A 228,713-nucleotide genomic window follows, 5' to 3' on the forward strand; every position below is an offset into this window, starting at 1 on the left:
CGAACAGCACGCCACCGACCTCACCGAACGCACCGCCACCGAGACCGCCCAGGTCCGCGCCGCCGCCGACGCCTACGCCACCGAACAGCGCGAGACCGCGGACACCTACGCCGCCGGCGTGCGGGCCGAGGCCGAGCAGGCCGCCGGCGAACTGCGGGCCCTCGCCCAGCGCGAGACCACCCAGCAGCGCGAGACCGCCGAGGCCTACGCCGACCGCGTCCGCACCGAGGCCGAACAGCACGCCACCGACCTCACCGAACGCACCGCCACCGAGACCGCCCAGGTCCGCGCCGCCGCCGACGCCTACGCCACCGAACAGCGCGAGAGCGCGGACGGCTACGTCGCCGAGCAGCGCGAAGCGGCCGACACCTACGCCACCGAGCAGCGCGAGGCCGCCGACGCCTACGTCGCCGAACAGCGCGAGGCCGCCGACGGACTGCTGGAGCGCGCCGCGGCCACCGCCGAGCAGCGCCGGACGGAGGCCGCCAGGGACGCCAAGGCCGTCCGCGAGAAGGCCGCCGCCGAGCTGGCGCTGGCCAACGAGCAGGCCGAGACCGTCCGGGCCGAGGCCGGCCGTGAGCTTTCCGAGGCCCGCGCCACCGCCGACAGCATCCGGGGCGAGGCCGCGGCCGAGCTGGAGCAGGCCGAGGCCGACCGCGCCGAGCTGATCGCCGCCGCGAAGGCCGAGGGCGCCGAACTGGTCGCCGTCGCCGAGGAGGAGGCCGCCGAGGTCCGCCAGTCGGTGGCCGGCATGCACGAGGCCGCCGCCGAGCAGATCGCCGCGCTCAGGGCCACCGCCGAGCAGGAGGCCGCCGAGGTCCGCGAGGCCGCCGAGCAGGCCGCCGCCGAGGTCCGCGACCTCGCCGAGCGCGAGACGACCGAGCAGCGCGAGCTCACCGACCGGGAGACCGCCGAGCAGCGCGCGACGGCCGAGGCGTACGCCGCCGAGGTCCGCGACCTCGCCGACCGCGAGACCGCCGACCTGCGTGCCCGCACCGAGGCCGAGACCACCGCCCTGCGCGAGCAGACCGAGCTGGAGCTGGCCGCCGAGCGCGAGGCCGCCGAGGCCGAGCTCGACCGGCAGCGCGCGGAGGCCCACGCCTACGACGAGCAGCTGCGCACGGACGCCGAGGCCGAGCTGCGCGCCGCCCAGGAGACCGCCGAGCAGCTGCGCATCGACGCCGACGCCCAGGCTGCCCGTACCGTCGCCGAGGCCGAGGCCCGGGCCGCCCGCACCGTCGCCGACGCCGAGGAGCTGGCCGCCGGGCTGCACGCCGAGGCGGAGGAGTACGCCCTCGCCACCCGCACGCTGGCCGACGAGTACGACAGCGCCACCCACGCCCGGGCCGACGCGTACGACGCGGAGACCCGGGAGGCCGCCGAGCAGTTCGACAAGTCCACCCGCGAGCGGGCCAAGTCCGTCCTGGAGAAGGCCTTCGCCGACGCCGAGGCGCTCGGCGAGGACGCCCAGACCACCGCGCTGGCCACCACCGCCGCCGCCGAGGAGCAGGCGGACGCGATGGTCGCCGCCGCCCGCAAGGAGGCCGACCGGCTGGTCGCCGCCGGCGAGGCGGGCGGCCTGGCCGAGGTCGAGAAGGGCCGCTCGGACGCCGACGCGCTGCTCGCCGAGGCCCGCCGGGACGCCACCGGGATCCGCGAGCGCGCCGAGGAGCTGCGCGAGCGCACCGACGCCGAGGTGGAGGCGCTGCACGAGCGCGCCCGCAAGGAGAACGCGGCGGCCATGAAGTCGGCCGGCGAGCGGGTGGACGCGCTGGTGACGGCCGCCCAGGAGCAGCTGACCGAGGCCGAGGAGCAGGCGGTGGCCACCGTCGCCGAGGCCGAGGACCGCGCCGCGGCGCTGGTCGCCGCCGCCGAGGACCGCGCGAACGAGCTCACCTCGGAGGCCTCCGCCGAGGCCAGCAAGGTCCGTCTCTCGGCGGTCCGCAAGGCCGAGGGCCTGCTCAAGGAGGCGGAGACCAAGCTCGCCACCTCCACCGACCGCGCCGAGGCGCTCATCGAGAAGGCGGAGGCGAAGCTGCAGTCGGCCGAGGCCGAGGCGGAGGAGCGGCTGGAGCGGGCGGCGACGGAGGCGGAGAAGCGCCTGCGGGACGCCGAGGAGACCGCGGACGAGCAGGTCGAGCTGGCGAAGGCGGAGGCCGAGCGGCTGCTCGCCGAGGCCAAGGCCGAGGCGAAGCGGGTCACCGACGAGGGCCGGCGCGAGCTGGACGAACTGGTGCGCCGCCGCAAGGACATCAACACGGAGATCTCCAGGGTGCAGGACGTGCTGTCCGCACTGGAGGCCTTCGAGGCGCCTGCGCCGGTCGCGCAGACCAACGGGGGAAGCAGCAAGAAGGACGGGGGCGCCAAGGCCGGTGCCGGAGTTGGCTCCCCCCGGTCGGGTGGCAATCGCTCCAAGAACGCACCACCCGATTGAGCGGACATTGTCCGCGAGAGAACGGCATTTCGCCGTCGACACTCCGGTACCGTGTCAGGATTCCCTCAACCACCTCAGCGGTTTGACGACAGGAAGCCCAGAACCCCATGAGCGACAGTCACTCCCCTCACGGCTTCGACCTGGTACGCCGTGGGTACGAGCGCGCCCAGGTCGACGAGCGGATCACCAAGCTGGTGGCCGACCGTGACAGTGCCTTGACCCGGATCAGCGCGCTGGAGAAGCGGATCGAGGAGCTCCACCTGGAGACCCAGACCGCCCAGGCGGCGGTCGTCGAGCAGGAGCCCTCGTACGCCGGTCTCGGTGCCCGGGTCGAGAAGATCCTGCGGCTCGCCGAGGAGGAGGCCAAGGACCTGCGCGACGAGGCGCACCGCGCCGCCGAGCAGCACCGCGAGCTCGCCGAGGCCGCCGCCCAGCAGGTCCGCACCGAGGCCGAGAACTACGCCAAGGACCGCAAGGCCAAGGCGGAGGACGAGGGTCTGCGGATCGTCGACAAGGCCAAGAGCGACGCCGCCCAGCTGCGCGCCGAGGCCAACAAGGACGCCCAGAACAAGCGCGAGGAGGCGGACGCCCTCTTCGAGGAGACCCGCACCAAGGCCGCCCAGGCCGCGCTGGAGTTCGAGACCAACCTGGCCAAGCGCCGCGAGCAGTCCGAGCGCGACCTGGCCGCCCGTCAGGCCAAGGCCGAGAAGCGCCTGGCCGAGATCGAGCACCGGGCCGAGCAGCTGCGCCTGGAGGCCGAGAAGCTGCGCACCGACGCCGAGCGCCGCGCCCGCCAGACCGTCGAGACGGCCCAGCGCCAGTCCGAGGACATCGTGGCGGACGCCAACGCCAAGGCCGACCGCATCCGCAGCGAGTCCGAGCGCGAGCTGGCGGCGCTCACCAACCGCCGCGACAGCATCAACGCCCAGCTGACCAACGTCCGCGAGATGCTGGCGACGCTGACCGGCGCGGCCGTGGCCGCCGCCTCGCTGCCGAACGACGACACCATGGGCGTGCCCGCCCAGCAGTCGCGCTGACGCAGCTCCGCACCTGACGGCCGGCAGGCCCTCACCCGCCCGGGTGAGGGCCTGCCGGCTGTCGTGCCGTCATCACCCCGGGCGGTTCTACCGGGGGTAGGCGCCGTCCGGTCGCTGGTGCCCGCTGCTGAGCTGGTTGCCCTCGTCGTCGGAGACGGTGCCGAACCAGGAGGTGCACCAGACCGAGACCGAGTCGGGCCAGTACTGCACCTCGAAGGGGTGGCCGGAGCCGTGGTCGCCGTACGAGGTGACGATGAAGGTCTCCCCCGGGCGCATCCAGTAGTCCTCGCCGAGCGGTTCCAGGGTCAGCTCGACCAGCCCCTCGCTCCGGTTGGTCACGGGCATCCGGCCGCTCACCTCCAGCGCCGAGAAGTCCCAGGCGGCCGCGTCCTCGTTCATCCGGCGGCCACCCGCCGCAGCAGGGCCCGGACGGCGGCGTCGAAGGCCTCGGGCGCCTCCAGGGGGCTCAGGTGGCCCACCCGGGGGATGACGGTCAGCTCGGCGTCCGGCCGGGCCCGCAGCATCAGTTCGGCCTCCTCGGGCGCCACCAGGGCGTCCTGGGCGCCCGCCACCACCGCGACCGGCACCCGCAGCCCGGCGAGCACGTCCAGGGAGTCGGGGCGGGCCGCCATGGCCCGCAGCGCCCAGGCGACGGAGGCCGGCGAGGCGGCGGCGACCATCGACTGCACCCGCTCCACGAGGTGCTGCGAGTCGGGCCCGAGCTGCCCGGCCGCGACCTGCTCGTCCAGCAGCAGCTGCACGCTGTCCCGCGCGGTGACGGCGGCGGCGATCCGTTCCCGGTTGACCCGGACCGCGTCGCTGTCGGCGGTGGCGCGGGTGTTGGCGAGCAGCAGACCGGCCAGCCGTCCGGGGTGGCGGCGGGCGAAGGCCAGCGCCACGTAGCCGCCCATCGAGATCCCGCCGACCACCGCGCGCTCGATCCCGGCCGCGTCCAGCAGCAGGGCGAGGTCGTCCGCGACCGCGTCCAGCGAGGGCGTGTCGGCACCCAGCTCGGTGCCGCCGAACCCCCTCTGGTCGGGGGCGAGCACCCGGGCCCCGTCCCCGGTCAGGCCGGGCAGCGCGTCCAGCTGGGACGACCACATCGAGGCGTTCAACGGATAGGCGTGCAGCAGCACGAGGGGTGTTCCGGTACCGCTCTCGCGGACGGACACTGCGGCGGGGAGCTCGGTCATGCGCCCACCGTATTCCGGCACGCCCGATGAACCCACTCAGCGGGCCGCGATATCCCGTTTGTCCTAGCCTGACAGCGAGTAAGGGAGCGCGAATGATCGAGTTGCACGACCTGACAAAACGTTACGGCAAGACGCTCGCGGTGGACCGGCTCAGCTTCACCGTCCCCCGGGGCGTGGTGACCGGCTTCCTCGGCCCGAACGGCGCGGGCAAGTCCACCACCATGCGCATGATCCTCGACCTCGACCGCCCGACCGGCGGCCGGGTCACCATCGACGGCAAGCGCTACGGACAGCTCAGCGAGCCGCTCAAGTACATCGGCGCGCTGCTGGAGGCCAAGGCCGTCCACCCCGGCCGCACCGCCCGCGACCACCTGCTCTGGCTCGCCCAGAGCAACCGCATCCCGGAGCGCCGGGTGGACGAGGTGCTCGCCCTGGTCGGCCTCACCCCGGTCGCCCGCAAGCGGGCCCGCGGCTTCTCGCTCGGCATGGGCCAGCGCCTGGGCATCGCCTCCGCACTGCTCGGCGACCCGGAGATCGTCATGTTCGACGAGCCGGTCAACGGCCTGGACCCGGAGGGCATCCTCTGGATCCGCAACCTGATGAAGCGCCTCGCCGGCGAGGGCCGGACGGTCTTCGTCTCCTCCCACCTGATGAGCGAGATGGCCGTCACCGCCGACCACCTGGTGGTCATCGGCAAGGGCCGGCTGCTCGCCGACCTGCCGATGCCGGAGTTCATCCGGCGCAACTCCCGCTCCGCCGTACGGCTGCGCAGCCCCGAGCCCGAGCGGCTGCTCGACCTGCTGGCCGGTGCCGGCCTGCGGCACGAAGCCGGCCCGGACGGCTCCTACGAGGTGGTCGACGGCGACCTCGCCCGGCTCGGCGACCTGGCCGCGGCGAACGGCGTGGTGCTGCACGAACTCAGCCCGCAGCAGGCCTCGTTGGAGGAGGCGTTCATGCAGATGACGGCCGACTCGGTGGAGTACCACGCGGGCGACGGGCCGGGCCTGGACGCGGCCGGCGCGCCCGGCGCCTGGGGCGCCGGCTGGAAGGCGGACGGCGCCCGGCCGGCCGCCGCGGCACAGCAGGAGGAGAACTGAGATGGCGTCCTACCCGGCGATCCTGCGCTCCGAGTGGACGAAGATCCGCAGCGTCCGCTCGACGGTCTGGACGCTCGCGCTGACCTTCGTCGTCACCGTCGGCATCGGCGCGCTGCTGTCCCTGCTCACCAACAACAACTTCACCGAGTTCCGCCGCAACGAGCAGACACCGTTCGACGCCACCGGGACGGCCTTCGCCGGCATCATGCTCGGCGAGCTGGCCATCATCGTCTTCGGCGTGCTGGCGATCGGCAACGAGTACAGCAGCGGCATGATCCGGGTCACCCTGGCCGCCGTCCCGCAGCGCGCCACCCTGCTCGGCGGCAAGGCCGCGGTCCTCGGCGCGCTGGCCCTGGCGGTCTCGCTGGTGACGGCCTTCGTCACCTTCTTCGTCGGCCAGTCGCTGCTCGGCTCGCACTCCACCACGATCGGCGAACCGCACGTGCTGCGCGCGGTGTTCGGCGCCGCGCTGTACCTGACGATGCTCTGCCTGTTCTCGGCCGGCGTCACCACGATGCTGCACAACCAGACGCTCGCGCTCGGCGTGCTGGTGCCGTTCTTCTTCCTGCTCTCGCCGATCCTCTCGGCGGTGCCGAAGGTCAAGACCCTGGCCCACTACTTCCCCGACTACGCGGGCTCGCGGATGCTGCTGGTCTACGAGCAGCACGGCCAGCCGTACGGTCCGTGGGCCGGTTTCCTCATCTGCCTCGCCTGGACCGCGGCGGCCCTGGTCGGCGGCGTGCTGGTGCTCAAGAAGCGCGACGCGTGAGGCGGTTCGGCAGTCCCGGCCCGGCCGGGGCCGTCAGTACCGCGGAGCGCCGCGGCCTCGCAGGACGTTGGAGGCCCGGCGCTCCCGCGCTCCCCAGCACGCGCGGTGCCAGTGCCGCCGGTCGTCCACCCCCGCGCCGTGCATCGGCCAGGCCACCACGTGGCCCACGCCCGACGGGATCTCCTGGTCGCAGCCCGGGCAGCGGTAGGCCCGCCCCGACGTCCCGGCGACCGTCTGGACCACCCAGTCGTCGCCCTGGTAGCTCTCGGTGCGGCGCAGCGAGCCGCCGAGCGGGGCGGCCGGCTGGCTGCTCTCGCGGGGGGCGGCGCTCTTGATCCGGTTGCGGCGCGGCGACACGGCGGACTGCCTCTCTTCCGGGGGCTCTGGGCCGTTCCAGCCTACGGCCGGCGGGCCCCCCGAACGGCCACTATCACGGGTCCGCCCGACACTCCGGTCTTTTTACCGAGATCCACCCGATCATCAGGGAAATTCGGGGTTCGGCGTGCCATTGGCACATGACATCCGATACCCACAAGGGGTAGAGGCGGGGCTCGCAGACCCTGCGCGCACCCGAGGAGGCCCAAGGATGACCAAGACCGGCGCCCGTGCCGAGACCCTTCGACCCGTCGGGGTCCGGCCGCCGGCCCCCGGCCCGACGCTGGCCACCGTCCCGCCGGTGACGGCCGTCGCGGGCGATCCGCTGCCCGCGACGCAGCGCGCGGGGGCCCTGTCGGCGGACACCGCGCCGGTGCGGGTCGGCCTGTTCCTGCTGTCCGCGCAGTTCCCCGGGCAGAGCCACGGCGAGGCGTTGGAGCGCACCGTCCGGTCCGCCGTCGAGGCCGAACGGGCCGGCCTGGACAGCGTCTGGCTGGCCGAGCACCACTTCGTCCCGTACGGGGTCTGCCCGGACGCCGCGACGCTCGCCGCGCTCCTGCTCGGCCGCACCCGCCGGATCGGCGTCGGCACGGCGGTCAGCGTGCTGTCGACCCGCCACCCGGTGGCGCTCGGCGAGCAGGCCGCGCTGCTGCACCTCACCTCCGGCGGGCGCTTCACGCTCGGGGTGGGGCGCGGCGGGCCGTGGATCGACCTGGACGTGTTCGGCGACGGCGTGGACGCCTTCGAGAGCGGCTTCCCGGAGCGGCTGGACCTGCTGCTGCGCTGGCTGCGCGGCTCCCGGGTGGGCGCGGACGGCCCGCAGTTCAGCTTCCCCGAGGTGGCGGTGGTGCCGCGGGCCGCCGAACCGCTGCGGCGGCCCGGTCTGGGCAGCTGGCTCGGCCTCGGCGAGCAGGCGGGCCCGGTGCGCTTCCCGCGCCAGCGCCAGGACGACGAGGGGCTCGGCGAGGAACTCACCGCCACCGGACGGCCGGTGGCCGGCCCGCCGGTGGTGGTCGCCTGCACCTCCCCGGGCGGGGTGAAACTGGCCGCCGAGCGCGGACTGCCGATGCTGCTCGGCATGCACTCCGGGGACGACGACAAGGTGCGGATGCTGGAGCTGTACCGCTCCGCCTGGCTGGCCGCCGGGCGCAGCGAGGAGCAGCTGCGCCGGGTGAGCCGCCGGCACGTGGCGGCCGGGGTCGCGCAGGTCGACGACCGCGCCGCGGCGGCCCGCACCACCCTGCTGAACGCGATGCCCGGCTGGTTCGAGTACGGGCTCGGCGCCCACCGCACCGTGGACGGCCGCGAGCGCAAGATGCGCGACGCGCACCAGTACACCGAACTCCTCTGCGACCTGCACGCGGTGGGCACCCCGCGGCAGTGCGCCGACCGGCTGCTGGCCACCGCCGAGCGGACCGGCATCCGCCGCTTCGCGCTGCTCGCCGAGGGCAGCGGCGACCACGAGGCGACCCTGCACAACATCGCCCGGCTCGGCTCCGAGGTGCTGCCGCAGCTGGGCTGAGGGGCGCGCCGGGGCGGGCCCCCACCGCCGGGCCCGGGCCGCCGCCCCTCCCCCCGCACCGGGGGACGGGGGCGGCCGGCGCCGCGGTGGCACCGCGTCGGTCGGTTGCCGGGGCTCAGCAGTCCCGCAGTTCGTCGGACTGGTTGAGCAGCTGCTCCCGGACGGAGGTGAAGCGCGTGAACCGTGCGTCGTTGGTCTCCGACGGCAGGAACACCGCCACCCGGTGACAGTTCTGGAAGGCCAGCCGTACGCCGAAGTGGCGCTGCAGGGCGCCCCGGATGGCATCGCTGGCCAGGGCGCGCAGCAGCTGGCCGCGGGCCTGCTCGCTGGGCGGCGGTACCTGGTTGTCGGCGAAGTCGGTGCCGTCGACCTTGGCCTGGGCGACCAGCGAGCTGATCAGCTCCCAGGCGTACGGCAGCGAGACGCGGACGCAGTCGACGAATTCCCGCTCGTCGACCTCGCCCCGCTCAGCCTTTTCCAGCAGGGCCGGTGAGACGTCGAGCGACATGGATTCTCCTCTCGCGGTCCACCCGCGCGGCGCCCGGGTGGTCGTGCGTAGTCCAAGCTCAGTGAGGGTGGGCGAATCGCGTGTGGTGTCCGGAACACCGTGGGACGGGGGCTGCCGGCACCTTCGCGACCAGCGGCGGCGGTACGGGACGTGACGTCCCGAACACCGACCGCGCTCAGAACAGCGTGGCAGTCAACGGCGGAGCAGGCCGGTCTTTCCTGGGGATTGCTCCGGAAATACGGTGTGGTGCACCAGATTGGCCGGATCCTGTCGGATCGTTCATCTGAAGTCTCCATCCCCGTTGACAGCGATCCCGCAAGCGTGCCGTCACACACCGTAGCGACCGGACGGGACGGGCGCCAGACCGCGGCGGGCAGGAGACGAACAGGAGCGGAATCGCCGGACCTCAATGTTCGCGGGGTTCGCGCTTTCTTCACCCCGTCGTCGCGGAATCGCATCAACTGGCCCCGGTGGGCTAGCGTGGTCGACCGTGCGTCTCGTAATTGCCCGCTGCTCAGTCGACTATGCCGGTCGGCTCTCCGCCCATCTGCCCTCCGCCACCAGGCTCATCCTGGTCAAGGCCGACGGCAGCGTCAGCATCCACGCCGACGACCGCGCCTACAAGCCGCTCAACTGGATGTCCCCGCCGTGCGTCCTCAAGGAGGCCGACGGGGTCTGGGCGGTGGAGAACAAGGCCGGCGAGAAGCTCATCATCACGCTGGAGGAGGTGCTTCACGACTCGTCCCACGAACTCGGGGTGGACCCGGGGCTGATCAAGGACGGCGTCGAGGCACACCTCCAGGAGCTGCTCGCGGACCGGATGGAGGTGCTCGGCAGCGGCTGGTCGCTGATCCGCCGCGAGTACCCGACCGCGATCGGCCCGGTGGACATCCTCTGCCGCGACGCCGACGGCACCACGGTGGCCGTCGAGATCAAGCGCCGCGGCGAGATCGACGGCGTCGAGCAGCTCACCCGCTACCTCGAACTCCTCAACCGGGACCCGCTGTTGGCCCCGGTCAAGGGCGTCTTCGCCGCGCAGGAGATCAAGCCCCAGGCCCGCGTGCTGGCCACCGACCGCGGCATCGGCTGCGTGGTGCTGGACTACGACGAGCTGCGCGGCATCGACGACGACAAGCTCAAGCTGTTCTGACCGTTCAGGTCCCGGGGACGGCCGGAGCGGCCGGCCCGGTCGGGCTCTGCGACGAGGACGGCGAGGTCGTCGGGCTGCTCGGGGGTGTCACCGGCGGCGTCGTCGGGCTGGTCGACGGTGTCGTCGGCACCGTCGTGGGGCGGCTGGTCACCGGCTTCGGCGGCTGCGACTGACCCGGGACGGTCGGTTGCGGCTGTGGCTGCGGCTGCTGGGCGGTCGGCGACTCGCTCGCCCCCGGCGAGGAGCTCGGCTTCCTGGTCGGCGAGGCGCTCGCCGAGTGCGAGGCGCTGCCGCTGACCGACGGCACCGGGCTGCCGCTCGACGCCGTCGGGCTGCCCGGCACGGTGCCGGGCGCGCCCGGGGAGACGCTGCCGGAGGGCTGCGGGAACGGCGCGTCCTGGGTGCCGCCGCCCTGGTCCATCCGGCCGCTGTGCGGGTCGTTCGAACGGTGCTCGTCCGGCCCGGTGAGGCTCATCGCCACCGCCGTCCCGAGCACCCCCATGGTCAGCACGACCGTGGAGACCACGGCGACCCGCCGCCGCCTGCTGGACTTCAGCCGGGCCGGCACCCTGGCCGCGATCTTGCGGATGACCGGCGCCCGGCTGGACACCGCCGGCGCGGCGGCCGACAGCTGCCGCCCGTCGGCGCGCAGCAGGTCGAGCATCCGGCGTGCGGAGGCCACCCCGCGCTGCTCCCCCGCGGACGCCCGCAGGGTGAGCGCGGTCTCCAGCTCCGCGACGGCCCTCGACGGCTGCCGGACGCAGATCGCGTGCACGCCCGCCTCGTGGTGGAACCAGGCCTGGTCGCTCGCCGAGCCGGCCCGGCGGGCCGCCTCCTGGCCGAGCTGCAGCACCCGCTCCCAGGCGCCCCAGCGCAGCGCCAGCGCCAGCGCGGGCGCCGCCGCCCGGGCCAGCCGGACCACCGCCTCGTGGCGTCCGGCGTTCCGGTCGGCGAGCAGGACGCCGATCACCACCTCGGCCTCGGCGGCGATCTGCTCCAGCGTCACCGAGCTGTGCCCGACCCACCAGGCGAAGTGCTGGGCGGCGCCGTCCACGCAGCCGCGGGCCGGCCAGTCCGGGGCGAGCAGGTCGAGCGCTCCGGCGGTCAGCCGGTGGTGCCCGCCGATGGACACCGTCAGCCCGGCGTCGGAGAGTTCGGCGAGCGCGGCCTCGCCCAGGCCGACGTCGATCAGCGCGGGCAGGTGCGGCGCGGTGGGGCACTCCCCGCCGAGGGCGACGGCGAGCCGCAGCACGGCCTGCGCGGGCTCGCTCAGGCCCTCGGCGAGCCGGACCGCGGGCGAGGCCGTCTCCGCGACGGAGGGCAGCGGGACGGTGCGGCGCAGCGCGTCCTCCCGGACCGCCGGGTCGGGGTCGCGGACGGGCCCCTCGACCGCGCCGAAGACGTCCATCCGGTCGTCCTCGGCGGCGACCAGCGCGTCCACCGAGACGTCCCGCTGGCGCAGCAGTGCGGCGGCCTGGACGAAGCGCAGCGGCAGGCCCTCGGACTCGAACCAGAGGTCCACCGCCCAGGCCTTCTCGGCGACGTCCAGGGGGCGCCCGGCCAGCCGGGCGGTGAGGGCGAGGCAGGCGGAGCGGGAGAGCCCGGCGACGAGGTGGTCCCGCAGCCGGGAGCCGGCCGGCAGCGGCGGGCTGTCCGGGGCGGCCGCGACCAGGAAGGCGCAGCCGGGGGCGACGGCCGGCAGCTGCTCCAGCTCGGCTTCGGAGAGTTCGGCGGCGTCGATCACCACGACCGCTCCGACCTCGGCGAGGTGGACGGCCAGCTGGTCCGGGTCGGGACGGTAGCCGGGGGCGTGGTGGGTGGCCGCGAAGAGGTCCTGGAGCAGGTCGGCGAGGGTGCGGCGGTGGCCGCAGAGCTGGACGACACCGCCGGGGGCGAGGTCGGCGGCGGCCTCGGCGACGGCCGACAGCAGTGCGCTGCGACCGGAGCCGGCCTGGCCGACCAGGCGTATCGAGCGTCCTTCGGAGAGCAGGCCGAGCAGTTCGGCGATGTCCGCCTCGCGGTCCAGCAGCGGCAGGTCGGCCGGGCCGGCGCCGAGTGCGAGCGGGCCGACCGCGCGGCCGACGCCGCCGGCCGGGCCGCGGGCGGGTTCGCTGCGCTCGATCCGGCGCGGGCGGGGCCGCCACTCCTCCGGGCAGGGCCTGGCCTCGGAACCGTCCGGGGCGCCGACTCCCACCAGCAGGCCGCCGGAGACCAGTTCGCCGCCGCGGGTGCGGACGGCCTCCTGCCGGAACTCCCCGGATGGCTGTGCCACGTTCTGCTCCGCATCGTGCTCGGCCGTCGGCGCCCCGGGCCGGTCGGCTGACGTCTCCCGGTCGTGGCCGCGGGCGGTCTGGGGCAGCCCCGGCGGCCGTTTCTGACGGGCAGACTCTTGCACATCCGGGCCCGCCCTTGCAGGGCGGTCCGGGTCGGGGGACCGTCGTGAAGCGCTGACCAGGCACGTTGCGGGGACGTACGGCCCGCGGCGTGCTACATGGCGATGCCGTGCGCCTCGGCGACGCCGCCGTCGACGGCCAGGATGCGGTGCAGTTTGGTGGCCACCAGCAGTCGTTGGAGCTGGGCCGGGACGGAGCGCAGCACCAGTCGGCGGCCGATCCGGCCGGCCCTCCGGTGGGTTCCCATGATCACGCCGAGGCCGGTGGCGTCCCAGAACTCCAGTCGGGCGAGGTCGAGCACGAGGTCGCCGAGGCCGCCGTCCACGGCCTGGTGCAGCTTGGCCCGCGCGTCGGCGGCGGTGCGCACGTCGAGGCGGCCTTCGATGGCCAGCGCCGTGTGGTCGCCGGTGATGCGCATGCTCTCCTCCTTCGCCTGGACGGCCTGGTGCGGGTGGGGCCGACCCGGCCGGACCGGGTGCGGGAGCGGAGTGTGCGTCCGGGCGGGCCGCGGCCCCACGCCCGGATCCGGTCGGAAGGCCGGGTTCCCCCATCTGACGGCGAACCTGCTCCGCAGGTTGCTGGTTCCGGCCGGATCTGAAGCAACTTCACTCGTCCGAGGGAATATACGCAGGAAGTCTCCACACCTACGCTCGATTACCGCCCAAATCACCCGTCTGCGGCACCCGGCGTGAGGAAACTCACCCGACCCGGCGGAGCGGGCCGCGCGACGCTCCGATCGCACGGCCCGCCGGGTCGTTCAGCCCCGTCGGCTCACTTGCCTTCGTACGGGTAGAAGCCGCGGCCGCTCTTGCGGCCCAGGTCACCGGCGGTGACCATGCGGGCCATGATCTCCGGGGCGGCGAACTTCTCGTCCTTGGTCTCGGTGTAGATGTTGTGGGCGGCGTGCAGCAGGATGTCCACGCCGGTCAGGTCGGCGGTCTGCAGCGGACCCATCGCGTGGCCGAAGCCGAGGCGGCAGGCGGTGTCGATGTCCTCGGCGGTGGCGACGCCCGACTCGTACAGCTTGGCGGCCTCGACGACCAGCGCGGTGATCAGGCGGGTGGTGACGAAGCCGGCCACGTCGCGGTTGACCACCACGACCTCCTTGCCGACGCCCTCGGCGTAGGCGCGGGCGGTGGCCAGCGTCTCGTCGCTGGTCTTGTAGCCGCGGACCAGCTCGACCAGCTTCATCATCGGGACCGGCGAGAAGAAGTGGACGCCGACGACCGACTCCGGGCGCTGGGTGGTGGCCGCGATCCGGGTGATCGGGATGGCGGAGGTGTTGGAGGCCAGCACCGCACCGTCCTTGGCGAGCTTGTCCAGCTCGCGGAAGACGGCCTCCTTGACGTCCAGCTGCTCGAACACGGCCTCGACCACGATGTCGGCCTCGGCGACGGCGCCCAGGTCGGTGGTGGTGGTGATCCGGCCCAGCGCGGCCTCGGCGTCCTCGGCGCTCAGCCGGCCCTTGGCGACGAACTTCTCGTACGAGGCGCGGATGCCCGCGAGGCCGCGCTGCAGCGCCTCCTCGGTGACGTCCCGCAGCACCACCGGGTGGCCGGCCTGCGCGGACACCTGGGCGATGCCGGCGCCCATCAGGCCGGCACCGATCACGGCGATCTGCTTGCTGGACGCATTGCTCATGGCTTGGTCTCCCGATGCCGTCGCCGCCCCGCGGGCGGGCCCTGAAGGCGGCTCAGGGCAGGGGTGACCGCCGTGGAGCCGCATCGCTCGATCTTCCTGCCTCGCCTGCGCTCGGCAGTCGCTTGCGCGGAGCTCGCTGCTTCGTTCGTTCACTCGCTCCGCTCGCTCACGCGGACTCTAGTGCCCGAATCCCCCACGCAGTAGCAATCGGGAGTGTGATCTGCAACCGACCTGGTCAGCCGCCCGGGTGACCGGTCGGAGCCCGTCGGCCGAACGCCGGGAAGCCCGGACGCCCGGACGCCCGGACGCCCGGACGCCCGGACGGTCAGATGGTCAGATGGTCAGATGGTCAGGCCTAGGTCCTGGGCCAGGATCGCCGCCTGCACCCGGTTGCGCAGGCGCAGCTTCGCCAGGATCCGGCTCACGTGCGTCTTGGTGGTCGCCTCCGCCATCGCCAGCCGGGTCGCGATCTCCCCGTTGGACAGCCCGGCCCCGATGCAGGCCAGCACCTCCCGCTCACGGACGGTCAGCCCGGACACCGCCTCCCGGGCCTCGGGCCCGACCGGCCGCTCCGGACGGGCGAAGGCGCCGATCAGCCGCCTCGTCACCGAGGGCGCCAGCATGCCGTCCCCGCGCGCCACCGTCCGGATGCCCTCGATCAGGGTGTCCGCCTCCAGGTCCTTGAGCAGGAACCCGGCCGCGCCCGCCCGCAGCGCGCCGTAGACGTACTCGTCCAGGTCGAAGGTGGTCAGCACGAGCACCTGGCCGGCCCCGGCGGCGACCACCTCGCGGGTCGCCGAGACGCCGTCCAGCCGGGGCATCTGCACGTCCATCAGCACCACGTCGGGCCGCAGCTCAAGCGCCAGCCGGACGGCCTCCTCGCCGTCGGCGGCCTGCCCGACCACCTCGAACTCCGGCTCGGCCCGCAGGATCATCACCAGCGCCGCCCGCACCGCCGCCTGGTCCTCGGCCACCAGCACCCGGATCGTCATGCCCGCCCCTCGCTCCCCTGCGTGTGCGGCAGTACCGCGCGCACGCTCCAGTACCCGTCCTTCGGGCCGGCCTCGAAACTGCCGCCGAGCAGCCCGACCCGTTCCGCCATGCCCACCAGTCCGGCCCGGGCGCCGGGCAGTTCGCGGCCCGGCTCGCCGCGGTACGGGCTGTCGACCGCGATCCGCAGGTCCTGCGGCCCGAACTCCAGCCGCAGCCGCACCAGTCCGGGCCCGGCGTGCTTCAGCGCGTTGGTCAGCGACTCCTGGACGATCCGGTACGCGGCCAGCCCGACCGGCACCGGCACCTCCCCGCGCTCGCCGTGCTCGGCCAGCTCGAACTCCAGCCCGACGTCCTGGCCGGCCGCCCGGGCCTTGGCCAGCAGGGCGTCCACCGCGGCGAGGTCGGGCGCCGCGTACGACTCGTCGACCTCTCCCCCGCCGCTGTCCCGGAGCAGTCCGATCATGCGACGCATTTCGGCCAATCCCTGGACGCTGTTCTCCCGGATCACCGCCAGCACCTCCACCAGCGGGTCGTCCGCGGGCAGGCTCCGGCGCTTGGCGACGGACTGCGCGCCGGTGGCGTGGATCGCGATCGCCGACAGGTGGTTGGCCACCACGTCGTGCAACTCCCGTGCCATCCGGGCCCGTTCCGCGCCGACGGCCTCGCGCCGGTCCATCTCCGAGAGCAGCGCGGTCTGTTCGGCCCGCAGCCGCTCGGCCTCCGCCTCCTGCCGGTGCTTGCGCACCACGTCGCCGGTCCACACCGGCGCCAGGAAGACCAGCGAGCTGAGCACCGCGACCAGCAGCCCGGACGGGGTGCCGGCGGCGTACCAGGCCAGGCTGGAGAGCACCAGCACGGTCGAGCCGCCGGTCAGGTGCAGCACCCGCGACATCCGGCGGGTGCCGTAGATCACCGCGGCGTACAGCAGATCGGTGTACATGATCAGGGTCGCCAGCAGGCTGCCGGTGAACAGGCTGGCCGCGAAGGCCAACCCGCCGAGCGACACCGCGAGCACCGGCCTGGTGCGCCGGCACAGCTCCAGCCCGGACATCACCAGCATCGGCAGCACCACCGCCCACAGCTGCACGTGGTCGGCGTTGTCGTACACCCGGAAGACGATCAGCACGGTGCCGCCGAGCAGCCCGCAGAGGGCGATCAGCTGGTCCTGCCGGCGCGGGGAGAGGGACGGGACGGGAACGGGCACGCCCCCATCCCACCATCCCCGGCGGACCGTCCGGCTCCGGTCCACGGAGGAGCCCGCTACATCGAAAGATGCAGACCGGGACGGCACCGCACGACGACGACACGGGCGCACCCGCGCACGAGGCTGGACACACCGCCGAACGTCCGGGAGCAGAACGTGATCGTCACCCTCATCGTCGCGGCCGAGATCTCCTGGTGGATCGTCCTCGGCCTGGCCCTCTCCACCCGCTACCTGCTGCGGTGGCGCCGCACCAGCACCGTCCTGCTGCTCGGCCTCCCGGCCGTCGACCTCGCGCTGTACGCGCTCACCGTGCTCGACCTGCGCGGCGGCGCCGAGGCGAGCTGGACGCACGCGCTCGCCGCGAGCTACGCCGGGTTCTCGGTCGGCTACGGCCCCTCGTTGGTCCGCTGGGCCGACCGGCGCTTCCAGCACCGCTTCGCCGGCGGACCCAAGCCGCTGCCCTCGCCGAAGTACGGCCCCGAGCGGACCAGGCACGAGTGGCAGATCGCCGGCCGCACCGTCGTCTCCGCCGCGATCACGCTCGGCCTGATCACCCTGCTCGTCCCGCTCTCCGCGGGCTCCGCCCACTACGGCACGTTCCTGCAGTGGTACCTCAAGCTGGGCATCGCGGCCGTGGTCAACGTGGTCGTGGCCGGCTGCTACTCGCTGTGGCCCAAGGAGGCGCCGGCCGGCGTCCTGGTCGAGAACGGCCGCGTGGTGGAGCCGGAGAAGGCCCCGGCCGAGTCGTCGCGCTAGCGCGCGCGGCTAGCGGTTCTCGCCCGGCACCCAGAGCACGTCGCCGCGCTCCTTGTTGGCGACCCGGGCCAGGATGAACAGCAGGTCGGACAGCCGGTTGAGGTACTTCGCGGTCAGCGGGTTGACGGTGTCCCCGTGCTCCGCGATCGCCGCCCAGGTCGAGCGCTCGGCCCGCCGCACCACCGTGCAGGCCAGGTGCAGGTGGGCCGCGCCGGGCGTGCCGCCGGGCAGGATGAAGCTGCGCAGCTTCTCGACCTGCTCCAGGTAGTGGTCACAGTCCTGCTCCAGGCGGTCGACGTAGGACTGCAGCACCCGCAGCGGCGGGTACTTCGGGTCCTCCACCACCGGGGTGGACAGGTCGGCGCCGACGTCGAAGAGGTCGTTCTGGACCCGCACCAGCACCGCCGCGACGTCCTCGGACAGCGCCCCGACCGCCAGGGCCACCCCGATCGCCGCGTTCGCCTCGTTGGCGTCCGCGTAGGCGATCAGCCGCGGGTCGGTCTTGGTGGTCCGGCTCATGTCGCCGAGCGCGGTGGTGCCGTCGTCGCCGGTACGGGTGTAGATGCGCGTCAGATTGACCATGCGGCCACCCTAGCCCGCGACGTTAGGCGGCGTTAACCCCGCGGGTCTCGTCGCTCTCATCGCTACGCGACGTTGACCTCCCCCCAGCCTCCGGCCGGGGGGACCCCCAACCCCGAGGGTCTCGTCGCTACGCGACGTTGACCCTCTGCCCGGGCGGGGCCGCCTCCAGCCAGGCCAGGAAGCCGGTCAGCGCGTCCTCGCTCATCGCCAGCTCCAGCGGCTCCCCGCTGTGCAGGCAGCGCAGCACCACCGAGCCGGAGAGCAGCGCCAGCTCCTCCTGGCCCTCCGGGTAGCGCCGGCCGAGGACCTCGATCTCCCGGCGCGGCAGCACCTTGCGCGGCCGCGGGGCGTACGAGAAGACCCGGAACCACTCGATCGAGTCGCCGCTGTACCGGCCGATACCAAAAACCCACCCCTTGCCGTCGGTCGGGGGGACCGGGGCGGAGGTGGGCTTCCCGTTCTCGTCGAGGTCGGGCTGCGTCGAGGCGTCGGCGGGCATTTTGAGCCGGTAACTGCAGTCGAACGTTCCGCCCACCCGCTGGATCAGCCGGCGGCGGACGGCGAAGGCCACCAGGCCGATCACACCCAGGGCCACGACCGCCGCACACACCACAAGCGCGAGGACCATGCTCACCTACCTCCTCGCTACCCGCGTTCCCCGTAGCGGTCGTATCAAGCGACCGCGCTGACCTACCAACTACGACGACAGTCCCGGGGTCACGCTCACGCGTCCCCGGGACCGTCGGTCGACCCCGCTAAGCCGGGGTCCGGCGCACTCAGGCGTGGGCCTTGAGGCCGCGCGCCGCGAACAGACGGACCTCGGCGCGCCGCTCGGCGTGCTCGTCCAGGCCCGACTTGGCCTTCTCCAGTGCGCGCTCGGCACGCGCGACGTCGATCTCGTCCGCCAGCTCGGCGATCTCCGCGAGCAGAGACAGCTTGTTGTCGGCGAAGGAGATGAAGCCGCCGTGCACCGCGGCGATCACGGTGCCGCCGTCCACCGTGCGGATGGTGACCGGACCGGTCTCCAGCACGCTCAGCACCGGGGTGTGGCCCGGCATGATGCCGGTGTCACCGGAGGCCGTACGGGCGACGACGATGGTGGCCGCACCGGACCACACCTTGCGGTCGGCTGCGACCAGCTCGACGTGCAGCTCAGCCAACGTGGGCTCCTAGGCTCATGCAACGCCCGATTACTCGGGAGTTTCGGTAAGAATAACGGCCCCGCACCCTCGGCATGAAACCGGCGGCACGGATTTGACCGGAATCACAGCCGATGCGACGCGAGGGGTGGTCCCCAGGCTCGGGGGCCACCCCTCACGGTCACTCAGCTGCTACCGGCCGCGATTACTTCTTCGCCAGCTCGGCGGCGTTCTTCTCCAGGTCCTCGATGCCACCGCACATGAAGAAGGCCTGCTCCGGGACGGAGTCGTACTTGCCGTCGGCGATCGAGTTGAAGGCCTCGATGGTCTCCGACAGCGGCACGGTCGAACCCTCGACGCCGGTGAACTGCTTCGCCACGTAGGTGTTCTGCGAGAGGAAGCGCTCGATGCGACGGGCACGGTGCACCGTGATCTTGTCCTCTTCGGACAGCTCGTCGATGCCGAGGATCGCGATGATGTCCTGGAGGTCCTTGTACTTCTGCAGGATCCCCTTGATACGGATGGCCGTGTCGTAGTGGGTCTGCGCGATGTACCGCGGGTCGAGGATGCGGGACGTGGAGTCCAGCGGGTCGACGGCCGGGTAGATGCCCTTCTCCGAGATCGGGCGCGACAGAACGGTGGTCGCGTCCAGGTGGGCGAAGGTGGTGGCCGGGGCCGGGTCGGTCAGGTCGTCCGCGGGGACGTAGATCGCCTGCATCGAGGTGATCGAGTGACCGCGGGTCGAGGTGATGCGCTCCTGCAGGAGGCCCATCTCGTCGGCCAGGTTCGGCTGGTAACCCACCGCGGAGGGCATGCGGCCGAGCAGGGTCGACACCTCGGAACCGGCCTGGGTGAACCGGAAGATGTTGTCGATGAAGAGGAGCACGTCCTGCTTCTCGACGTCACGGAAGTACTCCGCCATGGTCAGCGCGGACAGCGCGACGCGCAGACGGGTGCCCGGCGGCTCGTCCATCTGGCCGAAGACCAGCGCGGTCTTGTCCAGAACGCCCGAGTCGACCATCTCGTCGATGAGGTCGTTGCCCTCACGGGTGCGCTCGCCGACGCCGGCGAACACCGACACACCACCGAAGTTCTCGGCGACGCGGTAGATCATCTCCTGGATCAGAACGGTCTTGCCGACACCGGCACCACCGAACAGACCGATCTTGCCACCCTGGACGTACGGGGTGAGCAGGTCGATGACCTTGATGCCGGTCTCGAACATCTCGGTCTTGGACTCAAGGTCCTTGAACTCGGGGGCCTTGCGGTGGATCGGCCACCGGACCTCGACCTGGGAGTCGAACTCCGCCTGGTCGACGTTCAGCACGTCACCGAGGGCGTTGAACACCTTGCCCTTGGTGATCTGGCCGACCGGCACGGAGATCGCGGCACCGGTGTCGGTGACCTGCGAACCGCGGACCAGGCCGTCGGTCGGCTGCATCGAGATGCCGCGGACCATGCCGTCGCCGAGGTGCTGGGCGACCTCAAGGGTCAGGGTCTTCTTGCCCGTGCCGTCGGGGTTGTCCACCTCGACGTGCAGGGCGTTGTACATGTCCGGAATCGCGTCGACGGGGAACTCCACGTCGACGACCGGGCCGATGACCCGCGCGACGCGGCCCGTCGCCGTGGTCGGCTCAACAGTGGTGGTCATACTCATTCGCTCCCGCGGCTCGCGTCAGCGAGCGCGTTGGCGCCACCGACGATCTCGCTGATTTCCTGGGTGATCTCGGCCTGACGGGCCGAGTTGGCAAGCCGCGTGAGCGACTTGATGAGCTCGCCGGCGTTGTCCGTCGCGCTCTTCATCGCACGGCGGCGGGCGGCGTGCTCGGAAGCGGCCGACTGCAGCAGCGCGTTGTAGATCCGGCTCTCGACGTACCGCGGCAGCAGCGCGTCCAGGACGCCCTCCGCCGACGGCTCGAAGTCGTACAGCGGGAAGATCTCCGACTTGGCCGGCGACTGGTCGCTGAGCTGGACCTCGTCCAGCTTCAGCGGCAGCAGCCGGGCCTCCACCGCGTTCTGCGTCAGCATCGACACGAACTCGGTCGAGATCAGGTGGAGCTCGTCCACGCCGCCGGTCTCGGCCGTGAAGGCCTCGATCAGGTCGGCTGCCACGGTCTTCGCGTCACCGTAGGTCGGCTTGTCCGAGAATCCCGTCCACGAGTCCGCGATCGTGAGATTGCGGAACGTGTAGTACGAGACACCCTTGCGACCGATGATGTACGTCACCACGTCCTTGCCCTCGGACCGCAGGCGCTCGGTGAGCGTCTGGGCGGCCTTGATGGCGTTGGTCGAGTAACCGCCCGCCAGGCCGCGGTCCGCCGTGATCAGCAGGACGGCGGCGCGCGAGGCGTTCGGGTTCTCGGTGGTGAGCGGGTGCTTGGCGTTGGACCGGGTGGCCACCGCCGTCACCGCCCGGGTGAGCTCATCGGCGTACGGAGTGGAGGCGGCCACCGCGCGCTGCGCCTTGACGATGCGCGACGCGGAGATCATCTCCATCGCCTTGGTGATCTTCTTCGTCGCGGTGACAGAGCGGATCCGGCGCTTGTAGACCCGAAGCTGTGCTCCCATGGGTCGTTACGTCCTTTCCCTCGCTACCGGACTCAGGCCTGCTCGGAGAGCAGCTTGCCGTCAGCGGTCTGGTAACCCTGCTTGAAGGCCTCGATCGCGGTGGTCAGCGCGTCGACGGTGCCGTCGGCCAGCAGACCGGTCTCGACGATGCCGGCCAGCAGGTCCTTGTGCTGCAGGCGGACGTGGTCCAGGAACTCGCGCTCGAAGCGACGGATCTCGGCGACCGGGACGTCGTCCATCTTGCCGGTGGTGCCGGCCCAGATGGAGACGACCTGCTCCTCGACCGGGAACGGCTGGTACTGGCCCTGCTTCAGCAGCTCGACCATGCGCGCACCGCGCTCCAGCTGGGCCTTGGAGGCCGCGTCCAGGTCGGAACCGAAGGCGGCGAAGGCCTCCAGCTCGCGGTACTGGGCGAGGTCCAGACGCAGGCGGCCGGCGACCGAGCGCATGGCCTTGATCTGGGCGGAGCCACCGACGCGGGAGACCGAGATACCGACGTTCACGGCCGGGCGGATGCCGGCGTTGAACAGGTCGGACTCCAGGAAGCACTGGCCGTCGGTGATGGAGATGACGTTGGTCGGGATGTACGCCGAGACGTCGTTGGCCTTGGTCTCGATGATCGGCAGACCGGTCATCGAGCCGCCGCCCAGGGCGTCGTTCAGCTTGGCACAGCGCTCCAGCAGGCGGGAGTGCAGGTAGAAGACGTCACCCGGGTAGGCCTCGCGGCCCGGCGGGCGGCGCAGCAGCAGGGAGACGGAGCGGTAGGCCTCGGCCTGCTTCGACAGGTCGTCGAAGATGATCAGGACGTGCTTGCCGTCGTACATCCACTCCTGGCCGATGGCCGAACCGGTGTACGGGGCGAGGTACTTGAAGCCGGCCGGGTCGGAGGCGGGAGCAGCCACGATGGTGGTGTACTCCAGCGCGCCGGCCTCCTCCAGGGCGCCGCGGACGGACGCGATGGTGGAGCCCTTCTGGCCCACGGCGACGTAGATGCAGCGGACCTGCTTCTCCGGGTCGCCCGAGCGCCAGTTGTCACGCTGGTTGATGATCGTGTCGACGGCCACCGCGGTCTTGCCGGTCTGGCGGTCGCCGATGATCAGCTGACGCTGGCCGCGGCCGATCGGGGTCATCGCGTCGATGGCCTTGATGCCGGTCTGCAGCGGCTGCTTGACCGACTTGCGGGCCATGACGCCGGGGGCCTGCAGCTCCAGGGCGCGACGGCCGGTGGCCGCGATCTCGCCGAGACCGTCGATCGGGTTGCCCAGCGGGTCCACGACGCGGCCGAGGTAGCCGTCGCCGACCGGAACCGAGAGGACCTCGCCGGTGCGGCGCACGGTCTGGCCCTCTTCGATGCCGCCGAACTCACCGAGGACGACGACACCGATCTCGCGGGTGTCGAGGTTCAGCGCGAGGCCGAGGGTGCCGTCCTCGAACTTCAGCAGCTCGTTCGCCATGACCGAGGGCAGGCCCTCGACATGCGCGATGCCGTCCGCCGCGTCAGTGACCTTGCCGACCTCTTCCACAGAAGCGGCGTCCGGCTGGTACGACTGGACAAAGTCGGCCAGCGCGTCCCGGATCTCCTCCGGACGGATCGTAAGCTCCGCCATCAGGCTTCCCTGCTCTCCTAGTTTGCGATCCTCGGCCCGCCATTGAGGGCCGCAAGTATTCGACTCTCGGCCGGGTCTTTCGAACCGGCCGTACGATTTGCCGGCTCCTTGGGGAGCCGGTTTCCCGACCGAGGGTCGGATGTGCTGCTTCGGTGCTCAGCCTTCGAGCGACTGGCGAGCGCCCTCAAGGCGGCTCGACACGGTGCCGTTGATGATCTCGTCGCCGATCTGCACCCGGACACCGCCGACGACCTCGGGGTCGACGTCGATGTTCAGGTGGACCTGGCGGCCGTACATCCGGCCCAGAGCACCGGACAGGCGCTCCTTCTGGGTGTCCGACAGCGGCACCGCGGTGGTGACCAGGGCCACCACGCGGCCGCGGCGAGCGGCGGCGAGCTTCGAGTAGGACTCAAGGCCCTGCTCCAGGCTACGGCCACGCGGCGCGTTGACGAGGGCGGTGACCAGCCGGACGGTGCCGGCGTTGGCGCGGCCGCCCAGCAGCTTCTTGATCAGCTCGGCCTTGGCGACGGCGCCGGCCTTCGGCTCGGTCAGCGCGGCGCGCAGCTCGTGCGAGCCGCTCACCACCCGGCCGAAGCGGAACAGCTCGTCCTCGACGTCGTCCAGGGAGCCGGCCTTGTCCGCGGCGATGATCTCGGCGTACGCGGCGAGTTCCTCGGTCGCGTCCACCAGGTCGCGCGAGCCCGACCAGCGGGAGCGGACCAGACCGGAGACCAGGTCGACGGCCTCGCCGGAGACCTGGCCGGTCAGCAGTGAGGTGACCAGCTGGGCCTTGTCCTGGCCCGACCGGGACGGGTCGGTCAGGACACGGCGCAGCGAGACCTCACGGTCCAGCACGGCCGTGATGGCGGTGAGCTCCTCGGCGAGCTTGGCCGCGTCCACCGAGGTGGAGTCGGTCAGGCTCTCCAGGTTCTGCCGGCCCGCGGCGAGAGCCTCGCGGCTGGCGCCGATCACTTGGCCGCACCCTGAGCAACGGCGGCCTTGGCCTCCAGCTCGTCCAGGAAGCGGTCGATGACACCGCTCTGCCGGGCGTGGTCCTCAAGGGACTCGCCCACGATGCGGGACGCCAGCTGGGTGGCCAGCGAGCCCACGTCCTGGCGCAGGGCGGCAGTCGCCTGCTTCTTGTCGGCCTCGATCTGGGCGTGACCGGCCGCGACGATGGCCTCGCGCTGGCGCTGGCCCTCCTCGCGCATCTCGGCGAGCTGGGCGGCGCCCTGCTCGCGAGCCTGCTCGACGATGCGGGCGGCCTCGTGGCGCGCCTCGGCAAGCTCGGCACGGTACTGCTCAAGCACGGCCTGGGCCTCGGCCTGAGCGGCCTCGGCGCGCTCCATGCCGCCCTCGATGGCATCCCGGCGCTCCGACAGCACCTTCTCGATGCTGGGGAGGAGCTTCTTGCCGAGGAGACCGAAGACGATGAAGAAGCAGAGCAGGCCGATAACGATCTCGGGCCAGTTGGGGAGGAGCGGATTCATCTGCTCCTCGGCCGCGAGCGTGGCCGCGATGCTCATATCTGGACCTTCCTCAGAAAGGGGCTACGGCGAAATTACTTGCCGGTGCCGAAGACGAACGGCATGACGATGCCGATCAGGGCGAGCGCCTCGGTCAGCGCGAAGCCGATGAACATGTTGGAACGGATCAGACCGGCAGCCTCGGGCTGACGGGCCATGGCCTGAACGCCGTTGCCGAAGATCAGACCAACGCCGATGCCGGGGCCGATGGCCGCGAGGCCGTAACCGACGGAGGCGATGGAACCGACGACGCCCTCAGCGAGCATGCTCATTGCGATTGTCCTTTGCAGGGGTGGTGAACCGGTGGTGATTGGCCACCGGGCGTTCCGGGGGGTGGTTCACGGGAGGCCAGGGCCTCGGGCTCAGTGCGCCTCTTCCAGGGCACCGGCGATGTAGCTGCTGGCCAGCATCACGAAGATGTAGGCCTGCAGGAACTGGACCAGCAGCTCGAAGGCGGTCAGGCCGACGGCGACGACGAACGAGGCCGAGCCGTACAGCGCGCCCAGGGTCGGGCTGAGCAGGTACCAGGAGGCGACGGAGAACATCACGATCAGCAGGTGGCCGGCGAACATGTTCGCGAAGGCTCGGACCGCGAGCGTGAAGGGGCGCACGAAGATGTTCGAGAAGAACTCGATCGGCACCAGGATGAACATGACCCAGCCGGGGATGCCCGACGGCCAGCAGAGGTTCTTCAGACCGCCGACGAAGCCGTGCTTCTTGAAGGTCAGCGTCATGTAGGTGACCCACACGACCGCCGCGAGGCCGGCCGGGAACGCGATCGCCGCCGTCACGGGGAACTGCGCGAACGGGATGACCGACATGATGTTCATCAACCAGATGAAGAAGAACATCGAGACCAGCATCGGGACGTACTTCTCGCCCTTCTTGCCGATCGTCTCCAGCACGATGGAGCGCTTGACGAAGTCGTAGCCGATCTCACCGACCAGCTGCAGCTTGCCCGGCACCAGGCGCGGCTTGGCGAACGAGGCCCAGAAGAAGACGACCACCAGCACTGCGACGACCATCGACAGCAGCATCGGCTTGTTGAAGTAGAAGCTGCCGATGGTGAAGATCGGCTTGAAGTCGAATTCGTTCAGACCCGGAGCCGGGAAGCCACAACCAGCGTCCCCGAAGTGGCAACTGCCTGAGGCGAGGTACGACGTGAGTTCAGCACTCACCACGGACTCCTTCGTCGTGACGCATGGATACGGCACCCTCGGTGTGTCGGCGTGGCCTTGGGCCACGGAGCGGCACTGGAACTTGATGGGTTTCTCGCCGACCCCGCGCGACGGCGCTCTGCGCGACTGCGGGATCATCGAAGACTGCGCGGGTCCGGGGGGCGATCGGTCCGCTCTGCGGACAGACCAGGCCTCTTCCCGAACTCCGTTGTTGCGACGGACGATAGCAGGCCGTCAGTGCGGCATAAACACCGCCCCCCTCGTTGGAGGGACAGTTGGGCCTCGTCACTGTTGACGTCCCGAGTCCGAGGGCTTGTCGCCCTTCTTTTCCGAGGCGTCGGTGTCGACGTAGAAGGTCTTGGCCTTGAGAGCACCGCGCACCTGGAAGCCCGTCCAGATCAGGGCGCAGCCGAGCAGGGTGAAGGCGAAGGCCTGCCGGTTGAACAGCTCGGTGTTCTTGAAGATCGCGAGCACGATGCCGACCAGCAGGATCTGGGTGGTGTACACCAGCAGTCCGGCGGCCATCAGGATGTGCGGGTTCGACCTGGTCAGCCGGTCGAGCGCGACCTGGCCGAAGCTGAAGAAGGCCATCACGAGCAGTGCGCCGAACAGGGCGCCGAGCAGGCCCTTCCCGCCGGCGACAGCGAACGAGATCGCCATGGCGATGATCCCGGCGACCGCAGTGGGAATCGCGGCGCCTCGGAGGATCCGGGCGTCGGTGGACGGCATGTCGGCAGCTCCGGCGGCATGTCGATGTGGCGGGGGACGGGCACAGATGGTGGCGGGTGACACCGGACCGAGGCATCGCCGCCGGGCCGCCCGCGAGGACGGCGGGCCCGTCGAAGGAGACCGACAGGGACGGAAGTCATCCACCTGTCAGGTCTTTCGGCGTGTTCTCGGTACTCGTGAACGGTATCACAAACTATTTGATGAGAGCTTTACCATGATTGTGTGGCACCTGTCACACCAGCGGCGCAACGAATCCGCCGTACGGGTGAGGCCATCTGACGGAACGCCAACTCCCCCGTCAGCGGCGGCCGCTGGCCGGACCGTGGTCGGCGCGCTCGGAGGAGTCCACGCCGGCTTCACCCAGAAGTTGCTTGTCCTTCGCGGACAGTTCGGCCATCGGGCCGGAGGGCTGGCGGCGGTAGCGCGGCGGGACGAAGGACTGCACCGCCCGCGGGGCGCGCGGCCGGAACCGCGGGGTGAGCAGCACCACCAGGCCGAGCAGGCAGAGCCCGGCGAGCGTCAGGACCACGGTGCGACCGGTGTTGGTCACCGAGAAGGCCACGGAGCCGAAGGCGATCAGCGCGGCCCAGAAGTACATGATCAGCACGGCCCGGCTGTGCGAGTGCCCGACCTGCAGCAGCCGGTGGTGCAGGTGGCGCTTGTCGGCGGCGAACGGCGACTGGCCGGCCCAGGTGCGGCGCACCACCGCCAGCAGCAGGTCGGCCAGCGGCAGCGCGATGACCGTCAGCGGCAGCAGCAGCGGGATGTAGATCGGCACCAGGGCGTGCACGGTGGCGGTCTGCGAACCGGTCTCGTTGTTGATCAGGTCCGGGTCGACCCGGCCGGTGATGGAGATCGCGGCGACGGCCAGCATCAGGCCCAGCATCATCGAGCCGGAGTCGCCCATGAAGATCCGCGCGGGGTGCATGTTGTGCGCCAGGAAGCCCAGGCACATGCCGATCAGCAGCACGCTGAACAGCACGGCGGGGGCCGCGTCGGTGATCGCGTAGCCGTACCAGAGCCGGTAGCTGTACAGGAAGAACGCCATCGCGGCGATGCAGACCATGCCGCCGGCCAGGCCGTCCAGACCGTCGATGAAGTTCACCGCGTTGACCATGACGACGACCAGGGTGACCGAGATGACCATGCCCTGGGTCGGGCTCACCGCGACCGCGCCGACGCCGGGCACCGGGAGGGTGATCACCGTGACGCCCTGCCAGACCATCACACCGGCGGCGATCATCTGGCCGCCGAGCTTCACCAGCGCGTCCACGCCCCACTTGTCGTCGAGCACACCGAGCAGCCACATGATCCCGGCGCCGGACAGCAGCGCGCGGATGTCGGTGCCCTGGGTGAACACCTTGCTCAGGTTGTCGAGCTGCGAGGCGACCAGGATGCCCGCGCAGAGCCCGCCGAACATCGCGATGCCGCCGAGCCGCGGCGTGGGCTCGCGGTGCACGTCGCGGGCGCGCACCGGCGGCATGGCGCCGGCGGCGATGGCGAACTTCCGGACCGGGCCGGTCAGCAGGTAGGTCACGGCGGCGGTGCAGAACAGCACCAGCAGATACTCACGCACCACTGGCCTCCTGCATCACTGTCGAACGGGGAAGTACCGAAGGTACTCCCCTGCCTTCCCGGGGTTCGAGGTGCGTCGCCACGCACACACCTTATTGAGTCGGACGCCGGGGACGCGCATCGCGGTTCGCCCTCCCGGGTAGGAGATCGGGAATGCCCCTGGACGGGTCGCCGTCACGCCCGGCCGGCGAACGCCAGCGCGAGCTCGCGGATCCTCGCCGCGGTGGGCCCGACCGCGCCCCCGGCGAGCACCCGTGCGATCAGCCCGGCGATCTCGGACAGCTCCGCCGTACCCATCCCCTGGCTGGTCACGGTGCCCGTCCCGAGCCGGATCCCGGAGGCGTCGGCGGGCGGCGCCGGGTCGAACGGCAGTGCGCACTTGCCGAGCAGCAGTCCGGCGGCCGCGCAGCGCCGCTCGGCCTCCGCGCCGGTCACCCCGAGCGGGCTCACCTCGGCCGTCACCAGGTGGGTGTCGGTACCGCCCGTCAGAGGGCGCATTCCGGCCCCTGCGAGCCCCTCGGCCAGCACCCGCGCGCCGGACACCACCCGCTCCGCGTACGCCCGGTAGGCGGGCGTCGACGCCTCCGCGAGGGCGACCGCCTTGCCCGCCACCTCGTTCATCGCCGCGCCGCCCTGGCTGAACGGGAACACCGCCCGGTCGACCCGCTCGGCCAGCTCCGCGGTGCACAGCAGCAGGCCGCCGCGCGGGCCGCGCAGCAGCTTGTGGGTGGCCGCCACGGTGACGTCCGCGTACGGCACCGGGGAGGGCGCCACGCCGGCCGCGATCAGGCCGGTGGTCTGCGCGGCGGAGGCGATCAGGTAGGCGTCCACCTCGTCGGCGATCTCCCGGAAGGCCGCCCAGTCCGGGTGCCGGGGGTGGGAGATCGAGCCCGCCACGATCGCCTTGGGGCGGTGCAGCCGGGCCAGCTCGCGCACCTGGTCGAGGTCGATCAGCCCGTCGGTCTCGCGCACGCCGTAGCCGGTGAAGGAGAACCAGCGGCCGGAGAAGTTGGCGCGCGAGCCGCAGCTGAGGTGGCCGCCGTGCTCCAGCGACATCGCCAGCACCCCGTCACCGGGCCGCAGCAGCGCCGCGTACGCCGCCAGCATCGCCGAAGTCGCCGACCGGGGCTGGACGTTGGCGTGCGGGGCGGCGAACAGCTCGCGGGCCCGGTCGATCGCCAGCAGCTCGGCGGCGTCCGCCAGCGCGCAGCCGGTGTGGTGCCGGCGGCCCGGGTAGCCCTCGGCGTACTTGTCGATCAGCGGGCCGGTGAGGGCCGCCAGGACGGCAGGGCTGGTGAGGTTCTCCCCCGCCAGCAGCTGGATCGTCTCGGCGCGCCGCTCGGCCTCCGCGGCCAGCAGGTCGGCCAACTGCGGATCCGCCCGGTACAGGGCCTCGGACGCCCACGGGCGCCCCTTCGTCGAGGTCGAGCCGGTCGGGGCGTCGGTGACGGTCATGGCGGGGCTCCCGGGCGCTGCGGGGACGGTGGATCCAGCGTAGGACCGCCACCGCCGCCCGGCCCGTCGGAACGCGGCCGGACGGGCCAGAACACCTACCTGCGCGCCGGCACGCCCGTCAGCGCGGTGACCACCGGGTCGACCGCGTGGAATATCTCCTCGCCGCAGTTGCGGAACATGCCGATCGGTGCGCCGTACGGGTCGTCGACCTCGTCCGACTCCGGCGTGGCGGCCAGCAGCCAGCCGCGCAGCGCGGCCGCCGCGCGGACCAGCGCGCGGGCCCGCTCGGTGACGTCGGCGCCGCGCCGGGGGTCGGGCAGCGTGCCCGGGTCTATCGTCCGCACCAGGCGGGTGAACTCCTTCAGCGTGAAGGTGCGCAGTCCCGCCTCGTGGCCCATCGAGATCACCTGGGCGCGGTGGTCCAGGGTCGCGGTGAGCACCAGGTCGGCCTCGACCACGTGCTCGTCCAGCAGCTCGCGGCCGGTGAAGCCGCCGCTGTCGGCGCCGTACTCGTCGAGCACGGTCGCCGCGTGGTCCTCCATCGGCGCGCCCACGTGGCCCCAGGTGCCGGCACTCTCGACCAGGATCCGCCCGGCCACCCGGGGGCTCAGCCGGGTGTCCAGCTCACGCCGGGTGAGCCGCTCGGCGATCGGCGAGCGGCAGATGTTCCCGGTGCAGACGAAGAGGATCCGGAAGTGGTCCAGCGGCCTGGGGTCCACGCTCAGGTACGGCGCTATGCCGGGCCCGGAACGGAGCGAGGCGGTGGGCGTCAACTGCCGGCCTCCAGGTCGGGGACGACCTCCCTCAGCTGCTCGACGCTGATCGCGCCGGCCCGCAGCAGGACCGGGACCTTGCCGGTGACGTCGACGATGGACGAGGCGGCGGCGTGGTCGGCCGACCCGCCGTCCAGGTAGACCGAGACGGCGTCGCCGAGCTGCGACTGCGCCTCGTCGCAGGTCAGCGGGGACGATCCGCCGGTCAGGTTGGCGCTGGAGACGGCCATCGGGCCGGTGGCGTTCAGCAGCTCGATGGCGACCGGGTGCAGCGGCATCCGGACCGCGACGGTGCCGCGGGTCTCGCCGAGGTCCCAGCGCAGCGAGGGCTGGTGCCGGGCGACCAGGGTCAGCCCGCCGGGCCAGAAGGCGTCGACCAGTTCCCAGGCCTGCTCGGAGAAGTCGGTGACCAGGCCGTGCAGGGTGGTCGGCGAGCCGACCAGCACCGGCGACGGGGTGTTGCGGCCGCGGCCGCGGGCGGCCATCAGCTCGCCGACGGCCTCCGGGGAGAAGGCGTCCGCGCCGACCCCGTAGAGGGTGTCGGTGGGCAGCACGACGAGTTCGCCGCGGCGGACGGCCGAGGCGGCCTCGCGCAGGCCGGTGGCGCGGTCCCCGGCATCGGCACAGTCGTAGCGGCGGCTCATCGGTGCGGTCCCCTTCCGAAGTGGCTCTTGGCGGTCACTGCGGCCGTCGCCGTCGTCGCTGCCGTCACGACGGCGCCCTGCAGGCGGTCGGGCTGCGGTCGACTGTTCACAACGACGCCCGTCGGGCGGTCGTGAAGCGCGGCCGGTTGTTCAGGTCGCGGTGGTCGGCGGTGTCCGTCCAGCCGCGTTCCTCGTTGAAGATCCACGGCACCTGGCCGCCCTGCTGGTCGGCGTGCTCGATGACCACCGCGCCGCCCGGGCGCAGCAGCCGCGCGGCGACCCGCTCGATGCCGCGGATGGTGTCCAGGCCGTCCTCGCCGGAGAACAGCGACATCTGCGGGTCGTGGTCGCGGGCCTCCGGCGCGACGTACTCCCACTCGGTGAGCGGGATGTACGGCGGGTTGGAGATCACCAGGTCGAAGCGACCGTCCCAGGAGCGGTCGTCCTCGAAGGCCCTGGTGGCGTCCCCGGCGTGCAGGGTGACCCGGGCGCGGTCGGGGCTGGCCTCGATGTTGCGCCGGGTGTACTCCAGCGCGCCCTCGTCCAGCTCGAAGGCGTGCACGGTGGAGCGCGGCAGTTCCTGGGCCAGGGCGAGGGCGATCGCGCCGGAGCCGGAGCAGAGGTCCACCACCAGCGGCTCGGCCACGTCCATGTCGCGCACCGCGTCTATGGCCCACTCGACGACCGACTCGGTCTCCGGCCGGGGCACGAACACCCCGGGGCCGACCTCCAGTTCGAGGTAGCGGAAGAACGCCCGTCCGGTGATGTGCTGGAGCGGCTCGCGCGCCTCGCGGCGCGAGACCGCCTCCCAGTAGCGGGCGTCGAAGTCGGCGTCCTTCACCGTGTGCAGCTGGCTGCGCTTGACGTGGTGGACGTAGGCGGCGAGTTCCTCCGCGTCGAAGCGCGGCGACGGCACGCCGGCCGCGGCCAACCGCTGGGTGGCCTGGGCCACCTCGGCGAGCAGCAGGTTCATCCGTACGACCTCTTGTTTCTGCGCTCCGGCTACGGACTGCGCGTGGGCTGGGGCGCGCCGGTCTCAGTTCTCTTGGGCCGCGGCGAGCTTCGCCGCCGCGTCCTTGTCGACGCAGGACTGGATCACCGCGTTCAGCTCGCCGTCCAGGACCTGGTCCAGGTTGTACGACTTGAACCCCGTGCGGTGGTCCGAGATGCGGTTCTCGGGGTAGTTGTACGTCCGGATCCGCTCCGAGCGGTCCACCGTGCGGACCTGGCTGCGGCGCGCGTCCGACGCCTCCCGCTCGGCCTCCTCCTGCGCGGCGGCCAGCAGCCGCGAACGCAGGATGCGCATCGCCTGCTCCTTGTTCTGCAGCTGGCTCTTCTCGTTCTGGCAGGACGCCACGATACCGGTCGGCAGGTGGGTGATCCGGACCGCGGAGTCGGTGGTGTTGACCGACTGGCCGCCGGGGCCGGAGGAGCGGTAGACGTCGATCCGCAGGTCGTTGGCGACGATCTCGACCTCGACCTCCTCCGCCTCGGGGGTGACCAGCACGCCCGCCGCGGAGGTGTGGATGCGGCCCTGGGACTCGGTGGCGGGGACGCGCTGCACGCGGTGCACGCCGCCCTCGTACTTCAGCCGGGCCCAGACGCCCTGGCCGGGCTCGGTGTTGCCCCTGGTCTTCACGGCCACCGAGACGTCCTTGTAGCCGCCGAGGTCGGACTCGTTGGAGTCGATGATCTCGGTCTTCCAGCCGATCCGCTCCGCGTAGCGCAGGTACATCCGGAGCAGGTCACCGGCGAACAGGGCGGACTCCTCGCCGCCCTCGCCCGCCTTGATCTCCAGGATGACGTCCTTGTCGTCGCTCGGGTCGCGCGGCACCAGCAGCAGCCGCAGTTCCTCGGTGAGCTCGTCGCGACGCGCCTCGGACTCCTTCACCTCGGAGATGAACTCCGGGTCCTCCGCGGCGAGTTCGCGCGCGGCCTCGATGTCCTCGCCGGTCTGTCGCCACTGCCGGTAGACCCGGGTGATCGGGGTCAGCTCGGCGTACCGCTTGGCCAGCTTGCGCGCGTTGGCCTGGTCGGCGTGGACGGACGGATCGGCCAGCCTCTTTTCGAGGTCGGCGTGCTCGACGAGGAGCTCTTCGACTGCCTCGAACATGGGGTGGCCTTCTTCCCGGGGGCTCGGATCGGGTTGGGGAGGGGGGAACGCGCGGGGGGACGCGAACGGCGCCGGCCCCCGACGCCCCCGACAACGAGTACGGGGGCGCCGGGAACCGGCGCCGAGTGAGCGCTAGGCCTTCGCGCTGTGCTGCTTGCCGAAGCGGGCCTCGAAGCGGGCCACGCGGCCACCGGTGTCGAGGATCTTCTGCTTGCCGGTGTAGAACGGGTGGCACTGCGAGCAGACCTCGGCGCGGATCTCGCCACTGGTCTCGGTCGAGCGGGTGGTGAACTCGGCGCCGCAGGTGCAGGTCACGCGGGTGACCACGTACTCGGGGTGAACGTTGGGCTTCAAGGGGTTCTCCTAGGTTTCGGGAGGGCACCGGGTCGGCGGCTGGAGTGCCGCACGTGAACCGGGACCGACGGACCAGTCTGCCAGGACGGGCCGCATCTTCCCAAACCGGGTCGCGTTCCGGGATATTCCGGGCCCGCTCAGTGCGTGGCGCCGGCCTTCGCGCTCGCCTGCGCAGTCGCCTTTTCCGCGGCCCGTCCGGGGGTCGACGGGGCGGCCGCGGAGGCCGTGGGGGCCGCCTGGGCGGGGTTCTCCGGCTGCGCGGAGACGACCGCCTGCGGGAGCTCCCGGTCGGCCTTGAGGGCCGCCCAGAGCTGGTCGGCCTGCGGCTGCAGCTCGACCACCCGGTTCGGGTCGCCGGGGGCGGTCTGCACCGGCAGGGTCACCATGCCGAGCTGGTCCGGCCCGATCCCCTTGAGCTCCTGGAAGAGCCCCACCAGGGCGTTCACCGAGCCGAGCGCGGAGTCGGTGGTGATGCTCCTGGTCATGGTGTCGCCGATCGACCACAGCTTGACCGGGTCGGTGAACAGTCCCGCCCCGCCGGCCTGCCGGAGCAGCGACTTCACCATCTGCTTCTGCAGCTCGATCCGGCCGAGGTCGCTGCCGTCGCCGACGCCGTGCCGGGTGCGGACGAAGGCGAGCGCCTGCTGACCGTCCAGGTGGTGCTGCCCGGGCGGCAGGTCGAGCCCGCTGTCCTTGTCGTGGATGGCCACCGTGGTGGTCACGGTGGCCCCGCCTATCGCGTCCACGACCCGGGCGAAGCCGGCGAAGTCGATCTGCAGGTAGTGGTCCATCCGGAGCCCGGTGAGCTGCTCGGTGGTCTTGACCGCGCAGGCCGCGCCGCCGGTCTCGAAGGCGCTGTTGTACATCGCGCGCTTGGCGCCCGGCACGGCCGTGCCGTTCGCGCCGGTACAGTCGGGGCGGGCCACCAGGGTGTCGCGCGGTATCGAGACGATCTGCGCGCGCGAGTGGTCCTGGTTGACGTGCACCACCATCGCGGTGTCCGAGCGGGCGGTGTCGCCGGTGTCCCCGCCGGCCAGGTCGCCGTTCTCGCCGCTGCGCGAGTCGGATCCCAGCACCAGGACGTTGAAGGACCCGTCGGTGGCGGCCGGCGGCCGGGCGTCGCCGAGGCGGCCGTCGATGTCGACGCTCTTGATGTTGCCGTTGAGCTTCACGTACGCGTAGACGGCCGCGCCGGTGCCGAGGACGACGAGCGCGACGAACGCACAGGCGGCCGTCCGCAGGACCTTGCGGCGGCGACTGGGGACCCTCTTGTGCTCGGCCATACGGTCCAGAATAAATCGGACAACATGATCCAAAGAGCCTCAATTGTCCCGACTCTGGAACAACCCGGGTGCGAACGCACGGAACCCCGGACCGCTCGCGCGATCCGGGGTTCCGTGCTTCGACAGCCGTCCGGCTACGGTCAGTCGCCGGAGCCGGGGGTGGTCTTGGCGATCTGCATCAGGAACTCGGCGTTGCTCTTGGTCTGCTTCATCTTGTCCAGGAGCAGCTCGATCGCCTGCTGCGAGTCGAGCGCGTGCAGCACCCGGCGGAGCTTCCAGACGATGGCCAACTCCTCGTTGCCGAGCAGGATCTCCTCCTTGCGGGTGCTGGAGGCGTCCACGTCGACGGCCGGGAAGATGCGCTTGTCCGAGAGCTTCCGGTCGAGCTTGAGCTCCATGTTGCCGGTGCCCTTGAACTCCTCGAAGATCACCTCGTCCATGCGCGAGCCGGTCTCGACCAGCGCGGTGGCCAGGATGGTCAGCGAGCCGCCGTTCTCGATGTTGCGCGCGGCACCGAAGAACTTCTTCGGCGGGTAGAGCGCGGTCGAGTCGACACCACCGGACAGGATGCGGCCGGAGGCCGGCGCCGCCAGGTTGTAGGCACGGCCCAGGCGGGTGATCGAGTCCAGCAGGATGACCACGTCGTGGCCCAGCTCCACCAGGCGCTTGGCGCGCTCGATGGCCAGCTCGGCGACGGTGGTGTGGTCCTCCGCCGGGCGGTCGAAGGTCGAGGAGATGACCTCGCCCTTCACCGACCGCTGCATGTCGGTGACCTCTTCAGGACGCTCGTCGACCAGGACGACCATCAGGTGGCACTCGGGGTTGTTGTGGGTGATCGCGTTGGCGACCGCCTGCAGCACCATCGTCTTGCCGGTCTTCGGCGGCGCGACGATCAGACCGCGCTGGCCCTTGCCGATCGGCGACACGAGGTCGATGATGCGGGTGGTCAGCACGCCCGGGTCGGTCTCCAGGCGCAGCCGCTCCTGCGGGTAGAGCGGGGTGAGCTTGTTGAACTCGGGGCGGCCGCGGCCGCTCTCCGGGTCCATGCCGTTGACGGAGTCCAGCCGCACCATGGCGTTGAACTTCTCGCGGCGCTCGCCGTCGCGCGGCTGGCGCACCGCACCGGTGATGGCGTCACCCTTGCGCAGGCCGTTCTTGCGGACCTGGGCGAGCGAGACGTAGACGTCGTTCTGGCCCGGCAGGTAGCCGGAGGTGCGCACGAACGCGTAGTTGTCGAGGATGTCGAGGATGCCCGCGACCGGGATCAGGACGTCGTCCTCGCCGATCTGCGGCTCGGCCGGGCCGGCCTCGAAGCCGTCGCGGCCACGACGGCCCCGGCGGTCGCGGTAACGGCCCCGACGGCCGCGACGGCCCTCGCCGAACTCGTCGTCGTCGTAACCGCCCTGGCCCTGCTGGACCTGCGGCTGCTGGGCCTGCTGGCCCTGGCGGCCCTGCTGGTCGCCCTGGCCGCTGCCCGGCTGCTGGGTCTGCTGACCCTGGCGGTCGGCGCGCTCGCGGCGGTTGCGGCGGTCGCGACGCGACTCGCGCGCGTCGCCGTCCTGGGCCTCGCCGGCCTCCGGACGCTCGGTGCGCTCGCCGCCCTCGCGGCGGTCACGGCGCTCGCGGCGGTCGCGACGGCTCTCGCGGCCGTCCTCGCGGCCCTCGAAGCCGCGGGTCTCGGCCGGGCGGGCCTCGGCCTGCTTCGACTCGGCGACCGCGACGGTGGCGGCCTCGGCCGCAGCCTCGGCGGCCGGGGCGACGGGCGCGCCGGCGGCCGAGGTGGCCCGGCGACGGGTGCGCTCGGCACGGGCCGGCGCGGCGGTCTCGGCGGCGGCCTGGACCGGGATCTCGATCTGGGCCTGCGGCTCGGCGGCGGCCGGGGCCTCGGCGGCGGCCTTGGCGGCGGCCTTGGTGCGGCGGGCCGGCTTCTCGGCCGGGGCCTCGGCGTCCGCCTTGGCGGCGGTGCGCTTGGCGGCGGCCGGAGCGCCACCGGCGGCGAGCAGCGGGTCCCCGCCGCTCTTCTCCTTGATGGTCTCGATCAGCTGGCTCTTGCGCATGCGTCCGGTACCGGTGATGCCAAGGTCCGCGGCGAGCTTCTGCAGCTCGGCCAGGACCATGCCGTCCAGGCCCGCGGCGGCACTGCGGCGGCGCCGCGCCGGGGCAGCGGGGGCGGCTGCGTCCGACGCGTCGGCGTCCGGGCGCGCGCCCATCAGATCGGTGGAGTCGCTCACTAAGGGTCCTTCCCTGGAGCGGACGTCGGCCTGTCTGGCTCGGCGACCGGTTGTGCTGTCCTGACCAACGCTCGACTGCGTCGGTCCGAGGCGGTGACCCTCGAATGGCGGGAGCCCGTCGAGGGAGAGCTGCGAGGTGCGGTGCTTGAAGCGCGGTGGTGCTGAGTGGCGCGGTGGGCCGGTCGTGTGTCGACCTCCCCTGAGGGCGTAACCCCCACGCTCCCTGCGAATCCCGGGCCCCCGTCGCGTGACGGTGGCCCGCGCTCCGCCCGTCCTGGCCTCTTAGGTGGGAGGCCGCGGGTGGGAGTCAGGTGCCGTCACGGCTTCGGGATGCGGCCGCATGTCGCGCAGGCAGGCTGCGTACGCGCTGCGGTGGGCTCCCGGAGAATCGTCGCCCCGTGCATCGCCGGGACTCCACGGCAGTGGAGTGCTGGGATCGGGACGCGGCGCACCGAGCCCCGGAGGGCACCTGGTGCAGCAATGAGGTTAACACTACCGACCCCCTCAGACATTCCCCAGCCTTGCGCTTGCCAATCGTGTCCGGCCCGGCCCGCTCGACGCGGGCCGGTGCCGGGCCCGTACGGGCTGCTCAGACGTCCAGCGGGAGCACGACGGCCCCGGCGCGGTCGACGTCCAGCCGGTGCGCGGCGAACGCCGGGTCGCCGCCGTGTCCGTGGTGTCCGGCGAAGGAGAGCACCTTGTCGGCGCCCGCCTCGTCGGTGAGCGCGAGGACGGTCGGGCCGGCCCCGGAGATGACCGCGGGGATGCCCTCCGCGCGCAGCGCGCCGACCAGGCCGGCGCTGTCCGGCATGGCCGAGGCGCGGTAGTCCTGGTGCAGCCGGTCCTCGGTGGCGGCGAAGAGCAGCTCGGGGCGCCTGGTCAGCGCCTCCACCAGCAGCGCGGAGCGGCCGGCGTTGACCGCGGCGTCGGCCAGCGGGACGGTCTTCGGCAGCAGGCCGCGGGCGGTCTCGGTGAGCACCTCGCCGGCCGGGACGAACACCACCGGGACGACCTGCTCGGCGGGCTCCAGGGCGACGGCCTTGGCGCACTCGTCGTCGGTCCAGGCGATGGTGAAGTTGCCGCGCAGGCAGGCCGCGACGTTGTCCGGGTGGCCCTCCAGCTCGGAGGCGAGGGCCAGCAGCGCGTCGTCGTCCAGTGCGGACGGACCCCCGATGGTGACCGCGCGGGCGGCCACGATCCCGGCGCAGATGGCGGCGGAGGAGGAACCGAGGCCCCGGCCGTGCGGTATCCGGTTGGCGCAGACCACTTCGAGGCCGCGCGGCTGGCCGCCGAGCCGGTCGAACGCGGCGCGCATCGAGCGGACCAGCAGGTGGCGCTCGTCGCGCGGCAGCGTCTCGGCGCCCTCGCCGGCGATGTCGACGGACAGGCCGGAGTCGGCGACCCGGACGACCACGTCGTCGTACAGACCCAGCGCGAGTCCGAAGGCGTCGAAGCCCGGGCCGAGGTTGGCGCTGGTCGCCGGAACCCGGACGCGGACGGCGGCGGCACGGAACGCAGGACCGGCCATGCGGTGGACTCTCCTGGGGAAATCGGGCGGCGCGGAGCGCGTCGTCGGTGCGAAGGTGGGGGAACGGGCCGCAGGCCCTTCGGGGCGGGCGGCCGCAGTCGTCGGCGCGGCCCGGACGGTACCGGGCCCGGGGCATGTGCCACACGGCCGGACCCAGAGTATCGAAGAGAGGTTCCCGAGCGGTACACCCCGCGGGCCTTCGATCTGGTGTGTTGCCGGTTGTGGCCGGAATGCACACCCCACTCCGTCAAAGAGCGGGGCGAAAACGCCTCGGAATGCACAGCGGAATTGACACAAAAGTGTCAGCGGAGAACTTTGACGGGCCGACCCCCGAAAGGGTCGGCCCGTCGAAGCGTCGGACCCGTTACCGGTCGAGCAGGCCGAGGCTCCGGGCCGCGGTCTCCGGGTCGACCGGGACGACCTGCGGCTGCGGTGCGCCGGCCACCGCCCAGTCGGGGTCCTTGAGGCCGTTGCCGGTCACGGTGCAGACGATCCGCTGGCCCGGGTCGACCAGGCCGGCCTCCGCCTTGGCCAGCAGGCCGGCCACCGAGGCGGCCGAGGCGGGCTCCACGAAGACGCCCTCCTGCGAGGCCAACAGCCGGTAGGCGGACAGGATCTGACGGTCCGTCACCTTGTCGATGAGGCCGCCGGACTCGTCCCGCGCGGCGAGCGCGAAGTCCCAGGAGGCCGGGTTGCCGATCCGGATCGCGGTGGCGATGGTCTGCGGCTTGAGCACCGGCGCGCCGTCCACGATCGGGGCCGAGCCGGCCGCCTGGAAGCCCCACATCCTCGGGGTGCGCGACGAGAGGGCAGGGAGGGTGCGGCGCGCAGCGCCTCCGTCAAGGGTGGCGGCGGGCGACGGGTGGGCGTATTCGCGGTAACCCTTCCAGTACGCGGTGATGTTGCCCGCGTTGCCGACCGGCAGGACGTGGATGTCCGGGGCGTCGCCGAGCATGTCGACGATCTCGAAGGCCGCGGTCTTCTGGCCCTCGATCCGCACCGGGTTCACCGAGTTGACCAGGGCCACCGGGTACTTCTCGGACAGTTCACGCGCAAGGGTGAGGCAGTCGTCGAAGTTCCCGTCGACCTGCAGGATCTTCGCGCCGTGCACCAGCGCCTGGCCCATCTTGCCGAGGGCGATCTTGCCCTGCGGGACGAGCACGGCGGAGACCATCCCGGCCCGCACCGCGTACGCGGCGGCGGAGGCCGAGGTGTTGCCGGTGGACGCACAGATGACGGCCTGTGCGCCCTCCTCCTTGGCCTTGGAGATGGCCATCGTCATCCCGCGGTCCTTGAAGGACCCGGTCGGGTTGGCGCCCTCGACCTTGAGGTAGACCTCGCAGCCGGTGCGCTCGGAGAGCACCTGGGCGGGGACCAGGGGCGTGCCGCCCTCCAGCAGGGTGACCACCGGGGTGGCCGCGGTGACCGGCAGGCGGTCCCGGTACTCCTCGATCAGGCCGCGCCACTGGTGGGTGTGCGCGCCTCGGACGACGTTCTCGGCAACGGCGTTCATGGCAGTTCCTTATTCCCCTTCGACCCGCATGATGCTGGCCACGTCCCGCACGCTGTCCAGCGCACGGAGCTTGTCGACCGTCGCCGACAGCGCGGCGTCGGTGGCACGGTGGGTGACCACGACGAGCGAGGCGTCGCCGTCGCGGCCCTGCTGGCGCACGGTGTCGATGGAGACGCCGTGCTCGGCGAAGACGGACGCCACCTGGGCGAGCACACCCGCACGGTCGTCCACGTCCAGGCTGACGTGGTAGCGGGTGACGACCTCGTCCATCGGCTTGGCCGGCAGCTGCGTGTACACGGAGTCACCGGGGCCGGTGGCGCCGGCCAGCTTGTTGCGGCAGACCGCGACCAGGTCGCCCAGCACCGCGGAGGCGGTCGGCGAGCCGCCCGCGCCCGGGCCGTAGAACATCAGCCGGCCGGCCGCCTCGGCCTCGACGAACACCGCGTTGTACGCCTCGCGGACGGAGGCCAGCGGGTGCGAGAGCGGGATCATCGCCGGGTGGACGCGCGCGGTGACGGACTCGCCGTGGGCCGCCCGCTCGCAGATCGCGAGCAGCTTGACCACGCAGCCCATCTCCTTGGCCGAGGCGATGTCGGCCGCGGTCACCTCGGTGATGCCCTCGCGGTAGACGTCCGCGGCGGTGACCTTGGTGTGGAAGGCGATGCCGGCCAGGATCGCGGCCTTGGCGGCGGCGTCGAAGCCCTCGACGTCGGCCGTCGGGTCGGCCTCGGCATAGCCCAGCGCGGTGGCCTCCTCCAGCGCCTCCGAGTAGCCGGCGCCGGTGGTGTCCATCTTGTCGAGGATGAAGTTGGTGGTGCCGTTGACGATGCCCAGCACCCGGTTGACCTTGTCGCCCGCGAGGGACTCGCGCAGCGGGCGCAGCAGCGGGATCGCGCCCGCCACCGCGGCCTCGTAGTACAGGTCCACCCCGGCCGCGGCGGCCGCGGTGTGCAGCTCGGCGCCGTCCTGGGCGAGCAGGGCCTTGTTGGCGCTGACCACCGAGGCGCCGTGCTTGAACGCCGCGAGGATGTGCTGTTTGGCCGGCTCGATGCCGCCCACCACCTCGACCACGACGTCGATGTCGCCCCGGTTGATCAGGGCCTCGGCGTCGGTGGTGATGAGGTGCTCGGGCACACCGGGGCGGGCCCGGCCGGCCCGGCGGACCGCGATCCCGGCCAGCTCCACCGGGGCACCGATGCGAGCGGCGAGGTCGTCGGCCGTCGTCGTCATGATGCGCGCCACCTCGGAGCCCACCACACCACAACCCAGCAACGCCACCTTCAGCGGGCGCGTACGCATCATCCGACTCCGCTCTGCATTCATCGTGCTTCGGTATTTCCGGCGGTTTTCCGGCGCCGCCGGGAACTTCGGTCCGTACCAGTCTCCGGGACTTTCCGTACGGATCTACGGTCGTTCCATGATCTGAGACAAGGATTTCGTCATCCGATATCCAGACGCAGGAGATCTTCCTCCGTCTCGCGCCGGACGATCACCCGCGCCGCACCGCCCTTGACGGCCACCACCGGAGGCCTGAGGGCGTGGTTGTAGTTGCTCGCCATCGAGCGGCAGTAGGCGCCGGTGGCGGGCACCGCGATCAGGTCGCCCGCGGCCAGGTCGGACGGGAGGAAGGCGTCCCGCACGACGATGTCGCCGGACTCGCAGTGCTTGCCGACCACCCTGACCAGCATCGGCTCGGCGTCGCTGGTGCGCGACACCAGGGCCACCGAGTACTCGGCGTCGTACAGCGCGGTGCGGATGTTGTCGGACATCCCGCCGTCCACGCTGACGTAGGTGCGCAGGCCCGGCAGCTCCTTGACGGTGCCGACCTCGTACAGCGTGAACGCCGTCGGGCCGACGATCGCCCGGCCCGGCTCCACGCACAGCCGCGGGGCGTTCAGGTTCGCGGCGGCGCACTCGCGGCGGACGATGTCGGCCAGCGCGGCCGCGATCTCGGCCGGCTCGCGCGGGTCGTCCTCACTGGTGTACGCGATGCCGAGGCCGCCGCCGAGGTCGATCTCGGGCAGCTCGACGCCGTGCTCGTCGCGGATCTGCGCCAGCAGGCCGACCACCCGGCGGGCGGCGACCTCGAAGCCCGCCGTGTCGAAGATCTGCGAGCCGATGTGCGAGTGGATGCCGCGCAGCTCCAGGCTGTCGTGGCCGAGCACCCGGCGCACCGCCTCGGCGGCGGCTCCCCCGGTCAGCGACAGGCCGAACTTCTGGTCCTCGTGCGCCGTGGCGATGAACTCGTGGGTGTGCGCCTCGACGCCGACGGTGATCCGGATCAGCACCTGCTGGCGCACGCCCTGGCGGGCCGCGATCGCGGCGAGCCGCTCGATCTCCTCGTACGAGTCGACCACGATGTGACCGACGCCGGTCTTCACCGCGTGTTCGAGCTCGTCCACCGACTTGTTGTTGCCGTGCAGCGCGATCCGCGCCGGCGGCATCCCGGCAGCCAGCGCCACCGCCAACTCGCCCGCGCTGCACACGTCGAGGTTGAGGCCCTCCTCGTGCAGCCAGCGCACGACGGCCTTGGAGAGGAACGCCTTGCCGGCGTAGTAGACGTCCGCGTCGGTGCCGAAGGCGTCCCGCCAGGCGCGCGCCCGGGAGCGGAAGTCCTCCTCGTCCAGCAGGTACGCCGGGGTGCCGAACTCGGCCGCCAGCTGCTTGACGTCGATCCCGCCGACGGTGGCCACGCCCTCGGCGTCGCGGGTGACGGTGCGCGACCAGACCTTCGGGTCGAGCGCGTTGAGGTCGGCGGGCGGGGCCTGGTAGTGGCCCTCGGGCAGGACGTCTCCGTGACGGGGGCCTGCCGGGTGTGCGGAGCGACTCATGCTGGTTCGTCCTTCGAGAGACCTATGGCGAGGGGCGGCGACGGTCCCCGTTGACCGTCAGCCGCCCCCGCTCTGCGCTTGGGGGTGGTGCCTACATCCGCTCGGGCGCCGTCACGCCCAGGAGCGTGAGGCCGTTGGCCATGACCGTGCGCGTGGCCTCGACCAGCCAGAGCCGGGCCCGGTGCGTGTCGTTGAGCTCCTCGTCGCCCTTGGGCAGGAACATGCAGTTCTCGTACAGGCGGTGGTACTTGCCCGCGAGGTCCTCCAGGTAGCGCGCGACCCGGTGCGGCTCGCGCAGCTCGCCGGCCGTGGCGAGGATGCGCGGGAACTCGCCGAGGGCGCCGAGGATGTCGCTCTCCCACTCGGTCGCGAGCAGCTCGGGTTTGAACTGCTCGGCCGTGCCCTTGTCCACGCCCAGCTCGGCGGCCTTGCGCGCCACGCCGCACATCCGGGTGTGGGCGTACTGGACGTAGTAGACCGGGTTCTCGTTGGTCTGGCTGGTGAGGACGTTGATGTCCAGCGTGATCGTCGAGTCCGTGGAGGAGCGCGCCAGGGTGTAGCGGGCGGCGTCGACGCCGATCCACTCGACCACGTCGTCGATCGTGATGATGTTGCCCGCACGCTTGGACATGCGGACCTCTTCGCCGTCGCGAAGCATCTTCACGAACTGGCCGATCTTCACCTCGATGTTGTGGTTCATGTCGTCGCCCGCGCAGGCCGAGATGGCCTTGAGGCGGTTGACGTAGCCGTGGTGGTCGGCGCCCAGCATGTAGAGCGCGACCTCGGCGCCGCGGTCCCGCTTGGACAGGTAGTACGCGGCGTCGGCGGCGAAGTAGGTCTTGTCGCCGTCGGCCTTGATCAGGACGCGGTCCTTGTCGTCGCCGAAGTCGGTGGTGCGCAGGAAGACCGCACCGTCCTGCTCGAAGACGTGGCCCTGCTCGCGCAGCCGCTCGATGGCCTTCTCGACGGCGCCCGAGTCGTGCAGCGTCTTCTCCGAGAACCACACGTCGAAGTGGGTGCCGAACTCGTCCATCGAGCGCTTGATCTCGGCCACCATGAGCTTGAGGCCCTCGGTGCGGAAGACCTCCAGCTGCTCGGCCTCGGACAGGTCGAGCACGCCCGGGATCGCGTCGGTCAGCGCCTTGGCGATGTCGACGATGTACTCGCCGACGTACCCGCCCTCGGGCACCTCGCGGCCGTTCGCGGCGGCCTGCAGCGAGGCGGCGAACTTGGTGATCTGCACACCGGCGTCGTTGAGGTAGTACTCGGTGGTGACGTCGGCGCCGGAGGCCCGCAGCACGCGCGCCATCGAGTCGCCGACGGCGGCCCAGCGGACGCCGCCGATGTGGATCGGGCCGGTCGGGTTGGCGGAGACGAACTCCAGGTTGATCTTCAGGCCGTTCAGGGCGTCGTTGCGGCCGTAGGCCTCGCCGGCCTCGACGACGGTGCGGGCGAGCGCGCCGGCGGTGGCGGTGTCCAGGGTGATGTTCAGGAAGCCCGGACCGGCGATGTCGACCGCGGAGACGCCGGTGATCCCTCGCAGGCGCTCGGCCAGGACCTCGGCAACGGCTCGCGGCGGCTTGCCGGCCGCCTTGGCGAGCTGGAGGGCCACGTTGGTCGCGTAGTCGCCGTGGTCCCTGTTCTTGGGCCGCTCGACCGTCACGTGCTCGGGCACGGCGACGGCCAGCTCGCCCGCCTCGACGGCGGTGCTCACTGCGGCCTGGATTGCCTGGGAAAGGTCTGCGGGGGTCACGACGCCAAGCGTAGGCGAGACGGGGTACCCGCCCGCCACTCGGTTTACCGGTTGAGACGCCCGGAGGCGCCGACGCGCCGTCCGCCGCGGGGTCTCAGCCGCGATCGGTCCGCTCCGTTCGCTCAGGGCGAAACTCGCCGGACCGTGCGCCGAACCGCCCGTCGGACCGGGCGTCGAGCGCGCCGCCGTCCGCGCCGAGCAGCATCAGACGGCGGACCATGGCCACCAGGTCGGCCGGGTCGAAGGGCTTGCCGAGGTAGCCGTCCACGCCGGCCGCCTCCCCCAGGTCCAGGTCCGCCGGGGTGCAGGCGCTCACGATCGCGATCGGCAGTCGACTGGTGTCCGGTGTCGCGCGCAACCGGGCCGCCGTCCGCAGGCCGTCCAGCCGCGGCATCATCACGTCCAGCGTCACCACGTCCGGCTTCACCCGGCGGACGACCTCCAGGCATTCGGCGCCGTCGGCGGCGGTCACCACCTCGAAGCCCTCAAGCTCCAGGTTGACCCTGATCAGCTGGCGGATCACCTCGCTGTCGTCCACCACGAGGACCCGCCCGGACACTCCCGACACCTCACCGAGGGTATCCGCGGCCCCGGCGCCCCGTCCGGCCTTTGGGCACTTCCGCTCCCCCGGCCGCCCGGCCGCCGCCCCGCCCACCGCCCCGACGATCTTCCGGAAACCCGTGCACGGACCACGGCCCCGGCCTGGTAGTGTTCTCCACGTCGGAAGCGCGAGCGTCCGACAGGCCAGCAGGCCCCCGTAGCTCAGGGGATAGAGCACCGCCCTCCGGAGGCGGGTGCGTAGGTTCGAATCCTACCGGGGGCACTTCGCAGGAAGTGCAACAGAGGCCCAGATCAGTGGAGTTGATCCACGGATCTGGGCCTTCGTCATGTCCGGGCCGCGCGGCTCCGGGCTCTGCCGCTCCGGCCCGACCGGGTGGTGCGGGCGGGCCGGAGCGGTCAGGACTCGGCGGACTCGACCTGGCTGTAGAGCGTCGCGATGGTGTGGTCGAAGTAGGCGCTGTAGGAGACGTCGTCGGTGTCGCCGCCCTGCTGGTAGCCGCCGATGGCGCCGACCACGTCGCCCGTGGCGGTGTTGATCCAGGGGCCGCCGCTGGTGCCCGCCGGGTAGGACGGGCAGTCGATGACCCGCTCGTAGGTGCTCTTCCGGTCGGTCGTGTTGGTGCACAGCTCGGGCGTCTCGGAATCGGCGGGGTAGCCGTAGAGGCGGACGGTCGAGCCGAAGGGCTCGTCGGTGCCCAGGCGGTTGCCGCCGACCACGTCCTCGACCTTGCGGCCGTTGCTCGGGGCGGTCTCCAGGATCGCGAAGTCCTCGTCCACGTCGCCCTTCTGGGACCAGCCGGTGGTGGTGTGGACCGCGGTGACCCGCCAGGTGCCGTACGGGGCGGAGCCGTCGCGGTAGCCGGGGGCGAAGGTGACGCCGTCGGTGCTGTCGAGGCAGTGCGCGGCGGTCAGCAGCAGGTTCCCGGTGGCGCTGTGCAGCACGCTGGCGGTGCAGAAGTGGTTGCCGGCCTCCACCGAGCCGCTGAACAGCGCGCCGACGGTGGCGGTTTCGCGGATGTCGGCGGAGGCGGCGGCGGTCTTCCCGAGGACGGCGCCGCGGGTGTCGGGGGTGGCGGCCGAGGCGGCCGTCGGGCTGTCGCCGGGGGTGGGGGTGGCGGTGGCCGCGGGCGGGTCGGCCGGGATCGCGGTGTCCGTCGGGGTCGGGGTGTCGGTCGGCGTGGGGGCGGCGACCGGGGCGGGCAGCGCGTCCGCGGTGGTGGTCGGGGTGGGCACGACGACGGCGCGGGTGCTGCGCGCGGCCTTCCCGGCGGCCGTGGCGTCGGACAGGTCGAGGCCGTGCGTCCCGGCGACGACGGCGGCCACCACGACCGCGGACAGCGCGGTGAACAGGGAGGGAGCCAGCAGGCGGCGGCGTGACCTCGGGCGGCGGTGCTGACCCATGCCTGACTCTCCTGCCGGGTTCGGTGGCGGTGTTCGGTCAACGACTATGACGCCTCCGACTGGAATGGTCGTTATCGGTGCCTTGGAGGTCGATGAGAAATCCGTCACTCGGGCGCCGACGGCCGCCGGCCCCGGGTCATCCGCCGCTCAGCACCGCGTCGAGCCCGGCCGCGTCGACGAAGGCGGTGTGCGTCCCGGCGGAGGTGCAGGCGAAGGCGCCGGCCGCCGAGCCGGCCCGGGCGCAGTCCAGCGGCGGGCGGCCCCGGAACCAGCCGTACAGGAAGCCGGTGACGAAGGCGTCGCCGGCGCCGTTGGTGTCCACCACCGGGCGGCCCGGGTCGACGGCCGGCAGGTGGCGGAGCACGCCGTCCTCCCGGGTGAGCAGGTGGCAGCCGTCGGCGCCGGCGGTGGCGACGACCACCCGCGCGCGGCCCTCGGCGAGGATCGCGCGCATCACCTCCTCGTACCGGCCGCGGCAGCCCGCCACCGAGAGGAAGACCAGGTCGGAGCCGAGCGCGTAGTCGCGGTGGTGCGGGTCGGCGCCGTCCCAGTCGTGCAGGTCGGTGGAGGTGGTGCGGCCGAGCCGGTGCAGGTCGCCGTACATGTCCCGGTTGACGCCGGTGATGGAGAGGTGGACGTGCCGGCTGCGCTCGGCGTACGGCAGGTAGAAGTCGCGCGGAAGTCGCAGGTCGGCCGGGTGGCGGCCGTCGTAGAAGGAGAACCGGCGGCCCGCGGCGTCGACCAGGTTGACCCCGCGCGGGGTGCCGTGCGGGCTCACCAGGTGCGCGAAGTGCAGGCCGTGGCGCTCGTAGGCGGCCCGGATCAGGGCGCCCTGCGGGTCGTCGCCGAGGAAGTCCAGGAAGGCGGTGCGCAGGCCGAGGTGGTGGGCGCCGAGGGCGACGCCGTTGCCGGTGTGGCCGACGTAGTCGTGCACCGGGCCGACGAACTGCGAGTCGCCGGGCGGGATCTCCAGCCGCTCGACCCGGACGACGGTGTCCACGCCGGCGCCGCCGACGACGAGCAGGTCGAACTCGGGTCGCGCGGGTCCGGACGGCACCGGCTCGGGAGCCGTGGTCGCGGACGGCACGGGCGCGGACGGCGAGGTCTCGGACGGCGTGGTCTCGGGCAGCACGGCGGCGCCTCCTTGATCCCTGGACGGTGGCCAGGAGTCAAGCAGGCGCCGGAGGTTGACTGCAAGACCTTGCTGCAAACGTCAATCGGCCGGTGGGCGCTCCACCCCCGCTTCGGAGCGGACCTCGCCGCCCGCCCGGACGTTGGCCCGGACGTCCGCCATGGCGGCCTCCCGGGGGCTCGGCCGGCCGTCCACGGCCCGCACGGCGGAGACCGCCGTGGCACCCGCTCCCGTGCCGGCCTCGACGGCGCCGGTCCCGACGGCACCCGCCTCGACGGCAGCGCCCTCGACGGCGGTGGCCTCACCGGGCGCCGGCCGGTGGTCGATCATCAGGAAGGCGACCAGCGCGGCCAGCAACAGGATGCCCATCGCCACCCAGGTCGCGACCACGTACCCGTGCACCGCGCCCTGGGCCTGCACCGCCGGGTCGGAGGCGATCCGGGTGGCCAGGAAGGTCGCGGTGGCACTGGCCGCGATGGTGTTCAGCAGTGCCGTGCCGAAGGAACCGCCCACCTGCTGGGCCGAGTTGATGGTGGCCGAGGCCGCGCCGGCCTCGTTCGGGGCGACCCCGAGGGTGGCCAGGCTCATCGACGGCATGAACACCAGGCCCATGCCGAAGCCCAGCAGCAGCTCGGCGGGCAGCACCATGCCGGCCCACGGGCTGTCCACGTGCATCTGGGTCAGCCAGGCCATGCCGCCACCGGCGAGCAGCAGTCCCGGCGCGATCAGGTTCCGGGACGGCACCCTGGTCATCAGCCGGGCCGCGATCCCGGTCGAACTGATCACGATGGCGGCCGTCATGGGCAGGAAGGAGAGGCCGGACACGATCGGCGAGAAGTGCTTGATGGCCTGCAGGTAGTAGGTCAGGAACAGGAACAGGCCGAACATGCCGACCATGGCCAGGCCGACCGACAGGGCGCCGCCACCGCGGTTGCGGTCGGCGATGATGTGCGTCGGCAGCAGGGCGTGCGGGGTGCGCTTCTCGACCAGGACGAACACCGCGAGCAGGGCCACGCCCAGGAACAGCGATCCCAGCACCAGCGCGTCGCCCCAGCCCCGGGTGACGGCCTCGGAGGTGCCGAAGACGATCGCCAGCAGGCCGCCGCAGCCGAGCAGCGCCCCGGGCAGGTCCAGCTTGACCCGGTGCCCCTTGGCGACGTGGTCGCGCTGGAGCACGGAGAACGCGGCGAAGGCGGTGGCGATGGCGATCGGGGTGTTGACGAACAGGCACCAGCGCCAGTTCAGGTACTCGGTCAGCAGGCCACCGGCGATGAAGCCGATCGCGGCGCCGCCGCCGGCGATCGCACCGAAGATGCCGAAGGCCGTACTGCGTTCCTTCGGGTCGGAGAAGGTGGTGGAGAGCAGCCCCAGCGCGGAGGGGGCGAGCAGGGCGCCGAACGCGCCCTGGAGGGCACGGGCGCCGAAGAGCATGGACGGGTCGGCCGCCGCGCCGCCGAGCGCGGAGGCGAGGGCGAAGCCCAGCAGACCGATGGTGAAGACGCGCTTGCGCCCGAAGAGGTCGCCCAGCCGTCCGCCGAGCAGCAGCAGACCGCCGAAGGCCAGCGTGTAGGCGGTGATCACCCACTGCCGGTCGGCGTCGGATATGCCCAGGTCCCGCTGGGCGGACGGCAGTGCGATGTTCACGATGGTGATGTCGAGGACGATCATGAGCTGGGCGACGGCGATGACGGCCAGCGCCCACCAGCGCCGACTGTCCGCGTTCTCATGACCGATGGCAGGTTGCTCAGTCACGGTCGAGCCTTCCGGAGTGTGGCGGAGAGGTCACGCAGTCGCCTTCCAGCCAATACCCGGGTCCGACGGAATGGCAAGGAAAAACCTCACCAAATCAGACTTTTGGGACAAAAGAACCAGGAGTCTGGGACTTCGGGACGAGCCCCCGGGACCCCGGTCCGGTACGGCTCCCGCACCCGTGCGCGCGGGAGCCGTACCGGCGGCCGGCTAGAGCGCCGACAGCTCGTCGACCAGGTCGTCCAGCCCCAGCGAGCCCTGCGACAGCGCCGCCATGTGCCAGGCCTTGAGGTCGAACTCCTCGCCGCGCGCCTCGTGCGCCGCCTTCGCCGCCGCCCGGCCGCGCAGCCAGGCGCGCTCGCCCAGCTTGTAGCCGATCGCCTGGCCGGGCATGCCCAGGTAGCGGACCAGCTCGCTGTCCAGGAAGTCGTCGGACAGGCCGCAGTACTGCCCGAAGAACTCGCGGGCGTGCTCCGGGCTCACCGGCTCGCCCGGCTTGTACGGGGAGTCGGCCGGGAAGTCCAGGCCCGCGTGCATGCCGATGTCGACGATGACCCGCAGCGCCCGCATCATCTGCGCGTTGAGGTAGCCGAGGCGCTGGCCCGGGTCGGTGAGGTAGCCGAGCTCGTCCATCAGGCGCTCGGCGTACAGCGCCCAGCCCTCCAGGTTGGCGCTGACCCCGCCGAGGCTCACCTGGTAGGTGGAGAGCCGGTCGGCGACGTAGTTCCACTGCGCGAGCTGCAGGTGGTGGCCCGGGACGCCCTCGTGGTACCAGATCGACACCAGGTCCCAGAGCGGGAAGCGCTCCCGGCCGAGCAGCGGCAGCCAGGTCCGCCCGGGCCGGATGAAGTCCAGCGACGGCGGGGTGTAGTACGGCGCGGCGGCGCTGCCGGCCGGGGCGATCTTCGACTCGACCCGGGTGACCGGCTCGGCCAGGTCGAAGTGGGTGCCCTGGAGGTCCCGGATCGCCTGGTCCATCAGGCCCTGCAGGTGCTCCCGGATGCCCTCGGCGCCCTCGACGGCCGGGCCGTCGGTGCCCAGCCAGGTCATCGCCGCCATCGGGTCGGCGCCCGGGAGGACCTTCTCGGCCTCGACGCGCATCTGCGCCAGCAGGTCGTGGAACTCGGTCCAGGCCCAGGCGTAGGCCTCGTCCAGGTCGAGGTCGGCGCCGGCCCAGTAGCGGACCCACCGGCGGTAGCGCTCGCGGCCCACCGCGTCCGGGGTGCCGGCCGCGGCCGGGCCGTAGACGTCGCGCAGCCAGTCGCGCAGCGCGGCCAGGCCCTCGGTGGCGGCCACCGCGTGCTCGGACAGCTCGGCGCGCAGGCCCTCCGGCGCGTCCTGGACGAACTGGCCGAACCAGCCCCCGGCAACTTCCCCGTCCAGCCACTCGCCGATCTGCCCGACCACCGTCTCCACCTGCCGCGGACCGGCGAGCAGGCCTCGCTCGACGCCCTCGGCCAGGGTCTGCCGGTACTGCTCCAGCGCGACCGGGACCTTCGCCAGCCGGCGGCCGACCACCTGCCACTCGGCCTCGGTGCCGGTGGCCATCAGGGTGAAGGACTCCCGCAGTTCGTGCACCGGGGAGGCCAGGTTGCGCACCGCGCGGAAGTTCTCGCCCGCCTCGTGGACCGCGAGTTCGGCGGTCAGCCGCTCGCGCAGCAGCCGGGCGCAGCGGCGCTCGGCCTCGTCCCCGGCGGCACCGGCCCGCTCGGCGTCGCCGAGCTGCGCCAGGGTGCGGCGGGCGAGGTCGGCGATCGCCTCGCGGCCGGCCGGGGAGAGGTCGGGCAGTCGGTCGTCCTCGGGGTTGAGGCCGAGGTAGACCGCGGTCAGCGGATCGAGTTCGGCCAGGGCACGGACGTACCCGTCCGCGATGCGGCGCGGGGTGGTGCCGTCGGCGGTGATCAGTTCTTCAACCATCCGGACATCATTTCGTGGCGCGGCCCGTTTGCAACCCCTTTGCCACCGGCTTCCATCGGCCCGGATGCGAGGACGACCCGCGGAAATCCGTTCGGCGGGACAGGATCCGATCGGTCCGACGCCCATTACGCTGACCGCCATGGAAGCCCGCCCCACCTCGGCATCCGACCAGGTGCCCGCCCCGGCCGTACCCCCGACGCGCCCCCGACGCACCGGCTACCGGCGGCTGCCGGTCCAACAGCGGCGCGAGCAGTTGATCTCGGTCGCCCTGGAGCTGTTCGCCTCCCGACCACCCGAGGAGGTGAGCCTGGACGACGTCGCCGAGGCCGCCGAGGCCTCCCGCCCGCTGGTCTACCGCTACTTCGCGGGCGGCAAGCAGCAGTTGTACGAGGCCGCGCTGCGCACCGCGGCCGACGAGCTGGCCAGCCGCTTCGCCGTCCCGCTGACCGGCACGCCGTCCGAGCAGCTGGCGGCCGTGCTGGACGGCTACTTCGCCTTCGTCGCCGAGCACGACGCCGGCTACTCGGCGCTGCTGCGCGGCGGTTCGGTGGTGGAGACGGCCCGCACCTCGGCGATCGTGGACGACGTCCGGCGGGCCGCCCTGCGGCGCACGCTGCGCCACCTCGGCGTGCGGGAGGCCGGACCGCGGCTGACGCTGCTGGTGCGCTCGTGGATCGCGGTGGTCGAGGGCGCGTCGCTGACCTGGCTGGACGAGGGGCGCACGCTGCCGGTGGCGGAGCTGCGCGACTGGCTGGTGGACCAGTTCACCGCGATGGCGGCGGCGACCGCGCTGCACGACCCGCAGACGGCGGAGGTGCTGGCGGGGCTGCTCGCGCTGGAGGGCCCGCAGGCGCCGCGGGCCGCGCGGCTGCGGGAGGTCCTGGACGACCGGCGCTGACGCTCCCGACCCCCGTGCCCGGGGTCGGGGCCGTCCGACGCGACCGGGCCCGGCCGTCCTCGGCAGGGACCGGGCGGCCGCCCGCGTCAGGCCTTGCCCAGCACCTGACGCTGGCGGCCGAGGCCGTCGATCTCGATCTCGACGACGTCGCCCGGGGCGAGGAACGGCGTGCCCGGGCGGCCCAGGGTGACCCCGGCCGGGGTGCCGGTGATGACGACGTCCCCGGGCTCCAGCACCATGAACCGGCTCGCGTAGCGGACCAGTTCGAGCACCGGGAAGATCATCTCGGCGGTGCTGCCGTGCTGCCGCTGCTCGCCGTTGACCCAGAGCCGCAGCGCCAGGCCCTGCGGGTCCGCGACCTCGTCGGCGGTGACCAGCCAGGGCCCGAGCGGGGTGAAGGTCTCCGCCGACTTGCCCTTGTCCCACTGGCCGCCGCGCTCGAACTGGAAGGCCCGCTCGGTGACGTCGTTGGCGATCGTGTAGCCGGCGATCACCTCGGCGGCCTCGGCGTGCGAGTCCAGGTAGCGGGCGGTACGGCCGATCACCACGGCCAGCTCGGCCTCGTAGTCGGTCTTCTCGCCGCCGCGCGGCACCAGCACCTCGTCGCACGGGCCGACCACCGTGGAGCTCGGCTTGAGGAAGATCACCGGCTCGTCCGGGATCGCGGCCCCGGCCTCGGCCGCGTGGTCGCGGTAGTTGAGCCCGATCCCGACGACCTTGCCCGGGCGGGCCACCGGCGCGCCCACGCGCTGCCCGGCCAGGTCCACCACCGGCAGGACGCCGGCGGCCACGTCCCGGGCCAGCGCGGCCGGGTCCAGCCCGGCCAGGAAGGCCCCGTCGAGGTCGCGGGCCCGCCCGGAGAGGTCGTACGCGGTGCCGTCCTCGCCCAGGACGACCGGGCGTTCGGCGCCCGGGGGTCCGACGCGCAGGAGCTTCATCGATCCGTCACCAGCCTTTCGTCGCAGCTCACGGGGCGGTTCGGACACCGCACCCGAGTCCGGCAACGAGGTATACCAACGCGCCGGGGCGGCGGACCAGACCGTCCCGATGGGCGAAATCCTCCCGGTTCCGGTCGCGGCCCGGGGCCCGGATCGGGTGGCCGCACGGTTGACATCGGGGCCCGGGTCGGCAGCGCCTTTGCCTTCGCCCTCGCCACCACCTCCGCCACAGCCGCCACCGCCTCCGCCACCGCCCGACCGGGCCGGGGGCGCCTCAGCCGGCCCGGGCGCCGCCGAGCAGCTCCTCCAGGCTCAGCGCGCGCGGCCGGCCCGGGCCGAGCCGGGCGACCTCCCGCTGCCAGTGCGCGAGGTCCCGCCGGGCGTCGGCCCAGGCCTCCGGGGCGGCGCCCGGCGCCCGGGTCAGCTCGGTCAGCAGGGCGACCGCCGCACCCGGGCTGCCGTCCCGGGCGAGCCAGAGGGCCAGGTCGTGGCAGGTACGCAGGGTGCGCGGATCGCTCGGGCCGCAGATCCGGGCGAAGTCGGGGACGAGCTCGGTGAGGATCTCCACCGCCTCGGCCGGCTCGCCCGCCGTGCCGTACTGCCAGGCGCGGTCGGCCCGCTTGCGCAGCTGGTCCGGGCTGGGGTCGCCCGGGCCCAGCATCCCGGGGCGGACGGCGCGCAGCCGCTCCAGGACCTCGGCGGCGCTGGACGGCCGGTCCGCGGGCCGCTTGGCGAGCAGCTCGGCGACCAGGTCGGCCAGCGCCGGGTCCTTGCTGCGCACCCGCGGCGGGACCTCCTCCAGGTGCTTGTACATGTACTCGGTGGGCTGCGCGGCACGGAAGGGCCGCTCGCCGGTGCAGACCTGGTACAGCATGACGCCGAGCGCGTAGAGGTCGGCCCGGCCGTCCACCGGGCCGCCGGACCAGCACTCGGGCGCGAGGTACGGGACGGTGCCGATCACGTTGCCGGTGGAGGTGAGCCGGACGGTCTGGGTGACCAGCCGGGCGATGCCGAAGTCCAGGACCTTGGCCCGCTCCCCGTCCCGCACGATCATCACGTTCTCGGGCTTGATGTCCCGGTGCACGACGTCCGAGCGGTGCGAGGCGTCCAGCGCCTTGCAGACGTGCCGCATCCAGCGCAGCGCCTTCGCGTGGTCCGGCAGGCCGTCCTTGAGCACGTCGGACAGCGCCTCGCCGAGGACCAGCTCCATCACCAGGTAGGGGATCCGCCCGGAGCCGGCCGCCGTCCAGCCGTAGTCGTACACGGTGACGATGTGCGGGTTGTTGAGGCCGCCGGCCGTCCTGGCCTCGCTGACGAACCGGCTGACCGCCTCCTGGTCGGTGGCGTGTTCGGCGAGCAGCACCTTGACCGCGACCTGCCGGTCGATGGTCGTGTCGGTCGCGCGCCAGACCACGCCGAAGCCGCCCCGGCCCAGCCGCTCCTCCAGCCGGAAGCGACCGCCGAGCACCTCGTCCTTCTCCATGCCCTCCCCCAACTCGACCGCGCCCGCCCGGGGTTCACGTCGGAGGGTCACCATAGCGGCGGGCGGGGACGAACGGGTGAACGGCCGGCTGCTCGACCCGGCCCTGGGCGGCGCCCCGCACCCGCGCCGCACCGCGCTCGGCCCGCACACCAGCCTGCGCGCGGCCGCCGCCTTCGCCCGCCCGCGCACCGACGCCCCGGGTTTCCGGCAGAACGACGCGGCCGCCCGGGCGCTGCTGCGGGCGCCGGCCGCGCTCCCGGCCGCGGCGCTGGCGGCCTGAGCACGCGGCCTGAGCACGGTGCCTACGGCCCGAAGATCTCCTCCACCAGGTCCTCGTCCGAGACGTGGTCCGGGGCCTGGAACACCACGTCCGCGACGCCCTTCAGGCCGATCCCGCGGTCCAGCGCGGCCATGCAGGCCCGGGCCTCCTCGTCGGTGGCGAAGTCCCAGACCCGGAGCCGGCGCACCAGCACCAGCGCCTCCATCGGGCTCATCCTCGGTGCCCGGCGCCGGTGCGAGCCGCCCGCGCCGCGGCGGCCCGACTGGGCGAGCCGCTGCTGGTAGCCGGCCAGGTCCTGCCAGGCCTGGACGGTGCTCGGGTGGTGCTCGCCCAGCACCCGGGCGAGGTCCGGCAGCAGGCCGTGCAGTTCGAGCACGGCGCCCTGCAGGTCGTCCCGGTTGGCCCGGTGCACCGCGAGGTCGTGCCGGGCCTTCAGGACGCGGGTGTCCTGCGGGCCCCAGACGGCGTGCAGGTCGGGCAGCAGCTCGCACAGCAGCCGGATCGCGGTGACCGCCGCGCCGCTCTCGCCGATGCACCAGACCAGGTGGTACCGGGCGCCGAGGGTGTCCGGGTCGTGCGGGCCGAGCGCCGAGCGCATGTCGTCGACGACGCTCGTCAGCAGTCGGATCGCGCCGTCCAGGTCCCCGGTGCGGCTGAGGTACCAGGTGAAGTCCCGCCAGGTGCAGAGGGTGTCGCGGTCGCTCGCGCCGAGCGCGGCCACGCATTCCTGGGCGACCGCCTGCAACTGGATCGCCGACTCCCCGGCCGTCGCCGCCCGGTACGCGGCGGACCGCCGCTCGCGCAGCGCGGCCCGTACGGCGTCCGGCGGCGACGCGGCGAGCACCGGCGGCGTGGTCAGCGGCGACAGCACCGACGGGGGCGCGCCCGGCACGGCGGGCGGAGCGGCCGGCGGGGCCACGGGGGCCACCGGGGGCGCGGCCGGCGGCGCGACCGGGGGCGCAGGAAGCGGGGGCACGACGGGCGGGGGCACCGCAGGCGGCGCGGGAGGCGCGGGAGGCACCACCGGTCCGACCGGCGCCACCGCGTCGACCGGCGCGACGGCCTCGGCCGGGGCCCGGTCCACCACCGTCGGCACCGCCGCCACCGACCCGGCCCCGGCGACCGGCGCCGCGGCCAGCTCGGCCAACCGCCGCTCGACCGTCCGGGCGTCGGCCGGACGGTCCGCCGGGTCCTTCGCCAGCAGCTCCGCGACCAGCCCGGCCACCTGCGGCGGCAGCCCGAACTGCGCCGGATCCAGCGCCGGGGGCGCCTCGTTGAGGTGCTGGTACATCAGCACCGGCGTCGAGTCCCCGCCGAACGGCCTTGCCCCGGTGAAGAGTTCGACCAGCACGCAGCCGAGCGCGTACAGGTCGGCCCGGCCGTCCACCCGGCCGCCGGTCCACCGCTCGGGCGCCATGTACGCCGGGCTGCCGACGATCGTCCCGGTGGTAGTCAGCCCGCCCGCGCCGGTGTCCAGCTGGGCGATGCCGAAGTCCAGCACCTTCAGGTGCCCGGCATCGGTGATCATCACGTTGTCCGGCTTGATGTCCCGGTGCACCATGCCCGCGTCGTGCGCCGCCGCCAGCGCGCCGCTGATCTGCCGCCCCCAGCGCAGGCCGAGCGCGGGCTCGGGCAGCCCCTCGCGCAGCACCTCGGTCAGGGTGCGGCCGGCGAGCAGCTCCATCACCAGGAAGGTGACCTCCCGGTCACCGACCTCGCACTGGCCGAGGTCGTGGACGGTGACGATATGCGGGTGCGACAGGTTGCCGGCCGCGCAGGCCTCCCGCACGAACCGCAGCGCCGCCTTCGCCTGGTCGCCACCGTGGTGCCCGATGACCTTGACCGCCACCGGCCGCCGCATCCGGGCGTCCTGGGCCCGCCACACCACTCCGAAACCGCCCTGGCCGAGCTTCTCCACCAGCTCGTACCGGCCGTCCAGGACGTCACCGACTCGCACGCGCCCCTCCCCCATCCGCCATGACGCACAGGACTCTACCGACGCCGTCCACCGCCCCGGCCCGTGGCCTCCCGCCGCTCCCCGCCGCCGTCCGCCCGACCACCGCACCGGTGCCCCGGCCCGCACCGGAACCCGCCCCTCCGAGGCCCCTCCCCCCGCCCGCGGCCAGGTGCGAGGATGGGCACCGGGCCCCGCGACGGCGCGGACGGCCCGCACCGGCAGAACCCGAGGAGCCCAGTCATGGCCAAGCAGGCCCCGCAGAGCGACCCGGCGCAGGACGCACCCGAGGTGTCCGCGCCCCAGCACGCGGCCGCCGGGCTGCCCGCCGTCGGCCACAGCCTGCGGATGGCCGCCGAGCAGATGGGCCCCCTGCGCACCCTCGCCACCCTGCGCAAGGTCAACCAGCCGGACGGCTTCGACTGCCCGGGCTGCGCCTGGCCCGAGCCGGACAAGACGCACACCGCCGAGTTCTGCGAGAACGGCGCCAAGGCCGTCGCCGAGGAGGCCACCGAGCGCCGGATCCGGGCCGAGTTCTTCGCCGCCCACCCGGTCGCCGACCTCGCCGAGCGCTCCGGCTACTGGCTCGGCCAGCAGGGCCGGCTCACCCAGCCGATGCTGCTCGACGAGGGCGCCACCCACTACACCCCGGTCTCCTGGGACGACGCCTTCGCGCTGATCGCCGAGGAGCTGCGCGCCCTGGACACCCCGGACGGCGCCGCCTTCTACACTTCCGGCCGCACCAGCAACGAGGCCGCCTTCGCCTACCAGCTGTTCGCCCGCCGGCTCGGCACCAACAACCTGCCGGACTGCTCCAACATGTGCCACGAGTCCTCCGGCTCGGCCCTCACCGAGACGCTCGGCGTCGGCAAGGGCAGCGTCAGCCTCAAGGACCTCTACCAGGCCGATCTGATCATCGTGGCGGGCCAGAACCCGGGCACCAACCACCCCCGGATGCTCTCCGCCCTGGAGCGCGCCAAGCGGGCCGGCGCCACCATCGTCAGCGTCAACCCGCTGCCCGAGGCCGGCCTGGAGCGGTTCAAGAACCCGCAGCACGCCCGCGGGCTGGTCGGCCACGGCACCAAGCTGACCGACCTCTTCCTGCAGATCCGCCTCGGCGGCGACCTCGCGCTGTTCCGCGCGCTCAACCGGATCGTCCTGGAGGCGGACGGTGTCGACCGCGCCTTCGTCGCCGAACACTGCCACGGCTTCGAGGAGTTCGAGGCCCAGGCCCGGAAGACCGACCGGGACGAGGTGCTCGCCGCCACCGGCCTGCCCTGGGAGCAGATCGAGGAGCTCGGCCGCCTGGTGCTGGGCTCGAAGAAGATCATCGTCTGCTGGGCGATGGGCCTCACCCAGCACAAGCACGCCGTCCCCACCATCCGCGAGGTGGTCAACTTCCTGCTGCTGCGCGGCAACGTCGGCCGCCCCGGCGCCGGGGTCTGCCCGGTGCGCGGGCACAGCAACGTCCAGGGCGACCGGACGATGGGCATCTTCGAGCGCCCGAGCAAGGCCTTCCTCGACGCACTGGAGAACGAGTTCGGCTTCGAGCCGCCGCGCGAGCACGGCCTCGACTCGGTGGACACCATCCGCGCGATGCGCGACGGCAAGGTCAAGGTCTTCTTCGCGATGGGCGGCAACTTCGTCGCGGCCACCCCGGACACCGAGGTCACCGAGGCCGCGATGCGCCGCTGCCGGCTGACCGTCCACGTCTCCACCAAGCTCAACCGCTCGCACGTGGTCACCGGCGCCCGCGCCCTGATCCTGCCCACCCTCGGCCGCACCGACCGGGACGTCACCGGCTCCGGCGCCCAGTTCGTCAGCGTCGAGGACTCGATGGGCCAGGTCCACGCCTCGCGCGGCGGCCTGCGCCCGCCGGCGCCCGGCCTGCTCTCCGAGACCGCGATCGTCTGCCGCCTCGCGCGCACCGTCCTCGGCCCGCGGGACACCGTGCCGTGGGAGGACTTCGCCACCGACTACGACACCCTGCGCGACCGGATCGCCCGCGTCGTCCCGGGCTTCGCGGACTACAACGAGAAGGTCCGTCGCCCCGGCGGCTTCACCCTCCCGCACGGCCCCCGCGACTCCCGCACCTTCCCCACCGCGACCGGCCGGGCCAACTTCACCGTCAACCCGATGACCGCCCCCGAGGTGCCGCCGGGCCGGCTGCTCCTGCAGACGCTGCGCTCCCACGACCAGTACAACACCACGATCTACGGCCTCGACGACCGCTACCGCGGCATCAAGGGCGGCCGCCGCGTGGTGCTGGTCAACCCCGCCGACGCCGCCGACCTGGGCCTCACCGACGGCGGGTACGTCGACCTGGTCAGCGAGTGGAAGGACGGCGTCGAGCGCCGCGCCCCGCACTTCCGCGTCGTCCACTACCCCGTCGCCCGTGGCGGAGCGGCGGCCTACTACCCCGAGACCAACGTCCTGGTGCCGCTGGACTCGACCGCCGACATCAGCAACACCCCGACCTCCAAGGCCGTGGTGATCCGCTTCGCCGCCGACACCGGCGAGTGACCCCTGGGGGCCGCGCGCTCCCGCCCGGCCCCGCCCCGCTCCGCGAACGCGAAGGCCGCCCGACGTCCGAGGACGTGGGGCGGCCTTTCTCGTCGGGCCCGAGGGTCAGTGGGTCGGCGTGCCCGGCGGCAGCGTCGCCGTGGCCGAGCCCGTCCGGCTCGGGGTGCCGGCCGGGGTCCCCGTCGGGGTGCCCGTGCCGGTGGGGGCGGGCGTGGTCGGGGTGCCGGTCGGCGTACCGGGACCGGTCGGGGTCTGGGTCGGTGCCGGCGTGCCGGTGCCCGACGGCGTCCCCGGGTCGGTCGGGGTGCCGGTCCCGCCCGGCGTGGTCGGCGGCTCGGTCGGGGTGGTCGGCGTGGTCGGCGCGGTCGGCGTGCCGGTGGGCTGGCCCGGGGTGACCGGCGGAGTCGTCGGGCCGCCGGTGGCCGGCGGCGTCGGCTTGGTCGGGCTCGGCGCGATCGGCGTCACGGAGTCCCAGTCGGCCGGCAGGTCGGGCACCTTCCAGGCACCGCCCGCGTCGTCGGCCCCGGCGGACGGGTCCGGCCGGACGGCCCCGAGGATCGGCATCGATCCGATCGGCGACACCTTGATGAACGCCCCCGGTCGCGGGGCCTGCACGATCAGCCCGCCGCCGATGTACATCCCGACGTGCGAGGCGTCCTGGAAGTAGATGACCAGGTCACCGGGCCGCAGCTGGTTCAGCGCCACGTGCGGCAGCTGCGCCCACTGCTCCTGGCTGGTGCGTGGGATCGCCTTGCCGGCGTGCAGCCAGGCCTGCGAGGTGAGCCCGGAGCAGTCGTAGGAGTCCGGTCCGGTGCCGCCCCACAGGTACGGCTTGCCGACCTGCGCCAGCGCGAAGGCCACGGCCCCGCGCCCCTGCTGCGAGGGCGTGCGCTCGCCCTTGCCGAGCGCTCCGGAGGCGAGGAACGCGAGCTGCGCCTCGTCCGCCTTCGCCTTCTCCAGCTGCTCCAGCTCGGCCCGCTGCGCGCCCGTCAGCGAGGAGACCACCTGCTCGACCGAGGTGAGGTCGGCGGCCACCTTGGCCTTGGCGGCCTCCTGCTGGGCGACCAGCCCCTGGGAGGTCTTCAGGGCCTCCTCGTTCTGCTTCTTCAGCCCGTCGAGCGCGTCCCGGTCGCTCTTCAGCCGGTCCAGGAACTCCGACTGCGAGCGGCTGGCCGAAGCGAGCAGCTCGGCGATGACGACCGCCTCGTACGGGTCCTTGGAGAGCAGCAGTTCGGCGTACGCGGAGGCGGCGCCGTTGCGGTACTGCGCGGCGGCGAGCTGCGCGGCTATGTCGGTGCCGGTGTCGACCTGCTTCTGCTGGCGCTCCAGCCTGCCCTGCAGGTCGGTGAGGGAGGCCTGCTGCTCGGCGATCTTGGCCACCGTGCCGTTGTACTGCTCGGTGGCGGCCTCGGCGCTCTGGTAGAGCGTGTGCAGCTGGTCGAGCAGCGGCCCGAGGGTGGCCTTGGCGGCGGCGAGCGGGTCGGAGCCGGTGACGACCGTGCCGGCTCCCGGGTCGGGCGCCGCCCAGGCGGCGCCGGCGGCGACCGGCAGGGCGAGTGCGGCGGCCGCGAGGACGGCTCCGCAGCGCAGGGCCGCCCGTACCCAGGGGCGCACTCCTGACGTCTCCGCTCGCTGTGCAGCCCCGCCCATGGGTTGGTCCTCCCCGCCCGTGCCCTGTCCCGGTCTCCCGGATCCCGCAGATCCTCCCACGGGTTACTCGCCGGAAACAGGGCGCACGCGGACTGGGAGGTTAATTCTCGATTGGTCTGTGAGACAGCTCTCACCAAACCGGAATGAACCGGGGCGATCTTCGCTAATGTCCAGTTCAGCACGCCCCAGGTCACCCTAACGAAAGCTCAAAGTCACCCCGAGGCAACCATCGGAACCACGATTCGGGGCCCAGTTCACCTTCCGTTTACCCAGCCGACCTACGGTCGCGACGTCATCAACGTCCGTGCGACAACTACGACGATTGTTTGGGTATGGAACACATCTCGTTCCTGGTGGCCGTTGTGATCATCACGGCGCTCGCCTTCGACTTCACCAACGGGTTCCACGACACCGCCAACGCGGCCGCCACCGCGATCGCGACCGGAGCCCTCCGCCCGAAGGTCGCGGTCACCATCGCGGCCGTCCTCAACTTCGCGGGCGCGTTCCTGTCCGTGAAGGTCGCCACCACCATCTCCGGCGGCATCGTCAACGAGAAGGCCGGGATCCACCCCGAGATCATCTTCGCCGCACTGGCCGGAGCGATCCTCTGGAACCTGCTGACCTGGCTGCGCGGCCTGCCGTCCAGCTCCTCGCACGCACTGTACGGCGGCCTGATCGGCGCCACGATCGTCGGCGTCGGCATGAACGGCGTCAACTTCGACACCGTCGTCACCAAGATCATCATCCCGGCGGTGGCCTCCCCGCTCGTCGCCGGCCTGGCCTCCTGGGGCGCCACGAAGCTGGCCTACGCGATCACCCGCAAGGGCGACCACGCGGCCACCGAGAAGGGCTTCAAGACCGGCCAGATCTTCTCGTCCTCGCTGATCTCGCTCGCGCACGGCACCAACGACGCCCAGAAGACGATGGGCATCATCACCCTGACCCTGGTCTCGGTCGGCGCCCTGCCGCACGGCGCGCTGCCCCCCACCTGGGTGATCGTCTCCGCGGGTGCCGCGATCGCGCTCGGCACCTACATGGGCGGCTGGCGGATCATCCGCTCGATGGGCAAGGGCCTGGCCGACATCCGGCCGCCGCAGGGCTTCGCCTCCGAGTCGGCCGCCGCGACCGTCATCCTGACCTCCTCGCACATGGGCTTCGGCCTCTCCACCACCCAGGTCTGCTCCGGCGGCATCATGGGTGCCGGCCTCGGCGGCCCGAAGGGCGAGCTGCGCTGGAGCCTGGTCCGCCGCATGGTCTACACCTGGGGCCTGACCCTCCCGGCCGCCGCCGTGGTCTCCGGCGGCGCGGCCCTGCTGGCCGAGCAGGGCACCTGGGGCATCGTCCTGGTCGGCGCCGCGCTGGTGGCCGGTTCGGGCGCGATGTGGCTGATCTCCCGCCGCCAGCCGGTCGGCGCGGACAACGTCAACGACGTCACCCCGGTCGAGGTCGCACCGACCGCGGCCACCTCGAACGTCCCCACCCCCGCCTCGACCACGGTCGCGGCCTGAGCGCCGCCGGCTGAGGAGCACTCACCATGCACATCAAGTGGAACGCCCTGGCCCAGACCGCCGGCTTCAGCTTCGGCATCACCGTCGCCGTCGTCGCCGTCTTCGCGCTCGGCATCCTGGCGCTGTCCCGCCGCGAGGCCGCGCTGAGCGCCGCCCGCGAGGGCGGCAGCGCCCCGGCTTCCGGCGGCGGCAAGCTGGCCCTGGCCGGCGCGTACGCCTGCTTCGCGGTCTGCGCCGCGGCCGTCGGCTACGGCCTGTCGCTGATCGCCGGTCACTAGCGACCGGCGGGGGCCGACGCGAAGGGGCCGGGGAGTGCGCACTGCACTCCCCGGCCCCTTCGCGTATCCCGACGTCCGGCCGGTCCTCCCGGCGGTCCGGTCCTCCCGGCCGATCGGCTCTCCCGGCCGATCAGCCCTCCTGGGCGGTCAGTTCTCCTGCGTGGTCTTCAGCGCCGTCTCCCGGATGAACAGCACGGTGACGAAGGCCAGCGCCGCGGAGGGCGCGGCCCACAGGAAGACGGTGCCGACGCCGTGGCCGAAGGCGTCCGTCACCAGCGGGACGATCGGGGCGGGCAGCCTGTGCAGGTCCGGGATGCCGCCGCCGGCCGCCGCGTGCCCGGCCGGGACGTGCGCGGCGGCCAGGTCCTCCGCCAGGTAGTGGCCGACCTTGTTCGTCATCAGCGCGCCGAGCGCGGAGACGCCCATCGCGCCGCCCATGGTGCGGAAGAAGGTGACCACCGAGCTGGCCGCGCCGAGCTCGTGCCGGGGCACCGTGTTCTGCACCGCGAGCACCAGGTTCTGGCTGGTCAGGCCGAGGCCGATGCCGGTGATCGCCATGTAGAGGGAGAGCAGCCCGTAGTCCGTGTCGGCCCGGGCGGTGCCGAGCAGGGCGAAGCCGACCGCGAGCAGCGCGGTGCCGGCGACGAGGTAGGCCTTCCACTTGCCGTACTTGGTGATCAGCCGGCCGGCGACGGCCGAGGAGACGGCCAGGCCGAGGATCATCGGCAGGGTCATCAGGCCGGCCGTGGTCGGGGACTTGGCGCGGGCCAGCTGGAAGTACTGGCTGAGGAAGGTGGTCGCGCCGTACATCCCGACGCCGACCAGCACGCTGGCGAGGGCGGCCAGGGTGACGGTGCGGTACCTGAAGAGGTCCGGCGGGATGATCGGCTCGGCGGCGCGGCGCTCGACCACGACGGCCAGCGCGCCCAGCACCAGGCCGCCGCCGACCATGGCCGCGGTCTGCCAGGACAGCCACGCGTAGTTCTTGCCGGCCAGCGTGATCCAGATCATCAGCAGGCTGACCGCGGCGGTGATGACCAGCGCGCCCAGGTAGTCGATCTTCGCCTTGCGCTTGACCACCGGCAGCTTGAGGGTCCGCTGGACGACCACGATCGCGGCCAGCGCGAACGGGATGCCGACGTAGAAGCACCAGCGCCAGCCCAGCCAGGAGGTGTCCACGATGACGCCGCCGATCAGCGGGCCGCCGATGGTGGCCAGCGCGAAGACCGCGCCGAAGTAGCCGCTGTACCGGCCGCGCTCGCGCGGCGGGACCATCGCGGCCAGGCAGATCTGGCCCAGTGCGACGACACCGCCGGCGCCGATGCCCTGCAGCGCGCGGCAGGCGATCAGCTCACCGGTGTTCTGCGAGAGGCCGGCCAGGGCGGAGGTCGCGATGTAGATCAGCAGGGCGATCTGCAGCAGCAGCTTCTTGCTGGCGAGGTCGGAGAGCTTGCCCCAGATCGGGGTGGAGGCGGTGAGGGTGAGCAGGGCCGCGGTGATCACCCAGGTGTAGGCGGACTGGCCGCCGTGCAGGTCGGCCAGGATGTGCGGCAGGGCGTTGGAGACGACGGTCGAGGAGAGCACGGCCACGAAGAGGCCGAGCAGCAGGCCGGAGAGCGCCTCCATCACCTGCCGGTGGGTCATCTGTCGGTCGTCGACGGCGGCGGCACTGCCGCTCACCGCCTCGGTGGTCACGGTCATCTGGGTCCTTCGGCGCAGGCGTGCGGGATACGCGCATCATGAAAGTTCGTTGCCTTAAGCAACCATAAGAGGAGATGGTTGAATTAGGCAACTTTCTTCAAGGGCAGGTAAAGGCCGGCACCACGGGCCCCGGTCACACCTGCCCGCGGGCCCCGGTCACACCCGTGCACGGCTCCCGGTCACACCCGTGCGCTGACCCCGGTCACTCGGCCGACGGCTCCCCCAGGACGTCGTTGAAGCGGCGCAGCAGATCCGCGAAGCGGACCACGTCGTCCGGCGACCAGCCGCCCATCACCTCGCGCACCCGCCGCATCCGGACGTCCCGGGCGGCCACGTAGCGCCGCCGCCCGTCCTCGGTCAGCGACACCAGCGCGGCCCGGCGGTCCAGCGGGTCGGCCTCCCGGGCCACCAGCCCGAGCTCCTCCAGGGCCCGGATCTGTCGGCTCACCGTCGCCTTGCCCACCGCGAAGTGCACGCCGACGTCGGTCACCCGGACCCGCCCGGCCTGCTCGATGTAGCCGAGCATGCTGTACGCCATGCCCTCCAGTCCGGGGTGCACCCGGCGTGAGAGTTCCGCCACTCTGGCCCGGCCCCGCCGGAACATCAGCGCGACCTCGCGCTCCACCGCCACCAGGGCTTCCTCGTCGCTCACCGCGTCAGTATCGCCCAGTGGCGCCGGCCCGCCCCACGCGCGGGAGGTGCCACGAGCCAACTACTTCATGGTATGAAGTATCGGCTCTGAAGATCCGTTTTCCGCCGTTACGCAAGGAGATGTCGATGGCAGCCCCTGGGCAGGGTTTCGTCGCCGAACTGAAGAGCGCGGTCACACCGCGCGCGGCACTGCTCGTGATCGGAGTGCTGCTCCTCCAGCTCGGCTTCATCACCTCCTACATCGGGGCGCTGCACAAGCCCGCCCCGCACGACCTCTCCATCGCGGTGGTCGCCCCGCCGCAGGTCACGCCCAAGCTGGTCGGCGCACTGGAGGCGGTCCCGAACGACGCCGTCAAGGCCGTCACCGCGCCGGACGCCGAGACCGCGACCGCGCAGATCAAGGACCAGAAGATCTACGCCGCGTGGGTCGTGAACCCGACCGGCACCGAGGACACCCTGCTGGTCGGCGGCGCCCGCGGCCCGTCCGCCGCCAAGGCCGCCGAGAGCATCACCACCGCGATCGACCAGACCCAGGGCCGTACGGTCAAGGTCCAGGACGTCGTGCCGCTCGCCAAGGGCGACACCAACGGCCTGTCCTCCTTCTACCTGGTGATCGGCTGGTGCGTCGGCGGCTACCTGGTCGCCTCGATCCTCGGCATCAGCGCGGGCTCCAAGCCGGCCAACGCCCACCGCCTGCTGATCCGCCTGGGCGTCCTGGCGCTCTACTCGGTCGCGGCCGGCATCGGCGGCACGATCATCGCCGGACCGGTGCTGGACGCCCTGCCCGGCTCGATCCTCGCCCTGTCCGCCGTCGGCGCCCTGGTGGTCTTCTCGGTCGGCGCGTTCACCATGGCGCTGCAGTGCCTGTTCGGGATCATCGGCATCGGCATCGCGGTGCTGGTCTTCGTCGTCCTGGGCAACCCGAGCGCGGGCGGGGTCTACCCGGCGCCGATGATGCCGCCGTTCTGGCGGGCCATCGGTTCGGTGATCCCGAACGGCGCCGGCACCAGCGTCACCAAGTCGATCGCCTACTTCGACTCGACCAACCTGGGGATGCCGATCCTGGTCCTGGTGATCTGGGCCCTGGTCGGCATCGGCATCGCCTTCCTGGCCGTCCTGCGCGGCCCCCGTGCCGAGCAGCCCGAGCGCGAGCCCGTCAGCGTCGAGGCCTGATCCTCCCCGCTCCCCGGCAGCACCGAGCCCCCGGCCCCACCAGCCGGGGGCTCGGCCCGTTCCGGCGGCGGCTCGGCGCGTTCCGGCGCGGTCCGGGCGGGGCAGCCCGTTCCTGGTGGGGCACCGCGTTCCGGGCGGGCAGCCCGTTCCGGGTGGGGCACCGCGTTCCGGGCGGGCGGACCGTACGGAGGGGTCAGCCGACCGAGAGCATCCCCGGGTCGGCGACGATGGCGCGCACGACGCTCACCGCCGCACCCGACAGCGGGCCGCGGCGGCCCAGCCGGGAGACGGTCAGCCGGTCCTCGGCCCACGGCCGGACGGTGACCCGGGCGGCCAGCTCGGTGCGCATGGCGGGGAGCAGCCAGGGCGCCAGCCGGGCGTAGCCGCCGCCCAGGACGACCTCGGCCGGGTCCAGCAGGTTCACCGCGCCGGCGGCCGCGATGCCGAGCGCCGACCCGGCGCCGGCCAGGGCCGCCCGGGCCGCCCGCTCGCCGGCCGCGGCCCGCTCGGCGAGCAGCGTCACCCAGTCGCCGCGGGCGCCGGACAGGCCGGCCGCCGCCAGCACCGCCGCCTCGCCCGCGTACTGCTCCAGGCAGCCGTGCGCCCCGCAGGCGCAGCGGGGACCGTCGGGGCGGACCGGTACGTGGCCGAACTCGCCCGCGTGGCCGCGCGCGCCGCGCAGCAGCCGCCCGCCGACCACGATCGCAGCGCCGACCCCGGCCTCGGCGGAGACGTAGAGGAAGTCCTCCGGGCCGTCGCCCAGCCAGCGCTCGGCCAGCCCGCCGAGGTTGGCCTCGTTGTCGGCCTCGACCGGCAGCTCGGCCAGGCCGTCCGCGGCCGGTCGCAGGGCCGCGCGCAGTTCGGCGGCCACCGGGACGTCCTGCCAGCCCAGGTTGGCGGCGTGCTGCAGCACCGCGCCGGAGTCGCCGACCAGTCCGGGCACGGCCAGGGTGAGTCCGGCCGGGCGCAGGCCCGCCTCGGCGACGACCGCGCGCAGCAGCTGCGCGAGGTCGGCCATGACGGCGGCGGGCTCCCGGCCGCGGTTGGAGATCTCCCGGCGCCGCGAGGCGCGGACCTCGCCGCGCAGGTCGACCACGCAGGCGCCCAGGTGGCGGACGCCGATCTCGGCGCCGAGTCCGCCTGGGCCGAGCGGGTTGAGTCCGAGCGCGGTGCCGGGGCGGCCGACCTTGCCGCTGGGCGCGGCGGGGCCCGCCTCGACCACCAGGCCGGCGGCGATCAGCTGTTCGGCGAGCGAGGAGACCGCGGCCCTGGTCAGTCCGGTCTCGGCGGCCACCTCGGCGCGGGAGCGCGGGCCGCGCGCGATCACCCCGAGCACCAGCGCCAGGTTGGCCCGGCGCATGCCCTGCTGGCTGGCGGGCCCGGTCCGGACACCGTCCGGTTCGTGCATCAGGCTCACCTCGCCCCCTACGACACATCCCGTGGCATCTCGGGTGCAGCGTAACCGGGTTCCGGGGACACCGTCCCGACCAGGCCGGGTCCGGCCGCGGGACGGTCGGCGAGCCGGGTGAAGACCCACCGCTGCATCGCCCAGAAGCGGAACAGCATCGCGATGAAGGTGCCGACCACCATGCCGCTGAGGAAGTCCGCGACCTCCTGGGTGAAGGAGCTGACGAACGGCTCCCGCAGGTCCAGCACGTACCGTGAGATCGCCAGCGGCACGTCGTTGACGCCGATCGCCACCGCGCTGACCAGGAAGAACAGCAGGGCCTCGCGCTGGCGGCCGCCGGCCCGGAAGGCCCAGCGGCGGTTCAGCACGTACGAGACGACGGTGGCGATCACGGTCGCGACGGTCAGCGCGACCACCGGCTTGTGCTGCAGCACGGTGAACTTGAGCTCCAGGTTGATCACCATGGTGAGCACGAAGCAGGTGCCCCCGACCAGCAGGAACTTCACCAGCCGGCGGTGGCGCACCAGGAAGGGGCGCAGCCGGTCCGGCACCCGGGCCAGGGCGCGCTGCGTGGGGGACGGCATCTCCGCAGTCTCGCACGCGGAGATGCCGTCGGCCCCTGGAACCGTCAACCGCGGATCAGGCGGCCGCCACCAGTACCTCGGCCGGCTCCAGCGCCAGCTTCAGCACCTCGCGGACGTCCGACACCGGGTGGACGGTGAGCCGCTCCAGCACCTCGGCCGGGACGTCGTCCAGGTCGGCCTCGTTGCGCTTGGGGATGATCACCGTGGTGACCCCGGCCCGGTCGGCGGCGAGCAGCTTCTGCTTCACCCCGCCGATCGGCAGCACCCGCCCGGTCAGCGACACCTCGCCGGTCATCGCCACGTCGGTGCGCACCTTGCGGCCGGAGAGCAGCGAGGCGAGTGCCGTGGTCATGGTGATGCCGGCGCTCGGCCCGTCCTTGGGGACGGCCCCGGCCGGGACGTGCAGGTGCACGCCGCGGTCGCGCAGCGAGGTGACCGGCAGTTCCAGCTCGGCGCCGCGCGAGCGCAGGAAGGAGAGCGCGATGTGCGCGGACTCCTTCATCACGTCGCCCAGCTGCCCGGTGAGGGTCAGCCCGGTGCCGCCGGTCTCGGCGTCGGCCAGCGAGGCCTCGATGTAGAGGACGTCGCCGCCGGCACCGGTCACCGCGAGGCCGGTGGCCACGCCGGGGACGGCGGTGCGGCGTTCGGCCGGCTCCTGGGCGGACTCCGGCACGTGGTGCGGCCTGCCGATCAGGGCGCGCAGGTCCTCCGCGCCGACCGCGGCCGGCAGCTCGCGCTCGCCCAGCTCGGCCTGCGCGGCGATCTTGCGCAGCACCCGGGCGATCGAGCGCTCCAGGTTCCGGACGCCCGCCTCGCGGGTGTACTCCCCGGCGAGGCGGCGCAGCGCCGTCTCGTCGACGCTGACCTGCTCGCCGCCGAGGCCGGCCTTCTCCAGCTGGCGCGGGAGCAGGTGGTCGCGGGCGATGACGACCTTCTCGTCCTCGGTGTAGCCGTCCAGCCGGACCAGCTCCATCCGGTCGAGCAGCGGCTCGGGGATGGCCTCCAGCACGTTGGCGGTGGCGAGGAAGACGACGTCGGAGAGGTCGAGCTCGACCTCCAGGTAGTGGTCCCGGAAGGTGTGGTTCTGCGCCGGGTCCAGCACCTCCAGCAGGGCGGCGGCCGGGTCCCCCCGGTAGTCGGAGCCGACCTTGTCGATCTCGTCGAGCAGGACGACCGGGTTCATCGAGCCGGCCTCCTTGATCGCCCGCACCAGCCGGCCGGGCAGCGCGCCGACGTAGGTGCGCCGGTGGCCGCGGATCTCGGCCTCGTCCCGGACGCCGCCGAGCGCGACCCGGACGAACGTACGGCCCATGGCGCGGGCCACCGACTCGCCGAGCGAGGTCTTTCCGACCCCGGGAGGCCCGACCAGGGCCAGCACCGCGCCGCCCCGGCGGCCGCCGACCAGCCCGAGCCCCTGGTCGGCCCGGCGCTTGCGGACGGCCAGGTACTCGACGATGCGCTCCTTCACGTCGGCCAGGCCGGCGTGGTCGGCGTCGAGCACCGCGCGGGCGCCGGCGATGTCGTAGGCGTCCTCGGTGCGCTCGTTCCAGGGCAGCTCCAGGACGGTGTCCAGCCAGGTGCGGATCCAGGAGCCCTCGGGCGACTGGTCGGAGGCGCGCTCCAGCTTGTCGACCTCCTTGAGCGCGGCCTCGCGGACGTTCGCCGGGAGGTCGGCGGCCTCGACCCGGGCGCGGTAGTCGCCCTCCTCGTCGGCCGGCTCGCCGTTCAGCTCGGCCAGCTCCTTGCGGACGGCCTCCAGCTGGCGGCGGAGCAGGAACTCCTTCTGCTGCTTGGCCACGCCCTCCTCGACGTCCTTGCGGATGGTGTCGTTGACCTCCTCCTCGGCGAGGTGGTCGCGCAGCAGGGTCAGCGCGTACTCCAGGCGGGCGACCTGGTCGGCCTCCAGGAGCACCTTGAGCTTCTGCTCCGCGGTGGCGAAGGGCGCGTAGCCGATGTTGTCGGCGAGCTCGCCGACGCCCTCGATCTGGGCGACCCGGTCCACGATCTGCCAGGCGCCGCGCTTGCGCAGCCACTGGGTGGACAGCGCCTTGTACTCCTTGACCAGCTCGGCGGCCCGGCCGGCCACCGGGGTGCCCACGGAGGACTCCCGGAACGGGGTGGTCTCCACCCAGAGGGCGGCGCCGGGGCCGGTGGTGCCGACGCCGATCCGGAGCCGGCGCACGGCGCGCACCAGCGCGACCGGCTGGCCGGCGGTGTTCGGGCCGTCGGCCAGCCGGCCGACCTGCTCCACGGCGGCCAGCGTGCCGGCCGCCGCGTACGAGCCGTCCACCCGCGGGACCAGCAGGACCTGCGGCTTGCCGCCGCCGGCGGCCGCGGCGCGGGCGGCCTCGACGGCGGCGCGCACCTCGGTGTCCTTCAGGTCCAGCGGGACCACCATGCCCGGCAGGACGACCTCGTCGTCGAGCGGCAGCACGGGCAGGGTGAGCGGTGTGGACGTCGATGCCATGATCTCTCCCCAGTCAGTGAACTTGAGTCGACCTGACTAAGGCTTGGCGGGGGCCGGATGTTCCCGGGGTCCAGTTCGCCGTGAGCGAACACGATCCGGTCGGGAAGGCGGCGCGGGCGGACCGCGGGCGGGCCGTCAAAAGCGCACCTGGGAAGCGTCCGTCGAATCTGGGGAATTCCTGGACGTGCCGAGGGAGCCCAGCCCCCCGAACCCCGGCGTGTGAACGTCAGCACGCGAACGTCGGCACGTGAATGGCAGCGCGTGAATGGCTGCGCGTGAATGGCTGCGCGTGAATGCCCGCACGTGAATGCCGGTGCGCCGACCCCGGCGCGAACCTCGGCGCGCGAGCCTCAGCGCGCGGTCCGCACGCGCGCCCCGCCGCGCGCGGACGCGGTGCCGACCGTCGCGGTGCGGGACCGGGGCGGGCGCCGTTCGATGCGCCGCAGCCAGCGCCAGAGCGCCACCCCGGTGAGCACCGCCGCCGGGTGCCCCACCGCGGTGACCACGTCCTTGTCGGAGGCGATCTGCTCGGCGATCATCAGCCCGGCGCCGCCCAGCGCGAGCAGCCGCCCGGGCCAGGAGAGCAGCCCGGCCACCGCGCCCAGGCAGGCGAGCACGCCGTAGCTGACCCCGATGTCCAGGTGGTCCATCGCCTCGGGCGCCATCCGCCCGGTCTCCACCGCGAGGATCACCACGCCCTGGGAGAGCAGCGTGGCCGCGACGTGCCCGGCCGCGAAGACCGCCGCCGCCCGGGCCGGCCCGACCGTGCGCTCCAGCGGCGCGAGGGTGAAGGCGAATCCCCACAGGTACGGCATCCACACCTCGCCGGCCACCCAGAACCCGCTCAGGACGAGGGCCCGGACGGGATGCTGGAGCAGGTTGTGGCCGTCCGAGCTGGAGGCCTCCTGCAGGCGCTGCACGAGTTCCGGGTCCGCGAGCCCGGCGAAGGTCGTGGTGGCTCCCACGACGGCGAGGTACCCGAGGGTGAAGGGGTTGCGCCGGGGTGTCGGCACGCGTTCCAGCAGCCACCGCACGACGCCGGTGCGCAGCCCGTGCCGGAGCATCCCGTACGGCGCTCCCGCGGGCGCGCAGCCGTCGGCGTCCCGCCGCAGACCCGCCATGCCGCCTCCCGCTCCGCACCCGTAGCCGCCGGCTCACTCCCCGTGCCCAACGTACCGGCACGCACCGCGGGTTCCGCCCGGACGGGTGTTGTCGTGGCCACGGTACGTCGAGGTTCTGGGAGGCAGCTGGGAAAAGCCCGTGAAGACCGCCGCCTTGGCGGAGTGCCGGATTCCCGACATTGGTCCAGACCTTGTTTCGATTGACGCGTCAGTAGGGCCTCTGACCGGCGACTTGGCGTCAACTCGGCTGCATACGTACCGTTACGCAGTGAAAATTCGCCGGGTAAGGTATCGGCCCGTGCCCACTCGTGCAGTGGGTCAGCGGGCGGCCCGAACAGCCGGCCCACGGGCCGGAAACGTCCGGTCCACCTGCCGGAAAGCATCCGTTGTCCGTACGCTGCGAAGTGCGCGGGAGAAGTGGGCGGCCGACGAATCCGTCCTCGCCTCCCGATCGCGCGACGGGACGGCGGACCCGGCACAGTCCACGACGGAACAAGACTACGAGCGGAGCCCCGCCATCCCCACAGGTGGCCGGCCCGCAGCCCTGGGGGCGGTGGCGTGACCGTGACAGAAATTCAGCAGGACAACGTCAACACCGGCGGCACGGTGAGCAGCCAACGCAGAGTGCTGGTGGTGGAGGACGAGCCGACGATCGCCGAGTCGATCGCGGCCCGACTGGGCGCGGAGGGCTTCAAGGTCGCCGTGGCCCACGACGGCCCCGGCGCGGTCGACGGCTTCCACACCTGGCAGCCGGACCTCGTCGTCCTCGACATCATGCTGCCCGGCTTCGACGGCCTGGAGGTGTGCCGCCGGATCCAGGCGCAGCGCCCGGTGCCGGTGCTGATGCTGACCGCGCGCGACGACGAGACGGACCTGCTGGTCGGCCTCGGCGTCGGCGCGGACGACTACATGACGAAGCCGTTCTCGATGCGCGAACTGGCCGCCCGGGTCAACGTGCTGCTGCGCCGCGTCGAGCGCGCCCAGCAGGCCGCCCGCACGCCCGCGCTCGGCAGCCTGCGCTTCGGCGAGCTGGAGATCGACCACGTGCAGCGCCGGGTCCGGCTGGCCTCGGGCGACGTCCACCTGACGCCGACCGAGTTCGACCTGCTCGCCTGCCTGGCCGCCCAGCCGCGCGCGGTGCTCACCCGCGAGCAGCTGCTGGCCGAGGTCTGGGACTGGACGGACGCGTCCGGCACCCGCACGGTGGACAGCCACGTCAAGGCGCTGCGCCGGAAGATCGGTGCCAGCTGGATCCGCACCGTGCACGGCGTCGGGTACGCCCTGGAAGCCCCGCTCTCCTAGGCCGACCCCGGACGACGGGCCGCCGGGGGGCCCGTGTCCGGACGACGCCTGGCCACCACGCGGGGGACACACGCGGGGACCACAGGGAACCAATGACCTTTCCACAGCAACGCAACGGGGAATCCGACGGCGCGCGGCCGCAGCCGCTGGCCGTCCGTGCCGCCCACCGGGTCTGGGCCGACATCCGGCCGCTCGACCCGGTCCGCTCGATCAAGGGCAAGCTCGCCCTGCTGGTGATCGTCTCCGTGTTCCTGGCCACCGGGATGGTGGTCGTGGCGATCCGGTCCGAGACCCAGATCCGGATCATCATGGTCTTCTCCATGATCGCTTCGCTGCTCTTCATGCAGTTCCTCGCGCACGGGCTGACCGCCCCGCTGCGCGAGATGACGGACGCCGCCCGCGCGATGGCCTCCGGCGACTACAGCCGCCGGGTCGAGGTGAACTCGCGCGACGAGATCGGCGAACTCGCGGCCGCCTTCAACGGGATGGCCGCCGACCTGGAGGCCGCCGACCAGCACCGGCGCGAGCTGGTCGCCAACGTCTCGCACGAGCTGCGCACGCCGATCGCCGCGCTGCGCGCCGTCCTGGAGAACGTGGTCGACGGCGTCGTCCAGCCCAATCCGGCGACGCTGGGGGCGGCTCTGGAGCAGACCGAGCGGCTCGGCCGCCTGGTCACCCACCTGCTCGACCTCTCCAAGATCGACGACGGCGTGGTCGACCTGGACGCGCGCCGCTTCGAGGTGCGCGAGTTCCTGGACGGCGTGCTGCGCGGGGTCACCGTGGACGGCGCGACGGCCGGCGGGGCCTTCTCCCGACGCGGGGACGTCCGGCTGGCCCTGGAGGTCAGCCCGGCCGGCCTGACCGGCGTCGCGGACCCGGAGCGGCTGCACCAGGTGGTCGCCAACCTGGTCGACAACGCCTGCAAGCACTCCCCGCCCGGCGGGACCGTGACGGTGCGCGCGCGGCCCGACGGCGAGGACGGCGCCCTGCTGCTGGAGGTCCAGGACGAGGGCCCGGGCATCCCCCCGGCCGACCGCACCCGGGTCTTCGAGCGGTTCAGCCGCAGCGGCACCGCGACCGCCGCCGGACCGGGCGCGGACGGCGGCACCGGTCTGGGCCTGGCCATCGCCCGCTGGGCGGTGGACCTGCACGGCGGGCGGATCGCGGTCGCCGAGTCGCCGCGCGGCTGCCGGATCGAGGTCCGCCTGCCCGGGCGACGGCCGGGCGACGGCCGGGACATTTGTCACAGATCCGACACAGACGCATACGAAGATCGTTAGCGGACTACTGTACGGGTTTGTCCGGTTTACTCCGGGTATCAGGCGCCTTCGACGCCGATCGGTTCCCCTCAGATACGGCTTTCTAACGTACTTTTTCAGCCAAACTGCAGGTCAGGACTGTGATCTGGACGACGCCTGGCCCCCGGGGACTGCGCGATCATCGGTCAGGGGCGTAGCCTTAATCCCCGCTGTCCAAACATCCCAAAAGGAAGCGGAAGAGGGCGGTTGCCGCCGTGTCGCCACAGTCCCAAGAAACCCCCAACAGCTCGGCAAGCTCCACTGGCTTCGGCCCCAATGAGTGGCTCGTCGACGAGATCTACCAGCAGTACCTCCAGGACCCGAACTCGGTCGACCGAGCCTGGTGGGACTTTTTCGCCGACTACAAGCCCGGTACCGAGGTGACCCCAGTGACCCAGGCCGCGACCCAGGCCGGCCCCACGCCGACCCCTGCCGCTGCCCCCGCGCCCGCCGCTGCTGCTCCGGCCGCGCCCGCCACCGCCGCACCGGCCGCCCCGGCCGCTCCGGCCCCGGCTGCCGCCCCGCTCGCCGCCGCGCCCGCCGCGCCCCCGGCCCCGAAGGCCGCCGCCCCGGCCCCGGCCGCGCCCGCCGCCACCGCCGGCCCCGAGCTGATCCAGCTGCGCGGCCCGGCGAAGGCCGTCGCCAGCAACATGGACGCCTCGCTGGAGGTGCCGACCGCGACCTCGGTCCGCGCCGTGCCGGCGAAGCTGTTGATCGACAACCGCATCGTCATCAACAACCACCTGCAGCGCGCCCGCGGCGGCAAGGTCTCCTTCACCCACCTGATCGGTTACGCCCTGGTCCAGGCCATCAAGGCCGCCCCGGGCATGAACCACAGCTACAAGGTGGAGGACGGCAAGGCCTTCCTGGTCAAGCCGGAGCACGTCAACCTCGGCCTGGCCATCGACCTGGTCAAGCCCAACGGTGACCGCCAGCTGGTCGTCGCGGCCATCAAGAAGGCCGAGACCCTCGACTTCTTCGGCTTCTGGCAGGCCTACGAGGACATCGTCCGCCGGGCCCGCGCCAACAAGCTGACCATGGACGACTTCACCGGCGTCACGGTCTCGCTGACCAACCCCGGCGGCATCGGCACCGTGCACTCCGTGCCGCGCCTGATGCAGAACCAGGGCACCATCGTCGGCGTCGGCGCCATGGAGTACCCGGCCGAGTTCCAGGGCTCCGCCCCGGAGACCCTGTCCCGCCTGGGCGTCTCCAAGATCATGACGCTGACCTCGACCTACGACCACCGCGTCATCCAGGGCGCGGCGTCCGGCGAGTTCCTGCGCGAGATCCACCGCCTGCTGCTCGGCGAGAACGGCTTCTACGACGAGATCTTCGAGTCGCTGCGGATCCCGTACGAGCCGGTCCGCTGGGCCACCGACGTCGCCACCACCCACGACGACGAGGTCAACAAGACCGCGCGCGTCATGGAGCTGATCCACTCCTACCGGGTCCGCGGTCACCTGATGGCCGACACCGACCCGCTGGAGTACAAGCAGCGCAAGCACCCCGACCTGGACGTCACCACGCACGGCCTCACCCTGTGGGACCTGGAGCGCGAGTTCGCGGTCGGCGGCTTCGGCGGCCAGAAGATGATGAAGCTCCGCGACATCCTCGGCCTGCTGCGCAACACCTACTGCCGCACCGTCGGCATCGAGTACATGCACATCCAGGACCCGAAGCAGCGCAAGTGGCTGCAGGAGCGCCTGGAGAAGCCGTACTCCAAGCCCGAGCGCGAGGAGCAGCTGCGGATCCTCCGCCGCCTGAACTCGGCCGAGGCCTTCGAGACCTTCCTGCAGACCAAGTACGTCGGCCAGAAGCGCTTCTCGCTGGAGGGCGGTGAGTCGCTGATCGCGCTGCTGGACGCGACCATCGACGCCGCCGCCGAGCACCGCCTGGACGAGGCCGTCATCGGCATGGCCCACCGCGGCCGCCTGAACGTGCTGGCCAACATCGTCGGCAAGCCGTACGGCAAGATCTTCGGCGAGTTCGAGGGCAACCTCGACCCGAAGTCGATGCACGGCTCCGGCGACGTCAAGTACCACCTGGGCGCCGACGGCACCTTCACCGGCCTGGACGGCGAGACCATCAAGGTCTCGCTCGCCGCGAACCCCTCCCACCTGGAGGCCGTGGACCCGGTCGTCGAGGGCATCGCCCGCGCCAAGCAGGACATCCTGGACCAGGGCGGCACCACCTTCCCGGTGCTGCCGATCCAGATCCACGGCGACGCGGCCTTCGCCGGCCAGGGCGTCGTCGCGGAGACCCTGAACATGTCGCAGCTGCGCGGCTACCGCACCGGCGGTACCGTGCACGTCGTGGTGAACAACCAGGTCGGCTTCACCGCCGCCCCGGCGTCCTCGCGCTCCTCGATGTACTGCACCGACGTGGCCCGCATGATCGAGGCCCCGATCTTCCACGTGAACGGCGACGACCCGGAGGCCGTGGTCCGCGTCGCGCGGCTCGCCTTCGAGTTCCGTCAGGAGTTCCACAAGGACGTGGTGATCGACCTCATCTGCTACCGCCGCCGCGGTCACAACGAGGCCGACAACCCGTCGTTCACCCAGCCGCTGATGTACGACCTGATCGACAAGAAGCGCTCGGTGCGCAAGCTGTACACCGAGGGCCTGATCGGTCGCGGCGACATCACCATGGAAGAGGCGGAGCAGGCGCTCCAGGACTTCCAGGGCCAGCTGGAGAAGGTCTTCGCCGAGGTCCGCGACGCGGCCCAGGCGCCGGCCGACGCCACCGCGGGCAAGCCGGTCGCCGACTTCCCGGTCTCCATCCAGACCGGCATCTCCCAGGAGATGGTCAAGCGGATCGCCGCCTCCCAGGTGAACCACCCGGACTGGCTGACCGTCCACCCGCGTCTGCTGCCGCAGCTGCAGCGCCGCGCCGGCTCGGTCGAGGACAACACCATCGACTGGGCGATGGGCGAGACCCTCGCCATCGGCTCGCTGCTCATGGAGGGCCACCCGGTCCGCCTGGCCGGCCAGGACAGCCGCCGCGGCACCTTCGGCCAGCGGCACGCCGTCCTGATCGACCGCAAGACCGGCGAGGACTACACCCCGCTGCAGTACCTCACCGAGGACCAGGCCCGCTACACCGTCTACGACAGCCTGCTGTCGGAGTACGCGGCCATGGGCTTCGAGTACGGCTACTCGCTGACCCGCCCGAACGCGCTGGTCATGTGGGAGGCGCAGTTCGGCGACTTCGTCAACGGCGCGCAGACCATGGTGGACGAGTACATCGCCTCCGCCGAGCAGAAGTGGGGCCAGCACTCCGGCGTCACCCTGCTGCTGCCGCACGGCTACGAGGGCCAGGGCCCGGACCACTCGTCCGCCCGCCCGGAGCGCTTCCTCCAGCTGTGCGCGCAGAACAACATGACGGTCGCCATGCCGACCCTGCCGTCGAACTACTTCCACCTGCTGCGCTGGCAGGCGCACAACCCGCACCACAAGCCGCTGGTCGTCTTCACCCCGAAGTCGATGCTGCGTCTGAAGGCCGCGGCGAGTGCGACCGAGGAGTTCCTGTCCGGCTCGTTCCGCCCGGTCATCGGCGACACCACCGTCGACCCGGCGCAGGTCCGCAAGGTGGTCATCACCGCCGGCAAGTTCTACTACGACCTGGAGGCGGCCCGCACCGAGCGCGGCGTCACCGACACCGCGATCGTCCGGGTCGAGCGGCTCTACCCGCTGCCGGTGGCCGAGCTCCAGGAGGAGCTGGCCCGCTACGGCGACAACGTCCAGTTCGTCTGGGCGCAGGAGGAGCCGGACAACCAGGGTGCCTGGCCGTTCATCGCGATGAACCTGGTCGACCACCTGCAGGTCGTCATCGGCCGCAGCGCCGGCGGCTCCCGCCTGCGCCGCGTCGCCCGCACGACGGCCTCGTCCCCGGCGGTCGGCTCGGCCAAGCGGCACGCCGCCGAGCAGCAGGCGCTGATCGAAGAGGTCTTCTCGCTCTGACGCCAGACGCTGCGGCGCCCTGAGGCGCCGAGGGCTCACCGGCCCCCGTCCTCCCACCCGGGAGGACGGGGGCCGCGTCGTTGTCCGCCGCCCGCTCTCCACCGCTCGTTCCCGGGAGAACCGTTTCACCGTCGAGCCATGTCAAGGTTCCAGCTCTGCAACCAAACCGGAACCGCCGTGCACGGACTCCTGACGGATCGATAGGTTATGCCTCGCCAGAAGGACGCCGGACGACCGTCGTCGCGCCCGCCGCCCCGGCCGTACCGCCTCACCGCTCTCCCAGGGGGACCACCACATGACCGCCGACACGCCTCGGAACGCCGGAAAGCTCCCTCCGGTCTTCCAGCCGCTCCTGCCGGACGATCCCAAGGAGGTCGGCGGCTACCGGCTGTTCGCCCGGCTCGGCGCCGGCGGCATGGGCCGGGTCTACCTGTCGTACACCCCTGGCGGGCGCCCGGTCGCGCTCAAGGTGGTCCGCCCGGAGTTCGCCGAGGACGGCGAGTTCCGCCGCCGCTTCGCCCAGGAGGTCAGCAACGCCCAGCGGATCCACGGGCTCTACACCGCGCAGGTGATCGACTCCGGCGGGCTGGACAGCGACGCCCCCTGGCTGGTCACCGCGTACGTCCCGGGCCCGTCCCTGCAGCAGGTGGTGCGGGAGAACGGTGCGCTGCCGGTGCGTACCGTCCTGCTGCTGATGGGCGGCATCGCCGAGGCCCTGCAGGCGATCCACAGCGTCGAGGTGGTCCACCGCGACCTCAAGCCCGCCAACGTGCTGGTCGCCGGGGACGGCCCGCGGGTGATCGACTTCGGCATCGCCCGGGCCGCCGACGCCACCGCGCTGACCGGCACCGGCTACCGGATCGGCTCGCCCGCCTTCATGTCCCCCGAGCAGGCCCAGGGGCGCCCGGTCACCCCGGCCACCGACGTCTTCGCGCTCGGCGCCCTGGCCGCGTACGTGGCCGGCGGCACCGCGCCGTTCGGCGACGGCCCGGACACCGCGGTGCTCTACCGCGTGGTGCACGAGGAGGCCGACCTGTCCGCCGTCCCGGCCGACCTGCGCGAGCTGATCCAGCGCTGCCTGGCGAAGAGCCCGGAGGACCGCCCCACCCCCGCCGAGATCATCCAGGTCGCCCGCAACCACCCGGAGGTCGGCGGCCAGCTGCGGTTCGGCGACGACTGGCTGCCGCGCGAGGTCAACACCGAGATCACCCGCCGCTCCGACCTGCCCAAGACCCCGCCGACGCCGCTCCCGGCCGCGCCCGCCACCCCGCCGACCCCGGTGCCCGCGATGCCGGCGATGCCGGCCGCCGCCCCGGCCGCTCCCCCGCAGCCGCCCGTCGCGCCGACCCACCCCGTCGCCGCCCCGACCCACCCGGCCACCGCGGTGCACCCGCAGCAGCCGCCCGTGACGCCCCCGCAGGGCTTCGCGCCGCCGCCGCTCGGCTCGTACGGCGCCCCGCAGCCGCCCACCGAGACGCCGACCGCCCCGGTGCTGACCACCCCGCCGACCGTCCACCTGCGGTCCGAGCCGCCGTCGTACGACACCCCGCCGCCCGGCCCGGTGGTGACCGCCGACCCGCAGCCGGAGAAGGAGCCCGAGCCCAAGCGCAAGGGCGGGGTGTCCTGGAAGGTGCTGCTCACCGTCGCCCTGGTGATGGCGGTCGGCGGCACCGCGGGCGGCGTGGTGCTGATGAAGAAGCTGGACGACGGCAAGAAGAAGGACAGCGCGGCCGTCAGCAGCGGCCCGTCCACCCCCAACCCGGCGGCGGCCACGCCCAAGTCCACCCCGACCGGCACGAGCGGCACGAGCGGCGACGACGCCTCCCCCTCGCCCACCCCGACGAAGAGCAGCGGTTCCACCGACGCCTCGAAGAGCCCGACGGCCGGTGCCACCGTGCCGCGCAACAGCGTCTACACCGTGGTCTACCAGGACACCGAGCTGTACGCGACCAGCTACAGCTACAGCTTCGACCTGTCCGGCGGCAAGGTCGTGCCCGATTCCACCAGCCCCACCTGGGCTCTCGACCCGACCAGCATCGGCACCTTCGACCTGGACAGCAACTCCGACGCCTACATCAGCCGGGAGAACACGCTCACCCCGCAGAGCTGCTCGGCGGCGATCGACCGGGAGCCCACCAAGGACCTGAAGTTCGACGACCTGCCCCCGGGCCGGCTGTTCTGCCTGCGCAACCGGAAGAACGGCGGCGTCGTGATCGCCAAGGTGATCGAGCAGGGCAACAAGAACAGCGGCGCGGTCAAGCTGTCGCTGAGCTACTGGCGCAACGACGGCTGACCCGTCCGGTCTATCCTGACCGGGTCAACCCCCATCGGACCGGAGCGAACCGTGTACTTCACCGACCGAGGCATCGAGGAGCTGCAGAACCGGCGCGGCGACGAGGAGGTCAGCTTCGAGTGGCTGGCCGAGCGCCTGCGCGAGTTCGTCGACCTCAACCCGGACTTCGAGATCCCGGTCGAGCGGCTGGCCACCTGGCTGGCCCGGCTCGACGACGAGGACGACGAGTGACCCGGTGACGGCCTGCGAGAGGCCCGGGAGGCAACCGCCTCCCGGGCCTCTCGCGCGTCCGCGGACGGCCCCGGCCGGCGGCCCGTAGGGGAAGCCTCGGGGGCGGATCGGGGTCGGGATCGGGGTCGGGCACGCTTGACTCTCCCGGCACGCGATATATCGTCTTTAGAAGAGAACGCGATACATCGCGATCGGCAACGGGAGGCGGCAGAGATGAGCCAGTGGACGGTCGAGGGCCCCGAGAGGATCACCATCGACGACGCGGTCCGCGCGCTGCACGTGCGGATCATCGAGGGCACGGTGAACGTGGTGGCGGCCGAGGGCCCGGCCCGCCTGGAGGTCACTGAACTCCAGGGCGATCCCCTGCACGTGACCGTGGTGGACGGCGTCCTGACGGTCACCTACAAGGACATCAACAGCTGGGGCGAGTTCGGCGACTGGCTCAAGTCGGTCGGCTCGGTCAAGAGCTTCTTCGGCTCGCTCAAGCGCAAGCGGGTCGCCGGCATCACCCTGACCGTGCCGGCCGACACCGAGGTCAAGCTCGGCACGGTCTCCGCCGGCACCACCGTCTCCGGCGTCACCGGGCACGTCTCGGTGCAGAGCGCCAACGGCGACACCACCCTGGTCGGGCTGACCGGCCGCACCGACGCCAACACCGTCACCGGTGACGTGGACGCCCAGTCGGTCGGCGGCCAGCTCCGGGTCAACACCGTTTCCGGGCAGCTGACCGTCGTCGCCGGCACCGCCGACCGGGTCCAGGCCAACGCCGTCACCGGGGCCGTCACCCTGGACCTCGACGTCGACGGCGAGGCCGACGTCAAGGTCACCACCGTCAGCGGCCCGGTCGTGGTCCGGATCCCCTCGCGCGCCGACGCCAAGGTCGAGGCGGGCTCCACCAGCGGCGACATCTCCAGCAGCTTCGAGCAGCTCAAGCTGAGCGGCTCCTGGGGCGCCAAGAAGCTGTCCGGCCAGCTCGGCGAGGGCCGCGGCAAGCTCAACGTCACCACCGTCTCCGGCTCGGTCACCGTGCTGAGCCGCCCGGAGCCGGAGGACGACGGCCCGGCGAAGGAGCTCCCGGCCGGCTCCGGCAAGCCCGACTTCACCAAGGAGGCCTGAGATGACCCCTGTGTTCGGCCACGGCCGGCTCCGGCTCTACCTGCTGAAGCTGCTGGACGAAGCCCCGCGGCACGGCTACGAGGTGATCCGCCTGCTGGAGGAGCGCTTCCAGGGCCTGTACGCGCCCTCGGCCGGGACGGTCTACCCGCGACTGGCCAAGCTGGAGCAGGAGGGCCTGGTCACCCACAGCACCGAGGGAGGCCGCAAGGTCTACCGGCTGACCGACGCCGGACGGGCCGAACTCGAAGCCCGGCAGGGTGAGTTGGACGAGCTGGAGCTGGAGATCCGGGACTCCGTGGCGCAGCTCGCCGGGGCGATCCGCGAGGACGTCCGGGACAGCGCCAAGGACCTGCGCGAGGAGCTGTGGAAGGCCGCCAAGCAGACGCCGCGGCCGGACCGCGCCGAGCGCGCCGAGCGCGCGGGCGACCCGTGGGCCGGCCCCTGGGGCGACAACGACTCCTGGCAGCGCGCCAAGGACGAGTTCGCCGAGTTCAAGCGGCAGGCCAAGGACCAGGCCAAGCGCGCCCGGGAACAGGAGAAGGCGGCCAAGGCCAAGGCGAAGGCGGCCGAGGAGGAGGCCCGCCGGCTGCGCGAGCAGGCCAAGGCCTCGCGCACCGCCGCCCAGCAGGAGGCGCTGCGGATCAAGCGCCGGGTCGAGCAGCAGGTGCGCGAGCACGCCGCGAAGGGCGACTGGCCGACCGGGCTGGCCGAGGGCCTGGCCGAGCTGACCAAGGGCCTGTCCGGGCTGGCCGACGCGGCCCGCTGGGGCCACCCGTCGGACGAGTCCGCCCCGTCGGACGAGCGGATCACCGTCACCCGGATCGACCTGGACGAGGACGAGCCGACCGCACCGGCCGACCTGCCCGCGTGGACGCGCACCGACCCGGCCGAGGACCCGGCCCGCGAGCTGGAACGGCTGCTCGACCGCTTCCGCGACCAGGTCCGCGACGCGGCCCGGGACGGCGGGGTGAGCGGGGACAAGCTGGCCGAGGCCCGCCGGGTGCTGGGCGCCGCGGGCGAGCGGCTGAAGCGGCTGCTCGGCTGACGGCCGCAGGGCAGCCGTCCGGCCCGGCCGGACGAAACGTCGGCCGGACCGGCCGGCTGAACGAAGGATCGGGCCCGGTGCTCCCGCGCGGAGCGCCGGGCCCCCTCGCGTCAGGGGTTGAGGACGATCTTGCCGAAGACCTCGCCCTTGGCGAGCCGGGCGAAGCCGTCCCGGGCCTCGCTCAGCGGCAGCACCGAGTCGATCACCGGGCGGACGCCGGTGTTGGCGCAGAGCGCGAGCAGCCCGGCCAGCTCCTCCTTGGTGCCCATGGTCGAGCCGACCACCTTGAGCTCCAGGAAGAAGATCCGGTTCAGCTCGGCGGCGCTCGGGTTGGGGCCGGAGGTGGCACCCGAGATGACGATGGTGCCGCCCGGACGCAGCGACTTCACCGAGTGCGACCAGGTCGCGGCGCCGACGGTCTCCATCACCGCGTCGACCCGCGCGGGCAGCCGGGCGCCGCTCTCGAAGGCCGCGTCCGCGCCGAGCTCCACGGCCCGGCGGCGCTTGGCCTCGTCCCGGCCGGTGACCCAGACCCGCAGGCCGGCCGCCTTGCCGAGGACGATCAACGCGGTCGCCACGCCGCCGCCGGCCCCCTGCACCAGGACGGTGTCACCGGGCTTGACCCCGCCGTTGGTGAACAGCATCCGGTAGGCCGTCAGCCAGGCGGTGGGCAGGCAGGCGGCCTCCTCGAAGCTCAGCTCGGCGGGCTTGGGCAGCAGGTTCCAGGTGGGCACCGCCACCTGCTGGGCGAAGGTGCCCTGGTAGCGCTCGGTCAGGATGGAGCGCGGCTCGTTCGGGCCCACCCCGTGGCCGCTCTGGCCGATCACCGAGTGGATGACCACCTCGTTGCCGTTCTCGTCGACGCCCGCCGCGTCGCACCCGAGGATCATCGGCAGCTTCTCGGCCGGGAGGCCGACCCCGCGCAGCGACCACAGGTCGTGGTGGTTGAGGCTGGCGGCCTTGACCGTGACCACGCTCCACCCGGGGCGGGCCTGCGGCTCGGGGAGTTCGCCCAACTCCAGTCCGCTGAGCGGGTCGTCGGCATCGATACGTGCGGCGTAGGCAGCAAACATGATCCGGACGATAGCGGCGGACGACCGAGGCCGGGAACCACGCGTGGGTGTGACGCGCGTCCCGGCCTCGGCCGTGTACGGGATGTCCGGTCGGATCGTCGGACCGGATCGTCAGATCCGGGCGACGCCCTCCGCCCGGGCCGCCTCGGCGACGGCCTTGGTGACCGCCGGGGCGACCCGCTCGTCGAACGGCGAGGGGATGACCTTCTGCGGGGTCAGCTCGTCGGCGACCACGCCGGCCAGCGCCTTGGCTGCGGCCAGCTTCATGCCCTCGGTGATCCGGCTGGCCCGGACCTGCAGGGCACCGGCGAAGATGCCCGGGAAGGCCAGCACGTTGTTGATCTGGTTCGGGAAGTCGCTGCGGCCGGTGGCCACGACGGCCGCGTACTTGTGCGCGACCTCGGGGTGGATCTCCGGGGTCGGGTTGGCCATCGCGAAGACGAAGGCGCCCTCGGCCATGGTCGCGACGACCTCCTCCGGCACGGTGCCGCCGGAGACGCCGATGAACACGTCGGCGCCGGCCAGCGCGTCGGCCAGCGAGCCCTTGACGCCCGTGCGGTTGGTCAGCCCGGCGATCTCGGCCTTGACGTCGGTGAGGTCGCCGCGGCCCTCGTACACCACGCCCTTGCGGTCGCAGACCGCCACGTCGCCGATGCCGGCCGCCACCAGCATCTTGGCGATGGCGATGCCGGCCGCGCCCGCACCGGAGATGACGGCCCGCAGCGAGCCGATCTCGCGGCCGGTCACCTTGGCCGCGTTCCACAGGGCGGCGGTGGTGACGATCGCGGTGCCGTGCTGGTCGTCGTGGAAGACCGGGATGTCCAGGGCCTCCTGGAGCCGGCGCTCGATCTCGAAGCAGCGGGGGGCGGAGATGTCCTCCAGGTTGACGCCGCCGAAGGAGGGCGCCAGCCGGACCACGGTCTCGACGATCTCGTCGACCTCGGTGCAGGCCAGCGCGATCGGCACCGCGTCCACGCCGCCGAACTGCTTGAACAGGATGGCCTTGCCCTCCATCACGGGCAGCGAGGCCTGCGGGCCGATGTCGCCGAGGCCCAGCACCGCGGTGCCGTCGGTGACCACCGCGACGGTGTTGGACTTCCAGGTGTAGTCGTTGACCAGCTCCGGCTGCTCGGCGATGGCCGTGCAGACGCGGGCGACACCGGGGGTGTAGGCGAGGGACAGGTCGTCCGCGTCGCGCACCGGGACGGTCGCCCGGATCTCCATCTTGCCGCCGCGGTGGAGCGCGAAAACCGCGTCGACCGGATCGTCGGTGTCCTGGGTGCTGCTGATGATCTCCGCTGCCACGATGACCTCTTCGTCATTGATCTGGCGAGGACGCGCGACCGACGGGCAGGGCGACCCGTCCGGAAACCGGAAACCGGGTACGCCGAAGCGGACCCGGAACGGGGTCGGGGCGCTGCCGTCGGGCGGCGCCCTCGGATGAGGGTTTTATGGGGTCTTGTGTTGTCCGCGTTAGTGCTATCGGGCCGAGCCTAGGTCGGACGAAGGCACCGCACCTGTGCCTTTTCGTCCTCGTCACGTGCGGTTCATCGCCGCGCTGTCGCGTCACTGGGCCCGGCGTCGGAAGCGCCGGGCACCGGCGGCGGCATCGGCATGAGCGCACGCGCACCCGCAGGAGTGAACTCGGACGCAGGGGGAGTCGGCACTCCGGATACGGAGCCGCGTGAGGACTTCCGTTCCCGAGCACCCCGAGCCTGTCGGGGCCCGGCGGTCCGGTTCGAGCGTTCGGGGGTCACCCGGTACCGAATTCTGACACACCCGCCGCCGGGCCCGGCAGGGCGGGATGGCAGGATCGCGTGGCCGCCATTTCGCGCACACCACCGCGACACCGTGGCGGCCGCACGTCCCTCCCACAGGAGCAGCCCCTCATGCCTCACCTCCTCCCCTTCCGTCGTCCGGTGCTCGTCGGCGCCGTCCTGGCCACCGCCGGTGCCCTGCTGCTGACCGGCTGCGGAGGCGGCGGGCAGGCCGCCTCCGCGGACGACCCGGTCAAGGACGTCCGGGACAAGCTGCCCGCCGCCCAGCGCTCCGCCGGGGTGCTGCGCATCGGCATGGACGTCAACTACGCCCCGGTGGAGTTCCGCGGCGCGGACGGCAAGCCGGCCGGTCTCGACCCGGAGATCGCCACCGCGCTGGGCAAGATCCTCGACGTGCGGATCGAGTTCGTGGACACCACGTTCGCCAAGCTGATACCGAACCTGCAGTCCAAGCAGTACGACGTGGCGATGTCCGCGATCAGCGACATCCGCCAGCGCCGCGACGGCCTGGACGACAGCGGCAAGCAGGCGAACCCCGGCGTGGACTTCGTGGACTACTTCATCGCCGGCACCTCGATCGTCGTCCCGAAGGGCAACCCCAAGGGGATCAAGACCCTGGACGACCTGTGCGGCAAGACCATCGCGCTCCAGCAGGGCACCACCCAGGACGAGATCGCCACCCGGCAGGTCGGGGTCTGCGCCCGCACCGGCCGCCAGCTGACCACGCACAAGCTGGACAGCGACGCCAAGGCGCTGGCCGAGGTCGCCTCCGGCGCCGCCCAGGCCGGGCTGAACGACTTCCCGGTGGCCGCCTACGCGGCGAAGACCACCGACGGCGGCAACCGCTACGAGGTGACCGGCGGGCAGTCCACCTCCAACCCGTACGGGATCGCGGTGCGCAAGACCGACACCCAGCTGCGCGACGCGATGGCCAAGGCGGTCGACCAGCTGATCCGCAGCGGCGAGTACGACAAGATCCTCGCCAAGTGGAGCGTCAGCGCGGGTGCGGCGCAGAACGCCGTGGTCAACGGGGGCATCTGAGCGGACGGGCGGCGGGCCTCCGGGCAGAGCACAGAGGGATCTGCATACTTATGCGGAGGGTGACAGGGGCCAGGAATAGGTCCGAATAGCGGACGGTGTGACCCCTCGTTATCCGATTTTGATCTGGATGAGGGTCACCTGACCGTCCTCAGATGGCAGGATTCCCCCCATCTCGGATCGAGCCGGCCACTGGTCGAGGCGGTTCGGTCAACGTCCACCTCGGCGGAGGGTGGCGGATGCAGTAACTCGTTCGACCCTGGGCGGTCCCAGCGTCCAGGCACTGCAAAACCCGGCCTGCACGTACGACGACGTACGACGCACACCCGTACGGCGCCGTACGGCTCGCAACCCCGGTGCGCCGCTCCCGCGGCGCGCTCCGCCCGACCTTCTCTCCCAGGAGGAGATCCCCCTCATGACCGCCCGTACCAAGCGCAACCGGCTCTTCGCGGCCGGTGTGGTCGCCGCCTCGGTCTCCCTCGTGCTGACCGGTTGCAGCAGCAGCAAGTCGTCGTCCAGCTCGCCCTCCGGCGGCGTGAACGCGTCCGCCACGATCAAGGCGGTGGCCGCCGACCCGGCGCTCGCCGCCCAGGTGCCGGCCGACGTCAAGTCGACCGGCAAGATCGTCGTGGCCGCCGATGCCTCGTACGCGCCCAACGAGTTCCAGGACGCCCAGAACAAGATCATCGGCATGGACGTGGACCTGGCCAACGCCATCGGCCAGAAGCTGGGCCTCCAGGTCGAGGTCCAGAACTCGCCGTTCACCGCGATCATCCCGGGCATCCAGGCCAACAAGTTCCAGCTGGGCATGAGCTCCTTCACGGACAACAAGGAGCGCGAGGCCACCGTCGACATGGTGACCTACTTCTCGGCGGGCACCAGCGCGGCGGTCAAGAAGGGCAACCCCGACAAGATCGACCCGAACGACCTCTGCGGCAAGAAGGTCGCCGTCCAGACCGGCACCACCCAGGCCGACCAGATCAAGGACGTCATCAACCCGGCGTGCGTCAAGGCCGGCAAGCCCCCCATCCCCAACGACGGCGACAAGTTCGACCTGCAGACCGACGTGACCACCGCGCTGGTCTCCGGCCGCGACCAGGTCATGCTGGCCGACTCCCCGGTCGTCGACTACGCCCTCAAGCAGACCAACGGCCAGCTCGAACAGCTCGGCACCGTCGAGGGCAAGGCCCCGTACGGCGTGGTCCTGGCCAAGGGCTCCCCGCTCGCCGCGCCCGTCCAGGGCGCCGTCCAGTCACTGATCGACGACGGCACCTACAAGGCGATCCTTGAGAAGTGGGGCGTCCAGGCGGGCGCGATCGACAAGTCCGTGACCAACGGCGCCACCAGCTGACCCCCCGCCAGTTCCCCACCCCCTGAGGCCACTGTGAACCATTCCGATCAGGGGGAGGCGCACCCGGGACGGCCCGAAACCCTCAAGGCCGTCCCGGTCCGCCACCCCGGCCGGTGGGCCGGAGCCGTCGTCGTCGCGGTCCTCGCGGCGATGCTGCTCCACGCCCTGATCTTCAATCCCGCGTTCCGGTGGGATGTCGTCAACACCTACCTCTTCGATTCCAGCATCGTGCACGGCCTGGGTGTGACCCTGGAGCTCACCGCGCTGTCCATGATCATGGGCGTGGCCGGCGGCATCATCCTCGCGGTGATGCGGCTGTCGCCGAACCCGCTGCTGTCCGGCACCGCGTGGTTCTACATCTGGGTCTTCCGCGGCACCCCCGTGCTGGTCCAGCTGGTGTTCTGGAACTTCATGGGCGCGCTGTGGCCCAAGCTGTCGATCGGCATCCCGTTCGGCCCCGAGTTCTGGTCCGAGTCGACCAACACGCTGATCCCGGTGTTCACGGCGGCACTGCTCGGCCTCGGCCTGAACGAGGCCGCGTACATGGCGGAGATCGTCCGCGGCGGCATCCAGTCGGTGGACGAGGGGCAGACCGAGGCGGCCCACGCACTCGGCATGAGCCGCTTCGCGACCATGCGCCGGATCATCCTGCCGCAGGCCATGCGGGTGATCATCCCGCCGACCGGCAACGAGACCATCTCGATGCTCAAGACCACCTCGCTGGTCAGCGTCATCGCGTTGGAGGAGCTGTTCCGGGCCGGGCAGAACATCTACTCGCGCACCTTCCAGACCATCCCGCTGCTGATCACCGTCAGCCTCTGGTACCTCTTCCTCACCTCCGTGCTGACCATCGGGCAGTACTACGTCGAGCGGTACTACGCTCGGGGTACCACCAGGACCCTGCCGCCGACCCCGATGCAGCGGGTCCGCAGGATGTTCGCCGGCAAGCCGACCCCGAAGGCCGACCACGACGTGGTTCCGGGGCTTGAGGGAGGTGGTCACGTATGACCGATCTGACCAAGACGCCCACGGACTCCGTGCCGGGCGAGCCGATGGTCAGGGCCGAGGGCGTGCGCAAGTCGTACGGCCTGGTCGAGGTGCTCAAGGGCATCGACCTGGAGGTCAGGCCCCGCGAGGTGTTCTGCCTGATCGGCCCGTCCGGCTCCGGCAAGTCGACCTTCCTGCGGTGCATCAACCACCTGGAGAAGATCAACGGCGGTCTGCTGTCGGTGGACGGCGAACTGGTCGGCTACCGGCGCAAGGGCGACAGGCTCTACGAGCTGAGGGACCGCGAGGTCGCTCTCAAGCGGCGCGACATCGGCATGGTCTTCCAGCGCTTCAACCTGTTCCCGCACATGACCGCCATAGAGAACGTCATCGAGGCGCCGGTGCAGGTCAAGGGCGAGTCGAAGGCCGACGCGCGCGAGCGCGGCATGGCCCTGCTGGAGCGGGTCGGGCTCTCCGACAAGGCGAAGAGCTACCCCTCGCAGCTCTCCGGCGGCCAGCAGCAGCGCGTCGCGATCGCCCGCGCGCTGGCCATGAAGCCCAAGCTGATGCTCTTCGACGAGCCCACCTCGGCGCTCGACCCGGAGCTGGTCGGCGAGGTGCTGGACGTCATGCGCGGCCTGGCCGAGGAGGGGATGACGATGATCGTCGTCACCCACGAGATGGGCTTCGCCCGCGAGGTCGGCGACGCGCTGGTGTTCATGGACGGCGGTGTGGTGGTCGAGTCCGGCAACCCCCGCGAAGTCCTCACGAACCCGCAGCACGAACGCACCAGGGCGTTCCTCTCCAAGGTGCTCTGAGCCCATCCCGTCGGCGCCCGGCAGGCAGCTCCTGCCGGGCGCCGACGTTTTCCCCACTCGGGTAATAGGCTGGAAGCAGTCAGCCCGTTACCGACTCTCTGGAAGGACCGCCGTGGAGCTCGCCTCGTACGCCGACCTCGCCGTTCGGCTGGTGAACACCGAGGAGCCGGAGCGCGGCACCGACACGCTGACCTCCGTGGACGCGGTGCGCGCCTTGTTCTCCGACTCCTCCCGGGCCGCCGCGCTCGCCGACGAGTCCGACCTGCCCCGACTGCGGGCAGTGCGGACCCGGCTGCGCGGGGTCTTCGAGGCCGCCGCCGACGGGGACGAGACCCGCGGCGTCGACCTGCTGAACAGCCTGCTGATGGAGTACCCCGTCAGCCCGCTGATCTCCGGGCACGACTACCTGGACGACGCCGGACGGCCCCGCTGGCACCTGCACCTGGCCGACAACTCGCCGACCGCCACCGCGCACTTCAGCGCGGTCGCCTGCATGGGCCTGGCCGTCCACCTGACCGAGCTGGGCGGCGACCGGCTGGGCATCTGCCAGGCCGCGCCCTGCCGCAACGCCTACCTGGACACCTCGACCAACCGCTCCCGCCGCTACTGCTCGGACCGCTGTGCGACCCGGGCCAACGTCGCCGCCTACCGGGCCCGCAAGCGCCAGGAGGCGGAGGCCGCGCTGGGCGGCGGGCAGTAGGCGCTAGACGTCCTCCACCCAGGCGCCGAGGCGGCGGGCCAGGCCCGGCACCCGGGCCAGCCGCGGGGCGAGCAGCAGCCGCTCCAGCCGGCGGCCCGGCGCCAGCCAGGACGGGCGCGGGCTCAGCCGCAGCAGCACCCGGCCGAGCACCAGCTCGTCCGGGACCGCGCCGTAGCTGCGGCTGTCGCTGTCCACCGGACGGTTGTCGGAGAGCAGCCACCACCCGCCGGGCCGGCGCCCGGCGGCCCGCTTCACCACCAGCAGGTCCTGCTGGAAGGGGTGGCGGAAGAGCACCACCGCGCCCGGCCGGATCGGCGCGCCGTAGCGGACCAGCAGCCGGTCGCCCTCGCGCAGGGTCGGGACCATCGACGGACCCGCCACGTCGACGACCCCGAACGGCAACACGCCGCCCCCGGTCCGGCCCTCCGGTTCCGCGCTCCGTGCCACGACTCCTCCTCCCGCACGCCCGCCCCCAGTCTGCCGTACGGACCGTCACCTGTTCGGTGTCCGGATTACCCCGGTTCCGGGTCCGCCTTTTGCCCTAGGCCCACCGCCCGATCGCGAAACCACGAGGGCGGAAGGGTAATCTCGGGCGCGGGAAGACGATCTAAGGAAGGACTCCCATGTTCTCTCGTCTGTTTGCACCGCGTGCCACCGCTCACGCCCACTGTGACCTGCCCTGTGGCGTGTACGACCCGGCGCAGGCCCGGATCGAGGCCGAGTCGGTCAAGGCCACCCAGGAGAAGTACCAGGCCAACGAGGACCCGCACTTCCGTGCCCGCGCCATCATCATCAAGGAGCAGCGCGCCGAGGCCGTCAAGCACCACATCTCGGTGCTGTGGAGCGACTACTTCAAGGCCCCGCACTTCGAGAAGTACCCGCAGCTGCACCAGCTGATCAACGACACCCTGAAGGCCGCCTCGGCCACCAAGGCGTCCACCGACCCGGCCACCGGCCAGGCCCTGCTGGACCTGATCGCCGAGGTCGACAAGATCTTCTGGGAGACCAAGCAGGCCTGAGCCTGACGCGTCGCCACCCGACCGCCCCCGTCCGCACCGCCGGACGGGGGCGGTCGTGCGTTCACACTCGGCCCGACCCCGGTAAGGGTTGCCTACCCTGAGTGCCTGTTATGCTGCCAGGGCGTCCGAGGGGGAAGTCCGGTGAGAATCCGGCCCTGACCCGCAACGGTGAGCACGGCCCGCACCCGCGGTGCGGCCGCGCCAGCCCGATCGCCCTCGGCCGTTGGACTCCCGACGACTCGCCGTGGACTGCGAGGGGACGGCGCCCGGGCACGCCCCCGGCCGGCGCCCACCCCGGCGCACCCGCGGCCCGAGGCAAGGCGCATCCGTGACCCGCGCACCCATGACCCGCGCATCCGTGACCCGCGTAGCCGGCGGCCCGTCCGTCCACCGGACACCCGTGGTCCCGCTCACCGTCGGCCTCGGCGCCGCCCTGCTGCTGTCGCTGGTCTGCGGGGTCGCGCTGGGCTCCTCCGGGATCGGGCTCCCGCACGTACTGCGGCTGCTGGGCGCCGGACTGACGGGCGGTCGGCTGGAGGCCGACGAGGCGGCCGCGTACGCCATCGTCTGGGAGATCCGGCTGCCGCGCACCGTCCTGGCCGCCGTGGTCGGCTCCGGGCTGGCCGCCACCGGGGTCGCCGTCCAGGCGCTGGTGCGCAACGCCCTCGCCGACCCCTTCGTCCTCGGCATCTCCTCGGGCGCGGCCGTCGGCGCCAACGCCGTCCTGCTGTTCGGCGCCTTCGCCACGCTCGGGGTGTGGGCGATCTCCGCCTCCGCCTTCGGCTCCGCACTGCTCGCGATGACGCTGGTCTACCTCGCCGCCCGCACCGCGTACGGGCTCACGCCGCTGCGGCTGGTGCTCACCGGCACCGCCCTCTCCTACGGCTTCGCCGCCGCCACCACCCTGATGGTCTTCGTCGCCGACCGCGGCGACGCCGCCCGGAGCGCCATGATGTGGCTGCTCGGCAGCCTCGGCGGCGCCACCTGGGGCTCGGTGCCGATCGCCGCCTGCACCGTCCTGGCCGGCCTCGCCCACCTCGGCTGCGCCGCCGGACGGCTGGACGCGCTCGCCATGGGCGACGAGACCTCCGCCTCGCTCGGTGTGGACCCGGACCGGATGCGCCGCGAACTGTTCGTGGTGACCGCCGCCGTCACCGGCACGGTGGTCGCGGTCAGCGGCGCGATCGGCTTCGTCGGGCTGCTGGTGCCGCACGTGGCCCGGATGCTGGTCGGCGCCGGGCACCGCCGGGTGCTGCTGGTCGCCCCGCTCGTCGGGGCGCTGCTGCTGGTCTGGGTGGACATCGCCTCCCGCACCCTGCTGGCACCCGCCGAACTGCCCGTCGGGGTGTTCACCGCCGTGCTCGGCGTGCCCGCCTTCCTGCTGATGATGCGTCGGCGCGGCCACGCCTTCGGAGGCCGACGGTGACCGACGCCATCCGTACGACCGGCCCGGCCGCCCCGGCCGGCTCGACCGCCCGGCCCGACCGGGCGAAGGCCCAGGACCTCGACGTCGACACCGTCTCGGTGGAGTCGGCCGGCACCCGGATCGTCCACGAGGTGAGCCTGGCGGCCGCCCCCGGGCAGGTGGTCGGCCTGGTCGGACCGAACGGCAGCGGCAAGTCGACCCTGCTGCGCTGCGTCTACCGGGTGCTGAAGCCCACCGGCGGGGCCGTCCGGCTCGACGGCGACGACCTGCACGCGCTCTCCGCGCGGGAGACGGCCCGGCGGGTGGCCGCGCTGACCCAGGAGCACTCCGCCGAGTTCGACTTCACGGTGGCCGAGGTGGTCGCCATGGGCCGGCTGCCGCACCGGCGCGGCCTCGGCGCCCCGACCCACGCGGACCGGGAGCGCTGCGCCGGCGCCCTGGCGAAGGTCCGGGCCGGGCACCTCGCCGAACGGGGCTTCCTGAGCCTGTCCGGAGGCGAGAAGCAGCGAGTGCTGTTCGCCCGCGCGCTGGTCCAGGAGCCGCGCCTGCTGGTGCTCGACGAACCCACCAACCACCTCGACGTCGCCCACCAGTTGGAGGTCCTGGCGCTGGCCCGCGAGGCCGGCCCGACGGTGCTCGTCGCGCTGCACGACCTCAACCTGGCGGCGAGCCACTGCGACCTGCTGTACGTCCTGCGGGCCGGCCGGATCGTGGCCTCCGGACCGCCCGCCGAGGTGCTCCGGCCCGCCCTGCTGGCCGAGGTGTTCGGTGTCCGGGCCACGCCGGTCCGGCACCCGGAGACCGGCGCCCTCCAGCTGCTGTTCGACCGCCTCGACCGCTCCCCCGACACCCGGCCGCCCGGGACCCGGACCGCCGACGCCCGTACCCCCGACGCCTGAACCACCGACGCCTGAACCACCGAAGGAACCACCGTGCGCACCAAGGCCGTTGCCGCCGCCGCCCTGCTCGTCCTCGGACTCACCGCCTGCGGCGCGGAGATCGCCCCCCGGCAGGCCTCGACCGGCTCCGCCCACTACCCGGTGACCGTGCAGAACTGCGGCGAGGAGCTGACCTTCCCGCAGAAGCCGGCCCGGGTGGTCACCAACGACGTCAACATCACCGAGCTGATGCTCTCCCTCGGCCTGGCCGACCGGATGGCCGGCTACGTCATGCCCGACGACAAGGGCCGGGTCGACAAGGTGCCGTGGAAGGACGGCTACCAGCAGACCGCCTGGCTCTCCAAGAAGGTGCTCACCAAGGAGATCGCCCTGGACGCCAGGGCCGACCTGGTGCTGGCCGGCTGGCACTACGGCTTCGACGAGGGCAGCGGCGTCACCCCGCAGGCGTTCAAGGCCCTCGGCATCGACTCGTACGTGCTCAGCGAGTCCTGCCGCAGCGGCAGGGGCACCGAACGCGGCGTGATGGACCCGCTGGACGCGCTCTACACGGACCTGGCCAACCTCGGCGAGATCTTCGACGTCAAGGACCGCGCCGACCGGCTGATCGCCGACTCCAGGGCACGGATCGCCGCCGTCCCGCAGCCCGAGCGCCGCCCGTCCGTCTTCCTGTACGACAGCGGGCAGGACAAGCCGTACACCGCCGGGAAGTTCGCCGCCGCCGACGAGATCATCGCCAAGGCCGGCGGCACCAACATCATGGGCGACCTCGCCGACACCTGGGTCACCGCCGGCTGGGAGAGCGTGGTGCAGCGCGACCCCGAGGTGATCGTGATCAACGACTACGCGACCCCGGGCGCCGAGGAGAAGCGGAAGTTCCTGAAGTCGTTCCCGCCGCTGGCCGGCGTCTCCGCGATCAGGAACGACCGGATCTTCGTGCTGGACTACGTCGACCTCGTGGAGAGCCCGCGCAACCCGGCCGCGATCGGCACCCTGGCCGAGTACCTGCGCACCGTGCCGGCCCGCTGAGCGGCCCGGTCTCCGGCCCCTCCGGTCGGTGGTGCCGGGCGTAGGCTCTAGGTACGAGCCGACGGACCCCGACCGGAGGAGCGAATCATGACCACCATGGCGGCCCCCGCAGCCTTCGACACCCGCGCCCTGCGCGAGGGCATCGAACGCTGCGACGCCGACGCCCTCCTGGCGCTCTACGCGGAGGACGCCGAACTGCGCGTGGTCGACCGGAAGACCCAGCCCAGCCACCCCCTGGTGATGCACGGGCTGGAGGAGATCGGCGCCATGCTGAGCGACATCTACGGCCGCGAGATGACCCACAAGCTGGAGCAGGTGGTGGTCCAGGACGACCACGTCGCCTTCCTGGAGTCCTGCCGCTACCCGGACGGCGTCCGGGTGCTGATGGCCTCGATGGCCGACCTGCGGGACGGAAGGATCGTCGACCAGACCTCCGTCCAGGCCTGGGACGAGACGGGGCCCGAGCAGTAGGCTCGCTGGCATGATCCGCACCGCAGTCGCCACCGACGTTCCCGTCATCCACGCCATGATCCGTGAGCTCGCGGAGTACGAGAAGGCCCCGCACGAGGCCGTGGCCACCGAGGAGCAGCTGCGCGAGGCCCTGTTCGGCGCCGATCCGGCCGTGTTCGGCCTGATCGCCGAGGACGGGACCACCGGGGAGCCGGTGGGCTTCGCCCTCTGGTTCCGCAACTTCTCGACCTGGCGCGGCACCCACGGGATCTACCTGGAGGACCTGTACGTCCGCCCGGAGGCGCGCGGCGGCGGCCACGGCAAGGCCCTGCTGCTGGAGCTCGCCCGGATCGCCGTGGAGCGCGGCTACTCCCGGGTGGAGTGGTCGGTGCTGGACTGGAACCAGCCGTCGATCGACTTCTACAAGTCGATCGGTGCGGTGCCGATGGACGAGTGGACCGTGTACCGGCTCACCGACGAGGCACTCGCCGCCGCCGGCCGCCGCTGAGCGGACCGACGGAGTCCGGGAAAGGGTCTGCCACCCTGCGTCGCAATGCCTTACCATGAGTAACCCCGAACCGGGGTGCAACAGGGCAGGCAGAGCGATGGCGGACCCGCAACCCCGGTGCCTCCTTTGAGAGGCGGCAAGCAGGGGTAACAAGCGGGGTACCAAGCAAGCACAGCGCGTCACCCAGGAGGCAAGGGTGTCCCAGATCGACGGCGATCTCGGTGTTCAGGATTTCGTGGAGGTCCGGCTCCCCGCGGCGGGGGCCTACCTCTCCGTGCTGCGAACAGCGACGGCCGGGTTGGCGGCCCGGCTGGATTTCACCCTCGACGAGATCGAGGACCTGCGGATCGCGGTCGACGAGGCCTGCGCCATCCTGCTGCAGCAGGCGGTGCCGGGCTCCGTCCTTTCCTGCGAGTTCCGCCTGGTCGGCGACTCGCTGAAGGTGACCGTCGCCGCCCCGACCACCGACGGCAAGGCCCCCGAGCGGGACACCTTCGCCTGGACGGTGCTCTCCGCGCTGGCCGGCGAGGTCGACTCCTCGGTCGGCGAGGACAACACCGTGTCGATCAGCCTGCACAAGAAGCGCGGCGGGTCCACGGCCCACTAGCCGGGCGCCGGACCGCACCGCACAGACCGAGCAGCACCCGCGCAAGGGCCGTCCGCCGCACCCCCTCCCGGGGCCGGGCGGACGGCTCCCGGTACCGCCTCCGGGCGGTACGACCAACGAGACGATTCCGGGGCCGCGGCCCCGGTGCTCCCGGAACGGAACGGGGGAATGGCCGTGAGTGATCTGGACCGTACCGGCCTCGCGACGGCGGGACCTGCCGTACCGACCCAGGCGAGCGTTCCCGGCCTCGCCGCCAACGACGAAGCGCACCCGAAGGACGCCCACCGGATGAGCCACCCGACCGAGCCGACGTCTGAGCCGACGCCCGACTCCGTCCCCCCGCCGGAGCCGGCGGACCGGGCGGACGAGACGGCCGAGGCTGAGCTGCACGGCGCCGTGCCCGCGCAGGGCGCGCACCGCTCCGGCGCCCCGGACCGGGAGGCCGCCCGCGCCCTGTTCGTCCGCCTGTCGGCGCTGCCCGAGGGCTCGCCGGAGCGGGTCGAGCTGCGCAACCAGCTGGTGCGGATGCACATCCCGCTGGTCGAGCACCTGGCCCGGCGCTTCCGCAACCGGGGCGAGCCGCTGGACGACCTCACCCAGGTCGCCACCATCGGCCTGATCAAGTCGGTGGACCGCTTCGACCACGAGCGCGGGGTCGAGTTCTCCACCTACGCGACGCCGACCATCGTCGGGGAGATCAAGCGGCACTTCCGCGACAAGGGCTGGGCGGTGCGCGTCCCGCGCCGTCTGCAGGAGCTGCGGCTGTCGCTCACCACGGCGACCAGCGAGCTCTCCCAGCGGCACGGCCGCTCCCCCACGGTGCACGAGCTGGCCGAGCACCTGGGGATCTCCGAGGAGGACGTCCTGGAGGGCCTGGAGTCCGCCAACGCGTACTCCACGCTGTCCCTGGACGTGCCGGACAGCGACGACGAGTCGCCGGCCGTCGCGGACACCCTGGGCGCGACCGACGAGGCGCTGGAGGGCGTCGAGTACCGCGAGTCGCTCAAGCCGCTGCTGGCCCAACTGCCGCCCCGGGAGCAGAAGATCCTGGTGCTGCGGTTCTTCCGGAACATGACCCAGTCGCAGATCGCCGCCGAGGTGGGGATCTCCCAGATGCACGTGTCCCGGCTGCTCGCCCGGACGTTGGCCCAGCTGCGGGAGAAGCTGCTGGTGGAGGAGTAGGACTGACGGCCGCTCAGCTCCGGCTGCGCGGCTGTCCGGCCCTCCGGCGGCCCTGTGCGCTCAGTCCTCGGACGGGGCGTACAGGGCCGCCGTCGACTTCGGGTTCAGCAGCGAGCCGATGCCCACCAGCCCGAGCAGGCCGACCAGCGCGCCCACGGCGATCATCATGCCGCCGCTCTGGAACATGTAGTAGGCGACCGGCAGGCAGATCGAGTTGGTCAGCACCGCCGGGCTGCGGCCCCAGCGGCGCTCCTTCAGCAGCGCGCGGGCGGCCAGCACCGGCAACACGCCGAGCAGCACGATGACCACGCCGCCGAACTCGTTCAGGGCGAGCTGCTTGGACTGGCCGGACAGCGCGGCCACCATGTCCCAGACGCCGACGACGGCCAGCGCGGCGCCCTCCAGGGCGGTGATGGCGGCGCCCAGGGTCAGGGACGCCGGACGGCCGGGGTCGGCCGCGGGTACGGGTGCGGAGGTTTCTGCGGTCACTCCAGCAGGGTAGCCGCCGGTTGGTCCGTACCGCCCCGTAGGCTTTCCCCATGCGCGCTCTCCTGGTCGTGAACCACAAGGCCACCACCACCAGTGGCCGGACCAGGGACGTCCTGATCCACGCTCTGCGCAGCGACCTCAAGCTGGAGGTGGCCGAGACGCAGTACCGGGGCCACGCGCGCGACCTGGCCCGCGAGGCGGCGGAGGACGGCACGGTCGACCTGGTGGTGGCGCTGGGGGGCGACGGCACCGTCAACGAGGTGGTGAACGGGCTGCTGGCGCACGGCCCGGGCGAGAAGGTCCCGCGACTGGCCGTGGTGCCGGGCGGTTCGACCAACGTGTTCGCCCGCGCGCTGGGCCTGCCCAACGACCCGGTGGAGGCCACCGGGGCCCTGCTGCACGCGCTGGAGCACAAGCAGGAGCGCCCGATCGGGTTGGGCAAGGCGATGACCGACGGCCTGCCGGACCGCTGGTTCACCTTCACCGCCGGCCTCGGCTTCGACGCCGGCGTGGTCGGCCGGGTCGAGGAGCAGCGCAGGGCCGGGCGCAAGTCCACCCACGCCCTCTACGTCACGCAGGCGATCCGGCACTACTTCACCCAGCGTGAGCAGCGCCGATCCGGCCCGGTCTCCCTGGAGCTGCCGGGCCGCGAGGCCGTTCCGGGGCTGGTGCTGTCGATAGTCAGCAACACCTCGCCGTGGACGTTCCTCGGCAACCGCCCGGTCTACCCGTCACCGCTCGCCTCCTTCGACACGGACCTCGACGTCTTCGGCATCACCCGGATGACGGCGTTCGGTACGGCTCGAACGATCCGTCAGATCCTGCGGTCACACACGCCTTCGAGCGACGGCGCACCGCCGGTCGGCCCGTCCGGGAAGCACGTCGTCTCCTACCACGACGTCCGGCACTTCACCTTGGTTTCAGAGGAACCGGCCCCGTTCCAGGTGGACGGCGACCATCTTGGAGACAGGAGTCGCGTCAGTTTCACAGGCGTTCGGCGGGCACTGCGTGTGATTGTGTGACCGGAAGCGGGGTTCGCCCTTCTTCTCGAACGCACAAGCCCCCTTCACTCCATAGAAGTACTGGCTGTGAGCTAGGCGACACCGAAGAATCAAAAATTCCTCCCCGAAGGGGGTTGTATCCGAGCCCGAGGTTTGCGAACCTCTACATGGCGATCGGGACACATCGCAGCGACGGCGACTCCGGAACCACGGAGCACCGACCGCGGGGTGTCCCTCGAATCGCCGAATCCCCCCCAGCACAGACCACCCGGGCCCGGTAGGCCTTTGGTCTCTTTTGCTGTTGCGGGATTCGTGAAAGCGTTCACATTCACAAAGCCATCGATTATGCCGCCCGGGCAACCCCCGTCGGCAGGAGGAGTTGGACGACCATGGACTGGCGCCACCGCGCTGTCTGCCGCGAAGAGGACCCGGAGCTGTTCTTCCCGATCGGGAACACCGGTCCTGCTCTGCTGCAGATCGAGGAAGCCAAGGCCGTGTGCCGCCGCTGTCCGGTGATGGAGCAGTGCCTCCAGTGGGCCCTCGAAACCGGCCAGGACGCCGGCGTCTGGGGCGGCATGAGCGAGGACGAGCGTCGTGCGATGAAGCGCCGCGCCGCCCGCAACCGCGCCCGCACCGCCTGATCGCGCCGATCACACGGCGTAGCACCAGCAGTGACCGCAGTACCGATCAACACATGATCAAAGGCTTCCCTGCACCTCCTGGTGAAGCCTTCCGCACAAAGGACCTTGCCCGGCTTGGTCCCGCGACACCGGACCCGTCCAGCCACTTGATACTGTTCACTTAGAGCAATATCGTGGAGCTGTGGCGCTCACCGTGTGCAACGCACCGGCGAGGTGTCGCTCTACCCAGAGCCCCCGTTCCGGCCGACTCCCCCCGACGGCCGGAACGGGTTGAGAGGCCCTGTCGACCCACCCCCCCCGGTCGACAGGGCCTCGTTTCTGTTTCCGCGACCGTTCGCTCCCGCGCTCCGCCGCTCCCCCGCCACGTCCGGCCGAAGCGGCACGGGGCGGCCGGAGTGCGCAGCCGGCGCTTCCGCCGAACGCGCGCCCCCGCCGAGCGCCCTCGTGCAACGGATTCTCGGCAGAATCTCAGCCGGGCCGGACCCGGCGGACCGGGCCTGCGGCGGACCGGGGTGCTCAGCGGACCGGGATCTCCAGAACCACCTTCGTACCGCCGTTCGGACCGGCCACCATGTCGAAGGTGCCGCCCAACTCGCCGGTGGCCAGCGTCCGGACGATCTGCAGGCCGAGGTTGCCCGCCGTCTTGGGGTCGAACCCCTCCGGCATGCCGCGGCCGTCGTCCTGCACGGTGATCAGCAGGTACTCCTCGGGGCGGGCGCCGCCGTTCCAGCTGTCCGACCAGCCCATCCCGGTCGCCGGGGCCCGCCCGCGCAGCGCGCTGACCTCCAGGTTCCCGGAGGCCGTCGGGCCGAAGGCGTGCTCCAGGGCGTTCTGCAGCAGCTCGGTCAGCACCATCGACAGCGGGGTGGCCACCTCGGCGGACAGGATGCCGAAGCTGCCGGTGCGGCGGGTCGCCACCCGGCCGTCCTGGGACAGCTCCATCACCATCGCCAGCACCCGGTCGGCGATCTCGTCGAAGGCCACCTGCTCGTCCAGGGCCTGGGAGAGCGTCTCGTGCACGATCGCGATCGAGCCGACCCGGCGCACCGCCTCGTCCAGCGCGGCCCGGCCGGACTCCGACTCCATCCGGCGGGACTGCAGCCGCAGCAGGGCCGCAACGGTCTGCAGGTTGTTCTTCACCCGGTGGTGGATCTCCCGGATGGTGGCGTCCTTGGTCATCAGCTCGCGGTCACGGCGGCGCAGCTCGGTGACGTCGCGGCAGAGCACCAGCGATCCGGTCAGGGTGCCCTTGGGCTTGAGCGGGATCGCCCGCACGGTCACCACTCCCCCCTGCGCCTCCACCTCGGTCTGCCGGGGTGCCCAGCCGCTGGCCACCTTCACCAGTGCCTCGTGGACGGCGCCGCGGGACGGCGGGGCGAGGTCCGCGGTGGTGCGGCCGAGGTGGCTGCCGACCAGGTCGGTGGTGAGGCCGAGGCGGTGGTAGGCGGAGAGTGCGTTGGGGCTGGCGTAGGTGACGATGCCGTCCGCGTCCAGGCGGATCAGGCCGTCGCCGACGCGGGGGGCGGCATCCATGTCGACCTGTTCGATGCCGGGGAAGGGGAAGCTGCCGGCGGCGATCATCTGGGCCAGGTCGGAGGCGCTCTGCAGGTAGGTGAGCTCCAGCCGGCTGGGGGTGCGGACGGTCAGCAGGTTGGTGTTGCGGGCGATCACCCCGAGCACCTTGCCCTCGCGCCGGACCGGGATCGACTCGACCCGGACCGGGACCTCCTCTCGCCACTCCGGGTCGCCCTCGCGCACGATCCGGCCCTCGTCGAAGGCGGCGTCCAGCAGCGGGCGCCGACCGCGCGGGACGAGGTGGCCGACCATGTCGTCCTGGTAGGAGGTCGGCCCGGTGTTGGGCCGCATCTGCGCCACCGAGACGTAGCGGATGCCGTCCCAGGTGGGGATCCACAGCACCAGGTCGGCGAAGGAGAGGTCGGAGAGCAGCTGCCACTCCGAGACCAGCATGTGGAGCCATTCCACGTCGGCCCCGGTGAGGGTGGTGTGGCGGCGGACGAGTTCGTTCAGCGAGGGCACATGGCGAGGGTAGCGCCGCCGGTCCGGGCGGGGCGCGGCGGACCGGCGGGCGGACGGCGCGTGACGGCCTCCCGACGGCCCGGAGTTGTTTAGACCAATTCGCCGAGCGGCCTAGACAACCCAGATTGGTCTAGTCCACAATGAAAGGGCACCAAGGAGCGGACCCCGCGCAACTGCCCTGACCGCGCGCGGCCCCTCCTCGGTCGGACGCCGCCGAACGAGGACCCCGCACAGTCCTCGATCGTCCCCGGCGCCCGACGACAGCTCCGGGCTGCGGTGCCGCACGGGTTGAGGGTCCCGTGTCGGCGCCGTGGCCCGTAGTGCTTTCCGGCCGCCGCGCGGCCCCGGACCACGTTTCCGCCGCTCAGCGGACCGGCCCCCGTCCACAGGCTGTGGACGGGGGCCGGTCCGCGCGCGGGGCCGGCCTTCCTCGGTCTACCGCGGCCTACCTCGTCTCGGTGACCTTGGCCAGGGCGCGCGGGGCGTCCGGGTCCTGGCCGCGGGCGATGGTGACCTCGTACGCCAGCAGCTGCAGCGGCAGGATCTCCAGGATCGGCTGCACCTCCTCCGGCACTCCGGCCGGCAGCACGAAGCCCGCCGAGGCGGCGTCCACCTGCGCCTGCTGGCCGATCACCACCAGGTCCGCACCGCGGCCGCGCAGCCGGTCCAGGACCGGCTGCAGGGCTTCGCCGCCCTTGCCGTCCGGGACGATCGCGATGACCGGCGAGACGTTGTCCACCATGGCCAGCGGGCCGTGCAGCAGGTCCGCGCCGGAGAACGGGCTGGCCGGGATGTAGGTGGTCTCCATCAGCTTCAGCGCCGCCTCGCGGGCCGTCGGGTAGCCGTAGCCGCGCGAGGTGATGACCAGGCGCTGGGCGAAGCGGTAGCGCTCGGCCAGCGCCCGCACCTCGGCGTGCCGCTCCAGCACGCCCGCGGCCAGGACCGGCAGCCCCTGGGCGGCCGAGCCCTCCCCGGGCTCCCGCCGGGAGTACCCCCAGGCTTCCGCGAGGCCCTCGACCAGCAGGTAGAGCGCCAGCAGCTCGGCGGTGTAGGTCTTGGTGGCGGGCAGCGCCTTCTCCGGGCCGGCCAGCACGTCGATGTGGAACTCGGAGACCTCGGCCAGCGGCGAGGAGGCGTTGTTGGTGACCGCGAGGGTGATGGCGCCGGCCTCGCGGGCGGCCTTGGTGGAGGCCACCAGGTCCGGTGAGCCGCCGGACTGGCTGACGGTGATCACCAGGACGTCGGTGAGGTCCGGCTTGGCGCCGTACGCGGTCGTGGTGGACATCGAGGTCAGACCGGCCGGCTTGCCGAGCAGGATCTCGACCAGGTACTTGGCGTACAGCGCGGCGTTGTCGGACGTGCCCCGCGCGGTGAGCAGGACGAAGCGCGGGTTGCGGGTGGCGATCTCGGCCGCGATCCCGCGGATCTTCGGGGCGCCCTCGTCGAGGATGCGCTGGAGGACGGCCGGCTGCTCGGCCATCTCCGCCGCCATGATCCGGCCGGGGACGGGAGCGGTGTGCGGGTCGGACATCTGGGTCTGCCTCCGATGAGACGGTTCGACCCCGCCCGGGCGGCTGCCCGACGGGGACCTCTACGGCGGCGAGTCCGCACACTCGCGGCGGTTCTTCGTGCCCGGCAATCCTATGGGCGCGCCCGGCCCGGAGCACCTCCGAACTTCCCTGCCGCACGCCCGTAGTGCGCCCCGCGCGCCCGGCGCGCGATCCGTCTCCGGACCTCCGTCCGACCCGCCGCCCGCCGCTCCCGGAGGCGGGAGGGCGGACGGCGGCGGGGCGGCTCAGGACGTCTTGTTGATCAGCTGGTCGATCGCGGCGTCGGCCTCCTTGGTGGCCTGGTCCACCGACTTGCCCTTGAGGATCGCGCCCAGCATGTCCGGGATGACCTTCTGCTTCTCGACCGCGCCCCAGCCGGGGGCCAGCGGGGTGAACCAGGCGTCCGGGACGGCGTTGGCCGCGGCGGCGGTGGACGGCTTGTTCTTCAGCGGGTTCAGCTGGGTGAGGTTGTTCGGCAGGATGTCCTTGTCGGCCAGCGCCTGCTCGGACTTGGTGCTGGTGAACATCCGGATCCAGTCGGCCGCCAGCGCCACCGACGGGGACTTGGCCGTGACGGCGAGGTCGGAGCCGCCGATGAAGGTCGGCAGCGGCTTGCCGTCCGGGCCGGGCATGGTGGCCACCTTGACGGCGTCCTTGAGGCTCGGGTCGCCGGTGACCGGCGCGGTGACGGAGGCCGCCTCGTAGCCGTTGCCGTAGAAGGACGCGGCGTGCCCGCGGGCCATCGACTCGAACTGGTTCTGCTCGTTCACCGTCAGGTCGCCCTTGTTGTACTTGCGCACCAGGTCGACGAAGTGGCCGATGCCCTCCTGGGACTTGGGGTCGTGCAGGGTGCCGTGCCAGTTCCCGGCGCTGTCGAACTTGGCGATGCTGCCGCCGTACGCGGCCACGTAGCTCATCGCCGCGTACCAGTACGGGCCGGGCAGGTAGAGCGGGGAGAAGGTCCTGTCCGCCTTGTTCCTGTCCGCGACCTTGTCCAGCGCGGCCAGCAGTTCGGGCTCGGTCTTGGGGAACTCGGCGCTGCCGGTGGCCTGTTGGAAGGCCGCGGAGTTGTAGATGGCGACCCGCGAGCCGGCGTAGTACGGCACGCACCAGAGCTTGTCCTGGTAGGTGCAGGTGTTGGCGAGCGCCTTGATCCAGCTGTCGGAGTTGTCGAAGCTGGTCCGGTCCACCGGGGCCAGCGCGCCGGACAGCACGTACTTCATGGTCTCCGTGTTGCCCAGCTCGACGACGTCGGGGGCGGAGCCCTCCGCGATCGCCTTGTCCAGCTTGGTGACCTTGTCCGCCCAGCCCTGGTACGAGAGCTTGAGGGCGACGTTCGGGTACTTCGCCGCGAACTCGTCGTTGACCCGTTGGACGAGGTCGGGCCAGTTCTTCTGGGCGTCGTCCATCAGCCAGACGGTGACGGTGCCGGTGGCGGCCTTCGAGGCGGCGGAGCCCTTGCCGTCGCCCGACGGTGAGCCCGACGAGGAACAGGCCGTCAGGCCCGCCGCCAGTGCCATGGTCCCGAGCGCCGAGATGAGCTGACGCGTCTTCACGCCGTCCTCCGAGGGTGTTGAGAGCCGTGATGCCCGCCGGCAGCGTGATTGGCGCCCGCAGCGGAGAGTCCGGACAGGGGGCGGCGACGTGCTTGGGGGTGGGCCGATACCACATCCGGCGAGGTTGAAATTCGAACCGGATGACTGGACTCTGGCCTAGACCAATGGCGGTGTCAACGGCCAACAGCCTTTGCGGCCAAGGCCGTTGCAGAGCCGTTGTACCCCGTGGCGATCAGTCGCCACCCCGTCACCGTAAGTGGAAATTAAGGTGGATTTAAGGCTCACTTGAGGGAACACGGTCACCCGGCGGATCCGCGGGCCAACGCCGGGGAAACGGAAACGGGCCCGCCATGCGACATGCGCATGACGGGCCCGTGGGCCGACGTCCACCGGCTCCGGCCGGTGACGTTCCCCTGGTCGGTTCAGCCGATCGCTCCCGGCTGCCCGGTGAGCACCTCCACGGCCGCCAGCCCGCAGACCCGGGCGGCGCCGTGGGTGGCGATGTGGAGCGCGCCGACCGGCTCGGACTGGGGCAGCCCCATCTCGACCACGGCGGCGTCCGGGCGGGCCGCCACCAGGCGGCCCAGCACGGCGGACATCCACGGGTAGCGGTGCACGTCCCGGACCACCAGCACCAGGCGGCGGCCCTCGGCCCCGGCCAGCAGCTCGTCGACCAGCGCGTCCAGCTGCTCCGGGGCGGCCTCGGCGGCCGACACCGCGCGGGTGCGGGTGCCGGGGAAGCGGTCGGCCAGCATGCCGGCCACACCCCACGGGGTGACGTCGCCGACGGCGATGTTCGGCTCGTCCGAGAACGAGGCCACGTACGGGCGCTCGCTCACCGGGGGCGCCACCGGGCCCGGCGCCCGGACCACCTTCAGCGCCCGGCGCGCGGCCCGCAGGCCGACCGCCAGGTCCGGCTCCGGCCGCTCGCCCTGGGCCGATATCCGGCCCCAGCTGCCCAGCGCCCGGACCCGCGCGGCGGCGTCCGCCAGCCGCTCCTCGCCCAGCCGGCCGGCCCGCACGCCCGCCACGATGGCGTCGCGCAGCATCAGGACCGTCTCCTCGTCGGCCAGCCCGCCGCCGACGCAGATCGCGTCCGCGCCGGCCGCCAGGGCCAGCACGGTGCCCTCGCCCATCCCGAAGGTGTCGGCGATGGCACCCATCTCGATCGCGTCGCTGACGATCAGGCCCTGGTAGCCGAGGCCGCCGTCGGCCGGCGCGGCGCGCAGCAGGTCGCGCAGCACGGTCGGGCTGAGGGTGGCCGGCAACTTCGGGTCCAGCGCCGGGATCATGATGTGGGCGGTCATCACGGCCTTGGTGCCGGCCGCGATCGCCGCCTGGAACGGGATCAGGTCGCGGGCCCGGAGCACGTCCAGGTCGACGTCGATGACCGGCAGGCCGTGGTGCGAGTCCACCGCGGTGTCGCCGTGCCCGGGAAAGTGCTTGGAGCAGGCGGCCACGCCGGCCGACTGCAGGCCCTCGACCCAGGCGGCGGTGTGCCGGGCGCACAGCTCGGGGTCGGCGCCGAAGGAGCGGACCCCGATGACCGGGTTGCGCGGGTTGGAGTTGACGTCCGCGGTGGGCGCCCAGTTGTAGTTGACGCCGGCCGCGGCCAGCGCCCGGCCGAGCTCGCGGGCGACGTCCCTGGTCAGCGCCGGGTCGTCGATCGCGCCGAGCGCCAGGTTGCCGGGCCAGGACGAGCCGGAGCCCGCCTCCAGCCGGGTGACGTCGCCGCTCTCCTCGTCGATGGCGATCAGGAGGTCGGGGTTCTCGGCGCGCAGCGCCCGGGTGAGCGCGGACAGCTGGTCGAGGTCGGCCACGTTGCGGTCGAACAGCGCGACCGAGCCGAGCCCGGCGGCGAGGTGGCGCAGCACCCACTGCGGCGGCTCGGTGCCGACGAAGCCGGGCTGCAGGACGGTCAGGGCGTCGCGGTGCAGCTGGTCGCTGTCCGGCACGGTGGGAACGAGGATGCTCACGGTGACTCAGCCCTTCACGGCGCCGTCGGTCAGACCGCCGACCGCCTTGCGCTGCAGGAAGATGAACAGGATCAGCACGGGGATGGCGAACATCGTGGACGCCGCCATGGTGGCGCCCCAGTCGTTGCCGAAGGCCGTCTTGAAGGAGGACAGCCACAGCGGGAGGGTCTTGCCCTCCTCCTTGTTCAGGATCAGGACGAGCGGGAACTCGTTCCACGCCGTGATGAAGCCGAACAGCGAGGTCGACATCAGGCCGGGGGCCAGCAGCGGGAAGATCACCTTCACGAAGGCCTGGGTGCGGGTGCAGCCGTCCACCATGGCCGACTCCTCCAGCTCCTTCGGCACCGCGGCGATGAAGCCGCGCAGCGTCCAGATGGTGAAGGGCAGGACCATCATCATGTAGAAGAGCGTCAGCGGCAGCAGGCTGTTCAGCATGTCGTTGTCGCGGGAGATCATGTACACCGCGATGGTCATGACCTCCCACGGCGCCATCTGCGCGATCATGACGACCAGCACGAAGGCCTTGCGGCCGCGGAACCTCATCCGGGCGATGGCGAAGGACGCCAGGGTCGCGATCACCAGCGAGAGCAGCACCGCGCCGACGGTGGCGGTGACGCTGTTGGTGACGTACGTCCAGAAGTTCGGCGCGTCGACCGCGGTGGTGAAGTGGTCGAGCGTGCCGTCGAGCGGGAGGAACACCGGCGTCTTGCTGATGATGTCGCGGTCCTGCTTGAAGGAGGTCGCGACCATCCAGTAGACGGGGAAGATGAAGAAGACGAAGAGGACGACCGCGATCACGTTCGGCCAGGTACGTCCGAAGAGAGAGCGCCTCACAGCTCGTCCTCCTGCTTGATCATGATGCGGAAGTAGTACGCCATCAGCGCGCCCAGCATCAGGATGGTGAGCACCGCGATCGCGGAGCCGATGCCGTAGTGCTGGCCGGACGAGCCCTCCAGGAACGCGTGCACGGGCAGGGTCCTGGTCAGGTTCTCGGGGCCGCCGCCGTTGATCGCGTAGACCTGGGTGAAGGACTTGAACACCCAGATGACTTCGAGGAAGGTCGTGGCGAGGAAGAACGGCTTCAGGTTGGGGAAGATCACCAGACTGAAGATCTTGCCGGAGCCGGCGCCGTCCATCCGGGCGGCCTCGTAGAGCTCCTTGGGGATGGTGGTCAGAGCGGCGTACATGTTGAACGCCACGAACGGGATCGACTGCCAGACGATCAGCAGGATGACCACGAAGAAGGTCGAGTACTGCGAGCTGAGCCAGTTGTAGTCGGCCATGGAGTGCCAGCCGAGCTGGTCCAGGAACCAGTTGACGACGCCCCACTGCTGGTCGAACAGCCAGGTGTAGACGGTGGTCGCGGCGACCACCGGCATGGCCCAGGCCATCAGCAGCGAGATCGACAGCGCCAGGCGCATCCGCTTGCCGAGGTGGTTGAGCAGCAGGCCGACCAGCGTGCCGCCGACCATGATCAGCACCACGTTGACCAGGGTGAAGACGACGGTGCGCCCGGTGACCGACCAGAAGTCCGGGTCGGTCAGCTGCTCCTTGTAGTTGTCGAAGCCGGTCCACTCCGTGAGGTGCATGACCAGCTGGCGCCTGTTGAGGTTCTGGAACGACAGCAGGACCGTCTTGACCAGCGGCCAGCCCAGCAGGGCGATGGTCGCCAGGGTGGCCGGCAGCAGCAGCAGGTACGGCGCGAAGCGGGAGCCCAGTCCGGGGACGCCCGCCGGTCTGGTGCGCTTCGGTCCGGCGCCGCCGGCACCGCCGCCCGCGGCAATCGTCCCGGTGCCGTCCACCACGGCCTCCCCCGCGTCCGGGGACGGTGCCTGCACCCGCTCTGAATGCACAGCCATCGTTCTCACTTCCTCACAACCCGACCACGACGGACGGGCGCCGCCCACCGGCCCCCCGCCGGGAGCCGGTGAGCGACGCCGCTCGATGCCTACTGCTTCTGGTTGAGCCGCTTCGCGATCTCGTCGTCGTACTTCTTGGCCGTGGCGGCGTAGTCGCCGCCCTGCAGGGCGGCGGTCAGGAAGTCCTTGATCGGGTTCGGCTTGTCCTCGACGCCGGCCCAGTTCGGGGTGTTCGGGGTGATGCCGCCGACCGCCGCGGCCGTCTGGGCGGCCTTCGCGAAGTCACCGGTGATCTGGCTGTTCAGCGCGGCCTTGTTGGGGATGTTGCCCGCGGCGGCGACCAGGCCCTCGTTCTTGTCGTTGAGGGCGACCTTCAGGAAGTCCTTCGCCATGTCGGTGTTCTTGCTCTGCGACGCGACCGCGAGGTTCGAGCCGCCGAGGAAGACACCGGAGGGCTTGTCGGCGGTCTTGCCCGGGAGCGGGAAGAAGCCGATCTTGTCCTTGGCCATCTCCTCCGGCTTGGGCAGCTCCCAGCCGAGGGCGATCATGGCGCCGACGTTGCCCTTGGCGAAGACGTCCTTCTGCTGCGGGGTGGCCTCGTCCTTGTCCTTCGGACCGGTGGCCGAGTAGCCCTGCAGCTTCTTGTAGGTCTCGAAGGCCTTCTGCGCCTCGGGCGAGGACAGGCCGCCGACCCACTTGTCGCCGTCCTTCTTGGCGATCTTGCCGCCCTCACCGGTCAGCAGGCCGAAGTAGGTGTACCACTCCTGGCCCGGCAGGTAGATCGGGTCGGCGACGCCCTCGGTGCCCTTGAGCTTGTCGAGGTCGGTGTAGAACTCGTCCAGGGTCTTCGGGGTGTCGGTCAGGCCGGCCTTGGCCCACAGGTCCTTGTTGTAGGCGACGACGCGGTTGGAGACCCACCACGGGGCGGCGTACTGCTTGCCGTCCAGGATCGCGGCCTCGTTCTGGTTGGCGGCCCAACCGTCGCCCCCCAGTGCGGACTTGTCCTTGGTGATGTCCAGCAGGCCGCCCGAGGCCGCGTAACCGGCGGTCTGGGTGTTGCCGATCTCCAGGACGTCGACGGAGCCCTCGGACAGCGCGGCGGTGACCTTCGGGCCGATGCCGTCCCACTCCTGGATCTGGAAGTCGACCTTGGAGCCCGGGTAGGTGGTCTCGAAGTCCGCCTTGACCGCGTCCGTCCAGCCCTTCGGGGCCGAGCCGGTCATCAGCCACACCTTCAGCGTCTTGCCCTTGTACTTGTCGGCCGCCGAGGAGGACGACGACTTCGAGTCACCGTCGCTCTTCTTGCCGTCCGAGCCGCAAGCCGCCAGGCCGACGACCATTGCTGCGACGCCGACCGCCGCGATGAGCTGACGCTTCACGCCATCCTCCTGAGGGATGCCTGGTTTACCCCCGTCGGGCGGCAGCGGCAGACCCACACAAAGCGGGGGAATCGGTGCCGCGGAACCCTTCGAACGGGTGGGGGGATGAATAGTGACCGGCCTAGTGGTGTAGACCAGATGCCTGGAGCTTGGCCTAGACCAATGGGCCTGTCAACGGCTGTTCGACCGATCTCGACCACCCGTTATCAAGCCGACACCGCACATCGTTCATCGCGTGATGAGGTATTCGTTCCGCAGCCATACATGCAACGATGTGAGCCGTTAACGATGTGGTGGGGCCTGTGAAGGCCCTGCGAGAAGCGGGAGAACAGGTCCGATGAGCAGCGACGGGGGAACCACCGCCCAGGCCGAAGACCCCGAGGTGAAGAACCTCCCGACCCAGGCCGGCACCGACCCGACCGCGCGCGTCCCCAAGTACTACGGGCTCAAGCGCCACCTGCTGCAGCTCACCGAGACCCAGCCGGCCGGCACCCCGGTCCCGCCGGAGCGCGCCCTGGCCGCCCAGTTCGACACCTCGCGCACCACCGTCCGCCAGGCCCTGCAGGAACTGGTCGTCGAGGGCAGGCTGGAGCGCATCCAGGGCAAGGGCACCTTCGTCGCCAAGCCCAAGGTCGCCCAGGCGCTGCAGCTCACCTCCTACACCGAGGACATGCGGGCCCAGGGCCTGGAACCCGCCTCACGGCTGATCGAGATCGGCTACATCACCGCCGACGACCACCTCGCCCCGCTGCTCGACATCAAGCCCGGCGGGCGCGTGCTGCGGATCGAGCGGCTGCGCCTGGCCAACGGCGACCCGATGGCCATCGAGGTCGCGCACCTGTCCGCGAAGCGCTTCCCCGCCCTGCGGCGCAACCTGGCCAAGCACAACTCGCTGTATGCGGCGCTGCGCGAGGTGTACGGGGTCACCGTGGCCGAGGCCGAGGAGACCATCGAGACCACCCTGGCCGACCCGCGCGAGGCCGGGCTGCTCGGCTCCGACCTCGGCCTGCCGATGCTGCAGCTGTCCCGGCACTCCTTCGACGCCGAGGGCAACCCGGTCGAGTGGGTCCGCTCCATCTACCGGGGCGACCGCTACAAGTTCATCACCCGTCTGAAGCGCCCGGAGTAGGCGCCCGGAGCGGGCACCCGGGACGGGCTCCCGGAGCGGGTGCCACCCCGGCTGAAGCGTCCGGCGCGGACGCACTCCCCCACCGCGCCACGGGCACCGGCGCGCGCGACCCGCGCGCCGGTGCCTTCCGCTTCCCGTGACGGTGTTTCTTGCGTCCCACGACGGCGGGGATCGGTCGGTCACGTCCGACTGGTGGGAAGTTCCGTCGTTCCCGGTGACATGGATCACGCCATGCTCTAGATTGCGCAGCCGTACTGACTGCCGATCACCGATGGTGCTGCCCGGCGGGCTCGCGGGGGCGTGCGGTGCTCCCGGGGCTGCGGCGCCGACGGGGAGAACCCTCCGGAGCGGAGCCGAAGATGCCGTCTGATCCCGATACCTTCGAAGATGTCATGCCCGAGCCAGTCGGGGCGCCCGTCCCGGCGGTGACCCCCGAGCGGGTGCTGGCCGGTCTCGCCCTGCTCGTGCCGATCGTCGCGATGCTCTGGGTGTCCTCGTACGACAAGTCGGACCCGGCGGTGGCCGGGATTCCGTTCTTCTACTGGTACCAGCTGCTCTGGGTGCCTGCGTCGGCCGTCTTCACCGTCGCCGCGTACCTGCTGATCAACCGGGACGAGAAGGCCCGCAAGACGGCCCGCAAGGGCGGTGTCCGATGAAGGACGTCAACGTGCCGGCCCTCGTGGTCTTCGTGCTGTTCTTCGCCCTGGTCACCGTGATGGGCTTCCTCGCCTCGCGCTGGCGCCGCGCGGACGACGCGGCGCACCTGGACGAGTGGGGCCTGGGCGGGCGCAGCTTCGGGACCTGGGTGACCTGGTTCCTGCTCGGCGGCGACCTGTACACCGCGTACACCTTCGTCGCCGTCCCGGCCGCCGTGTACGCCACCGGCGCGGCCGGGTTCTTCGCCGTGCCGTACACGATCATCGCCTACCCGCTGGTCTTCCTCTTCCTGCCGCGGCTCTGGTCGGTCTCCCGGGTGCACGGCTACGTGACCCCGGCCGACTTCGTCCGCGGCCGGTACGGCTCGCGGCCGCTGTCCCTGGTGGTCGCGCTGACCGGGATCCTGGCCACCATGCCGTACATCGCCCTGCAGCTCGTCGGTATCCAGGCGGTGCTGGACGTGCTGGGCGTCGGCGGCGGGGAGAACGCCAACTGGTTCGTCAAGGACCTGCCGCTGTTCATCGCCTTCGGTGTGCTGGCCGCCTACACGTACTCCTCCGGCCTGCGCGCCCCGGCGCTGATCGCCTTCGTCAAGGACGCCCTGATCTACATCGTGATCATCGTCGCGGTGATCTACATCCCGATCCGCCTCGGCGGTTACGGGCACATCTTCGACGCGGCCGCGCACAAGTTCGGCGCACCGGGCGCCAAGGGGTCGATGACCGTCCCGCACGACAAGCAGTGGACGTACGCGACGCTGGCCCTCGGCTCGGCGATGGCCCTGTTCATGTACCCCCACTCGGTGACCGGTGTGCTGGCCTCCAAGTCCCGCAACACCGTGCGCCGCAACATGGCGATCATGCCCGCGTACTCGCTGATGCTGGGCCTGCTGGCGCTGCTCGGCTTCATGGCGATCGCGGCGGGCGTCGGCAAGGGCGACAAGACCTACAACGCCCAGCTCTCGGTGCCGCAGCTGTTCGCCGGCATGTTCCCGGACTGGTTCACCGGCGTGGCCTTCGCCGCGATCGGGATCGGCGCGCTGGTGCCGGCCGCCATCATGTCGATCGCGGCGGCCAACCTGTTCACCCGCAACGTCTACAAGGACTGGCTCAAGCCCGCCGCCACACCCGCCGACGAGACCCGCGTCGCCAAGGCGGTCTCGCTACTGGTGAAGGTCGGCGCGCTGGTCTTCGTGCTCGGCATGGACAAGCAGGCCGCGATCAACCTCCAGCTGCTGGGCGGCCTGTGGATCCTGCAAACCTTCGTCGCCATCGTCGGCGGCCTGTTCACCCGCTGGTTCCACCACTGGGCGCTGTTCGCGGGCTGGGCGGCCGGCATGGTCTACGGCACCTGGAAGGCGTACGGCCTCGCCAGCCCGGCCACCAAGCACTTCGGCGGCAACGCCGCCGAGATCCCGGGCATCGGCGAGATCGGCTACATCGGCCTGACCGCCTTCGCGCTGAACCTCGTCGTCGCGGTGGCGCTCACCCTGGTGCTGCGGGCCGCCAAGGCGCCGGAGGGCCCGGACGAGACCAAGCCGTCCGACTACAGCGCCGACGCCGGCGACGACGAGCTGAAGAACGCGCCGGAGCCCGTAGCGGCGCACTGATTCGCGACGTACGCGCCCTGTGATCGCGCCGCCTTCTCCGTGAACACTGGAGAAGGCGGCGCGATCATATGTATGAACAGGCGTGCACGCCGGGCACCACCAGACCGGACCGGCAACCGGCCGGGACCTGATCGACCACGGGGAGCTCGCGGCCATGGCAGAACTCGGTACCACCCTCAACGGCCAGCACCAGTCCACCCAGAGCCAGCACCACCACCTCACGGCCCACCGTCCGGCGGCGGCCACCCGGCTGCCGTCCGTCCTGATCGCGACCCGGCACGGCGAGTCCACCGCCAACGTGGAGTTCCAGCTGGCCGAGGCCGCCGGCGCGCTCAGCGTCCCGATCAGCTGCCGCGACGCCGACATCCCGCTGTCGCTGCACGGCCGGGAGCAGGCCCGGGCGCTCGGCCGCTGGTGGGCCGCCCTGCCCAGCGCCGACCGGCCGCGCAGCGTCTGGTGCTCACCGTACGTGCGCACCGCGGAGACCGCCGGAATCGCGCTCGCCCAGGCCGCCGGGCTCGGCGCCGTCCCGGTCTCGCTGGCCGTCCGCTACGACGAGCGGCTGCGCGACCGCGAGCTCGGCGTCCTGGAGATGCTGCCGAAGGCCGCCATCGAGGCCAAGCACCCGGAGGAGGCGGCCCGGCGCCGCAAGATGGGCGAGCTCTACTACCGCCCGCCCGGCGGCGAGTCCTGGGCCGACGTCGCGCTGCGGGTGCGCAGCCTGCTGCGGGACGTCTGCGAGGAGGAGGCCGGCCGGCCCGTCCTGCTGGTCGCGCACGACTGCACGGTGCTGATGCTCCGCTACGCGCTGGACCGGCTCACCGAGGAGCAGCTCGTCGCGCTCGGGCCGGTGCACAACTGCTCCACCAGCATGTGGCGGGCCCAGGAGGGGCGGCTGCGGCCGGACCGATGGAACGTCGTCGACCACCTGGCGGCCGCGGAGGACTGACGCGCCGTCGTCTCGGCGCCGCAACGCCCCACGCCCTCGGGCCTGCGCCGTCACACCAGCGACGGGTCGGCGAAGCCGCGCCGGTAGGACAGCGGCGTGGTGCCCAGCCGGCGGCCGAAGTGGTGCCGCAGCGCGGCCGCGTTGCCGAAGCCGCAGCGGGCGGCGATCGCGTCCACCGGCTCGGTGGTGGACTCCAGCAGCCGCTGGGCGAGCAGCACCCGCTGCCCGACCAGCCAGCGGTGCGGGGTGGTCCCGGTCTCCTGCCGGAACCGGCGGGCGAAGGTGCGCGGCGACATGTGCGCCCGGGCGGCCAACTGCTCGACGGTGGACTCCTCGTCGAGGTGGTGGCGCATCCAGTCGAGCAGCGGGGCCAGCGAGTCGCCGCCGCCCTCGGGCAGCGGGCGGTTGACGAACTGGGCCTGCCCGCCCTCCCGGTGCGGCGCGACCACCATCCGGCGGGCGATCTCCCGGGCCACCTCGGCGCCCTGCACCTTGCGCACCAGGTGCAGGCAGGCGTCGATGCCGGCCGCCGTCCCCGCGGAGGTGATCACCGGGTCGTCGTCCACGTACAGCACGTCCGGCTCGACGGTGGTCAGCGGGAAGCGCGCGGCCAGTGCCTCGCCGTGCCGCCAGTGCGTCGCGGAGCGGCGGCCGTCCAGCAGCCCGGCGGCCCCCAGGACGAAGGCGCCGCTGCAGATGGAGAGCACCCGGCCGCCGTCCGCCACCACCGCGCGCAGCGCCGCCAGCAGCGGCTCGGGGTACTGCGCGCGGACGCCCGACGCGGTGACCACCGCGAGGTCGGCGCCGGCCAGCCGCTCGGGGCCGTGCGGGACGTCCACGGTGAAGCCCGAGTGGGTGGCGTGCGGCCCCGGACGGGCGCCGGCGATCGCGAAGTCGTAGCCGGGCAGTCCGTCGGCGGTCCGGTCGAGGCCGAACACCTCGCAGGCGACGCCCAGTTCGAAGGGGTGGATCTCCTCCAGCACCACCGCGACCACGTTCTGCAGCATGCCCCCGCTGTTCCGCATGCCGTCCAGGATGCCCCGGGAGCCCGCGCGGGGGAAGGCGTCGGCTGGCAGGATTTCGAGGGCATTGGTCATTCCTGCCACTCGTGGGCGCCGCCGCGCCCGGCAAGAGTGGAGCGCATGGACAACGACACCATCGCCGGCGCACTCGCCCTGGCCGGAGCCGTCGGCGGCTTCGGCCTGCTCGGCGTCCTGATCGGCCGCGAAGTCTCCCGCGGCGCGGCGGCCGGCCGCGACAACCACCACCGCCCGGGCGGCTACCCGGCCGACCTCGCCCGGCCCGACCGGCTGTACGGCACCGCGCCCACCACCCCGCCGCACCCGCCGCACCTGTCCGCCCCTGCCTGCGCCCCGGCCGAGGCGGCCCGTTCGACCCCGGAGCGTTGCACCCCGGCCGGCTCCGGCACACTGGCCGCATGGACTACCTCATCCGCCCGGCCCTTCCGGAGGACCTCGAAGACGCCGGCCGCATCACCGTCGAGGCCTTCGTCGACGGCGGCTTCACCTCGCCCGGGAGCAGCTACGTCGAGCTCCTGCGCGACGCCGAGCGCCGGGCCCGGGAGGCCGAGCTCCTGGTCGCGGTCGACCCGGCCGAGGGACGGGTCCTCGGCTGCGTGACCTTCGCGGTCGGCGGCACCGAGTGGGCGGACATCGCCACCGAGCGCGAGGGCGAGATCCGGATGCTCGCCACCGACGCCGCCGCCCGCGGCCGGGGCGTCGGCGAGGCGCTGGTGCGCGCCTCCCTCGCCCGCACCCGCGAACTCGGCCTGGCCGGCATGGCGTTCTCCACCCGCCCGGAGATGACCGCCGCCCACCGCGTCTACGAGCGGGTCGGCTTCCGGCGCACCCCCGAGCGCGACTGGGCGCCGTACCCGGGAATGGACCTGATGGTCTACTCCCTGGCGTTCTGAGCGCCGGTCACGCCCGCGCGGCGCGGGTCACGGCTGCTTGTCGTAGCCGGGCGCCACGTAGACGGTGTACTGGCCGTGCGGGCCGCTCTTCACGACGGTGACCACCCGGTACCCGGCAGCCTTCAGCGTCGGCTGGATCGCCTTGTCGGTGGCCCCGGTCTGGGTGAAGTCCAGGACCACGACCTTCCACTCGTGCGCCTGGATGCCGGCCTGGATCGCGGGCACCCCGTTCTGCATCTCGCCGGTGGCCGGGTCGCGGCGGAACACCGCCACCAGGTCGTGCCACTGCTGCCAGTTGCTCTGCTTGCGCAGGTAGTACGCCGGGACGTTGTAATTCTCGACCAGGTACTTGTCCTCGCCCTTGACGATGTACGGCTCCAGCGCGGCGACGAACCCCTTCGAGTTCGACCACTCACCGTACATCTCCCGGCCCTGGGCGGCGCCCACCCAGGCCAGCGGGCCGACCACCAGCACGGCGGCCGCCACCCCGGCCACCAGGTGCAGGCGGCCCTTCAGCCACAGCACCGTGCGGGCCAGCACCAGGCCCGCCACGACGCAGGAGAACCAGGCCCCGAAGTCGACGTGCTTCTGCAGCGACAGCCAGGTGTGGATGCGGACCTGGTTCACCGGCGCCATCAGCCCGGCCAGCAGCAGCAGGACGGCCAGCCAGAACTCGGGCCAGGCCGCGCCGCCGCGCCGGCGCGCCCGCACCAGCTGCACCACCACGCCGATCAGCGCCACCACCAGCAGCGGGCCGACCCAGCGGGCGGCCTCCGAGGCCACGTAGGAGTACGAGTCGTGGCCGGGGGCGCGCTTGAGCGTGGTGTGGTTGAAGCCGTTGACGTAGCGCTCGCCGGCCGCCGCGGCCGCCGCCCCGACCGCCACCACGAAGGTGAACAGGACCAGCAGCCCGCGCCGCCAGGCCTCCCACGAGCGCAGCGACCCGCGCGGCCCGGCCAGCACCGCGATGCCCGCCACCACCGGGACCCACAGCAGCGCGGCGTACTTGGTGGCGCCGGCCAGCGCCAGCAGCAGACCGGAGGCGACCAGGCTCGGGTACCCGCCGCCGGTGGTCAGCCGCACCGCGAAGTACCCGGCCCAGGCGAGGATCGCGAGTGCCATCGCGTCGTAGGTGGCCAGGCCGCCCAGGAACTGGGTGGGGCCGAGCGCCACGAAGGCCGCCGCCGCGCAGAAGGCCGCGAGCGAGCCGTGCAGCCGCCGGGTCGCCAGGTGGACGGCCACGGTGGCGGAGAGCATGAACACCAGGCTCAGCAGCCGGGCGCCGTTCAGCCCGCCGACGAAGTCCGCGGCGGCCACCACGACCGGGTAGATCAGCGGGGAGCCGGAGAAGAAGGTCTCGTACGTCGACACCGGGGTGCCGTGCCGCAGGTGCGCGATCTCCTGGTAGCCCGCGTAGATGTAGGTGCCCTCGTCGATGAAGGCGGTGTTGCTGAGGATCAGGTGGTACGAGAGCGCGCCCTGGACCAGCAGCACGGCCAGCAGCGGCAGCCAGTCGGCCCGCAGCGCCGGGCGGGCCGGGTGCGGCAACCGGGGCGGGCCGGACTTGCGGCGGCGCCGGTCGGCCGGGGACGGCTGCGCCGGCGCGGCGGCCGCGCGGTCGCGCTCGCCGAGGGCCACCCCGCCCCGCCTGGCCCCGCCCAGGACGGGCTTGCGGGTGGACTCGGGCCGGATCCAGCGGCCGTCCGCGCTCATCAGTACTGCTCCTCATCTGGGCTTTCGCATCCGGACGCGCGCCGGCGGGCGCGCGCCCCGGGGCGCGCTTCGGCCGCCGCCCCCCACTGCCGGGGCGCGGCGGCCGGACGATCGGGGGGCCGGGCGGCCCCGGGCGGGCTCAGCCGCTGAGCCAGGCTCCGACCGGCGGGACGGACGGCGGCGAGCTCGGACCGGCGACGATCTTGACGATGTCGGCCTCGGGCAGCACCTGGCTCCAGAGCTGGATGTCGGCTACCGCGCCGTGCCAGGGGTCGGCCCACTGCGAGTTGGAGCTCAGCCGCCCCACCTGCAGGGAGTTGGTGCCGCTCGGCTGCACCCCGGCCGACTTGGCCGAGGACTGCGGAGCGCCGTTGACGTACAGGGTGAGCTGGCCCGTCGGGTCGTCGTACACGCCGGTCAGCAGCACCCACTGGTTGACCGTCGCGTCGCCCTTGGACCAGGCGATCGCCGAACCGCCGCCCGGCACCTGGACCTTGAAGTACCACTGGTCGTGCCCGTTGTTGTTGGCCCGGCCCAGCGAGTACGAGTAGTACTGGCCGTCACCCTGGCTGACCGCGCTGCGGTTGCCGTTGGGCAGGTCGACCAGCACCCGGGCGGAGACCGTGAAGCTCTTGTTCACGTCGACGATCGAGGTGGAGGTCGAGGCGAAGGAGTCCGGCCCGCTGGGCAGCCTGAGGACCTGTCCGGAGAACCCGGCCATCGTCCCCTGCTTGGCGTCGGCTCCGAGGTTCAGCGGCGCCTGGCCCGTCTTGGCGGGCAGGCTGCCGACGGTCGGCGGGCTGTCGATGCCCTTGACCGGCGGGGCGCTCGACGGGGTCGACGGGCCGGTCGAGACCGGGGCCGTCGGGCTCGCCGAGGTGGTGTTCTGCGCGGTCTTCTTGGTGTCCTTGGAATGCTGGTAGTACCAGAACCCGCCGCCACCGGCCGCCGCCACCACGACCACCGCGGTCAGCACGCCGACCAGCTTGAGCCGGCGGCCGCGCTTGGCGGCCTGCTCGTTCCGCTCGGCCAGCGCCTCCCAGTCCGGCGTGCCGGAGGAGCCGGCCGGCGGCGGGAAGCCGCCCTGCTGCTGCCACTGCGTCGCGGGCTGCGTGGGCTGCGCCGGCTGCGCGGCCGACGGGAAGGCCTGCGGGCCGGGCTGCGGCGCGGGCGGCTGCGGGACGGCCTGGGGCTGCTGCTGGACGGGCGGCTGCGGCAGGGGCGGCTGCGGCGCGGGCGGCTGCTGGACGGGCGGCTGCGCCTGCGGCGGCGCCACCGGGCCCGGCTGCACCGGACCGGGCACCACCGGGGCCGGCCCGCCGCCCGGCTGCGGCACCGGCGGCACCGGCTGCGGGAACGGATGGGGCGTCACCTGCTGGGGCTGCTGCGCAGGCACGCCGGGCGGCGGCCCGTAGCCGGACGCGGGGCCGAAGGCACCGCTCGGAGACTGCGGTGGCACACCGGTGGCCGGAGCGGCCCCCCCGGCCGGTGCCTGCTGCGGTGGCGTGGGCGGCTGGCCCGGCTCGCCACTCGGTACCGGTCGATCGCTCATGGCCGGAATGCTAGGGCATCCGCCCCGACACGCCCATGGGGGGTGCGCGGACGGAACGTCAGTGCCGTTCCGTCCCCGGTCGCGCGGCGCCCCGTCACGCAACCCCGTTGTACGGCAGCTTCCAGCGCTGCGAGACGGTGTCCGCGCACGACCGCAGGAGCACCGGCGTGCCGTCCGCGAGCGCACCGCCCGCGGTGCCGAGGCACAGGCCCGAGTCCGGGTGCCGCAGTCGCTGCCCCGGGGCGGCCACCCAGCGCTGCGCGGAGCCGCCGGTGCACTCGGCCAGCGTCACGGACGTGCGGTCGGCGGTCGGCGCCAGGCAGGCCGCTCCGCCGCGCAGCGAGCCGTCGTTGCCCACCGTCCAGCCGGTCGAGACGCCCGGATCGCCGCAGGTCCCGACGGTCACCGGGGTGCCCGCGAGCCCGCCGCCGCCGTGCCGCAGGCAGATCCCGGGCGCCCCCGCCGGGACCTCCCCGGCCGGCAGGCCGACCCGGTTGTGGAAGGCGAAGGACTCGCTGCGCAGGCCGGTGCCGCCGCTCCACACCTCGAAGCCCGCCTGCACCCGGCACAGGTAGGAGCCCTTGGGGACGTACCCGCGGGCCATCGCGTCGGCGGTGAACAGCCGCAGGTTGAGGCCGCGGGTGGTGTGGGTCGGCGCCGTGCGCACGTAGCTGATGACGCTGTGCGGGCCGGTGATCGGCGCCTGGTAGACGTGGTAGCTCGCGTCCCCGAACTGCTGGGAGTCCGCGACCTTGTCGCCGGCCGGGCGCACGCTGTCGGTGGCGTCCAGCCAGACCATCAGCTCGGCGCTCTCCCCCGGCAGGCAGTTGTCCGGGGTGGAGCCGTACCAGAGGTCGAAGGAGAGGTTGAAGGAGCCGCTGACCCGGCCGTTGGCGTCCCAGTCGGCGGTCGCGTCGCCCAACGCGCTGACCGGGACGGGCAGTCCGCTCGCGCCCGGGGCGGTGGAGACGTTGGGGTAGGCGCCCGGGGCGAGCGGGTTCTTCGGGACGAAGTCGCGGATCTGGCCCACCGTGAACCCGCTGTCCCCGACCGGGTCCACGCAGACCGTGCCCGCGGTGTTCCACGGGTTCGGTTCGAGGACCTTCGACCCGCCGTCCATCGCCAGCTTGGGGAAGGGCTCCTGCACGGTCGAGCAGAGGCCGGACCCGGCCGCCGCGGTCGTCGCGGTGACGGCCGGCGGCTGTTCCACCGCCCCGACCTCGCCGCTGCACCCGGCCAGCAGCGCCGCGACCGCGCCGAACGCCGCCGCCCGCAGACCCCGCGCCACGCGTCCGGCCGAGCCGCCCTCGATGATCATCACTCTTCCCCGAACCGTCCTCACCCGCTGGGCGGACACCGTACACAAGCGCTCCACCCGCACTTCCGTTCACATCACGATCGGAGCTCGATATCGGTTCCGGGTCGCCGACCGAAGAGGGGGGAGAGAACTCACAGCAACCGGTCCCGTACGATCCTGGCGTCCCCCCGCGAACCGACCGACAACGGCCGCCGCGCGGGGAAGGTTCAGACTCAACACGGCTTCGGGGGAGTAGAGCACGTGACTGTCACCGAGGGCACGCGACTCGCGGGCAGCGGTCAAACGCCCGTCTCACGACGCCGGAGCCGACGGGACCCGGCCGCCCGCAACCAGTGGGGCCTGCTCCCCCAACCCCCGGACAACACCGAGAAGTACCTGTACGCGCGCACCAACCTCTGGGTGCTGACCTGCTTCTCCGTCATCAGCTTCGGCTGCATGGTGGCCAGCGAGATCGGTCTGCTCAGCGCGACGCCCTGGTTCTTCGTGTTCGTCCCGCCGCTCGCCTTCACCATCGCCTACTACCTGATCTCCCGGTGGGTGCACGGCTTCAACCAGACCTTCGACCTCGCCGCGCACCGCGCCCTGGTCAAGTCCTGGCAGCCGGAGCGCCATCCGACCGTCGACGTCTTCCTGCCCGTCGCCGGCGAGCCGATCGAGGTGCTGCACAACACCTGGACACACGTCGCCCGGCTGCGCGACCACTACCCGGGCGAGGTCACCCCGTACGTCCTCGACGACAGCAACAGCCCGCAACTCGCGCAGATGGCCGTCGACTTCGGGTTCGTCTACGGCACCCGGAACAAGCTCGGCTGGTTCAAGAAGGCCGGCAACCTGCAGTTCGGCTTCCGCAACTCCGACAGCGACTACATCCTCATCCTGGACGCCGACTTCGCGCCCCGGCCGGACCTGCTGAACGAGATGCTCCCCTACATGGAGGCCGACCCCCGCCTCGGCATCGTCCAGTCCCCGCAGTTCTTCCGCATCCTGGACTCGCAGAACTGGATCGAGCGCGGCGCGGGCGCCGTCCAGGAGCTGTTCTACCGGACGGTGCAGGTCTCCCGGCAGCGCAACGACGGCGCCATCTGCGTCGGCAGCTGCGCGGTCTACCGGCGCGCCGCGCTGGAGGAGAACGGCGGCACCACGCTGATCGGCCACTCCGAGGACGTGCACACCGGCTTCGACCTGCGCCGCCTCGGCTGGGACCTGCAGTACATACCCGTGGCGCTCGCCACCGGTGTCTGCCCGGACAACGTCGGCGGCTTCTTCAACCAGCAGTACCGCTGGTGCACCGGCTCGATGAGCCTGCTCGGCAGCAAGAAGTTCTGGACCACCAAGCTCCGGCCGGTCACCCGCGCCTGCTACCTCTCCGGGTTCTTCTACTACATCCACACCGCGCTGTTCACCGTCGTCTCGCCGCTCATCCCGATCGTCCTGCTGCTCGCCCGGCCCGACCTGATCCGCTGGCAGAACACCGCGCTGGTGCTGCCCGGACTGCTCTACGCGACGGTCGTCTTCCCGCTCTGGCACCGCAACCCCTACCGGCTGGAGGCCTGGGCCGCCCGTATGATGTACGGCTGGGCGCACGTCTTCGCCATCTGGGACATCGTGCGCCGCAACCGGATGGCCTGGCAGCCGACCGGCTCCAGCGGCGCCAAGAAGAACAAGACCCGCCGCTTCTGGATCGCCGTCATCGCCTGGGGCGGCGGAACGGCCCTGCTCTGGGTGTTCCTGAGCATCTGGCGGATGCTCACCATGGGCCCGCTGAACTTCGCCCTCGTCCTCGCCTCCGGCCTGTTCTACGCCACCATCGTGGGCCGGGTCCTCGTCCAGCCGCGCCCCACGGAAGCAGTGTGATCGCCATGACCGCACACCCCCGAGGGGCCGGTCGGCTCCGTCGCCGGCTGGCGCTCCCGGTGCTGACGGCCGGCCTGCTGCTCCTCACCGCCTGCGGCCCGGAGGACCCGGGCTTCGCGATGCAGAAGGGCTTCGCCCCGCCCGCCCCGGCCGCCACCACCGCCCCGGGCCAGGCGGCCGGCGGCACCGCGGCCGCGCCCGGTGCCGCCTCCGCCCCCACCGGGGCCGCCAATCCCAAGGCCCTGCCGGCCGGCGTCCCGTACGACGTCACGCCGCTGCTCAAGCCCGGCCTCAAGTACCTCGGCGCCGCCCTGCCCGACGTCCCCGCCTCGATGGACGCGCTGGGCCCCTACAGCGCCACGATCGGCAAGCAGCCCAACGTCCTGGAGTACTACGCCCACTGGAAGGGCGGCTTCGACACCGCCGGCGTGCGGCGGATCTACGAGGCCGGGGCGCTGCCCTACATGGCCTGGGAGCCGTACGACCACTCGCTCGCCTCGATCGCGGCCGGGGACACCGACGACTACGTGCGCGGCGTCGCCAAGGCCGTCGCCAAGCTCAACCTGCCGATCGCCGTCAGCATCGCCCACGAGATGAACGGCGACTGGTACCCGTGGGGCCGCCAGGCCTCCAGCCCGGCGGACTTCGTCGCCGCCTGGCGCCACGTCCACGACATCTTCGACCAGGCCGGCGCGACCAACGTGATCTGGGTGTGGAGCCCCAACATCACCGACCCCGCGCCCAACACCCGCCTGGCGCCGTACTACCCCGGCGACACCTACGTCGACTGGGCCGGTATGACCGGCTACTTCACCAAGAGCGGGCCGAAGACCTTCGAGACCCTGTACGGGCCGACCATGGCCGAGATCCGCACCTTCTCCAAGAAGCCCTTCTTCATCAGCGAGACCGCCTCCGAGCAGGGCAAGCGCCAACGCGCCGACATCGACCAGCTGTTCTCCGGGCTGGAGGCGCACGACGACATCGTCGGCTTCGTCTGGTTCAACATCGTCAAGCGGGCGGACTGGCGGGTCGAGGCGGTCCCGGACACCCTCGCCGCCTTCAAGCAGCGCGTGTCCGACCCCCGCTACGGCTTCGACATCCGGAACCCCCGATGAGCACTGACTCCGACTTCAACCCGTTCGCCCCCATCCCGCGCCGCCGCGCGCCGAAGGGCGACGCACCGCCCGGCGGCGCCGTGCCCGACGGGCCCGCGCCCGACGGCAGCGCGCCCGACGGCAGCCGGCAGGGCGGCACCGCGCCCGACGGGCCCACGCCCGAGCGCGCCACGCCCGAGCGCACCGCGCCCGCCGGCACCGCGACCGGCCGCGCCGCCCGTCGCCGGGCCGCGGGGTCGGAGCCGACCGTCCCCGGGCCCCGCACGGACACCGCCGCGCCGACCGCAGCACCGGCCACCGCGGCGACCGCGACCGCCGTGGCCAACCCCGACGGCATCGAGCTGGCCCCGTACACGATCCCGCAGGTCCCCGCGATCGGCTGGGACCCGGGCACCAGCCCGCGCCGCCGCTGGATCGCCCGCGGCCTGCTCGGCGCCGTCCTGGCCGTCCAGGCCGCGCTCTCGCTGCGCCTGCTCGCCGCCGCGCACCCCGACGAGGCCGCCGCGATGGTCGCCGGCCGTCGGCAGCTCGCCCACCTGATGCACGGCACCCCGGTCGCCACCGACCTGGTCGACCGGATCAACGGCTCGCCCTGGCTCTACCCGCCGCTGGCGGGCGCGGCCGCCGACGCCAACGGCATCTGGGGCACCCGGCTGCTCAGCCTCGGCTTCGCGCTGGCCACCACCGTGCTGCTGTACTCGCTGACCCGGAGGCTGTTCAACGAGCGGGTCGCGATCTGCGCGATAGCCGTCTACGCCGTCCTGCAGTCCACCGTCGTGGTCGGCTTCTACGCCGCCCCCGAGTCCCTCGCCGTGCTGCTGGTCGCCCTCGCGGCCTGGGCCACGGTGTTCACCTCACGGCGACATCCGGCGCTGATCCTGACCGCCGCCCCGGCGGCGGCGCTCGCCTGCGCCGTCGCGTACTCCGCGGCTTTCGCCGTGCCCGCCCTGGTCGGCCTCGCGCTGGCCACCGCCCGTCCGCACCGCCGGTTCGGCCCGGCCGCCCTGCGCGCCCTGCTGCTGGCCGCCGGCACCGTCGTCCTGCTGCTGCCGTACGGCACGCTGGGCGAGCTCGCCGGGTGGTCGCCCTCACACGGCAACGCCCCCGGCTCGGCCCGCGCCGTCCTGCTCTCCACCGTCCAGTGGAGCGGCCTGTTCACCGTCCTCGCGGTGGCCGGCACGATCGCGTACGCGCGCCGCGAACAGATGAACGAGCACGACGCGCCCGAGAAGGAGGCCGTTCCCACCTCGCGCGGCCACCGCGCCCTGCTCGGCACCGTGCTGACCGCCACCGCCCTGCTCGTCCCGGCCGCGCACGTGTGGACCGGCACCTCCGGGGCGCTGTTCCGCCACCTCGCCTACGGCATGCTGCTGGCCGCCCCGCTCGCCGGGGTAGGCCTGACCCGGCTGGTCGGCGCCCACTTCCGCCACCCCCAGCTCGGCATCCTGGTGTGGGTCGCGCTGCTCGCCCTCGGCCTGGAACAGTCCGCCCTGCGGTACCAGAACGGACCCGACTCCGGCCGCCTGCTGGCCGTCCTGCGGTCCCACGCGGTGCCCCAGGGGCGCTACCTCACCGAGGTCGACGGACTCGCCGAGTACTACCTCGGCGCGGTCAGCAAGCCCGAGCAGTGGGTCTCCGCGCGCACCGGCACGGAGTACCGCGACGCGGCCGGCGTGCAGCACCACGGGGACGACGGGAGCGTCGCCGCGATCCGCGACGGCTGGTACACGATGGTCGTCCTCGACAGCACCGCGCCGCGCGCCACCGACCGCGCCCTGAGCGCCGCGCTGGCGGCCGGCGGGCAGTACCGACTGGTGGCGCAATTCACTTCGCCGACCGGCGATTCGAGCACGTACAAGGTCTATCTCAAGCACTGACCGGCCGGCGGGCCCGCCCACGCGGGCGACACGACAGGCACAACATATGGTGCCGCCGCAGAGCAGCGGCACTACATGTATGCTCGCTTCTGCTGTCGATGCAGGGGAACCCGGTGCGAATCCGGGACTGCCCCGCAGCGGTGTGCGGGCGGCTGGAGCAGCTGTCCCCGCGAGTCCGAGTACCTGCCGGCGGCGTGCGCCACGGCCCTCCCGCAGAGGCCGCGCCAGCACCAAGCACCACCCCTCCGGGCCTCGCGGGCGGGCCGGGGAGACACCGTCGCGCGACGCCGTTTGCGTTCGTGCCGTGCTCCCCTGCCCCGACCGGCCCGAGGCTCCGATCACCGCCGCCGATCGCCGCCAGGAGAGAGCGCCTTGACCACCGCTGCCTCAGCCACCCTGCCCGCCCAGGGCTCCGGTACCGCCTTCATCGACCCGAAGGTCTCCGACCCCGGCGGCGCCCTGCTGCGGCTGCTCACCGACCGCAGTGTCGACCTCCCCGAGGTCGACCCCGGCCATGTCGCCGCCGCTGCGCTGCGCGGCCGCCACGCCGGCTCGGACTTCGCCGAGCTGCGCGGGCTGGCCGTGGACGCCGCCGCGTCGATGATCGCCGAGGACCCGCAGTACTCGAAGCTCGCCGCCCGCCTGCTCGCGCTGGAGATCGTCGACGAGGCGAACAGCCAGGGCGCCACGTCCTTCTCCGCCTCGATCGCCGTCGGCCACGCCGAGGGCCTGATCGGCGACACCACCGCGGACTTCGTCGCCAAGCACGCCGCCGCGCTGGACGCCCTGATCGACGCCGCGGGCGACGACCGCTTCGAGTACTTCGGCCTGCGCACCGTGCAGTCCCGCTACCTGCTGCGCCACCCGATCACCCGCAAGGTGGTCGAGACCCCGCAGCACTTCCTGCTCCGCGTCGCCTGTGGCCTGGCGGTCGGCGACAACGAGCAGTCGGTGCGCGAGGTGGCCGAGCTGTACGGCCTGATGAGCCGCCTGGAGTACCTCACCTCCTCGCCGACGCTCTTCAACTCCGGCACCCGCCACCCGCAGATGTCGAGCTGCTACCTGCTCGACTCCCCGCTGGACAACCTGGACTCGATCTACAACCGCTACGCGCAGATCGCCCGCCTGTCCAAGCACGCCGGCGGCATCGGCCTGTCCTACTCGCGCATCCGCTCGCGCGGCAGCCTGATCCGCGGCACCAACGGCAAGTCCAACGGCATCGTGCCGTTCCTGCGCACCCTCGACTCCTCGGTCGCCGCCGTCAACCAGGGCGGCCGCCGCAAGGGCGCCGCGTGCGTCTACCTGGAGACCTGGCACGCCGACATCGAGGAGTTCCTGGAGCTCCGCGACAACACCGGCGAGGAAGCCCGCCGCACCCACAACCTCAACCTGGCGCACTGGATCCCGGACGAGTTCATGCGCCGGGTCAACGCCAACGCGGACTGGTCGCTGTTCTCCCCGGCCGACGTGCCCGAGCTCGTCGACCTGTGGGGCGAGGAGTTCGACGAGGCCTACCGCAAGGCCGAGCAGGCCGGCAAGGCCGTCCGCACCATCCCGGCGCAGACCCTCTACGCCCGCATGATGCGCACCCTGGCGCAGACCGGCAACGGCTGGATGACCTTCAAGGACGCCTCCAACCGCGCCGCCAACCAGACCGCGCTGCCGGGCCGCACGGTGCACTCCTCCAACCTGTGCACCGAGATCCTGGAGGTCACGGACGACTCCGAGACCGCCGTCTGCAACCTGGGTTCGGTCAACCTCGGTGCGCACGTGGCCGTCGGCGCCTCCGCGGACGACCTGCTCGGCGCGATGGACTGGGAGCGCCTCGACGCCACCGTCCGCACCGCCGTCACCTTCCTCGACCGCGTGGTGGACATCAACTTCTACCCGACCACCGAGGCCGGGACGTCCAACTCCCGCTGGCGCCCGGTCGGCCTCGGCGTGATGGGCCTCCAGGACGTCTTCTTCAAGCTGCGGATCGACTTCGACTCCGCGCAGGCCGCGCGGCTGTCCACGCTCATCGCCGAGCGCATCATGCTCACCGCGTACGAGCGCTCCGCCGACCTGGCCGAGCAGCTGGGCCGCCACGAGGCGTACGGCGAGACCCGCGCCGCCCGCGGCGAGCTGCACATCGACCACTTCCCGACGGCCGCCCAGCAGTGGGCCGACCGCTGGACCGCGCTGCGCGCCCGGATCGCCGAGACCGGCCTGCGCAACTCGCTGCTGCTGGCCATCGCGCCGACCGCGACCATCGCGTCCATCGCCGGCGTGTACGAGTGCATCGAGCCGCAGGTGTCCAACCTGTTCAAGCGCGAGACGCTCAGCGGCGAGTTCCTCCAGGTCAACCCGTACCTGGTGCGCGAGCTCAAGGAGCTCGGCGTCTGGGACCAGCAGACCCGCGACTCGCTGCGCGACGCCAACGGCTCCGTCCAGGAGCTGAACTGGCTGCCGGCCGAGGTCCGTTCGCTCTACCGGACGGCCTGGGAGCTGCCGCAGCGCGCGCTGATCGACCTGGCCGCGGCCCGCATGCCGTACCTGGACCAGAGCCAGTCGCTGAACCTGTTCATGGCGGCGCCGACCATCGGCAAGCTGAGCTCGATGTACGCCTACGCGTGGAAGGTGGGCCTGAAGACCACCTACTACCTGCGCTCGCGTCCCGCGACCCGCATCGCCCAGGCCGCCTCCGGTGCCGCCCGCAGCGCCGTGCCGGTCCCCGCCCCCACCATGACCCAGGCCGAGCAGGACGCCATCGCCTGCTCCCTGGAGAACCCCGAGTCCTGCGAGGCCTGCCAGTGAGCACCCCCGACGACCGCAAGATGCTGCTCGACCCCGGCTTCGAGCTGACCCTGCGCCCGATGCGCTACCCGTCGTTCTACGACCGGTACCGGGACGCGATCAAGAACACCTGGACCGTGGAGGAGGTGGACCTGCACTCCGACGTCGCCGACCTCGCCAAGCTGAGCGAGGGCGAGCGGCACATGATCGGCCGGCTGGTCGCCTTCTTCGCGACCGGTGACTCCATCGTCGCGAACAACGTGGTGCTGAGCCTCTACAAGCACATCAACTCCCCGGAGGCGCGCCTGTACCTGTCGCGCCAGCTGTTCGAGGAGGCCGTGCACGTCCAGTTCTACCTGACGCTGCTGGACACCTACCTTCCGGACCCGGAGGACCGCAACGCGGCCTTCGCCGCGGTGGAGAACATCCCCTCCATCCACCAGAAGGCGCAGTTCTGCTTCAAGTACATGAACGCGGTCGACCACATCGACTCGCTGCAGACGAAGGAGGACAGGCGGGCGTTCCTGCTCAACCTGATCTGCTTCGCGGCGTGCGTCGAGGGCCTGTTCTTCTACGGCGCGTTCGCGTACGTGTACTGGTTCCGGTCGCGCGGTCTGCTGCACGGCCTGGCCACGGGTACCAACTGGGTGTTCCGCGACGAGTCCATGCACATGGACTTCGCGTTCTCCGTGGTGGACACCGTCCGCGAGGAGGAGCCCGACCTCTTCGACGACGAGATGGCCAAGCAGGTCACGGAGATGCTGGAGGAGGCCGTCGAGGCCGAGCTCCAGTTCGCCCAGGACCTGTGCGGTGAGGGCCTGCCCGGCATGAACACCGCCTCGATGCGGGAGTACCTGCAGGCGGTGGCCGACCAGCGCCTGGCGCGTCTGGGTCTGCCGATCCGCTACGGGTCGACCAACCCGTTCGGCTTCATGGAGCTGCAGAACGTCCAGGAGCTGACCAACTTCTTCGAGCGGCGCGTGTCGGCGTACCAGGTCGCGGTCGAGGGTTCGGTCTCCTTCGACGACGACTTCTAAGTCGACAACAACGTTCAGCGAACAGCGGAGCTGCCGTCACGGCAGCTCCGCTGTCGGTTCTCGGTGTTCGGGGGATAGCCAGGAATGTCCAAGCTCCAACAGCGCGTGATCAACGGCCCGTTCGGGCCGATACAGGTCAGTCATGACCGCTGGCCGTCCGTCGTGGCCCGGGTGCAGGGGGTGGGGATGCCCACCGTCACGGTGGTGCCCGACCGCGACCACGGCGCCATGAACGTCAACGGCCAGAACGTGCCGATCGGGCGGAAGTCGCGCACCCGCACGGCCGTGGTGGGCGACCGCACCTACGAGCTGAGGTCGACCAGCCTCCGCCGGGCGGAGCTGCGCCGCAACGGGGTGCGCATAGCGGATGCCCGCGGCTCGTACCGGGCGTATGCGCCAGGAAGCACGATTCCCGGCCTGAGCGCCCGGATCACCTGGTCCCACGGCATCGACCCCACGGATGTGGCGGTCGCCCAGTCCATGGTCCTCGCCTTCGGCGCCGGTGGTCCAGGAGCGGTCCTGAGGACCGTGTTCTTCTGGGTCGACAACTTCAGCTGAGAGCAGGATGCTGCCCCGCACGGCCACAGCCCGTGCGGGGCAGCACTGTTGATTCAGTCGGTCGGAAACTCGCCGGACTTGACCCCGGCGAGGAAGGAAGACCAGGCATCGGCCGGAAAGACCAGAGCCGGCCCGCCAGGATCCTTGGAGTCCCGGACAGCCATTGTCGCCGGCCTGACCTGCGTCTCAACGCAGTTCCCGCCTTGCCCGCTGTATGTGCTCTTGTGCCAGTCAAGTCCGGGAACCGCAAGGACTGCCGCCACCTCGACGCAGTCACTCTGGGCGCCTGAGTAGGAGGACTTGCGCCACTCAAGTCCGGCGGCCGAAGCTGACGGCAGGAACATGCTCACCATTTCTAGATCTTGTCCTTTGCGCGCTCGATGAGTTCGATCGATTCGGTGCGCGGCAGCGACTCAGCCAGGGCGCGGCGGAACAGGTCGGTGTATTTGAACACTTCCTCCGGTTCCTCGATGTAGAGCGTGCTGAGAAGGCTGTCGACGTACACCACGTCCGTCTCCGTCGCCTCCGGGAAGCTCAAGATGGCGACAGGACCGAACAGTGCAGCGTGGACGTCTGATTCCTCCGGCAGGACCTGGATGTTGATGTTCGGCTGCTCCGCGCTCGCCACCAGGGATTCGAGCTGGTCCCGCATGACCGCCCGGCCACCGATCCGATGCTTCAGCACGGACTCGGAAAGGACGACCCACATGCGGAGCGGCGCCTCACGCGTCAGTACCGCTCGCCGTTCCTGGCGAACCTTCGTGAGCCTCTCGACCTGCTCCGACGTCGCATCCTCTATCTGCGCGCGGACCACCGCACGCGTGTAGTCCTCGGTTTGGAGCAGCCCCGGCACCAGGAAGGTCTGGATGCTGTACATGTCCGACGCGTCGGACTCCAGCGCAATGAAGTCGGCATACAGCGGCGACAGCGTGTCCGAGTACCGGTCCCACCATCCGCGCAAGCGGCCTTCACGCGACAGTGCCTCCAGCCGGCTCCGCGTCGCCGGGTCTCTCACCCCGTACAGGTCGAGCAGCAGCCGAAGATCCACCAGCCGAATCCCAGACTGCGCGGCTTCGATTCGGCTGATCTTGCTCTCGGCGCACTCAAGACGCCGGGCCGAGTGAGCGATCGTCAGGTTCGCATCCGTCCGCAGCTCCTTGAGAGTTCGAGCCAGACGGCGCTGCCGAACTGTCGGGTTCCGGTTCACGGGCAATGTCGCGACCTCCTCACTTCCGTGATCTGCCAGTCTGCCCCTCTCCGTCGGCTGACAACAATCTTTGATCACTTCCAAAGTGGGGACTTGCACCATGGAAGCTCCCAGGAGCATGCTACTCAACGTAGTCCGCCAGGAGACACACCGTGATCATGGCGGGCTTCACCCGGGCATTCCCATGCCTTCTTCAGCTGCTGTCACCCGCACACTCCAGAGGTGGCCCCGCCATGCCTGAAACCGTCTCCCCCGCCCCCGTCGAGCAGACCTGCTGGCTGCCCCGGCACCGCAAGTCCCCCCGCGCCGCCCGTCAGGAGCTGCGGGACTTCCTCCGCCCCCACCCCTCGGGCGAACCCCTGCTCCCCACCGGTGAGTTGCTGGTCAGCGAGCTGGTCACCAACGCCGTCCAGCACGCCCGGACGCCGCGCGGGCGCCTGATCTTCATCCGCTTCCGCCTCTCCCCCGACGACGACACCCTCCGCATCGAGGTGCACGACGCCGACAGCGAGAAACCGTCCCTCCGTGACACCACCACCGCCGACGAGAGCGGCCGAGGTCTGCTCCTCGTGCACGAGTTGGCCACCCAGTGGGGCTGCTGCCCGCGCGCCGGCGGCATCGGGAAGTTCGTCTGGTGCCACGTCTCCGCCCCCGCCGAGGCCGCCGCGTGAGCACCGTCCGGGCCGAGATCTCGGGCATCATGCTGCCCACGGTCTTCCCCAGCCTCGACCACGCCCTCCCCGTCCTGTGGGAGCGCGTCCGCAACCTGCCGATCCGCGAGGCCCACCGGGACCTCATCCGGATCTGCATCGGCCCGGGCGGCGGCGAGGGCGTCGCCCGCCGCCTACACCAGGACGGCAGCTGGAGCATCACCCTCTACGTCGGCGAGATGACCGACTGGACCGCCCACCCGATCACCATCACCACCGACCGCCCCTGAACTCCCCCGCCCCGCCCCGGCATCCACGCCGGGGCGGGGCGGGCACAACCCACCAGACCGATTTCTCGTTCTCGAAAGATCGAGTTCTTGACCTGGCACACCAGGAGTCGCGAGCATCGAACGAGAAGCCAAGGGGGAGGAAACAGCCGTGAAGCTGACCGAACTAGACAGCTCCTGCGACAACGGGCCGTGCCCGACGATCTACGCCACTGACACCGGGGATCTGGTCGTACAGGGCTTCCGGGTGGATGACGAGGAAGCCTTGGCCACGATGCAGCTACCGGACACCGAAACAGCCGTACGAATCCCGATCGATCTCCTGGTGAGGGTTACCCGTGACCATCTCTCCTAACGCCTTCGGCGCACTCTTCGACGACTTCCAGTGGGAAGCGTTCCGGCTGGAGACGCTGGACGACTACAGCAAGTCCGGCAGCGTCGACGCCTACCAGGCGTTCCTGACCGGGAAGCCGAAGCCCACCGACTACAACGCCAGGTGGCTGGCGCAGGTCCAACGGAACATCGACGCCGGCCGCCGGATGTACCGGGTCCACATTCTCACCCGACCTCTCACGCCTTATCTCCAATTCGAACTGGGCTGGGGGTACCAGACCAACGCCACGGCGGGCGAAGAGTTCTTCATCCTCGACATCACGGACAGGCCGAACCCTCTCGAAGGCGTTCCCGACTTCTGGATGTTCGATGAGTCGGCGACCGTTTCGATGGCTTACGACGATGAGGGGGCATTCCTCGGAGCTGAGGAAGAGTCCGAGGTTGAGAAATGGATTCGGTGGCGAGACGCGGCTCTGAGCCACGCCGAGCCGTTCACCGACTGGTGGGCGCGGCACGGCATTAATGAGAGGGAACATCGGTAGCACGCTGCGGGAGCTGCGAAAGGCCAGTGGGAAAGAGGCCAAAGCAGTCGCCCGCAGCGCTGCCATGTCCCCATCCAAGCTGAGCCGCATCGAAACGGGGAAGATCGCCCCGACAGCAATGGACGTGGACCGCATCCTCACAGCCATCGGGGTATCCGATGAAGTCCGGGCCGGCCTGGTCGAGACAGCCCGTCGAGAAGTTACCGAGGCCACGGCCTGGCGCCTGTGCCGTCGCAGCGGGTTCCACCTGCACCAGGAGGCCATCCGGGCCGTGGAAGCCGAGACGGTCGTTCAACGGGTCTTCCAGCCGTCCTGCATCCCCGGCTTGTGTCAGACGCCGGAGTACGTCCGGGCGATCCTCAGCACAAAGGGCCTGACAGAGGAAGTGCTGTCACGGACCATCGGCGCTCGACTCCAGCGCCAAGCCGTACTCTTCGAGCCCGCCAAGTCGTTTCGCCACCTGATCACCGAATCGGTGCTGCGGTGGCGGCTTACCTCCCCTCCCGAGATGGCTGTTCAGCTTGACCGGCTCATCGCCCTGTCCCGCCTCCCGAACGTCTGGATTGGCGTCGTACCGCTCTCGATTCCCATGATCGAAGTACCCTCCTCATCGTTCGTTGTCTATGATAATCGATTGGTGATTGTCGAGATCCCCCATTCCGAGATCACCACCAGTGAACCGAAGGATGTGGAGCTATACCGGGAACGGTTCCACCGATTCGAACTTACGGCTCTTGCCGGAAACACCATGCGAGAAATGGTTGGGGCGATCCGCGACGAGTTCTTGCGGGAACAGGAAATCGTGCAGGAATAGCACCGAATCCCGCGTAACTTGGTGGCTCACCGAAACGATCCGCGAGTCACGGGAGCCTTCCATGCCCGCTGCCGGTTCCGCGCAGCCGACCACGCCCAATCGTCGCCGCACGCACACGGAACTCATGGATCGGATCGACAACAACCCGATCCGGAAGGACCTCACCAGCGGCGGCCTGGTCGAGATCGTCGGCGCCGAGAACGGCCGGGCTCTGGTCCGGCCGCTGTTCGATCCGGACGCCCCGCCCCGTCAGGTGCCGGTCAACCAGCTCACCACGCGCATCAGCCTCTGGGGCTGACTGCTCTTCCACGAGCCCTTTCCCCTTGAATCTCCCGCCCGACTCCTGGGCGGAGCGGGGCCGTTCCGCGCCCCGAAGCGATACCGGAAGGTGCAGGCAATGACCGATCACAACCTGTACGAACTCGACCTCTCGCAGATCGAGTTCAACCGTGCGTGCGGTGGCAACCAGGGCGGAGGTGACGACGGCTCCGAGACCTGCGTGACCCTCGGTGCCGTGCCCGACGCCCCGGGTGTCTTCGCCCTCGGCGACAGCAAGCGGCCCGACCGTGAACCGCTGCTGTTCACGGCCCAGGAACTGACCGAGGCCGGGATCGACCCGGCGCGGTTCGGCCTGTCGGTCTGACGTCCCCCGACAGTCCCGGCCGCCCGCAGTCCCGTGCGGGCGGCCGGGGCCCCCAACCCCTGCGAGGAGGAGCGCGCTTGCATTTCCACGGCTACGAGTGGGCCGGTGACGGCCGGCTGCTGGCGCGGGAGTCGGAGCGCCGACCGGTCGAGGCCGCACGGTTCGGCCTCTCGGAGCTGCCGCCGATGATGACGGGCTGGTGGCTGCTGCGGCCGCCCTCCCAGGTCCGGGGCACCTGGGACACAGCAGCAGGCGCAGCCGACTGGCTCGCGGAGCGCTACGAGCAGCACTCGCCCGGCGGCGACCCCTGGCTCCCGACCGCCACGCGCCGCCGGTTCGCCCTCGACCAACTCGCCCGGGCCTCCGACGTGGTCTGGTCCCGCTGGGTGTCCGACATCCGGTGGTCGGGCCACTACGTGATCGTGTGCCCCAATAGCACCTGGCCGGGCCTCTCCTGCCCGACCGACCGGCTCGCTCAGTAGTTCATGGTGTAGGTCCAGTCACCCCGCAGGGCAGCACACATCCCGTCGAGTGCCTGCCGGTTGAAGGCCCGGACGCAGAGCCAGCCCAGTTCGACGTCGGGGTCCGTCCGGTCGACGCAGACCAGCACCTCCGGTCCCGCGTACCACCGGCGGCCGTCCTCCGCCGGCCCTTCCTCGAAGGGCGGCAGCGGGGTGAACTCCCGCTCCACGTGGTCGATGTCGCCGGGCGCCGCTTCCCGACGCATCCCGCCCATGTCGTCGCAGAGGAGGTTCCCGTTCAGCACCGACTCCACGAAAGCCGCGGAGAAGCGGTCGGCCATCGGCTCCCACTCCGCCTCCACCGGGTCGCCCGGGGTCGCGTCGGTCACCAGTGGCGGGTCGTCACCGCCGGCCTGGTCGAGCCGGATTCCGACCGCCCAGTACCAGTACCGCTCGGCCATGAAGATGAGGATCCCGTCCTCCACCTCCACGTCCTCCAGCGGGATCCACTGTTCCTGGCCGCCGAACAGGTCGAAGCGCCGCCCGAACCTCCCGTATGCCTCACGCAGCGCCCCGGGCAGCGGCAGGCCGAGGCGCTGCTCGGCCGCGGCGAGCTCTTCCTCCGTGCAGCCGTGCGCCTCCTCGACCGGTGCTCCGAGGTGTGCGGCGAACCGTTCGACGAACCGCCAGGCGGCGGCCGGGCCCGCGAGCGAGGCGGACAGCTCGGCCGGAAGATCGAATGTCGTGGACACCCCGGTACGGTACCCGGGCGCCACGACACCGCCCGGGCCGGGCGGCGGCGGCGGCCGATGATCTTGTCCATCACCCTAGGCGTGCCCCCTGACAGCTCCCCCGCCCCGCCCGTCCGGATGAACTCCCGGGCCACACCGGCCTCCCACGCATGCGGACGACCGGGCCCCGGCTACGTTCCGCGCACAGCCGCACGACGAAAGGGGCCCACCCGTGCCGACGACCGGAATCCTGGACTACGAGAGCGACGCGATCGTCCAGCTCATGAGCATGGCCGAGGAGGACTGGACGGAGCACGAGCTCAAGGACGCCCTCCAGCGGGCGATCATGCTGGAGCTCTCCACCATCCCGCCCTACGCCACCGCCCTCTGGTCGATCACCGATCAGGACAACAGCAAGCCGGTCCGCCACACCATCCGCGAGATCGTCTTCGACGAGATGTCGCACTTCGGCCTGGTCTGCAACATGCTCACCAGCATCGGCGGCACGGTCGTCCTCAAGGACCCGCTCACCGTCCCCAAGTACCCGGGCGAGCTGCCGGGCGGGGTCAACCCGGGCCTGGAGGTCTTCCTCAGCGGGCTGAGCCGGGAGTCGGCCACGCTCTTCTCCGACATCGAGAAGCCCGAGAACCCGCTCGCCTTCGCCGCCGACGGCAACACGATCGGCGCCTTCTACCAGCGCATCGCCAACGTCTTCCCGAAGTTCGCCCACCTGCTGACCGGGCAGAACCAGGTGACCTTCCCGCTCGGGGCGATCGGCCACGGCGCCGGCAACGACATCGTCGCGATGAACACCATCGACGACGTGCTGAAGGCGATCGACGTCATCCGGACCCAGGGCGAGGGCACCGACGCCTCCCCGGACAACCCCTTCCACGGCGCGCCCGGTGAACTCGCCCACTACTACGCCTTCAAGGAGATCGCCGTCGGCAAGAAGCTCGTGAAGAACCCGGCGACGGGGAGGTTCGAGTTCACCGGCCCCGACATCCCGCTCCCGGGCGTCGCACCGGTCCCCCGGGTCCCGGCCGGCGGCTGGGTCAACTCCCCCGGCAACGAGCCCGACCGGACCACCGCCGCCGTGCTGAACGACTTCAACACCGCCTACAGCGACATGCTGCGCGCCCTCGAAGCGGCCTGGGGCGGCAACGCGGACTCGCTCTCCGACGCGATCGGCCACATGAACGATCTGGGTGACTTCGCACGGCAGTTGAACGCCATCAAACTGCCCGCCAACCCCCAAGCCGTCTACGGGCCGGAGTGGATCTTCATCCCGAAGTAGCCCGAACCGACTCGAACCTGCTCCGGAGGGCCGGTGCGCCCCGATCCGCCCGCACCGGCCCTCCGTCTCACCTCCCGCCGCCTTCGAGGCCCCGGGCCCCCAGCCCCTCGGCGAACGCCCGCGCCGCCGCCAGGTCCTCCGCGCCCGGCCGCGCCTTGTTGAGGCCGCCGACGAGCCTGAACGGGAGCCAGGTGTCGAAGCCCCGGCAGGAGAAGGCGTCGGCCACCTCGAAGCCCTTCTGTTCCAGGGCCCGTACGAGCGGACGCGTGAAGGGCCGGACCGGCAGTTCCGGCAGCCCGCTGGTGGCGAACACGAACGCCCTGCCCCGCTGCCCCCGCGGAACCGACCGGACGAAGTCACGCAGCCGGGGGTGGAACCGGCCGGTGAAGATCCCCGAGCCGAACCCCACCAGGTCGTAGCCGGCCAGCTCCGCCGGATCGACCTGCTCGGGCTCGACGACCGGGGCCGACAGCACCCGGCCCATGGTCTCGGCGATCCTCCGGGTGTTGCCGTGGGACACGGACGCGCACACGATGACGGCCCTCATGACGGATCTCCTTCGCTCGGTCACTCACTCGGTCACTCCCGCCGGGTAGACCGGACGCGGCACGAGGACGTGACATCCCGCGGCCGGGAACGCCCGAAGGCCGGTGCGGACAGGTCCGCACCGGCCTTCGACAATGAGCGTTCCGCCGTTACGCGTTCGGCACGGTCGCGTACTTCGGCGTGCCCTCGGCCATCTGCTTCAGGGCGTCCTTGCGGTCGCGCTTCGACAGCTTGTCGATGTAGAGGGTGCCGTACAGGTGGTCGGTCTCGTGCTGCAGGCAACGGGCGAAGAAGCCGGTGCCCTCGACGCGGATCGGCTTGCCGTCCTTGTCGACGCCGGTCACGGCGGCGAAGTCCGGGCGCGGCAGCTCGGCGTACGCGGTGGGGACGGACAGGCAGCCCTCGTTGCCGTCGTCGAGGACCCGGCGCCGGTCGGCCGGGTACTCCTCCAGCTTGGGGTTGATCACGTGGCCGATGTGGCGCACGCCCTCGTCGTCCGGGCAGTCGTAGACGAAGACCTTGAGGTCCACGCCGATCTGGTTGGCGGCGAGGCCGACGCCCTCGGCGGCGTACATCGACTGGAACATGTCGTCGATCAGCGCGGAGAGCTCGTCGTCGAAGGCGGTGACGTCCTTGACCTCGCGGTGCAGGACGGGGTTGCCGACGACGGTGATCGGACGGGCGGTGCCCTTGCCGAGGTCGGGCTCCTCACCGATCACCTTCACGGGAGCCTCGGGCGCCGCCCCCTCCACGTCGTGCTCGTGCTCGTGCTGCTCGGCCTGCTCCGCCATGTCTTCCGCTTCCATAGGTCCTACGCGTACCTCACCAGGGTACTCAGCGGGTCTCAGCAGACCTCTTCGAGATCCCGGTACGCCCGGGTCCCCGGGGAGGCCGCGACCCAGCGGTCCAGCAGGGTGCGCACCAGGTGGGCGGGTGCGGCGATCCCGCACTCGCGCTCGACCAGCCAGGACATCCCGGCGGCGCCGCCCTGGCTGAGGTGGCTGAGGTGGCCGGGGTGCGCGGCGTCGCCGTCGTCGTGCGGGTCGTGGTGGGCCGCGACGCCGTCGTCGGAGGCCATCCGGCTCTCCGAGCAGGCGCGGCAGAGCAGCCGTACCGACGAGGTCCAGTCCTCGGCGGCGTAGCCGGCGTCGGCGACCAGCCGCTCCAGTGCGTCGCGGTCCCCGGCGGTGGCGGCCTGCAGCAGCACCACGTAGGTCGGCACCGGGGAGGGGGCCCAGAGCTCGATCTCGTCGAACACCGGGTAGGCGACGCCGTCGGTGACCCGCTCGCCGTGCGGGGCGCCGTCGTGCAGCACCACCTCGCCCCAGCGGCGGCCGGAGGAGGGCAGCGGGATGGAGAGGACCTCGATCCGGGCCGGGTCGAGGCGGCGGCCCCAGACCACCTCGGACTCGCCGTCCGGGGAGAGCCGCACGGGGGTGGTGCCGAGGTCCAGGCTGACCGGGCCGTCGGGCTGACCACCGGGGCCGCCGGACAGCTTGAGCCCGTACGCCTGCCAGGCGCGGCGGGCCAGCGGCCAGTCCTGCAGGGCGGTGGCGGTGATGCCGAGGTTCCACCAGTCGGGGGCGCCGTGTTCGCGGTCCAGCAGGGCGACGGCGCGCAGGCCGGCCGAGCGGGCCTGCTCCCAGTCGCGGCGGAACTTGTGCAGGAGGGCGAGGTTGAACCACGAGTCGGAGAGCCAGGGCTCCAGGTCGGCGGCCATCACCAGCAGCGCGCCGGCGTCCTCGTAGCGACCGTCGCCGATCAGCGTGAAGGCCCGGTCGGTCGTCTGCCGCCAGGTGGCGGACGGCCGGTGCCGTGCCCGGTGGAAGATCCTCACGTTCGTCCCTGCCGTCGTCGTCCGCTCAAGTCCCGTGCCACCGTGCCCGTACCGCCTCGGACGGCGTACCGGGCCCGGCGCTCCGGGTCGGTGTTCCACGCTACGACCGCATCCAACCACGCCCGCCCCCGCCCGCGCTCCCCACCGCCGAGGTTGGGGCCCGCCCCTCCCCAGCCTGCCCGCCCGGCCGCGCCCTCTCAACCCCTGGCGGGTCCGACCCCGGCTGCGGCCCCGGCTGCGGCGCCGGTTCCGGCCCTCGGGCGGCAGTCCCGGCCGTCAGCCCCTGGCCTGTCCACCGACCCTGGCCAGGGCGTCCACCACCCGGGCGTCGTAGACCCGACCGCGCCCCAGCCGGATGACCTCCAGCGCCTCCAGCCGCCCGACGGCCTCACCGACGCCCCGGCCGCGGGCCACGGTGAGCAGGTCGTCGTGGGCGTTGGCGACCCGGATGATCCGGGCCGCGAGCGGCACCGGGCCCTCGCCGACGGCGGGCCCGGCGCAGGGGTCGGCCAGCCGGGCGACCTGCTCGGCGACCTGCCGGGGCACGCCGGTACGGCTGATCACCTCGCTGCCCAGCCGGGCGATCCGCTGCTGCTCGACGCACGGCAGCACCGCGGTGGCGCCGTCCGGCACCGGTTCGACCAGGGACAGCTGGCCGACGTCGTGCATCAGCGCGGCGTACTCCAGCAGGGCGAGCTCGCGGGTGCCCAGACCCAGCTCGCGCCCCAGCGCGCACGCCGTGTCCGCGACCCGGCGCGCGTGCCCGTGCGGGGTGTAGCCGGCCACCTCGGTGGCCCGGGCCAGGCTGGCGATGGTCTGACCGGTGGTGGCCCGCACCGCGGCGGCGCGCCGGAAGGACACCTGGGCGAGCAGCAGCGGGGTGCAGAACAGCGGCAGCGCCCAGAGCCCGACCTCGCCGGCCGCGAGGCTGACCAGCATCCCGGTGGCGACGATCGCCGAGCCGATGCCGAACAGCGAGCGCAGCTCGTCCTCCAGCGCCGCGGGGAACCGCAGCCCGCCCGCCGAACGGCGCAGCAGGGCCGCCAGGGTGGCGTCGCAGAGCGCGGCCAGCGCGGCGACGACGGTCAGGAAGGCCCCGTACGCCGGGCCCTCGGGCGAGAAACGGTCGACCAGGCCGCCGTTGTAGAGCGGCTGGAAGACGGCGGCCGCGAAGCCGACGGCGAGCAGCCGGCGGACGGCGCTGTCGCGGCGGGCCGGGTCGGCCCAGGGCGGGCGGCGGTGCGGGCGCTCGGGGCGGTGCGGCAGGGCGGCGAGCCCGGGCAGCCAGGCCAGCAGCAGGCCCGCCCCGGTCACCGTGACCACCTGGAGCATCCCGTGCGCGGTCGGCACCCCGCGCAGCGGCCCGAGCAGGGCGTACGCCAGCGCACTGGCAGCGCCGATGGGCGCCTGTTCGCGATCGCCCGGAAGGGTGATCCGGACGCATTCGCCGAGCGCGATCAGCACGGTGAACGCCAGCGCGACCTTGGGCTCCGCGACCCCGCGCACCGCGACCGCGCCCAGCGCGAGCGCCAGCAGTGCGGCGGCGGCCGCGTGCACCGCGCGGGTGGTGGGCCCGCACGCCGCGCGGTCGGCGAGCGTCCGGCTGCGGGCCGTCCGGCCGAGGGCCGCGCGCCCGGGCGCCGTCACGGCTGCCCGGGCGCGGGAGCGCCGCCCTGCGCGGGTACCCGGCCGGGAGCCGTCCGGACCGGTTCGGGCACCCCGAGCGGGATGTCCGGGACGGCCCGCACGCAGTCCTCGGAGTGCACCACCGGCCGCCAGTCGTGGACGGCCAGCGCGTCGATCAGCGCCCGCACCATCACCGGGTCGAACTGGCTGCCCGAGCAGCGCTCCAGCTCGGCCACCGCCTCGGCGACCGGGCGGCCGCGCCGGTAGGAGCGGGTGGAGGTCATCGAGTCGAAGGCGTCGGCGACCGAGATGATCCGGGCGAACTCGGGGATCCGGTCGCCCGCCAGCCCGCTCGGGTAGCCCCGGCCGTCCACCCGCTCGTGGTGGTGCAGGATCCCGGCGTGCGCCTCGCCGAGGAAGTCGATCCCGCGCACCAGCTCGTACCCGTACACCGGGTGGATCTCCACGGCCCGGCGCTCCGCCTCGGTGAGGGGACCGTTTCTGCGCAGGAGCTCGGTGGCCACGCCGAGCTTGCCGACGTCGTGCAGGATCCCCGCGAAGCGCAGGGTGCGCAGCCGGTCGGCCTCCATGCCGAGCTGAGTGGCGATCAGCACCGAGGCCCGGCCGACCCGTTCGCTGTGCCCGCGGGTGTAGGCGTCCTTGATCTCCACGGCCTGCACCAGCGACTGCACGGTGGCCTGGTGGGCGTCCTGCTCGCGCTGGCCCTGGGCGAACACCCAGGCGGAGATGGACAGCGGCAGCAGTGCCAGCAGCGCCGCGAACGCACCGTACGGGCCCTGCCAGAGCACGGCGACCATCAGTCCGCCGGCCGCGTGCACCAGCACCGGCAGTCCGCACACCGAGCAGGCCCCACGCAGCAGCACCCCGGCCCCGCGGCCCTCGCTGAGCATCACCATCACGCCCACCACCACCCCGTTGACCAGGCAGAACGCGGCGACTGCGGTGAAGCCGGGCAGCAGCGCGGCCGGGAACCGGGAGCCCAGCAGCAGCTGCGGGCCGCGCAGCAGGTGGAAGACGACCGAGGAGGTGAAGGCGCACAGCGCGAGCTGGGAGCCGTTGAACAGCTGGCGCCCGCGGCAGCCGCGCCCGCTCGGCCCGCCGAGCAGGGCGGCCGGCGCGGCGACCAGGGCGGCGGCGGCCGGAGGGAGCATCAGGACCCCGGCGAACAGCACCGGGAAGAAGGCGTTCACCCCGGGCCGGGCGGGTACCCGCTCGGGCGGCGCCGGGCGGCGCAGCAGTCTGCGCACCAGCACCAGACAGGGCGTCGGCAGACCCTGCGCCAGTGACTCCCAGCAGCCGTGCAGGAAGGCGAGCAGCCCGACCTTGGGCCAGTCCACCGGCTGGCCGAGCCAGCGCGGGACTCCCGGGGTGGCCCCGGCGGGCAGCAGCGGCACCAGGCAGCACAGCGCCGCCACCGGGACGGCCACCAGGTAGCGCGCCGCGCCGGGCGGCAGGGTCGCGCCCCCACTGTCGGTAGCGATGTCGACCTCCCCGCCGTCCGGGCCCGTGTTGCCTCAGCACGCCGGGCGAACCGGCGGTGAGCGTCCGTCAGGAGGATAGGCCGCCGTCCGGGCGCGGGGACGCATGATCGCGCAATGGCGCAGTTGGCGCACCGCCAACTCACCCGAACGAGTGACGGCGCACGTGAGCAGAACGGGAGCGGCCCCGGGAGCACATGCTCCCGGGGCCGCTGGACTCCCTTGGCCCGGACCGGGCGGGCCGCCCTCGTCGACGGGCCGGCGGACGCCTACGCCCGGACGCCTGCCCTGACGGTCACTCCGCCGGGGCGCCGGCCTCGACCGGGGCGCTCGGACGCTCGGCCGGCTCCTCGCCCGCCTCACCCTGCGCCAACTTCGGTGCCGGCCGGGCGGACTCGGCGTGCACCTCCACGGCGGCCTCCACCGCGACGACCACTTGCTCGCCCGAGCGCTGCCCGGCCCGGATCGAGTCGATCCTGGCCAGCACCTTGCTACGCAGATCGGTCGGGGTGTCGTCGCACCCGCAGGAACGCTTGATCAGCGCCTTGATCGCCTGCTCAAGCCCGTACTGCTTCAGGCAGGGCGAGCACTCCTCGAAGTGCACGCGCAACTTCGCGCAGTCGCCCTCGGCCATCTCGTTGTCGAGGAATTCATAGAGGTGGTCGAGGACCTCGCCACACTCGGTTTCGTGCGGATCGCCGCAGCTCATGAGCCCGAGCCCTTCGCTTCCTGCCCTGCCCCGCTGCCGGCCGGGACGAGCCCGCGCTCACGGGCGTAATCCTCCAGCATGCCGCGCAGCTGACGGCGGCCGCGGTGCAGCCGGGACATCACCGTACCGATGGGAGTACCCATGATGTCCGCGATCTCCTTGTACGCAAAGCCTTCTACGTCCGCGAGATAGACGGCGATCCGGAATTCCTCCGGGATGGCCTGGAGCGCGTCCTTCACATCGCTGTCGGGGAGGTGGTCGAGCGCCTGGGTCTCCGCCGAGCGCAGGCCGGTCGACATGTGCGACTCCGCCCTGGCCAGCTGCCAGTCCTCGATCTCCTCCGCCGCGGTGCGCTGGGGCTCCCGCTGCTTCTTGCGGTACGAGTTGATGAACGTGTTGGTGAGGATGCGGTACAGCCAGGCCTTGAGGTTCGTGCCCTCACGGAACTGGTGGAAGGACGCGTACGCCTTGGCGAACGCCTCCTGGAGCAGGTCCTCCGCGTCGGCCGGGTTACGCGTCATGCGCAGCGCCGCCGAGTACATCGGGTCCAGGTAGCCCAGGGCGTCGCGCTCGAAGCGCTCCCGCCGGGCCTCCTCGCTCTCCTCCGCCGACACCCGGTAGGTGTCCTCACCGATCGCCTCGGCCAGCTCCTCACCGGTGAGCGCCTCGCCCGCAGGCCGGACCTCGTCCGGGCCACGACCCGGCTCGGCCTCGTGCTCGGTCCCGACGACCGGACCCACCTCCTCGGCATGACGGCCACGGCCCACGGCGGGCCGCCCAGAAATGGAGGATATCGGGCTGACGGGCTTCTCGCCCGCGTCAATCCACTCCGACCAGGAGGGGACGAGGGCCGTGGCGGCCTCCCGCTCCTCAGGCCGTTCGGGGCACGCGATCGAACCCATCTGCCCTGCCTCTCACCGGTGACTCGTGCTGACGAGGGTGTCAACCACCCCGGCCCCGCCCGCATTCCCGTCCTCGCGCACCATTCACTCGCACGAGTGAGCGACCGGAAACTCCCTGCTCACGGCGGTCCCGGGCCCGGCCGCGGGCCCGCCTCAGACCAGCCGCAGGACCCAGTCCCCGACCGCCGAGCAGATCAGGTCCACCACCTCGTCCTGCCCCATCGGCGCCCGCTTGGGCACCGCGAACCCGTGACCGCCGTACGGCACCGCCACCAGTTCGTGCCCCGCCGGCAGCTCCGGGAACTCCTCCGGCCCGCCGAACGGGTCCTGCACGCTCTGCACCACCAACGTCGGGAGCCCCGACTCCAGCAACTCCTCCGCCCGGCTCTTCTCCGGCTTGCCCGGCGGGTGCAGCGGGAACGCCAGCGCCACCACCCCCACCGCCCCGGTGGCCGCCCCCGTCCGGCAGGCCACCCGCGCCCCGGCGCTGCGCCCGCCCACCACCAGCGGCAGCCCCTGCCCGGCCAGGTGCTCGGCGACCGGCCGCCAGCCGAGGTCCAGCGCCTTCGGCGCCGGGCCCAGCTTCTTGCCCGCCACCCGCCAGGGCTGCTCGACCAGCGCCACGCTGATCCCGCGCTCCGGAAGCCGCCCGGCCAGCTCCACCAGGTCCCGGGCCTCGATCCCGCCTCCCGCGCCGTGCCCGAGGGCCAGGACGGCCTTCGGTTCGGCCGCCCGGTGGTGGGTGATCCGGGCCTCCCCGGCCTCGGTGGGGATGAGTTCGGTCGTCATCGCTGCTCGCTCCCGGATGCGCTTCAGAACAGGGTGGTCTCGTGCTCGACCTCGGCCCAGGGCTCCTTGAGCTCCGGGCCGTTGTTGCGGATGCTGCCGACCGCCGGCGACACCGGGGTGGCCAGCAGGGCGCCGGGCGGCGGGGGTATCAGCAGCCGGCCCAGGGCGTCCGGGTCGGTCAGCCTCGGGTCCAGCCACGCGTCCCAGTCCTGCGGGTCGAGGAACAGCGGCATCCTCTCGTGGATCGGCGCCAGCGACTCCTCGGCGTCCGTGGTGACGATCGTGAACGTCACCAGCCAGGCCTCCGGGTGCCCGGGCGGCACCGCCCGGTTGCGCCAGAACTCGTACAGCCCGGCCAGCGCCAGCGGGGTGCCGTCCGCCCGGGAGACGAAGTACGGCTTCTTGCGCGCCTTGCCCCGCTCGCCCGGCACCGTCTGCCACTCGTAGTAGCCGTCCACCGGCAGGATGCACCGGCGCGCGGCGAAGGCCTGCCGGTAGGAGGGCTTCTCGTGCACCGTGTCCGACCGGGCGTTGATCATCTTCACCGCCGTCTCCGCGGTGTTCGACCACTGCGGCACCAGCCCCCAGCGCAGCACCCGCAGCTGCCGCACCGCCCGCGGCTGCTCCCCGGCCATCCGCTCCAGCACCACGAAGGCGCTGTTGGTCGGTGCGACGTTCCAGTTCGGGTCCAGGGTCTCCTCGGGGTCCCACTGCTCGACGTCGAACAGCTCGATGACGTCCTCGGGCTTGCTGCTGGCTGCGAACCGACCGCACATGCGGGCCAGCTTGCCATGCCGCCCGTCCTCATCACTTGTTCACGCCCGGACCAGAACCGCCCGCTCCCGCCCGCCCGTCTCCCCGTGGGAGGCTGCCCCGAACGGCCCAGCGCAGCGAACGGAGGCGGAAAGACCACATGAGCACCGACGACCACACCCTGAGCGCCCTGTGGGACCAGGTCACCGGCAACCAGCCCGCCCCGCCCGGCTGGCTGGTCCTGGCCACCGGCGCCGCCGCCCTGCTCACCGTCCTCGCCCGCCCGCTCTGGCACGTCGCCCGCAACGCCGTCACCATCGCCCACGAGGGCGGCCACGGACTGGTCGCGCGCCTCACCGGCCGCAAGCTGGCCGGCATCCGGCTGCACTCCGACACCTCCGGGCTCACCGTCTCCTACGGCCGCCCCACCGGCCCCGGCATGGTCCTCACCGCCGCCGCCGGCTACACCGCCCCCGCCCTGCTCGGGCTCGGCTGCGCCGCCCTGCTCGCCGCCGACCGGATCACGCTGCTGCTGTGGCTGGCGATCGCCCTGCTGCTCGCCCTGCTCCTGCGCATCCGCAACGCCTTCGGCCTCTTCGTCGTCCTGGTCGCCGGCGGCGCCTTCTTCCTGGTCTCCTGGTTCGGCAGCGCCGAGGTCCAGGCCGGCTTCGCCTACCTCGGCTGCTGGTTCCTGCTCTTCGGCGCCGTCCGCCCCGTCCTGGAGCTCCAGCACCAGCGCCGCATCGGCTGGGCGCAGGACTCCGACGCCGACCAGCTCGCCCGGCTCACCCACGTCCCCGCGCTCGCCTGGGTCACCGTCTTCCTGCTCGTCGCCCTCGCCTGCCTCGCCCTCGGCGCGACCTGGCTCCTCCAGCCGCTGCACTGACCCGGCCGCGGACCGGGGGGCGCAGAGCCGCCGGGGGCGAGCGGGCGATTCACGGCCCGTTCCGGTACGGCCCCTAGACTTGCCACATGACCGAGACCCCGTGGCCCGCCCCCGTCGCCACCAGCCCCGTCGACGCGACCGTCACCATCCCCGGCTCCAAGTCGGTCACCAACCGGGCCCTGGTGCTGGCGGCACTCGCCGAGCGGCCCGGCTGGGTGCGCCGCCCGCTGCGCAGCCGCGACTCCCAGCTGATGGCCGACGGCCTGCGCGCCCTCGGGGTCACCATCGAGGAGACGGTCAACAACGACGCCGGCGGCACCGGCGGCGGCGAGGCCTGGCGGGTCTTCCCCGCCCCCGCGCTGCGCGGCCCCGCCTCCGTCGACGTCGGCAACGCCGGCACGGTCATGCGCTTCCTGCCCCCGTTCGCCGTCCTCGCCGACGGCCCGGTGCACTTCGACGGCGACCCGCGCTGCTACGAGCGCCCCCAGCACGGCGTGATCGACGCCCTGCGCGCCCTCGGCGCCCGCATCGACGACGGCGGCCGCGGCGCGTTCCCGCTGACCGTCCACGGCACCGGCTCGCTGGACGGCGGCCCGGTCGAGCTGGACGCCTCCTCCTCGTCCCAGTTCGTCTCCGCGCTGCTGCTCTCCGGCGCCCGCTACAACCACGGCATCGAGGTCCGGCACGTGGGCGGCCCGGTGCCGTCGCTGCCGCACATCCGGATGACCGTGGAGATGCTGCGCAAGGCCGGCGCCCAGGTCGACGCCCCCGAGGACGGCGGCGAGAAGGACGTCTGGCGGGTCACCCCCGGCGCCCTGATCGGCCGCGACCTGGTGGTCGAGCCGGACCTCTCCAACGCCGCGCCGTTCTTCGCCGCGGCCCTGGTCACCGGTGGCCGCGTCACCGTGCGCGACTGGCCCCGGCACACCACCCAGCCCGGCGACCAGCTGCGCGAGATCTACACCCGGATGGGTGGCGCCTGCGAGTTCACCGACGAGGGCCTGCAGTTCACCGGCACCGGCCGGATCCACGGCATCGACGCCGACCTGCACGACGTCGGCGAGCTCACCCCGGTGATCGCCGCCGTCGCCGCGCTGGCCGACTCCGAGTCCCACCTGTACGGCATCGCGCACCTGCGCCTGCACGAGACGGACCGGCTCGCCGCGCTCGCCAAGGAGATCAACGACCTCGGCGGCGACGTCACCGAGACCGAGGACGGCCTGCGGATCCGCCCGCGCCCGCTGCACGGTGGCACCTTCCGCACCTACGAGGACCACCGCCTGGCCACGGCCGCCGCGGTGCTCGGCCTCGCCGTGCCCGGCATCGGGGTGGAGAACGTCGCCACCACCGCCAAGACCCTGCCCGACTTCCCGGCGATGTGGGCCGAACTGCTGGGCGAAGCGGCGGCGGACGCCTGAGCGGAGACTGAGCACATGCGCCGCTACGGCAAGGACGCCGACGAGGACGACATCCGCAACCGCCCCGCCCGCCGGGGTTCCCGGCCGCGGACCCGGATCAGGCCCAAGCACGAGGACGCCGCCGAGGCGATGGTGCTGACCGTCGACCGCGGTCGGCTGACCTGCCTGGTCGACCCGGGCACCAAGCACGAGCGCGAGGTCGTCGCCATGAAGGCCCGCGAGCTGGGCCGCAAGGGGGTGGTCGTCGGCGACGTGGTCAACCTGGTCGGCGACCTCTCCGGGGACGCCGACACCCTCGCCCGGATCGTCCGGGTCGAGGAGCGCAGCTCGGTGCTCCGGCGCACCGCGGACGACGACGACCCGTACGAGCGGATCGTCGTCGCCAACGCCGAGCAGCTGGCCATCGTCACCGCGCTGGCGGACCCGGAGCCGCGCCCCCGGCTGATCGACCGCTGTCTGGTGGCCGCGTACGACGCGGGCATGGAGCCGCTGCTGGTGCTCACCAAGTCGGACCTCGCCCCGGCCTCGACCCTCCTGGACTCCTACGCCTCGCTCGGCATCCGGTACGTGGTCACCCGCCGCGACGAGCTGGAGACCACCGGCGCCGAGGCCGTCCGCGAGCACCTGCGCGGGCGCTCCACGGTGTTCATCGGCCACTCCGGCGTAGGCAAGACGACCCTGGTCAACGCCCTCGTCCCGGACCGCCAGCGGCAGACCGGCCACGTCAACGCGGTGACCGGCCGCGGCCGGCACACCACCGTCTCCGCCCTGGCGCTGCGGTTGCCGCCGCCGCCCGGTGCCAAGCCGGGCTCGAAGAAGGCGCTGGACCCGGGCTGGGTGATCGACACCCCGGGCTTCCGTTCCTTCGGCCTCTCGCACATCGACCCGTCCCGGGTCATCCTCGCCTTCCCGGACCTGGAGCCCGGCACCGTCGACTGCCCGCGCGCGTGCAGCCACGACGAGCCGGACTGCGCGCTGGACGCCTGGGTCGCCGACGGCCACGCCGAGGCCGCCCGGCTCTACTCGCTGCGCCGCCTGCTGGCCAGCAAGGAGGCCCGCGAGGGCGACTGAGCCCTCCGGGCCCCCGAGGTCCGTGGCCCGTTCGAGGTGTCGGACCGCGCCCGCCTGGCGATCATAGGAAGGTCGGGCCGGGTGCGGTCCGACCGTCGATCCACTGGGAGGGCGCGCGATGGCATGGGCCCTGGTGATCCTGGCCGGCCTGCTGGAGACCGGCTTCGCGATCAACCTCAAGCTCAGCGAGGGTTTCACCAAGCTCTGGCCCACCATCAGCTTCTGCGTGTTCGCCCTCGGCAGCTTCGGTCTGCTCACCCTCTCGCTGAAGAGCCTGCCCATCGGCCCCGCCTACGCCGTCTGGACGGGCATCGGCGCGGCCGGCACCGCCATCTACGGCATGGTCTTCCTGGACGAGAGCACCTCGGTGCTCAAGCTGGTCTCGATCTCCCTGGTGATCGCGGGGGTCATCGGCCTCCAGCTCAGCGGTACGACGCACTGAGCCGACGCACGGCGCACGGCGCACGGCGCACGGCGCACCGGGGCGCGCGGGAACGCCTCGTCCCGCTCCGCGAGCCCGGCTGTGCCGATCGGGGCGGGCTCGCTAGGGTCTTGGACATGGCCGACTACCACGACGATCTCCGACTCGCCCACGTCCTCGCCGACTCGGCCGACTCGGTCACCCTGGAGCGATTCCGCGCCCTCGACCTGAAGATCGAGACCAAGCCGGACCTCACCCCGGTGAGTGACGCCGACAAGGCCGCCGAGGAGCTCGTGCGCAGCGTGCTCCAGCGCGCCCGCCCGCGCGACGCGATCCTGGGCGAGGAGTTCGGCCTGCAGGGCTCCGGCCCGCGCCGCTGGGTGATCGACCCGATCGACGGCACCAAGAACTACATCCGCGGGGTCCCGGTCTGGGCCACCCTGATCGCCCTGCTGGAGGACGGCCCGGACGGCGTCGAGCGCCCGGTGGTGGGCATCGTCTCCGCCCCCGCGCTGCAGCGCCGCTGGTGGGCGGCGAAGGGTCTCGGCGCCTTCGCCGGCCGCAGCCTGGCCAAGGCCTCCCGGATCCACGTCTCCGGCGTCTCCCGGATCGAGGACGCGTCCTTCTCCTACTCCTCGCTCACCGGCTGGGAGGAGCGCGGCCGCCTCGACCCGTTCCTGGACCTCACCCGGGCCTGCTGGCGCACCCGCGCCTACGGCGACTTCTGGTCCTACATGATGGTCGCCGAGGGTGCCGTCGACATCGCCGCCGAGCCCGAGCTGTCGCTGTGGGACATGGCCGCCAACTGCGTCATCGTCGAGGAGGCCGGCGGCCGCTTCACCGGCCTGGACGGCATCCCGGGCCCCGGCGGCGCGGACGCCGTCGCCTCCAACGGCCTGCTGCACGAGGAGGCGCTGCGCCGCCTCTCGGTCTGAACGTGGATGCAGGCCCTGTGACCAGTGGGAGCCGGTCACAGGGCCTGCTGCTTTCTCGGGCCGGTCGCTGCTACCGCTTGCGCAGCTCCCGGACCGCCGCCTCCAGCCGCTGCCCGTAATCGGCGTCGGCCTTGCGGAAGTTGTCGATCGCCCGCTCGACGATGTCCTCGCGGTCGGCCGAGACCTTGGCGATGAAGCCAGCCAGGTTGGCGATCAGCCGCTGCTTCTCGTCCTCCGAGAACAGCCGGTACAGGTTGCCGGCCTGCACGAAGTCGTCGTCCTCGGCGTGCGCGGGCGCCACGTGGGTGCCGGTGAGGCCGTCGACCGCCGTGGCGGCCCACAGCGGGCGGCCGGTCTGCACGGGGCCGCCGAAGCTGTTCGGCTCGTAGTTCTTCTGCCGTCCGTGGCGCCCGTCGTACAGGTGGCCGTCGCGGCCGTTGGTGCGCGCCTCGGTGGCGTGCGGTCGGTTCACCGGCAGGTGGTCGGCGTTGATGCCGACCCGGTAGCGGTGGGCGTCGGCGTACGCGAACAGGCGGCCCTGGAGCATCTTGTCCGGGGACGGGCCGATGCCAGGCACGAAGTGCGCCGGGGAGAACACCGACTGCTCGACCTCGGCGAAGACGTTGTCGGGGTTGCGGTTGAGCTCCAGCCGGCCGATCTCGACCGGCGGGTAGTCGGCGTGCGGCCAGACCTTGGTCAGGTCGAAGGGGTTGAAGCGGTAGTTCGCCGCGTCGGCCGCCGGCATGATCTGGACCTGCACCGTCCAGCTCGGGAAGTCGCCGCGCTCGATCGACTCGCGCAGGTCGCGCTGGTGGCTGTCCGGGTCCTCGCCGGCGAGTGTGTTGGCCTCGGCCTGGGTGAGGTTGCGGATGCCCTGGTCGGTCTTGAAGTGGTACTTGACCCAGAAGTGCTCGCCGGCCTCGTTCTGCCACTGGAAGGTGTGCGAGCCGTAGCCGTTCAGGTGGCGGTAGGAGGCGGGTATGCCGCGGTCGCCGAAGAGCCAGGTGACCTGATGGGTGGCCTCGGGGGACAGGCCCCAGAAGTCCCAGACGTTGTCGGCCTCCTGCGATCCGGTGTACGGGTCCCGCTTCTGGGTGTGGATGAAGTCGGGGAACTTGATGGCGTCCTTGATGAAGAACACCGGGGTGTTGTTGCCGACGAGGTCGTAGTTGCCCTCCTCGGTGTAGAACTTCAGCGCGAAGCCGCGCGGGTCGCGCACCGCGTCGGCCGCGCCGAGGTTGCCCGCCACGGTGGAGAAGCGCAGGAAGACCTCGGTCTGCTTGCCGACCTCGGACAGGAAGGCCGCCCGGGTCCAGGGCGTCACGTCGGCGGTCACCGTGAAGGTGCCGTACGCCCCGGCGCCGCGGGCGTGCACCACGCGCTCCGGGATCCGCTCGCGGTTGAAGTGCGCGAGCTTCTCGAACAGCAGCTGGTCCTGGATCAGGGCCGGGCCGCCGAGACCGGCGGTCTCGGTGTTCTGGTTGTCGGCGACGGGGGCACCCGCCTCGGTGGTCAGGGTCGGGCGCAGCTCGTCCTGCGTGGTCATAACGGGTGCCTCCACGGGTCCGATCGTGATGACACGATCCTAACTTGGACTTTGTCCAAGTCAACACTGGAACCAATCCCGGACCTGAATTACCCTGGCGGACATGAACGACCTGCTGGAGAGACTGCGCGAACGCGGCTGGCGGCTGACCTCGCAGCGCCGGGTCGTGGCCGAGGTCCTCGACGGCGATCACGTCCACCTCACCGCCGACGAGGTGCACGCCCGCGCGGCGGCCCGGCTGCCCGAGATCAGCCGCGCCACCGTCTACAACACGCTCGGCGAGCTGGTCGCCCTCGGGGAGGTCCTGGAGGTCGCCACCGACGGCCGCGCCCGGCGCTACGACCCCAACGCGCACCGCGCCCACCAGCACCTGGTCTGCTCGGGCTGCGGCGCGATCCGCGACGTCCACCCGCACGGCGACCCGCTCGCCGCGCTGCCCGCGGCCGAACGCTTCGGCTTCACCGTCACCGCCGCCGAGGTCACCTACCGCGGCCTGTGCCCCGACTGCCGCCCGTAACCCGACAGTCCGACAGTCCGACGGGCCGACGGACCGACGGGTCCGGAGGTCGCTACGCGCTCAACTCCGCGTGCAGCGCGCCCAGCAGGCGCCCGGCCCGCTCCGCCACCTCGGCCGGGCCGTAGTCGATCGCCCGCCGGCACCAGTTCTCCGCCTGCACCGGCTCCCCCCGGCGCAGCGCCAGCAGCGCGAGCCGCAGGGCCGCCCGCCCGTGCCCGGCGTCGGCGGCCCGGGTGTACCAGAGCATCGCCTCGGCCTCGCTGTCCTGCCGGGCCAGCAGCAGCCCCAGGTTGAACGCGGCACTGCGGCTGCCCGCCTCGGCGGCCCGCCGGTACCAGCTCTCGGCGATCTCCAGCGCCCCGCGGTCCGCCGCCCGCACGCCCATCCGCACCTGCGCCCGTCGGTGCCCGGCGTCGGCCGCCAGCGCGTACCAGTGCTCGGCCTCGGCGTCCGCGTCCCCGCGCCGGTCCAGCAGCGAGGCCAGCCGGAACGCGCCCTCCGCCGAGCCGCCCGCCGCCGCCTGCCGGTAGCGCTCCAGCGCCCCGGCCAGGTTGCCGCGCTGCTCCTGGGCGACGGCGAGCTGCAGCGCCGCCTCACCGTGCCCCTCGGCGGCGGCCCGCGCGTACCACTCCTGGGCCTGCCGCTGCTCGCCGCGCCCGGCGTGCAGCACGCCGAGGTTGAACGCGCCGTCCACGCTGCCCGCCTCGGCCGCCTTGGAGAACCACGGCTCGGCGCCGGACTCGTCGCCGCGCTGAAGCAGCACCACTGCCAGGGCGTTGCAGGCCTCCCGGTGCCCGGCGTACGCGGCCCGGCGGTACCACTGCTCGGCCTGCTGCTCGCGGCCGGTGCCGGCGCAGAGCAGGCCGAGGTTGAAGGCGCCGTTCTGGTCGCCCGCGTCCAGCGCGGCGCGGTACCAGCGCTCGGCCTCCTTGGCCTCGCCGCGGCTCGCGTGCAGGGCGCCCAGCGCGTTGGCGGCGTTGCCGTCCCCGGCCTCGGCGGCCTCCTGCCACCACTCGGCGGCGGCCGCGACGTCCCCGGAGTCGCGCAGCAGGAAGCCCAGCGCGCAGGCCGCGCGCGGCTCCCCGTTCTGCGCGGCCTGCCGGTACCAGCGGGCCGCCTCCTCCAGCAGGGACCGGTCGGTGCGGGCGCGCTCCTCCAGCAGCACGCCCAGGCGCAGCGCGGCGCGGGCGTGGCTGCGGGCGGCGGCGGTGCGGTACCAGGCCTCGGCGGTGTCCTTGTCCCCGGCGGCCTCGCGCATCCGGGCCAGCCGGTAGGAGGCCTCCCGGTGCCCGGCGTCGGCGGAGACCTTGAACCAGCGCTCGGCCCGGACGTCCCGCCGGTGCTCCATCAGGTCGCCCAGGGCGTAGGCGCCGAGGGGGTGTCCGTGGTCGGCGGCGAAGTGCAGCCAGTACTCGGCGGCCTCCTCCTCGCCCTGGTCGCGCAGTTGCAGCCCGAGCGCGTGCGCGGCCGGGGCGCTGCCGGCGACGGCGGCCTGGCGCCACCACTGGCCGGCCTCGGCCCGGTGACCCTGCTGGTGCAGCAGCACGCCGAGGTTGTTGGCGGCGGCGCGCACCCCGGCCGCAGCGGCGGCGCGCAGGTACGGTTCGGCGTCCTCCAGGTCCCCGCGGCGCAGCAGCAGGGTGCCCAGCCGGCCGGCGGCGTCCGGGTCCCCGCCGTCGGCGGCCTGCCGGTGCCGGGCCTCCAGGGCGGCGGACTCGCGGGCGGCGAGCGCGGTCTCGAAGCTGGTCGGGTCCAGGCCCGTCGGGTCCAGGGCGGCGCCGGCGGCCGGCTCGTCGCCGGGCCGCTCCCCGTACGCGCCGACGGCGGCGGCGAACTGACGGGTGGACACGTGGACCAGGCTGTCGGGGCCGTAGCCCGGGGTGGGGCGTTCGGAGAGTCCGCTGGTGCGCTGGGCCGGCAGGGCTCCGGGGCGGTGTTCGGGGCTCTCGGTGCTCTCCGCCCAGGCGTCGGTGTCCGCCTCGGCCGCCGCCGCGGGCTTGGCGCCTGACTTGCCGATCAGCCTCATGCCGACTCCCGCTCCCCCAGAGTGTCGCGGCATCGTGCCCCGGCGTGCGACCGGGGGGACTCCCAGGAGAGGCGCCGGACCCGACGGCCAATCAGCGGCCGTGCACCGTCCCCCATGTGTCCCATCGTCGCATCACCTGCTACCCGCGTACACCTGCCCCGGCCGAATTCGGGCCGGGCTGACCCGAAGCCGACGGAATTGCTTCGGCGCTTTGTCGATTTCCCGACACTTCAACCTCACAAACCCCTGCGCCCTCCTCCTTGGCGACGGTCGATAGTACCGGAGCGGTTCCCACCGCTTCCGTGCGAAGACACCCCGGGAAACACCGGAGGCCCGGAGGAAGGATCCTCCGGGCCTCTGGCCTTTGTAGCGGGGACAGGATTTGAACCTGCGACCTCTGGGTTATGAGCCCAGCGAGCTACCGAGCTGCTCCACCCCGCGTCGGTGGTTGAACCATAGCACCGATGCGGGGTGGAACGGAAAACGGTTGCCGCAGCTCAGCGGTCCACCGCTGCGGCCCGTGGCCGGGGCTACGGCCGGGGGCTCGGTGATCCGGCCCCGGTGGCCCCCGCGGCGGGAGTGCCGGTCGGGGCGGGGGCCGGGCTGCCGCCGCGGGCCGCCACGGCCGCGTTCAGGGCGTCGCCGAGCGCCTTCTGGGCGTTGCCGTAGGCCACCCAGTCGCCGTTCTTGAACGCCGTCTGACTGTCGTTGTACGCCTTCTCCGCGTCCGACAGCGCCTTCTGCAGCTCCGGCGAGATCGTCCCGCCCGGCGCGGGCGTGGCCGGCGCGGTCGGCGTGGGCGTCGCCGGGGAGGTCGGGGTGCCCGGGGCGGTCGGGGCCGTCCCGTTGCCCGGGTTGGACGGCGCCACCGGCGTGGCCGGCGGGGCCTGCCCGGCGAAGAGCTTGTTCAGCGCCTTCTCCAGGGTGTCCTCGAAGGCCACGTTGTCGTCCCCGTACACCGCCAGGACCTTCTGCAGCGTCGGGTACTTGGCGCCGCGCCCGCGCACGTACACCGGCTCGACGTTGAGCAGGCCGCCGCCCATCGGCAGGGTCAGCAGGTTCCCGTACTCCAGCTCGGTGTCACCGCCGGTCTTCAGTGCGTAGATCTGCGAGGCCACCTCCTGGCGGGAGTTGAACTTCGACTGCACCAGGCCGGGGCCGGGGGCGCCGGACTCGCCGGTCATCTTCAGGACGCGGATCTTCCCGTAGTCGTCGCCCGGGTCCGCGTTGACGGCCATGAACGCCGCCAGGTTCGGACGGCCGTTGGGCACGAAGGAGCTGGTCAGCGAGAAGCTCGCGCCCGCGGCGTCCGGCATCCGCACCGTCACGTAGTACGGCGGCTGGACCTGCTTGGTGTCACTGGTCGGGTCCACCGGGACCTGCCAGATGTCACTGCCGTTGAAGAAGGAGTTGGAGTCGGTCACGTGGTACTGGCCGAGCAGGTCGCGCTGCACCTTGAACATGTCCTGCGGGTAGCGCAGGTGCGGCAGCAGCGACTGCGGGATGTCCGCCTTCGGCTCCACGGTGCCCGGGAAGGCCTTCATCCAGGTCTTCAGCACCGGGTCCTTCTCGTCCCACTGGTAGAGCTTCACCTCGCCGGTGTAGGCGTCGACCGTGGCCTTGACCGAGTTGCGGATGTAGTTGACCTGGTTGGCGACGGTCAGCAGCTCACCGCGCTGGTTGGTCAGCGAGTCCTTGGTGGCGGCGCCCAGCGTCGTCTTCGAGGAGAACGGGAAGCCGTCCGAGGTGGTGTAGCCGTCCACCACCCAGACCACGTGGCCGTCCTGCACCACCGGGTACGGGTCGGCGTCGATCGACAGCCACGGGGCGACCTTCTCCACCCGCTCCTTCGGCGTGCGGTTGTAGAGCACCTTGGCGCCGTCGGTGATCGCCCCCGCGTAGAGGATCTGCGGCTCGGTGAAGCGCACCGCGTACGCGGCCCGGGTGATCGGGTTGTCCAGCGAGACACCGCCGGAACCGGTGTACGTGTACTCCACGTTCTGGCCGGTCTTGGTGTCGGTGTAGTCGATCTCCTTGTTGGAGCCGCCGACGATCGAGTACGTCGTCGTCTTCTCGCCGTAGTAGATCCGCTGCTGGTAGTCGCCGAGCGAGCCGGTGGCCGGCAGGCCGGACTCGGTGAACACCGGCCCGCCCTTGTCGTCGACCTGGTTGCCCTTGGCGACCGCCGCGCCGTAGCCGTGGGTGTACTTGAAGTGGTCGTTGATCCAGTTGCGCTGCACGCCGTTGAGGTCCAGCTCGCGCAGGCCGACGACGGTGTCCTGCTTGCCCGTGTCGGTGCGGTACCGGTCCACGTCCAGCGTGCTCGGGAAGGCGTAGTAGTTGCGCTGCTGCTCCAGCGACTGGAAGGTCTGCGACACGATGTTCGGGTCCAGCAGCCGCACGTCCGCGATGGTCTGCGCGTCGGGCTTGAGCGCGTCACCGCCGGTCGAGCCCTGCGGGCTGTACGGCGTGGTCTGCGCGTCGGCGATCCCGTACGCCTGCCGCGTCGCGTCGATGTTCTTCTGGATGTACGGCGTCTCCTTGGCCTGCTCGTTCGGCTTGACCTGGAACTGCTGCACGATCGCCGGGTACAGGCCGCCGATCAGCACCGCCGACAGCACCATCAGCCCCAGCCCGATCAGGGCCGGCGCCCAGGTGCGGCGGATCGGGGTCAGGAAGAACAGCACGGCGCAGATGATCGCGACGAAGAACAGGATGGTCTTGGCCGGCAGGAACGCGTTGGCGTCCACGTAGCGCAGGCCCGTCCAGCCCGAAACACCCTTGTACGAGCCGGTCTTGACCGCCAGCGCGTACCGGTCGAGCCAGTAGGCGACGGCCTTCAGCAGCACGAACACGCCCAGCAGCACCGCCAGGTGCCCCTGCGCGCCGGCGCTCGCCCGCCGGCCCGGGCCCTGCAGCCGCAGCCCGCCGTACAGGTAGTGCACCAGCGCCGAGGTCAGCAGCGAGACGATCACCGCGCTGAACGCGAAGCCCAGCACGAACTCGTAGAAGGGCAGGTCGAAGGCGTAGAAGGAGACGTCCATGCCGAACTGGGCGTCCTTCTCCCCGAAGGACGTCGAGTTGGTCCACATCAGCCAGGTCCGCCACTGGCCGGACGCCGCGGCGCCCGCCACCAGGCCGATCACCAGCGAGATGCCGATCAGCGCCCAGCGCTTGAACGGCGCCAGGCCCGCCCGGTAGCGGTCCAGGCTCTGCTGCTCCACCGACATCGCCGACAGCGGCGGCCGCAGCCGGTGCGCCAGCCAGATGTTGAAGCCGACGATCACCGCCATCAGCAGGCCGAACACCGCGAACAGCCCGACCTTCGTCCACAGCTGAGTGGTGAACACCGAGGAGTAGTGGACCGACTTGAACCACAGCCAGTCCGTCCAGAAGCCCGCGAACATGACGAACAACAGGAACAGCACCGCGAGTACGCCCAGGGTCAGCAGGGCCACCCGCGCCCGCCGCGACGGCGGGCCCACCCTTCGCCGGAAACCCGGCCCTGAGCGTTCCGGCATCTGGAATACCACGGTGGCACCTCAGCTGTGTCGTCTGGATATCGGTCGGTCGTCAGAGCAACTTAACCAGGCTTTGGCCGAGTTCCCACCGTTAGCAGACGGTTACTACGGCGCCCCGCCCCCGGCCGTCCCCGCCCCGCCCGCACCGGGGCGCGCGGCGCGCCGCCGCTCCCACCGGACCGCCCGGCGAGCGCGCCCCGCCCGGCGTGTGAGGATTGAGGCATGTCCGACGCGTCTGATCTGAACAACTCCCCCGACGACGTCTCCAAGCTCCCCGCCGCCACCCCGCTCACCCGGGCCGCGCTGGAGATCGACGAGTACGCCGCCACCCTCGGCTGGGACCTCCCGGCCCGGCTGTTCGCCCTGGTGGACAGCGCCGCCCTGCGCAAGGCCAACCCGAAGATCGCCGAACAGCTCGGCCTCGCCGACGGCGACGAGCCCGGCCTCACCCCGATCGAGCAGGACGAGATCCCGGCCGGCACGCCGCTCGACAAGTTCCTCGGCACCATCGCCTGGCCCGACTCGGTGGCCGGCTGCGCCCTGGTCGTCGAGCGGCAGATGCTGCCGCCCGGCGCCGAGCAGACCCGCCCCCGCGGTGCCAGCGACGCCCAGCTCGCCGACTGGGTGGCCAACCACCCGCAGCGCGAGGAGGTGCGGATCACCGCCGCGGTGCTGCGCGACGGCAAGAAGGAGATCGCCCTGCGGCTGCGTTCCAAGGACGTCGCCCGCGAGGTGCTGACCGGTCCGGACCTGGTGCCCGGCCTCACCGAGGCCCTGCTGGCGACCTTCTCCTGACCCCTACTTGGCGCAGGACGGCAGCGCGGAGGTCTGCCCGGAGCGGATCTGCTCCAGCGACTTCAGCGCGCCGTCCAGCGTGTCCGTCTTGATCAGGGTCAGCCCGGACGGGATGTTCTTGGTGGCCTCGGCACAGTTCGAGGACGGGGTGAAGAAGTACTCGGCCCCGGCGTCCCTGGCGGCGATCAGCTTCATCGATATCCCGCCGATCGGGCCGACCTTGCCGTCGTCGTCGATGGTGCCGGTGCCCGCGACGAACCGGCCGCCGGTGAGGTCGCCGCTCGGGGTCAGCTTGTCGATGATGCCGAGCGAGAACATCAGGCCGGCGCTCGGGCCGCCGACGTCCTGCAGGCCGATGTCGATCCGGAACGGGTAGGTGTGCCGGATCCCGGTGCCGATGCCGACGGCGGCGAGCTCGGCCCGCTCGGGCGCGGCCTTCGGGTCGAGGTCCTTGACCCGGACGGTCGGGACGGCGACGTCCGTCCTGGCGGCGGGGTCGGCGGCGGCGTTTCCGGCGGCGTCCTTGACCCGCGGCACGACCGTGAAGACCACCGACTCGCCCGGCTTGTGCTTGGTGACCGCCGCGACCACCTGGTCGACCGTGGTGACCGGGGCGCCGTCGACGGCGACGATCGAGTCACCCGCGTGCAGCTTGCCCTCGGCCGGCGCTCCGGCGGTGACCGACTTGACGATCAGCTCGCTGCCGACCGGGACGCCCAGCTGCTTGAGCGCCGCGGTGCGGGCGCTGTCCTCGGAGGAGGCGAACTCCTCGGCGTTCTGCTTCTTCGCGTCCGCGTCCGACTGCCCCTTCGGGTAGACGTTGTCGTGCGGAACCATCAGCACGTCGTCGCGCAGCCAGCCGACCACCGCGTTGACCAGGCTGGGCTCGTACTTGGCCCCGGTGACCTGGACGGTCGTCATGTTGAGGTGCCCGGTGGTCGGGTAGGAGTCGTGCCCGGCGATGCTGATCACCGGCTTGCCGCCCTGGTTGCCGAGCGTGTTGTACGTCGGCCCCGGGCTCATCTCCGTGTACGGCACCTTCATCAGCACCGAGACGCAGAGCAGTGCTATGAGCAGCAGGGTGGCAGCGAGCATCGTCGCGGAGCGGCGTGGCATGCCTCGACAGTACGGGACGCGGGTGACGCGGCGCCCGGCGGGCTACCGACCGGAGCGCTCGCCGGGGGCGGCGGCCCCCGCCGTGGTGCGTTCCATGGCGGCCATGAAGCGCCGGTGTTCGGCGAGCGAGGCCGGATCCCCCGTGGCCCGCGGGGCCCGCTGGGCCCAGCCCGCCCAGAGGGCGGCGGCCACGACGGCGACTACCGGAATGATCAACCAGGCGAGCGCACCCATATCAGTACTCCCAGCTCGTCGTGTCTATGAGCAGATTAACCACTCCGGCGGACAACGCGGCCGGCGCCGTCCGGGTTACGGGACGGCCGATCGGCTCACTTCCAGGGAGTATTCGGGGCGCCGCCGCGAACCCGTTCGAGTGAGGCCCCGGCGCGCCTGCCCCGACAGACGCGCGGGACGTGCGAGTGGTTCCGCGCGCTGGTCAGGGCACGCGGGGGCGGTTCCGCGCACCGGCCGGGGCATGCGCGGGCGCTTCCGCGGCGCGGGCAGGCGGCCGGTGCGGCTTCGCGGCGCGAGCGGCCGGTGCGGTTCAGTTCCGCGGCGCGGGCGGGCGGCGTCAGCAGCTGCCGGCGCCGACCCACTCCTCCTCGCCGTCGGCGAAGACCTGGTGCTTCCAGATCGGCACCTCGTGCTTGAGGTCGTCGATCAGCCGGCGGGCGGCCGCGAAGGCCTCGCCGCGGTGGGCGCAGGAGACGGCGACGATCACGGCCTTGTCCGTGATCTCCAGCCGGCCGATCCGGTGGACCGCGGCGAGCGCCCGGACCGGGAAGTCGGCGACGACCTTCTCGGCGATCCGCCGCATCTCCTGCTCGGCGGTGGGGTGGCAGCTGTACTCCAGCGCGGCGACCGACTTGCCGCCGTCGTGGTCACGGACCGTTCCGACGAAGACGGTGGTGCCGCCGGCCGCGTCGTCGCCGACCGCCTCGTACACCTCGTCCAGCGAGAGCGGGGTGTCGCGGATGGCGAGCAGGCGGATGGGGTCGTGGTTCTCGGACATGACCCCATGATTCCCCATCCGGGGCGGTCGGAGGCAAGGGCCTTCCGCATCACGATGTGGAAATTTCGCATCGTGAGAAACGACGGCGCCGCCACGGATCCGTCCCGGGACGTCCCGGGACGTCCTCAGAAGCGGCGCCGCTTGCGGGCCCGGCGCACCAGCGCCGCCGTACCGACCAGTGCCACCGTCGCCCCGGCCGCCCCCAGGCTGGTCGCGGCCTCCTTCCCGCCCAGCCGCCGCCCGGCCACCGCGTGCTTGCCGGACACCTGGGCCAGCAGCTCGGCCAGCACCTGCTCGTTGGTGTGCACCGGGCGCCAGCCCGCCTCGTGCAGCCGGCTGCCGGACACCACCCACGGGTACATCGTGTAGGCGAGGTCCCCGGCCGGCGCCGGGGTCAGGCCCAGCCGGTGCAGCCGCGCCGCCGTCCCGAGCGCCAGCGCCGCCGGCAGCTCCATCCGCCGGATCCCCGACAGCCGCTCCACGTCCTCCTGCTCCAGCCAGCCGTCGCAGCCGACCGTCACCTCGCCCTCGACCAGGCCGAGCGCCGCGTACTCCAGCGCCGCCGCCAGGTCGTCCACGTGGCAGAACTGCCAGCACGGGCGGGAGCCGGCCACCACCAGCAGGCGGGGCGCCTCGAAGTGCCGGGTCAGCACGGTGTCCACACCCGGGCCCACCACCACGGCCGGACGCAGCACCGTCACCTGCAGCCCGGGGTGGGCGCGCGGTGCGCGACGGGCCAGCCGCTCGATCTCCAGCAGGTCCCCGACCAGCGAGGCCTCCTCGGTCGCCCGCAGCTCGGAGTCCTCGGCCAGCGGCACCTCGTTGTCGGCCAGCGCGCCGTAGACCATCGCCGAGGTGCACAGCACCACCCGGTGCACCCCGGCGGCCGCGGCCGCGGTCAGCACCGTCTGGGCGCCGCGCACGTTGTAGGCGCTGCGGGCCCTCGGGTCCGACTCCATACCGAAGTCCATCGCCAGGTGCACCACCACGTCGACCCCGGCCAGCCGCTCGGCCACCGCCGGGTCCCGGACGTCCAGCACCCGCCAGTGCACGCCCGGCACCTCGCCGCGCCGGTCGTCGACGGCCAGGACCTTCTTCACGTGCGGGGAGGCCACCAGTCGCGCCGCGACCTGCTCCCCCAGCACGCCCGCGGCGCCGGTCACCGCCACGGTCAGCGGCCGTCCGCCGTAGGCTGGAGGCGGTGACGCCGTGGTGTCCGACGCGTCCTCTCCTCCGGTCAGCCCAGAGCGAACGTCCGAAGGCGGGGAACTCACCGGCCATCCTCCACGGTTAGCTTATGTGCGTACGGACGTGTGTCACGTACGTCCATCCTGCCCGAGGCGAAGGCCCGGCGGTGCACCCGGCGCGGGCCTGCCGCGCGGGAGCCGCCCCCGAGTCCCCACTCCACCGCCGCCCCGGGCGCAGACTTTTCCGCCACACCCGCATGACGGCCGACCGGATCGAGGACCCCGTGAGCGACCTTCCCTTCGGATTCGGCGTTCCGCCCGAGGAGCCCGAGGACGGCAAGGCCAAGCCCGACGACGCGCAGAAGAAGAAGGACCAGGAGCAGTCCGCCTCCGGCCCGCAGCCCTTCGGCTTCGGGGGTGCCAACCCCTTCGGCGCGATGTTCGGCATGCCCGGTGCCCCCGGCGGCGGCGGTGCCGACAACCCCTTCGCCGCGATGTTCGGCGGCATGAACCCCGGTGACCTCGGCGCCGCCTTCCAGCAGCTCGGGCAGATGCTCTCGTTCGAGGGCGGCCCGGTGAACTGGGACCTCGCCACCAACATCGCCCGCCAGAGCGTCGTCGCCGAGCCCGCCGAGGGCAAGAGCAAGGACCGCTCGGTCAGCGACGCGGAGCGCTCCGCCGTCGCCGAGGCCGTCCGGCTGGCCGACCTGTGGCTGGACGGCTCCACCGAGTTCCCCTCCGGCGCCGGCACCGCCGTCGCCTGGAGCCGCGCCGAGTGGATCGAGGCCACCCTCCCGGTCTGGAAGGACCTGGTCGACCCGGTCGCCGAGCGCGTCGGCAACGCCATGGGCGGCATCCTGCCCGAGGAGATGCAGGCCATGGCCGGCCCGCTGATGGGCATGATGCGCTCCATGGGCGGCGCCATGTTCGGCACCCAGATCGGCCAGGCGCTCGGCGCGCTCGCCGGCGAGGTGGTCGGCTCCGCCGACGTCGGCCTGCCGCTCGCCCCGGCCGGCAAGGCCGCGCTGCTGCCGCAGAACGTCGCCGAGTTCGGCGAGGGCCTGAACGTGCCCGCCGACGAGGTCCGGCTCTACCTCGCCCTGCGCGAGGCCGCCCACCAGCGGCTCTTCGCCCACGTGCCGTGGCTGCGCGCCCACCTGCTGGGCGCCGTCGAGGCCTACGCGCGCGGCATCAAGGTCGACACCTCCCGCATGGAGGAGCTCGTCGGCCAGCTCGACCCGAGCAACCCCGAGGCGCTCCAGGACGCCCTGGCCGGCGGCCTGCTCCAGCCCGAGGACACCCCCGAGCAGAAGGCCGCCCTCGCCCGCCTGGAGACCGCGCTCGCGCTGGTCGAGGGCTGGGTCGACGCCGTCGTGCACGCCGCCGCCGAACCGCACCTGCCGCAGGCCGGCGCGCTGCGCGAGACCGTCCGCCGCCGCCGCGCGGCCGGCGGACCCGCCGAGCAGACCTTCGCCACCCTGGTCGGCCTGGAACTGCGCCCGCGCCGCCTGCGCGACGCCTCCCGGCTGTGGGCGCTGCTCGCCGACGCCCGGGGCATCGAGGGCCGCGACGCGCTCTGGGAGCACCCGGACATGCTGCCCACCGCCGCCGACCTCGACGACCCGGACGCCTTCGTGCACCGGGGCACCGCGGACGGCCTGGAGGGCGGCATCGACTTCGACGCGCTCGACAAGCTGCTCGGCGAGGCCGCGGCCGGCAAGCCCGACCTCACCAAGCGCGACGACGAGCCGAAGGCCGACGGCACCGACACCGACGGGAAGGGCGAGCCCACCGCATGACCACGGACACCGGGACGTCCGCGTCCACCCTGCACGCGGACGCCGTCCGCACGCTGTCCGCCTGGCGCCCCGCCGAGGAGGACCAGGAACGGCTGCGGCTCGACTACCTGGAGCACCTGGCGGAGCAGCCCGAGGGCCTGTACCGCTCCTGCCTGCCGGCGCACATCACCGCCAGCGCGGCGGTCGTCGACCCGGCGGCCGGCCGGGTGCTGCTCACCCTGCACCCCAAGGTCGGCATGTGGCTGCAGATGGGCGGGCACTGCGAGCCCGGGGACGGCGACCTCGCCTCGGCCGCGCTGCGCGAGGCCGTCGAGGAGTCCGGCATCCCCGACCTGGTCCTGCTGGAGGTGGACGGCGCCCCCGTCCCGGCCAAGCTGGACCGGCACCTGGTGCGCTGCGCCGGCAAGGACCGGCCGGAGAACACCCACCTCGACGTCCAGTACATCGCGGTGGCCCCGGCCGGCGCGCAGGCGCTGATCAGCGAGGAGTCGCTGGACCTGCGCTGGTTCGACTACGACCGGCTGCCGGAGCTCACCGACCACTCGGTGCGCGACCTGGTGGCCCGGGCGCGGCGGCTGACCGGCTGAGGTGAGACAGACGAAGGGGGCGCGGGCCGCAACGGCCCGCGCCCCCTTCGCGTCGTCCTCCAGTCGGGCCCGCCGCACTCCGGCCGTCCGGCGTCCCGGGCCCTCCTCGATCACGCCCCCGGCCGCGGCCTCGACCGCGCTCCCGGCAGTGCCTCAGCCGCAGGAGGCGGTCGGGTCCGGCCCCGGACCGGCGTGCCGGGCACCGGGGATGTGCGGCAGACGGGCCGCCGAGACCACGCCCTCCAGGTAGCCGCGGGCCCGCTCGGTGCGGGGGTAGGCCTCCAGCAGGGCCCAGAACGCCGGACCGTGGTCCGGCACCAGCAGGTGCGCCAGCTCGTGCAGCAGCACGTAGTCCAGGACGTACTCCGGCATGCCCTGGAGGCGGTGGGAGAGGCGGATGGTGCCCTCGCTCGGGGTGCAGGAGCCCCAGCGCGAGTTCTGATTGGTGACCCAGCGGACCTGGGTGGGATGGGCGCGGTCGCCCAGGTAGGCGGCCGACAGGTCGCGGGCCCGGGTCATCAGGGCCTCGTCCCCGGGGATCCGCCGGGACTCCTGGGCGGCGAGCTTCTCCAGCATCTGCGCGACCCAGCGCTGCTCCTCGGCGTGCGACATCCGGGCCGGGATCAGCACGACGGTGCGGTCACCCTCGCGGTAGGCGGAGACCGTACGGCTGCGGCGGGCGCTGCGCCGCACCTCGACCCGGCTGCGGTCGTGCGCCTCCGGGGAGAGCGCCCCGACGGGCGGGTGCTGCGACGACGGCCTCGACTGCTGCTCCGGGTGCATCTGGTCCGGGCGCCCGCGCGTGTTCGGCGCCGCGACCTGTGACCCGGACGCTGCACGGGCACGCCGACGCGACGCCGGTGGATGGGAGTCCCGCTCGGCTGCCATGGCACACGACGTTACCCGGTACCACGGACAGAAGTCCGCTGCCATGGCCGGAATCTTTCATGGAGTGATCGGGAACGAAAAGTCGACGGCGGGTGTCCGGAAACCGACGCCGGGGAGGATGCGCAGTTATCCACAGGGCGTGCGAACCGATGTTCCGATCATGGGTACGGACCTGTGGACAACCCTCGGCACGCCGTCGGCGCGATGGGGCATGCTGCGGTCGCCAGTCCGGAAACGATCGGAAGGGAGATCGCCGTGCGCCTCGCGCTTAAGCCCGCCCTGTCCCGCAGCTGGCGGGACTCCGAGACCCTGCAGTTCGGCACCGTCACCCGCCACGCGGGGGTGCTCGGCAACGCCGACCCGACCCTGTGCGCCTTCCTCGGGCTGCTCGACGGCACCCGCGACCGGCCCGAGCTCCTGGCGGCCGGCGAGCGGATCGGCCTCGGCCGCGAGCCGGCCGACACCCTGCTGACCGAGCTGGAGGAGACCGGGCTGCTGGACGACTCCGAGGCCGCCGACCGGGCCCTGACCCGTTTCCCCCAGCCGCACCGCGAGCTGCTCGGGCCCGACCTCGCCTCGCTCTCCCTGGTCCACTCCGGCCCGGGCGCCGCTCCGGCGGTCCTGACCCGACGGGCCGACGCCCGGATCGAGGTGCGCGGCGCGGGCCGGGTCGGCGCCGCCGTGGCGGCGGTGCTCGCCGCCGGCGGAACGGGCACGGTCACCGTCACGGACGGCGGCCGGGTCGAGCCGGGCGACTGCTCCCCGGCCGGGCTGCCGCCCGCGGACGTCGGGCGGCTGCGCGCGACGGCGGCCCGGGAGGCGGTGCTGCGCGCCGCGGGCCGTCCGGCCGCTCCGGCGCCGCGCCGCAGGCCGGGGGACGGGCCGCCGGACTTCGTGGTCCTCGCGCCCCGGGACGGCAGCGCCGCCTTCGCGGGCGGGACGTACGAGGCCCGGCTGCTGCTCCGGGCCGGGGTGCCGCACCTGTACGTGGGGGTGGTCGAGGAGTTCGGCGTCGTCGGACCGCTGGTGGTCCCCGGGAGGTCGGCCTGCGGGCACTGCCTGGTGCTGCGGAGGGAGGACGAGGACGCGGCCTGGCCGCGGGTCCTGGCCCAGCTGGCCCACGAGGGCCCGGGGCGGGCCCGCACCCCGGCCTGCGACACGGCCCTGGCGACGGCGGTCGCCGGACTGGCGGCGCTGCACGCGCAGGTGTACCTGGACGGCGGTCGGCCACCGAGCGTGGACGGGTGGTGCGAGGTGTCGGCGGGCGACGGGATGGCCCGGCGACTGCGGCTGCGGGGGCATCCGGACTGCGGGTGCCTGTGGCAGCCGCTGCCGCCGGGGTGAACGCCGACCCCGCCGACACCGGGGAACGCCGGGGAGCATCACGGAACGCCGGGGAACGCCGGAGGCCGGCACCCCGCAGGGTGCCGGCCTTCCCGGTCCGCTCGCCGCCCGGCGTCAGGCGGCGCTCACGACCTCCTCCGCGCTCTCCGCGGCCCCCGCCGCCTTCCGGTCCCGCATCACCAGCGTGGCCACCAGCGCCGCCGCCAGCACACCGATCGCGCTCACGGTGAAGGTGGTCGTCATCGCCCCGGTGAACGCCTCCCGGGCGGTCCGGACGAGCCCGGAGTCCCCGCCGGCGATCGCCAGCGCCCCGGCGATGGAGTGCTTCGCCTGCTCCGGCGTCCCGGCCGGCATCCGGTCCGCGAAGCCGCTCGACAGCAGCGAGCCCAGGATCGCGATGCCGAGCGCGGTGCCCGCCTGCTGGATGGTGTCGTTCAGCGCCGAGCCGACGCCAGCCTGCTCCGGCGGGATCGTCCCCATCAGCGCGCCCACCGCGGCCGGCATCGCCAGGCCCGCACCGAGGCCGAGCAGACCGAGCGCGACGGCCGGGACGGCGAAGCCGGTGTCGGCCGAGACGGTGGTCAGCAGCGCGAACGAGGAGGCCATCACGAGCATCCCGCCGAGGATCAGCAGCCGGTTGCCGATCTTCGCCGCAGCCTTGGCGCCGACCCCGTTGCCGAGCAGCGCCGCGACGGCCAGCGGCAGGAACGCCAGGCCCGCCTTGACCGGCGAGTACCCGAGCACGAACTGCAGGTACTGGGTGAGCACCAGCAGCAGCCCGCCGTTGCCGATCTGGACCAGGGTCAGCGAGAGCGAACCGCCGCTGAAGTCGCGGGCCCTGAAGAGCACCAGCGGCACCATCGGCGCGGCGGTGACGTTCTCCCACACCACGAACCCGACGAGCGAGACCACCGCGACGGCCAGGGTGACCAGCTCACGGCCGGCGAACGCGCCGTGCTGCGGGATCTCGATGATCCACCAGACCAGGGCGGTCATGCCGACGGCCGACAGCACCGCGCCGAGCGGGTCGGGCTTCTGCCACGGCCCCTTGGACTCCGGCATCAGCAGCAGGCCGGCCAGGACCGCGAGCGCCACCACCGGGACGTTGATGAAGAAGATCGAGTGCCACGAGAAGTGGTCGATCAGCACGCCGCCGAGCACCGGGCTGCCGACCAGCCCCAGCATGGCCACCGAGCTCCAGGCGGCCATCGCCTTGTTGCGCTCCTCCGCGTCGAAGACGGTGATGAGGATCGACAGCGTCGAGGGCATGATCAGTGCTCCGCCGACGCCCATCGCGACCCGGGCCGCGATGACCTCGCCGGGGTTGGTGCAGACGGTCGCCGCGAGCGATGCGGCCCCGAAGAGCAGCAATCCGATGATCATGACCTTCCGGCGCCCGAAGCGGTCCCCGAGGCTGCCGGCGGTCAGCAGCAGGCCGGCGAAGACCAGGACGTAGGAGTCGAGGATCCACTGGGTGTCCTGGGCGCTCGCACCCAGGTCCGCGGTCATCGAGGGCACCGCGACGGTCAGCGCCATGCTGTCGACCACCAGCACCAGCGAGCTCAGGCAGAGCACGATCAGGATCCACCAGCGGTGCGGATTGCGGCCCCCGGTGGAGCGCCCCGCGGTGTCGACCGCCCCGGTCACGTCGTCGGCTGACATCGGTCATCCCTCCCCATCTGCGCACACCGTTCCCCCGGCGCGCACTGCGTTCCATCGATGCGAACACTGTACGCACAGCGGAACAGTGTGCGCAACCCTTGACTCCTGTACGCTCAATGCGAACGGTGTACGCAGCGCGTAGGAGGAGGAGCCGTATGGCCGCCCGAACGAACCCGATCCCGTCCGTCTGGGCCCGTCGGCAGCCCGAGCCCGACCAGCCCGCCCTCAGCCGGGCCGCGATCGTCCGCGAGGCGATCGCGATGCTGGACGCCGACGGCATCGACGCCCTGAGCATGCGCAAGCTCGCCGCCCGCCTGAACGCGGGCGCCACCTCCCTCTACCGGCACGTGGCCACCAAGGACGAGCTGATGGAGCTCGCCGTGGACGAGGTCTTCGGCGAGATGGCCCTGCCGGCCGCCGGGAGCCCCGACTGGCGGGCCGCCGCCGCCGAGGCCGCCGAGGGCTTCCGGGCGACGGCCCTGCGCCACCCCTGGCTCTCCTCCGTCCTGGGCCAGGCGGGCCTCGCCTACCTCGGGCCCAACCTGCTCGCCTTCTCCGAGCGGCTGGGCGCCCTCTTCACCGCCGCCGGCTTCCCCGAGCCGGCCCGGGCGATCGAGACGCTCCTCGCCTTCGTGATCGGCATGAGCACCACCGAGGCCGCCTGGCTCACCACCGTGGCGCGCTCCGGCGAGACCGAGGCCGAGTTCATCGCCCGGCTGATGCCCGCCGCCCTGGAGGCCACCGCCGACTACGCCCACCTCTCCGGCGCCTACACGGCCGCCGCCGCGATCCCCGACCCGGTCGAGATCCGCAACAGCAAGTTCTGCTACGGCCTGGAGGTCGTCCTGGACGGTCTCGCCCTGCGTCTGCCCCGCTGACCCGGCCGACCGGGACCAAGCCGCCCAACTTCCCCGCAAAGGGTCGGAACTCCCCGCCCCGCCCCGCGGAATTCCGACGGGCCCGGCGCGGGGAACGGGCACAATGGCGTAGTGATGGTCGGCCGTCCGGTGTCGGGGGGCCAGGGGATTGGAGGCCCGGGTGAGCGATCTTCCGCGCAAGGCAGTGACCCGCACGGCACGGCTCGCCGCCCTGCCGCTGGGGATAGCCGGACGCGCCACGCTCGGCCTGGGCAGGCGCATCGGCGGCCGCTCCGCCGAGGTGGTCACCGCCGAGCTCCAACAGGCCACGGCCGACCAGCTGTTCAAGGTCCTCGGCGAGCTCAAGGGCGGGGCGATGAAGTTCGGGCAGGTGCTGTCCGTCTTCGAGGCCGCGCTGCCCGAGGAGGTCGCCGGTCCGTACCGGGCCGCGCTCACCAAGCTGCAGGACGCCGCTCCCCCGATGCCCGCCGCCAAGGTGCACACCGCGCTCGCCCAGCGGCTCGGGGACGACTGGCGCGAGCTCTTCCGGGAGTTCGACGACCGGCCCGCGGCCGCGGCCTCGATCGGCCAGGTGCACCGGGCGGTCTGGCACGACGGACGCCGGGTCGCGGTCAAGGTGCAGTACCCCGGCGCGGGCGACGCGCTGCTCGCGGACCTGTCGCAGCTGAGCCGGGTGGCCTGGCTGCTGGGCCCGCTGATCCCCGGGCTGGACATCAAGCCGCTGATCGCCGAGCTGCGCGAGCGCGTCTCGGAGGAGCTGGACTACGAGCTGGAGTCGCAGGCCCAGCGCCTGCACGCCGAGGAGTTCGCGGGCGACCCGGACATCGTGGTGCCCGGCGTGGTGGCGCAGGCCGACCAGGTGCTGGTCACCGAGTGGATGGACGGCACGCCGCTGGCCGAGGTGATCGCGCGCGGCACCCAGGGGGAGCGCGACCGCGCCGGGCAGCTGCTGGCCCGGTTCCTGTTCGCCGGGCCGTTCAGGACCGGCCTGCTGCACGCGGACCCGCACCCGGGCAACTTCCGGCTGCTGAAGGACGACGGCCCGGTGTCCGGCTGGCGGCTGGGCGTGCTGGACTTCGGCACGGTGGACCGGCTGCCCGGCGGGCTCCCCGCGCCGATCGGGGCCTCGCTGCGGATGGCGCTGGACGGGAACGCGGCGGGCGTGCTGAAGATGCTGCGCGAGGAGGGCTTCGTGAAGCCCTCGATCCGGCTCGACCCGGACGCGGTGCTGGACTACCTGCTCCCGATCATCGAGCCGGCCGCGGTGGAGAACTTCCACTTCACCCGCGCCTGGATGCGTGCGCAGGCGGCCCGGATCGCCGATCCGCGCTCGCCCGCCTACAACCTGGGCAAGCAGCTCAACCTGCCGCCCGCCTACCTGCTGATCCACCGGGTGACGCTGAGCACCATCGGCGTGCTCTGCCAGCTGGGCGCCAAGGCGCCGTTCCGCGCGGAGATGCTGGAGTGGCTCCCCGAGTTCGGTGACCGGCCGCGGCCGCCGCAGCAGTCGAAGGCCCGCAAGGGCACCGCGCCGGTCCACGTCACGAAGGACTGACACCGCCGGGGCCGGCGGAGGGCGTCCGCCCCGACCGCCGCCCCCACGGCCGCAGGCCGCTCCCCACCTGGGGAGCGGCCTGCGGCACGACGGGGGTCAAGCGGAGGGCCGGAGCGGCCCACGGGTCCTACATCAGCGCCACGGCGAGCGCCTTGCGGGCCCGCAGCGAGGCCCGCTCGGCCCGCTGCCTGAGCTTGCGGGCCCGGATGACCCGGCTGACGAGCCGTTGGTTCTCGGCCTCGTGGAGCCTGTCTTGCATATGGGCCCGGGCCAGGGATTCGTGGAGGAGTTGCATTTCGAGGATCCTGTTCTGGGTCTGACGTTCGGTGGCCTGCTCGGCGCGGGCGGTCGGATCGACGGCGGCGGGGGTCATGTCGTGGTCCTGCTCGTGGTGCGTGCTCGGGAACGGGCTACGGGCTGCGGCGTCGGCCTTGGCGGCGGCGATCCGCACGGAACGGCGGAGGGCGCTGTCCAGCGGGGGCTGCTCTCCCCGGCGGACGACCCTGGCCTGGTCGGCGGGGTTCACGCCATGACCTCGGTCTTGCGCGGGCGGCCACGCGGCCGCTTGCGGGCCACGACGACACCCTGGACGAACAGCTCGCCGCCCCAGACGCCCCACGGCTCGCGCCGCTCCATGGCGCCGGCCAGGCAGGCGTCCTTCACCGGGCAGGTGCCGCAGAGGGACTTCGCGTACTCGACGTCGGCGGGCGTCTCGGCGAAGAAGACCTCGGGGTCGAAGGCGCGGCACGGGATGGGGAGACCGAGCGCCTCGGCCTGCTCGATGGAGCTGATCTGCATGGAAGGAACCTCCGGGGGGTCGGCCTGGTCGGCCTTGGTGATCTGGCTTGTCGGCGGTACGGACGGGGTGGGCGGCGTGATGACCGTGGACACTGTGGGCGTCTTCCTCGTCTTCTCAGTGGTTCCGGCCCAGTGGACTGGTGGTGCTGGGCCGGAGGCCCCGGAGGGCCTGGGTTGGTCTTGCGTACCGGACAAAACAGAAGGGCCGCGGATCCCGGTGTGACGGGTTCCGCGGCCCTGGAGGTGCCGACCTGAGGCTGACTCAGGTTCGTTCTCTCCAGGGTTCAGGGCCGCGGAAGGCCCGCATCCGGGCGGCCTTGGCGCCGTTGAAGGCGGCCATGGCCTGGTTAATCAGCTGCTCGTTCTGCTTCTGGGGGTTTCCGGCACCGATGACCTGCGCATAGCCGCCATGCGTGGCGGCGGCTACAGCTGCCTTCGGTGCCTGGGTCGGTCGCTCATCGCGCAGGGAGCGCGACGTGCCGAACGACGCCCAGCCACGGGACAGACCGGTCTCGACAACGGTGCCTTCGATGCTCCTGCTGCCCGTGAAGCACAGATCAGTGTGTCCGAGACCACTGACAACGGGGGCGACGGAGACACCGGTGGTGTCGAGACCCAGACCGGTTCCACCGAGCTCGGCGAGCGCCCGCAGACGGGCGGCACGCAGGGAGGCAGCGACAACGGTCTGGCCAGTCATTTTGGTGATCATGATGTTTCCCACTGTCTTCGCCTCCTCTCGGCGTCTCGCGGAGCCAGGTTCCCCCGGCTCCGAATGTTCGGATGTCTGTCTCGGTACAGCTCTGGGTGCAAGGGAATCGGCACAGGTGTGACCCCGTGCGATCGCGTCCCCTTGACCGCCCCGGCAGGCTATTGCGCTCCCGGTACACCGCGCAAACTATTTTTCGCGGCGAGTTCCACGGCGCGCTCCGCAGCCGGATTCGAAGTCCCCGAGCAGTCCCCTGGACCGCGCCCGTGCCGGCTCACGCCGGATCGACCGAACCGTCGTCCTCGACGCCGTCCGGATCCTCCTCGGGCTCCTCCCCCGCACACAACGAGAGCACGGCAGCCCCGTACTTGTCCAGCTTCATGGCACCGACCCCGGAGATCGAGGCCAGTTCGCCGCGGCCGGCGGGCACGTCCTCGGCGATCGCCATCAGCGTCGCGTCGGTGAACACGACGTACGCCGGGGCGCCCTGCTTCCTGGCCTGCCCCGCACGCCACTCGCGCAGCCGCTCGTAGAGCCCCTCGTCCATCGTGGACGGGCAGCTCTCGCAGCGGCGCAGCTTGCGCTCGACGGCCTCGGTGAGCACCTTGTCGCAGACCCGGCACTTGACCGGGCCGCGGACCCGCCGGGCGGCGGAGCGCTCGCCGGGCTCGACGCCCCCGCGACCGCCGCGCGCGCCGGTCCGCGCGCCGGGTGCGGAGGAGCCGGGGCGCAGCCCGTCGAGGAAGCGGCTCGGCTTGCGGCTCGCGCGCCCGCCCGGGGAGCGGGAGAGGGCCCAGGAGAGGGTGAGGTGCTTGCGGGCGCGGGTGACGCCGACGTAGAGCAGGCGGCGCTCCTCCTCGACCTGCTCGTCGGTCTTGGCGTAGATGATCGGCAGCGTGCCCTCGGTGAGGCCGACGAGGAAGACGGCGTCCCACTCCAGGCCCTTGGCGGCGTGCAGGGAGGCGAGGGTGACGCCCTCGACGGCGGGCGCGTGCTGGGCGGCGGCGCGGGCGTCGAGCTCGGCGACGTAGGCGGCGAGGTCGGTGCCCTGGCCCGCGGCGGTACGGGTGCGCTCGAACTCCTCGGCGAGCCGGACGAGGGCGGCGAGCGACTCCCAGCGGTCGCGGACGGCCCCGGAGCCGGCCGGAGGCTCGGGGGTGAAGCCGCGGGTGGCGAGGACGGCGCGGACCTGGCCGGCGAGGTCGGGGGCGCCGTCGGTGAGCGGGTCGGAGGCGGCCCGGGCGGCGCCGCGCAGCAGGACGCCGGCGTCGCGGACCTCGGGGCGCTCGAAGAACCGTTCGGCGCCCTTGAGCTGGTAGGGGACGCCGAGGTCGGCGAGGGCCTGCTCGTAGACCTCGGACTGGCCGTTGGTGCGGAAGAGGACGGCGATCTCGCTGGCGCGCACGCCGGCCGCGAGGAGGTCCTTGATCCGGCGCGCGGTGGTCTCGGCCTCGGTGGGTTCGTCCTCGTACTCGGTGTAGACGGGTTCGGGGCCGGCCTCGCGCTGGGAGACGAGTTCGAGGCGGTGCCGGGCGGCCTCGCCGCGGGCCTGGGCGAGCAGTCCGTTGGCGAGGTGGACCACCTGGGGGGTGGAGCGGTAGTCCCGGACGAGCTTGACGACGGTGGCCTCGGGGTGGCGGCCGCGGAAGTTCAGCAGGTAGTCGGGGGTGGCGCCGGTGAAGGAGTAGATGGTCTGGCTGGCGTCGCCGACGACGCAGAGGCTGGCGCCGCCGCCGGGGCCGGTCCACTGGTCGAGCAGGCGCTGCTGGAGCGGGGAGACGTCCTGGTACTCGTCGACGGTGAAGTGCCGGTACTGGGAGCGGACCTGGTCGGCGATGTCCGGGCGGTCCTCCAGGATGGCGGCGGTGAGCAGCAGGACGTCCTCGAAGTCGATGTTGCCGCGGCGGCTCTTGGTCTCCTCGTAGACGCGGTAGACCTGGGCGGTCTCGGCCGGGTCGCGGGGGGCCTCGCGGCCGGACTTGGCGACGGCGGCGGGGTAGTCGTCGGGGCCGGTCTGGGTGACCTTGGCCCACTCGATCTCGGCGGTGAGGTCGCGCAGTTCGGTGCGCTGGACGCGCAGGCCGCAGCGGCCGGCGGCCTCGGCGACGAGCTGCACCTTGCGCTCCAGCAGCTGGGGCACGGGGCCGCCGACGGCGCGCGGCCAGAAGTACTGGAGCTGGCGCAGGGCGGCGGCGTGGAAGGTGCGGGCCTGGACGCCGTCGGCCCCGAGCTGGCGCAGCCGCCCGCGCATCTCCCCGGCCGCGCGGGCGGTGAAGGTGACGGCGAGGACCTGCTGCGGGTGGTAGACGCCGCTGCGCACGCCGTAGGCGATGCGGTGGGTGATGGCGCGGGTCTTGCCCGTGCCGGCGCCGGCGAGGACGCAGACGGGACCGTGCAGGGCGGTGGCGACGGCGCGCTGCTCCGGGTCGAGCCCGGCGAGCACCGCGTCGGGGCCCGTGGCGGCGCCGGGGTCGGCCCAGGGGGAGCCGTGGGAGGCGTCGTACGGGCTGCCGCTCAAGAGGTCTTCCTGCATGCGTTCCATCTTCTCAGCCCGGTGGGACAACGGGGGCGGGGTTGTCCACAGGCCGGGTGTGATCGCAGGATGATCGCTCCGCAGTGCGGTCGATGGCGGGCCGGAATGCCCGCCGCCCGGCGGACGTTCCCTCCGGAGACCGTACGCACCTCTCTTTCGAAGGAGCCCCCTCGATGTCCGGCACCGTGACGATGTACAGCACGACCTGGTGTGGTTACTGCAACCGACTCAAGAGCCAGCTGGACCGTGAAGGCATCGGCTACACCGAGATCAACATCGAGGAGGACCCGGCGTCGGCGTCCTTCGTCGAGTCCGTGAACAACGGCAACCAGACGGTGCCGACGGTGCTGGTGAAGCCGGTGGGCGGCGGCGAGCAGGTCGTCATGACCAACCCGAGCCTGCTGCAGGTCAAGAAGGCCCTGGCGGCCTGATCCGGCCCGGTCGCCCGGTCGGCGCGCGTCACGTCGCGTCGGCCCGGGCGGGGTCGACGGGCGCGGCGGGCGCGGGCAGGGTGGTGCGCGCGCCGAGGTCGCCGATGCCGTAGACGAGCCGGCTGCGGTCGGCGGAGTAGCGGGTCTCGATGACCCGCACCGGCCCGCGCCGGTCGTAGGTGACGCGGGTCTGCACCATGAGCGGCACGCCCGGGCCGCCCTGGAACCACTGGGCCTCCTCGGGGCCGGGCATCCGGGCGACGAGGTGGTCGACGGCGCCGATCTCGGTGCGCCCGAGGGCGGCGAGCACGGCCTCGTCCCCGCCCTCGACCGGGTCGGGTTCCATCAGCGGGGTACCGGCGGCGAGGCCGGCCCGGTAGTGGCTCTCCTCGATGGAGTACGGCTCGCGGTCGAGCAGCCGCAGCTGGCGGCGGACCACGATGGCCTCGCCGGGGCGCAGCCCCAGCCGTTCGGCGATGTCGACCCGGGCCCGGACGATCATCATCTCGAAGTCGGTGCCGAGTTCGCGTCCGGCCTCGGCGGCCTCGCCGAGGTAGACGGCGGAGGGCGCGGCCAGGCAGTCGCGCGGCGCGGGGGCCAGCGTCGGTCCGTAGGCGCGGTGGTCCAGGACCGGGTGTTCGCGCAGGTAGGTGCCCTTGCCCTGGAGCCGGACCAGACGGCCCTCGTTGACCAGGACGTCGACGGCGAGGCGGACGGTGTTGCGGGCGACGCCGTACTGGCGCTCCAGTTCGCTCTCGACCGGCAGGGCGGCGTCGGCGGTGAACTCGCCCTCGGCGATCCGACGGCGGAGGTCGGCGGCGAGGCGCTGGTATTTGGGCGATTGGGCGGTGCCCCGGGGGATTGTCACCCGAGTGAATGTAGCGAGCGCGGTGACACGGTTTCAGCCGTTTCCGGCAATGTCGTCCGTGCGGGTCGGCGTCGGGGCCGTCGAGCCGCGTTCCGGTAGCAGAACTGGCCCGTCCGGATACGAACAGCAGGTGGTGAGGAATTCGAGAAGGGATTGGAAAGGAAAAAGGGGGCGCATGGCAATGGCCGCACGCCCCCTTTCTGCGGGGGCCTCCGCCCGGCGGAAGCCCCCGTTGCGGAATTACCAGCGCGCCGCCGAGGGCAGCGGCTCGCCGTACCAGAGCTCCACCAGGTGCCGCGCGATCGAGATGCCGGACGGCGGCAGGATCTCGCCCGCCTCCATCCCGGCCCGCAGCTCCTCGCGGGAGAACCAGCGCGCCTCGGCCAGCTCCTCGCCGTCCACGGTGATCTCGGTGCCGCCCGGCAGCGCCTTGCCCGCGAAGCCGAGCATCAGGCTGGACGGGAACGGCCAGGGCTGGCTGGCGACGTAGCGCACCTCGCCGACCCGTACGCCCGCCTCCTCGTGCACCTCGCGGGCCACCGCCTGCTCGATGGACTCGCCCGGCTCGACGAAACCGGCCAGCGTCGACCACCGGCCCTCCGGCCACAGCGCCTGCCGGCCGAGCAGGCAGCGGTCCTGCTCGTCGGTGATCACCATGATCACCGCCGGGTCGGTGCGCGGGTAGTGCTCGGCCGCGCAGGAGGTGCAGCGCCGCACGTGCCCGGCGCCGGCCTTCTCGGTCGGGTGGCCGCAGCGCGAGCAGAAGCTGTGCAGCCGGTGCCAGTGCTCCAGCGCGACGGCGTGCACCAGCAGCCCGGCGTCGCGGTCGGACAACATCGCGCCGACCTCGCGCAGCCCGGCCGGGCGGGCGTCGCCGTCCAGGCGCCCGGGCAGGCTCTCACCGGCCAGCGCGAAGTACGACACGCCGTCCTGGTCGGTCCCGAGGAAGTACCGGTCACCGGTCTGCGGCGCCTCGAAGGAGGGCAGCAGGACCAGTTCGGTCCCCTTCGCGGTGTCGACCACGAACGCCTCGCCGCCGGCGATCGGCAGCACCCGGGTGTTCGGGTGGCTCCAGGCCGCGGCCAGCCAGGGCTCGTCGAACCGGTGCTCGGCCGCCCGGTCCACCCCGGCCCGGGCCAGTGCCAGGTGCATCGGGCGCTCGGTCTCAGGCACGGTGCTCACGTCGTTCCATCCCCACGTGGTGAATCATCCGGATGAGTGATCTGACTGCCTCGGTGTGCGGCCGCCCGGTCACGAGCCGGGCCGGAAGTTCTCGGCCAGGTCGCCCCACAGGTACGCGGCGGTCTCCACGCCCTTGGCCAGCAGGTCGAGCTCGACCTTCTCGTTGACGGAGTGCCAGCCGTCCGAGGGCACCGAGATGCCGAGGAACAGCACCGGGGCGCCGAGCACGTCCTGCAGGTCCGCGGCCGGGCCGGAGCCGCCCTCGCGGGTGAAGAGGATCTTCTGCCCGAACGCCCGCCCCATCGCCCGGACGGTGGACTGCAGCGCCGGGTGGTCCAGCGGGGTCAGGCAGGGCCGCGTCGCGCCCGGGAAGACCAGCTCGTACCGCACGCCCGCGGGCACCTGCTCGGCCACCCACGCCCGCACCGCCTCGCGGACCTTCTCCACCTCCTGCCCGGCGACCAGCCGGAAGGACAGCTTGAGGTGCGCCGACGCCGGGACGATGGTCTTGCCGCCGGGGCCGGTGTAGCCGCCCCAGATGCCGTTGACCTCGGCGGTCGGGCGGGCCCAGATCCGCTCCAGGGTGGAGTAGCCGGCCTCGCCGCGGGTGCCGTGCGACTTGGCGACCTCCAGCCACCCCTCCTCGTCGAAGGGCAGCTCGGCGAACAGCTCGCGCTCGCGCTCCGTCAGCTCGATCACGCCGTCGTAGAAGCCCGGGACCGCCACCCGGCGGTCGGCGTCGTGCAGGGCGGCGGCCAGCTCGGCCGCGACCTGGGCCGGGTTGGGGACGGCGCCGCCGAAGGAACCGGAGTGGATGTCGGTGTCCGGCCCGTACAGGTCGATCTGGGCGTCGGCGAGGCCGCGCATGCCGGTGCAGACGGTCGGCGTGGACGCGGACCACATGCCGGTGTCGGAGATGACGACCACGTCGGCGGCCAGCCGGTCGGCCTCGCGGCGGACCAGGTCGGCGAAGTTCGGCGAGCCGGACTCCTCCTCGCCCTCGATCAGCAGCTTGAGGTTGACGGCCGGCGCCGAGCGGCCGGTCGCGTCCAGGTGGGCGCGCACGCCCAGGGTGTGGAAGAACACCTGGCCCTTGTCGTCGGCGGCGCCGCGCGCGTACAGCCGGCCGCCGACCACGGTCGGGGTGAACGGCTCGGTGTCCCAGCCGTCCTCCTTGGCCGCGGGCTGCACGTCGTGGTGCCCGTAGACCAGGACGGTCGGCGCGGACGGGTCCCCGGAGGGCCACTCGGCGAACACCGCCGGCAGGCCGTCGGTCTCCCACACCTCGGCGACCGGGAAGCCGGTGTCACGCAGCTTGGCGGCCAGCCACTCGGCCGAGCGCCGCACGTCCTCGGCGCGGTCCGGCTCGGCGGAGACCGACGGGATGGCCAGCCACTCGGAGAGGTCGGCGAGGAAGGAGGCCTGGTGCCGGTCGATGTAGGAGCGGACGGCGCTGTCCGGGGTTCTCGTCATACCGACGACTGTAGTTCGCCCGTGCGGGTGTCCGCCCCGGCCGTCCGGGTGCCGGCCGCTCCCGGGGCTGTAACCTCCGTCACCCCCGAACGTCCGTCACCCCCGCCGCGGCACGGGCGCGCGACGGAGGTGGCGGTGGCGGGGCCGCGGGGTCTCAGCCCGAGCGGCGCAGCATCGTGATCCGCGAGCGGGTGAGCACCGCCGCGAGGGCGGCCGCGAGCAGCGGCAGGACCACGACGGTGGCGGCGATGGTGGGCCACGGGAAGACCACGATCGCCTTGTTGGCGATCTCCTCGGGGCTCATGCCGGGGTAGGTGCTCGCCGCGCCCTCGACCTTGCGCAGTGCCACGCCGGGCACGATGCCGCAGACCACGCCGAGCAGGGCGCCCATCGCCGCGATCACGCCGCACTGGAAGCCGGACAGCGAGCGCCGGATCCGGGGCTCGGCGCCGACCGCCGCGAGGGTGGTCAGGTCGCGCTGGGAGTCGGCGGCGGCCAGCCCGGTGGCGATCCCGGCCGCACCGAGGGCGACCAGCGCGGCGAAGGCGGTCAGACCGAGGCTGACCAGGCCGGCCTCGGACTGGTAGCCGCGCTCGATGCTCAGGACGTCGTGGTCGCTGATCTTGGCGAGCGCGCCGTCGGCCCGCTGCTGGGAGCCGTCGGAGGGCATCGCGTCGGGCAGCCAGACCGAGCCGGCCGGCGAGGTGACGAAGCCGAGCCTGGCGGCGGTGGCCGGGCTGACCACCGCCTGCCCGGGGGCGGACACCGCGGAGTTCGCGAGGACGGCGTCGACGGCGATCTCGGTGTACGCGGGCTTGTGGTCGGCATTGCCGCTCGCCGTGTAGTCGACCGGCTCGCTGTACTGCACGGCGACCTTGCCGTCCTTGATGTAGCGGGGGTCGAAGACCACGGCCTTGCCCGCGGCGAGGGCCTGGCCGGCGGCCTCGTCGGTGACGCCGTAGAGGTTGCGCAGCAGGGTCGCGTCACCCGCGTTCAACGCGCCGAACGGGTTGCCGCGGCGGGTGTTGACCTGGCAGCGCTTGTCGCCCGCCAGGATCCGGTCGAGCTCGCCGGCGCTCAGCTCCGTTTCCGGCGCGAAGGCGGGGCAGCGGTCCTCCTTGGGCATCTCCACGCTGATGTAGCCGCACGGGCCGCTGTCGGTGCAGGCGGTCTTGTAGCTGACGCGCTGGACGTCGGCGCGCTGGCCGAGGCCGGGGATGCTGCGCTCGACGGCCTCGCGCATCTGCGGCAGCAGCTTGCCGTCCGCACCGGCCAGCCAGCCGTTGCCGAGCAGGACGGACCCGGCGGGGCCGTGGGCGACGTACTCGCGCCGGTACTGCTCGTCGGAGCTCGTGGTGTAGACGCCGACCGCGACGGAGCCGGCCACCGCGGCCATGACGGCGGCGACGGCGGGTGCGGTGCGGCCGCGGTGGCGCACCGAGTCGCGCAGGGCGAGCCGGGGGCCGAGCGAGAGCCAGCGGCCGAGCCGCCCGAACAGGCTGACCAGGGCGGGCGTGAGGGCGACCATGCCGAGTTCGGCGACGGCCGAACCGCCGAGGACGGCGAGGCTCCGGCTGCCGACGCCGCTGGTGGCCCCGAGCAGGGCGAGGGCGGCGCCGCCGGCGAGCATCAGCAGGCCGAGCGCGGCGAGCTTGCGGTTCGGCGGCTTGAGCGAGTCGCGGCCGGTCAACGCGGACACGACGTCCTGGCGGGAGGCCTGGACGGCGGGGACGATGGCGGCGAGCAGCCCGGTGACCAGGCCGACCAGGAGGACGCCGAGCAGGTCGACCGGCTGGATCGCGAAGTGGCCGAAGCGCTGGCCGGCGTACTCCTCGGCCTGGGTGCGCAGCAGGGCGACCAGGCCGACGCCGAGGACGAGGCCGACCGCGGCGCCGGTGACGCCGAGGACGATGCCGCCGCCGAGGACGACGGCGCGGACGTTGGCACGGTCACCGCCGGCGGCGGCGAGCAGGCCGAGCTGCCGCCGGGAGCGACGGGCCCCGACGGCGAAGGCGGGGCCCGCGAGGAGGACGATCTCCAGCAGGGCCATGCCGACGACGGTGGCGAGGATGACGACGGAGGTCCGGTCGAAGTACCGGGTGCCGTCGCCGCCCTTCGCGTCCTGCTCGACGTAGTACGGGACGTCGGCGCGGGCCGGCGGGTCGAGCAGGACGGCGCGGGAGATCACGCTGAAGCCGTACTGGTTGAGTTCGGTGACCTTGGGCCAGTCGAGGACGGTGCCGGCCGGGAGCTTGACCAGCCAGCGGGTCGGCTCGTCGGTGCCGTCGGTCTTGCCGCGACCGGTGCCGGCGTCCTTGGCCAGCCGGTCGATCAGGGCTCCGGGGCGGGCGAAGAGCTCGGTGGCGCTCAGTTCGCCGGGGTACTCGTAGACCCCGGTGATGGTGAAGGGGCTCGACTCCAGTCCGCGGACGGCGGTGCGGTCGCCGAGCTTGAGGCCGGCGCGCTTGAGGAACTCCGGGGTGACGGCGGCCTCGTGCTCGTCCGCGGGGGCGCGGCCCTTGACCAGGTTCATCCGGCCCTGCCAGACCGGGTCGCTCAGGTCGGCCTCGTTGACGCGGGTGCTGAGCAGCCCCTCGGCGCTGCTCGCCGCGGTGTACGGGCCCTGGCGCTCCGGCACGAGGGTGGCGCCGGCCGGGAGCAACTGTGCTGCCAGTGCGGCCGGTTCGGTGTCCAGGGCGCGCTGCTGGGCGGGGGTGTAGGTGAGCGCGGCACCGTTCTTCACGGTGTCCTTGGGGTTCTGGACGCTGAACCCCTGCTCCGGGTCGGGCGCCTGCTTCACGGAGGAGCCGCGCTCGACCATCTCCAGCTCGCCGCCGGCCTGGCCCATGACCCGTACGGCGTGTTCGGCGGGCGTGAGTTCGGCGCTGCGGTAGAACACGTCGGCGCCGCTGACGCCGAGGACGGGCAGCGCCACCATCGCGATGACGAGGGCGCTGCGTCCCCTGGCGCGCAGGGCGTCGCGGCGGGCGATGCGCAGGGCGACCCGCCAGGCGCTGAGCTTCACTCGTCCACCTTCAGGCTGTTGGTGGCGGCGCTGACGAGCAGGCTGGCGGCGTCCTGGCTGGCGGACTCGTCGACCATGCGGCCGTCGCGCAGGAAGACCACGCGGTCGGCCCAGGCGGCGTGCCGGGCCTCGTGGGTGACCATCATGGCGGCGGCGCCGGCGTCGCAGCGGGCGCGCAGCACGGCGAGGACGGCCTCACCGGTGGTGGAGTCGAGGGCGCCGGTGGGTTCGTCGGCGAGGACCAGGCGGCGGTCGCCGATCAGGGCACGGGCGATGGCGACGCGCTGCTGCTGGCCGCCGGACATGTCGTCGGGGAAGCGGTCGGCGAGCTCGGGGATGCCCAGCTCCTCCAGGGCGACCAGGGCCTCGCGGCGGGCGGCGCGAGCGGACAGGCCGTCGAGCTCGCGCGGCAGCGAGATGTTCTCGGCGGCGGTGAGCGCCGGGATCAGGTTGTAGTCCTGGAAGACGTAGCCGACGGAGCGGCGGCGGACCTGGGCGAGCTTCTTGCGGTTGAGGTCGCCGAGGACGACGCCCTCGACCAGGACCCGGCCGGTGCTCGGGGTGTCGAGGCCGCCGGCCAGGGTGAGCAGGGTCGACTTGCCGGAGCCGGAGGGGCCCATGACGGCGACGAACTCGCCGGGGTGGACCTTGAGGTCGACGCCGCGCAGGGCCTGGACCTCGGCCGCGCCGTGGCCGTGGACGCGGGTGACGTTCTCCAGGTGCAACACCGGCGTCTGCCGGGACTCTTGGGTGTGGGACACGATTCCCCCCTTGTGCTGGGTGTGGGCCCGGGGCCGGGGCCCGGGCCGGTGGTTCGGGTGCCGGAGGCCTCAGGTGCGCAGGCGGCGGCCGCGTTTGGCGGGTGCGGCGCCGCCGTCGCGGGCGGCCTCGGCGTTGCGGGTCTGCAGGAGTTCGGCCTGCTGGGCGAGGCGGGTCTCGCAGTGGTCGAGCCAGCGGATCTCGGCCTCGGTCTGGAAGATCAGCTGGTCGAGGACGAGCAGCCAGGCGAGGTCGTTGCTCGCGGAGGGCACCACGCCGGGGCGCGACTCGCCGGCCAGGGCACGGCCCTTGAGCCGGGTGTAGTCCTGGAGCGCCTTGATGCTGTGCCGGCGCTGGCCCTGGACGACGGAGGAGACGTCCACCCCCGGGACGGTGACGGCCATGGCGAGCTTGATCGCCAGCTCGTCGCGCGGCGGATTGGTCCGGGGCACCGGGGTGTCGAACCAGGCCCGCAGCTCGACGCGGCCGGCGTCGGTGGCGGCGTAGAACTGGTGGCCCTCGTCGTCCTCCCCCGCGGCCTCGACCAGGCCGTCGCGTTCCAGCCGGGACAGCGTGGTGTAGACCTGCCCGACGTTGAGCGGCCAGGTGGCGCCGGTGCGCGCCTCGAACTCGGTGCGCAGCTGGTAGCCGTAGCGCGGGCCCTGGTCGAGCAGGGCGAGCAGACCGTGACGGATGGACATACCGAGTATGTATACCCGGTATGCCCCACCGCCTCAAGCGGCACCCCCCTCCCCCGGCGAGCGGGTACCGTCGTGCGGTGTGAGCCAGTTGCGCATCGCCACCTTCAACCTGTTGCACGGTCAGCCGCTCGCCCGGGACGGCGCGCCGCAGCCCTACCCGGCCGACGCCGGGCAGCCCTTGGCCGAGGCGGTGGCCGCGCTGGACGCCGACGTGCTGGCGCTGCAGGAGGTGGACCGGCACCAGGCGCGCTCCGGCGGCACCGACCAGGCGGCGGTCGCGGCCGCGGCCATGGGCGCGAAGGACTGGCGCTTCGCCGCCGCGCTGCACGGCCGGCCGGCGCCGGTGGCCGGCTGGGTGCCCGACCCGTCCTCGCCGAACGGCCTGCGCGTGTACGGGCCGGCCGAGGTGGACGAGGCCGCCCCGCCCTCCTACGGGACGGCGCTGCTGACCCGGCTGCCGGTGCGGCACTGGCGGGCCAGGCGCTTCGCCCCGGCGCCGTTCGGACTGCCGCTGCGGGTGGCCGGGCGGCGCGGGCTGACCCCCGTACCGGACGAGCCCCGGGCCGCGCTGGCGGCGGTGCTGGAGGGCGAACGCGGGCCGTTCACCGTGGTGGCGGCGCACCTGTCCTTCGTGCCGGGCTGGAACATGGCGCAGCTGGCGGGCATCCGGCGGTGGATCGCCGACCTGCCGCAGCCGTACCTGGTGCTGGGCGACTTCAACCTGGTGGGCGCGGTGCCGCGCACGGTGCTCGGCGGGGCGGCGGCGCTGGACCGCACCGCTCCGAGGGCCCGGGTCCGGGAACTGCGGGCGGCCCGGCGCACCCGGCCGCTGCTGACCGAGCCGCGCCGGCGGCGGGTGCGCGAGCCGCGGGCCCGGCTGCAGGGCTGGTACGACCTGGCGCGCACGCCGACGTACCCCTCGCACCGGCCGGCGGTGCAGTTCGACCACGTGCTGGCGATCGGCGTGCCGCGCACGGCGGTGGGCCCGGCCGCGGCCCCGCGGGCCGCGGTGTCGGACCACCGGCCGCTGCTGGTCGAGGTGTCGCTCTAGGTTCCGGCCCTCACGCCGGGGCCTGGCCTCCGACGGCCGGCTGGTGGCGCGCCAGGACCCCGGCCTGCTGCGGCACGTGGACGCCCGCCGTCGGCGACGGGTCGTACTGCAGGAGCAGCATGGCCGCGTCGTCGCCGAGCTGGCGTCCGACGTGCCGCACCACGTCCTCGTGCAGGCGCTGCAGGACGTCGGCGGGGCGGCCGTCGGCGCAGCGCGGGAACCGCTCGGCGAGCGGGTAGAAGGCGCCCGCGCGGTCGCGGGCCTCGATCACCCCGTCGGTGAACAGCAGTACCCGGTCCTCGCCCAGCAACGGCACCCGGTGGACCGGCGGGCGCACGTCGGCCGGGTCCAGGACACCCAGCGGCGGTACGGTCTCGGCGAGTTCGAGCGGGCGCACCTCCCCCGCGCGCAGCAGCAGCGGCGCGGGGTGGCCGCAGTTGACGATCTCCGCCGCGCCGTCCGGGCCGACGCCGATCAGCACCAGGGTGACGAACTCCTCCTCCACGCCCGGGTGGTCGTTCTCGTGCAGGGCGCGGTCGAGGCTGACGGCCAGCCAGCCGGCCACCCGGTCCAGCGCGGGCTCCTGGTGGGCGGCCTCGCGGAAGGCGCCGAGCACGGCGGCGGCCGTCTCGACCGCGCCGAGGCCCTTGCCCCGGACGTCGCCCACCACGGCCCGGACCCCGTGCCGGGTGTTGACCACCTCGTAGAGGTCGCCCCCGATGCGGGCGTGCGCGGCGGCGGCCTCGTAGTGGACGGCGGCCCGGACGGTGCCGACCCGCTCGGGGACGGGCCGCAGCAGGACCCGGCGGGCGATCGAGGCGACCAGCTGGGCGTCGGCCAGCGCCCTTTCCTGGCGCAGCCGCAGGGTCGCGCTGACCCAGCCGATGGTCGCGACGAGCAGGACGGCGATCACGCTGGCGGCGTGCACGGACGAGCCGAGCGTGTCGCTGCGGAAGGCCATCAGGAAGGCCGCCGCCTCGGTGCACAGCCCGATGACGAGCGGGTACCAGGTGCGCCGGCTGACCACGGCGGCCAGCGCGGGCACGGCGGTGAGGGCCGGTTCGACCGTCACCCCGGTGCCACTGAGGTAGTCGAGGACGACGATCAGCCCCATCCCGATGAACGGCAGCGCCAGCGCCGTCCTCGGCCAGGTGCCGGTCGCGCCCGGGGCGGGTGCCGGGGTCGGCCCGGTGAACCGCTCTCTGATCCATCCGGTCGCGCTCAACGTCGGTTTCTCCAGCAGAAGGCGCCGATGCCCAAGGGCACCTGCGGTGATGACTGAGGGTTAGGGAAAACGGGCCTCGCTGGCGGCCGGAGCACGGGGGTTGACCGGTTACCGACCCCACAATAGGCGCGAAACGTGCACGACGCACAGGTTTCGGGCACTGGCGTGATGACTTGGATGCTCTGCGTGACTCATTATTCACTGTTCCCGATCAGGAGCCGTTCCAACTCTTTTCGGTCGGGAAGTCCTGTCGGACGGACGATCCGCCCGCTGCGGACGTACAGGAACGAAGCCGTGACCAGCTCGGGATCGACGCCCGCCTGCTCGGCCCAGGCCAGTCGGTAGACCGCGAGCTGCAGCGGGTCCGCGGTCTCCTCGCGGTGGGTCTTCCAGTCCACCACTTCGTAGCGTGACGCACCACCGGATCCTGACAACACGTCACCGTCCCGGTAGACCGCGTCGATCCGGCCGCGCACCACCCGCCCCGCCAGCACCAGTTGGAACGGCGCCTCGACCCGGTGGGGCTTGCGCTGCGCGTACGGGGTGCGCAGGAACGCCTCCTTGAGCCGCTCCAGGTCCTGCTCGTCCTCGATGCCGTCGTCGTCGGCGCCGGGCAGCGCGCCCGGCTCGACCAGCAGCAGCGGCTCGATCCGGGACTGCACCCAGGCGTGGAAGCGGGTGCCGCGCCGGGCGGCGGGCTGCGGGGGGCGCGGCATCGGGCGGGCCAGGTCGCGCGCGAAACCGTCCGGATCCGCGGCCAGGCGCAGCAGCTGGGTGGCGGACAGCGCGGCGGGCAGCGGCACCTCGCGCGCGGTCCGCCGGGAGCGCTCCAACTCGCCCAGCAGCGCGGTCAGATCGCGGTCCCAGGAGGCCACCTGGCGCTGGTCCTCGGGGGCCATCGGCTCGGGCTCGGGAGCCGGGGCGCCGGCCAGGCGGGCGTGCACCACCTCGGCGACCCGGCGCCGGGCGTGCTGCGCCGCCGGATCCAGCGGCAGCGGCCAGGGGCGCTGGACGGGAGCGGCCAGCGCCGGGTTCTCGGCGCCCTTCTCCGGCTGCTCGGCCCAGTGCTCGACCTCGCCCGCACCGGGCTGCTCGCAGTGCTCGCGCAGCCCCTCCAGGAAGGCGGACGGGCCCCGGACGGTCTTCTGGCTCGGCCCCCACCAGTGCCCGGAGGCCAGCAGCAGCGAGCGCGGCCGGGTGAAGGCGACGTACCCCAGGCGCAGTTCCTCGGTGGCGGTGTGCTCGGCCAGCTCCTTCTTGAAGGCGGTCATCGCCTTGCCGGTCCACCCGCCGCGCACGTCGGGCAGGGTGGCCGCGTCGCCGCGCAGGGCGTGCGGGAGCACGCGCTTGGCGCTGGTCCAGCGCTCGCGCGGGGTCGAGGAGGGGAACGCGCCCCGCACCAGGCCGGGGACGGCGACCACGTCCCACTCCAGGCCCTTGGACTTGTGCGCGGTGAGCACCTTCACGGTGTCCTCGCCGCCGGGCAGGCTGCTGTCCAGGCCGCGCTCGTACTCCTGGGCGGCCCGCAGGAAACCGAGGAAGGCGGCGAGGCCCGGATCCCCGTCGAGGTCGGCGAAGGAGGCGGCGACGTCCAGGAAGGCGTGCAGGGTCTCCCGCCGGCGGGCGGCCAGGGCCTGCGGGGAGGCGGCGAGCTCGACCTCCAGGCCGGTGACCGCCAGCACCCGGTGCAGCACGTCCATCAGCGGGTCGGCGAGCGAGCGGCGCAGCTCGCGCAGCTCCTGGGCGAGGCGGGCGAAGCGCACCCGCGCCTCGGCGGAGAACGGCAGCTCGTCCGGCTGGGAGCCCTCCTCGCCAGTCGAGGCAGTCAGGAAGCTCTCGACCGCGTCGGCCAGCGACACCACCTCGGTCGGGTCGGCCTCGGCGACGGCGGCGGCCAGCGCCTCGACGCCCTCGGGCCGGTCGGTGCGGACCAGCTCGGCGGCCCGCCGGCCGAGCAGCGCGAGGTCGCGCGGGCCGATCCGCCAGCGCGGGCCGACCAGCAGCCGCACCAGCGCGGCGTTCGCGGTCGGGTCCTGCAGCACCTCGCAGACCGCCACCAGGTCGGCCACCTCGGGCAGTTGCAGCAGCCCGCCGAGGCCGACCACCTCGACCGGCACCTCGCGGGCGACCAGCGCCGCGTGGATGTCCGGGAAGGCGGCGCCGCCGCGGCACAGCACGGCGATCCGGCCGGGCGCGGTGCCGGTGCGCACCAGGTGGGAGATCGAGTCGGCGAGCCAGTCGACCTCCTCGGCGTGGGTGGGCAGCAGTGCCGTCCGCACGAAGCCGTCCAGCTCGGCGCCGGGGGCCGGGCGCAGCGCCTCGACGCCCTCGTGCATCTCTCGCAGCGGCGCGGCGAGCGCGTTGGCGAAGGCGAGCAGGCGTCCGCCGCTGCGCCGGTTCTCACTGAGCGCGTAGCGGTCGGCGGGGCGGCCGTCGGCCTTGGGGAAGTGCCGCGGGAACTCGTCGAGGTTGCCGACGGAGGCGCCGCGCCAGCCGTAGATCGCCTGGCAGGGGTCGCCGACGGCGGTCACCGGGTGGCCGCTGCCCGCGCCGTCCGGGCCGGCGCCGAAGAGCCCGGCGAGCATCAGGCGCTGGGCGACCGAGGTGTCCTGGTACTCGTCCAGCAGCACGACCCGGAACTGGCCGCGCAGCAGCTCGCCCACCTCGGGGCGCTGCTGGGCGAGGCGGGCGGCGGCCGCTATCTGGTCGCCGAAGTCCATGAGCCCGGCGGAGCGCTTGCGGCGCCGGTACTCCTCGACCAGGCGCAGCAGCTCCAGGCGGGCCCGGGCGGTGGCCGGCACCGCCCGCAGGTCGTCGTTGGTGAGCTTGACGGTGGCGAGGGTGTCCAGCAGCCCCTCGTCGAAGTCGCGCAGGGCCTGCGGCTCGACCAGGTGCTCGGCGAGTTCGCCGTCCAGCGCGGTGAGGTCGGCGACCAGGTTGGCGAAGGTGCCGGTGAGCGCGGGGAACGGGCCGCGGGCGGTGCGCAGCACCTTGGCGGCGAGCTGGAAGCGGGTGGCGTCGGCGAGCAGCCGCACGTCCGGCTCGATGCCGATCCGCAGGCCGTGCTCCTTGAGCAGGCGGCCGGCGAAGGCGTGGTAGGTGGAGATCTCCGGGTCGCCGAGCGGGTCTGCGGCGTCCCGGTCGGCCACCCCGGCGCGGAGCAGGGCGGCGCGGACGCGTTCGGAGAGCTCGCCGGCGGCCTTGTTGGTGAAGGTGAGGCCGAGCACCTCCTCGGGCCGTACGGCGCCGGAGCCGACCAGCCAGACGACCCGGGCGGCCATCACGGTGGTCTTGCCGGAGCCGGCGCCGGCCACGATCACGGCCGGAGCCAGGGGGGCGCCGATGGCCGCCATCTGCTCCCGGTTGAAGGGGATCCCCAGCAGCTCCTTGAGCTGGTCGGGATGGCTGAGCACGGCGGTCACCCGGCAACGTTAACGGGCCGGACCGACACTGCGGACCTCCGGCCGCAGTGACCCCGACTACTCGACGGCCACCCGACGGCCACTCGTCGGCTACTCGACCAGCTGCGCGCCGTCCCGCTGGGCCGAGCAGCTGCGGCGGAACGTGCACCGGTCGCAGCCGCCACCGGTCTGCGGGACGAAGCGCTCGGCCAGGACCTTCCCGGCGGCCTCGGCGAGCAGGCCCTCGATCCACGGCTCGCCCTCCGGCGGGTCCTGCCGCTGCACCTTGGGGGCGTCCTGGGAGGCCTTGCCGGCGGGCTCGCGCAGGTGGACCAGTTCGGCGCCGCCGGCGGCCGGGGCGTGCTCGGCGAAGCCGGGCAGCTCGTTGAGGGCGCCGGCCCGGACGGCGAGCTGGTAGACGGCCAGCTGCTTGTGCTCGGGCAGGGACTTGTCGGTGGGCAGCTGCTTTCCGGTCTTGAAGTCGACGACGTAGGCGCGCCCGGCCGTGTCCTTCTCGACCCGGTCCATCGAGCCCCGGATGCGCACCGAGACGCCACCGACGTCGAGGGTGACGTCGAAGCCGTGCTCGGTGGCGACCACGTCCCGGCCGCGTTCCAGGACGTGCCAGTTGAGGAAGCGCTCCAGGGCCGCGCGGGCCTCGGTCTTCTCCTGCTGGGACTTCCAGGGCGCGTCGAAGGCCAGCGCGTCCCAGACGGTGTCCAGGCGCTCCATCAGGACGGCGAGGTCGGCGGGGGTGCGGCCGGAGCCGACCTCGTCGGCGAGCGCGTGCACCACGTTGCCGAAGCCCTGGGCCGCCGAGCCGACGCCGCGCGCCTTGACCTCCTTGTCCAGGAACCACTGCAGCGAGCAGCTCTCCAACTGCTCCAGACCGCTGCCGGACAGCCGCACCGGCAGGTCGGCGCTGCGCAGCGGCTCGGGGGCGGCGGTCGGGTCGTCCAGTCCCCACCAGCGTTCGGGGTGGGCGGCGGGCACCAGCGGCAGCCCGTCCTCGTCGGCGGCGGCGGCCAGGGTGGCGAGCCGTTCGGCGGCGGCGCGGCGCAGCTCGGGCGAGCGGGCCGGGTCGACGGTGACCGCCCGCAGCTCGGCGACCAGCGCGGCGACGGACAGCGGGCGGCGCGGGCGGTGGGTGACGTCCTCGACGGTGACCGGCGGGGTGCGGCGCACCACCTTTCCGGTACGGGGGTCGACGTCCTCGCGGTAGAGCTCGCGCAGGAAGCGGGAGGGCTCGTCGCCGTCGTCGGCCGGGGCCTTGACGGCGGTGACGATCAGCCGCTCCTTGGCGCGGGTCGCGGCGACGTAGAAGAGGCGGCGCTCCTCGCCGAGCAGCGCGGCCGGGGAGAGCGGCTCGGCCAGTCCGTCGCGGCCGATCCGGTCGGCCTCCAGCAGGGAGCCGCGGCGGCGCAGGTCGGGCCAGAGGCCGTCCTGGACTCCGGCGACGACGACCAGGCGCCACTCCAGGCCCTTGGACCGGTGGGCGGTCATCAGCCGGACGGCTTCGGGGCGGACGGCGCGGACGGTGAGGGTGTCCGCGGCGATGTCCTGGGCTTCGAGTTCGGCGAGCAGGTCGAGGGCGCTGCGGTGGCCGGTGACCTGCTCCTCGGCACGGGCCGCGGTCTCGAACAGGGCACACAGCGCGTCCAGGTCCCGGTCGGCGTTGCGGCCGGCGGCGCCGCCGCGCAGGGCGGCCCGCTCCAGCCGCTCGCGCCAGCGGCGGCTGCCGTCCCACAGCTCCCAGAGCGCCTCCTCGGCGGTGCAGCCGCCGGCCAGCAGCTCGCGGACCTTGCGCAGCAGGGTGCCGAGGTCGCGGGCGCGGCGGGCCTGCGCGGGGTCGAGGGCGACCAGCCGCTCCGGCTCGGCGAGGGCCTCGCGGATCAGCTCGCCGGCCGGGCGCGGGGCGGTGGCGGGGCGGCCTTCGGCGCGCAGGGCGGCGCGTTCCTCCTCACGCAGGGCGCGGCCCAGGCGTCGCAGGTCGGAGCCGTCGAGGCCGCCGAGCGGGCCGGTGAGCAGGGCGTGCGCCAGTTCGGTGGTGAGCGGGTCGGGGCCGGCGGCGGCGCCGTCCCCGGTGTCGGGGTCCGGCTCGCCGTGCCGGTCGCGGGCGGCCTGCCGGGCCGCCTGCTGGGCGCAGACCCGCAGGGCGAGCAGCAGCTGGGCGACGGCGGGCTCCTCGCGCAGCGGCAGGTCGTCGCCGTCGATCTCCAGCGGGACGCCGGCCGCGCCGAGCGCGCGCCGCACGCCCGGTATCGAGCGGGCACCGGCCCGGACGAGCACGGCCATCTCGCCCCAGGGCACGCCGTCCTCCAGGTGGGCGCGGCGCAGCAGGTCGGCGATCGAGTCGAGTTCGGCCCCAGGGGTCGGGTAGGTGTAGACCTCGACCCGGCCGCCCTCGCGGGAGGGCAGCAGGGCGCGGTGCTGGGCGAGCTTGTCGGCGGGCAGCCGCCCCATCGGCATCCGCCGGGCGACCTCCCGGGAGGCGGCGAGCAGGAGGGCTCCGGAGCGGCGGGAGACCCGCAGCACCTTGACCTCGGCGGGCTCGCCGTCGGCGCGGCGGAAGGTCTGCGGGAAGTCGAGGATGCCGTTGATGTCGGCGCCGCGGAAGGCGTAGATCGACTGGTCGGGGTCGCCGACGGCGACCAGGTCGCGCCCGCCGCCGGCGAGCCGGCGCAGCAGCCGGACCTGGGAGGGGTCGGTGTCCTGGTACTCGTCGACGAACACGACGTCGTAGCGCCGGCGCAGGTCCTCCTCGACCTCGGGGCGCTCGGCGAGCAGGACGGCGCGGTGGACGAGTTCGGCGTAGTCCAGGACGCCGCGCAGGTCGAGCACGTCGAGGTAGTCGGCCAGGAAGTGCGCGGCGGCGGCCCAGTCGGGGCGCTGGACGCCCTGGGCGAAGCGCTCCAGCTCGGCCTCGCCGAGGCCGAGCTCGCGGCTGCGGGCGAGGACGGCGCGGACCTCGTCGGCGAAGCCGCGGGTGGTCAGGCAGGCCCGCAGGTCCAGCGGCCAGGCGATCCGGGAGCTGCCGAGGCGGGCGTCCTCGGCGCCGCCGGCCAGCAGTTCGCGGACCATGACGTCCTGCTCGGGGCCGGAGAGCAGCCGCAGCGGCTCGGCGTAGTCCTGCGGGTCCTGGTGGGAGCGCAGCAGGGCGTAGCAGAAGGAGTGGAAGGTGGTGGCCTGCGGGGCGGCGGCGGAGCTGCCGAGCCGGCCGGACATCCGGTCGCGCAGCTCCATCGCGGCCTTGCGGCTGAAGGTGAGGACGAGGATCCGCTCGGGGGCGGTGCCGTCCGCGATCCGCCGGGCGACCGCCTCGACCAGGGTGGTGGTCTTGCCCGTGCCGGGCCCGGCCAGGACCAGCAGCGGCCCGTCGGCGTGCTCGACCACGGCACGCTGGTAGGCGTCCAGCACCGGCGGGTCGGGCTGGACGAGCGGGCTGCGCACGAGCCGGTAGGGGGAAGTCAACGAACGGATCCTGGGGTCGAGCAGGGCGGGGCGGGCACGGCAGGGCCGGCCCGCTCGGGCCCGCCCGCATCGAGCCTACGATCCTCCCCCGTCAATCCCGTCCGTGCGGGGAGTTCGGGGAAATCTCCCGGCCGTCCCAGCGGGCCCGCCGGAGGTCGACCCGGGGCGGGTCGGCGAGCTCGCGCAGCGGGGTGCCCTCCTCGCCGTAGTGGGCGAGGGCGCGCTGCTCGTGCCCGGGCAGGAAGCGGCCGTCCGCGCGGATCACCCGCCACCAGGGCACCGAGCCGCCGTACAGGGCCATCACCCGGCCGACCTGCCGGGGCCCGCCCTGGCCGAGGTACTCGGCGACGTCGCCGTAGGTCATCACCCTGCCGGGTGGAATCCGCTCGGTCAGGTCGAGCACCAGTTCGGCGAAGGGCGGCAGGGCGTCCGGGAGGCCGTCGTCTGTTACGTCCGTCACCTGCGGCATTCTTCCTCACGGGGGCGCACCCTTGGTCCCGTACGAACGGGACGCCGCGCCCGATCCGCCCCCTGTCCAGCACGGGGGGCCGGGGCATGCCACCATCTTCGGGGCGGTGAGTGGTGATACGAGGACAAGACCAGATGACCGGGACGGCTGACGTGGGCGTGGACAAGGACTCCGACGAGTCCTCTGCCGCCGTGCCCCCGGCGCCCGGCGGCGGGACCGAAGGCCGACCCGAACCCGGGCCGACGCCGGAAGTCTCCCTGATCAAGGACCGGACGATCAAGACCCCCGCGCCCGCCCGGGCCCCGGAACAGCCCGAACGGACCGCACCACCGGAGGCCGCGGCCCCGAAGGCGGTCGTCCCGGCGCCGACGGCCCCGGAGCCCTCCACCCCCGAGCCCTCGACCCCCGAACCGGCGGCCCCCGAACCGCTGCCGGACCACCAGGACCCGCTGGACGACGCCCCGCACCTGGACGTCGACGAGCCGCTGCTCGCCGCCCGCGCGCACCGCCCGTCCGACCTGATCCGCTTCCTGGCCGGCGTCTTCGGGATAGTCGCCGTCTTCGTGCTGGCCGGCATCGCCACCTCGACCACCACCGGCATCGAGCAGGACATCGCGACCAACGCGCCGCACTTCTCCGCGGTGCTCTCCACCATCACCGGCCTGGTCTCCAGCGTCGCGGTGCTCGCCGTGCCGCTGGCCTTCGCCGTCGAACGGCTGATCAAACGCGACGGCCTGCGGGTCGCCGACGGCGTGCTCGCCTCGGTGCTCGCGTACGGCGTCTCGCTGGGCATCGACTGGTGGGTGGCCGAGGGCGCCTCCGAACACATCCGCGACGCGCTGACCAGGCTGCCGCTGGACAGCAACGGCACCCTCACCGACCCGGTGCACGGCTACCTCGCCCCGGTGATCGCCTACATGACCGCCGTCGGCATGTCGAGCAGACCGCGCTGGCGGGTCGCCCTGTGGGTGGTGGTGGTCTTCAGCGGCGTCACCGAGCTCCTCGGCGGCTACACCACCCCGCTGTCGCTGATGCTCACGGTGCTGATCGGCTGGTCCGTCGCCTACGGCACGCTGTACGCGATCGGCTCCCCCAACATCCGGCCCACCGGCCAGCACCTGATGATCGGCCTGCGCAAGGTCGGCTTCACCCCGGACGGCGCCCACCGCGCCCCCGACGCCCCCGGCGGCACCCGCCGCTACTACGTCACCCAGCAGGGCGGCCGGCCCCTGGACGTCCACATCATCGACCGCGAGCAGCAGGCCTCCGGCTTCTTCTACCGGGCCTGGCGGCGGCTGCGGCTGCGCTCGGTCGCGGTGCGCCGCAGCCCGCAGTCGCTGCGCCAGGCGCTGGAGCAGGAGGCCCTGATCGCGTACGCGGCGGCCGCCTCCGGCGCCCACGCCCCGCAGCTGGTCGCCACCTCCGAGCTCGGCCCGGACGCGGCGATCCTGGTGTACGAGAACGTCGAGGGCCGCACCCTCGACGAGCTGGCCGACGACGAGGTCACCGACGAGGTGATGGCCTCGATCTGGCGGTCGGTGGCCGCGCTGCACGAGCGCCGGATCGCCCACCGCCGGCTGACCGGCGAGTCCCTGCTGGTGGTGGACGAGCGGAGCGCCTGCCTGGTCAACCTCTCCGGCGGCGACATCGCCGCCACCGACCTCACCCTGCGCATCGACGTCGCCCAGCTGCTCACCACCTTCGCGCTGCGGATCGGCCCGGAGCGGGCCGTCGCCACCGCCAACGCGGTGCTCGGCGCCGAGCGGGTCGCCCAGGCGCTGCCGCTGCTCCAGCCGGTCGGGATGAGCCGGTCCACCAGGGTGGACCTGTCGAAGCTCAGCAAGGAGCGCAAGGCCACCGCCCGGGCCAAGGCGCTGGAGCAGGTCGCGGCCGGCGAGCGCACCCAGCAGCAGGCCGAGGAGGACATCGCGGTGGCCGGCGAGGACCTGCTGAGCCGCATCCGCGGGCAGATCCTGCAGATCGCCCCCGAGGCGCCGATGGAGCCGGCCAAGCTGGAACGGCTGAAGCCGAAGACCCTGATCATGGTCATCGCGCTCACCTTCGCCGCGTACCTGGCCCTGACCACCATCAAGCCGGCCCAGCTCAAGCTCTCCCAGATGAACTGGGCCTGGGCCGCGGCCGCCCTGCTCGCGGCCGCCTTCAGCTACGTCGCCGCCGCGATGAGCCTGACCGGCTTCGTCCCCGAGAAGCTGCCGTTCCGGCGCACCGTCGCCGCCCAGCTGGCCGGCTCGTTCGTCAAACTGGTCGCCCCCGCCGCGATCGGCGGCATCGCGCTCAACACCCGCTACCTGCAGAAGGCCGGCATCCGCTCCGGCCAGGCGGTCGCCTCGGTCGGCGCCTCCCAGCTGGCGGGCCTGGCCGGGCACCTGCTGCTGCTGTTCAGCTTCGGTCTGATCACCGGCAGCCAGACCAACGGCGACCTCTCCGCCTCCCGCGCGGTGATCATCGGCGTGCTGACCGCCGCCGTGCTCGCCCTGGTGGTGGCCGCCGTCGCACCGCTGCGCCGGTTCGTGCTGGGCCGGCTGCGCTCGCTGTTCTTCGGCGTGGTGCCGCGGATGCTCGACCTGATGCAGACGCCCAGCAAGCTGGTCACCGGCTTCGGCGGCATCCTGCTGCTGACCCTCTCCTTCACCGCCTGCCTGGACTTCTCGGTGCAGGCCTTCGGCGGCGACGTCAGCTTCTCGGCGGTCGCGGTGGTCTTCCTGACCGCCAACGCGGCCGGCTCGGCGATCCCCACCCCAGGCGGCATCGGCCCGGTCGAGGTCGCCCTGATCGGCGCCCTGACCGTCGCGGACGTGTCCCCCGCGGTCGCCACCCCGGCGGTCTTCCTCTACCGGGCGCTCACCTTCTGGCTGCCGGTCCTGCCGGGCTGGATCGCCTACAACGTGCTGCAGCGCCGGCACGCGCTCTGACCCGCCGCCGGGGTGCCCGGCGCACGACTGAGGGCCCCGCCGTGCGGCGGGGCCCTCAGTCGTGCGACACCTGCTAGTAGACCGGCTTGTGCGGCTCGATCTGGTTCACCCAGCCGAGCACGCCGCCGCCCAGGTGGACGGCGTTGGCGAAGCCCGCGGCCTTCACCACGGCCAGCACCTCGGCCGAGCGCACGCCCGACTTGCAGTGCAGCACGATCTTCCGGTCCTGCGGCAGCTTCTCCAGCGCGTCGCCCATCAGGAACTCGTTCTTCGGGATCAGCACCGCGCCGGGGATGTTGACGATCTCGAACTCGCCGGGCTCGCGGACGTCGATGAGGTAGATGTCCTCCGCGTCGTCCTGCCACTGCTTCAGCTGCTGCGAGGTGACGGTCGAACCGGCGGCGGCGGCCTGCGCCTCCTCCGACACGACGCCGCAGAAGGCCTCGTAGTCGATCAGCTCGGTGACCGTCGGGTTCTCGCCGCAGACCGCGCAGTTCGGGTCCTTGCGGATCTTCACCTGGCGGTAGTTCATCTCCAGGGCGTCGTAGATCATCAGTCGGCCGACCAGCGGGTCGCCGATGCCGGCCAGCAGCTTGATCGCCTCGTTGACCTGGATCGAGCCGATGGACGCGCACAGCACGCCCAGCACGCCGCCCTCGGCGCAGGAGGGGACCATGCCCGGCGGCGGGGCCTCCGGGTACAGGCAGCGGTAGCAGGGGCCGTGCTCGGCCCAGAACACGCTGGCCTGGCCGTCGAAGCGGTAGATCGAGCCCCACACGTACGGCTTGCCGAGCAGCACCGCGGCGTCGTTCACCAGGTAGCGGGTGGCGAAGTTGTCGGTGCCGTCCACGATCAGGTCGTAGCCGGAGAAGATCTCCATGACGTTGGAGTTGTCGAGGCGCTCCTCGTGCAGCACCACGTCCACGTACGGGTTGATCTCCTTGACCGAGTCGCGCGCCGACTCCGCCTTGGAGCGGCCGACGTCCGACTGGCCGTGGATGATCTGCCGCTGCAGGTTCGACTCGTCCACCACGTCGAACTCGACGATGCCCAGCGTGCCGACACCGGCGGCGGCCAGGTACAGCAGCGCGGGCGAGCCCAGACCGCCGGCGCCGACGCACAGCACCTTGGCGTTCTTCAGCCGCTTCTGCCCGGCCATGCCCACGTCGGGGATGATCAGGTGGCGGGAGTACCGGCGGACCTCATCGACGGTGAGCTCGTCGGCCGGCTCGACCAGGGGTGGCAACGACACGGGGACTCCGATGGGTGTCTTGTTCGGGGTGGCCAGGGCCAGCCTCGGTGCGGGGTTGTTGCTCCGCCACTCGGGTGGCTGTCCAGACCAACAGTGTCACGTCCCCCCGGTATTCCGAGACAGCTCGTCCGAGGGGCGAGACGGGCGGCGCCGGATCGTGGAATCGGCCGCGAGGCCCCGACAGCCGCCCCGGGCCTGGGTTTCCCGGGCCCGGGGAAGCCTGCGGAACACCCTCAGACCCGGCAGGCCGTCTCCAGCCAGACGTCCCCCAGGGACTCCTCCAACGGCACCTGTGTCCGCCATCCGAGACGGTCCCTGGCGGTGCGGACGTCCGCCTGCCGCCACGGCACCGGCTCGCCGGGCACCGCCCGGCCGTCCGGCCGCTGCCCCTCCAGCCGGTGCCCCGGCAGGTACGGGCCGGGCTGGTGGTGGCCGGGAAGGTGGCCGGGCAGGTGGTCGCCGCCCGCCCCGACGGCCTGCGCCGGCAGCAGGACCTGCCGGTTCTCCTCGACGATCGACCCCTCGAAGCCCGAGGCCCGCACCAGCAGCTGGGCCGCGTCCCGGGCCCGGACGGCGTGCCCGCTGCCGATGTTGATCACCCCGGTGGCGGCCGACACCGCGGCCGCCTGGATGGCCCGCGCGACGTCCCGCACGTCGACGAAATCCCGGTATCCGGACAGGTCCGGCATCCGCACCTGGTTCTCGTCCCGCTCCAGCGCCCGCCGCAGGCCCTCGGCCAGCCGCCCGAACAGCGAGGCGGTCGGCGCGCCCGGTCCCACCACGTCGAACACCCGCAGCACCGCCGCGTCCAGCCCGGAGGCCAGCACCAGCTCCGTCCCGGCCAGCTTGGACACCCCGTACGGGCCCACCGGCCGCGGCTCGGCCGCCTCGGACACCGGCACGCCGCCGGGCACCGGCCCGTACTCGGCGGCCGAGCCGACGTGCACCAGCCGGGCCGGCTCCCGGCTGCGCCGGATCGCCTCGCAGACCGTCGCGACGGCCAGCGTGTTCGACCGGATCAGGGTGCGCGAGCTGCCGTAGGTGGCACCCGCGCAGTTGATCACCACCTGCGGCGCGACCGCGTCCAGGAAGCGGGCCAGCGCGCCCGGGCTCCCGGTGGTCAGGTCGAAGCGGATGTCGGCCGAGTCGCGCCGGCCGAGCACCGTCACCTGCAACTCCTGGTCCATCAGCAGACGGTCGGTGACCCGGCGGCCGATGAAGCCGTCGGCGCCCAGCAGCAGCACCCTCATCGGGGGTGTCCTTCCACGAAGCGAGGTCGGGGACGACCTGGCGGACTGAAATCAACGAAGGGACGAAACACGGATCGGGGAGCAGGCAGGGGGCGGGGACACGGGCCGGATCAGCGGTAGGAGCCCGCCCGGCCCAGCACCGCCCAGGCGTACGCCAGCAGCACCGCCGCGACGGCGCCGCCGCCGAGCAGGAGGGCCGAGGGCAGGGTGCGGCCCGCGGCGAGCAGGCCCAGCGTCGAGGCGGGCCCGGCCAGCGCCCCCACCGCCGCCGCGGTCGGTCGGCCGCAGTGCGCCAGCAGCGCGGGCAGCACCAGCAGCAGGCCCAGCACGCCCTGCGCCGCCCACGGCCCCGGGCCGGCCCGCTCGGCCGCCAGGTGCAGCAGCCCTCCGCCGTGGCCCGGTGCCGGGCCCGGCGCGACGACGGTCCGCACGGCCAGTGCGGCGACGGTCAGCGCGGCGAGCGCCGCCAGGTGCAGGGCGACCGCGACCGGCAGCACCGGCCGCATCCGGGACCGGAACTCGGCCAGGGTGCCCGCCGCACCGAGGTGGCCCCGGCCGACCTGCCGGTACCAGCGGGCCGCCCGTTCGGCGGACCCTGCCGACACCGCCGCCGCCAGCGCCGGCGCGACGGCCGACGGGCCGTCCCCGGCCGGTACGGCCAGCGGGAGCAGCAGCAGCGCGGCCAGCCCCAGCCCGTACCCGAACGCGGCCGGGTGACGACGGGACCGCGCGGGCCACCGCGGCACCGGCGCCGGCCCGAGGGCGTCCGACGGGCGTCCCGGCGGGGCGGCCGAGGGGCCGGGCCCGCCCTCCGGCGGCGCGGTCAGCACGGGCAGCAGCACCAGCGGGACGGCGGCGGTCAGCAGCACCGGCCAGCGGGCACCGAGCGCGGCCACCCCCGCGCAGGGCAGCGCGGCCAGCGCGGCGGCGGTCAGCGCCGCCCGGGCCGCGGCCCCGCGCCGAGGCGGCCGGACCGGCCCGGGCTCCGCCGGGCGCCGGGGCACCCGGGCGTACAGCTCCTCGGCGAGCGAGAACAGGTCGGCGTGCCGGCAGCGGGCGGCGGCGTCCGGGCCGAACCCGGCCTCCTCCAGCCCGGCGGCGATCTCCAGCGGGTCGACGGCGCGCTCGCACAGCTCCCGGTGCTCCGCCATCACCTCGCGCACCGGGTCCGCGCTGCTGCCGAGCGCCGCGCGGCCGGACATCAGACGGCCTCCGCGAACGCGGCGGGCTCCGGCGCGGACGACGTCCGGGTGTCGGCACCCACGCCGTCCCCGCCGCCACCGTCCCCGCCGTCCCCACCGTCCCCGGCCGGGACTCCCCGGCCGTCCGCCAGCCAGTACTCGGCGGGCCGGGCGAACGGACGCGGCGCCGGGCCGCCCTCGCCGCCGCCCCCGCCGCCGGGGAAGGCCGGGTACTGCGAGACCAGCTCCAGGTATATCTCCCGGAAGGCGCCGATCACCGGCTCGACGGCGAAGCGTTCCTGCGCCCGCAGCCGCCCGGCCAGCCCGAGCCGGGCCCGCCGCTCCTCGTCGCGCAGCAGCGCCAGGCAGGCGCCGGCCAGGGCGCGCGGGTCGCGGGCGGGCACCAGCAGCCCGGCGGGCCCGACCACCTCGCGGGCCACCCCGACGTCGGTGGACACCACCGCCCGGCCACTGAGCATCGCGTCCGCGAGCAGCCGGGGCGCGCGCTGGGACAGCGCCGAGAAGACCACCGCCGTACCGGCCTCCCAGACCTCGGCGAGCGTCCCCGGCCGTCCGGCGAAGTCCACCGCGGCGGCCACCCCCAGCCGCTCGGCCACCGCCGCGCAGTGCGCCCGGTAGCCGGGCGCCGCCTCCTCGCCGTACAGCACCAGCCGGGCGCCGGGCAGCTCGTCGCGGACCCGGGCGAAGGCGTGCAGCGCCAGCTCCGGGTCCCGGCCGGGCTCCAGCGCGCCCGCCCACACCAGGGTCGGCGCGGCCGGTTCCGGCCCGGCGGCCGGGCGGTCCACGGCCGGCGTCCCCTCGTACACCACCCGGGTGCGGGCCGGGTCGGCCCCGCAGCGGCGCTGCCACTGCCGGTCGTGGGCGCTGCCCGGGGTCAGCACGGCCGCCTGCCGGTAGGTCTCGCCAGTGAGCGCCCGGAAGAAGGACAGCAGCAGCACCCGCACCGGCCACCGGTACGGCGCCTCGCGGTAGCCGAGGTACTGCTCGCGCAGGTGCAGGCCGTGCTCGGTGACGACGAACGGCACCCCGTGCAGGTGCCGGGCCACCAGGGCGGGCAGCGCGGCGAGCCCGCCGCCGACCACGTGGCACAGGTCGGCCGCGCCGAGGCCGCCGGGGCCGGTGCCGTACCAGGGCGCGGACAGCGGCCGCAGGCACTGCTCCAGGAGGTCGGCCGCGACCAGCACGTCGCACACCAGCGGCTGCCCGGCCGAGGTGTCCGCGCCGGGCAGCCGCCAGGTCCGCTCCAGGATCCGCCGGGCGTGCGCGGAGACCAGGAAGGCGGGCAGCCCGCCGTCCTCGCCCGCGAGCGCCGCCAGCCGGTACAGCCCGGGGCCGAAGCCGGCCCGCTCCCCCGGCAGCACCAGCGCCCGCACCAGCTGCTCGTACGCCCCGGCGTACCTGCGTCTGCGCACCGCGCCGGGTGCCCGCCCGGCCGGCCGGCGCCCCCACAGGGCCAGGTCGCGGACGTCGCGCCAGGCGGGCGACAGCCGCTCGACGGCACCCGGGGCGTCCGGGCCGGTCAGCAGGTACAGCTCGAACTCGTGCTCCGGCAGGCCCTCGGCCAGTCGGTCGCACCAGCCTCCGGCGCCACGCTGGGGATGCGGACGGGCACCCTCGGTGAGCAGGGCAATGCGCACGGGAGACCTCCAGGGCAGAGCGGATTCGCGGACGGATCACGGACGGATCGACGGACGGATCGACGGACGGATCGACGGACGGCCGAGCGGCCCGAGCGGTGGCCGGGGGCGCCCCCGTGCGCGGCGGGGACGGCCGGGGCCGGGGAGTCGGTCGGCCGGGCCGGCGCCGCGGCGCCCCGTGCGGCGGCCCGGCGGCACGGCCGCGGCCGTGCCGCGTTCCGTTCCCCCGGGCGCCCGCCCGCTCCGGCGGCCGGACCCGACCGCCGGGACCCCTGGCCGCGGCCGCCCTCCGGTTTCTCCGGCGGCCGCGACTCCCCCACACCTGTTCGGTCCGACAGCAGAAAGGTAGGACCGGCCCCGGGCAATCCATCGGTCACATGCCTGGCTGCCACCTGAACGAGTGAAAGGCCGTGACCTCGACCCGAACCGGGCCGTTACCGGGCGGTACGCGCGCCCGCCCGCGACGCCCGCGTCCGGCGGGCCCGCGACGCCCGCCCGCTGCGGGCCCGCCCGCTCAGCGCGCGGTCTGCGCGATCAGCTCCCGCACCGCGCGGGCGACCTCGTCCGGGTGCTCCATCATCGCCACGTGCCCCGACTCCGGCAGCACCAGCAGCCGGGCGTCCGCGAAGGCGCCGCAGGCGCGCCGGGCCGAGCGGTAGGAGACCAGCTTGTCGCGCAGCCCGTACACCAGCAGCACCGGTGCCGCGACCTGTTCGGCCTGCCGCCACAGCGCCTGGTCGCCGCGCTCGGTGTACGCCGAGACGATGCCGCGGGCCGAGCCGATCAGCGCCTGCATCGCGTGCGGCACCTCCAGCCGGCGCCGGTACTCGGCGACCGCCTCGGCCCGGGCGGCCGGGCTCAGGCTGCCCGGGTCGCCGTAGACCAGCCGCAGCAGGTCCTCGGTGGCCGCCTCGACGTCGCGCCCGTTCGCGGCCAGCCGGCGCAGCACCGCGGGCACCCCGGGGACGGCGAGCAGGCCGGTCGGCCAGGCGGAGCGCTGCGGGGGCAGCTCGGGCAGCGCGGGCGAGACCAGGGTGAGGCTGCGCACCAGGTCCGGGCGGAGGGCGGCGAGGCGGACGGCGACCGCACCACCGAGGGAGTTGCCGAACAGGTGGACGGGGCCGCGGTCGGCGGCCTCCAGGTAGCCGATCACCGCGCGGACGTGGCCGGAGACGGTGAGGTTGCCGTCGGTGGGCGGGTGGGAGCGGCCGAAGCCGGGCAGGTCCACGGCCTCGCCGTCGACCAGTCCGGAGAGCCGGTCCATCAGGGCCGTCCAGTTGGCGGCCGAGCCGCCGAGCCCGTGCACGAAGAGGCCCGGCTCGCGGGCGTCGGCGGCGCCGTCGGCGGCGGCCCGGTGCACCGCGAGCACCGCGCCGGGGACCTCGACCGTACGTACCTGCTGCTCAGCGCTGCTCATGGTGGACGATGGTAGTGAGCCCGGGCCCGGAGCACCCGGGGTGGTCCGGCCGTCCCTTCCCTTCGTCACACCACTGCCGAGGCCGAGGTCAGCGCCGTATTGTGGGCTCCTGACAACCAGCCGACCGTCTTTTCTCGCCTTCGCCGAACGCGGGCGCGGTTACCGAAAAGTAGAATCGGCCATCTTGCCAGCCCCGAACAGACCCGAAGTGAGGAGCGCCGTGACGGCCATCCAGGAGGCGCAGGAGCGCCCGCGCGGTGCCCGCCTGCCGCGAAGCGCCCGCCGTGAACAACTGCTCGGTGCCGCCCAGGAGGTGTTCGTCGCGCAGGGCTACCACGCGGCCGCCATGGACGACATCGCCGACCGCGCCGGGGTCAGCAAGCCGGTGCTGTACCAGCACTTCCCCGGGAAGCTGGAGCTCTACCTGGCGCTGCTCGACAAGCACTGCGACGCCCTGGTCGAGTCGACCCGCGAGGCGCTGTCGACGACCAACGACAACAAGCAGCGCGTGGCCAACACCATGGAGGCGTACTTCAACTACGTCTCCAGCGAGTCGGGCGCCTTCCGCCTGGTCTTCGAGTCGGACCTGACCAACGAGCCGGCCGTGCGCGAGCGGGTCGAGCGGGCCTCCGAGGCGAGCGCGACGCTGGTCAGCAAGGTGATCCAGGAGGACACCGACCTGCCCGAGGCGGAGTCCAAGCTGCTCGCCGCCGGCGTCTGCGGCCTGGCCCAGATCACCGCCCGGTACTGGCTCTCGCAGGGTCTGGAGATCCCGCGCGACGAGGCGGTGCGGCTGGTCGCCAGCCTGTCCTGGCGCGGTCTGAAGGGCTTCCCGATGCACCCGGGCGACCAGCCCGGCGAGGGTGCCCACCAGGGGTGATCCGCCGACCTTCGCCTGGGTGCTGATCCGGTGCTCTATGGTGAAGCCGTACGGCGCGGTCGCCGCGAACGCCTGTTCCAGGCGGTCCGGTGCCCGTGCGTGGAGGCTGCAACCCCGGAGGGACGGAAGCCGTGGAGGTCAAGATCGGCGTGCAGAACGCGCCGCGCGAGATCGTGATCGAGAGCTCGCAGACTGCCGATGAGGTCCAGAGCGCGGTCGCGAAGGCGCTGGAGGGCTCGGAGAAGCTCCTCACGCTGACCGACGAGCACGGCCGCCGCGTCATCGTCCCGGCCGAGCGCCTGGCGTACGTGGAGATCGGTGAGCAGGCCGTCCGCAAGGTCGGCTTCGGCACCCTCTGAGGCGCCGCCCGAGCAGTCGTTACCGGTGCCCCGTTCCCGCGAGGGAGCGGGGCACCGCTGCGTGTACGGCCGGGTGGGGCGGGGTACGGCGACAGGTGCGGCAACGGTGCCGCACGCCCGTCCCCGGGAGGCAGCCTTGCTGGTGGAGTCGCTCGCGTTCGCCCTCGTCGGCCTGGTCACGGGCGGCGCCGCACTGCTGGCCCTGCCCGCGTACTTCCGGGCTCCGCGCGCCCTGACGCTCGGCACCGCACTGGCGGCGGCACTGGTCGGCGGGGTGGTGGCGCATTTCTGCCTGGACGGGCACTACCCGGCGGTGTCGGTGGCGGCGGCCGCACTGGCCTCGGCCGTGCTCACCTCGATGCTGGCCCGGCCGGACCTCGCCGCCGGGCGGGCCCCGGCGCACCGCCACCACCCGCACCGGACCGGCGCCCACCGCGCGCCGCGGCGGCACCGGCCCGCGTAGCCGGTCGGTCAGCTGGCCAGGCCCAGGGCGGCCATCCGCTTGGTGTGCGCCTCGGTGATCCGGTTGAACATCTTGCCGACCTCGACGAGGTCGAAACCCTGCACCCGGACGCCGCCGACCAGCAGGTTTGACAGCGCGTCACGCTCGGCGACCACCCGCTGGGCCTGGCTGAGCGCCTCGCCCATCAGCCGTCGGCCCCACAGCGCGAGCCGGCCGCCGGCCCGCGGGTCGGCCTGGATCGCCTCGCGCACCTTGTCGACGGCGAACTGGGCGTGGCCGGTGTCGGACATGACGCCGAGCACCAGGTCGCGGGTGTCGTCGTCCAGCCGGACGGCCACCTCGCGGTAGAAGTCGGTCGCGATGGCGTCGCCGACGTAGGCCTTGACCAGGCCCTCCAGCCAGTCCGAGGGCGCCGTCATCCGGTGGAACAGCTCCAGCGGCTCGACGAACGGGCGCATCGCCTCCTGCGGGTCGGCGCCGATCTCGGCGAGCCGGTCGTGCAGGCGCTGGTAGTGCTGGAACTCGGCGGAGGCCATCCGGGCCAGGGCCGCCTTGTCGGCGAGGTCCGGCGCCAGCTTGGCGTCCTCGGCGAGCCGCTCGAAGGCGCTCAGCTCGCCGTACGCGAGCGCGCCGAGCAGATCCAGCACCGCCGCCCGGTAGCCGGGGTCGGCCGAGCACGCGGCCCAGTCGCCGATCGAGCCGGCCGCGGCGTCCTGCGTCTCACCATGGGTCTCCATGACCTGTCACCTTAAGGCCTGTCCCCGGGCTCCCGCCCGTGTCGCGACGCCGGGTGACCGGCCCGATCGTGTGATCGTGCGGCGGTCGCCGGGGGCAATGTCAGACGCGTCACGTGTTCGAGTCGTCGCCTGACTGTATGGTGGTACGGAGCCCCGTCGTGCTTGCACGGTGTCACCGCCGTCTCGGTAACCCGCGCAAGCCCGCTCCGAAGCGGCACCGTCCAGCCGGACGTGTCCGCACCGGAGGCACGGGTACTCACGTACGCGGATGCCCGGTCGGAGAGCCGATCGGCTCCGACCATGGCTTGGACTTCAAGCCTTGGCACCGCATCAGTGGCCGAGCGAGGGCCGCCGAGACCACGCCCCCTGGCGGAGGTCCCGCGCAGGTCCCTCACGGGAACCCTCCCCGACGCCGCCGGCGACGCGCCCCGCACCAGGGCAGCGCGCACCGGCCGGCCGCAGGGACCGGCGCGGTTGTGCGTCCGCGCAGCTGTAATCGGGGCCGCACAGGCCCGTACGCAGCCGCGCGGCTGCCCGCCCGCCGCTCGCTCTCGGCCCCTCCACACGGAAGAGGCAGCACCCTGTCCACCACCGCTGAACCCATCAAGACGACGTTCCGGGACCTGGGGATCCTCCCGGAGACCGCCGAGGCGCTCGAAGCCGTCGGCATCGTCCACCCCTTCCCCATCCAGGAGATGACCCTCCCGGTCGCGCTGACCGGCCACGACGTCATCGGCCAGGCCAAGACCGGCACCGGCAAGACCCTCGGCTTCGGCCTCCCGCTGATCGAGCGGGTCGTCGTGCGCGCCGACGTGGACGCCGGCCGGTGCACCGAGGAGCAGCTCTCGGACTTCCCGCAGGCGCTGATCGTCGTCCCGACCCGTGAGCTCTGCACCCAGGTCACCAACGACCTGCAGACCGCCGGCAAGGTCCGCGACGTGCGCGTCCTCGCCGTCTACGGCGGCCGGGCGTACGAGCCGCAGGTCGAGGCGCTCACCAAGGGCGTCGACATCGTGGTCGGCACCCCGGGCCGACTGCTCGATTTGGCCGGCCAGAAGAAGCTGAACCTGTCCAAGGTCCGCGCGCTGGTCCTGGACGAGGCCGACGAGATGCTCGACCTCGGCTTCCTGCCGGACGTCGAGAAGATCATCACCATGCTGCCGGCCAAGCGGCAGACCCTGCTGTTCTCGGCCACCATGCCGGGCCAGGTCATCAGCCTCGCCCGCCGGTACATGAGCCAGCCGACCCACATCCGGGCCACCGCCCCGGACGACACCGGCACCACCGTCGCCAACATCGAGCAGCACATCTTCCGTGCGCACTCGCTCGACAAGGTCGAGATGGTCTCGCGCATCCTGCAGGCCGACGGCCGCGGGCTGGCGATGATCTTCTGCCGCACCAAGCGCACCGCCGCCGACGTCTCCGACCAGCTGACCCAGCGCGGCTTCGCGGCCGGCGCGGTCCACGGCGACCTCGGCCAGGGCGCCCGCGAGCAGGCGCTGCGGGCCTTCCGCAACGGCAAGGTGGACGTCCTGGTCTGCACCGACGTCGCCGCCCGCGGCATCGACGTCGAGGGCGTCACGCACGTCATCAACTACCAGTGCCCCGAGGACGAGAAGACCTACCTGCACCGGATCGGCCGCACCGGCCGGGCCGGCGCCTCCGGCACCGCCGTCACCCTGGTCGACTGGGACGACATCCCGCGCTGGCAGCTGATCAACAAGGCGCTGGACCTGCCGTTCAACGACCCGGAGGAGACCTACTCCACCTCGCCGCACCTGTACGAGCTGCTGAAGATCGCGCCGGGCACCAAGGGTGTCCTGCCGCGCTCGGAGCGGACCCGGGCGGGGCTCAACGCGGAGGAGGTCGAGGACCTCGGCGAGACCGGCGGACGCGGCAGCCGTTCCGCCCGTTCCGGCCGCGGTCGCGCCGGACAGGGCGGCCCCGGCCGTCCGGCCGCCGCCCCGGCCGAGACCGAGGAGCAGAAGCCGCGCCGCACCCGTGAGCGCCGCCGCACCCGTCGGGGTTCGGCGCTCGGCGCCGAGGGCGAGGCCGTCGCCGGCGTGACCGAGGCCGCCGTGGCGGCCCCGGCCGTCGAGGGCGCCGAGGGCGAGGCCGCACCGCGCCGTCGCCGTCGCCGCTCACGCGGCGGTGCCGCCGGTGAGGCCGTGGCCGCTGCCGCGGTCGAGGCGACCGTGGTGGAGGCGGCTCCGGTCGTCGAGGCCGCTCCCGCCGTCGAGGCTCCGGTGGCGGAGAAGCCGGCCGCCCGCACCCGGACCCGGACGCGCAAGCCGAAGGCGGAGGCGGAGGCGGTCGAGGCCGTCGAGGCCGTCGCCACCGAGGTCGTCGTCGCCGAGGCGGTCGTCGCCGAGGCTCCGGCCGAGGAGAAGAAGCCGGCCACCCGGACCCGGACCCGCAAGCCGAAGGCGGAGGCCGTCGAGGCCGTCGCCACCGAGGTCGTCGTCGCCGAGGCCGTCGTCACCGAGGCCCCGGCCGAGGAGAAGAAGCCCGCCACCCGGACCCGCACGCGCAAGCCGAAGGCGGAGGCCGTCGAGGCCGCCACCGAGGCTGCCGTCGCCGAGGCCGTCGTCACCGAGGCCCCGGCCGAGGAGAAGAAGCCCGCCACCCGGCCCCGGACCCGCAAGCCGAAGGCCGCGGCCACCGCCGAGACCGCCCCGGCGGCCCAGGCCGAGGTGGCCGAGGTCCCGGCCCCGCGCAAGCGCACCCGCGCCCGCAAGGCCGCCGCGACCGTCGAGGCGACCCCGGAGAGCTGATCCCGGTGCATCCCCCGAGGGGGCGAGCCAGGCCGACAGGCCCGGCCCGCCCCCTCTGGCGTTCCCGGGCCCCGGCCGCACCGGCGACGAGGGGCCTGCCGCCGTCCGGGCCCGCCGGCGCCGGGCGGGGCACGACACGTCGCCGACGGCACGGGCGCCGGACGGCGGCGGGCACGCCCTAAGCTCGGGGACGTCGGGAAGTCGCAGGCAGGAGAGCAGGGAGACCACGCCATGAGCACGCCGCCGTTCCTGAGGTTGCCCCGGTGCGCGCGGGCCGAGTGGGTGGTGACCGGGCGCGGCGGGTTCGCGGCGCTGCGGGCGGAGCCCGACGGGGCGGTGCTGGGTTCGGCGCTGCTGGTCCCGGGGTTCACCGGCAGCAAGGAGGACTTCATCGGGCTGCTCGAACCACTCGCGGCGGCCGGGTACCGGGTGACGGCCGTGGACCAGCGCGGGCAGCACGAGACCGGTGGGCCGGACGACCCGGCGGCGTACGCCGTCGGCGAGCTGGGCGCGGACGTGCTGGCGCTCACCGAGGCGCTGGCGGCGGACGGCGAGCCGCTGCACCTGCTGGGGCACTCCTTCGGCGGCCAGGTGGTGCGGGAGGCGGTGCTCTCCGCCGCCGCGCACGGCCCGCTGCCGTGGCGGTCGCTGACCCTGATGTCCACCGGGCCGGGCGCGATCGACCCGGCCGAGGCGGCCCGCACCAAGCTGCTGCTGGACGCGCTGCAGGTGATGGGCCTGGAGGAGATCTGGCAGGTCATGCGGCAGATGGAGGCCGACAGCGGGCAGCCGCTGCCGGCCCTCGACCCCGCCGTCGCGGAGTTCCTGCACCGCCGCTGGCTGGCCAACGTGCCGCGGGCGCTGTCCGTCACCGGCGGCCACCTGGTCGGCGCGCCGGACCGGGTGGACGAGCTGGCCGCCGCCACCGCCGGGCTGCCGGTGCTGGTGCTGTCCGGCGTGCGGGACTACGCCTGGCCGGTCCCGGAGCAGACCGGGATGGCCGAGCGCCTGGGCGCCCGACGGGTGGTGGTCGCGGACGCGGGCCACTCCCCCAACGCCGAGCAGCCGGCCGCGACCGCCGAGGCGCTGGCCGCGTTCTGGGCCTGACCGCCCTCCGGTCCCGACCGCCCTCCGTCACCTCACCGCCTTCCGGAAGTGGTCTGTACCACTTTCGGAAGTTCGACGGGCTTCATCGCAGGACAAAATTCATTAGTTACGGTAATCTTTGATTCTGTCCGGGAATCATCGTCGGCCTCGACGCCGACGCGTACCGCTCGAAACCTGGACTTCACGGACGGGCAACGGCCCGGTAGCACCGCCACGACACCGTGGTTACGAGGCACTGGACGCACCAGGCAAGCAGGGGGAGCCCTTGCCGCAGCAGACCGCCGCACGCACGACCCGCCCGGTCCGGCCCCTTCGCCGGACCCGCAAGACCCCGAAAGGGCTGATACCGACTCAGCCGCAATCGCCCCGCCCGACGGGGCAAGGAAGGGAGACGCCCATGACGAAGACCATGCGCTTCGAGATCGTCCGACTGGACGACACCAACGGCTCCGCCACCGACCGCCTGATCGCCGACGCCGCGACCGTCCGCGAGCACGTCCAGGCCGCCGCCCGCACCGGCGAACGCCTGCTCATCCGGCCGTGCCCGACCGTCTGACCCCGCGCGGCGCCTCCGACCGGGAGGCCTCACCCGCCGCAGACGAGCCGGGGGCGTCCGATCCGGACGTCCCGATACCGGACTGACGCCCCGTCATCGCGACCGCCGATGACGGGGCGTCAGTGTGTCCGGGGTCGCGCCCCGGACGTTTGCCGCCGCCCGTCACGGGACATCCCCCAACGGGAACCACCCCGCGCCGCGCCCACCCCGCGCCGGCCGGGCGTCCACCACCGACAGGTGCCGCCGAGCCCTCCGTACGGGTGATCGTCCTTGACGCGGCGGTCCGGAGGGAGGAGCGTTGTCGGCTATGAGGGGCGAGCCAAGCTGCCCGAGGTGCGCCGGTCGGGTCCGCGCCCCCGGTCTGTTCTCAGACACCTGGCAGTGCGACCGGCACGGAGCCGTGCACCCGATGCAGCCCGTGCTGCCCCCGAGCGTCGAGGCCCTGGGCGTCGCCGTCGCCCGCTCGCAGGTCCCCGTCTGGATGCCCTGGCCGCTCCCGGTCGGCTGGCTCTACACCGGCATCGCCCACGCCGGCGACGACGTCTCGGGCGCCCGCGCCACCGCCGTCGCCTGCTCCGGCCCGGCGCCGCTCGGCGGCTTCGGTGAACTGGTGCTGGTCGCCGAGGAACTGGGCGTCGGGCTCGGCGCCCGCTACGCCGGACTCCCGGGGCCCGACCCGGGCGACTCCGTCGGCCTCTACAAGCCCGCCGACGCCAAGCTGATGGCCGCCGGCAGGCCCACCCCGATGTTCCATGTCCCGGACGCCCCGGCCGACCGCGCGGTCTTCGTCGGCGAGGCGCGCGGGCTGTGGCTCTGGGCGATCGCCTGGCCCGAGCAGTCCGCGCTGGTGATGTACGACGAGCTGGTGCTCACCGACCTGCGCGACGCCGGTGCCGAGCTGGACCTGCTGCCCTGCGGGGCGCTCTCACCCCGACTGCTCGGCTGACCCGCCTGGGCCGCCCGCTCCCCGCCGCACCGCCCGCCCCTCGCCCGGACGGCCTATCCTGGTCGGCACCCACGAGCCCCCAGGAGCCCGCCCCGTGCGCATCGACCTGCACGCCCACAGCAACGCCTCCGACGGCACCGACAGCCCGGCCGAGCTGGTCGCGGCGGCCGTCGCCGCGGGCCTCGACGTCGTGGCGCTCACCGACCACGACACCGTGGCCGGCCACGCCGAGGCGGCCGCGGCGGTGCACGCGCTGCCCGACGGCACCCGACTGACCGTCGTGCCCGGCGCGGAGCTGTCCTGCGTCGTGGACGGCGTCAGCATGCACCTGCTGGCGTACCTGTTCGACCCGGAGGAGCCCGAGTTCGCGCGGGAGCGGGAGCTGGTGCGCACCGACCGGTTCCGGCGCGGCCGGGCGATCGTCGAGCGCTGCCGGGAGCTCGGCGCGGACATCACCTGGGAGCAGGTGCAGCGGATCGCGGGCGCCGGCTCGGTCGGGCGGCCGCACATCGCCAGCGCGCTGGTCGAGGCGGGCGTGGTGGCCACCGTCTCGGACGCCTTCACCCCCGAGTGGCTGGCCAACGGCGGGCGGGCGGACGTCCGCAAGCACGAGACCGACCCGCTGGAGGCGGTCCGGCTGGTCCGGGCGGCCGGCGGGGTGCCGGTCTTCGCCCACCCCGGCGCGGTCAAGCGCGGCCGGGTGGTCCCGGACGCGGTGATCGCCGACCTCGCGGCGGCCGGGCTGGGCGCGCTGGAGGTCGACCACACCGACCACGACGAGGAGACCAGGGCCCGGCTGCGCGGTCTGGCCGGCGAGCTCGGCCTGCTGGTCACCGGCTCCAGCGACTACCACGGCACCCGCAAGACCGTCCGGCTCGGCGAGCACACCACCGACCCCGCCGTCTACGAGGCACTGCTGGCGCAGGCCACCGGCGCGAAGCCGATCGAGCGCTGAGGGTACGGGCCGCCGCGTTCCGGCGTGCGGGGCGCGGCAGGGGCCTGCGGGCGCGTCCCGCACGCCCTGCCCGGGTCCCGCCCGGCCCCCGCCCGAGCGGCACCTGAACAGCCGTCAGCGGCCGCCGGGGGCCCGCCGAGGAGCGTCGGGGAACGCCGACCGGGCCGCGGACCGGGCCGTCAGTCCAGCCGGACGCCGCGGCGCTCCGGGTCGCGCAGGTCGGTGCCCTGGTTCAGCCAGCGCTCCTGGAGCGCGGCCGCGCCGTGCACCCGCTTCCAGCCCGCCTCGTTGGGCGTCATCGGCAGCAGCGGCAGGAAGCGGACCGGCTCGGCCGGCTCGGCCAGCTCCAGGTCCTCGACCAGACCGCCCGGCTCGGCGGCCAGCACCGAGGTGAAGGGCGCGCCCTCCCACAGCGGGGCGCCGAGGTCCAGCGAGCCGCCCGGGGCCACCACCAGGCCCTCGACCTGCGGCGTGGCGGCGAAGGTGGCCAGGCTGCGCAGCACGCCGTCACGCCCGCCGCGGACGGTCAACACCAGTTCGGCGCGCGGGCCGCGCACCTGGTCGGCGACCATCGCGGTCGGGTCGGCCATCGGCGCGGCGGACATCCCGAGCGTCGCGTACCGCACCAGGCCCTCGGCGTCGGGGCCGAAGCGCAGCACCTCGATCCGGTCGGTGCCGAGGAAGGTGACCGCGGCCCGGCCGCTCGGCTCGCCGAACGTGGAGATCAGCCGGGCCTCGACGGCGGCGAGCACCGCCTCCCGGGAGAGCTCCGGGGAGCTGCCGCCGTGGGGATCGCCGAAGAGCGGGAAGTCGTGGGCCATGCCGGTGAGCGTAACCCGGTGGGGCGCGCGGGCCGCGTGCGGGCGGCCCGGTGGAGCGACCCGTCAAGGACCCGTAAAGCCTCGGGGAACCCCCGGGCGCCGATGGCCGGTCAGATGTTAGGGTGAGCGACTGGCCACCGGGATGCTTCCGTCCCGGGGCGGCGGCGCGAAGGAGGTGGTTGCGGTGGATACCGGCCGACCATGCAGTACCGGCAGCTCTGCCCGGCCCCGACTTCCCCGTACCCCTCGCCCCGCAGGCCCAATCGGCTGAATCAGCCGCAGTAGCCCAGGGCGCAGGACCACGGCGGACGGACCGGCCGGGAGAGCACCTTCATCCCCCCTTTCACCGGTGTTCTTCGCCGTCGTACCGCGGCCGAACGTTTCTTCTTCCGCGCCGCCTTGCGACGGCTCCCTGCCCCTGGGAGCCTGCCATGTCGATGATCAACAGCCTGCGTGCCGCCGTCCGCACCAACCGCCGCCGGGTCGCGGCCGGGGTGTACGACGTCCTGCCCGAGGACGCCGCTTCGGCGGTCGTGGACTGCGCGGTCTACCAGCACGGCAAGCGCAAGGGCGAGTCCTGCAGCCCGCGCGAGGCCGCCCGCCGGGTCAAGGCCGAGCAGCAACTCCAGGACGGCGCGGGCTCGTTCAGCTGGATCGGACTGCACGAGCCGACCGAGGCGGAGTTCGAGGGGATCGCCCAGCGCTTCGGCCTGCACCCGCTCGCGGTCGAGGACGCGGTGCACGCGCACCAGCGGCCCAAGGTCGAGCGCTACGACGACGTCCTGTTCGCCGTCTTCAAGACCATCCGCTACGTCGAGCACGACCAGCTCACGCCGACCAGCGAGGTGGTGGACACCGGTGAGCTGATGGTGTTCGCCGGGCGGGACTTCGTGATCACCGTCCGGCACGGCGGCCACGGCTCGCTGCAGGAGCTGCGCCACCGCCTGGAGGCCGACGCGGACGAGGCCGGACTGCTCGCCAAGGGCCCCGCGGCGGTGCTGCACGCGATCGCCGACCACGTCGTGGACAACTACCTGCTGGTCGCCGAGCGGCTGCAGAACGACGTGGACGAGATCGAGTACGGCGTCTTCTCGGCCAAGGGCGGCCGCAGCTCCGACGTCGGCCGGGTCTACCAACTCAAGCGCGAGGTCCTGGAGTTCAAGCGCGCCGTGGTGCCGCTGCTGCGCCCGATGCAGCAGCTGTCCGAGCCGCTGCAGCGCCTGGTGGACCCGGACATCCAGAAGTACTTCCGGGACGTCGCCGACCACCTGGCCCGGGTCGCCGAGCAGGTGCACGGCTTCGACGAGCTGCTGAACTCGCTGCTGCAGGCCAACCTGGCGCAGGTCTCGGTCGCGCAGAACGAGGACATGCGCAAGATCACCGCCTGGGCGGCGATCTTCGCCGTGCCCACCATGATCACCGGCGTGTACGGCATGAACTTCGACTACATGCCCGAGCTGCACCACGAGTACGGCTACCCGATGGTGCTCGGCGCGATCGCGCTGATCTGCGTCGGGATGTACCGGGGCTTCCGCCGCAACGGCTGGCTTTAGGGCCCTGGACCGCGGCCGGTCAGCGCCGGCCGCCGCGGGCGACCAGGACGAGGCCGAGCAGGATCAGCACCACCGCCGGGTAGGCGGCCGCCGGGGGCCACTGGCCCAGCCAGAGCGCGGCGATCAGGGCCGCGCCCGGGGTCTCCAGCAGGATCGCGGTGGAGGTGATCGACGGCCCGAGGTTGCGCACCACGCGGTTGCTCAGCGAGTGGCCGAGCAGCTGGGCGGCGACCATCAGCAGCACGATCTGCCACCACACCCCGGCCGGCCAGCCGGACAGCGGGGTCCCGGCGACCAGGCAGATGCCGAGCAGGACGACCGCCGTGGTGGCGTAGCAGACCAGTGTGTACGCGGTGGTGCTGACGGTCCTGCGGACCTCGGCGCCCAGCAGCATGTACCCGGCCGCGGCCAGGCCGGCGGCGAGGGCGAGCCCGTCGCCGAGCAGCGCGCGCGGGGAGAGCGAGAGGTCGACCCCGGTGAGCACCAGCACGCCGGCGAAGGCCACGACCGTGCCGAGCCAGACCGTCCGGGGCGCCCGGACGCCCATCAGCCGCATCAGCAGGATGGTCCACAGCGGGGTGGTGGTGACCAGGGCGGTGGCGGAGGCCACCGAGGTCATCCGCAGACTGGGCATCCACAGCGCGAAGTGGACGGCGAGCAGCGCCCCGGCCGCGACCGCGAGCAGCAGCGCCCGTCGGCCGATCCCGCGCAGCTCGGCGCGGTGGCGCAGCAGCGCGTACGGGCCCAGGACCCCGACCGACATGACGTTGCGCCAGAAGGCGATCGCCAGCGCGGGCGCGGCGGTGGCGCTGATCAGCGGACCGGACAGCGAGATGCCGCCGATCGAGACGGCGAGCAGCAGCAGGTCGAGGGTGGGGAGCGGATGCGTCGGCCGCGGGTCGGCGGTGGGCGTGGCGGCGGGGGCGGTCGCGGGCCGGGCGGCGGGCACGGCGCTCCTCTGCTGGTCGTGGTGGGCGGGGGCGCTCATACGGTAAGGCCCGTGGCGCAGTAATGGAACTGTCGCCCGGGGGCTGAGACGTCCCGGCGTCCCGTGGACGGGAACGGACCGGAAACCCGTACGCTGTCGGCCATGGACCGTACGCCCGCTGCCGCGACCGCCGACGCCTTCCTCGACCAGGCACTGCTGGAGGAGGCCGCGAAGAAGTCCGGCCTGCTCTGGGTGCGCGCGGACGGCCAGGAGCAGGCCCGGCCGCTGTGGCACGCCTGGCACGACGGCGCGGTCGTGGTGGTCGGCGAGGGCGGCGAGCAGCCGCTGCACGGCCTGGCCCCCGGCGCCGGGGCCGTGGTCACCGTCCGCAGCAAGGACAAGGGCGGCCGGCTGACCGGCTGGCACGCCCGGGTGGTCAACCTCGCGCCGGGCAGCCCGCAGTGGCTGGGCGCGGTCGAGGAACTCAAGGGCAAGCGGCTGAACGCGCCCGACACCGACGCCATCACCGAGCGCTGGGCCCGCGAGTGCCGGGTGCTGCGGCTGGAGCCCTCCGGCCCGCTCGCCGAGGGTCCGGGCGCGATGCCGGACGGCTCGCACGCCGCACAGCCGATGCCCACCCCGGCCACCACCCGCCGCCCGATCCCGGCCGGCCTGCCCAAGCTGCTGTTCAAGCGCCGCTGAGGGTTCACACCGAGGACTCCTCGCCCGGCTACCGTGCCCTCGTCGGGCCGGGCCCCGCACTCGCGGGTAGATTTGGCGGCGAGTGCGCCCTGGCGCACCACGCACGGCGTCGAGCGAGTCGAGGGAGTCCATGGCAGGGCCAGGCACGCGGGTCTTCATCTCCCACCTGTCGGCCATCGCGGTCTTCGACCCCAACGGCGACCAGGTCGGCCGCGTCCGCGACGTCGTCGTCTCGCTGCGGCTCGGCGGGCGTCCGCCGCGCGTGCTCGGCCTGGTGGTCGAGGTGGTCGGCCGACGCCGGATCTTCCTGCCGATGACCCGGGTGACCAGTCTGGAGTCCGGCCAGGTGCTCACCACCGGCGTGATCAACCTCCGCCGCTTCGAGCAGCGCCCGTCCGAGACCCTGGTGCTCGCCGAGCTGCTGGACCGCACCGTCACCTGGTCCAAGACCGGTGAGGAGGTCACCGTGCTGGACGTCGGCATGGTGCAGTCCCGGGTGCGCGAGTGGGAGGTCAGCAAGGTCTTCGTCCAGGTCGGCCGGGCCGGCCGGCTGCGCAAGGGCAAGGGCGAGCGGCTCACCCTGGACTGGCAGGACGTCACCGGCTTCTCCCTGCCCGAACAGGACCAGGGCGCCGCCAACCTGCTCGCCACCTTCGAGCAGCTGCGCCCCGCCGACCTCGCCAGCGTGATGCACCACCTGTCCGCCAAGCGCCGGGCCGAGGTCGCCGCCGCCCTGGACGACGAGCGGCTGGCCGACGTCCTGGAGGAGCTGCCCGAGGACGACCAGGTCGAGATCATCGGCAAGCTCCAGGAGGAGCGCGCCGCCGACATCCTGGAGGCGATGGACCCGGACGACGCCGCCGACCTGCTCTCCGAGCTGCCCGGCGAGGAGGCCGAACGGCTGCTCCAGCTGATGGAGCCGGACGAGGCCGCGCCCGTGCGCCGCCTGCTCACCTACGAGGAGGACACCGCCGGCGGTCTGATGACCACCGAGCCGATCGTCCTGGAGCCGGACGCGACGGTCGCCGAGGCGCTGGCCCGGGTCCGGATCAGCGACCACAAGCCCGCCCTCGCCGCGCAGGTCTTCGTCTGCCGCCCGCCGAACGAGACCCCGACCGGCCGCTACCTCGGCACCGTGCACTTCCAGCGGCTGCTGCGCGAGCCCCCGTACGTCCTGGTCGGCTCGCTGGTCGACGACGACCTGGACCCGCTGCCGCCGGACACCCCGCTGTCGCTGATCACCAGCTACCTGGCGACGTACAACCTGGTCGCCGCGCCGGTCGTCGACGAGGCGGACCACCTGCTCGGCGCGGTGACCGTCGACGACGTGCTCGACCACCTGCTGCCGGACGACTGGCGCGACGCCGCACTGCACTCCGGGGACGCCTGGCAGCACGAGACGGAAGGGGTGACCGGTGGACGGTGACCGCAACGGCCGGCCGGACGACTCCGCACGCCGACGCCTGCAGGGCGAACTGCGGCAGCTGCGGCAACTGCGCGAACTGCGCACCCGCGAGGGCAGCCGCGAACGCCGGCCGGAGACCGCCACGATCACCGGCACCGGCCGCACCCGGCTCGACCAGCCCCGCACCGCCCGCCCCGGCCTGCTCTCGCTGCCCTCCTACGACCCGGAGGCCTTCGGCGTCCTGTCCGAGCGGATCGCCCGCTTCCTCGGCACCGGGCGGTTCATCGTCTGGATGACGGTGGTGGTGGTCGTCTGGATAGCGTGGAACACCCTGCTGCCGGCGACGGTGCGCTTCGACGAGTACCCGTTCATCTTCCTGACCCTGGCGCTGTCGCTCCAGGCCTCCTACGCGGCGCCGCTGATCCTGCTGGCGCAGAACCGGCAGGACAACCGGGACCGGGTCAACATGGAGCAGGACCGGGCCCGCAGCGACCGCAACATCGCGGACACCGAGTACCTGACCCGCGAGGTCGCGGCCCTGCGGCACGGACTCGGCGAGGTCGCCACCCGGGACTTCATCCGCTCCGAACTGCAGTCCCTGCTCAGGGAGATCGAGGAGCGCCGGGAGACCTCCGAGCAGCTGTGACCGGCGGCACGCTACCGGCGAGTCAAGGGGATCCGTCGGCGCCGTACCATCAAGGCATGGCCAACGAGACAGAGGTCGCGGCCGGCGTCACGGAGGAGTCCGTACGCCAGGCGCTGGCGACCGTCAACGACCCGGAGATCAACCGCCCGATCACCGAGATCGGCATGGTGAAATCGGTCGAGATCGCCGAGGGCGGCGCGGTGCGCGTCGCGGTCTACCTGACGGTCTCCGGCTGCCCGATGCGCGACACCATCGTCACCCGGGTCCGCGAGGCGGTCGGGAAGGTCTCCGGCGTGACCGGCGTCGAGGTCGAGCTCGACGTGATGAGCGACGAGCAGCGCAAGGAGCTCTCCCAGCTGCTGCGCGGCGGCGCCCCGGAGCGGGAGATCCCGTTCGCCAAGCCGGGCACGCTGACCCGCGTCTACGCCGTCGCCTCCGGCAAGGGCGGCGTCGGCAAGTCCTCGGTGACGGTCAACCTGGCGGCGGCGATGGCCGCGGACGGCCTGAAGGTCGCCGTCGTGGACGCCGACATCTACGGCCACAGCGTGCCGCGCATGCTGGGCGTCGAGGGCCGGCCGACCCAGGTCCAGGACATGATCATGCCGCCGCAGGCGAACGGCGTGAAGGTCATCTCGATCGGCATGTTCACCCCGGGCAACGCCCCGGTGGTCTGGCGCGGCCCGATGCTGCACCGCGCGCTCCAGCAGTTCCTCGCCGACGTCTGGTGGGGCGACCTGGACGTGCTGCTGCTGGACCTGCCGCCCGGCACCGGCGACATCGCGATCTCGGTGGCCCAGCTGGTCCCCAACGCGGAGATCCTGATCGTCACCACCCCGCAGATGGCCGCCGCCGAGGTGGCCGAGCGGGCCGGCACCATCGCGGTGCAGACCCACCAGAAGATCGTCGGCGTGATCGAGAACATGTCCGGCATGCCGTGCCCGCACTGCGACGAGATGATCGACGTCTTCGGCACCGGCGGCGGCCAGACCGTCGCGGACGCGCTCACCCGCACGGTCGGCGCGACCGTTCCGGTGCTCGGCTCGATCCCGATCGACGTGCGCCTGCGCGAGGGCGGCGACGACGGCCGCCCGGTCGTGCTCGCCGCGCCAGACTCCCCGGCCGGCGCCGCCCTGCGCGCGGTGGCCGGCAAGCTCGGCGGCCGCCAGCGCGGCCTGTCCGGGATGTCGCTCGGGCTGACGCCCAAGAACAAGTTCTGAGCCGACCGCCACGGAGGGGCCCGGTGACGCACGCGTCACCGGGCCCCTCCGTCGTCACGGGCGGGTCCTACGGGCTGCTGTACGGGGCCTACGGGCGGGTGTAGGCGGCCAGGTCCGGGACGGTCGAGAAGCCGACGCCGTAGGCGCTGACACCGCGGCCGTACGCGCCGAGCAGGACGCCGGGGGCCTCCCCGGCCAGCACCCAGCCGTACTCGGACTCGCGGTAGCGGAAGGGCTGCGGCAGGCCGTTGACCGGCAGGCTGAGGGTGGACCAGCCGGGGCCGGCCAGGTCGTCCGCGAGGTCCCAGGCGAGGCTGCTCTGCTGGTCCAGCCAGTCCTGGCGCAGCGCGCGGTCCAGCTGGCCGGGCCAGGTCGCGGCGAGCAGGCCGGAGCCGGCCAGCCAGGCGGCCGAGGAGGCGGAGGTCGCCTCCAGGGTGCCGGTGTTGTCGGCGCTGCGCCGGCTGTCGCGGCGGGCGACGGTGACCACGGCCGCGAACTTCCGCATGTCGCGCGGCTCGTACTGCTTGGCCGGCTCGTCGCCGTGGCCGAGCGCGCCGTAGTCGACGCTGCCCGCGGCGCGGGTGCCGGCGCCGGCCTGCATCAGGTAGCGGCGGCCGGTCCAGCCCTCGTCCAGCCCGTACCAGGGGAAATCGGCGGACAGGTAGGGCACCAGCGGGTCCGCCGGGCCGGCCTGTCCGCCGACCACCGGGCCGCCGGCCGTGGCCGTCGCCCCTCCCGCCTGACTCGTCGCGTCCATCCCCGGGCCTCCTCAAACGCACGTGTGCCTGCCGTGGCGCGCTCCCATGGTGGCGTACCGCGGCGTTCCCGGGGGCCGTTCCTGCTCCGCGACCACGCGGAATGTGACGGACGGCTCATCGGGAACAATCAGCACAATAGCGGCGCACACACCGCCGCCCCGCTCAGCCGGGCGGCCGGGCGGGGCGGTGGCGTGCTGCCGGAGCCTCGTGGCGGAGCGTGCGTCAGGTGGCGTCGGGGTCGAACGGGGGCCGCTCGCCGGGCGCCAGCGGAGCGCCGGCGGAGGCGGTCGCCGGGGCGGACTTGTCGAAGCTGACGCCGCCGCTGCGGCCGTTCACCGGCGCCGCGGGCTTGTCGTCCAGGACGGAGCGGATGTCCAGCGAGTCCTTCATGTCCTTGAGGCCCAGCGGGTCCGCCTGGTCGCCCATGAGCTGCTTGCGGACGAAGGTCTTGGGGTTGAGGTCCTCGAACTCGAAGTCCTTGAACTCGGGGCCGAGCTCGCTGCGGATGTCCTCCTTCGCGTTGTCGGCGAAGGAACGGATCTTCCGGACGAAGCCCATGGTGTCCTGGATCAGCTTCGGCAGCTTGTCCGGGCCGAAGATGATGATCGCCATCACGATGAGGGTCAGGATCTCCAGCCCGCCTACGTCGCTGAACACCTTTGCTCCCTAGCTCGTCGGACGACGGTTCCTACAGGGTAATGGCCACCGGCGAGTCTCCGACCCACGCTGCGATGAAGCCGTGGTAAAGACCTGCCGGTGGCCGAGCACGTCGGGAGCCGGGCGCCAGGGCCCCTCCGGGGACGCTCTAGCGGGTCTGCTGACGCAGCGCGGCGACGCCGCCGGGGTAACGCTCCGGGGAGGACGGCGGGGACGCCTCACGGGTCGCGGCGACCGGTCGGCCCGGGAAGTCCACCGGGACCTGCGCGGTCATCGGGACGAGGCCGCCGCGGCCGGTACCGGCGTTGCCGCCGGCCGGACTGACGGTCGTGCCGTGGCGTTCCTCGCCCTGCGGGGTGAGGCCGCCGACGCCGCCGAGCGTGACCGCGGCGACGGAGAAGGCTCCGGCGGCGGCGAAGACCAGTCGGCGGCCGCGCGCGGCGGGGCGGACGGCTGCCGCGGACGGCTGCGGCCGGGCCCCGTGGTCCGGTCCGACGGCGGGCTCGGGGCGGGCGGCGCGCCGGCCCATCAGCGGCCGCAGGACCGCGCCGCGGCCGAAGGCCCGCGGGTCGACCCCGGGCACCGGCGTGTCGGCGCCGAGCGCACCCGCGCCGAAGGAGGCCCCGGCGCCGCGGCCGAAGGAGCCGCCGTCGAGCCGGCTGCCGCCGAGCGTGCCGGTGGCGGCGACGCCGCCGCCCGGCAGGTCGTCGTCGTCATCGTGGTGGGCCCGCCCGGGCCGCCAGTCGCCGTCCGCCGGGCCGTCCTCGGGGAGGTTGCCGACGGCCATCAGCCGGGCCATCAGCGCGGAGGACGGGCCGGGCGTCCCGGTGCGGGTCAGCAGGTGCTTCACGGAGCGGCCCTCGTCGACCTCGGCGAGGCACTGCGGGCAGGTCGCCAGGTGCGCCTGGACGCGGTCGCGCGAGTCGTGGCCGAGTTCGCCGTCCAGGAAGGCTGAGAGGCGCTCGCCGAGGTGGTGCTCCTCGGCGGCGGGTTCGGCGGGCCGTACGGGCAGCGCGTGCAGCGCCGTGTCGGCGGGCAGCGCCAGCGCGGGCAGCACGGGCTCACCGGGTTCGTCGGTACCGCGACGACCCGGCAGGGCCCAGCTCCGCCGGGTCGAGGACCGGCCGGACGTGTCCGAACGGTCCGAGCCGGACCGGCTGGTTCCGCTCACGATCGCCTCCGTCCGCGCCCACCGGGCGCGACGGCGGCCTCGACCGCGCCGACACCGACCGGCACCGGCTCCTCCGAGCCGCCGCGGCGCTCACGGCCGGGGGCCGAGCCGGGGGCACGGTGCTTGAGCGCGGCGCGCAGGTGCGAGCGGCCGCGGTGGATGCGGCTGCGGACGGTACCGAGCTTGACGCCCAGCGTGGCGGCGATCTCCTCGTACGACAGGCCCTCGATGTCGCAGAGCACCACGGCCGCGCGGAACTCCGGGGCGAGGGTGTCCAGGGCCTGCTGCACGTCGGCGTCGAAGTGGGTGTCGCTGAAGTGCTGGGCCGGGCTGGGCTCGCGGGAGGCGAGCCGCTCGGCCGCGTCCTCGCCGAGCGCGTCGAAGCGGATGCGCTGGCGCCGGCGGACCATGTCCAGGAAGAGGTTGGTGGTGATCCGGTGCAGCCAGCCCTCGAACGTGCCGGGGGTGTAGGTGGACAGCGAACGGAACACCCGGACGAAGACCTCCTGGGTGAGGTCCTCGGCGTCGTGCTGGTTGCCCGTCAGACGGTAGGCGAGCCGGTAGACGCGGGCGCTGTGCGCCTCGACGATCTCCTCCCAGGAGGGCGGAGTCCAGGTCTGCGCGTCGGGGCCCTCGGCGAACGTCGCGAGGGCGGGGGCCTCGGTGGTACCGGCGGCCGGCGTCGCGGCGGCGGGCTGGTCCAGGTCGGAGTGCGCAGGCTGGTTCATCACGGGCTTCGGCGTACGGGCCGACGCGGTGCCGCGGGAGTGCCGCCGCACGGGCACGTCTCCCTCGGCCACACCTCCTCGGTCGGCTCTTCTGCCCAGCAGGGCCACCACCATATCCACCTCACCCGTCAAGCCCGGATAAAAGTGCCCGGGAGGTCTCCCGCACCCGGTCCGACATGACAACGGCCCGCCCCCGTACGCGGTTCCCGGTCGGCCAGTAATCTGTGGCAGGAAATATCGACATCCCCCGGCACCGGGCCGCCACCCGGGGCTCCGAAAGAGGCAGCCATCAGCGAGTTCGGGCCCGCGCGCGCGGCCCTCGCCGACACCTACGTGGGCGAGGACGCGGTGCTGACCTACGCCCGGGCGCAGTCCGCGCGGACCGGCATACGCGCGATCGGGCCGAGCGGCGGGGCGTGCCTGCGGCTGCTGGCCGCCGCGCTGGACGCCAAGGCGGTCGCCGAGATCGGCACCGGCACCGGGGTGTCCGGGGTCTATCTGCTGCGCGGCATGCGGCCGGACGGCGTGCTCACCACCGTGGACTCGGAGCCGGTGCGCCAGCAGCTGGCCCGCGAGGCGTACCAGGCGGCCGGGTTCGCGGCCAACCGCTCGCGGTTCATACCGGGCCGGGCGCTGGATGTGCTGCCCAGGCTCGCCGACGGCCAGTACGACCTGGTGTTCTGCGACGGCGACCCGGCCGAGTCCCGCGAGTACCTGCTGGAGTCGCTGCGGCTGCTGCGGCCGGGCGGCATGGTCTGCTTCGAGGGGGTCTTCCAGGAGGGCCGACTGGCCGAGCCGGAGCTGCAGGACCCGCAGACCGGCGCGGTCCGGGACCTGGTCCGGGACGTCCGGGAGAGCGAGGCCCTGCTGCCGGCGCTGCTGCCGGTCTCGGACGGGCTGCTCTGCGCCGTCAAGCGCTAGGGGCCGCCCCGGGGGCCCTGCCGGGGCCGCCGGGAAACGCACGGGCCCGGGCCGACATGACGTCGTGCCCGGGCCCGGCAGCGCATCTCCAGGAGATGGCGAGCACCTGCTGCGGTCAGCCGCAGGCCTTCTTCAGGGCCTCGCCGAGGGCGTCGGCCTCGTCAGGCGTGAGCTCCACCACGAGGCGTCCGCCGCCTTCGAGCGGAACGCGCATGATGATGCCCCGCCCCTCTTTGGTGACTTCGAGCGGGCCGTCACCCGTCCGCGGCTTCATGGCCGCCATGCTCGTTCCCCTTCCTGCAACCGCTCAGCTACGCACCGGCAGTCCGTCCACCGCCGGTATCGAACGCATTGATCGGAAGCCATTATCCCGCATGCCACGGGCTGATGACCAACATCACTCTCGGTGCAACCTCGGCCGGACCGCCCCCAACCGCCGCAATTCACGTCATAAGCCCCGGCGTGGCGGCAGTGCGGACGCCACCGGAAGGTGCGATACCTCACACTCCCCAGGCCACCGCGTGCTCCGGCATCCTGGCACACGACACCGACACCACGACGATCACCCAGGGAGCCCTCGCCCATGTCCGATTCCGTGCTGTACGAGCTGGACGGCGGCCTGGCCGTCATCACCATCAACCGCCCGGAGGCGATGAACGCCCTCGACGTGGCCACCAAGGTGGCGCTGCGCGACACCGTGACCGCCGCCGCCGAGGACCCGGCGGTGCGGGCCGTCCTGCTGACCGGGGCGGGCGAGCGCGCGTTCTGCGTCGGACAGGACCTGAACGAGCACCTGACGATGCTGAAGCGGGCCGACGAGACCGGCGAGGGCGCGCTGCGGACCGTCGCCGAGCACTACAACCCGCTGACCCGGGCCCTGGCTGGGATGCGCAAGCCGACCGTCGCCGCGGTCGGCGGGGTGGCGGCCGGCGCGGGCGCCTCGCTCGCCTTCGCCTGCGACTTCCGGATCCTGTCCGACCGGGCCGGCTTCAACACCGCCTTCGCCGGGATCGGCCTGACCGCCGACTCGGGCGCGTCCTGGACGCTGCCCCGCCTGGTCGGGCACGCCAAGGCCACCGAGTTGCTGATGCTGCCCCGGACGGTGAAGGCCACCGAGGCGATGGAGCTGGGCCTGGCCACCAAGGTGGTGCTGGCCGACGAACTCGCCGCCACCGCCCGGGTCTTCGCCCGCGAGCTGGCCGAGGGCCCGACGGTCGCGTACGGCGCCATCAAGGAGTCGCTGGCGTACGGCGCTTCGCACTCGCTGTCCGAACTCCTCGACAAGGAGGACGAGCTGCAGACCCTGGCCGGCGAGAGCGAGGACCACCGGATCGCGGTGCGCGCCTTCATCGCCAAGGAGAAGCCGAGGTACGTGGGCCGCTAGCGAACGGCCACCGGGGAACGGCCGCCGGGAACGGGGCCGCCGGGGCCGGGCCGCCGGGCGGGCGGCCGGCTCAGCCCTTCGCCCCGGTGCGGACGTGGCAGTCCGCCAGGTGGTCGTCCACCAGGCCGCAGGCCTGCATCAGGGCGTAGGCGGTGGTCGGGCCGACGAAGCGGAAGCCCGCCTTCTTCAGCGCCTTCGCCAGCGCCGTCGACTCGGGCGTGACGGCCGGCACCTCGCTCATCCGGCGGGGGGCCGGCCGGCCCGGCTCCGGGGCGAAACCCCAGATCAGCGCGTCCAGCCCGCCCTCCAGGTCGCGGGCGACCCGCGCGTTGGCGATCGCCGCCGCGATCTTGGCCCGGTTGCGGATGATGCCCGCGTCGGCGAGCAGCCGCTCCTCGTCGGCCTCGCCGAACTCGGCGACCTTGCCGATCTCGAACCCGGCGAACGCGGCCCGGAAACCCTCGCGGCGGCGCAGGATGGTCAGCCAGGACAGGCCGGACTGGAAGGCCTCCAGGCAGACCCGCTCGAACAGGGCGTCGTCGCCGTGCACCGGCCGGCCCCACTCGGTGTCGTGGTAGACCCGGTAGTCGTCGGTGGAGTCACCCCAGGCGCAGCGGAGCAGCCCGTCCGCGCCGAGCACCGAACCGTCGACCGGTCCGGTCACTGGTCGTTCACCGGCTTCGCGTCCTCGGGGGCCCGGGCCGGCTCCCCGGACGACGGCTTGGTGAGGGCGACGACCGGCTCGACGACCTTGGCGAACTGCTCCAGGCCGGGCAGCGGTTCGGCCGCCGGGTCGGGGCCGGTGGTCGCCTCGACCGCGCCGCGCAGGTGGGCCGCGGCCTCCAGCTCCGCGATCCGCGCGTCGCGGTAGGCCAGTTCGGCGCCCAGACGGTCCAGGACGTCGTCCACCTCGTCCATCCGGTAGCCGCGCAGCGCCATCGGCAGGCGCAGTTCGTCCACGTCCGCCTTGCCCAGCGGGCGGTCCTGCGGGAGCCGTGCGGAGATGCGGTCCGGTACCGCCTCCGGCATCGAGCCGCCCCCGCCGAGCGCCACCAGGGCGGCGCCGCCGACCACCACGGCCATGGCGACCACGATCACCCAGAACACGAGCTGTCCTCCCGAACTCCCGGTCGGCCTTCGTCGAGGTGCCAGGGAACCAGACTGATCATGACAGCATGGTCCCTTAGTGAGGCCGGGGGCCATCATCGCACCCGCAGGAGCTCTGGAGGAGACATCGGTGGCACTGCGCCTGGGACCGCGGGAATTCGGTGACGACGAACTGGTGATCATGGCGATCGTCAACCGGACGCCGGACTCGTTCTTCGACAAGGGCGCGACCTTCGCCGACGAGGCCGCGTTCGCGGCCGCCGACCGGGCGATGGCCGAGGGTGCGGCGATCCTGGACATCGGCGGGGTCAAGGCCGGGCCGGGCGACGAGGTCACGGTCGAGGAGGAGCTGCGGCGCACCGTGCCCTTCGTGGCCGAGCTGCGCAAGCGCCACCCCGACGCGGTGATCAGCGTGGACACCTGGCGGCACGAGGTCGGCGAGGCGGTCTGCGAGGTGGGCGCCGACCTGCTGAACGACGCCTGGGGCGGGGTCGACCCGAAGCTCGCCGAGGTGGCCGCGCGCCACGACGTCGGGCTGGTCTGCACCCACGCGGGCGGCGCCGAGCCGCGCACCCGTCCGCACCGGGCCGGGTACGAGGACGTGATGGCGGACATCCTGCGGGTGACCGTGGGGCTGGCCGAGCGCGCCGTGGAGCTGGGCGTGCGGCGCGACGCGGTGATCATCGACCCGGGGCACGACTTCGGCAAGAACACCCGGCACTCGCTGGAGGCCACCCGGCGGCTGCCGGAGATGACCGCTACCGGCTTCCCGGTGCTGGTCTCGCTGTCCAACAAGGACTTCGTCGGCGAGACCCTGGACAAACCGGTGGACGAGCGGCTGCTCGGCACGCTCGCGACGACGGCGGTCTCGGCCTGGCTGGGTGCGCAGGTCTACCGGGTGCACCAGGTCGCGGAGACCCGCCAGGTACTGGACATGGTCGCCTCGATCCGGGGCACCCGCCCCCCGGCGGTCGCCCGCCGGGGGCTGGCGTAGGGCCCCAGGGGACTCGGCGGCGCCCCTTCGGCTCGCTCGCGGGCCCGCTCGCGCCGGATCCCGTCAGATCTCGTTCACGGGCCGGCGGGCGTCGGCGAGGATCTTCATGACCTCGTCGACCTCGTCGGTGATGTGGAACAGCTCCAGGTCGTGCGGGGCCGCCTTGCCCTGCGCGACCAGGGTGTTCTTCAGCCACTCGAAGAGGCCGCCCCAGTACGCGGTGCCGTAGAGGATCACCGGGAAGCGGGTGACCTTCTTCGTCTGCACCAGGGTGAGCGCCTCGAACAGCTCGTCCAGGGTGCCGAGGCCGCCGGGCAGGACCACGAAGCCCTGCGCGTACTTCACGAACATCGTCTTGCGGACGAAGAAGTAACGGAAGTTCAGCCCGAGGTCGACGAACTCGTTGAGGCCCTGCTCGAAGGGCAGCTCGATGCCGAGCCCGACGCTGAGGCCGCCGGCCTCGGAGGCGCCGCGGTTGGCGGCCTCCATCGCGCCCGGGCCGCCACCGGTGATCACCGCGTAGCCGGCCTCGGCGAGGGCCCGGCCGATGGCCATGCCGGCCTCGTACTCGGGCGAGTCCGCCGGGGTCCGGGCGGAGCCGAAGACGCTGATCGCGGGCGGGAGTTCGGCGAGGGCGCCGAAGCCCTCGACGAACTCGGAGGTGATCCGCAGCACCCGCCACGGGTCGGTGTGCAGCCAGTCGGTCGGCCCGGTGGTGTCCAGCAGGCGCTGGTCCGTGGTGCTCGTGCCGACCTGGTCCCGGCGCACCAGCACCGGGCCCTTCTGCTTCTCGGGCCAGGCCTTCTTCTTCCGCGGCACGCCGACCTGCTCGGGGCCGTGTCCGTACTGCTTTTCGTCTCCTGTGCCTGTCATGACGAAACCCTACGCCCGCCTTCCCCCGTTTTCAGGCAACGGGGGAAGGTCGGTTGGGCAACCGGAAGATGGCGTTCGACCGTTGATCGGATCGGCTGCCCGGGAGCGGGGCTCAGTCGGTCAGCCAGGCCCGCAGGCACTCCTCGGTCTCCGCGATGGCGCTCAGCGAGCAGTGCTCCTCCCGCTTGTGCGCGAGGTTCGGGTCGCCGGGGCCGTAGTTGACCGCCGGGACGCCCAGCGCGCTGAACCGGGCGACGTCCGTCCAGCCGAACTTGGCCCGGGCCTGGCCGCCGGTGGCCGCCAGGAAGGCCTGCGCGGCCGGCTGGGAGAGGCCGGGCAGGGCGCCCGGGGCGAAGTCGGTGACGGTCAGCTCGAAGCCGTCGAAGACCTCGCGCACGTGCTTCTCCGCGTCCGCCTCGCTGCGGTCCGGCGCGTAGCGGAAGTTGACCGTGACGACGCACTCGTCCGGGATGACGTTGCCGGCCACGCCGCCGTCGATCCGGACCGCGTTCAGGCCCTCGCGGTACTCCAGGCCGTCGATCTCCACCCGGCGCGGCTGGTACTGCGCGAGCCGGGTGAGCACCTCGGCGGCGCGGTGGATGGCGTTGTCGCCGAGCCAGCTGCGGGCCGCGTGGGCGCGCACGCCGCTGAGCCGGATCTGCGCCCGCAGGGTGCCCTGGCAGCCGCCCTCGACCATGGCGCCGCTGGGCTCCATCAGCACCGCGAAGTCCGCGGCCAGCCACTCCGGACGGTCCTTGGCGAGGTGGCCGAGGCCGTTGCGGTGGGCCTCCACCTCCTCGCAGTCGTAGAACACGAAGGTGAGGTCGCGGTTGGGCTCGGGCAGGGTGGCGGCGAGCCGCAGCTGGACGGCCACGCCGGACTTCATGTCCGAGGTGCCGCAGCCGTAGAGCAGGTCGCCCTCGACGTACGAGGGCAGGTTGTCGGCGATCGGCACGGTGTCCAGGTGGCCGGCCAGGACGACGCGCTCGGCCC

Annotated in this window: 200 protein-coding genes, 2 tRNA genes, 2 pseudogenes and 2 riboswitches (1 of these 206 cut by a window edge); of the genes and pseudogenes, 87 read left to right on the forward strand and 117 right to left on the reverse strand. The window is 72.9% G+C overall.

Going from position 1 to position 228,713, the window contains the following annotated elements:
* Nucleotides 1–2,434: pseudogene (locus ACIGG8_RS00090) on the forward strand (hypothetical protein); the annotation flags it as partial.
* 107 nt (nt 2,435–2,541) lie between these two features.
* Nucleotides 2,542–3,471 (forward strand): cellulose-binding protein, encoded by a 930-nt coding sequence (locus tag ACIGG8_RS00095; protein ID WP_030057505.1) that lies wholly within the window; start codon nt 2,542–2,544, stop codon nt 3,469–3,471.
* Nucleotides 3,472–3,558: 87 nt separating this feature from the next.
* On the opposite strand, the gene ACIGG8_RS00100 is transcribed toward ACIGG8_RS00095, so the two are convergent.
* On the reverse strand, nt 3,559–3,870 hold the full coding sequence (locus ACIGG8_RS00100; RefSeq protein WP_350522900.1) for a hypothetical protein: 312 nt from the start codon (nt 3,868–3,870) through the stop codon (nt 3,559–3,561).
* Nucleotides 3,867–4,664: an alpha/beta fold hydrolase gene (locus ACIGG8_RS00105; protein WP_396544309.1), complete on the reverse strand. Its 798-nt coding sequence runs from the start codon at nt 4,662–4,664 to the stop codon at nt 3,867–3,869. The genes ACIGG8_RS00100 and ACIGG8_RS00105 overlap by 4 nt, the downstream gene beginning before the upstream one ends.
* 92 nt (nt 4,665–4,756) lie before the next feature.
* Here ACIGG8_RS00105 and ACIGG8_RS00110 point away from each other — a divergent pair, with 92 nt between their 5' ends.
* Nucleotides 4,757–5,761, forward strand: a complete 1,005-nt coding sequence (locus tag ACIGG8_RS00110; protein ID WP_350522902.1) for an ABC transporter ATP-binding protein — start codon at nt 4,757–4,759, stop codon at nt 5,759–5,761.
* Between the two features lies 1 nt (nt 5,762).
* On the forward strand, nt 5,763–6,530 hold the full coding sequence (locus ACIGG8_RS00115; protein WP_350522903.1) for an ABC transporter permease subunit: 768 nt from the start codon (nt 5,763–5,765) through the stop codon (nt 6,528–6,530).
* A gap of 33 nt (nt 6,531–6,563) precedes the next feature.
* Here the strand turns inward: ACIGG8_RS00115 and ACIGG8_RS00120 are convergent, their stop codons facing one another.
* A complete protein-coding gene (locus ACIGG8_RS00120) occupies nt 6,564–6,887 on the reverse strand; it encodes an ATP/GTP-binding protein (protein WP_350522904.1) in 324 nt (107 codons plus the stop codon).
* A gap of 391 nt (nt 6,888–7,278) precedes the next feature.
* On the opposite strand from ACIGG8_RS00120, the gene ACIGG8_RS00125 reads away from it, so the two are divergent.
* A complete protein-coding gene (locus ACIGG8_RS00125; protein WP_396544719.1) occupies nt 7,279–8,427 on the forward strand; it encodes an LLM class flavin-dependent oxidoreductase in 1,149 nt (382 codons plus the stop codon).
* Between the two features lie 115 nt (nt 8,428–8,542).
* On the opposite strand, the gene ACIGG8_RS00130 is transcribed toward ACIGG8_RS00125, so the two are convergent.
* Entirely contained in the window at nt 8,543–8,935 is a 393-nt protein-coding gene (locus ACIGG8_RS00130) for an SCO5389 family protein (RefSeq protein WP_350522905.1), read from the reverse strand.
* A gap of 490 nt (nt 8,936–9,425) precedes the next feature.
* Between ACIGG8_RS00130 and nucS the strand changes: the two genes are divergently transcribed.
* On the forward strand, nt 9,426–10,085 hold the full coding sequence (gene nucS / locus ACIGG8_RS00135) for an endonuclease NucS (RefSeq protein WP_396544312.1): 660 nt from the start codon (nt 9,426–9,428) through the stop codon (nt 10,083–10,085).
* Nucleotides 10,086–10,089: 4 nt separating this feature from the next.
* On the opposite strand, the gene ACIGG8_RS00140 is transcribed toward nucS, so the two are convergent.
* From ACIGG8_RS00140 to ACIGG8_RS00160, 5 genes are all read right to left on the reverse strand, one after another.
* Nucleotides 10,090–12,357 carry an ATP-binding protein gene (locus ACIGG8_RS00140; RefSeq protein ID WP_396544314.1) on the reverse strand — a complete coding sequence of 756 codons (2,268 nt, stop codon included), beginning with the start codon at nt 12,355–12,357 and terminating at the stop codon, nt 10,090–10,092.
* Nucleotides 12,358–12,572: 215 nt separating this feature from the next.
* The gene (locus ACIGG8_RS00145) at nt 12,573–12,896 is read right to left on the reverse strand and encodes an STAS domain-containing protein (RefSeq protein ID WP_350522908.1); all 324 of its coding nucleotides are present in this window, start codon (nt 12,894–12,896) and stop codon (nt 12,573–12,575) included.
* 353 nt (nt 12,897–13,249) lie between these two features.
* On the reverse strand, nt 13,250–14,119 hold the full coding sequence (locus ACIGG8_RS00150; RefSeq protein WP_396544317.1) for a 3-hydroxyacyl-CoA dehydrogenase family protein: 870 nt from the start codon (nt 14,117–14,119) through the stop codon (nt 13,250–13,252).
* Nucleotides 14,120–14,460: 341 nt separating this feature from the next.
* Nucleotides 14,461–15,111, reverse strand: a complete 651-nt coding sequence (locus ACIGG8_RS00155) for a response regulator (RefSeq protein WP_396544319.1) — start codon at nt 15,109–15,111, stop codon at nt 14,461–14,463.
* Complete coding sequence (locus ACIGG8_RS00160) at nt 15,108–16,316, reverse strand: sensor histidine kinase (protein ID WP_396544321.1); 1,209 nt, start codon at nt 16,314–16,316, stop codon at nt 15,108–15,110. The genes ACIGG8_RS00155 and ACIGG8_RS00160 overlap by 4 nt, the downstream gene beginning before the upstream one ends.
* A gap of 156 nt (nt 16,317–16,472) precedes the next feature.
* On the opposite strand from ACIGG8_RS00160, the gene ACIGG8_RS00165 reads away from it, so the two are divergent.
* Nucleotides 16,473–17,072, forward strand: coding sequence for a hypothetical protein (locus ACIGG8_RS00165; protein ID WP_350522912.1), 600 nt, complete (start codon nt 16,473–16,475; stop codon nt 17,070–17,072).
* Nucleotides 17,073–17,081: 9 nt separating this feature from the next.
* On the opposite strand, the gene ACIGG8_RS00170 is transcribed toward ACIGG8_RS00165, so the two are convergent.
* The 26 genes from ACIGG8_RS00170 to ACIGG8_RS00295 form a co-directional block, all read right to left on the reverse strand.
* On the reverse strand, nt 17,082–17,654 hold the full coding sequence (locus tag ACIGG8_RS00170; protein WP_350522913.1) for a cob(I)yrinic acid a,c-diamide adenosyltransferase: 573 nt from the start codon (nt 17,652–17,654) through the stop codon (nt 17,082–17,084).
* A 127-nt stretch (nt 17,655–17,781) separates the two neighbouring features.
* Nucleotides 17,782–18,282 carry a DUF2550 domain-containing protein gene (locus tag ACIGG8_RS00175; protein ID WP_350522914.1) on the reverse strand — a complete coding sequence of 167 codons (501 nt, stop codon included), beginning with the start codon at nt 18,280–18,282 and terminating at the stop codon, nt 17,782–17,784.
* A gap of 148 nt (nt 18,283–18,430) precedes the next feature.
* Nucleotides 18,431–18,814, reverse strand: a complete 384-nt coding sequence (locus ACIGG8_RS00180) for a F0F1 ATP synthase subunit epsilon (RefSeq protein WP_030235805.1) — start codon at nt 18,812–18,814, stop codon at nt 18,431–18,433.
* A gap of 184 nt (nt 18,815–18,998) precedes the next feature.
* Complete coding sequence (gene atpD, locus ACIGG8_RS00185; protein WP_350522915.1) at nt 18,999–20,444, reverse strand: F0F1 ATP synthase subunit beta; 1,446 nt, start codon at nt 20,442–20,444, stop codon at nt 18,999–19,001.
* Nucleotides 20,445–20,446: 2 nt separating this feature from the next.
* Nucleotides 20,447–21,361 (reverse strand): F0F1 ATP synthase subunit gamma, encoded by a 915-nt coding sequence (locus ACIGG8_RS00190; protein WP_350522916.1) that lies wholly within the window; start codon nt 21,359–21,361, stop codon nt 20,447–20,449.
* Between the two features lie 32 nt (nt 21,362–21,393).
* Entirely contained in the window at nt 21,394–22,968 is a 1,575-nt protein-coding gene (atpA, locus tag ACIGG8_RS00195) for a F0F1 ATP synthase subunit alpha (protein ID WP_396544325.1), read from the reverse strand.
* Between the two features lie 156 nt (nt 22,969–23,124).
* Nucleotides 23,125–23,940, reverse strand: coding sequence for a F0F1 ATP synthase subunit delta (locus tag ACIGG8_RS00200; protein ID WP_396544326.1), 816 nt, complete (start codon nt 23,938–23,940; stop codon nt 23,125–23,127).
* Nucleotides 23,937–24,494: a F0F1 ATP synthase subunit B gene (locus tag ACIGG8_RS00205; protein WP_350522919.1), complete on the reverse strand. Its 558-nt coding sequence runs from the start codon at nt 24,492–24,494 to the stop codon at nt 23,937–23,939. The genes ACIGG8_RS00200 and ACIGG8_RS00205 overlap by 4 nt, the downstream gene beginning before the upstream one ends.
* A 35-nt stretch (nt 24,495–24,529) precedes the next feature.
* Entirely contained in the window at nt 24,530–24,766 is a 237-nt protein-coding gene (gene atpE / locus ACIGG8_RS00210; protein ID WP_030235786.1) for an ATP synthase F0 subunit C, read from the reverse strand.
* A 90-nt stretch (nt 24,767–24,856) separates the two neighbouring features.
* Nucleotides 24,857–25,672, reverse strand: a complete 816-nt coding sequence (gene atpB / locus ACIGG8_RS00215; protein ID WP_350522920.1) for a F0F1 ATP synthase subunit A — start codon at nt 25,670–25,672, stop codon at nt 24,857–24,859.
* Nucleotides 25,673–25,957: 285 nt separating this feature from the next.
* On the reverse strand, nt 25,958–26,401 hold the full coding sequence (locus ACIGG8_RS00220) for a hypothetical protein (protein WP_350522921.1): 444 nt from the start codon (nt 26,399–26,401) through the stop codon (nt 25,958–25,960).
* A gap of 298 nt (nt 26,402–26,699) precedes the next feature.
* Nucleotides 26,700–27,977, reverse strand: a complete 1,278-nt coding sequence (locus tag ACIGG8_RS00225) for an MraY family glycosyltransferase (protein ID WP_396544330.1) — start codon at nt 27,975–27,977, stop codon at nt 26,700–26,702.
* Nucleotides 27,978–28,150: 173 nt separating this feature from the next.
* Nucleotides 28,151–29,431 carry a serine hydroxymethyltransferase gene (gene glyA / locus ACIGG8_RS00230; protein WP_396544332.1) on the reverse strand — a complete coding sequence of 427 codons (1,281 nt, stop codon included), beginning with the start codon at nt 29,429–29,431 and terminating at the stop codon, nt 28,151–28,153.
* A 95-nt stretch (nt 29,432–29,526) separates the two neighbouring features.
* Nucleotides 29,527–30,168 (reverse strand): protein-tyrosine-phosphatase, encoded by a 642-nt coding sequence (locus ACIGG8_RS00235; protein WP_350523030.1) that lies wholly within the window; start codon nt 30,166–30,168, stop codon nt 29,527–29,529.
* Nucleotides 30,169–30,200: 32 nt separating this feature from the next.
* Entirely contained in the window at nt 30,201–30,848 is a 648-nt protein-coding gene (locus ACIGG8_RS00240; protein ID WP_350522924.1) for an L-threonylcarbamoyladenylate synthase, read from the reverse strand.
* Nucleotides 30,849–30,954: 106 nt separating this feature from the next.
* Nucleotides 30,955–31,821 carry a peptide chain release factor N(5)-glutamine methyltransferase gene (prmC, locus tag ACIGG8_RS00245; RefSeq protein ID WP_350522925.1) on the reverse strand — a complete coding sequence of 289 codons (867 nt, stop codon included), beginning with the start codon at nt 31,819–31,821 and terminating at the stop codon, nt 30,955–30,957.
* Nucleotides 31,822–31,884: 63 nt separating this feature from the next.
* Entirely contained in the window at nt 31,885–32,961 is a 1,077-nt protein-coding gene (prfA, locus tag ACIGG8_RS00250) for a peptide chain release factor 1 (RefSeq protein WP_350522926.1), read from the reverse strand.
* 132 nt (nt 32,962–33,093) lie between these two features.
* Nucleotides 33,094–33,315 carry a 50S ribosomal protein L31 gene (rpmE, locus tag ACIGG8_RS00255; RefSeq protein ID WP_030057539.1) on the reverse strand — a complete coding sequence of 74 codons (222 nt, stop codon included), beginning with the start codon at nt 33,313–33,315 and terminating at the stop codon, nt 33,094–33,096.
* A gap of 137 nt (nt 33,316–33,452) precedes the next feature.
* Nucleotides 33,453–34,598: an LCP family protein gene (locus ACIGG8_RS00260; protein ID WP_396544335.1), complete on the reverse strand. Its 1,146-nt coding sequence runs from the start codon at nt 34,596–34,598 to the stop codon at nt 33,453–33,455.
* Nucleotides 34,599–34,738: 140 nt separating this feature from the next.
* Nucleotides 34,739–36,829, reverse strand: coding sequence for a transcription termination factor Rho (gene rho, locus ACIGG8_RS00265; protein WP_396544337.1), 2,091 nt, complete (start codon nt 36,827–36,829; stop codon nt 34,739–34,741).
* Between the two features lie 589 nt (nt 36,830–37,418).
* Nucleotides 37,419–38,357: a homoserine kinase gene (gene thrB, locus ACIGG8_RS00270; RefSeq protein ID WP_350522929.1), complete on the reverse strand. Its 939-nt coding sequence runs from the start codon at nt 38,355–38,357 to the stop codon at nt 37,419–37,421.
* Nucleotides 38,358–38,721: 364 nt separating this feature from the next.
* Nucleotides 38,722–39,870, reverse strand: a complete 1,149-nt coding sequence (gene thrC / locus ACIGG8_RS00275) for a threonine synthase (RefSeq protein ID WP_396544339.1) — start codon at nt 39,868–39,870, stop codon at nt 38,722–38,724.
* 9 nt (nt 39,871–39,879) lie between these two features.
* Complete coding sequence (locus ACIGG8_RS00280) at nt 39,880–41,172, reverse strand: homoserine dehydrogenase (protein ID WP_350522931.1); 1,293 nt, start codon at nt 41,170–41,172, stop codon at nt 39,880–39,882.
* Nucleotides 41,173–41,309: 137 nt separating this feature from the next.
* Nucleotides 41,310–42,701 (reverse strand): diaminopimelate decarboxylase, encoded by a 1,392-nt coding sequence (gene lysA, locus ACIGG8_RS00285; RefSeq protein WP_396544342.1) that lies wholly within the window; start codon nt 42,699–42,701, stop codon nt 41,310–41,312.
* A 91-nt stretch (nt 42,702–42,792) separates the two neighbouring features.
* Nucleotides 42,793–44,454 (reverse strand): arginine--tRNA ligase, encoded by a 1,662-nt coding sequence (gene argS, locus ACIGG8_RS00290; protein ID WP_350522933.1) that lies wholly within the window; start codon nt 44,452–44,454, stop codon nt 42,793–42,795.
* A 94-nt stretch (nt 44,455–44,548) separates the two neighbouring features.
* Nucleotides 44,549–45,013: a response regulator gene (locus ACIGG8_RS00295; protein ID WP_396544721.1), complete on the reverse strand. Its 465-nt coding sequence runs from the start codon at nt 45,011–45,013 to the stop codon at nt 44,549–44,551.
* A 192-nt stretch (nt 45,014–45,205) separates the two neighbouring features.
* On the opposite strand from ACIGG8_RS00295, the gene ACIGG8_RS00300 reads away from it, so the two are divergent.
* Nucleotides 45,206–45,277, forward strand: a tRNA-Arg gene (locus ACIGG8_RS00300).
* A gap of 134 nt (nt 45,278–45,411) precedes the next feature.
* Here ACIGG8_RS00300 and ACIGG8_RS00305 read toward each other — a convergent pair.
* The 4 genes from ACIGG8_RS00305 to ACIGG8_RS00320 all read right to left on the reverse strand — a co-directional run bounded on the left by ACIGG8_RS00305 (nt 45,412) and on the right by ACIGG8_RS00320 (nt 51,214).
* Entirely contained in the window at nt 45,412–46,416 is a 1,005-nt protein-coding gene (locus ACIGG8_RS00305) for a trypsin-like serine peptidase (protein WP_396544344.1), read from the reverse strand.
* Between the two features lie 136 nt (nt 46,417–46,552).
* Nucleotides 46,553–47,473, reverse strand: coding sequence for a carbohydrate kinase family protein (locus ACIGG8_RS00310; protein ID WP_396544723.1), 921 nt, complete (start codon nt 47,471–47,473; stop codon nt 46,553–46,555).
* Nucleotides 47,474–47,629: 156 nt separating this feature from the next.
* Nucleotides 47,630–49,216, reverse strand: a complete 1,587-nt coding sequence (locus ACIGG8_RS00315; protein WP_396544725.1) for an MFS transporter — start codon at nt 49,214–49,216, stop codon at nt 47,630–47,632.
* Nucleotides 49,217–49,507: 291 nt separating this feature from the next.
* Nucleotides 49,508–51,214 carry a DUF885 domain-containing protein gene (locus ACIGG8_RS00320; protein WP_396544346.1) on the reverse strand — a complete coding sequence of 569 codons (1,707 nt, stop codon included), beginning with the start codon at nt 51,212–51,214 and terminating at the stop codon, nt 49,508–49,510.
* Nucleotides 51,215–51,353: 139 nt separating this feature from the next.
* On the opposite strand from ACIGG8_RS00320, the gene ACIGG8_RS00325 reads away from it, so the two are divergent.
* Nucleotides 51,354–52,112, forward strand: a complete 759-nt coding sequence (locus ACIGG8_RS00325; protein ID WP_396544348.1) for a TetR/AcrR family transcriptional regulator — start codon at nt 51,354–51,356, stop codon at nt 52,110–52,112.
* 86 nt (nt 52,113–52,198) lie between these two features.
* Here the strand turns inward: ACIGG8_RS00325 and ACIGG8_RS00330 are convergent, their stop codons facing one another.
* Together ACIGG8_RS00330 and ACIGG8_RS00335 are read right to left on the reverse strand one after the other, a co-directional pair.
* Entirely contained in the window at nt 52,199–53,050 is an 852-nt protein-coding gene (locus tag ACIGG8_RS00330; RefSeq protein WP_396544350.1) for a fumarylacetoacetate hydrolase family protein, read from the reverse strand.
* 274 nt (nt 53,051–53,324) lie between these two features.
* Nucleotides 53,325–54,533, reverse strand: a complete 1,209-nt coding sequence (locus tag ACIGG8_RS00335; protein WP_396544352.1) for a protein kinase — start codon at nt 54,531–54,533, stop codon at nt 53,325–53,327.
* Between the two features lie 79 nt (nt 54,534–54,612).
* On the opposite strand from ACIGG8_RS00335, the pseudogene ACIGG8_RS00340 reads away from it, so the two are divergent.
* Nucleotides 54,613–54,813: pseudogene (locus ACIGG8_RS00340) on the forward strand (adenylate cyclase); the annotation flags it as partial.
* Nucleotides 54,814–54,835: 22 nt separating this feature from the next.
* Here the strand turns inward: ACIGG8_RS00340 and ACIGG8_RS00345 are convergent.
* A complete protein-coding gene (locus ACIGG8_RS00345) occupies nt 54,836–56,770 on the reverse strand; it encodes a protein kinase (protein ID WP_396544354.1) in 1,935 nt (644 codons plus the stop codon).
* A gap of 240 nt (nt 56,771–57,010) precedes the next feature.
* Between ACIGG8_RS00345 and ACIGG8_RS00350 the strand changes: the two genes are divergently transcribed.
* The gene (locus tag ACIGG8_RS00350; RefSeq protein WP_396544356.1) at nt 57,011–59,290 is read left to right on the forward strand and encodes an FdhF/YdeP family oxidoreductase; all 2,280 of its coding nucleotides are present in this window, start codon (nt 57,011–57,013) and stop codon (nt 59,288–59,290) included.
* Between the two features lie 105 nt (nt 59,291–59,395).
* Here ACIGG8_RS00350 and ACIGG8_RS00355 read toward each other — a convergent pair whose 3' ends face one another.
* Complete coding sequence (locus ACIGG8_RS00355; protein WP_396544358.1) at nt 59,396–60,940, reverse strand: NlpC/P60 family protein; 1,545 nt, start codon at nt 60,938–60,940, stop codon at nt 59,396–59,398.
* Nucleotides 60,941–61,272: 332 nt separating this feature from the next.
* Here ACIGG8_RS00355 and ACIGG8_RS00360 point away from each other — a divergent pair, with 332 nt between their 5' ends.
* Complete coding sequence (locus tag ACIGG8_RS00360; protein ID WP_350522944.1) at nt 61,273–62,448, forward strand: inorganic phosphate transporter; 1,176 nt, start codon at nt 61,273–61,275, stop codon at nt 62,446–62,448.
* Between the two features lie 26 nt (nt 62,449–62,474).
* Nucleotides 62,475–62,726: a hypothetical protein gene (locus tag ACIGG8_RS00365; RefSeq protein WP_350522945.1), complete on the forward strand. Its 252-nt coding sequence runs from the start codon at nt 62,475–62,477 to the stop codon at nt 62,724–62,726.
* A 147-nt stretch (nt 62,727–62,873) separates the two neighbouring features.
* Here ACIGG8_RS00365 and ACIGG8_RS00370 read toward each other — a convergent pair whose 3' ends face one another.
* Both ACIGG8_RS00370 and ACIGG8_RS00375 read right to left on the reverse strand, forming a co-directional pair.
* The gene (locus tag ACIGG8_RS00370; protein WP_396544361.1) at nt 62,874–64,427 is read right to left on the reverse strand and encodes an MDR family MFS transporter; all 1,554 of its coding nucleotides are present in this window, start codon (nt 64,425–64,427) and stop codon (nt 62,874–62,876) included.
* Nucleotides 64,428–64,629: 202 nt separating this feature from the next.
* Nucleotides 64,630–65,079 carry a MarR family winged helix-turn-helix transcriptional regulator gene (locus tag ACIGG8_RS00375; protein WP_396544363.1) on the reverse strand — a complete coding sequence of 150 codons (450 nt, stop codon included), beginning with the start codon at nt 65,077–65,079 and terminating at the stop codon, nt 64,630–64,632.
* 125 nt (nt 65,080–65,204) lie between these two features.
* Here ACIGG8_RS00375 and ACIGG8_RS00380 point away from each other — a divergent pair, with 125 nt between their 5' ends.
* Nucleotides 65,205–66,251 carry an ABC transporter permease gene (locus tag ACIGG8_RS00380; protein WP_396544364.1) on the forward strand — a complete coding sequence of 349 codons (1,047 nt, stop codon included), beginning with the start codon at nt 65,205–65,207 and terminating at the stop codon, nt 66,249–66,251.
* A gap of 193 nt (nt 66,252–66,444) precedes the next feature.
* Here the strand turns inward: ACIGG8_RS00380 and ACIGG8_RS00385 are convergent, their stop codons facing one another.
* From ACIGG8_RS00385 to ACIGG8_RS00400, 4 genes are all read right to left on the reverse strand, one after another.
* A complete protein-coding gene (locus tag ACIGG8_RS00385) occupies nt 66,445–67,659 on the reverse strand; it encodes an ROK family transcriptional regulator (RefSeq protein WP_350522949.1) in 1,215 nt (404 codons plus the stop codon).
* 17 nt (nt 67,660–67,676) lie between these two features.
* On the reverse strand, nt 67,677–68,243 hold the full coding sequence (locus ACIGG8_RS00390; RefSeq protein WP_350522950.1) for a GtrA family protein: 567 nt from the start codon (nt 68,241–68,243) through the stop codon (nt 67,677–67,679).
* 55 nt (nt 68,244–68,298) lie between these two features.
* Entirely contained in the window at nt 68,299–70,710 is a 2,412-nt protein-coding gene (gene lon, locus ACIGG8_RS00395; protein WP_350522951.1) for an endopeptidase La, read from the reverse strand.
* A 350-nt stretch (nt 70,711–71,060) separates the two neighbouring features.
* The gene (locus tag ACIGG8_RS00400) at nt 71,061–71,831 is read right to left on the reverse strand and encodes a rhomboid-like protein (RefSeq protein WP_396544367.1); all 771 of its coding nucleotides are present in this window, start codon (nt 71,829–71,831) and stop codon (nt 71,061–71,063) included.
* Between the two features lie 564 nt (nt 71,832–72,395).
* Between ACIGG8_RS00400 and ACIGG8_RS00405 the strand changes: the two genes are divergently transcribed.
* The 7 genes from ACIGG8_RS00405 to ACIGG8_RS00435 all read left to right on the forward strand — a co-directional run bounded on the left by ACIGG8_RS00405 (nt 72,396) and on the right by ACIGG8_RS00435 (nt 83,078).
* Complete coding sequence (locus ACIGG8_RS00405) at nt 72,396–73,133, forward strand: response regulator transcription factor (RefSeq protein ID WP_350522953.1); 738 nt, start codon at nt 72,396–72,398, stop codon at nt 73,131–73,133.
* A 92-nt stretch (nt 73,134–73,225) separates the two neighbouring features.
* Entirely contained in the window at nt 73,226–74,413 is a 1,188-nt protein-coding gene (locus ACIGG8_RS00410; RefSeq protein WP_396544369.1) for a sensor histidine kinase, read from the forward strand.
* Between the two features lie 233 nt (nt 74,414–74,646).
* Nucleotides 74,647–78,393, forward strand: coding sequence for a multifunctional oxoglutarate decarboxylase/oxoglutarate dehydrogenase thiamine pyrophosphate-binding subunit/dihydrolipoyllysine-residue succinyltransferase subunit (locus ACIGG8_RS00415; RefSeq protein WP_396544371.1), 3,747 nt, complete (start codon nt 74,647–74,649; stop codon nt 78,391–78,393).
* A gap of 295 nt (nt 78,394–78,688) precedes the next feature.
* Nucleotides 78,689–80,686, forward strand: coding sequence for a protein kinase (locus tag ACIGG8_RS00420; protein ID WP_396544373.1), 1,998 nt, complete (start codon nt 78,689–78,691; stop codon nt 80,684–80,686).
* Between the two features lie 51 nt (nt 80,687–80,737).
* Entirely contained in the window at nt 80,738–80,917 is a 180-nt protein-coding gene (locus tag ACIGG8_RS00425; RefSeq protein WP_396544375.1) for a DUF6104 family protein, read from the forward strand.
* Between the two features lie 213 nt (nt 80,918–81,130).
* Nucleotides 81,131–82,033 carry a DUF4097 family beta strand repeat-containing protein gene (locus tag ACIGG8_RS00430; protein ID WP_396544377.1) on the forward strand — a complete coding sequence of 301 codons (903 nt, stop codon included), beginning with the start codon at nt 81,131–81,133 and terminating at the stop codon, nt 82,031–82,033.
* Between the two features lies 1 nt (nt 82,034).
* Nucleotides 82,035–83,078, forward strand: coding sequence for a PadR family transcriptional regulator (locus ACIGG8_RS00435; protein WP_396544379.1), 1,044 nt, complete (start codon nt 82,035–82,037; stop codon nt 83,076–83,078).
* A gap of 110 nt (nt 83,079–83,188) precedes the next feature.
* On the opposite strand, the gene ACIGG8_RS00440 is transcribed toward ACIGG8_RS00435, so the two are convergent.
* Both ACIGG8_RS00440 and ACIGG8_RS00445 read right to left on the reverse strand, forming a co-directional pair.
* The gene (locus ACIGG8_RS00440; RefSeq protein ID WP_350522960.1) at nt 83,189–84,151 is read right to left on the reverse strand and encodes a zinc-binding dehydrogenase; all 963 of its coding nucleotides are present in this window, start codon (nt 84,149–84,151) and stop codon (nt 83,189–83,191) included.
* Nucleotides 84,152–84,262: 111 nt separating this feature from the next.
* Entirely contained in the window at nt 84,263–85,456 is a 1,194-nt protein-coding gene (locus ACIGG8_RS00445; protein WP_350522961.1) for an NADP-dependent malic enzyme, read from the reverse strand.
* A gap of 584 nt (nt 85,457–86,040) precedes the next feature.
* Between ACIGG8_RS00445 and ACIGG8_RS00450 the strand changes: the two genes are divergently transcribed.
* From ACIGG8_RS00450 to ACIGG8_RS00470, 5 genes are all read left to right on the forward strand, one after another.
* Nucleotides 86,041–86,970: an ABC transporter substrate-binding protein gene (locus ACIGG8_RS00450; protein ID WP_396544382.1), complete on the forward strand. Its 930-nt coding sequence runs from the start codon at nt 86,041–86,043 to the stop codon at nt 86,968–86,970.
* Between the two features lie 412 nt (nt 86,971–87,382).
* Nucleotides 87,383–88,318, forward strand: a complete 936-nt coding sequence (locus ACIGG8_RS00455) for an ABC transporter substrate-binding protein (RefSeq protein WP_396544384.1) — start codon at nt 87,383–87,385, stop codon at nt 88,316–88,318.
* 33 nt (nt 88,319–88,351) lie between these two features.
* Nucleotides 88,352–89,326, forward strand: coding sequence for an amino acid ABC transporter permease (locus ACIGG8_RS00460; RefSeq protein WP_396544386.1), 975 nt, complete (start codon nt 88,352–88,354; stop codon nt 89,324–89,326).
* Complete coding sequence (locus ACIGG8_RS00465; protein WP_396544388.1) at nt 89,323–90,123, forward strand: amino acid ABC transporter ATP-binding protein; 801 nt, start codon at nt 89,323–89,325, stop codon at nt 90,121–90,123. Before ACIGG8_RS00460 ends, ACIGG8_RS00465 begins: the two co-directional genes overlap by 4 nt.
* A 112-nt stretch (nt 90,124–90,235) precedes the next feature.
* The gene (locus ACIGG8_RS00470; protein ID WP_350522966.1) at nt 90,236–90,823 is read left to right on the forward strand and encodes a CGNR zinc finger domain-containing protein; all 588 of its coding nucleotides are present in this window, start codon (nt 90,236–90,238) and stop codon (nt 90,821–90,823) included.
* 3 nt (nt 90,824–90,826) lie between these two features.
* Here ACIGG8_RS00470 and sodX read toward each other — a convergent pair whose 3' ends face one another.
* The gene (sodX, locus tag ACIGG8_RS00475; protein ID WP_396544727.1) at nt 90,827–91,189 is read right to left on the reverse strand and encodes a nickel-type superoxide dismutase maturation protease; all 363 of its coding nucleotides are present in this window, start codon (nt 91,187–91,189) and stop codon (nt 90,827–90,829) included.
* 257 nt (nt 91,190–91,446) lie between these two features.
* On the opposite strand from sodX, the gene sodN reads away from it, so the two are divergent.
* From sodN to ACIGG8_RS00515, 8 genes are all read left to right on the forward strand, one after another.
* Complete coding sequence (sodN, locus tag ACIGG8_RS00480; RefSeq protein WP_238865337.1) at nt 91,447–91,842, forward strand: superoxide dismutase, Ni; 396 nt, start codon at nt 91,447–91,449, stop codon at nt 91,840–91,842.
* Between the two features lie 82 nt (nt 91,843–91,924).
* Nucleotides 91,925–92,050, forward strand: a riboswitch (cobalamin riboswitch).
* Between the two features lie 135 nt (nt 92,051–92,185).
* The gene (locus ACIGG8_RS00485; RefSeq protein ID WP_396544391.1) at nt 92,186–93,268 is read left to right on the forward strand and encodes a FecCD family ABC transporter permease; all 1,083 of its coding nucleotides are present in this window, start codon (nt 92,186–92,188) and stop codon (nt 93,266–93,268) included.
* Nucleotides 93,269–93,366: 98 nt separating this feature from the next.
* Nucleotides 93,367–94,167, forward strand: coding sequence for an ABC transporter ATP-binding protein (locus ACIGG8_RS00490; RefSeq protein WP_396544729.1), 801 nt, complete (start codon nt 93,367–93,369; stop codon nt 94,165–94,167).
* A 33-nt stretch (nt 94,168–94,200) separates the two neighbouring features.
* Nucleotides 94,201–95,193 carry an ABC transporter substrate-binding protein gene (locus ACIGG8_RS00495; protein ID WP_396544393.1) on the forward strand — a complete coding sequence of 331 codons (993 nt, stop codon included), beginning with the start codon at nt 94,201–94,203 and terminating at the stop codon, nt 95,191–95,193.
* An 87-nt stretch (nt 95,194–95,280) separates the two neighbouring features.
* A complete protein-coding gene (locus ACIGG8_RS00500; RefSeq protein WP_350522971.1) occupies nt 95,281–95,664 on the forward strand; it encodes a nuclear transport factor 2 family protein in 384 nt (127 codons plus the stop codon).
* 10 nt (nt 95,665–95,674) lie between these two features.
* Nucleotides 95,675–96,151: a GNAT family N-acetyltransferase gene (locus tag ACIGG8_RS00505; RefSeq protein ID WP_350522972.1), complete on the forward strand. Its 477-nt coding sequence runs from the start codon at nt 95,675–95,677 to the stop codon at nt 96,149–96,151.
* Between the two features lie 196 nt (nt 96,152–96,347).
* A complete protein-coding gene (locus ACIGG8_RS00510; protein ID WP_218203464.1) occupies nt 96,348–96,758 on the forward strand; it encodes an anti-sigma regulatory factor in 411 nt (136 codons plus the stop codon).
* Between the two features lie 168 nt (nt 96,759–96,926).
* Nucleotides 96,927–97,940, forward strand: a complete 1,014-nt coding sequence (locus ACIGG8_RS00515) for a SigB/SigF/SigG family RNA polymerase sigma factor (RefSeq protein ID WP_350522973.1) — start codon at nt 96,927–96,929, stop codon at nt 97,938–97,940.
* A gap of 60 nt (nt 97,941–98,000) precedes the next feature.
* On the opposite strand, the gene ACIGG8_RS00520 is transcribed toward ACIGG8_RS00515, so the two are convergent.
* A complete protein-coding gene (locus ACIGG8_RS00520; protein WP_396544397.1) occupies nt 98,001–98,429 on the reverse strand; it encodes a hypothetical protein in 429 nt (142 codons plus the stop codon).
* A 50-nt stretch (nt 98,430–98,479) separates the two neighbouring features.
* On the opposite strand from ACIGG8_RS00520, the gene ACIGG8_RS00525 reads away from it, so the two are divergent.
* Together ACIGG8_RS00525 and ACIGG8_RS00530 are read left to right on the forward strand one after the other, a co-directional pair.
* Nucleotides 98,480–99,451 carry a diacylglycerol kinase family protein gene (locus tag ACIGG8_RS00525; RefSeq protein ID WP_350522975.1) on the forward strand — a complete coding sequence of 324 codons (972 nt, stop codon included), beginning with the start codon at nt 98,480–98,482 and terminating at the stop codon, nt 99,449–99,451.
* A gap of 368 nt (nt 99,452–99,819) precedes the next feature.
* Nucleotides 99,820–100,071, forward strand: a complete 252-nt coding sequence (locus ACIGG8_RS00530) for a WhiB family transcriptional regulator (protein WP_014138019.1) — start codon at nt 99,820–99,822, stop codon at nt 100,069–100,071.
* A gap of 516 nt (nt 100,072–100,587) precedes the next feature.
* Here the strand turns inward: ACIGG8_RS00530 and ACIGG8_RS00535 are convergent.
* The 7 genes from ACIGG8_RS00535 to ACIGG8_RS00565 all read right to left on the reverse strand — a co-directional run bounded on the left by ACIGG8_RS00535 (nt 100,588) and on the right by ACIGG8_RS00565 (nt 110,428).
* A complete protein-coding gene (locus ACIGG8_RS00535) occupies nt 100,588–102,108 on the reverse strand; it encodes a PAS domain-containing sensor histidine kinase (protein WP_350522976.1) in 1,521 nt (506 codons plus the stop codon).
* Between the two features lie 445 nt (nt 102,109–102,553).
* Entirely contained in the window at nt 102,554–103,639 is a 1,086-nt protein-coding gene (locus tag ACIGG8_RS00540; RefSeq protein WP_396544399.1) for an SIS domain-containing protein, read from the reverse strand.
* A 264-nt stretch (nt 103,640–103,903) separates the two neighbouring features.
* Nucleotides 103,904–105,178 (reverse strand): extracellular solute-binding protein, encoded by a 1,275-nt coding sequence (locus ACIGG8_RS00545; protein WP_396544731.1) that lies wholly within the window; start codon nt 105,176–105,178, stop codon nt 103,904–103,906.
* A gap of 458 nt (nt 105,179–105,636) precedes the next feature.
* Nucleotides 105,637–107,190, reverse strand: a complete 1,554-nt coding sequence (locus tag ACIGG8_RS00550; protein WP_396544401.1) for a glycoside hydrolase family 3 protein — start codon at nt 107,188–107,190, stop codon at nt 105,637–105,639.
* Between the two features lie 6 nt (nt 107,191–107,196).
* Complete coding sequence (locus ACIGG8_RS00555; protein WP_396544403.1) at nt 107,197–108,024, reverse strand: carbohydrate ABC transporter permease; 828 nt, start codon at nt 108,022–108,024, stop codon at nt 107,197–107,199.
* Nucleotides 108,021–109,049 (reverse strand): carbohydrate ABC transporter permease, encoded by a 1,029-nt coding sequence (locus ACIGG8_RS00560; RefSeq protein WP_396544405.1) that lies wholly within the window; start codon nt 109,047–109,049, stop codon nt 108,021–108,023. Before ACIGG8_RS00560 ends, ACIGG8_RS00555 begins: the two co-directional genes overlap by 4 nt.
* An 89-nt stretch (nt 109,050–109,138) precedes the next feature.
* Nucleotides 109,139–110,428: an extracellular solute-binding protein gene (locus ACIGG8_RS00565; protein WP_396544407.1), complete on the reverse strand. Its 1,290-nt coding sequence runs from the start codon at nt 110,426–110,428 to the stop codon at nt 109,139–109,141.
* Nucleotides 110,429–110,765: 337 nt separating this feature from the next.
* On the opposite strand from ACIGG8_RS00565, the gene ACIGG8_RS00570 reads away from it, so the two are divergent.
* The 4 genes from ACIGG8_RS00570 (at nt 110,766) to ACIGG8_RS00585 (ending at nt 114,772) form a co-directional block, all read left to right on the forward strand.
* Entirely contained in the window at nt 110,766–111,557 is a 792-nt protein-coding gene (locus ACIGG8_RS00570) for a GntR family transcriptional regulator (protein WP_396544409.1), read from the forward strand.
* Nucleotides 111,558–111,949: 392 nt separating this feature from the next.
* Nucleotides 111,950–112,213: a DUF3311 domain-containing protein gene (locus ACIGG8_RS00575; protein WP_396544411.1), complete on the forward strand. Its 264-nt coding sequence runs from the start codon at nt 111,950–111,952 to the stop codon at nt 112,211–112,213.
* The gene (mctP, locus tag ACIGG8_RS00580) at nt 112,210–113,823 is read left to right on the forward strand and encodes a monocarboxylate uptake permease MctP (RefSeq protein WP_396544413.1); all 1,614 of its coding nucleotides are present in this window, start codon (nt 112,210–112,212) and stop codon (nt 113,821–113,823) included. Before ACIGG8_RS00575 ends, mctP begins: the two co-directional genes overlap by 4 nt.
* A gap of 154 nt (nt 113,824–113,977) precedes the next feature.
* A complete protein-coding gene (locus tag ACIGG8_RS00585; RefSeq protein ID WP_396544415.1) occupies nt 113,978–114,772 on the forward strand; it encodes a histidine phosphatase family protein in 795 nt (264 codons plus the stop codon).
* Between the two features lie 50 nt (nt 114,773–114,822).
* Here the strand turns inward: ACIGG8_RS00585 and ACIGG8_RS00590 are convergent, their stop codons facing one another.
* Nucleotides 114,823–115,779, reverse strand: a complete 957-nt coding sequence (locus ACIGG8_RS00590; protein WP_396544733.1) for a helix-turn-helix domain-containing protein — start codon at nt 115,777–115,779, stop codon at nt 114,823–114,825.
* Nucleotides 115,780–116,210: 431 nt separating this feature from the next.
* Between ACIGG8_RS00590 and ACIGG8_RS00595 the strand changes: the two genes are divergently transcribed.
* Nucleotides 116,211–116,705, forward strand: coding sequence for a GNAT family N-acetyltransferase (locus ACIGG8_RS00595; protein ID WP_396544417.1), 495 nt, complete (start codon nt 116,211–116,213; stop codon nt 116,703–116,705).
* A gap of 27 nt (nt 116,706–116,732) precedes the next feature.
* On the opposite strand, the gene ACIGG8_RS00600 is transcribed toward ACIGG8_RS00595, so the two are convergent.
* From ACIGG8_RS00600 to ACIGG8_RS00610, 3 genes are all read right to left on the reverse strand, one after another.
* Nucleotides 116,733–118,418 (reverse strand): ArnT family glycosyltransferase, encoded by a 1,686-nt coding sequence (locus ACIGG8_RS00600; RefSeq protein ID WP_396544419.1) that lies wholly within the window; start codon nt 118,416–118,418, stop codon nt 116,733–116,735.
* A gap of 139 nt (nt 118,419–118,557) precedes the next feature.
* Nucleotides 118,558–119,970: a LamG domain-containing protein gene (locus ACIGG8_RS00605; RefSeq protein WP_396544421.1), complete on the reverse strand. Its 1,413-nt coding sequence runs from the start codon at nt 119,968–119,970 to the stop codon at nt 118,558–118,560.
* Between the two features lie 94 nt (nt 119,971–120,064).
* Nucleotides 120,065–121,288, reverse strand: a complete 1,224-nt coding sequence (locus ACIGG8_RS00610) for a ricin-type beta-trefoil lectin domain protein (protein WP_396544423.1) — start codon at nt 121,286–121,288, stop codon at nt 120,065–120,067.
* 435 nt (nt 121,289–121,723) lie between these two features.
* On the opposite strand from ACIGG8_RS00610, the gene ACIGG8_RS00615 reads away from it, so the two are divergent.
* From ACIGG8_RS00615 to ACIGG8_RS00640, 6 genes are all read left to right on the forward strand, one after another.
* Entirely contained in the window at nt 121,724–123,142 is a 1,419-nt protein-coding gene (locus tag ACIGG8_RS00615; protein ID WP_396544735.1) for a glycosyltransferase family 2 protein, read from the forward strand.
* 5 nt (nt 123,143–123,147) lie between these two features.
* Nucleotides 123,148–124,257: a glycoside hydrolase family 26 protein gene (locus ACIGG8_RS00620; protein ID WP_396544425.1), complete on the forward strand. Its 1,110-nt coding sequence runs from the start codon at nt 123,148–123,150 to the stop codon at nt 124,255–124,257.
* Nucleotides 124,254–126,134 carry a glycosyltransferase family 39 protein gene (locus ACIGG8_RS00625; RefSeq protein ID WP_396544427.1) on the forward strand — a complete coding sequence of 627 codons (1,881 nt, stop codon included), beginning with the start codon at nt 124,254–124,256 and terminating at the stop codon, nt 126,132–126,134. The genes ACIGG8_RS00620 and ACIGG8_RS00625 overlap by 4 nt, the downstream gene beginning before the upstream one ends.
* Nucleotides 126,135–126,196: 62 nt before the next feature.
* Nucleotides 126,197–126,340: riboswitch (cobalamin riboswitch) on the forward strand.
* Nucleotides 126,341–126,530: 190 nt separating this feature from the next.
* Nucleotides 126,531–128,930, forward strand: coding sequence for a ribonucleoside-diphosphate reductase subunit alpha (locus ACIGG8_RS00630; RefSeq protein WP_396544737.1), 2,400 nt, complete (start codon nt 126,531–126,533; stop codon nt 128,928–128,930).
* A 20-nt stretch (nt 128,931–128,950) separates the two neighbouring features.
* Nucleotides 128,951–129,946: a ribonucleotide-diphosphate reductase subunit beta gene (locus ACIGG8_RS00635; RefSeq protein ID WP_396544739.1), complete on the forward strand. Its 996-nt coding sequence runs from the start codon at nt 128,951–128,953 to the stop codon at nt 129,944–129,946.
* 84 nt (nt 129,947–130,030) lie between these two features.
* Nucleotides 130,031–130,504 carry a hypothetical protein gene (locus ACIGG8_RS00640; RefSeq protein WP_396544429.1) on the forward strand — a complete coding sequence of 158 codons (474 nt, stop codon included), beginning with the start codon at nt 130,031–130,033 and terminating at the stop codon, nt 130,502–130,504.
* 53 nt (nt 130,505–130,557) lie between these two features.
* On the opposite strand, the gene ACIGG8_RS00645 is transcribed toward ACIGG8_RS00640, so the two are convergent.
* Entirely contained in the window at nt 130,558–130,857 is a 300-nt protein-coding gene (locus ACIGG8_RS00645) for a DUF397 domain-containing protein (RefSeq protein WP_396544431.1), read from the reverse strand.
* 2 nt (nt 130,858–130,859) lie between these two features.
* A complete protein-coding gene (locus tag ACIGG8_RS00650; RefSeq protein WP_396544433.1) occupies nt 130,860–131,813 on the reverse strand; it encodes a helix-turn-helix domain-containing protein in 954 nt (317 codons plus the stop codon).
* A 131-nt stretch (nt 131,814–131,944) separates the two neighbouring features.
* Here ACIGG8_RS00650 and ACIGG8_RS00655 point away from each other — a divergent pair, with 131 nt between their 5' ends.
* The 8 genes from ACIGG8_RS00655 to ACIGG8_RS00690 all read left to right on the forward strand — a co-directional run bounded on the left by ACIGG8_RS00655 (nt 131,945) and on the right by ACIGG8_RS00690 (nt 135,462).
* Entirely contained in the window at nt 131,945–132,382 is a 438-nt protein-coding gene (locus ACIGG8_RS00655) for an ATP-binding protein (protein WP_396544435.1), read from the forward strand.
* Complete coding sequence (locus tag ACIGG8_RS00660; protein WP_396544437.1) at nt 132,379–132,651, forward strand: hypothetical protein; 273 nt, start codon at nt 132,379–132,381, stop codon at nt 132,649–132,651. The genes ACIGG8_RS00655 and ACIGG8_RS00660 overlap by 4 nt, the downstream gene beginning before the upstream one ends.
* Nucleotides 132,652–132,799: 148 nt before the next feature.
* The gene (locus ACIGG8_RS00665) at nt 132,800–133,003 is read left to right on the forward strand and encodes a hypothetical protein (protein WP_396544439.1); all 204 of its coding nucleotides are present in this window, start codon (nt 132,800–132,802) and stop codon (nt 133,001–133,003) included.
* Nucleotides 132,987–133,523 (forward strand): DUF6879 family protein, encoded by a 537-nt coding sequence (locus tag ACIGG8_RS00670; RefSeq protein WP_396544441.1) that lies wholly within the window; start codon nt 132,987–132,989, stop codon nt 133,521–133,523. The genes ACIGG8_RS00665 and ACIGG8_RS00670 overlap by 17 nt, the downstream gene beginning before the upstream one ends.
* A complete protein-coding gene (locus tag ACIGG8_RS00675) occupies nt 133,504–134,337 on the forward strand; it encodes a helix-turn-helix domain-containing protein (protein WP_396544442.1) in 834 nt (277 codons plus the stop codon). The genes ACIGG8_RS00670 and ACIGG8_RS00675 overlap by 20 nt, the downstream gene beginning before the upstream one ends.
* A 124-nt stretch (nt 134,338–134,461) precedes the next feature.
* Nucleotides 134,462–134,635, forward strand: coding sequence for a hypothetical protein (locus tag ACIGG8_RS00680; RefSeq protein ID WP_396544444.1), 174 nt, complete (start codon nt 134,462–134,464; stop codon nt 134,633–134,635).
* A 99-nt stretch (nt 134,636–134,734) separates the two neighbouring features.
* Nucleotides 134,735–134,980: a DUF397 domain-containing protein gene (locus ACIGG8_RS00685; RefSeq protein WP_396544446.1), complete on the forward strand. Its 246-nt coding sequence runs from the start codon at nt 134,735–134,737 to the stop codon at nt 134,978–134,980.
* A 77-nt stretch (nt 134,981–135,057) separates the two neighbouring features.
* Nucleotides 135,058–135,462 carry a hypothetical protein gene (locus ACIGG8_RS00690; protein ID WP_396544448.1) on the forward strand — a complete coding sequence of 135 codons (405 nt, stop codon included), beginning with the start codon at nt 135,058–135,060 and terminating at the stop codon, nt 135,460–135,462.
* Here ACIGG8_RS00690 and ACIGG8_RS00695 read toward each other — a convergent pair.
* The gene (locus tag ACIGG8_RS00695) at nt 135,456–136,193 is read right to left on the reverse strand and encodes a hypothetical protein (protein WP_396544450.1); all 738 of its coding nucleotides are present in this window, start codon (nt 136,191–136,193) and stop codon (nt 135,456–135,458) included. The genes ACIGG8_RS00690 and ACIGG8_RS00695 overlap by 7 nt on opposite strands.
* 211 nt (nt 136,194–136,404) lie before the next feature.
* Here ACIGG8_RS00695 and ACIGG8_RS00700 point away from each other — a divergent pair, with 211 nt between their 5' ends.
* Entirely contained in the window at nt 136,405–137,469 is a 1,065-nt protein-coding gene (locus tag ACIGG8_RS00700; protein WP_396544452.1) for a ferritin-like protein, read from the forward strand.
* A gap of 67 nt (nt 137,470–137,536) precedes the next feature.
* Here ACIGG8_RS00700 and ACIGG8_RS00705 read toward each other — a convergent pair whose 3' ends face one another.
* The 9 genes from ACIGG8_RS00705 to ACIGG8_RS00745 all read right to left on the reverse strand — a co-directional run bounded on the left by ACIGG8_RS00705 (nt 137,537) and on the right by ACIGG8_RS00745 (nt 146,153).
* Nucleotides 137,537–138,016 (reverse strand): flavodoxin family protein, encoded by a 480-nt coding sequence (locus tag ACIGG8_RS00705; RefSeq protein WP_396544454.1) that lies wholly within the window; start codon nt 138,014–138,016, stop codon nt 137,537–137,539.
* 148 nt (nt 138,017–138,164) lie between these two features.
* The gene (gene def / locus ACIGG8_RS00710; RefSeq protein ID WP_350523009.1) at nt 138,165–138,806 is read right to left on the reverse strand and encodes a peptide deformylase; all 642 of its coding nucleotides are present in this window, start codon (nt 138,804–138,806) and stop codon (nt 138,165–138,167) included.
* A 53-nt stretch (nt 138,807–138,859) separates the two neighbouring features.
* The gene (locus ACIGG8_RS00715) at nt 138,860–139,852 is read right to left on the reverse strand and encodes a hypothetical protein (RefSeq protein ID WP_350523010.1); all 993 of its coding nucleotides are present in this window, start codon (nt 139,850–139,852) and stop codon (nt 138,860–138,862) included.
* A gap of 276 nt (nt 139,853–140,128) precedes the next feature.
* Complete coding sequence (locus ACIGG8_RS00720) at nt 140,129–141,409, reverse strand: HD-GYP domain-containing protein (protein ID WP_396544741.1); 1,281 nt, start codon at nt 141,407–141,409, stop codon at nt 140,129–140,131.
* 86 nt (nt 141,410–141,495) lie between these two features.
* Nucleotides 141,496–142,926 carry an HD-GYP domain-containing protein gene (locus tag ACIGG8_RS00725; RefSeq protein WP_396544457.1) on the reverse strand — a complete coding sequence of 477 codons (1,431 nt, stop codon included), beginning with the start codon at nt 142,924–142,926 and terminating at the stop codon, nt 141,496–141,498.
* A 346-nt stretch (nt 142,927–143,272) separates the two neighbouring features.
* Complete coding sequence (rsrA, locus tag ACIGG8_RS00730) at nt 143,273–143,686, reverse strand: mycothiol system anti-sigma-R factor (protein ID WP_396544459.1); 414 nt, start codon at nt 143,684–143,686, stop codon at nt 143,273–143,275.
* The gene (locus tag ACIGG8_RS00735; protein WP_396544461.1) at nt 143,683–144,426 is read right to left on the reverse strand and encodes a sigma-70 family RNA polymerase sigma factor; all 744 of its coding nucleotides are present in this window, start codon (nt 144,424–144,426) and stop codon (nt 143,683–143,685) included. Before ACIGG8_RS00735 ends, rsrA begins: the two co-directional genes overlap by 4 nt.
* Before the next feature lie 315 nt (nt 144,427–144,741).
* Nucleotides 144,742–145,377 (reverse strand): alpha/beta family hydrolase, encoded by a 636-nt coding sequence (locus ACIGG8_RS00740; protein ID WP_396544463.1) that lies wholly within the window; start codon nt 145,375–145,377, stop codon nt 144,742–144,744.
* Between the two features lie 23 nt (nt 145,378–145,400).
* The gene (locus ACIGG8_RS00745; protein WP_396544465.1) at nt 145,401–146,153 is read right to left on the reverse strand and encodes an SOS response-associated peptidase; all 753 of its coding nucleotides are present in this window, start codon (nt 146,151–146,153) and stop codon (nt 145,401–145,403) included.
* A 137-nt stretch (nt 146,154–146,290) separates the two neighbouring features.
* On the opposite strand from ACIGG8_RS00745, the gene ACIGG8_RS00750 reads away from it, so the two are divergent.
* The 5 genes from ACIGG8_RS00750 to hisN all read left to right on the forward strand — a co-directional run bounded on the left by ACIGG8_RS00750 (nt 146,291) and on the right by hisN (nt 150,861).
* Entirely contained in the window at nt 146,291–147,016 is a 726-nt protein-coding gene (locus ACIGG8_RS00750; protein ID WP_350523016.1) for a M50 family metallopeptidase, read from the forward strand.
* 86 nt (nt 147,017–147,102) lie between these two features.
* The gene (gene aroA / locus ACIGG8_RS00755) at nt 147,103–148,434 is read left to right on the forward strand and encodes a 3-phosphoshikimate 1-carboxyvinyltransferase (protein WP_396544467.1); all 1,332 of its coding nucleotides are present in this window, start codon (nt 147,103–147,105) and stop codon (nt 148,432–148,434) included.
* A 15-nt stretch (nt 148,435–148,449) separates the two neighbouring features.
* Nucleotides 148,450–149,505, forward strand: coding sequence for a ribosome small subunit-dependent GTPase A (rsgA, locus tag ACIGG8_RS00760; protein ID WP_350523018.1), 1,056 nt, complete (start codon nt 148,450–148,452; stop codon nt 149,503–149,505).
* Between the two features lie 118 nt (nt 149,506–149,623).
* The gene (locus tag ACIGG8_RS00765; RefSeq protein WP_350523019.1) at nt 149,624–149,947 is read left to right on the forward strand and encodes a multidrug efflux SMR transporter; all 324 of its coding nucleotides are present in this window, start codon (nt 149,624–149,626) and stop codon (nt 149,945–149,947) included.
* A gap of 116 nt (nt 149,948–150,063) precedes the next feature.
* The gene (gene hisN / locus ACIGG8_RS00770; RefSeq protein WP_396544470.1) at nt 150,064–150,861 is read left to right on the forward strand and encodes a histidinol-phosphatase; all 798 of its coding nucleotides are present in this window, start codon (nt 150,064–150,066) and stop codon (nt 150,859–150,861) included.
* 70 nt (nt 150,862–150,931) lie between these two features.
* Here hisN and ACIGG8_RS00775 read toward each other — a convergent pair whose 3' ends face one another.
* A complete protein-coding gene (locus ACIGG8_RS00775; protein ID WP_396544472.1) occupies nt 150,932–152,407 on the reverse strand; it encodes a catalase in 1,476 nt (491 codons plus the stop codon).
* Nucleotides 152,408–152,510: 103 nt separating this feature from the next.
* Between ACIGG8_RS00775 and ACIGG8_RS00780 the strand changes: the two genes are divergently transcribed.
* On the forward strand, nt 152,511–152,924 hold the full coding sequence (locus ACIGG8_RS00780; RefSeq protein ID WP_396544474.1) for a Fur family transcriptional regulator: 414 nt from the start codon (nt 152,511–152,513) through the stop codon (nt 152,922–152,924).
* 52 nt (nt 152,925–152,976) lie between these two features.
* Here ACIGG8_RS00780 and ACIGG8_RS00785 read toward each other — a convergent pair whose 3' ends face one another.
* The 3 genes from ACIGG8_RS00785 to ACIGG8_RS00795 form a co-directional block, all read right to left on the reverse strand.
* Nucleotides 152,977–154,950: a tetratricopeptide repeat protein gene (locus ACIGG8_RS00785; RefSeq protein ID WP_396544476.1), complete on the reverse strand. Its 1,974-nt coding sequence runs from the start codon at nt 154,948–154,950 to the stop codon at nt 152,977–152,979.
* 367 nt (nt 154,951–155,317) lie between these two features.
* Nucleotides 155,318–155,391, reverse strand: a tRNA-Met gene (locus ACIGG8_RS00790).
* A gap of 89 nt (nt 155,392–155,480) precedes the next feature.
* The gene (locus ACIGG8_RS00795) at nt 155,481–158,471 is read right to left on the reverse strand and encodes a UPF0182 family protein (RefSeq protein ID WP_350523024.1); all 2,991 of its coding nucleotides are present in this window, start codon (nt 158,469–158,471) and stop codon (nt 155,481–155,483) included.
* A 222-nt stretch (nt 158,472–158,693) separates the two neighbouring features.
* Between ACIGG8_RS00795 and ACIGG8_RS00800 the strand changes: the two genes are divergently transcribed.
* Nucleotides 158,694–159,266: a PPA1309 family protein gene (locus tag ACIGG8_RS00800; RefSeq protein WP_350523025.1), complete on the forward strand. Its 573-nt coding sequence runs from the start codon at nt 158,694–158,696 to the stop codon at nt 159,264–159,266.
* Nucleotides 159,267–159,269: 3 nt separating this feature from the next.
* Here the strand turns inward: ACIGG8_RS00800 and ACIGG8_RS00805 are convergent, their stop codons facing one another.
* The 4 genes from ACIGG8_RS00805 to ACIGG8_RS00820 all read right to left on the reverse strand — a co-directional run bounded on the left by ACIGG8_RS00805 (nt 159,270) and on the right by ACIGG8_RS00820 (nt 162,668).
* The gene (locus tag ACIGG8_RS00805) at nt 159,270–160,382 is read right to left on the reverse strand and encodes a PDZ domain-containing protein (RefSeq protein ID WP_350523026.1); all 1,113 of its coding nucleotides are present in this window, start codon (nt 160,380–160,382) and stop codon (nt 159,270–159,272) included.
* Nucleotides 160,383–160,424: 42 nt separating this feature from the next.
* The gene (locus ACIGG8_RS00810) at nt 160,425–160,598 is read right to left on the reverse strand and encodes a hypothetical protein (protein WP_396544479.1); all 174 of its coding nucleotides are present in this window, start codon (nt 160,596–160,598) and stop codon (nt 160,425–160,427) included.
* A 355-nt stretch (nt 160,599–160,953) separates the two neighbouring features.
* A complete protein-coding gene (locus tag ACIGG8_RS00815; protein ID WP_350523028.1) occupies nt 160,954–161,394 on the reverse strand; it encodes a molybdenum cofactor biosynthesis protein MoaE in 441 nt (146 codons plus the stop codon).
* Between the two features lie 125 nt (nt 161,395–161,519).
* Complete coding sequence (locus ACIGG8_RS00820; RefSeq protein ID WP_396544482.1) at nt 161,520–162,668, reverse strand: NAD-dependent epimerase/dehydratase family protein; 1,149 nt, start codon at nt 162,666–162,668, stop codon at nt 161,520–161,522.
* A gap of 197 nt (nt 162,669–162,865) precedes the next feature.
* On the opposite strand from ACIGG8_RS00820, the gene ACIGG8_RS00825 reads away from it, so the two are divergent.
* Both ACIGG8_RS00825 and ACIGG8_RS00830 read left to right on the forward strand, forming a co-directional pair.
* A complete protein-coding gene (locus ACIGG8_RS00825) occupies nt 162,866–164,380 on the forward strand; it encodes a zinc-dependent metalloprotease (protein ID WP_396544484.1) in 1,515 nt (504 codons plus the stop codon).
* Nucleotides 164,377–164,967 carry an NUDIX hydrolase gene (locus ACIGG8_RS00830; protein WP_396544486.1) on the forward strand — a complete coding sequence of 197 codons (591 nt, stop codon included), beginning with the start codon at nt 164,377–164,379 and terminating at the stop codon, nt 164,965–164,967. Before ACIGG8_RS00825 ends, ACIGG8_RS00830 begins: the two co-directional genes overlap by 4 nt.
* 153 nt (nt 164,968–165,120) lie before the next feature.
* On the opposite strand, the gene ACIGG8_RS00835 is transcribed toward ACIGG8_RS00830, so the two are convergent.
* Nucleotides 165,121–165,750: a M48 family metallopeptidase gene (locus tag ACIGG8_RS00835; RefSeq protein ID WP_396544488.1), complete on the reverse strand. Its 630-nt coding sequence runs from the start codon at nt 165,748–165,750 to the stop codon at nt 165,121–165,123.
* A gap of 360 nt (nt 165,751–166,110) precedes the next feature.
* Between ACIGG8_RS00835 and ACIGG8_RS00840 the strand changes: the two genes are divergently transcribed.
* Complete coding sequence (locus ACIGG8_RS00840; RefSeq protein ID WP_396544490.1) at nt 166,111–167,199, forward strand: TOMM precursor leader peptide-binding protein; 1,089 nt, start codon at nt 166,111–166,113, stop codon at nt 167,197–167,199.
* A gap of 114 nt (nt 167,200–167,313) precedes the next feature.
* Here ACIGG8_RS00840 and ACIGG8_RS00845 read toward each other — a convergent pair whose 3' ends face one another.
* A complete protein-coding gene (locus tag ACIGG8_RS00845; protein WP_396544492.1) occupies nt 167,314–168,861 on the reverse strand; it encodes an MFS transporter in 1,548 nt (515 codons plus the stop codon).
* A 155-nt stretch (nt 168,862–169,016) separates the two neighbouring features.
* On the opposite strand from ACIGG8_RS00845, the gene ACIGG8_RS00850 reads away from it, so the two are divergent.
* Both ACIGG8_RS00850 and ACIGG8_RS00855 read left to right on the forward strand, forming a co-directional pair.
* Nucleotides 169,017–169,739, forward strand: coding sequence for a TetR/AcrR family transcriptional regulator C-terminal domain-containing protein (locus ACIGG8_RS00850; protein WP_396544494.1), 723 nt, complete (start codon nt 169,017–169,019; stop codon nt 169,737–169,739).
* Between the two features lie 160 nt (nt 169,740–169,899).
* On the forward strand, nt 169,900–171,294 hold the full coding sequence (locus ACIGG8_RS00855; RefSeq protein WP_396544496.1) for an ABC1 kinase family protein: 1,395 nt from the start codon (nt 169,900–169,902) through the stop codon (nt 171,292–171,294).
* A gap of 127 nt (nt 171,295–171,421) precedes the next feature.
* Here ACIGG8_RS00855 and ACIGG8_RS00860 read toward each other — a convergent pair whose 3' ends face one another.
* The 4 genes from ACIGG8_RS00860 to ACIGG8_RS00875 form a co-directional block, all read right to left on the reverse strand.
* On the reverse strand, nt 171,422–171,820 hold the full coding sequence (locus ACIGG8_RS00860; protein WP_396544498.1) for a hypothetical protein: 399 nt from the start codon (nt 171,818–171,820) through the stop codon (nt 171,422–171,424).
* Entirely contained in the window at nt 171,817–172,185 is a 369-nt protein-coding gene (locus tag ACIGG8_RS00865) for a WhiB family transcriptional regulator (protein ID WP_396544500.1), read from the reverse strand. Before ACIGG8_RS00865 ends, ACIGG8_RS00860 begins: the two co-directional genes overlap by 4 nt.
* Nucleotides 172,186–172,354: 169 nt before the next feature.
* The gene (locus ACIGG8_RS00870) at nt 172,355–172,813 is read right to left on the reverse strand and encodes a hypothetical protein (RefSeq protein WP_350522101.1); all 459 of its coding nucleotides are present in this window, start codon (nt 172,811–172,813) and stop codon (nt 172,355–172,357) included.
* A 259-nt stretch (nt 172,814–173,072) separates the two neighbouring features.
* On the reverse strand, nt 173,073–175,340 hold the full coding sequence (locus tag ACIGG8_RS00875) for an ATP-dependent DNA helicase UvrD2 (protein WP_396544503.1): 2,268 nt from the start codon (nt 175,338–175,340) through the stop codon (nt 173,073–173,075).
* A 164-nt stretch (nt 175,341–175,504) separates the two neighbouring features.
* Here ACIGG8_RS00875 and ACIGG8_RS00880 point away from each other — a divergent pair, with 164 nt between their 5' ends.
* On the forward strand, nt 175,505–175,762 hold the full coding sequence (locus tag ACIGG8_RS00880; protein ID WP_350522102.1) for a mycoredoxin: 258 nt from the start codon (nt 175,505–175,507) through the stop codon (nt 175,760–175,762).
* A gap of 28 nt (nt 175,763–175,790) precedes the next feature.
* Here ACIGG8_RS00880 and ACIGG8_RS00885 read toward each other — a convergent pair whose 3' ends face one another.
* The 6 genes from ACIGG8_RS00885 to ACIGG8_RS00910 form a co-directional block, all read right to left on the reverse strand.
* On the reverse strand, nt 175,791–176,630 hold the full coding sequence (locus ACIGG8_RS00885) for a GntR family transcriptional regulator (protein WP_350522103.1): 840 nt from the start codon (nt 176,628–176,630) through the stop codon (nt 175,791–175,793).
* A gap of 240 nt (nt 176,631–176,870) precedes the next feature.
* A complete protein-coding gene (gene nudC, locus ACIGG8_RS00890) occupies nt 176,871–177,782 on the reverse strand; it encodes an NAD(+) diphosphatase (RefSeq protein ID WP_350522248.1) in 912 nt (303 codons plus the stop codon).
* Between the two features lie 99 nt (nt 177,783–177,881).
* Entirely contained in the window at nt 177,882–179,285 is a 1,404-nt protein-coding gene (locus tag ACIGG8_RS00895) for a dipeptidase (protein WP_396544506.1), read from the reverse strand.
* Between the two features lie 154 nt (nt 179,286–179,439).
* The gene (locus tag ACIGG8_RS00900) at nt 179,440–182,310 is read right to left on the reverse strand and encodes an FtsX-like permease family protein (protein ID WP_396544508.1); all 2,871 of its coding nucleotides are present in this window, start codon (nt 182,308–182,310) and stop codon (nt 179,440–179,442) included.
* Nucleotides 182,307–183,074 carry an ABC transporter ATP-binding protein gene (locus ACIGG8_RS00905; protein ID WP_396544744.1) on the reverse strand — a complete coding sequence of 256 codons (768 nt, stop codon included), beginning with the start codon at nt 183,072–183,074 and terminating at the stop codon, nt 182,307–182,309. Before ACIGG8_RS00905 ends, ACIGG8_RS00900 begins: the two co-directional genes overlap by 4 nt.
* 66 nt (nt 183,075–183,140) lie before the next feature.
* Nucleotides 183,141–183,770, reverse strand: a complete 630-nt coding sequence (locus tag ACIGG8_RS00910; protein ID WP_396544510.1) for a PadR family transcriptional regulator — start codon at nt 183,768–183,770, stop codon at nt 183,141–183,143.
* 79 nt (nt 183,771–183,849) lie between these two features.
* On the opposite strand from ACIGG8_RS00910, the gene ACIGG8_RS00915 reads away from it, so the two are divergent.
* Nucleotides 183,850–184,821 (forward strand): endonuclease/exonuclease/phosphatase family protein, encoded by a 972-nt coding sequence (locus ACIGG8_RS00915; protein WP_396544512.1) that lies wholly within the window; start codon nt 183,850–183,852, stop codon nt 184,819–184,821.
* Between the two features lie 10 nt (nt 184,822–184,831).
* Here the strand turns inward: ACIGG8_RS00915 and ACIGG8_RS00920 are convergent, their stop codons facing one another.
* From ACIGG8_RS00920 to ACIGG8_RS00935, 4 genes are all read right to left on the reverse strand, one after another.
* A complete protein-coding gene (locus ACIGG8_RS00920; RefSeq protein ID WP_396544514.1) occupies nt 184,832–186,046 on the reverse strand; it encodes a PP2C family protein-serine/threonine phosphatase in 1,215 nt (404 codons plus the stop codon).
* A 194-nt stretch (nt 186,047–186,240) separates the two neighbouring features.
* Complete coding sequence (locus tag ACIGG8_RS00925) at nt 186,241–189,468, reverse strand: UvrD-helicase domain-containing protein (RefSeq protein ID WP_396544516.1); 3,228 nt, start codon at nt 189,466–189,468, stop codon at nt 186,241–186,243.
* Nucleotides 189,469–189,558: 90 nt separating this feature from the next.
* Entirely contained in the window at nt 189,559–192,918 is a 3,360-nt protein-coding gene (locus ACIGG8_RS00930) for an ATP-dependent helicase (protein ID WP_396544518.1), read from the reverse strand.
* Nucleotides 192,919–193,009: 91 nt separating this feature from the next.
* Nucleotides 193,010–193,387 carry an MGMT family protein gene (locus ACIGG8_RS00935; RefSeq protein ID WP_396544520.1) on the reverse strand — a complete coding sequence of 126 codons (378 nt, stop codon included), beginning with the start codon at nt 193,385–193,387 and terminating at the stop codon, nt 193,010–193,012.
* 134 nt (nt 193,388–193,521) lie between these two features.
* Between ACIGG8_RS00935 and ACIGG8_RS00940 the strand changes: the two genes are divergently transcribed.
* Nucleotides 193,522–196,320, forward strand: coding sequence for a flippase-like domain-containing protein (locus tag ACIGG8_RS00940; RefSeq protein ID WP_396544522.1), 2,799 nt, complete (start codon nt 193,522–193,524; stop codon nt 196,318–196,320).
* Nucleotides 196,321–196,393: 73 nt separating this feature from the next.
* Here ACIGG8_RS00940 and moeZ read toward each other — a convergent pair whose 3' ends face one another.
* The 5 genes from moeZ to ACIGG8_RS00965 all read right to left on the reverse strand — a co-directional run bounded on the left by moeZ (nt 196,394) and on the right by ACIGG8_RS00965 (nt 203,078).
* Nucleotides 196,394–197,572 (reverse strand): adenylyltransferase/sulfurtransferase MoeZ, encoded by a 1,179-nt coding sequence (gene moeZ, locus ACIGG8_RS00945; RefSeq protein ID WP_350522114.1) that lies wholly within the window; start codon nt 197,570–197,572, stop codon nt 196,394–196,396.
* Between the two features lie 233 nt (nt 197,573–197,805).
* On the reverse strand, nt 197,806–198,822 hold the full coding sequence (locus ACIGG8_RS00950) for an NAD-dependent epimerase/dehydratase family protein (RefSeq protein ID WP_396544525.1): 1,017 nt from the start codon (nt 198,820–198,822) through the stop codon (nt 197,806–197,808).
* 110 nt (nt 198,823–198,932) lie between these two features.
* Nucleotides 198,933–200,024, reverse strand: coding sequence for a hypothetical protein (locus ACIGG8_RS00955; protein WP_396544527.1), 1,092 nt, complete (start codon nt 200,022–200,024; stop codon nt 198,933–198,935).
* The gene (locus ACIGG8_RS00960) at nt 200,024–201,661 is read right to left on the reverse strand and encodes a DUF3492 domain-containing protein (protein ID WP_396544529.1); all 1,638 of its coding nucleotides are present in this window, start codon (nt 201,659–201,661) and stop codon (nt 200,024–200,026) included. Before ACIGG8_RS00960 ends, ACIGG8_RS00955 begins: the two co-directional genes overlap by 1 nt.
* 514 nt (nt 201,662–202,175) lie before the next feature.
* Complete coding sequence (locus tag ACIGG8_RS00965; RefSeq protein ID WP_396544531.1) at nt 202,176–203,078, reverse strand: alpha/beta fold hydrolase; 903 nt, start codon at nt 203,076–203,078, stop codon at nt 202,176–202,178.
* Nucleotides 203,079–203,298: 220 nt separating this feature from the next.
* Between ACIGG8_RS00965 and ACIGG8_RS00970 the strand changes: the two genes are divergently transcribed.
* From ACIGG8_RS00970 to ACIGG8_RS00980, 3 genes are all read left to right on the forward strand, one after another.
* On the forward strand, nt 203,299–203,958 hold the full coding sequence (locus ACIGG8_RS00970) for a TetR/AcrR family transcriptional regulator (protein WP_396544533.1): 660 nt from the start codon (nt 203,299–203,301) through the stop codon (nt 203,956–203,958).
* Between the two features lie 131 nt (nt 203,959–204,089).
* Entirely contained in the window at nt 204,090–204,317 is a 228-nt protein-coding gene (locus ACIGG8_RS00975) for a DUF3107 domain-containing protein (RefSeq protein ID WP_350522120.1), read from the forward strand.
* A 136-nt stretch (nt 204,318–204,453) separates the two neighbouring features.
* Nucleotides 204,454–204,780, forward strand: a complete 327-nt coding sequence (locus ACIGG8_RS00980) for a hypothetical protein (protein WP_396544535.1) — start codon at nt 204,454–204,456, stop codon at nt 204,778–204,780.
* Between the two features lie 8 nt (nt 204,781–204,788).
* Here the strand turns inward: ACIGG8_RS00980 and ACIGG8_RS00985 are convergent, their stop codons facing one another.
* The gene (locus tag ACIGG8_RS00985) at nt 204,789–205,517 is read right to left on the reverse strand and encodes a ferritin-like fold-containing protein (protein ID WP_350522122.1); all 729 of its coding nucleotides are present in this window, start codon (nt 205,515–205,517) and stop codon (nt 204,789–204,791) included.
* Between the two features lie 476 nt (nt 205,518–205,993).
* Between ACIGG8_RS00985 and ACIGG8_RS00990 the strand changes: the two genes are divergently transcribed.
* The 5 genes from ACIGG8_RS00990 (at nt 205,994) to ACIGG8_RS01010 (ending at nt 211,855) form a co-directional block, all read left to right on the forward strand.
* On the forward strand, nt 205,994–208,291 hold the full coding sequence (locus tag ACIGG8_RS00990; protein ID WP_396544537.1) for a DEAD/DEAH box helicase: 2,298 nt from the start codon (nt 205,994–205,996) through the stop codon (nt 208,289–208,291).
* A 231-nt stretch (nt 208,292–208,522) separates the two neighbouring features.
* A complete protein-coding gene (locus ACIGG8_RS00995) occupies nt 208,523–209,398 on the forward strand; it encodes an alpha/beta fold hydrolase (RefSeq protein WP_396544539.1) in 876 nt (291 codons plus the stop codon).
* 397 nt (nt 209,399–209,795) lie between these two features.
* On the forward strand, nt 209,796–209,954 hold the full coding sequence (locus ACIGG8_RS01000; protein WP_158834957.1) for a hypothetical protein: 159 nt from the start codon (nt 209,796–209,798) through the stop codon (nt 209,952–209,954).
* 307 nt (nt 209,955–210,261) lie between these two features.
* Nucleotides 210,262–210,900 carry a DUF6758 family protein gene (locus tag ACIGG8_RS01005; protein ID WP_350522125.1) on the forward strand — a complete coding sequence of 213 codons (639 nt, stop codon included), beginning with the start codon at nt 210,262–210,264 and terminating at the stop codon, nt 210,898–210,900.
* A gap of 94 nt (nt 210,901–210,994) precedes the next feature.
* Nucleotides 210,995–211,855 carry a PHP domain-containing protein gene (locus ACIGG8_RS01010; protein WP_396544541.1) on the forward strand — a complete coding sequence of 287 codons (861 nt, stop codon included), beginning with the start codon at nt 210,995–210,997 and terminating at the stop codon, nt 211,853–211,855.
* A gap of 179 nt (nt 211,856–212,034) precedes the next feature.
* Here the strand turns inward: ACIGG8_RS01010 and ACIGG8_RS01015 are convergent, their stop codons facing one another.
* A complete protein-coding gene (locus ACIGG8_RS01015; protein ID WP_396544543.1) occupies nt 212,035–212,676 on the reverse strand; it encodes a suppressor of fused domain protein in 642 nt (213 codons plus the stop codon).
* Between the two features lie 431 nt (nt 212,677–213,107).
* Between ACIGG8_RS01015 and corA the strand changes: the two genes are divergently transcribed.
* Entirely contained in the window at nt 213,108–214,229 is a 1,122-nt protein-coding gene (gene corA / locus ACIGG8_RS01020) for a magnesium/cobalt transporter CorA (RefSeq protein WP_396544545.1), read from the forward strand.
* Nucleotides 214,230–214,248: 19 nt separating this feature from the next.
* On the opposite strand, the gene ACIGG8_RS01025 is transcribed toward corA, so the two are convergent.
* Entirely contained in the window at nt 214,249–215,217 is a 969-nt protein-coding gene (locus tag ACIGG8_RS01025; protein WP_396544547.1) for a DMT family transporter, read from the reverse strand.
* Between the two features lie 102 nt (nt 215,218–215,319).
* On the opposite strand from ACIGG8_RS01025, the gene ACIGG8_RS01030 reads away from it, so the two are divergent.
* The 4 genes from ACIGG8_RS01030 to ACIGG8_RS01045 all read left to right on the forward strand — a co-directional run bounded on the left by ACIGG8_RS01030 (nt 215,320) and on the right by ACIGG8_RS01045 (nt 219,127).
* The gene (locus ACIGG8_RS01030) at nt 215,320–215,859 is read left to right on the forward strand and encodes a hypothetical protein (RefSeq protein WP_396544549.1); all 540 of its coding nucleotides are present in this window, start codon (nt 215,320–215,322) and stop codon (nt 215,857–215,859) included.
* Nucleotides 215,860–215,989: 130 nt separating this feature from the next.
* Nucleotides 215,990–217,285, forward strand: a complete 1,296-nt coding sequence (locus tag ACIGG8_RS01035; protein WP_350522130.1) for a magnesium transporter MgtE N-terminal domain-containing protein — start codon at nt 215,990–215,992, stop codon at nt 217,283–217,285.
* Between the two features lie 49 nt (nt 217,286–217,334).
* Nucleotides 217,335–217,910, forward strand: a complete 576-nt coding sequence (locus ACIGG8_RS01040) for a DUF1003 domain-containing protein (protein WP_396544746.1) — start codon at nt 217,335–217,337, stop codon at nt 217,908–217,910.
* A gap of 56 nt (nt 217,911–217,966) precedes the next feature.
* The gene (locus ACIGG8_RS01045; protein ID WP_350522131.1) at nt 217,967–219,127 is read left to right on the forward strand and encodes a P-loop NTPase; all 1,161 of its coding nucleotides are present in this window, start codon (nt 217,967–217,969) and stop codon (nt 219,125–219,127) included.
* Nucleotides 219,128–219,215: 88 nt separating this feature from the next.
* On the opposite strand, the gene ACIGG8_RS01050 is transcribed toward ACIGG8_RS01045, so the two are convergent.
* From ACIGG8_RS01050 to sigE, 4 genes are all read right to left on the reverse strand, one after another.
* Nucleotides 219,216–219,884, reverse strand: coding sequence for a hypothetical protein (locus tag ACIGG8_RS01050; protein ID WP_396544552.1), 669 nt, complete (start codon nt 219,882–219,884; stop codon nt 219,216–219,218).
* A gap of 223 nt (nt 219,885–220,107) precedes the next feature.
* Complete coding sequence (locus ACIGG8_RS01055) at nt 220,108–220,542, reverse strand: sec-independent translocase (RefSeq protein WP_350522133.1); 435 nt, start codon at nt 220,540–220,542, stop codon at nt 220,108–220,110.
* Between the two features lie 148 nt (nt 220,543–220,690).
* On the reverse strand, nt 220,691–221,713 hold the full coding sequence (locus ACIGG8_RS01060) for a zf-HC2 domain-containing protein (RefSeq protein WP_396544554.1): 1,023 nt from the start codon (nt 221,711–221,713) through the stop codon (nt 220,691–220,693).
* Nucleotides 221,710–222,441 carry an RNA polymerase sigma factor SigE gene (gene sigE / locus ACIGG8_RS01065; protein ID WP_396544748.1) on the reverse strand — a complete coding sequence of 244 codons (732 nt, stop codon included), beginning with the start codon at nt 222,439–222,441 and terminating at the stop codon, nt 221,710–221,712. The genes ACIGG8_RS01060 and sigE overlap by 4 nt, the downstream gene beginning before the upstream one ends.
* Nucleotides 222,442–222,729: 288 nt before the next feature.
* Between sigE and ACIGG8_RS01070 the strand changes: the two genes are divergently transcribed.
* The gene (locus ACIGG8_RS01070; protein WP_189915839.1) at nt 222,730–223,362 is read left to right on the forward strand and encodes an O-methyltransferase; all 633 of its coding nucleotides are present in this window, start codon (nt 222,730–222,732) and stop codon (nt 223,360–223,362) included.
* Between the two features lie 115 nt (nt 223,363–223,477).
* Here ACIGG8_RS01070 and ACIGG8_RS01075 read toward each other — a convergent pair whose 3' ends face one another.
* On the reverse strand, nt 223,478–223,645 hold the full coding sequence (locus ACIGG8_RS01075; protein ID WP_014137929.1) for a DUF3117 domain-containing protein: 168 nt from the start codon (nt 223,643–223,645) through the stop codon (nt 223,478–223,480).
* Between the two features lie 300 nt (nt 223,646–223,945).
* Between ACIGG8_RS01075 and ACIGG8_RS01080 the strand changes: the two genes are divergently transcribed.
* On the forward strand, nt 223,946–224,746 hold the full coding sequence (locus tag ACIGG8_RS01080; protein ID WP_396544556.1) for an enoyl-CoA hydratase-related protein: 801 nt from the start codon (nt 223,946–223,948) through the stop codon (nt 224,744–224,746).
* 70 nt (nt 224,747–224,816) lie between these two features.
* Here ACIGG8_RS01080 and ACIGG8_RS01085 read toward each other — a convergent pair whose 3' ends face one another.
* The gene (locus ACIGG8_RS01085; RefSeq protein WP_350522137.1) at nt 224,817–225,410 is read right to left on the reverse strand and encodes a DNA-3-methyladenine glycosylase I; all 594 of its coding nucleotides are present in this window, start codon (nt 225,408–225,410) and stop codon (nt 224,817–224,819) included.
* Nucleotides 225,407–225,853 carry a DivIVA domain-containing protein gene (locus tag ACIGG8_RS01090; protein ID WP_396544558.1) on the reverse strand — a complete coding sequence of 149 codons (447 nt, stop codon included), beginning with the start codon at nt 225,851–225,853 and terminating at the stop codon, nt 225,407–225,409. The genes ACIGG8_RS01085 and ACIGG8_RS01090 overlap by 4 nt, the downstream gene beginning before the upstream one ends.
* 181 nt (nt 225,854–226,034) lie before the next feature.
* Between ACIGG8_RS01090 and folP the strand changes: the two genes are divergently transcribed.
* Entirely contained in the window at nt 226,035–226,847 is an 813-nt protein-coding gene (gene folP, locus ACIGG8_RS01095; protein WP_350522251.1) for a dihydropteroate synthase, read from the forward strand.
* A gap of 63 nt (nt 226,848–226,910) precedes the next feature.
* Here folP and ACIGG8_RS01100 read toward each other — a convergent pair whose 3' ends face one another.
* Both ACIGG8_RS01100 and dapE read right to left on the reverse strand, forming a co-directional pair.
* Nucleotides 226,911–227,720 carry a TIGR00730 family Rossman fold protein gene (locus ACIGG8_RS01100; RefSeq protein WP_350522139.1) on the reverse strand — a complete coding sequence of 270 codons (810 nt, stop codon included), beginning with the start codon at nt 227,718–227,720 and terminating at the stop codon, nt 226,911–226,913.
* Between the two features lie 112 nt (nt 227,721–227,832).
* On the reverse strand, nt 227,833–228,713 hold the 3' portion of the coding sequence (gene dapE / locus ACIGG8_RS01105) for a succinyl-diaminopimelate desuccinylase (protein WP_396544560.1). It continues 196 nt past the right edge of the window; only the last 881 of its 1,077 coding nucleotides appear in the window; its start codon lies beyond the right edge, outside the window; the stop codon is at nt 227,833–227,835.

It is taken from the genome of Kitasatospora sp. NPDC085464 (genome assembly GCF_044541955.1).
Classification (GTDB): domain Bacteria; phylum Actinomycetota; class Actinomycetes; order Streptomycetales; family Streptomycetaceae; genus Kitasatospora.

Coding starts and splice junctions, on each gene's coding strand:
- ACIGG8_RS00095 (WP_030057505.1), top strand. CDS start 2,542: ATGAGCGACAGTCACTCCCCTCACGGCTTCGACCTGGTACGCCGTGGG.
- ACIGG8_RS00100 (WP_350522900.1), bottom strand. CDS start 3,870: ATGAACGAGGACGCGGCCGCCTGGGACTTCTCGGCGCTGGAGGTGAGC.
- ACIGG8_RS00105 (WP_396544309.1), bottom strand. CDS start 4,664: ATGACCGAGCTCCCCGCCGCAGTGTCCGTCCGCGAGAGCGGTACCGGA.
- ACIGG8_RS00110 (WP_350522902.1), top strand. CDS start 4,757: ATGATCGAGTTGCACGACCTGACAAAACGTTACGGCAAGACGCTCGCG.
- ACIGG8_RS00115 (WP_350522903.1), top strand. CDS start 5,763: ATGGCGTCCTACCCGGCGATCCTGCGCTCCGAGTGGACGAAGATCCGC.
- ACIGG8_RS00130 (WP_350522905.1), bottom strand. CDS start 8,935: ATGTCGCTCGACGTCTCACCGGCCCTGCTGGAAAAGGCTGAGCGGGGC.
- ACIGG8_RS00145 (WP_350522908.1), bottom strand. CDS start 12,896: ATGCGCATCACCGGCGACCACACGGCGCTGGCCATCGAAGGCCGCCTC.
- ACIGG8_RS00150 (WP_396544317.1), bottom strand. CDS start 14,119: ATGAGCAATGCGTCCAGCAAGCAGATCGCCGTGATCGGTGCCGGCCTG.
- ACIGG8_RS00155 (WP_396544319.1), bottom strand. CDS start 15,111: ATGACGATCCGGGTGCTGGTGGCCGAGGACCAGGCGGCGGTGCGGGCG.
- ACIGG8_RS00170 (WP_350522913.1), bottom strand. CDS start 17,654: ATGGTCAATCTGACGCGCATCTACACCCGTACCGGCGACGACGGCACC.
- ACIGG8_RS00175 (WP_350522914.1), bottom strand. CDS start 18,282: ATGGTCCTCGCGCTTGTGGTGTGTGCGGCGGTCGTGGCCCTGGGTGTG.
- atpD (WP_350522915.1), bottom strand. CDS start 20,444: ATGACCACCACTGTTGAGCCGACCACGGCGACGGGCCGCGTCGCGCGG.
- ACIGG8_RS00190 (WP_350522916.1), bottom strand. CDS start 21,361: ATGGGAGCACAGCTTCGGGTCTACAAGCGCCGGATCCGCTCTGTCACC.
- atpA (WP_396544325.1), bottom strand. CDS start 22,968: ATGGCGGAGCTTACGATCCGTCCGGAGGAGATCCGGGACGCGCTGGCC.
- ACIGG8_RS00205 (WP_350522919.1), bottom strand. CDS start 24,494: ATGAGCATCGCGGCCACGCTCGCGGCCGAGGAGCAGATGAATCCGCTC.
- atpE (WP_030235786.1), bottom strand. CDS start 24,766: ATGAGCATGCTCGCTGAGGGCGTCGTCGGTTCCATCGCCTCCGTCGGT.
- ACIGG8_RS00220 (WP_350522921.1), bottom strand. CDS start 26,401: ATGCCGTCCACCGACGCCCGGATCCTCCGAGGCGCCGCGATTCCCACT.
- glyA (WP_396544332.1), bottom strand. CDS start 29,431: ATGACCGTCACCGACGCCCCGACCGGCTCGACCTCGACGAAGGGGCGC.
- ACIGG8_RS00240 (WP_350522924.1), bottom strand. CDS start 30,848: ATGAGCCGCCGCTACGACTGTGCCGATGCCGGGGACCGCGCCACCGGC.
- prmC (WP_350522925.1), bottom strand. CDS start 31,821: ATGAACCTGCTGCTCGCCGAGGTGGCCCAGGCCACCCAGCGGTTGGCC.
- prfA (WP_350522926.1), bottom strand. CDS start 32,961: ATGTTCGAGGCAGTCGAAGAGCTCCTCGTCGAGCACGCCGACCTCGAA.
- ACIGG8_RS00260 (WP_396544335.1), bottom strand. CDS start 34,598: ATGGCCGAGCACAAGAGGGTCCCCAGTCGCCGCCGCAAGGTCCTGCGG.
- thrB (WP_350522929.1), bottom strand. CDS start 38,357: ATGGCCGGTCCTGCGTTCCGTGCCGCCGCCGTCCGCGTCCGGGTTCCG.
- thrC (WP_396544339.1), bottom strand. CDS start 39,870: ATGAACGCCGTTGCCGAGAACGTCGTCCGAGGCGCGCACACCCACCAG.
- ACIGG8_RS00280 (WP_350522931.1), bottom strand. CDS start 41,172: ATGATGCGTACGCGCCCGCTGAAGGTGGCGTTGCTGGGTTGTGGTGTG.
- lysA (WP_396544342.1), bottom strand. CDS start 42,701: ATGAGTCGCTCCGCACACCCGGCAGGCCCCCGTCACGGAGACGTCCTG.
- ACIGG8_RS00305 (WP_396544344.1), bottom strand. CDS start 46,416: ATGGGTCAGCACCGCCGCCCGAGGTCACGCCGCCGCCTGCTGGCTCCC.
- ACIGG8_RS00315 (WP_396544725.1), bottom strand. CDS start 49,216: ATGATCGTCCTCGACATCACCATCGTGAACATCGCACTGCCGTCCGCC.
- ACIGG8_RS00320 (WP_396544346.1), bottom strand. CDS start 51,214: ATGGTTGAAGAACTGATCACCGCCGACGGCACCACCCCGCGCCGCATC.
- ACIGG8_RS00325 (WP_396544348.1), top strand. CDS start 51,354: ATGGAAGCCCGCCCCACCTCGGCATCCGACCAGGTGCCCGCCCCGGCC.
- ACIGG8_RS00330 (WP_396544350.1), bottom strand. CDS start 53,050: ATGAAGCTCCTGCGCGTCGGACCCCCGGGCGCCGAACGCCCGGTCGTC.
- ACIGG8_RS00335 (WP_396544352.1), bottom strand. CDS start 54,533: ATGGAGAAGGACGAGGTGCTCGGCGGTCGCTTCCGGCTGGAGGAGCGG.
- ACIGG8_RS00350 (WP_396544356.1), top strand. CDS start 57,011: ATGGCCAAGCAGGCCCCGCAGAGCGACCCGGCGCAGGACGCACCCGAG.
- ACIGG8_RS00355 (WP_396544358.1), bottom strand. CDS start 60,940: ATGGGCGGGGCTGCACAGCGAGCGGAGACGTCAGGAGTGCGCCCCTGG.
- ACIGG8_RS00360 (WP_350522944.1), top strand. CDS start 61,273: ATGGAACACATCTCGTTCCTGGTGGCCGTTGTGATCATCACGGCGCTC.
- ACIGG8_RS00365 (WP_350522945.1), top strand. CDS start 62,475: ATGCACATCAAGTGGAACGCCCTGGCCCAGACCGCCGGCTTCAGCTTC.
- ACIGG8_RS00370 (WP_396544361.1), bottom strand. CDS start 64,427: ATGACCGTGACCACCGAGGCGGTGAGCGGCAGTGCCGCCGCCGTCGAC.
- ACIGG8_RS00380 (WP_396544364.1), top strand. CDS start 65,205: ATGGCAGCCCCTGGGCAGGGTTTCGTCGCCGAACTGAAGAGCGCGGTC.
- ACIGG8_RS00385 (WP_350522949.1), bottom strand. CDS start 67,659: ATGCACGAACCGGACGGTGTCCGGACCGGGCCCGCCAGCCAGCAGGGC.
- ACIGG8_RS00390 (WP_350522950.1), bottom strand. CDS start 68,243: ATGCCGTCCCCCACGCAGCGCGCCCTGGCCCGGGTGCCGGACCGGCTG.
- lon (WP_350522951.1), bottom strand. CDS start 70,710: ATGGCATCGACGTCCACACCGCTCACCCTGCCCGTGCTGCCGCTCGAC.
- ACIGG8_RS00400 (WP_396544367.1), bottom strand. CDS start 71,831: ATGGCGGGTCTGCGGCGGGACGCCGACGGCTGCGCGCCCGCGGGAGCG.
- ACIGG8_RS00410 (WP_396544369.1), top strand. CDS start 73,226: ATGACCTTTCCACAGCAACGCAACGGGGAATCCGACGGCGCGCGGCCG.
- ACIGG8_RS00420 (WP_396544373.1), top strand. CDS start 78,689: ATGACCGCCGACACGCCTCGGAACGCCGGAAAGCTCCCTCCGGTCTTC.
- ACIGG8_RS00430 (WP_396544377.1), top strand. CDS start 81,131: ATGAGCCAGTGGACGGTCGAGGGCCCCGAGAGGATCACCATCGACGAC.
- ACIGG8_RS00435 (WP_396544379.1), top strand. CDS start 82,035: ATGACCCCTGTGTTCGGCCACGGCCGGCTCCGGCTCTACCTGCTGAAG.
- ACIGG8_RS00440 (WP_350522960.1), bottom strand. CDS start 84,151: ATGTTTGCTGCCTACGCCGCACGTATCGATGCCGACGACCCGCTCAGC.
- ACIGG8_RS00450 (WP_396544382.1), top strand. CDS start 86,041: ATGCCTCACCTCCTCCCCTTCCGTCGTCCGGTGCTCGTCGGCGCCGTC.
- ACIGG8_RS00455 (WP_396544384.1), top strand. CDS start 87,383: ATGACCGCCCGTACCAAGCGCAACCGGCTCTTCGCGGCCGGTGTGGTC.
- ACIGG8_RS00465 (WP_396544388.1), top strand. CDS start 89,323: ATGACCGATCTGACCAAGACGCCCACGGACTCCGTGCCGGGCGAGCCG.
- sodX (WP_396544727.1), bottom strand. CDS start 91,189: ATGGTCCCGACCCTGCGCGAGGGCGACCGGCTGCTGGTCCGCTACGGC.
- sodN (WP_238865337.1), top strand. CDS start 91,447: ATGTTCTCTCGTCTGTTTGCACCGCGTGCCACCGCTCACGCCCACTGT.
- ACIGG8_RS00485 (WP_396544391.1), top strand. CDS start 92,186: ATGACCCGCGCATCCGTGACCCGCGTAGCCGGCGGCCCGTCCGTCCAC.
- ACIGG8_RS00500 (WP_350522971.1), top strand. CDS start 95,281: ATGACCACCATGGCGGCCCCCGCAGCCTTCGACACCCGCGCCCTGCGC.
- ACIGG8_RS00505 (WP_350522972.1), top strand. CDS start 95,675: ATGATCCGCACCGCAGTCGCCACCGACGTTCCCGTCATCCACGCCATG.
- ACIGG8_RS00515 (WP_350522973.1), top strand. CDS start 96,927: ATGGCCGTGAGTGATCTGGACCGTACCGGCCTCGCGACGGCGGGACCT.
- ACIGG8_RS00525 (WP_350522975.1), top strand. CDS start 98,480: ATGCGCGCTCTCCTGGTCGTGAACCACAAGGCCACCACCACCAGTGGC.
- ACIGG8_RS00530 (WP_014138019.1), top strand. CDS start 99,820: ATGGACTGGCGCCACCGCGCTGTCTGCCGCGAAGAGGACCCGGAGCTG.
- ACIGG8_RS00540 (WP_396544399.1), bottom strand. CDS start 103,639: ATGTCCGACCCGCACACCGCTCCCGTCCCCGGCCGGATCATGGCGGCG.
- ACIGG8_RS00545 (WP_396544731.1), bottom strand. CDS start 105,178: ATGGCACTGGCGGCGGGCCTGACGGCCTGTTCCTCGTCGGGCTCACCG.
- ACIGG8_RS00560 (WP_396544405.1), bottom strand. CDS start 109,049: ATGGCTGTGCATTCAGAGCGGGTGCAGGCACCGTCCCCGGACGCGGGG.
- ACIGG8_RS00570 (WP_396544409.1), top strand. CDS start 110,766: ATGAGCAGCGACGGGGGAACCACCGCCCAGGCCGAAGACCCCGAGGTG.
- ACIGG8_RS00575 (WP_396544411.1), top strand. CDS start 111,950: ATGCCCGAGCCAGTCGGGGCGCCCGTCCCGGCGGTGACCCCCGAGCGG.
- mctP (WP_396544413.1), top strand. CDS start 112,210: ATGAAGGACGTCAACGTGCCGGCCCTCGTGGTCTTCGTGCTGTTCTTC.
- ACIGG8_RS00585 (WP_396544415.1), top strand. CDS start 113,978: ATGGCAGAACTCGGTACCACCCTCAACGGCCAGCACCAGTCCACCCAG.
- ACIGG8_RS00590 (WP_396544733.1), bottom strand. CDS start 115,779: ATGCTGCAGAACGTGGTCGCGGTGGTGCTGGAGGAGATCCACCCCTTC.
- ACIGG8_RS00595 (WP_396544417.1), top strand. CDS start 116,211: ATGGACTACCTCATCCGCCCGGCCCTTCCGGAGGACCTCGAAGACGCC.
- ACIGG8_RS00600 (WP_396544419.1), bottom strand. CDS start 118,418: ATGAGCGCGGACGGCCGCTGGATCCGGCCCGAGTCCACCCGCAAGCCC.
- ACIGG8_RS00605 (WP_396544421.1), bottom strand. CDS start 119,970: ATGAGCGATCGACCGGTACCGAGTGGCGAGCCGGGCCAGCCGCCCACG.
- ACIGG8_RS00610 (WP_396544423.1), bottom strand. CDS start 121,288: ATGATCATCGAGGGCGGCTCGGCCGGACGCGTGGCGCGGGGTCTGCGG.
- ACIGG8_RS00615 (WP_396544735.1), top strand. CDS start 121,724: ATGGTGGCCAGCGAGATCGGTCTGCTCAGCGCGACGCCCTGGTTCTTC.
- ACIGG8_RS00620 (WP_396544425.1), top strand. CDS start 123,148: ATGACCGCACACCCCCGAGGGGCCGGTCGGCTCCGTCGCCGGCTGGCG.
- ACIGG8_RS00625 (WP_396544427.1), top strand. CDS start 124,254: ATGAGCACTGACTCCGACTTCAACCCGTTCGCCCCCATCCCGCGCCGC.
- ACIGG8_RS00635 (WP_396544739.1), top strand. CDS start 128,951: ATGCTGCTCGACCCCGGCTTCGAGCTGACCCTGCGCCCGATGCGCTAC.
- ACIGG8_RS00640 (WP_396544429.1), top strand. CDS start 130,031: ATGTCCAAGCTCCAACAGCGCGTGATCAACGGCCCGTTCGGGCCGATA.
- ACIGG8_RS00645 (WP_396544431.1), bottom strand. CDS start 130,857: ATGGTGAGCATGTTCCTGCCGTCAGCTTCGGCCGCCGGACTTGAGTGG.
- ACIGG8_RS00650 (WP_396544433.1), bottom strand. CDS start 131,813: ATGGTGCAAGTCCCCACTTTGGAAGTGATCAAAGATTGTTGTCAGCCG.
- ACIGG8_RS00655 (WP_396544435.1), top strand. CDS start 131,945: ATGCCTGAAACCGTCTCCCCCGCCCCCGTCGAGCAGACCTGCTGGCTG.
- ACIGG8_RS00675 (WP_396544442.1), top strand. CDS start 133,504: ATGAGAGGGAACATCGGTAGCACGCTGCGGGAGCTGCGAAAGGCCAGT.
- ACIGG8_RS00680 (WP_396544444.1), top strand. CDS start 134,462: ATGGATCGGATCGACAACAACCCGATCCGGAAGGACCTCACCAGCGGC.
- ACIGG8_RS00685 (WP_396544446.1), top strand. CDS start 134,735: ATGACCGATCACAACCTGTACGAACTCGACCTCTCGCAGATCGAGTTC.
- ACIGG8_RS00705 (WP_396544454.1), bottom strand. CDS start 138,016: ATGAGGGCCGTCATCGTGTGCGCGTCCGTGTCCCACGGCAACACCCGG.
- def (WP_350523009.1), bottom strand. CDS start 138,806: ATGGCGGAGCAGGCCGAGCAGCACGAGCACGAGCACGACGTGGAGGGG.
- rsrA (WP_396544459.1), bottom strand. CDS start 143,686: ATGAGCTGCGGCGATCCGCACGAAACCGAGTGTGGCGAGGTCCTCGAC.
- ACIGG8_RS00740 (WP_396544463.1), bottom strand. CDS start 145,377: ATGACGACCGAACTCATCCCCACCGAGGCCGGGGAGGCCCGGATCACC.
- ACIGG8_RS00745 (WP_396544465.1), bottom strand. CDS start 146,153: ATGTGCGGTCGGTTCGCAGCCAGCAGCAAGCCCGAGGACGTCATCGAG.
- ACIGG8_RS00750 (WP_350523016.1), top strand. CDS start 146,291: ATGAGCACCGACGACCACACCCTGAGCGCCCTGTGGGACCAGGTCACC.
- aroA (WP_396544467.1), top strand. CDS start 147,103: ATGACCGAGACCCCGTGGCCCGCCCCCGTCGCCACCAGCCCCGTCGAC.
- rsgA (WP_350523018.1), top strand. CDS start 148,450: ATGCGCCGCTACGGCAAGGACGCCGACGAGGACGACATCCGCAACCGC.
- ACIGG8_RS00765 (WP_350523019.1), top strand. CDS start 149,624: ATGGCATGGGCCCTGGTGATCCTGGCCGGCCTGCTGGAGACCGGCTTC.
- hisN (WP_396544470.1), top strand. CDS start 150,064: ATGGCCGACTACCACGACGATCTCCGACTCGCCCACGTCCTCGCCGAC.
- ACIGG8_RS00775 (WP_396544472.1), bottom strand. CDS start 152,407: ATGACCACGCAGGACGAGCTGCGCCCGACCCTGACCACCGAGGCGGGT.
- ACIGG8_RS00780 (WP_396544474.1), top strand. CDS start 152,511: ATGAACGACCTGCTGGAGAGACTGCGCGAACGCGGCTGGCGGCTGACC.
- ACIGG8_RS00785 (WP_396544476.1), bottom strand. CDS start 154,950: ATGAGGCTGATCGGCAAGTCAGGCGCCAAGCCCGCGGCGGCGGCCGAG.
- ACIGG8_RS00795 (WP_350523024.1), bottom strand. CDS start 158,471: ATGCCGGAACGCTCAGGGCCGGGTTTCCGGCGAAGGGTGGGCCCGCCG.
- ACIGG8_RS00800 (WP_350523025.1), top strand. CDS start 158,694: ATGTCCGACGCGTCTGATCTGAACAACTCCCCCGACGACGTCTCCAAG.
- ACIGG8_RS00805 (WP_350523026.1), bottom strand. CDS start 160,382: ATGCCACGCCGCTCCGCGACGATGCTCGCTGCCACCCTGCTGCTCATA.
- ACIGG8_RS00815 (WP_350523028.1), bottom strand. CDS start 161,394: ATGTCCGAGAACCACGACCCCATCCGCCTGCTCGCCATCCGCGACACC.
- ACIGG8_RS00830 (WP_396544486.1), top strand. CDS start 164,377: ATGACCACGGACACCGGGACGTCCGCGTCCACCCTGCACGCGGACGCC.
- ACIGG8_RS00835 (WP_396544488.1), bottom strand. CDS start 165,750: ATGCACCCGGAGCAGCAGTCGAGGCCGTCGTCGCAGCACCCGCCCGTC.
- ACIGG8_RS00845 (WP_396544492.1), bottom strand. CDS start 168,861: ATGTCAGCCGACGACGTGACCGGGGCGGTCGACACCGCGGGGCGCTCC.
- ACIGG8_RS00850 (WP_396544494.1), top strand. CDS start 169,017: ATGGCCGCCCGAACGAACCCGATCCCGTCCGTCTGGGCCCGTCGGCAG.
- ACIGG8_RS00875 (WP_396544503.1), bottom strand. CDS start 175,340: ATGGAACGCATGCAGGAAGACCTCTTGAGCGGCAGCCCGTACGACGCC.
- ACIGG8_RS00880 (WP_350522102.1), top strand. CDS start 175,505: ATGTCCGGCACCGTGACGATGTACAGCACGACCTGGTGTGGTTACTGC.
- nudC (WP_350522248.1), bottom strand. CDS start 177,782: ATGCACCTGGCACTGGCCCGGGCCGGGGTGGACCGGGCGGCCGAGCAC.
- ACIGG8_RS00895 (WP_396544506.1), bottom strand. CDS start 179,285: ATGACGAGAACCCCGGACAGCGCCGTCCGCTCCTACATCGACCGGCAC.
- ACIGG8_RS00910 (WP_396544510.1), bottom strand. CDS start 183,770: ATGTCCATCCGTCACGGTCTGCTCGCCCTGCTCGACCAGGGCCCGCGC.
- ACIGG8_RS00935 (WP_396544520.1), bottom strand. CDS start 193,387: ATGCCGCAGGTGACGGACGTAACAGACGACGGCCTCCCGGACGCCCTG.
- ACIGG8_RS00940 (WP_396544522.1), top strand. CDS start 193,522: ATGACCGGGACGGCTGACGTGGGCGTGGACAAGGACTCCGACGAGTCC.
- ACIGG8_RS00950 (WP_396544525.1), bottom strand. CDS start 198,822: ATGAGGGTGCTGCTGCTGGGCGCCGACGGCTTCATCGGCCGCCGGGTC.
- ACIGG8_RS00955 (WP_396544527.1), bottom strand. CDS start 200,024: ATGTCCGGCCGCGCGGCGCTCGGCAGCAGCGCGGACCCGGTGCGCGAG.
- ACIGG8_RS00965 (WP_396544531.1), bottom strand. CDS start 203,078: ATGAGCAGCGCTGAGCAGCAGGTACGTACGGTCGAGGTCCCCGGCGCG.
- ACIGG8_RS00985 (WP_350522122.1), bottom strand. CDS start 205,517: ATGGAGACCCATGGTGAGACGCAGGACGCCGCGGCCGGCTCGATCGGC.
- ACIGG8_RS00995 (WP_396544539.1), top strand. CDS start 208,523: ATGAGCACGCCGCCGTTCCTGAGGTTGCCCCGGTGCGCGCGGGCCGAG.
- ACIGG8_RS01000 (WP_158834957.1), top strand. CDS start 209,796: ATGACGAAGACCATGCGCTTCGAGATCGTCCGACTGGACGACACCAAC.
- ACIGG8_RS01005 (WP_350522125.1), top strand. CDS start 210,262: ATGAGGGGCGAGCCAAGCTGCCCGAGGTGCGCCGGTCGGGTCCGCGCC.
- ACIGG8_RS01015 (WP_396544543.1), bottom strand. CDS start 212,676: ATGGCCCACGACTTCCCGCTCTTCGGCGATCCCCACGGCGGCAGCTCC.
- corA (WP_396544545.1), top strand. CDS start 213,108: ATGTCGATGATCAACAGCCTGCGTGCCGCCGTCCGCACCAACCGCCGC.
- ACIGG8_RS01025 (WP_396544547.1), bottom strand. CDS start 215,217: ATGAGCGCCCCCGCCCACCACGACCAGCAGAGGAGCGCCGTGCCCGCC.
- ACIGG8_RS01030 (WP_396544549.1), top strand. CDS start 215,320: ATGGACCGTACGCCCGCTGCCGCGACCGCCGACGCCTTCCTCGACCAG.
- ACIGG8_RS01035 (WP_350522130.1), top strand. CDS start 215,990: ATGGCAGGGCCAGGCACGCGGGTCTTCATCTCCCACCTGTCGGCCATC.
- ACIGG8_RS01045 (WP_350522131.1), top strand. CDS start 217,967: ATGGCCAACGAGACAGAGGTCGCGGCCGGCGTCACGGAGGAGTCCGTA.
- ACIGG8_RS01050 (WP_396544552.1), bottom strand. CDS start 219,884: ATGGACGCGACGAGTCAGGCGGGAGGGGCGACGGCCACGGCCGGCGGC.
- sigE (WP_396544748.1), bottom strand. CDS start 222,441: ATGAACCAGCCTGCGCACTCCGACCTGGACCAGCCCGCCGCCGCGACG.
- ACIGG8_RS01075 (WP_014137929.1), bottom strand. CDS start 223,645: ATGGCGGCCATGAAGCCGCGGACGGGTGACGGCCCGCTCGAAGTCACC.
- ACIGG8_RS01080 (WP_396544556.1), top strand. CDS start 223,946: ATGTCCGATTCCGTGCTGTACGAGCTGGACGGCGGCCTGGCCGTCATC.
- folP (WP_350522251.1), top strand. CDS start 226,035: ATGGCGATCGTCAACCGGACGCCGGACTCGTTCTTCGACAAGGGCGCG.
- ACIGG8_RS01100 (WP_350522139.1), bottom strand. CDS start 227,720: ATGACAGGCACAGGAGACGAAAAGCAGTACGGACACGGCCCCGAGCAG.